This is a genomic window from Taibaiella koreensis, from assembly GCF_003545715.1.
Lineage (GTDB): Bacteria > Bacteroidota > Bacteroidia > Chitinophagales > Chitinophagaceae > Taibaiella > Taibaiella koreensis.
This window is the reverse complement of the sequence record NZ_QVNU01000003.1, coordinates 173,014-403,699: the sequence shown is the minus strand read 5'-3', so window position 1 is coordinate 403,699 and position 230,686 is coordinate 173,014. Positions and strand designations below refer to the sequence as shown.

Annotated in this window: 204 protein-coding genes, 2 tRNA genes, 1 other RNA gene and 1 riboswitch (1 of these 208 cut by a window edge); of the genes, 99 read left to right on the top strand and 108 right to left on the bottom strand. The window is 50.0% G+C overall.

Translation table 11 applies throughout. The features are described from left to right. From DZK30_RS11770 to DZK30_RS11725, 10 genes are all read left to right on the top strand, one after another. Positions 1 to 758 carry the 3' portion of a T9SS type A sorting domain-containing protein gene (locus DZK30_RS11770; protein ID WP_162903038.1) on the top strand. 316 nt of this gene lie to the left of the window's left edge, so only the last 758 of its 1,074 coding nucleotides appear in the window; its start codon lies off the left edge, out of view; it ends in the stop codon at positions 756 to 758. A 96-nt stretch (positions 759 to 854) separates the two neighbouring features. Beyond that, complete coding sequence (paaA, locus tag DZK30_RS11765; RefSeq protein ID WP_118974330.1) at positions 855 to 1,805, top strand: 1,2-phenylacetyl-CoA epoxidase subunit PaaA; 951 nt, start codon at positions 855 to 857, stop codon at positions 1,803 to 1,805. 137 nt (positions 1,806 to 1,942) lie between these two features. Then, positions 1,943 to 2,554, top strand: coding sequence for a sterol desaturase family protein (locus DZK30_RS11760; RefSeq protein ID WP_118974329.1), 612 nt, complete (start codon positions 1,943 to 1,945; stop codon positions 2,552 to 2,554). Positions 2,555 to 2,713: 159 nt separating this feature from the next. Then, the gene (locus DZK30_RS11755) at positions 2,714 to 5,335 is read left to right on the top strand and encodes an acetate and sugar kinases/Hsc70/actin family protein (RefSeq protein WP_118974328.1); all 2,622 of its coding nucleotides are present in this window, start codon (positions 2,714 to 2,716) and stop codon (positions 5,333 to 5,335) included. 14 nt (positions 5,336 to 5,349) lie between these two features. Then, entirely contained in the window at positions 5,350 to 6,150 is an 801-nt protein-coding gene (locus tag DZK30_RS11750) for a hypothetical protein (protein ID WP_118974327.1), read from the top strand. A gap of 49 nt (positions 6,151 to 6,199) precedes the next feature. Further along, positions 6,200 to 11,692 carry a hypothetical protein gene (locus tag DZK30_RS11745; protein WP_118974326.1) on the top strand — a complete coding sequence of 1,831 codons (5,493 nt, stop codon included), beginning with the start codon at positions 6,200 to 6,202 and terminating at the stop codon, positions 11,690 to 11,692. A 28-nt stretch (positions 11,693 to 11,720) separates the two neighbouring features. Then, entirely contained in the window at positions 11,721 to 12,194 is a 474-nt protein-coding gene (locus DZK30_RS11740; protein ID WP_118974325.1) for a hypothetical protein, read from the top strand. Continuing rightward, positions 12,175 to 13,374, top strand: coding sequence for a hypothetical protein (locus DZK30_RS11735; protein WP_118974324.1), 1,200 nt, complete (start codon positions 12,175 to 12,177; stop codon positions 13,372 to 13,374). Before DZK30_RS11740 ends, DZK30_RS11735 begins: the two co-directional genes overlap by 20 nt. Before the next feature lie 251 nt (positions 13,375 to 13,625). After that, positions 13,626 to 14,735 carry a trypsin-like serine protease gene (locus DZK30_RS11730; RefSeq protein WP_118974323.1) on the top strand — a complete coding sequence of 370 codons (1,110 nt, stop codon included), beginning with the start codon at positions 13,626 to 13,628 and terminating at the stop codon, positions 14,733 to 14,735. Positions 14,736 to 14,749: 14 nt separating this feature from the next. After that, positions 14,750 to 15,181 carry an META domain-containing protein gene (locus DZK30_RS11725; RefSeq protein WP_118974322.1) on the top strand — a complete coding sequence of 144 codons (432 nt, stop codon included), beginning with the start codon at positions 14,750 to 14,752 and terminating at the stop codon, positions 15,179 to 15,181. 10 nt (positions 15,182 to 15,191) lie between these two features. Here the strand turns inward: DZK30_RS11725 and DZK30_RS11720 are convergent, their stop codons facing one another. The 23 genes from DZK30_RS11720 to DZK30_RS11610 all read right to left on the bottom strand — a co-directional run bounded on the left by DZK30_RS11720 (position 15,192) and on the right by DZK30_RS11610 (position 37,353). Then, the gene (locus DZK30_RS11720) at positions 15,192 to 15,704 is read right to left on the bottom strand and encodes a gamma carbonic anhydrase family protein (RefSeq protein WP_118974321.1); all 513 of its coding nucleotides are present in this window, start codon (positions 15,702 to 15,704) and stop codon (positions 15,192 to 15,194) included. Positions 15,705 to 15,741: 37 nt separating this feature from the next. Beyond that, a complete protein-coding gene (locus tag DZK30_RS11715; protein ID WP_162903037.1) occupies positions 15,742 to 17,436 on the bottom strand; it encodes a hypothetical protein in 1,695 nt (564 codons plus the stop codon). A 180-nt stretch (positions 17,437 to 17,616) separates the two neighbouring features. Continuing rightward, a complete protein-coding gene (locus DZK30_RS11710) occupies positions 17,617 to 19,005 on the bottom strand; it encodes an NADH-quinone oxidoreductase subunit N (RefSeq protein WP_118974319.1) in 1,389 nt (462 codons plus the stop codon). An 84-nt stretch (positions 19,006 to 19,089) separates the two neighbouring features. Beyond that, entirely contained in the window at positions 19,090 to 20,511 is a 1,422-nt protein-coding gene (locus DZK30_RS11705; RefSeq protein WP_118974318.1) for a complex I subunit 4 family protein, read from the bottom strand. 47 nt (positions 20,512 to 20,558) lie between these two features. Next, positions 20,559 to 21,443 carry a TonB family protein gene (locus tag DZK30_RS11700; protein WP_118974317.1) on the bottom strand — a complete coding sequence of 295 codons (885 nt, stop codon included), beginning with the start codon at positions 21,441 to 21,443 and terminating at the stop codon, positions 20,559 to 20,561. An 11-nt stretch (positions 21,444 to 21,454) separates the two neighbouring features. Next, complete coding sequence (gene nuoL / locus DZK30_RS11695) at positions 21,455 to 23,344, bottom strand: NADH-quinone oxidoreductase subunit L (protein WP_118974316.1); 1,890 nt, start codon at positions 23,342 to 23,344, stop codon at positions 21,455 to 21,457. 62 nt (positions 23,345 to 23,406) lie between these two features. Next, positions 23,407 to 23,706 carry an NADH-quinone oxidoreductase subunit NuoK gene (gene nuoK / locus DZK30_RS11690; protein ID WP_205529423.1) on the bottom strand — a complete coding sequence of 100 codons (300 nt, stop codon included), beginning with the start codon at positions 23,704 to 23,706 and terminating at the stop codon, positions 23,407 to 23,409. 28 nt (positions 23,707 to 23,734) lie between these two features. Then, positions 23,735 to 24,256 carry an NADH-quinone oxidoreductase subunit J family protein gene (locus tag DZK30_RS11685; protein WP_118974315.1) on the bottom strand — a complete coding sequence of 174 codons (522 nt, stop codon included), beginning with the start codon at positions 24,254 to 24,256 and terminating at the stop codon, positions 23,735 to 23,737. Positions 24,257 to 24,374: 118 nt separating this feature from the next. Beyond that, on the bottom strand, positions 24,375 to 24,854 hold the full coding sequence (locus DZK30_RS11680; protein ID WP_240432907.1) for a NuoI/complex I 23 kDa subunit family protein: 480 nt from the start codon (positions 24,852 to 24,854) through the stop codon (positions 24,375 to 24,377). Positions 24,855 to 24,936: 82 nt separating this feature from the next. After that, positions 24,937 to 26,019: an NADH-quinone oxidoreductase subunit NuoH gene (gene nuoH, locus DZK30_RS11675; protein ID WP_205529422.1), complete on the bottom strand. Its 1,083-nt coding sequence runs from the start codon at positions 26,017 to 26,019 to the stop codon at positions 24,937 to 24,939. A 44-nt stretch (positions 26,020 to 26,063) separates the two neighbouring features. Beyond that, on the bottom strand, positions 26,064 to 27,167 hold the full coding sequence (locus DZK30_RS11670) for a 2Fe-2S iron-sulfur cluster-binding protein (RefSeq protein ID WP_118974313.1): 1,104 nt from the start codon (positions 27,165 to 27,167) through the stop codon (positions 26,064 to 26,066). Between the two features lie 105 nt (positions 27,168 to 27,272). Next, positions 27,273 to 27,653: a four helix bundle protein gene (locus tag DZK30_RS11665; RefSeq protein ID WP_118974312.1), complete on the bottom strand. Its 381-nt coding sequence runs from the start codon at positions 27,651 to 27,653 to the stop codon at positions 27,273 to 27,275. Between the two features lie 16 nt (positions 27,654 to 27,669). Beyond that, complete coding sequence (nuoF, locus tag DZK30_RS11660) at positions 27,670 to 29,016, bottom strand: NADH-quinone oxidoreductase subunit NuoF (protein ID WP_118974311.1); 1,347 nt, start codon at positions 29,014 to 29,016, stop codon at positions 27,670 to 27,672. Positions 29,017 to 29,060: 44 nt separating this feature from the next. Then, on the bottom strand, positions 29,061 to 29,318 hold the full coding sequence (locus tag DZK30_RS11655) for a hypothetical protein (protein ID WP_118974310.1): 258 nt from the start codon (positions 29,316 to 29,318) through the stop codon (positions 29,061 to 29,063). Positions 29,319 to 29,322: 4 nt separating this feature from the next. Further along, a complete protein-coding gene (locus tag DZK30_RS11650) occupies positions 29,323 to 30,165 on the bottom strand; it encodes a nuclear transport factor 2 family protein (RefSeq protein WP_118974309.1) in 843 nt (280 codons plus the stop codon). Next, positions 30,165 to 30,587 (bottom strand): VOC family protein, encoded by a 423-nt coding sequence (locus DZK30_RS11645; protein ID WP_118974685.1) that lies wholly within the window; start codon positions 30,585 to 30,587, stop codon positions 30,165 to 30,167. The genes DZK30_RS11650 and DZK30_RS11645 overlap by 1 nt, the downstream gene beginning before the upstream one ends. Before the next feature lie 76 nt (positions 30,588 to 30,663). Then, the gene (locus DZK30_RS11640) at positions 30,664 to 31,371 is read right to left on the bottom strand and encodes a DNA alkylation repair protein (protein WP_118974308.1); all 708 of its coding nucleotides are present in this window, start codon (positions 31,369 to 31,371) and stop codon (positions 30,664 to 30,666) included. A gap of 2 nt (positions 31,372 to 31,373) precedes the next feature. Then, on the bottom strand, positions 31,374 to 31,868 hold the full coding sequence (locus DZK30_RS11635; protein ID WP_118974307.1) for an NADH-quinone oxidoreductase subunit NuoE family protein: 495 nt from the start codon (positions 31,866 to 31,868) through the stop codon (positions 31,374 to 31,376). Positions 31,869 to 31,936: 68 nt separating this feature from the next. Continuing rightward, the gene (locus tag DZK30_RS11630; protein ID WP_118974306.1) at positions 31,937 to 33,151 is read right to left on the bottom strand and encodes an NADH-quinone oxidoreductase subunit D; all 1,215 of its coding nucleotides are present in this window, start codon (positions 33,149 to 33,151) and stop codon (positions 31,937 to 31,939) included. 371 nt (positions 33,152 to 33,522) lie between these two features. Continuing rightward, positions 33,523 to 34,044, bottom strand: a complete 522-nt coding sequence (locus tag DZK30_RS11625; RefSeq protein WP_240432906.1) for an NADH-quinone oxidoreductase subunit C — start codon at positions 34,042 to 34,044, stop codon at positions 33,523 to 33,525. Positions 34,045 to 34,052: 8 nt separating this feature from the next. After that, a complete protein-coding gene (locus tag DZK30_RS11620) occupies positions 34,053 to 34,622 on the bottom strand; it encodes an NADH-quinone oxidoreductase subunit B (RefSeq protein ID WP_118974684.1) in 570 nt (189 codons plus the stop codon). Between the two features lie 90 nt (positions 34,623 to 34,712). Continuing rightward, positions 34,713 to 35,108 (bottom strand): NADH-quinone oxidoreductase subunit A, encoded by a 396-nt coding sequence (locus DZK30_RS11615; RefSeq protein WP_118974304.1) that lies wholly within the window; start codon positions 35,106 to 35,108, stop codon positions 34,713 to 34,715. Between the two features lie 154 nt (positions 35,109 to 35,262). Further along, on the bottom strand, positions 35,263 to 37,353 hold the full coding sequence (locus DZK30_RS11610) for a dipeptidyl-peptidase 3 family protein (protein ID WP_118974303.1): 2,091 nt from the start codon (positions 37,351 to 37,353) through the stop codon (positions 35,263 to 35,265). 310 nt (positions 37,354 to 37,663) lie between these two features. Between DZK30_RS11610 and lptB the strand changes: the two genes are divergently transcribed. Beyond that, positions 37,664 to 38,473 (top strand): LPS export ABC transporter ATP-binding protein, encoded by an 810-nt coding sequence (gene lptB, locus DZK30_RS11605; RefSeq protein ID WP_205529421.1) that lies wholly within the window; start codon positions 37,664 to 37,666, stop codon positions 38,471 to 38,473. On the opposite strand, the gene DZK30_RS11600 is transcribed toward lptB, so the two are convergent. After that, positions 38,427 to 38,762 carry a DMT family transporter gene (locus tag DZK30_RS11600; RefSeq protein ID WP_118974302.1) on the bottom strand — a complete coding sequence of 112 codons (336 nt, stop codon included), beginning with the start codon at positions 38,760 to 38,762 and terminating at the stop codon, positions 38,427 to 38,429. The genes lptB and DZK30_RS11600 overlap by 47 nt on opposite strands. Positions 38,763 to 38,849: 87 nt before the next feature. Between DZK30_RS11600 and DZK30_RS11595 the strand changes: the two genes are divergently transcribed. Together DZK30_RS11595 and gldC are read left to right on the top strand one after the other, a co-directional pair. Then, positions 38,850 to 39,653 (top strand): hypothetical protein, encoded by an 804-nt coding sequence (locus tag DZK30_RS11595; protein ID WP_118974301.1) that lies wholly within the window; start codon positions 38,850 to 38,852, stop codon positions 39,651 to 39,653. A 74-nt stretch (positions 39,654 to 39,727) separates the two neighbouring features. Beyond that, positions 39,728 to 40,081, top strand: a complete 354-nt coding sequence (gene gldC / locus DZK30_RS11590; RefSeq protein ID WP_240432905.1) for a gliding motility protein GldC — start codon at positions 39,728 to 39,730, stop codon at positions 40,079 to 40,081. Positions 40,082 to 40,167: 86 nt separating this feature from the next. Here gldC and DZK30_RS11585 read toward each other — a convergent pair whose 3' ends face one another. Together DZK30_RS11585 and DZK30_RS11580 are read right to left on the bottom strand one after the other, a co-directional pair. After that, a complete protein-coding gene (locus DZK30_RS11585; protein WP_118974300.1) occupies positions 40,168 to 41,421 on the bottom strand; it encodes an aminotransferase class I/II-fold pyridoxal phosphate-dependent enzyme in 1,254 nt (417 codons plus the stop codon). Between the two features lie 127 nt (positions 41,422 to 41,548). Continuing rightward, a complete protein-coding gene (locus tag DZK30_RS11580) occupies positions 41,549 to 41,983 on the bottom strand; it encodes an acyl-CoA thioesterase (protein ID WP_118974299.1) in 435 nt (144 codons plus the stop codon). A gap of 27 nt (positions 41,984 to 42,010) precedes the next feature. On the opposite strand from DZK30_RS11580, the gene DZK30_RS11575 reads away from it, so the two are divergent. Both DZK30_RS11575 and DZK30_RS11570 read left to right on the top strand, forming a co-directional pair. Next, positions 42,011 to 42,619 (top strand): fumarylacetoacetate hydrolase family protein, encoded by a 609-nt coding sequence (locus DZK30_RS11575; RefSeq protein WP_118974298.1) that lies wholly within the window; start codon positions 42,011 to 42,013, stop codon positions 42,617 to 42,619. Positions 42,620 to 42,695: 76 nt separating this feature from the next. Then, positions 42,696 to 45,644, top strand: coding sequence for a ligand-binding sensor domain-containing protein (locus DZK30_RS11570; RefSeq protein WP_162903036.1), 2,949 nt, complete (start codon positions 42,696 to 42,698; stop codon positions 45,642 to 45,644). Positions 45,645 to 45,899: 255 nt separating this feature from the next. Here DZK30_RS11570 and DZK30_RS11565 read toward each other — a convergent pair whose 3' ends face one another. The 4 genes from DZK30_RS11565 to DZK30_RS11550 all read right to left on the bottom strand — a co-directional run bounded on the left by DZK30_RS11565 (position 45,900) and on the right by DZK30_RS11550 (position 50,930). After that, positions 45,900 to 46,817, bottom strand: coding sequence for a hypothetical protein (locus DZK30_RS11565; protein WP_118974296.1), 918 nt, complete (start codon positions 46,815 to 46,817; stop codon positions 45,900 to 45,902). A gap of 871 nt (positions 46,818 to 47,688) precedes the next feature. Continuing rightward, a complete protein-coding gene (locus tag DZK30_RS11560) occupies positions 47,689 to 49,494 on the bottom strand; it encodes a CDGSH iron-sulfur domain-containing protein (protein ID WP_205529420.1) in 1,806 nt (601 codons plus the stop codon). A gap of 216 nt (positions 49,495 to 49,710) precedes the next feature. Then, entirely contained in the window at positions 49,711 to 50,115 is a 405-nt protein-coding gene (locus DZK30_RS11555; protein WP_118974295.1) for a RidA family protein, read from the bottom strand. Between the two features lie 68 nt (positions 50,116 to 50,183). Further along, positions 50,184 to 50,930 (bottom strand): type 1 glutamine amidotransferase domain-containing protein, encoded by a 747-nt coding sequence (locus DZK30_RS11550; protein WP_118974294.1) that lies wholly within the window; start codon positions 50,928 to 50,930, stop codon positions 50,184 to 50,186. A gap of 129 nt (positions 50,931 to 51,059) precedes the next feature. Between DZK30_RS11550 and DZK30_RS11545 the strand changes: the two genes are divergently transcribed. Then, complete coding sequence (locus tag DZK30_RS11545) at positions 51,060 to 51,425, top strand: winged helix-turn-helix transcriptional regulator (protein WP_118974680.1); 366 nt, start codon at positions 51,060 to 51,062, stop codon at positions 51,423 to 51,425. Between the two features lie 127 nt (positions 51,426 to 51,552). On the opposite strand, the gene DZK30_RS11540 is transcribed toward DZK30_RS11545, so the two are convergent. Continuing rightward, entirely contained in the window at positions 51,553 to 52,626 is a 1,074-nt protein-coding gene (locus DZK30_RS11540) for a DUF2652 domain-containing protein (RefSeq protein ID WP_118974293.1), read from the bottom strand. Positions 52,627 to 52,742: 116 nt separating this feature from the next. On the opposite strand from DZK30_RS11540, the gene DZK30_RS11535 reads away from it, so the two are divergent. Beyond that, positions 52,743 to 52,946, top strand: a complete 204-nt coding sequence (locus DZK30_RS11535) for a transposase (RefSeq protein ID WP_118974292.1) — start codon at positions 52,743 to 52,745, stop codon at positions 52,944 to 52,946. Between the two features lie 142 nt (positions 52,947 to 53,088). Here DZK30_RS11535 and DZK30_RS26580 read toward each other — a convergent pair whose 3' ends face one another. Continuing rightward, positions 53,089 to 53,334, bottom strand: coding sequence for an RNA-binding protein (locus DZK30_RS26580; protein WP_118974291.1), 246 nt, complete (start codon positions 53,332 to 53,334; stop codon positions 53,089 to 53,091). A 459-nt stretch (positions 53,335 to 53,793) separates the two neighbouring features. Here DZK30_RS26580 and DZK30_RS11525 point away from each other — a divergent pair, with 459 nt between their 5' ends. Together DZK30_RS11525 and DZK30_RS11520 are read left to right on the top strand one after the other, a co-directional pair. After that, positions 53,794 to 54,072: a hypothetical protein gene (locus DZK30_RS11525; RefSeq protein WP_162903034.1), complete on the top strand. Its 279-nt coding sequence runs from the start codon at positions 53,794 to 53,796 to the stop codon at positions 54,070 to 54,072. Between the two features lie 197 nt (positions 54,073 to 54,269). Further along, positions 54,270 to 62,984 carry a GH36-type glycosyl hydrolase domain-containing protein gene (locus DZK30_RS11520; protein ID WP_118974289.1) on the top strand — a complete coding sequence of 2,905 codons (8,715 nt, stop codon included), beginning with the start codon at positions 54,270 to 54,272 and terminating at the stop codon, positions 62,982 to 62,984. A 250-nt stretch (positions 62,985 to 63,234) separates the two neighbouring features. Here the strand turns inward: DZK30_RS11520 and DZK30_RS11515 are convergent, their stop codons facing one another. The 3 genes from DZK30_RS11515 to DZK30_RS11505 are packed head-to-tail and all read right to left on the bottom strand — an operon-like array spanning position 63,235 to position 66,387. Continuing rightward, positions 63,235 to 64,365, bottom strand: a complete 1,131-nt coding sequence (locus DZK30_RS11515; RefSeq protein ID WP_205529419.1) for an FAD-dependent oxidoreductase — start codon at positions 64,363 to 64,365, stop codon at positions 63,235 to 63,237. 7 nt (positions 64,366 to 64,372) lie between these two features. After that, a complete protein-coding gene (locus DZK30_RS11510) occupies positions 64,373 to 65,602 on the bottom strand; it encodes an MFS transporter (protein WP_118974287.1) in 1,230 nt (409 codons plus the stop codon). Positions 65,603 to 65,628: 26 nt separating this feature from the next. Then, entirely contained in the window at positions 65,629 to 66,387 is a 759-nt protein-coding gene (locus DZK30_RS11505; RefSeq protein ID WP_118974286.1) for a helix-turn-helix domain-containing protein, read from the bottom strand. Here DZK30_RS11505 and DZK30_RS11500 point away from each other — a divergent pair. From DZK30_RS11500 to DZK30_RS11485, 5 genes are all read left to right on the top strand, one after another. Continuing rightward, positions 66,367 to 67,296 (top strand): helix-turn-helix domain-containing protein, encoded by a 930-nt coding sequence (locus DZK30_RS11500; RefSeq protein ID WP_162903033.1) that lies wholly within the window; start codon positions 66,367 to 66,369, stop codon positions 67,294 to 67,296. The two genes, DZK30_RS11505 and DZK30_RS11500, sit on opposite strands and share 21 nt — an antisense overlap. Continuing rightward, entirely contained in the window at positions 67,293 to 67,469 is a 177-nt protein-coding gene (locus DZK30_RS25830) for a hypothetical protein (RefSeq protein WP_162903032.1), read from the top strand. The genes DZK30_RS11500 and DZK30_RS25830 overlap by 4 nt, the downstream gene beginning before the upstream one ends. A gap of 111 nt (positions 67,470 to 67,580) precedes the next feature. Continuing rightward, positions 67,581 to 68,165 (top strand): DUF1579 family protein, encoded by a 585-nt coding sequence (locus tag DZK30_RS11495; RefSeq protein ID WP_118974284.1) that lies wholly within the window; start codon positions 67,581 to 67,583, stop codon positions 68,163 to 68,165. A 51-nt stretch (positions 68,166 to 68,216) separates the two neighbouring features. After that, positions 68,217 to 68,960 (top strand): SDR family oxidoreductase, encoded by a 744-nt coding sequence (locus tag DZK30_RS11490; protein ID WP_118974283.1) that lies wholly within the window; start codon positions 68,217 to 68,219, stop codon positions 68,958 to 68,960. A gap of 109 nt (positions 68,961 to 69,069) precedes the next feature. Then, entirely contained in the window at positions 69,070 to 69,600 is a 531-nt protein-coding gene (locus tag DZK30_RS11485) for a nuclear transport factor 2 family protein (RefSeq protein ID WP_118974282.1), read from the top strand. Positions 69,601 to 69,969: 369 nt separating this feature from the next. On the opposite strand, the gene DZK30_RS11475 is transcribed toward DZK30_RS11485, so the two are convergent. After that, positions 69,970 to 70,356 (bottom strand): winged helix-turn-helix transcriptional regulator, encoded by a 387-nt coding sequence (locus tag DZK30_RS11475; RefSeq protein WP_118974679.1) that lies wholly within the window; start codon positions 70,354 to 70,356, stop codon positions 69,970 to 69,972. Positions 70,357 to 70,483: 127 nt separating this feature from the next. Here DZK30_RS11475 and DZK30_RS11470 point away from each other — a divergent pair, with 127 nt between their 5' ends. Beyond that, positions 70,484 to 71,587: an alkene reductase gene (locus tag DZK30_RS11470; protein WP_118974280.1), complete on the top strand. Its 1,104-nt coding sequence runs from the start codon at positions 70,484 to 70,486 to the stop codon at positions 71,585 to 71,587. A gap of 555 nt (positions 71,588 to 72,142) precedes the next feature. On the opposite strand, the gene mgtA is transcribed toward DZK30_RS11470, so the two are convergent. From mgtA to DZK30_RS11440, 6 genes are all read right to left on the bottom strand, one after another. Then, positions 72,143 to 74,854: a magnesium-translocating P-type ATPase gene (gene mgtA / locus DZK30_RS11465; protein WP_118974279.1), complete on the bottom strand. Its 2,712-nt coding sequence runs from the start codon at positions 74,852 to 74,854 to the stop codon at positions 72,143 to 72,145. Positions 74,855 to 74,899: 45 nt separating this feature from the next. Beyond that, positions 74,900 to 75,607: an MgtC/SapB family protein gene (locus tag DZK30_RS11460; protein ID WP_118974278.1), complete on the bottom strand. Its 708-nt coding sequence runs from the start codon at positions 75,605 to 75,607 to the stop codon at positions 74,900 to 74,902. A 220-nt stretch (positions 75,608 to 75,827) separates the two neighbouring features. Continuing rightward, the gene (locus DZK30_RS11455) at positions 75,828 to 77,195 is read right to left on the bottom strand and encodes a HAMP domain-containing sensor histidine kinase (RefSeq protein ID WP_118974277.1); all 1,368 of its coding nucleotides are present in this window, start codon (positions 77,193 to 77,195) and stop codon (positions 75,828 to 75,830) included. A 1-nt stretch (position 77,196) separates the two neighbouring features. Further along, on the bottom strand, positions 77,197 to 77,880 hold the full coding sequence (locus DZK30_RS11450) for a response regulator transcription factor (RefSeq protein ID WP_118974276.1): 684 nt from the start codon (positions 77,878 to 77,880) through the stop codon (positions 77,197 to 77,199). Between the two features lie 152 nt (positions 77,881 to 78,032). Further along, positions 78,033 to 78,755, bottom strand: coding sequence for a LytR/AlgR family response regulator transcription factor (locus DZK30_RS11445; protein WP_118974275.1), 723 nt, complete (start codon positions 78,753 to 78,755; stop codon positions 78,033 to 78,035). Next, positions 78,752 to 79,759, bottom strand: coding sequence for a sensor histidine kinase (locus tag DZK30_RS11440; protein WP_205529418.1), 1,008 nt, complete (start codon positions 79,757 to 79,759; stop codon positions 78,752 to 78,754). Before DZK30_RS11440 ends, DZK30_RS11445 begins: the two co-directional genes overlap by 4 nt. Before the next feature lie 245 nt (positions 79,760 to 80,004). Between DZK30_RS11440 and DZK30_RS11435 the strand changes: the two genes are divergently transcribed. The 5 genes from DZK30_RS11435 (at position 80,005) to DZK30_RS26515 (ending at position 85,877) form a co-directional block, all read left to right on the top strand. Then, positions 80,005 to 82,377: a TonB-dependent receptor gene (locus DZK30_RS11435; protein WP_118974274.1), complete on the top strand. Its 2,373-nt coding sequence runs from the start codon at positions 80,005 to 80,007 to the stop codon at positions 82,375 to 82,377. Between the two features lie 17 nt (positions 82,378 to 82,394). After that, positions 82,395 to 83,216, top strand: coding sequence for a DUF4249 domain-containing protein (locus DZK30_RS11430; protein WP_118974273.1), 822 nt, complete (start codon positions 82,395 to 82,397; stop codon positions 83,214 to 83,216). Between the two features lie 468 nt (positions 83,217 to 83,684). Beyond that, positions 83,685 to 84,410, top strand: coding sequence for a hypothetical protein (locus DZK30_RS11420; protein WP_162903031.1), 726 nt, complete (start codon positions 83,685 to 83,687; stop codon positions 84,408 to 84,410). A 345-nt stretch (positions 84,411 to 84,755) separates the two neighbouring features. Then, positions 84,756 to 85,484 carry a hypothetical protein gene (locus DZK30_RS11415; RefSeq protein ID WP_118974271.1) on the top strand — a complete coding sequence of 243 codons (729 nt, stop codon included), beginning with the start codon at positions 84,756 to 84,758 and terminating at the stop codon, positions 85,482 to 85,484. 177 nt (positions 85,485 to 85,661) lie between these two features. Next, positions 85,662 to 85,877 (top strand): GDCCVxC domain-containing (seleno)protein, encoded by a 216-nt coding sequence (locus DZK30_RS26515; protein ID WP_118974270.1) that lies wholly within the window; start codon positions 85,662 to 85,664, stop codon positions 85,875 to 85,877. 90 nt (positions 85,878 to 85,967) lie between these two features. Here the strand turns inward: DZK30_RS26515 and DZK30_RS11405 are convergent, their stop codons facing one another. Beyond that, on the bottom strand, positions 85,968 to 86,483 hold the full coding sequence (locus DZK30_RS11405) for a putative immunity protein (protein WP_118974269.1): 516 nt from the start codon (positions 86,481 to 86,483) through the stop codon (positions 85,968 to 85,970). Between the two features lie 342 nt (positions 86,484 to 86,825). On the opposite strand from DZK30_RS11405, the gene DZK30_RS25825 reads away from it, so the two are divergent. Continuing rightward, positions 86,826 to 87,050 carry a DUF6965 family protein gene (locus DZK30_RS25825; protein ID WP_162903030.1) on the top strand — a complete coding sequence of 75 codons (225 nt, stop codon included), beginning with the start codon at positions 86,826 to 86,828 and terminating at the stop codon, positions 87,048 to 87,050. A gap of 80 nt (positions 87,051 to 87,130) precedes the next feature. Here the strand turns inward: DZK30_RS25825 and DZK30_RS11395 are convergent, their stop codons facing one another. Continuing rightward, positions 87,131 to 87,901 carry a methyltransferase domain-containing protein gene (locus tag DZK30_RS11395; RefSeq protein ID WP_118974267.1) on the bottom strand — a complete coding sequence of 257 codons (771 nt, stop codon included), beginning with the start codon at positions 87,899 to 87,901 and terminating at the stop codon, positions 87,131 to 87,133. Positions 87,902 to 88,353: 452 nt separating this feature from the next. On the opposite strand from DZK30_RS11395, the gene DZK30_RS11390 reads away from it, so the two are divergent. From DZK30_RS11390 to DZK30_RS25820, 3 genes are all read left to right on the top strand, one after another. Further along, positions 88,354 to 88,962, top strand: coding sequence for a Crp/Fnr family transcriptional regulator (locus DZK30_RS11390; protein ID WP_118974266.1), 609 nt, complete (start codon positions 88,354 to 88,356; stop codon positions 88,960 to 88,962). 47 nt (positions 88,963 to 89,009) lie between these two features. Beyond that, positions 89,010 to 89,705, top strand: a complete 696-nt coding sequence (locus DZK30_RS11385; protein ID WP_118974265.1) for an alpha/beta fold hydrolase — start codon at positions 89,010 to 89,012, stop codon at positions 89,703 to 89,705. 240 nt (positions 89,706 to 89,945) lie between these two features. Further along, positions 89,946 to 90,221, top strand: coding sequence for a class I lanthipeptide (locus DZK30_RS25820; RefSeq protein WP_162903029.1), 276 nt, complete (start codon positions 89,946 to 89,948; stop codon positions 90,219 to 90,221). Positions 90,222 to 90,767: 546 nt separating this feature from the next. On the opposite strand, the gene DZK30_RS11375 is transcribed toward DZK30_RS25820, so the two are convergent. Together DZK30_RS11375 and DZK30_RS11365 are read right to left on the bottom strand one after the other, a co-directional pair. After that, positions 90,768 to 91,976, bottom strand: a complete 1,209-nt coding sequence (locus DZK30_RS11375) for a retropepsin-like aspartic protease (protein WP_118974263.1) — start codon at positions 91,974 to 91,976, stop codon at positions 90,768 to 90,770. 1,309 nt (positions 91,977 to 93,285) lie between these two features. Next, positions 93,286 to 93,359: transfer RNA gene (locus DZK30_RS11365), tRNA-Ala, on the bottom strand. Positions 93,360 to 93,484: 125 nt separating this feature from the next. On the opposite strand from DZK30_RS11365, the gene DZK30_RS25815 reads away from it, so the two are divergent. Then, a complete protein-coding gene (locus DZK30_RS25815; RefSeq protein WP_162903028.1) occupies positions 93,485 to 93,643 on the top strand; it encodes a DUF6728 family protein in 159 nt (52 codons plus the stop codon). On the opposite strand, the gene holA is transcribed toward DZK30_RS25815, so the two are convergent. Beyond that, positions 93,640 to 94,638: a DNA polymerase III subunit delta gene (gene holA, locus DZK30_RS11360; RefSeq protein ID WP_118974261.1), complete on the bottom strand. Its 999-nt coding sequence runs from the start codon at positions 94,636 to 94,638 to the stop codon at positions 93,640 to 93,642. The two genes, DZK30_RS25815 and holA, sit on opposite strands and share 4 nt — an antisense overlap. Positions 94,639 to 94,650: 12 nt before the next feature. After that, positions 94,651 to 95,391 carry a 3'-5' exonuclease gene (locus tag DZK30_RS11355; protein ID WP_118974260.1) on the bottom strand — a complete coding sequence of 247 codons (741 nt, stop codon included), beginning with the start codon at positions 95,389 to 95,391 and terminating at the stop codon, positions 94,651 to 94,653. 92 nt (positions 95,392 to 95,483) lie between these two features. Here DZK30_RS11355 and DZK30_RS11350 point away from each other — a divergent pair, with 92 nt between their 5' ends. After that, the gene (locus tag DZK30_RS11350) at positions 95,484 to 96,404 is read left to right on the top strand and encodes a hypothetical protein (RefSeq protein WP_118974259.1); all 921 of its coding nucleotides are present in this window, start codon (positions 95,484 to 95,486) and stop codon (positions 96,402 to 96,404) included. Here DZK30_RS11350 and DZK30_RS11345 read toward each other — a convergent pair. After that, positions 96,397 to 97,665, bottom strand: a complete 1,269-nt coding sequence (locus DZK30_RS11345) for an O-antigen ligase family protein (RefSeq protein WP_118974258.1) — start codon at positions 97,663 to 97,665, stop codon at positions 96,397 to 96,399. The genes DZK30_RS11350 and DZK30_RS11345 overlap by 8 nt on opposite strands. Positions 97,666 to 97,669: 4 nt before the next feature. Continuing rightward, on the bottom strand, positions 97,670 to 98,941 hold the full coding sequence (locus DZK30_RS11340) for an O-antigen ligase family protein (RefSeq protein WP_118974257.1): 1,272 nt from the start codon (positions 98,939 to 98,941) through the stop codon (positions 97,670 to 97,672). Positions 98,942 to 99,157: 216 nt separating this feature from the next. Here DZK30_RS11340 and DZK30_RS11335 point away from each other — a divergent pair, with 216 nt between their 5' ends. Then, positions 99,158 to 100,633, top strand: a complete 1,476-nt coding sequence (locus tag DZK30_RS11335) for an Ig-like domain-containing protein (protein ID WP_162903027.1) — start codon at positions 99,158 to 99,160, stop codon at positions 100,631 to 100,633. Positions 100,634 to 100,654: 21 nt separating this feature from the next. Here DZK30_RS11335 and DZK30_RS11330 read toward each other — a convergent pair whose 3' ends face one another. The 8 genes from DZK30_RS11330 to DZK30_RS11295 all read right to left on the bottom strand — a co-directional run bounded on the left by DZK30_RS11330 (position 100,655) and on the right by DZK30_RS11295 (position 112,043). Continuing rightward, positions 100,655 to 102,337: an NAD+ synthase gene (locus DZK30_RS11330; RefSeq protein ID WP_118974255.1), complete on the bottom strand. Its 1,683-nt coding sequence runs from the start codon at positions 102,335 to 102,337 to the stop codon at positions 100,655 to 100,657. Between the two features lie 50 nt (positions 102,338 to 102,387). Beyond that, positions 102,388 to 103,572, bottom strand: coding sequence for a T9SS type A sorting domain-containing protein (locus tag DZK30_RS11325; RefSeq protein WP_118974254.1), 1,185 nt, complete (start codon positions 103,570 to 103,572; stop codon positions 102,388 to 102,390). 48 nt (positions 103,573 to 103,620) lie between these two features. Continuing rightward, complete coding sequence (locus tag DZK30_RS11320; RefSeq protein WP_118974253.1) at positions 103,621 to 104,181, bottom strand: anthranilate synthase component II; 561 nt, start codon at positions 104,179 to 104,181, stop codon at positions 103,621 to 103,623. Further along, the gene (locus DZK30_RS11315) at positions 104,165 to 104,716 is read right to left on the bottom strand and encodes a CvpA family protein (protein ID WP_118974252.1); all 552 of its coding nucleotides are present in this window, start codon (positions 104,714 to 104,716) and stop codon (positions 104,165 to 104,167) included. Before DZK30_RS11315 ends, DZK30_RS11320 begins: the two co-directional genes overlap by 17 nt. Positions 104,717 to 104,747: 31 nt before the next feature. After that, positions 104,748 to 105,179, bottom strand: coding sequence for a GatB/YqeY domain-containing protein (locus DZK30_RS11310; protein WP_240432904.1), 432 nt, complete (start codon positions 105,177 to 105,179; stop codon positions 104,748 to 104,750). Positions 105,180 to 105,283: 104 nt separating this feature from the next. Continuing rightward, the gene (locus tag DZK30_RS11305) at positions 105,284 to 106,828 is read right to left on the bottom strand and encodes a RagB/SusD family nutrient uptake outer membrane protein (RefSeq protein WP_118974250.1); all 1,545 of its coding nucleotides are present in this window, start codon (positions 106,826 to 106,828) and stop codon (positions 105,284 to 105,286) included. Positions 106,829 to 106,863: 35 nt separating this feature from the next. Then, positions 106,864 to 110,076 carry a SusC/RagA family TonB-linked outer membrane protein gene (locus DZK30_RS11300; RefSeq protein WP_118974249.1) on the bottom strand — a complete coding sequence of 1,071 codons (3,213 nt, stop codon included), beginning with the start codon at positions 110,074 to 110,076 and terminating at the stop codon, positions 106,864 to 106,866. 164 nt (positions 110,077 to 110,240) lie between these two features. Continuing rightward, on the bottom strand, positions 110,241 to 112,043 hold the full coding sequence (locus tag DZK30_RS11295) for a T9SS type A sorting domain-containing protein (protein ID WP_118974248.1): 1,803 nt from the start codon (positions 112,041 to 112,043) through the stop codon (positions 110,241 to 110,243). Positions 112,044 to 112,483: 440 nt separating this feature from the next. Between DZK30_RS11295 and DZK30_RS11290 the strand changes: the two genes are divergently transcribed. The 3 genes from DZK30_RS11290 (at position 112,484) to DZK30_RS11280 (ending at position 115,264) form a co-directional block, all read left to right on the top strand. Then, positions 112,484 to 112,819, top strand: a complete 336-nt coding sequence (locus tag DZK30_RS11290) for a PadR family transcriptional regulator (protein ID WP_118974247.1) — start codon at positions 112,484 to 112,486, stop codon at positions 112,817 to 112,819. A 50-nt stretch (positions 112,820 to 112,869) separates the two neighbouring features. Further along, positions 112,870 to 114,732, top strand: coding sequence for a PspC domain-containing protein (locus DZK30_RS11285; protein ID WP_118974246.1), 1,863 nt, complete (start codon positions 112,870 to 112,872; stop codon positions 114,730 to 114,732). 97 nt (positions 114,733 to 114,829) lie between these two features. After that, positions 114,830 to 115,264, top strand: a complete 435-nt coding sequence (locus DZK30_RS11280) for a YybH family protein (RefSeq protein ID WP_118974245.1) — start codon at positions 114,830 to 114,832, stop codon at positions 115,262 to 115,264. Positions 115,265 to 115,340: 76 nt separating this feature from the next. Here DZK30_RS11280 and DZK30_RS11275 read toward each other — a convergent pair whose 3' ends face one another. Continuing rightward, on the bottom strand, positions 115,341 to 116,654 hold the full coding sequence (locus DZK30_RS11275) for a dihydrolipoamide acetyltransferase family protein (protein ID WP_118974244.1): 1,314 nt from the start codon (positions 116,652 to 116,654) through the stop codon (positions 115,341 to 115,343). Positions 116,655 to 116,793: 139 nt separating this feature from the next. Between DZK30_RS11275 and DZK30_RS11270 the strand changes: the two genes are divergently transcribed. The 7 genes from DZK30_RS11270 to DZK30_RS11240 all read left to right on the top strand — a co-directional run bounded on the left by DZK30_RS11270 (position 116,794) and on the right by DZK30_RS11240 (position 123,801). Beyond that, positions 116,794 to 117,150: a BlaI/MecI/CopY family transcriptional regulator gene (locus DZK30_RS11270; RefSeq protein WP_118974243.1), complete on the top strand. Its 357-nt coding sequence runs from the start codon at positions 116,794 to 116,796 to the stop codon at positions 117,148 to 117,150. 28 nt (positions 117,151 to 117,178) lie between these two features. Continuing rightward, complete coding sequence (locus DZK30_RS11265) at positions 117,179 to 118,468, top strand: M56 family metallopeptidase (RefSeq protein ID WP_118974242.1); 1,290 nt, start codon at positions 117,179 to 117,181, stop codon at positions 118,466 to 118,468. Between the two features lie 169 nt (positions 118,469 to 118,637). Then, entirely contained in the window at positions 118,638 to 119,633 is a 996-nt protein-coding gene (locus tag DZK30_RS11260; protein ID WP_118974241.1) for a sugar phosphate nucleotidyltransferase, read from the top strand. Positions 119,634 to 119,676: 43 nt separating this feature from the next. Beyond that, on the top strand, positions 119,677 to 120,645 hold the full coding sequence (locus DZK30_RS11255; RefSeq protein ID WP_118974240.1) for an NAD(P)H-dependent flavin oxidoreductase: 969 nt from the start codon (positions 119,677 to 119,679) through the stop codon (positions 120,643 to 120,645). A 328-nt stretch (positions 120,646 to 120,973) separates the two neighbouring features. Then, positions 120,974 to 122,218 (top strand): peptidase T, encoded by a 1,245-nt coding sequence (gene pepT / locus DZK30_RS11250; protein WP_118974239.1) that lies wholly within the window; start codon positions 120,974 to 120,976, stop codon positions 122,216 to 122,218. A gap of 147 nt (positions 122,219 to 122,365) precedes the next feature. Then, entirely contained in the window at positions 122,366 to 123,160 is a 795-nt protein-coding gene (locus DZK30_RS11245; protein ID WP_118974238.1) for a DUF3050 domain-containing protein, read from the top strand. Continuing rightward, complete coding sequence (locus DZK30_RS11240) at positions 123,157 to 123,801, top strand: Crp/Fnr family transcriptional regulator (protein ID WP_118974237.1); 645 nt, start codon at positions 123,157 to 123,159, stop codon at positions 123,799 to 123,801. The genes DZK30_RS11245 and DZK30_RS11240 overlap by 4 nt, the downstream gene beginning before the upstream one ends. On the opposite strand, the gene argH is transcribed toward DZK30_RS11240, so the two are convergent. From argH to DZK30_RS11200, 8 genes are all read right to left on the bottom strand, one after another. Continuing rightward, positions 123,776 to 125,095, bottom strand: coding sequence for an argininosuccinate lyase (gene argH / locus DZK30_RS11235; protein ID WP_118974236.1), 1,320 nt, complete (start codon positions 125,093 to 125,095; stop codon positions 123,776 to 123,778). The two genes, DZK30_RS11240 and argH, sit on opposite strands and share 26 nt — an antisense overlap. Positions 125,096 to 125,347: 252 nt before the next feature. Beyond that, positions 125,348 to 126,412 (bottom strand): M20/M25/M40 family metallo-hydrolase, encoded by a 1,065-nt coding sequence (locus DZK30_RS11230; RefSeq protein ID WP_118974235.1) that lies wholly within the window; start codon positions 126,410 to 126,412, stop codon positions 125,348 to 125,350. Between the two features lie 5 nt (positions 126,413 to 126,417). Then, positions 126,418 to 127,206: an acetylglutamate kinase gene (argB, locus tag DZK30_RS11225; RefSeq protein ID WP_118974234.1), complete on the bottom strand. Its 789-nt coding sequence runs from the start codon at positions 127,204 to 127,206 to the stop codon at positions 126,418 to 126,420. 9 nt (positions 127,207 to 127,215) lie between these two features. After that, positions 127,216 to 128,166 carry a Rossmann-fold NAD(P)-binding domain-containing protein gene (locus tag DZK30_RS11220; RefSeq protein WP_118974233.1) on the bottom strand — a complete coding sequence of 317 codons (951 nt, stop codon included), beginning with the start codon at positions 128,164 to 128,166 and terminating at the stop codon, positions 127,216 to 127,218. Positions 128,167 to 128,203: 37 nt separating this feature from the next. Beyond that, a complete protein-coding gene (locus tag DZK30_RS11215) occupies positions 128,204 to 129,340 on the bottom strand; it encodes an aspartate aminotransferase family protein (RefSeq protein WP_118974232.1) in 1,137 nt (378 codons plus the stop codon). A 16-nt stretch (positions 129,341 to 129,356) separates the two neighbouring features. Continuing rightward, complete coding sequence (gene argC, locus DZK30_RS11210) at positions 129,357 to 130,325, bottom strand: N-acetyl-gamma-glutamyl-phosphate reductase (RefSeq protein ID WP_118974231.1); 969 nt, start codon at positions 130,323 to 130,325, stop codon at positions 129,357 to 129,359. Next, positions 130,318 to 131,517, bottom strand: coding sequence for an argininosuccinate synthase (locus tag DZK30_RS11205; RefSeq protein ID WP_118974230.1), 1,200 nt, complete (start codon positions 131,515 to 131,517; stop codon positions 130,318 to 130,320). Before DZK30_RS11205 ends, argC begins: the two co-directional genes overlap by 8 nt. A gap of 21 nt (positions 131,518 to 131,538) precedes the next feature. Next, complete coding sequence (locus DZK30_RS11200; RefSeq protein ID WP_240432903.1) at positions 131,539 to 132,150, bottom strand: GNAT family N-acetyltransferase; 612 nt, start codon at positions 132,148 to 132,150, stop codon at positions 131,539 to 131,541. Positions 132,151 to 132,671: 521 nt separating this feature from the next. Between DZK30_RS11200 and DZK30_RS11195 the strand changes: the two genes are divergently transcribed. Further along, entirely contained in the window at positions 132,672 to 134,336 is a 1,665-nt protein-coding gene (locus DZK30_RS11195) for a glutamine--tRNA ligase/YqeY domain fusion protein (RefSeq protein WP_118974678.1), read from the top strand. 67 nt (positions 134,337 to 134,403) lie between these two features. On the opposite strand, the gene DZK30_RS11190 is transcribed toward DZK30_RS11195, so the two are convergent. Beyond that, on the bottom strand, positions 134,404 to 135,852 hold the full coding sequence (locus DZK30_RS11190; RefSeq protein ID WP_118974229.1) for an ArnT family glycosyltransferase: 1,449 nt from the start codon (positions 135,850 to 135,852) through the stop codon (positions 134,404 to 134,406). Between the two features lie 118 nt (positions 135,853 to 135,970). Then, positions 135,971 to 137,872, bottom strand: a complete 1,902-nt coding sequence (locus DZK30_RS11185) for a T9SS type A sorting domain-containing protein (protein WP_118974228.1) — start codon at positions 137,870 to 137,872, stop codon at positions 135,971 to 135,973. 300 nt (positions 137,873 to 138,172) lie between these two features. Here DZK30_RS11185 and rny point away from each other — a divergent pair, with 300 nt between their 5' ends. The 4 genes from rny (at position 138,173) to porZ (ending at position 145,561) form a co-directional block, all read left to right on the top strand. Further along, positions 138,173 to 139,747: a ribonuclease Y gene (gene rny, locus DZK30_RS11180; protein ID WP_118974227.1), complete on the top strand. Its 1,575-nt coding sequence runs from the start codon at positions 138,173 to 138,175 to the stop codon at positions 139,745 to 139,747. Positions 139,748 to 140,104: 357 nt separating this feature from the next. Further along, positions 140,105 to 141,151, top strand: coding sequence for a 23S rRNA (adenine(2503)-C(2))-methyltransferase RlmN (gene rlmN / locus DZK30_RS11170; RefSeq protein ID WP_118974225.1), 1,047 nt, complete (start codon positions 140,105 to 140,107; stop codon positions 141,149 to 141,151). Between the two features lie 50 nt (positions 141,152 to 141,201). Then, positions 141,202 to 143,118: a pseudouridine synthase gene (locus DZK30_RS26420; RefSeq protein WP_118974224.1), complete on the top strand. Its 1,917-nt coding sequence runs from the start codon at positions 141,202 to 141,204 to the stop codon at positions 143,116 to 143,118. A 124-nt stretch (positions 143,119 to 143,242) separates the two neighbouring features. Then, on the top strand, positions 143,243 to 145,561 hold the full coding sequence (porZ, locus tag DZK30_RS11160) for a type IX secretion system anionic LPS delivery protein PorZ (RefSeq protein ID WP_118974223.1): 2,319 nt from the start codon (positions 143,243 to 143,245) through the stop codon (positions 145,559 to 145,561). A 319-nt stretch (positions 145,562 to 145,880) separates the two neighbouring features. On the opposite strand, the gene DZK30_RS11155 is transcribed toward porZ, so the two are convergent. From DZK30_RS11155 to DZK30_RS11145, 3 genes are all read right to left on the bottom strand, one after another. Then, positions 145,881 to 146,423, bottom strand: a complete 543-nt coding sequence (locus DZK30_RS11155) for a GNAT family N-acetyltransferase (protein WP_118974222.1) — start codon at positions 146,421 to 146,423, stop codon at positions 145,881 to 145,883. Positions 146,424 to 146,441: 18 nt separating this feature from the next. Next, complete coding sequence (locus DZK30_RS11150; RefSeq protein ID WP_118974221.1) at positions 146,442 to 147,914, bottom strand: DEAD/DEAH box helicase; 1,473 nt, start codon at positions 147,912 to 147,914, stop codon at positions 146,442 to 146,444. 173 nt (positions 147,915 to 148,087) lie between these two features. After that, on the bottom strand, positions 148,088 to 149,623 hold the full coding sequence (locus tag DZK30_RS11145) for a helicase HerA-like domain-containing protein (protein ID WP_118974220.1): 1,536 nt from the start codon (positions 149,621 to 149,623) through the stop codon (positions 148,088 to 148,090). Between the two features lie 276 nt (positions 149,624 to 149,899). On the opposite strand from DZK30_RS11145, the gene DZK30_RS11140 reads away from it, so the two are divergent. The 8 genes from DZK30_RS11140 to DZK30_RS11105 all read left to right on the top strand — a co-directional run bounded on the left by DZK30_RS11140 (position 149,900) and on the right by DZK30_RS11105 (position 158,731). Next, positions 149,900 to 150,646, top strand: coding sequence for an isoprenyl transferase (locus DZK30_RS11140; RefSeq protein ID WP_118974219.1), 747 nt, complete (start codon positions 149,900 to 149,902; stop codon positions 150,644 to 150,646). Between the two features lie 60 nt (positions 150,647 to 150,706). After that, positions 150,707 to 153,340, top strand: coding sequence for a BamA/OMP85 family outer membrane protein (locus DZK30_RS11135; protein WP_118974218.1), 2,634 nt, complete (start codon positions 150,707 to 150,709; stop codon positions 153,338 to 153,340). Positions 153,341 to 153,479: 139 nt separating this feature from the next. After that, entirely contained in the window at positions 153,480 to 153,995 is a 516-nt protein-coding gene (locus DZK30_RS11130) for an OmpH family outer membrane protein (protein WP_118974217.1), read from the top strand. A gap of 101 nt (positions 153,996 to 154,096) precedes the next feature. Further along, a complete protein-coding gene (locus DZK30_RS11125; protein ID WP_118974216.1) occupies positions 154,097 to 154,594 on the top strand; it encodes an OmpH family outer membrane protein in 498 nt (165 codons plus the stop codon). A 159-nt stretch (positions 154,595 to 154,753) separates the two neighbouring features. Then, a complete protein-coding gene (locus tag DZK30_RS11120) occupies positions 154,754 to 155,647 on the top strand; it encodes a heme/hemin ABC transporter substrate-binding protein (RefSeq protein WP_118974215.1) in 894 nt (297 codons plus the stop codon). Positions 155,648 to 155,683: 36 nt separating this feature from the next. Further along, entirely contained in the window at positions 155,684 to 156,721 is a 1,038-nt protein-coding gene (locus DZK30_RS11115) for a FecCD family ABC transporter permease (protein ID WP_118974214.1), read from the top strand. A gap of 6 nt (positions 156,722 to 156,727) precedes the next feature. Continuing rightward, positions 156,728 to 157,537 carry a heme ABC transporter ATP-binding protein gene (locus tag DZK30_RS11110; protein WP_118974213.1) on the top strand — a complete coding sequence of 270 codons (810 nt, stop codon included), beginning with the start codon at positions 156,728 to 156,730 and terminating at the stop codon, positions 157,535 to 157,537. A 165-nt stretch (positions 157,538 to 157,702) separates the two neighbouring features. Beyond that, positions 157,703 to 158,731 (top strand): hemin-degrading factor, encoded by a 1,029-nt coding sequence (locus DZK30_RS11105; RefSeq protein ID WP_118974212.1) that lies wholly within the window; start codon positions 157,703 to 157,705, stop codon positions 158,729 to 158,731. A gap of 257 nt (positions 158,732 to 158,988) precedes the next feature. Here the strand turns inward: DZK30_RS11105 and DZK30_RS26415 are convergent, their stop codons facing one another. After that, on the bottom strand, positions 158,989 to 159,426 hold the full coding sequence (locus DZK30_RS26415; protein ID WP_118974211.1) for a (4Fe-4S)-binding protein: 438 nt from the start codon (positions 159,424 to 159,426) through the stop codon (positions 158,989 to 158,991). A 214-nt stretch (positions 159,427 to 159,640) separates the two neighbouring features. Here DZK30_RS26415 and DZK30_RS11095 point away from each other — a divergent pair, with 214 nt between their 5' ends. Beyond that, a complete protein-coding gene (locus DZK30_RS11095) occupies positions 159,641 to 164,263 on the top strand; it encodes a T9SS type A sorting domain-containing protein (protein WP_118974210.1) in 4,623 nt (1,540 codons plus the stop codon). Positions 164,264 to 164,459: 196 nt separating this feature from the next. Then, positions 164,460 to 164,833: a transfer-messenger RNA gene (gene ssrA, locus DZK30_RS11090) on the top strand. Positions 164,834 to 164,936: 103 nt separating this feature from the next. Here ssrA and DZK30_RS11085 read toward each other — a convergent pair. Both DZK30_RS11085 and DZK30_RS11080 read right to left on the bottom strand, forming a co-directional pair. Then, positions 164,937 to 165,470 (bottom strand): DUF4760 domain-containing protein, encoded by a 534-nt coding sequence (locus DZK30_RS11085; protein WP_118974209.1) that lies wholly within the window; start codon positions 165,468 to 165,470, stop codon positions 164,937 to 164,939. A 17-nt stretch (positions 165,471 to 165,487) separates the two neighbouring features. Continuing rightward, positions 165,488 to 166,174, bottom strand: coding sequence for a hypothetical protein (locus DZK30_RS11080; RefSeq protein WP_118974208.1), 687 nt, complete (start codon positions 166,172 to 166,174; stop codon positions 165,488 to 165,490). A gap of 171 nt (positions 166,175 to 166,345) precedes the next feature. On the opposite strand from DZK30_RS11080, the gene DZK30_RS11075 reads away from it, so the two are divergent. The 3 genes from DZK30_RS11075 (at position 166,346) to DZK30_RS11065 (ending at position 168,936) form a co-directional block, all read left to right on the top strand. Further along, positions 166,346 to 167,284, top strand: a complete 939-nt coding sequence (locus DZK30_RS11075) for an AraC family transcriptional regulator (protein ID WP_118974207.1) — start codon at positions 166,346 to 166,348, stop codon at positions 167,282 to 167,284. Between the two features lie 92 nt (positions 167,285 to 167,376). Beyond that, positions 167,377 to 168,117, top strand: coding sequence for an SDR family oxidoreductase (locus DZK30_RS11070; RefSeq protein ID WP_118974206.1), 741 nt, complete (start codon positions 167,377 to 167,379; stop codon positions 168,115 to 168,117). 66 nt (positions 168,118 to 168,183) lie between these two features. Continuing rightward, positions 168,184 to 168,936 (top strand): SDR family oxidoreductase, encoded by a 753-nt coding sequence (locus tag DZK30_RS11065; RefSeq protein ID WP_118974205.1) that lies wholly within the window; start codon positions 168,184 to 168,186, stop codon positions 168,934 to 168,936. A 105-nt stretch (positions 168,937 to 169,041) separates the two neighbouring features. Here DZK30_RS11065 and DZK30_RS11060 read toward each other — a convergent pair whose 3' ends face one another. Both DZK30_RS11060 and DZK30_RS11055 read right to left on the bottom strand, forming a co-directional pair. Further along, positions 169,042 to 170,577: a hypothetical protein gene (locus tag DZK30_RS11060; RefSeq protein ID WP_162903026.1), complete on the bottom strand. Its 1,536-nt coding sequence runs from the start codon at positions 170,575 to 170,577 to the stop codon at positions 169,042 to 169,044. Further along, positions 170,511 to 171,590, bottom strand: coding sequence for a helix-turn-helix domain-containing protein (locus tag DZK30_RS11055; protein ID WP_118974203.1), 1,080 nt, complete (start codon positions 171,588 to 171,590; stop codon positions 170,511 to 170,513). The genes DZK30_RS11060 and DZK30_RS11055 overlap by 67 nt, the downstream gene beginning before the upstream one ends. A gap of 195 nt (positions 171,591 to 171,785) precedes the next feature. On the opposite strand from DZK30_RS11055, the gene DZK30_RS11050 reads away from it, so the two are divergent. Further along, entirely contained in the window at positions 171,786 to 173,771 is a 1,986-nt protein-coding gene (locus tag DZK30_RS11050; protein WP_118974202.1) for a sensor histidine kinase, read from the top strand. Between the two features lie 6 nt (positions 173,772 to 173,777). Here DZK30_RS11050 and DZK30_RS11045 read toward each other — a convergent pair whose 3' ends face one another. Beyond that, positions 173,778 to 174,350 carry a pentapeptide repeat-containing protein gene (locus tag DZK30_RS11045; protein WP_118974201.1) on the bottom strand — a complete coding sequence of 191 codons (573 nt, stop codon included), beginning with the start codon at positions 174,348 to 174,350 and terminating at the stop codon, positions 173,778 to 173,780. 147 nt (positions 174,351 to 174,497) lie between these two features. After that, positions 174,498 to 175,373: an aminoglycoside 6-adenylyltransferase gene (locus DZK30_RS11040; RefSeq protein ID WP_118974677.1), complete on the bottom strand. Its 876-nt coding sequence runs from the start codon at positions 175,371 to 175,373 to the stop codon at positions 174,498 to 174,500. 237 nt (positions 175,374 to 175,610) lie between these two features. Here DZK30_RS11040 and DZK30_RS11035 point away from each other — a divergent pair, with 237 nt between their 5' ends. Further along, complete coding sequence (locus DZK30_RS11035) at positions 175,611 to 176,204, top strand: dihydrofolate reductase family protein (protein ID WP_118974200.1); 594 nt, start codon at positions 175,611 to 175,613, stop codon at positions 176,202 to 176,204. Between the two features lie 8 nt (positions 176,205 to 176,212). Here the strand turns inward: DZK30_RS11035 and DZK30_RS11030 are convergent, their stop codons facing one another. Next, positions 176,213 to 176,803, bottom strand: coding sequence for an HD domain-containing protein (locus DZK30_RS11030; RefSeq protein ID WP_118974199.1), 591 nt, complete (start codon positions 176,801 to 176,803; stop codon positions 176,213 to 176,215). A gap of 113 nt (positions 176,804 to 176,916) precedes the next feature. On the opposite strand from DZK30_RS11030, the gene DZK30_RS11025 reads away from it, so the two are divergent. From DZK30_RS11025 to DZK30_RS11015, 3 genes are all read left to right on the top strand, one after another. Continuing rightward, entirely contained in the window at positions 176,917 to 178,038 is a 1,122-nt protein-coding gene (locus DZK30_RS11025) for a sensor histidine kinase (RefSeq protein WP_118974198.1), read from the top strand. Beyond that, positions 178,035 to 178,805 (top strand): LytR/AlgR family response regulator transcription factor, encoded by a 771-nt coding sequence (locus DZK30_RS11020; protein WP_118974197.1) that lies wholly within the window; start codon positions 178,035 to 178,037, stop codon positions 178,803 to 178,805. Before DZK30_RS11025 ends, DZK30_RS11020 begins: the two co-directional genes overlap by 4 nt. Before the next feature lie 119 nt (positions 178,806 to 178,924). Further along, the gene (locus DZK30_RS11015) at positions 178,925 to 180,358 is read left to right on the top strand and encodes a POT-type proton-dependent oligopeptide transporter (protein ID WP_118974196.1); all 1,434 of its coding nucleotides are present in this window, start codon (positions 178,925 to 178,927) and stop codon (positions 180,356 to 180,358) included. Here DZK30_RS11015 and DZK30_RS11010 read toward each other — a convergent pair. The 8 genes from DZK30_RS11010 to thiS form a co-directional block, all read right to left on the bottom strand. After that, positions 180,347 to 181,057, bottom strand: coding sequence for a HesA/MoeB/ThiF family protein (locus DZK30_RS11010; protein ID WP_118974676.1), 711 nt, complete (start codon positions 181,055 to 181,057; stop codon positions 180,347 to 180,349). The two genes, DZK30_RS11015 and DZK30_RS11010, sit on opposite strands and share 12 nt — an antisense overlap. A 14-nt stretch (positions 181,058 to 181,071) precedes the next feature. After that, on the bottom strand, positions 181,072 to 182,196 hold the full coding sequence (gene thiH / locus DZK30_RS11005; protein WP_118974195.1) for a 2-iminoacetate synthase ThiH: 1,125 nt from the start codon (positions 182,194 to 182,196) through the stop codon (positions 181,072 to 181,074). 4 nt (positions 182,197 to 182,200) lie between these two features. Beyond that, on the bottom strand, positions 182,201 to 182,980 hold the full coding sequence (locus DZK30_RS11000; RefSeq protein WP_118974675.1) for a thiazole synthase: 780 nt from the start codon (positions 182,978 to 182,980) through the stop codon (positions 182,201 to 182,203). A gap of 10 nt (positions 182,981 to 182,990) precedes the next feature. Further along, positions 182,991 to 183,593, bottom strand: coding sequence for a thiamine phosphate synthase (locus tag DZK30_RS10995; protein ID WP_118974194.1), 603 nt, complete (start codon positions 183,591 to 183,593; stop codon positions 182,991 to 182,993). After that, entirely contained in the window at positions 183,583 to 184,335 is a 753-nt protein-coding gene (locus tag DZK30_RS10990; RefSeq protein WP_118974193.1) for a hydroxymethylpyrimidine/phosphomethylpyrimidine kinase, read from the bottom strand. The genes DZK30_RS10995 and DZK30_RS10990 overlap by 11 nt, the downstream gene beginning before the upstream one ends. Then, on the bottom strand, positions 184,314 to 184,931 hold the full coding sequence (locus DZK30_RS10985; protein WP_162903025.1) for a thiamine phosphate synthase: 618 nt from the start codon (positions 184,929 to 184,931) through the stop codon (positions 184,314 to 184,316). Before DZK30_RS10985 ends, DZK30_RS10990 begins: the two co-directional genes overlap by 22 nt. Before the next feature lie 4 nt (positions 184,932 to 184,935). Then, a complete protein-coding gene (thiC, locus tag DZK30_RS10980) occupies positions 184,936 to 186,780 on the bottom strand; it encodes a phosphomethylpyrimidine synthase ThiC (RefSeq protein ID WP_317125491.1) in 1,845 nt (614 codons plus the stop codon). Positions 186,781 to 186,783: 3 nt separating this feature from the next. Next, positions 186,784 to 187,101 carry a sulfur carrier protein ThiS gene (gene thiS, locus DZK30_RS26240; RefSeq protein ID WP_205529416.1) on the bottom strand — a complete coding sequence of 106 codons (318 nt, stop codon included), beginning with the start codon at positions 187,099 to 187,101 and terminating at the stop codon, positions 186,784 to 186,786. Next, positions 187,061 to 187,150, bottom strand: a riboswitch (TPP riboswitch). Its footprint overlaps the gene before it by 41 nt. A gap of 87 nt (positions 187,151 to 187,237) precedes the next feature. Here thiS and DZK30_RS10970 point away from each other — a divergent pair. From DZK30_RS10970 to DZK30_RS10930, 9 genes are all read left to right on the top strand, one after another. Further along, positions 187,238 to 187,603: a ribosomal maturation YjgA family protein gene (locus DZK30_RS10970; protein ID WP_118974191.1), complete on the top strand. Its 366-nt coding sequence runs from the start codon at positions 187,238 to 187,240 to the stop codon at positions 187,601 to 187,603. Between the two features lie 376 nt (positions 187,604 to 187,979). Then, entirely contained in the window at positions 187,980 to 188,735 is a 756-nt protein-coding gene (locus tag DZK30_RS10965; protein ID WP_162903024.1) for a hypothetical protein, read from the top strand. Beyond that, the gene (locus DZK30_RS10960) at positions 188,719 to 190,122 is read left to right on the top strand and encodes an RtcB family protein (RefSeq protein WP_118974189.1); all 1,404 of its coding nucleotides are present in this window, start codon (positions 188,719 to 188,721) and stop codon (positions 190,120 to 190,122) included. Before DZK30_RS10965 ends, DZK30_RS10960 begins: the two co-directional genes overlap by 17 nt. Positions 190,123 to 190,146: 24 nt before the next feature. After that, complete coding sequence (gene prfH, locus DZK30_RS10955) at positions 190,147 to 190,764, top strand: peptide chain release factor H (protein ID WP_118974188.1); 618 nt, start codon at positions 190,147 to 190,149, stop codon at positions 190,762 to 190,764. Between the two features lie 41 nt (positions 190,765 to 190,805). Then, positions 190,806 to 191,513 (top strand): RNA ligase family protein, encoded by a 708-nt coding sequence (locus DZK30_RS10950; RefSeq protein WP_118974187.1) that lies wholly within the window; start codon positions 190,806 to 190,808, stop codon positions 191,511 to 191,513. Further along, positions 191,510 to 192,613: an AAA family ATPase gene (locus DZK30_RS10945; RefSeq protein WP_118974186.1), complete on the top strand. Its 1,104-nt coding sequence runs from the start codon at positions 191,510 to 191,512 to the stop codon at positions 192,611 to 192,613. The genes DZK30_RS10950 and DZK30_RS10945 overlap by 4 nt, the downstream gene beginning before the upstream one ends. Positions 192,614 to 192,766: 153 nt before the next feature. Then, on the top strand, positions 192,767 to 193,444 hold the full coding sequence (locus DZK30_RS10940) for a hypothetical protein (protein ID WP_118974185.1): 678 nt from the start codon (positions 192,767 to 192,769) through the stop codon (positions 193,442 to 193,444). Positions 193,445 to 193,493: 49 nt separating this feature from the next. Beyond that, on the top strand, positions 193,494 to 195,545 hold the full coding sequence (locus DZK30_RS10935; RefSeq protein WP_118974184.1) for a hypothetical protein: 2,052 nt from the start codon (positions 193,494 to 193,496) through the stop codon (positions 195,543 to 195,545). 3 nt (positions 195,546 to 195,548) lie between these two features. Next, positions 195,549 to 196,853 (top strand): hypothetical protein, encoded by a 1,305-nt coding sequence (locus DZK30_RS10930; protein ID WP_118974183.1) that lies wholly within the window; start codon positions 195,549 to 195,551, stop codon positions 196,851 to 196,853. Here DZK30_RS10930 and DZK30_RS10925 read toward each other — a convergent pair. Then, positions 196,836 to 197,867 carry a helix-turn-helix transcriptional regulator gene (locus DZK30_RS10925; protein WP_118974182.1) on the bottom strand — a complete coding sequence of 344 codons (1,032 nt, stop codon included), beginning with the start codon at positions 197,865 to 197,867 and terminating at the stop codon, positions 196,836 to 196,838. The two genes, DZK30_RS10930 and DZK30_RS10925, sit on opposite strands and share 18 nt — an antisense overlap. A gap of 278 nt (positions 197,868 to 198,145) precedes the next feature. Between DZK30_RS10925 and DZK30_RS25810 the strand changes: the two genes are divergently transcribed. After that, positions 198,146 to 198,260, top strand: a tRNA-OTHER gene (locus tag DZK30_RS25810). Between the two features lie 146 nt (positions 198,261 to 198,406). Continuing rightward, positions 198,407 to 200,641 carry a hypothetical protein gene (locus DZK30_RS10920; protein WP_118974181.1) on the top strand — a complete coding sequence of 745 codons (2,235 nt, stop codon included), beginning with the start codon at positions 198,407 to 198,409 and terminating at the stop codon, positions 200,639 to 200,641. A 266-nt stretch (positions 200,642 to 200,907) separates the two neighbouring features. On the opposite strand, the gene DZK30_RS26490 is transcribed toward DZK30_RS10920, so the two are convergent. Next, on the bottom strand, positions 200,908 to 201,042 hold the full coding sequence (locus DZK30_RS26490) for a hypothetical protein (protein WP_262706895.1): 135 nt from the start codon (positions 201,040 to 201,042) through the stop codon (positions 200,908 to 200,910). A gap of 448 nt (positions 201,043 to 201,490) precedes the next feature. Here DZK30_RS26490 and DZK30_RS10915 point away from each other — a divergent pair, with 448 nt between their 5' ends. From DZK30_RS10915 to DZK30_RS10850, 14 genes are all read left to right on the top strand, one after another. Continuing rightward, positions 201,491 to 202,588 (top strand): slipin family protein, encoded by a 1,098-nt coding sequence (locus DZK30_RS10915; protein ID WP_118974180.1) that lies wholly within the window; start codon positions 201,491 to 201,493, stop codon positions 202,586 to 202,588. Between the two features lie 49 nt (positions 202,589 to 202,637). Beyond that, the gene (locus DZK30_RS10910) at positions 202,638 to 202,970 is read left to right on the top strand and encodes a S24 family peptidase (RefSeq protein ID WP_118974179.1); all 333 of its coding nucleotides are present in this window, start codon (positions 202,638 to 202,640) and stop codon (positions 202,968 to 202,970) included. Continuing rightward, entirely contained in the window at positions 202,967 to 203,509 is a 543-nt protein-coding gene (locus DZK30_RS10905; protein WP_118974178.1) for a 3'-5' exonuclease, read from the top strand. The genes DZK30_RS10910 and DZK30_RS10905 overlap by 4 nt, the downstream gene beginning before the upstream one ends. Positions 203,510 to 203,512: 3 nt before the next feature. Continuing rightward, positions 203,513 to 203,848: a hypothetical protein gene (locus DZK30_RS10900; RefSeq protein WP_118974177.1), complete on the top strand. Its 336-nt coding sequence runs from the start codon at positions 203,513 to 203,515 to the stop codon at positions 203,846 to 203,848. Beyond that, positions 203,845 to 204,618 (top strand): nucleotidyltransferase domain-containing protein, encoded by a 774-nt coding sequence (locus tag DZK30_RS10895; protein WP_118974176.1) that lies wholly within the window; start codon positions 203,845 to 203,847, stop codon positions 204,616 to 204,618. Before DZK30_RS10900 ends, DZK30_RS10895 begins: the two co-directional genes overlap by 4 nt. Next, positions 204,593 to 205,645: a DNA polymerase beta superfamily protein gene (locus DZK30_RS10890; RefSeq protein WP_118974175.1), complete on the top strand. Its 1,053-nt coding sequence runs from the start codon at positions 204,593 to 204,595 to the stop codon at positions 205,643 to 205,645. The genes DZK30_RS10895 and DZK30_RS10890 overlap by 26 nt, the downstream gene beginning before the upstream one ends. 1 nt (position 205,646) lies before the next feature. Next, positions 205,647 to 206,672: a T4 RnlA family RNA ligase gene (locus DZK30_RS10885; RefSeq protein ID WP_162903023.1), complete on the top strand. Its 1,026-nt coding sequence runs from the start codon at positions 205,647 to 205,649 to the stop codon at positions 206,670 to 206,672. Between the two features lie 10 nt (positions 206,673 to 206,682). Further along, positions 206,683 to 207,345 carry a nucleotidyltransferase domain-containing protein gene (locus DZK30_RS10880; RefSeq protein ID WP_118974173.1) on the top strand — a complete coding sequence of 221 codons (663 nt, stop codon included), beginning with the start codon at positions 206,683 to 206,685 and terminating at the stop codon, positions 207,343 to 207,345. Between the two features lie 7 nt (positions 207,346 to 207,352). After that, positions 207,353 to 208,228, top strand: a complete 876-nt coding sequence (locus tag DZK30_RS10875) for a phosphatase domain-containing protein (RefSeq protein ID WP_205529415.1) — start codon at positions 207,353 to 207,355, stop codon at positions 208,226 to 208,228. A gap of 135 nt (positions 208,229 to 208,363) precedes the next feature. Next, positions 208,364 to 209,683, top strand: coding sequence for a methyltransferase domain-containing protein (locus DZK30_RS10870; protein WP_118974171.1), 1,320 nt, complete (start codon positions 208,364 to 208,366; stop codon positions 209,681 to 209,683). Continuing rightward, positions 209,680 to 210,888: a DNA ligase-like domain-containing protein gene (locus DZK30_RS10865; protein ID WP_118974170.1), complete on the top strand. Its 1,209-nt coding sequence runs from the start codon at positions 209,680 to 209,682 to the stop codon at positions 210,886 to 210,888. The genes DZK30_RS10870 and DZK30_RS10865 overlap by 4 nt, the downstream gene beginning before the upstream one ends. A 12-nt stretch (positions 210,889 to 210,900) precedes the next feature. After that, positions 210,901 to 211,815 (top strand): phosphatase domain-containing protein, encoded by a 915-nt coding sequence (locus DZK30_RS10860; RefSeq protein WP_118974169.1) that lies wholly within the window; start codon positions 210,901 to 210,903, stop codon positions 211,813 to 211,815. A 235-nt stretch (positions 211,816 to 212,050) separates the two neighbouring features. Next, positions 212,051 to 212,359, top strand: a complete 309-nt coding sequence (locus DZK30_RS10855) for a hypothetical protein (protein ID WP_162903022.1) — start codon at positions 212,051 to 212,053, stop codon at positions 212,357 to 212,359. A 43-nt stretch (positions 212,360 to 212,402) separates the two neighbouring features. Continuing rightward, positions 212,403 to 212,711 carry a hypothetical protein gene (locus DZK30_RS10850; RefSeq protein ID WP_118974167.1) on the top strand — a complete coding sequence of 103 codons (309 nt, stop codon included), beginning with the start codon at positions 212,403 to 212,405 and terminating at the stop codon, positions 212,709 to 212,711. Between the two features lie 12 nt (positions 212,712 to 212,723). Here the strand turns inward: DZK30_RS10850 and prs are convergent, their stop codons facing one another. Genes prs through DZK30_RS10780 form a run of 14 tightly spaced genes read right to left on the bottom strand, consistent with a single transcriptional unit; the run spans position 212,724 to position 223,042 of the window. After that, entirely contained in the window at positions 212,724 to 213,569 is an 846-nt protein-coding gene (gene prs, locus DZK30_RS10845; protein ID WP_118974166.1) for a ribose-phosphate diphosphokinase, read from the bottom strand. 41 nt (positions 213,570 to 213,610) lie between these two features. Then, positions 213,611 to 214,342, bottom strand: a complete 732-nt coding sequence (locus tag DZK30_RS10840; RefSeq protein ID WP_118974165.1) for a metallophosphoesterase family protein — start codon at positions 214,340 to 214,342, stop codon at positions 213,611 to 213,613. Next, entirely contained in the window at positions 214,339 to 215,310 is a 972-nt protein-coding gene (locus DZK30_RS10835; RefSeq protein ID WP_118974164.1) for an ADP-ribosylglycohydrolase family protein, read from the bottom strand. Before DZK30_RS10835 ends, DZK30_RS10840 begins: the two co-directional genes overlap by 4 nt. Continuing rightward, positions 215,303 to 215,860, bottom strand: a complete 558-nt coding sequence (locus DZK30_RS10830; protein WP_118974672.1) for a prolyl hydroxylase family protein — start codon at positions 215,858 to 215,860, stop codon at positions 215,303 to 215,305. Before DZK30_RS10830 ends, DZK30_RS10835 begins: the two co-directional genes overlap by 8 nt. A 13-nt stretch (positions 215,861 to 215,873) precedes the next feature. Next, the gene (locus tag DZK30_RS10825) at positions 215,874 to 216,416 is read right to left on the bottom strand and encodes an RNA 2'-phosphotransferase (protein WP_118974163.1); all 543 of its coding nucleotides are present in this window, start codon (positions 216,414 to 216,416) and stop codon (positions 215,874 to 215,876) included. Continuing rightward, a complete protein-coding gene (locus tag DZK30_RS10820) occupies positions 216,398 to 217,345 on the bottom strand; it encodes an ADP-ribosylglycohydrolase family protein (protein WP_162903021.1) in 948 nt (315 codons plus the stop codon). Before DZK30_RS10820 ends, DZK30_RS10825 begins: the two co-directional genes overlap by 19 nt. Further along, entirely contained in the window at positions 217,332 to 217,844 is a 513-nt protein-coding gene (locus DZK30_RS10815) for an O-acetyl-ADP-ribose deacetylase (RefSeq protein WP_118974161.1), read from the bottom strand. The genes DZK30_RS10820 and DZK30_RS10815 overlap by 14 nt, the downstream gene beginning before the upstream one ends. Before the next feature lie 10 nt (positions 217,845 to 217,854). Further along, entirely contained in the window at positions 217,855 to 218,328 is a 474-nt protein-coding gene (locus DZK30_RS10810) for a macro domain-containing protein (protein ID WP_118974160.1), read from the bottom strand. A gap of 51 nt (positions 218,329 to 218,379) precedes the next feature. Continuing rightward, positions 218,380 to 218,925 (bottom strand): NADAR family protein, encoded by a 546-nt coding sequence (locus DZK30_RS10805; protein ID WP_118974159.1) that lies wholly within the window; start codon positions 218,923 to 218,925, stop codon positions 218,380 to 218,382. Between the two features lie 2 nt (positions 218,926 to 218,927). Further along, a complete protein-coding gene (locus DZK30_RS10800) occupies positions 218,928 to 219,326 on the bottom strand; it encodes an ADP-ribosylation/crystallin J1 (RefSeq protein WP_118974158.1) in 399 nt (132 codons plus the stop codon). Beyond that, on the bottom strand, positions 219,323 to 219,922 hold the full coding sequence (locus tag DZK30_RS10795; RefSeq protein ID WP_205529414.1) for a DUF4291 domain-containing protein: 600 nt from the start codon (positions 219,920 to 219,922) through the stop codon (positions 219,323 to 219,325). The genes DZK30_RS10800 and DZK30_RS10795 overlap by 4 nt, the downstream gene beginning before the upstream one ends. Positions 219,923 to 219,969: 47 nt before the next feature. Continuing rightward, positions 219,970 to 220,830: a TIGR02452 family protein gene (locus DZK30_RS10790; protein WP_118974156.1), complete on the bottom strand. Its 861-nt coding sequence runs from the start codon at positions 220,828 to 220,830 to the stop codon at positions 219,970 to 219,972. Positions 220,831 to 220,850: 20 nt separating this feature from the next. Next, entirely contained in the window at positions 220,851 to 222,356 is a 1,506-nt protein-coding gene (locus tag DZK30_RS10785) for a nicotinate phosphoribosyltransferase (RefSeq protein ID WP_162903020.1), read from the bottom strand. Further along, complete coding sequence (locus tag DZK30_RS10780; protein WP_118974155.1) at positions 222,356 to 223,042, bottom strand: NUDIX hydrolase; 687 nt, start codon at positions 223,040 to 223,042, stop codon at positions 222,356 to 222,358. Before DZK30_RS10780 ends, DZK30_RS10785 begins: the two co-directional genes overlap by 1 nt. A 173-nt stretch (positions 223,043 to 223,215) precedes the next feature. Between DZK30_RS10780 and DZK30_RS10775 the strand changes: the two genes are divergently transcribed. Together DZK30_RS10775 and DZK30_RS10770 are read left to right on the top strand one after the other, a co-directional pair. Next, the gene (locus DZK30_RS10775; RefSeq protein ID WP_118974154.1) at positions 223,216 to 223,950 is read left to right on the top strand and encodes an outer membrane beta-barrel protein; all 735 of its coding nucleotides are present in this window, start codon (positions 223,216 to 223,218) and stop codon (positions 223,948 to 223,950) included. A 105-nt stretch (positions 223,951 to 224,055) separates the two neighbouring features. Continuing rightward, entirely contained in the window at positions 224,056 to 224,757 is a 702-nt protein-coding gene (locus DZK30_RS10770) for an autotransporter outer membrane beta-barrel domain-containing protein (protein ID WP_118974153.1), read from the top strand. A gap of 89 nt (positions 224,758 to 224,846) precedes the next feature. On the opposite strand, the gene DZK30_RS10765 is transcribed toward DZK30_RS10770, so the two are convergent. From DZK30_RS10765 to DZK30_RS10750, 4 genes are all read right to left on the bottom strand, one after another. Beyond that, positions 224,847 to 226,220: a di-heme oxidoreductase family protein gene (locus DZK30_RS10765; RefSeq protein ID WP_205529413.1), complete on the bottom strand. Its 1,374-nt coding sequence runs from the start codon at positions 226,218 to 226,220 to the stop codon at positions 224,847 to 224,849. A gap of 91 nt (positions 226,221 to 226,311) precedes the next feature. After that, positions 226,312 to 227,430, bottom strand: a complete 1,119-nt coding sequence (locus DZK30_RS10760) for an imelysin family protein (protein WP_118974152.1) — start codon at positions 227,428 to 227,430, stop codon at positions 226,312 to 226,314. A gap of 42 nt (positions 227,431 to 227,472) precedes the next feature. Then, complete coding sequence (locus DZK30_RS10755; RefSeq protein ID WP_118974669.1) at positions 227,473 to 227,907, bottom strand: QcrA and Rieske domain-containing protein; 435 nt, start codon at positions 227,905 to 227,907, stop codon at positions 227,473 to 227,475. A gap of 10 nt (positions 227,908 to 227,917) precedes the next feature. Further along, positions 227,918 to 229,210, bottom strand: coding sequence for a hypothetical protein (locus DZK30_RS10750; protein ID WP_118974151.1), 1,293 nt, complete (start codon positions 229,208 to 229,210; stop codon positions 227,918 to 227,920). 223 nt (positions 229,211 to 229,433) lie between these two features. On the opposite strand from DZK30_RS10750, the gene DZK30_RS10745 reads away from it, so the two are divergent. After that, the gene (locus tag DZK30_RS10745) at positions 229,434 to 230,096 is read left to right on the top strand and encodes a hypothetical protein (protein WP_118974150.1); all 663 of its coding nucleotides are present in this window, start codon (positions 229,434 to 229,436) and stop codon (positions 230,094 to 230,096) included. Between the two features lie 158 nt (positions 230,097 to 230,254). After that, complete coding sequence (locus DZK30_RS10740) at positions 230,255 to 230,683, top strand: GPW/gp25 family protein (RefSeq protein WP_118974149.1); 429 nt, start codon at positions 230,255 to 230,257, stop codon at positions 230,681 to 230,683. Positions 230,684 to 230,686 lie beyond the last annotated feature (3 nt).

Sequence of the window (230,686 nt, the reverse complement as noted above, 5' to 3'; positions counted from 1 at the left end):
TTAACCGCTTCACGCCCTTATTCGTATATAACGCACAGGAGGGCGATACCATTTGCCTGCCAGTTCCGCCAACTCCTGGCGGGCCCCAAAGTGCTGACCTGAGGCCCAATCCCATTTCGGGCGACACTTCCTTTTGCTTTGTGCTAGATTCCGTGCGGGTATTGCTCTATGATACGGCCCACCTGCGGACTTATTTTATCCATGCGCTGAAGGCCCCCGGTACCCCCGGTATCCCCCCCTTTAGTACTACAGCGTACCCGTCGTATAATTGGGGCATCGCTGTTGGCGGGTCGAATGATAGATTTCCAGGGAAGTATATAGAACGCATTGCCGGCGACTTTTTGCCTTCTAAGATCATCCTGAACGTGGCAGATGGTTACGGGGCCCCTTACGCACCTTATGATACCCTACGCTGCTATTCCGACAGCTTTTATTCCCTGAAGCTCGTACCGGAAGCCTGCGATACTTTGTACCCGGTACCTTTGGGTATCAAGGATCCGAAACCGGCCCGGGCAGTGCTGCAGTGTTATCCCAACCCTGCCGCGGGGCAATTATACCTGGCCTTTAAAGCACTCTTAAAGCAGGAGGCCGTTCTTTCCTTTTCCGATATCTCTGGCAGGCCCGTTTTCCGGACAACGCTACCAGCAGGCCGGCCACAAACAACCATAGACGTAGGCCGATGGTCCAATGGCCTGTACCTCCTGCGCTTACAGACGGGCGCCGAAGTTTATTATGAAAAGATAGCGGTGGGCCATTGACCCATCATCAGGTTTTAACGATATTAACTTCCTGTCATCCTGTATACGCTTAGCGACAATTGTCGTACCTTTGGTACCTGTATAAAGGATAGTTTTATGTCTGAAATTAATTTGGAACAGCAGTTCCAGGAGAAAATCGATAACGAGCTGCGTATAGAGCCCAAAGACTGGATGCCGGAGAAATACCGGCAAACCCTGATAAGGCAGATCTCGCAGCATGCGCACAGCGAGATCGTAGGCATGCTGCCTGAGGGCAACTGGATTACCCGCGCCCCTTCGCTGCGCCGCAAATCGGTGCTGCTGGCCAAGGTACAGGATGAGGCAGGCCATGGTCTCTACCTCTATAGCGCCGCCGAAACCCTGGGCATTACACGCGATAAAATGTACAGCCAGCTGCACAGCGGCGAGGCCAAGTATTCTTCCATATTCAATTATCCTACCATTACCTGGGCCGATATGGGCGCTGTAGGCTGGCTGGTGGACGGGGCTGCCATTATGAACCAGGTGCCCCTTTGTCGCGCCTCTTACGGGCCATACAGCCGCGCCATGATACGGGTATGTAAAGAGGAAAGCTTTCACCAGCGCCAGGGCTACGAGATCATGCTCAGCCTGAGCAAAGGCAGCAAAGTGCAGCAGAAGATGGCACAGGATGCGCTTAACCGCTGGTGGTGGCCCTCGATCATGATGTTTGGCCCTACGGACGACAGCAGTCCTAACTCTGTACTGAGCATGAAATGGAAGATCAAGCGGTTCAGCAACGATGAGCTGCGTCAGAAATTTGTAGACATTACCGTGGAGCAAGCCAAGATACTCGGGCTTACCATACCCGACAAAGACCTGAAATGGAACGAGGAGCGGGGACACTATGACTTCGGCACGATCAACTGGGACGAATTCTGGAACGTAGTGAAGGGCAATGGCCCCTGCAACAAGGAAAGGCTGGAGACCCGTAAAAAGGCCTGGGAAGACGGCGCCTGGGTTCGGGACGCGGCTCAGGCTTATGCAGAGAAACGAAAATCAAGACAAGCAAGCCCTAAAGCGGCATAATGAAGCCGGCGCCCGATAGGGGTGCCGGCTTTTTAAATTGTCCTAATGGCACCCCGAAAGCATAGGACATGCACAGGGACAGAGCAACAATTTTGATTGTACTTATGTTATATTCGTAAAACCAAAACAGGCATCGAATGCACATCGACAAGATCAAAAATAAGGGCCAGGGCAGGTTGTTTCAGAGCGAGTACCTGGAGATGATGACCAAAACACACCCCGTCGTTATTTATAGCCTTTACCTTCCGATTATTGCCTTCCTTCTTTACTATGGTCATGCCTACAAATACCTGAGCATTGGCCGCATGCTCCTGTTCTTTTTCCTTGGTATGCTTATCTGGAGCCTGATGGAATATGTGCTGCATCGTTTTGTATTCCATTTCGTTTCGGAGAAGCCCAGGCTGAGCAAGGTGATCTATAAGCTGCACGGTATCCATCACGAATATCCCCGCGACCGGGAACGATTGTTTATGCCACCGGTGCCCAGCATCATTGTGGCCTCAGTGTTCTTCAGCCTGCAATACCTGATCATGGACTGGAACGTGCTGGCCTTTTTCCCGGGCTTTCTCTCGGGCTACCTGATGTACGGCAGCATGCACTATGCCATACATGCCTTTACACCGCCGGCCTTTCTTAAGGCGCTGTGGCGCAACCATCACCTGCACCACTATAAGTATCCCGAAAAAGGGTTTGGGGTCAGCTCGGTGCTTTGGGACCATGTCTTTGGCACTATTCCTCCTAAAAAGTAATTCCGGCAATATTTTCCAGGCGCCCTGCTTCCTTTAAAGGACCAGGGCGCGTTTTGGCACAGGCTTCAGCTGCAGGAACAATACGCGCAGGGACAGCCGCTCTGTTCAAATTTAAACTACATTTGTTTTGATTTTTTACCAGACAAATCACTCTGTACAATGAATTTTTATTCTCTCCCCGTAATCATAAACGATCGCAGGGAAATGCTGCTTGAGCTGACCGGGCAGCATTTTCAACCAAAGAACAACAGCTATATTATAGAAGTGCCCAGCCTCACCAGCTTCAATCTTTTCAGCATTCTCAGGAGCAGCGTGATCCGCACTTTTGTGGAAGGTAGTCACGATATCCCGATGAGCCGTATCGAAGCGGAATGCACGCTCAATGACGATGTGATAACGCTGAAGCTGTTTGAACAAAAAGCGGCTCCAAAACCCGCAGCAGAGCAGGCTCCGGCCGCTAAAGAAAGACTGAGCTACGAGGATCTCGAAGATTATGTGAGCAGGGATAAAAAGCCGAAGCCGGAAGCTATACTGCCGGTACGGGAACAAGTGCAGCAACTGGGCCAGGCCAATAGTCACCTGGCGCTCAGCTTTGAATCGAAGCAGAATGTGGTGCATGTGAAAAGCCGCCAGACCAGGGAGATCGACCAGGCTTTGTTTGACCGCAATAAGTTGACGCTACGCGTGGTGCTGGAAGTGGGTGAGGAGCAATATTCCAATGCCGTGGACCTCTACCTCGCGCATCCTTCGCAGTTCCTGGGCATCGCGCTCGACTTCGGCTCCGAATCGAGCCAGATGGCGGTGAAGCGCTATACCAACGATTTTAACCTGCAGGAAAGGCGTCCTGAGATCGAGAACCTTTTCCGCAACATCGTTTCCTTTCATAAAAGCAACGGATGGGTATCGCAGAACGAGGTGGTTGACTTTTACCAGGAAGAGAAGAATACTAATTTCTACAAATCGCTCTTCTACCTGAAGGAACAGCTGACGGGCGACTATGAGGATATCGACCGGGAAGTGTTCATTAAAAACATTGCCGATAACCTGAAGATGCTGGTCAATACCAAGGACGGCTTCAATACGCTTACGGCGCAGAAGTTCCACCAGCTGCCCAATCTCAAAATAATCCACAAACATGAAGACCTGCTGAGCGGTGTGACTTTCGAGATAGAGAAGCAGGGCTACGGCATCCCGATCAAGCTAAGCGAGATCAAGCAGAAGGTATACAATACCATTCTAAAGGTAATGATCGCCTCCTTCCTCAAAAAGGAGTTCATACGCTACGATAAAGCTACCCGCTTCATTCGCCTGATGCTGCTGGTGCCCAATATTTACGATACCAACGACATCAACTATATCCAACACCAGCTGCACAATATTTTCCAGGAGCTGAGCGAGCATGAATATAAAGACCGCATCCTGGCCTGGGAAGTGTCGACAATATCGGAAAGCGACGCTTCTTTTATCGGGTACATCAACAAGAACAATATCTCGATCGAGAAAGACCGCGACTATATCATTATCGATTCGGGCAAAGGCACTACTGACTTTTCCGTTATCCGTACCGGCAAGGAAAATATTTTTGACCTGAATCCCGTGTACCGCAATGGCTTTTCCGGGGCCGGCAATATGATCACCTATGCTATTTTTGAGACGCTGCTGCACTATATCCGGCAGACGGCGCAGACCCATCAAAGCAGCATCAGGTATATCAAGGATAAGGTGATACGCATTCTGACCAGTGATGACCTGGAGCGGAAGAACAACTTTTACAACGAGCTGGAGCGTTTAAAATTCAATTACAAAAGCAGCCATATCAGCGATCAGGTGCGCGATACCTGGGACCATGCCCGGAGCGGGGATATCGGCTTCCGCGACCTTATCGAATACGGCGACGGCATCAATACGCTGATCAGCCTGCTGAGCGGGTTGGAGAATGTATCCGACTTCTACAGCTATATCAACGAGACCTGCGATTTTATTGCCGATACGGCTGTGCGGTATATACGCCTGATCAAGGATAACAAGAAAGATTTCAACTGTGCCGGCATCATTCTTACAGGCCGCAGCTTCATGTTCAAGCCGCTGGTGGATAAGATGAAGCAAAGCCTGGTGCAGCAGCTGCAGGTAAGCGAGTCGCGGATCAACCTGCTCAACAGCAATGAGCTTAAGGACATCTGTATCAAAGGCGTGTTCAACAATTCCATAAGAGTGAACGCCGAAATGACGGGCTATCCTATTCAGCTGGTGTTCGGCGACCAGGAGCCGGAGGCGCAGCAGCCCAAGAAGCCGGCAGCGCCTCGTAAATCACTGTTTGCCCGCATCTTTAACGATCTGAACAGCTTTGAGCAGGCGGAGGAAAAAGTGCTGGCGTTCGACCATAACCTTAATTTCGACAAGCTGCAGACGAGCCAGTTCCTGATCGGCTCCAAGACCTACCGTGTGAGCGGCAACGATATTTTCCAGAAGCGGCCGGGCGTCGCTTACGAGGCGGATATCGAGTTTACCCACAAGGGCTATTTCATCAGGAGAAAATACAATGGCATCGTCGATTGCATTGCGCCGATGAGGGCGATAGAAGATACCGGCAGCAGCGATATGAGCCTGATCATTCCTTCACTGTTCCCCAATTATATCGATGAAAAATACCTGAACAGCCTGGAGCGGGATGATATTGCTCCGGCCCCGGTGGTGCCGGCAACCCCGGCTCCTACCCCACCTCCGGTAAGCGACAACGATAACAATACTGAAAATCCCCCGTCGAACCCTTTATATTTCTAAACAAAACTGCTGACATGAAACGTCTTTTCTTTTTGTTTCTGCTGACCGGGCTGACAACGGGTTGGGCACAGGCCCAGACGGACACCAATCGCGCCAAGGACACGAATCGTGTTGCTGATAGTAATATTGCAACACAACAGGACACTTCGCTGGCTGAAGATGGCGAGGCCGGAGGGATAAGCGACACTGCGGACGATACCGGCAATAACGATAGCCAGCGCTTCCCCTGGCTGCCCGTAGTGCTGGGCCTTGTCGCCGGCGCCGTCATTACCGCGGTAGTAATGCGCCTGTCATCGGGAAAAGCGAAAGCAAATACCCCCCGCCCGGAAAGTCAGCCGGAAACACAACCCATCCGGGAAGAAGGCAGGCCGTCGCCACAGGAGCAAAAGCTGAAACGCCAGCTGGACAACCTCACCAAGGAAAAAGAGCAGCTGCAGCAACAGCTGGCCAGCGACAGGAATTTTGACAACGAATACTACGGCGAAGCTTTCCGCAAGCTGGTAGCGCCCATGCACGATGCGATGGAAAGAGGCGCACACAGGGAGATCGAGGAAAACCTGATGAAGATCATGAGTCACTACAGCAGCCTTACGCGCTACAAGATTGCCAAAAAGCAGCCTTACGACGAGGCCAATATCCAATACCTCATGAGCCGGAAAAGCCCGGGAGAGGGCCTGGCAACTGAGATCAACAAGGATACGCCTGTGGACAAGATACCCAAACACATCAAGCCGCTGCTGGACCTGCTAAGGGAGCAAGGCTCCGGCGGTCTGGACGAGTCGATCATCTCCGGCTACCGCATTCGTAATATCTGATGTAGTAAGCTCACCGGCAAAATATTTATCTCCCTGAAAAAAGACCCGCATGAAAATTAAGGGTATCCTATACCTGCTGTTGCCGACGCTGGCGATCATACTGCTCAACCTATTTCTGGGCAGCATCATCAGTTGGTTCCTGAGCATAGCGATCATTGCCTGCCTGCTGTATTATTTTGCACAGATCAATATCGAGCAACTTATCTACCGGAAAACGGACATGCCCGATGTTAGCGATGCCGTGAAGGCACAGGCTGCACAGGTGATCCGCAAGTATAAGGTCATTCTTTCCTTTGGCCTGATGACCGTCATTTTCATCAGCAGTATCGTATGTATCCTTCGCACGACCAATCCCGGCGGCAGTCATCCCTGGTTCCTGAACAGCGATTATCATGGTATCAGCAATACGGGCATCACCTTCCGGCAGTCGCTTTCGCTCACCCTGCCTACAGATGATACTACCGGCGATGGTGGTAGCATGACCTTCAGCAGGAAGGTTAACGACAAGGCGGAGATCAGTTTTGCCGGCTTTTATCAGCCGGTCTTTTTGCAGACCGACCAGGACGGTGTATACACTCCCATTAACGATATCTTCCCCCAGGTATTCCGTAAAACGTTTACGCTTGAGAATGGTGCTAACCGGATCGCAGTGCAGATCAACGAAGGCTCCGGCAGCTGGCTCGACTTCCTGAGACCGGGCAAGCAAAAGCGGATCGTCTATGCGATCGACATCCGCTCTAACGACCGGCAACTTGCCGAGGAGATCAATGTCCCGCTGCCCTATACCGATCATATCGAGATAGCAGAACGTGCCTTGCAGGAAGGAAAGTCGCTGTACAACCTGCTCCTGAACAGCCGCAGCTTCTCGGCAGGCCGGAACGAAAGCTATGCCGTGCTGGAATTTGTGCTGCGACAGATAGGCGAGAGCTACCTGCTTACACATAATAGTGCAGGCAATGAAGATGCCTATTCGTTGTTCCCCTCCCAGGGCCTTATCCGCAACGGCTACCGCCTTTCTGCCGACGGGCAGCAGGTAACTCCTCAATTGAATAACAAAACCGAAATCCCTTTTGGTAAGAAATTCTATATCGGTTTTCATAACATACAGGAGAAAGCCTACCTGAGTACCATCGATCCTTCGGAATACGATGCCGGGAAATCCGGAGATCAAGTAGCCTTGTTATTCGATTACCCTCCCGCCTACCTGCTATCCAGTCCGGCAGAGCGGCAGGTGGCCGGCAACAAGAACCTGCGGTTCATTGCCAATAATAATGATGAGATTCTCAGCTCGGATCTGCGCGAGGGCTTTTATTTTCATAACTACGGGCTGAATACGCCTTACCCGGTAAACGGCACTATGGACTACCTGTCGCAGCGGCCCAATGTACCCATGCGCTTCGGTATAGCCGACAACAACCGTAACGGCGCCTACCGTGCTATTGAAAACAACCGCTTCAGCCTGCAATCTTCCGAACCCGGCGTTCGCTACCTGTTCGCCGTAAGGGATTATTCTGAAAACGGCTTTAGGTATAGCAAGCTGGTCCTGTTTGCTGCCGTTATCTATATAGGCATGCTGCTTGTGCTCATCTTCTTTCCCGGCAAGAGCCTGGTACGTATAGAACCCATATTGTTTGCGGTAATCTATGCCCTGCTGATCCTTCGGTTTATCCTGTATTGGCGGCTGGCCACTTTTCCTCCCTTGGAAAACATTTCCAAGTATGAGCTGGAAAACACGATCCTCAATTTCGATTATCGCTGGGGCAGCATTCGCCTGCCCATACCGTTTACCCTGGTATGGCTTTTCCTCTTCCTGATCATGCTTAGCGGCTACCGTTACCTGGTATCCAATGGAAAGCCGGTTTTCTTTTCCCCGGCTGAAAAATGGAACCTGAAAACAGCGCCACGTATTAATAAGGCCTATGCCCTGTTCATCGGCGCTTGTACGGTATTGTTCTTCCTCAATGGCAAGCTGCTGCACATCGAGATACTGACCCGCGTCAGCTCTATTATATTGCCGGTGATCGGTTATTGCTACTTTGCAATGCTGAGCAACCGCTATTACCAATTCGACCAGGAGTGGGTGCGGCCCGGAGAGTCGATGGGCTATATCCGCCTGAAGGCCTATATACAATACCTGATCTACAACCCGGCCTTCCTGCTCACACTCATTACCATACTCTTTTTTGCGCTCACCGACCGTGGCTTTGCGATCCTGTTTACCCTATTTATCCTGCTCAAAAATATCTTCCTTAACTTCCTGAAGAAGCCATTCAACTCGCAGCATACGACAATACGCAAGATGCTGCTGAATCCGAATAACTATTGGATTTATGGTATAGCGGCGCTGGTGGTGTACCTGGTGGTGCTTTCGTTCAAATCACTGTTCTACTACCTGCTCACCTACAAGCTCATCGTCATTGGAATGTTGTTGCTGATACCCGTCGCTGTGCTATTTTTCTTTTATAAAAAGCAGAAAAAGATTACAGGCATACTGGGCGCCGTGCTGGGCTGCTACCTGTTGTTGCTGCTGATCCCTGGCAGCAGGGCTTTCCTCGAAGCCAAAGCTACCAGCGCGATCAAGCATGTGCAGTACCGCGCGTCCATTATCCATCAGCCGATAAGCGAGTTACTGGCCCAGAACCCCTACTCTTCGTTCCAGACGCAAAAGATTATCGAGACTGCCGAAAACCAATGGTTCATCAACTCTTATGTAAACAAGCCCTATCACAACGATGCGGTCATCAACCTGCGTCCCTATTCTAAGGTAGGCGTGGACTACAATACCCAGACCAGGGATGTGGTGATTGCACGCTTTGTGATCGGGGAGCTGGGCAACTTCACCATGTACCTGGTTTTGCTGCTCACGCTGTTGCCTCTCATTCTCTACCTGATCTCGTACCGGCTGACCGAGGAGCCTTATTACAGGCTCAACTTCCGCTCTTATGCCGGTGTGCTGCCGTTGTTGCTGTTTTTCACGCTCAGCCTGTTTGTATGGCTCACAGCCACCAACCGCTTTGTTTTCTTCGGACAGGACTTTCCTTTCCTGAGCCTGACGAGCAAGCTCAGCGTGGTGTTGCCCCTGGTGCTGTTTGGCATTACACTCACGCAGCAGCCGGCTTCGTACCGCTCGTACCAGCTGAACCTGCGCAGCAACCTGGCCCGTTATACCTTCTTTACCATATTGATCGCCGGCTTTGCGCTCACTACTATTAAAGGCAATGAGCTGAGCAATAATAATTTTTCGATCATTGTGGAGAAAACAAAGAACCATATCAACAAAGATCTCAATGCGGTGCTCTACGAGATACAGGATAGTCTCGCAGGAAAACGGCAACGATACAGCTACTCCGGTCTGATCAAGATACTGGGCGAAGACCGTCGCTTCAAAGACCTGCTGAACGACTCGGTAACCGACAACTATACGCGCAGCATCCTGAAACAGCTGATCAGCAAACCGGCTAATGCTTTCCGTATCGACAACCCGCTCTACATGCTCTACGACAACGACCAGTACAGCGCCCTGTACAATGAGCACTTGTACCTGGAGCTGCCGCCTGTCGAGAACCGGAAAGTATGGAACGGATCGGTAACCGAAAACCTGAGCCTGCCAACGCCTATGGTAAGCCTGAGCTATAATAACAACAATAGTACCGTAGCGCTCCCTTATTTCAAAAAAGACCCTTCGGCGCGCCTGCAGCTGGCCATAATGCCTGCCGCCTGGTTTACGGGCGCCCGACAGCCCGTAGGCATTCTTGATATCAAACAGGCTGGTCAGGAGCAAGCGGGCCTGCTGCTCTATAAAAAAAACAGCAACAACCTGGTGCAATACCAGACCAGGTTTGCCAACAGCTTCAATAACGAAGACATTGCTACGCTCAACATGCCGGCAAGCAAGCTGGTAATGGCCTATAGCAATTCGGGCAATTACTTTGCGGTCAACAAATGGATCAATGGCAGCTATAAGATCCTTTACCCCCAGAAGGAGCACAACTTCTGGATGTATCATTTTGCCAATGCCATTCGCAATGCTTATAAGGCCGATAGCGTGCTGCAGGACAATATCGCGATCAGCCTCGATTATAACCTGTACAACAGGGTGCAGGAAATGATCGACCAGGCTTATGAAGGAACGACCCGGTCCAATCGCCGGTTCCGGTTTAGCGTCGCCGCTGCCGATGCTGACGGCAACATCAGGCTGATGAATGATTTTGTGCGCAACAGGATACGACTCGACCCCAATGATGTGGTGTCTATCGCCAGGTTGCAGCAAAAACATTTCTTCTTCAGCAATATCCGCAACGAGCGTGACCAGTGGGGCAACAGCAACCTGCTGGCCATGCGGCTTGGACCAGGCTCTTCGGTAAAGCCGCTGATCGCCGCAGCGATAGCATCGCAGGCCAATGCCGGCTGGGGGCAGCTGCACCTGATGGCGCCTGCCCAGACAGAATATGTCAATTATGGCGGCTTCAAACTGCTGAAGCCCTGGGAAAACGACGATCATTACCGTGCCGAGCTGAGCCTGGATAAGTACATTGAAGTATCCAGCAACTTCTACCAATCGGCCATGATCTTCCTCGGCTCTTACCCGCGCAGCGCTTTCGTGCGCGACAATGTAATGAGCCTGAAGCATGTATTGAGCAGTACTGCCGGTCCCGATAATACGTATCCCGTATTTACCTTCAACGGCAATGTCTATTATCTTCCCAACTACAATCACAGGAAGGGCGCCTGGCCGCTTACCAATGAGCGCGAACAAAAGAAGAAAAGCTTCTTCGGCAACGAGCATTCGCTGCTGGCTGACGGGCTGGAAACGAACACGCGCCTGCGCACACAAACCTATGATGGGGATGGCAACATACCAGCTTCCTATACCCGCGTCAACATAGTAGACAGTCCGTTATATACCGCATTATCGAAGAATAAAGGCAGCTATTTCTTATGGAGCTTCCCCGAACAATCAAGCTTTCTGCAGGCGCAGCGTGCTTTTACTGAACCCTACCAGAACTTTAACCTGGGCCTGAAAACGACGACGCTGGGCGGCTACCCTTACCAGGTATCGCCACTCAAAATGCTGGAAATGTACACCGCCCTGTTTACACAGAACCGTAATCTGGAGCTGAAGGTACTACCCGGCAAACAACATGGGATGCCCTGGCAAACGGATGCCAGCTGGCGCGAAGCGGGCAGCTTCAACCAGTTCCTGTCGGCGTATATTTTCAAAGGCATGAACGACGTGATCTATGGTGGCAGCGGTACAGGACATGCGCTGGGCGGATTGCGCGGCGCACATCCCGGCTTCTATTTTTATGCCAAGACCGGTACCATCAATGAAGAAGGATCGGGCGCAGGCAATTCCCGGCGCCTGGTGGTAGCCATTACCAACCAGGACATGCAGCAGGCCGCAAGCATAGGACAAGCGGGAACGAAGGTATACACCTTGTATTTTACTGTAGACAATAACAAGGATTTTGACTGGACGCTGCTCAACAATATTATTAACGAAGTGATGGCCTCCCGTTCCTTCCAGCATTATTTCCGTTAGCAGACCAGAACAAACTTTAAAGCACGATATGCAGCACAGCATTAGTAAATGGCAGATCATTTTTACGGCGCTGGCCCTGGTTGTAGCGGCAGGCGCCGGTCTTACCACCGTTCTGCTCCGAAATACAGCAATGGAACAGCCCGTAGAGCAACCTGCAGCCTTTAGCAGCAACAGCTACAACACTATGAAAACCGATACCTTTGCGGCATTGGTCACCAGGGCTTACGGCAGCGATGCCGACATCAGGCAGGAGAATGGGGTGTTGACACTTGAGCTAAAAAACTCAGGAGAGCAGGGCCGCGATTTTTTCAATGCCAATGAAGCGTTGCTGCGGTTCAGGCTGAGCCAGCATGGATTTGAGCTGCAATATCAGCAGGGAAGCCCTTTGCTGACGGCCCGTTTCAAAATCAACGAACAAAACGGGGTGACCATACCCAATGATGTATTGATCAGACTTATGGATAAAACCACAGGAACCTATCATGTCGATAAACAAAAGTAACATAGCCGATTTCATCACTTTCCTGTACCGCAAAAGAAAAGGACAGGATCCCCCTGCCCGGCTAAAGGAAGGCTGGACAGCATTGAGCAACGAGGAGATCGCCGATCAGCTCAGCGGATTGTTCCATTCCTGGGGGCTTACCGATGAGGATAAGCGCAATGAGATCAATGCTTTTTTTAAAGAGACTTTATTCACGCCCAGGCCGCAGCCTGCGCCCAAAGTAATCCCGGTGCCGGTATCTGCACCGGCAGATGTACCGGTTACGCCCTGGCCGGCGCCGAAAAGAAGGAAGAAATGGCCCTTTATTGTACTTCCCCTGCTGTTGCTTCTTTTGGGTTACCTGGGTTACCAATACCTGGCCTACAGCAGCATGCAATACCTCTACACCATTACGGATAATGTGCTGGTAAGGGATGAGAACAAGGAAGCAGTTGCCCGCATGGACCTTTACGAAGTCAAGGGGCCCATTCCTTCGTTCCAGAAGCTGAAAGCTGTGGACAAGGAGATATACTATCGTAGTATCGACAACACCAGCAACCAGTATCCTTTCAGGAAAGTGCTGCTGAAGGATAACGGTTTTTTGAGCTACCTGTTTAAGGGAAAAAAAGATATCGGCTATGTAAACACCAATTATGTAGTTGAGAATGTGAAGGAGTTTGACCTTTACCAGACCGCTTTTAAAGAGGTAAAAAACAACCGTGCAGAGAATGCCGATCTGAAAGCGATCTACCGAAAGATCATTATCGGCAGCATGAGCCAGGACGGCGATCTTGAAAGTAAATATATCGCCCTGCACACCTCCGGCATTCCCCGCTCAGCGGCGGATGCTACCTATGCCATTATCAAGCAGCCCATCAAAGAAAATGTCCAGTATGTGATCGTCGCCGGCCTTTCCGATGGCTTTTATTACCGCTTTGCAGGCGACATTAAGAACAATGATTACACGGCGCCTGAAAAGATCATGGTCACTATGGAGGACAAAACAGAAAAGCCCCTGAACGGCGCCTACCGCTTTATGAACAGAGATGGTAAGATCATCCTGTACGACTGCGTGACCAATACCCCTACTTATTATGAAGCGAAAAAGGACGCCAACGGCAATATCAGCGCCTTCGTATACAATGCTCCTTCGCTGCTGGAACAGATATTGCCACCGGATCAGCCCGATACAGCACAGTAGTTCACAACAACGCTACAATATCGACGGGGCCGCCTTCTTAGCAAAGCGGCCCTTCTCTTTGCAACAACAAAATTGTCCATCAGCCTGATCCTATAAAATTCCTTATTGGTCCTCCTTTATAGCGTGTTGGTCGAAATCATCAGTGCAGGGAAAAAGCATTGGCTACATTTGATTATTCTTACCGGCAATCACTAAGTTGGTACCTTATTTTTCCGTCTGTGTCTATTAGCAGACCCTATAAAACAATTCATATGAAGAAACGTTTTCCCTTAAGCTTCCTGTTGCTGTGCGCAACCGTTATTAATGTTTCTGCGCAACAGTCCTGGATCGTAGGCGGCCAGTCGGTGCAGGAAGGCCAATTGCCCTGGATCGGAGACCTTCGCGACATCTCCGGCCACTTTTGCGGCTCCGCCCTTATCGATCCCAAATGGGTGGTCACTGCCGGCCACTGCACTTTCGACCCTGTTAACGGTCAGCCGATCTCCCCGGCATCTGCACGCGTCCGGTTCAATACGGTCAATACCAATGCACCGGTCAACCCCAACGGTGGTGTGGAAGTTGAATTGAAAAAGATCTTCTGCCACCAGGAGTTTAGCCTGAGCGGGGATTTCTTCAGCAATGGCAAGGATATCGCTTTGATCCAGCTAATGCTGCCGGTCACTACGATCGAGCCTATCGCTCTGCCTGCGCTTAGCGATGCTGCAGTGGTCTATGAGACGGGCGCACCGGTAAAGATCGCGGGCTGGGGGATATCGGATCCGGCAACATTCGGCAGCCCTGATACGATGAAGTTCTGCAATACAAAAGTATTCGACCATACTCTTTGCAACACACTCTACGGTGGCGTGAGCAGCCAGTCTTTCTGTGCCGGCTACAGGCTGAACGAAGCGGTTGCCGGCGCGGCGGCCGGCGATAGCGGTGGTCCGGTATGGATCGACCAGAATGGTCAGAAAAAGATCATCGGCGTAGTGAGCGGTGGCATGCTACCTTATACCTCAGCCGATACGCCGGGTGTTTATACGAAAGTTGCGGCCTTCCGGCCCTGGATCGATTCGGTGATCAATGCTAATGGCGGTTATACAGTTGGTATCGATCCCCGCGTGTGGACAGACAACGATATCCGGATCGGCATTGCGGGGCATACGCTGGGTATCTATTTCGGCAATGTGCAATCGCCTTCTATCGACTGTTTTATATTCAATGCCGAAGGCCGTAAGGTTTACCAGGCAGGCATCTCAACACCATCACTGCGTAGCTATACGATCGACATGAGCGGTCTCAGCCAGGGTTTGTACATTATCCGTTTCTATGATTCCCGCGATGGCCGGTACCTGACCAAAAAGATCTATAGAGGCGCCTGACCTGTAACAATAATATGAAAAAACTATCCGGCATTATTGCCTGCTGCATCAGTCTGAGTGCCTGTATGGCGGGCCGGCCATCCCTTGTTAAAGGGACAGCCGGCCCGCCGGCATCTGCACGATGGGTATTACAATCGCTTGAAGACACTGCTTTGCAGCGGCAATGGCGGGGTGTCGCTACGCTTGTTCTGGGACGGGACAGTGCGGCAAGCGGACATATGATCTGCAACACGTTCAATGGTCATTATACCATCGATACTGCCGAACGCAGCTTACAATTCAACCACCTGGCGGCGACCTGGAAAGCCTGCAGCGGGAGCAAAGCCGAAGCAGCCTATATGAATATGCTACGCAGCATAGATCACTATGAGCTGACCGCACAACGGCTTATTGTCTACAGTGGCGGCAAGAAGCTGGCCGTGTACGATCTTTCCAAAGGGAATTAACGGAAAAGGTTTATTGAAACCAGGAGCTGTACATGGTGTAGTTATTGGCAATCCTTTCGATCTCGCCGCTGATGAGTTCGGGGCTAATGTTCTTTACCTTTTTAGCCGGCACACCCGCATAAATGGTCCCGGGCTCGACCTTGGTACCTTCCAGCACTACCGCACCTGCGGCGATGATGCTATTGCTGCCGATCTCTGCATTGTCCATCACGATAGCACCCATACCGATCAGCACATTGTCGGCTACGGTACAGCCGTGGACAATCGCATTGTGCCCCACAGATACATTATTGCCCAGCACCACCTTTGTTTTTTGGTAGGTCGCATGGATACAAGCCCCATCCTGTATATTCACTTTGTTACCCATACGGATACTATTCACATCACCGCGGACAACCGCGTTGAACCATACGCTGCATTCCTCGCCCATAGCCACATCGCCTACAATAGTGGCATTGGGAGCGATAAAACAGGACTCGGGAATCTGGGGAGCAATACCTTTTACGGGAAGAATGACGGGCATAAGGAAAATATATTTTTAGTTTAGCAACAGTTAATGCTTAAAAGAAATCCGGCTCGCGCCGGGTAATGTTCCAGCGCAACCCACCATAGAAAGAAGTGGATGCAGGATAGTTAGTGAGGCCTCCGCCGATATTGCGATCGAGGTAGGTGGCGCCGGCCTCAAGGAAAATATTGGGCCGGATCTCATAGGCGGCATTGAAATTGAAGTAAGTACCATTCAACTTCTGATCCCCGATAAGACCATAGCCTTCATCGGCGCCACGGGTATCGTACCGGGCAAAGATATCGTTGCCGGCATTGAGCATTCCCGGTATACCGGTCCCTCGTGTGGAATAGATTCCCTTGGCAGAAAGATAAAGGTTAACAATAGGCTGGTACCGTACCGTGCCTATAATTTCGGCAAAGCCGGCGCCATAAGGATGTGCCAATGGCTGATTATAATGCGTATAGTCCGAAACACCGTCGTTGGCAGCATACATAAAGGGACGAACAATGTTCACCTCGCCTTGCAGGTCCAGGTTCCGTAAAGTAAAGGCATCGAAATACTTGGCGCCCAGCTGTACGCCAAACTGGTTGCCCCACCAGCCCTTACCCAACTTGCCAGGCTGCAGCTGATCAAAATAACCTTGTCCGTAAAACTGGAGATGCTTTAATGCAATGGCCTTAAAGCTGATACCTAGCGAAGTTTTCTGGTCGGCGCCCAATGCGCGGGCTACGCTGTTGTAGAAGATGACCGGGATCAGGTATTCTGCCCCGAAGCGTTCGGGTTTAGCGTAGATTGTGGACTCGAATAAGCCCAGGTTAAGCCATGGTGTTACGTTCATACTCACCTGGTGGACGCTGGCATACTTACGCGGCAGGCGTTGGTCGCCTGCCCTCACATAAGCCGGCGTTAGCTCCAGGAAAAGGTTTTCGTATTGAAGCCGCCATATTTTCGTCCGCAGCCGGAGAAAAGTTGCCGGTGCGCCAAAATCGGAGAGCTCCAGACTCCGTATGCCGTCGCCCGTAAACTGCTTGTCGTAGCCGAAAGTGACATTGAAATGATCGTTGAATGCACCCACATCGATATAGCCTCTTGCCAGCAAATAATCGTAAGCACCCGAACTATTGCGGGTATAATAGTCGGCGCCGGGAAAGGCCTGGTGACGCGCCTCCCATTGCTCGATATAGCTCAGCGCCTTTTCCTGGTTGTCGGCAACCATAGTATAGAAACCGATCTTATTAAAGATCCGTCCTCTTATTTCGGCGCCACGGGTATTGATGTATTTTAACCCGTCTACATTCCGCTCCTTCGTGGCCTGCAAATAGAGCACAGGGTTGACCACAAGGAAAAAATCGCCGGTATTGACATGTACCAGGTCGGGCTGCTTCTGGTAAAAGTACTTCAGTACAGGCCTTACTGAAGGTAAGGCGCCGTCGTCGCCATCGGCAGTTTCGGACCATTCACCACTGATGGAAAGCGCCCGCTGGATATTATCGTAATCAATATCGCTGAGGTCTATACCTTGTCCCCCAGGCATCGGCTTTGTTATCTCTTTGAGAAACGCGACCGCGCCTTTCCTGGGAATAGGCTTCAACGTGGAATAAAAATCGTTGGTCAGCATTCCCCCTTTTGTCTCTAACCTGTCGAGCAGGTTGTACTCCTCCGTACGTAGCGGCAGATAAGTCGTTTGACCGGTAGCGGCTAGTGATACAAATGCGCCTATTAAGGAGAACAGTAAACTTTTTTTCACGAGCATATTGAGCTTTAGGGTCAACCAGCAATCCTGTATAATGGGGTAAAGATAAAAAAGATCGTGTGAAAACGCCTTTGATAGCATTGGTAAAGAAGGGATAAAAAAAGCGATCCACAGGGGGACCGCTTTATACCGGGTTCTTTAATTGCTTATTAATTTATCTGACGATCACTTAATTTAATTCTTCAGCCAAGCCAGCAGGATATCGGGCGCTACACCGATCACGATAATAATGGCGGCTGCCAGGCCTAGAAAGAACTTATCTCCGGCGGTCACTTCCATGGCCAGCTCCGGCTCGCCCTTTTTGAAGTACATGGCCATCAGCACCTTAAAGTAGTAATATGCGCTGATAGCCGCCATGAGCAGGGCAAAGATTACCAGCCACATCATGCCCGTACCTTGCTCCAAAACCGCGGTAAGCACAAAGTATTTGGCAAAGAACCCACCAGTAAGGGGGATACCTGCCAGCGACAGCAGGAATATGGTTGCTGTGAAGGCCAGCAGGGGATGCTTTTTGCCCAGACCATTGAAGCCATCATAAGTATAATCCTTTAGCTTCATGAGCACGGCAAACATACCGATCGTAGCCACGCTGTATGCCACAGCATAGATAATAATGCCTTTGAACCCTGTGGCGTTAACGGCCAGCACCGCAAACAGCATAAAGCCCGCCTGCGCGATAGAAGAATAGGCCAGCATACGTTTGACGCTTTGCTGGAATACCGCGGTGATATTGCCGATAAACAAGGTAAGCGCTGTAATGATCGCCAGCACAAGGGTCCAGTGCTGGTTAATACCGCCGAAGGTTTCGCTGAACAAACGCAGGAAAGCCACAAACAGGGCGGCCTTAACGATAGTGGCCATAATGGCCGTGAATGGCGTGGGCGCACCATCGTAGACATCGGGTGTCCAGAAATGCATGGGCGCCGCGGACACTTTAAAGCCCAGCGCCACCATGATGAGGAGGATACCACCTAGGGACATAGCATCTACGCTATGTTCCATAAAGTTAAATTTGGCGACATCAAAAGTGCCCATCGCACCATACAGCAGCGCTATGCCCATCAGCAGGATACCGGTAGAGAAGGAACCCATGAGGAAATACTTGAGCGACGCTTCGCTGCTCTTAAGGTTGCGCTTGTCGCTGCCCGCAAGGATGTACTGCGGAATAGATATGATCTCAATCCCCAGGAACAGGATCAGCAGGTTGCTGTATCCCGAGAGCAGGTTGCCGCCACAGAGAATAAAAAAGATAAGCGCGTAGTATTCGCCCGTGTGTTGACCCACTTTCTCAATATGTTTGCCACAAAGCAATACATACAGCAGGGCGATGCCGGTCATGAGGGTATTGAACCAGATGGAGAAGGAACCATATTTCAGCATGCCATTAAACAGGGCTTCCGGTATCTCGCCGTTCATAATATGCACGAGCTCGTAGATATTGACCCCGGTGAGCACAGCCAGCAACAAGGTCGCCAGCAGTGTAAACGTTTTCTTCTCTTTTACCGACAGGGCGGCAAACATCATAATAACGCCGAATAATGCAGATGCTATAAGTGGTTTCATATTTAACCCGCTCCTGGAGGAGCTTTTGTACTATTAATTGTATTGTATATGCCTTATGCAGCTTCGCTGCAGAATTTTCGGGGATCAGCCCATAATACCGAACAGCAGCTTGGGATAAACACCCAGCAGCAGTATAATGCCAATGATCACAATAAGGCCAAAGAGCTCGTTACTGCTCACATCTTTTACCACAACCGCTGTTTTAGCTTCGCCATAAGCTACTTTCTGAACCATATTTAAGGTGTACACGGCACCAAAGATCACACCCAGTCCGGCCAGCACCATAAAGGTGATATGGTAGGGGTTCTCGCTTTGGAAAATGCCGTGGAACAGCATGAACTCACCAATAAAGCCATTGGTCAGCGGCAGGGCAATATTGGCAAAGGCGATGATCACCAACGCAATGGCCATGGTAGGCGCCGAACCAGCCATACCTCCCAGCTCACGCAGGTTGCGGGTACCGTAGCGCTGTTCGATCATCGATACGATGAGCCACATACCCGTAATGTTAATGCCGTGGTTGAACATCTGTACTACAAGGCCGTTCATAGCAATACCATTGGGATCGTTGGCAAAGATGCCCAGGCTCATGAGACCAATGTGCGCTATGGAAGAATAGGCGATCAGGCGCTTAATGTCGCTTTGCACCATAGCCAGCAGGGAAGCATAGATGATGCCGATCACGGAAAGTACCATTACGGTATTGGTCCAGTAGACGGTTCCCTCGGGGAGTATGTTGACCAGCCATTTTACAGTCGCAAACAGGCCCATCTTTACCATCAGTGCGCTCAGCACAATAGTAACCGGCGTAGACGATTGCTCGTAGGTATCGGGCTGCCAGGTGTGGAAAGGGAATACCGGCATTTTAATACCGAATGCGATAAAGAACAGGCAGAATACCGCGCCTTGCTCAAAGGCCGGCAGGGAAGCTCCGGTTTGCCTGATGGTATCCCAATCGAAAGTGCGGCCCGGTGTTTGCAGGTAGAGGTAGATGACGCCGGCCAGCATCAGTAAGCTACCCATGAAGGTATAGACAAAGAATTTAAAGGTAACAGGGATCCTTCTTTCGCCACCCCAGGTAGAACAAAGGAAATACACGGGAATGAGCGCCAGCTCCCAGAAGAAATAGAATAGCAGCAGGTCGTGCGCCAGGAATACACCCATAAGTCCTGCCTGCGACAGCAGCATTAATCCGTAGAAACGATGCGCATCCTCAACCGGCTTATTGCGCTGGGAGATAAAGATCACAGGGAAAACGATGGCGGTCAGCAAGGCCAGCACCACACTCATTCCGTTACCGAACAGCCAGAAACGGGCGCCGAGGGATGGGATCCAGGGCACATTGTACACCAGCATGGCCTGGCTATTGGCAGCGCAGGCGATGAAGGCAATGGCCAATGTCATCAGCGAAGCACCCAGGGCCCAGGTTTTCACCGAACCATGTTTCCATGTGAAGCTGATAAGACCTGTTACAAACGGAACTAAGATTAATAGTAATAGTATCATTGCTGTATTTGTACTGTGTTTATTTTCTTTTGCGCTGTCTAAATGTTTTACCTGAAACTTAGTGGCAGATTCACTTTCATTCTTTCTGGTAAGTTATGTATTTTACCTGGTATCCACACCGGGTTATGATATTCCAGCAATGTCACGATCTCTCTATCTGTTTTATATTCACCGGAAGATTTTTGCACGGATGCGTTTTCCATATGCCCTTCTGCGTCGATATACAACTCCAGCAACATCTTACCCTTTATATTCTTTTTGCCTGCCGCTTCAATGAAGGCTCTCATATTAGTAAGAGGTACTTCAGCAATTCCTGCGGGGAAAAGGAGAGAGGGCCTATCTTTATTAATCGGCTCTTTTTTTCCCTTTTCATTCCAGTGCTCCACAGAAAGCAGCTTTACTTTCCACTCCTCTTCTGAACTGATTTGACCATTGGGATAAAACCATTCAGACTTCCCATCGAATACGCCTTTTTGTTCGACGATATACATTACATCCATTATGTTGCCTCCGAAAGCTACCACTCCCTCTTTTATGAGCGTATCCACCAGACCTTCTCTTTCAACGTAGTTTTCCTTCGAGCGTAGCGTCCCATCTCTGTACCAGGTTTGCCAGGATCCCATTCTATAGTCGCTGTAGAATCGTCCCGCTTTTTCCCTGTTACCGTTCTCGTAATAGTAAACGAACATTCCCTGTTTTACTTCTTTCTCCAGCGATGTAAAGGTCCCGCTCATTCTGGGCTTCATACTTTTTGAATAGTAATCCATAACATACCACCCCTCCGAAACTGCGACAGCTTTGCGATGATAGACTGCTTTATCCATCTCCTGCTCCTGCTCCCATTTCCCATTGAAGTAAAAATGCAAGGTATCCTGCCCCACTACGGTAAAAGAGCAAACGAGAAAAGCAAAAAGGATCAATTGTACCCTCATACTATTATGGATTACCCTACGATCAACAAGCCTACAGCCAGCAGCAGCACAATACCGATCACCATGGCAAAAATATAAGTACCTACCTGCCCGTTCTGCAACAGCCGCATCCGGTTGCTGCCCCAACTTACCAGGCGACCCACTCCATTCACAACGCCGTCGATACCGCTACGCTCGGCATATTTGTCCAACACCAGGGCTATGCTCTTCAAGGGCTTCACAATTACATTATCGTAGAGCTCATCCACATACCACTTGTTCTCCAGCACCTTGGCAATACCGGTATTTTCTTTAAAGGCAGGTTTTTTGGTTCTGGCATAGGCCAGCACGATCATGACCACGATAAGGCCTACTGAAAGTCCCATCAGCATCCACTCCGTCTCGTGGCTCAGGTGATGCACATCGAAATTCTGTACCACAGGCGCCAGGTACTCATTCAGCAAATGATGCTCGCTGAATACCTCAGGCAGACCTACATAACCGCCAACTACAGCCAGCACCGCCAGCAATATCAGAGGGATAGTCATCGCCGCAGGACTTTCATGCAGGTGATGCTCCTGCTCATGTGTACCCCTGAAGCTACCGGTGAAGGTATAGAAGTACAGGCGGAACATATAGAAAGCAGTCATCAACGCTCCCAAAAGCCCCAGGTAATAATAGACCGGATTCTTTGCGTACGCTGCCGCCAGTATCTCATCTTTGGAAAAGAAGCCGGAGAAGCCGGGAATACCGGCAATAGCCAGGCAACCAAGCAGGAAGGTGATTTGCGTAATACGCATTTTTTTGCCCAGGCCACCCATGAAGCGCAGGTCCTGCTCTCCGCCCATGGCATGGATCACCGAACCGGAACCCAGGAACAGCAGGGCTTTAAAGAACGCATGCGTCATCACGTGGAACACGGCGCTGGTATAAGCGCCTACACCTAGGGCGAGGAACATATAACCCAATTGGCTCACCGTAGAGTAAGCCAGCACTTTCTTAATATCATATTGCTTTAACGCAATGCTGGCGGCAAACAATGCCGTAGCCAGACCGATCACCGCTACCAGGCTTTGTGCTACAGGAGCAAGGTTGTAGATGGCACTGCTGCGGGCGATCATATAGATACCGGCCGTTACCATGGTTGCTGCGTGGATCAGCGCCGATACCGGTGTAGGGCCGGCCATCGCATCGGGCAACCAGGTGTAAAGGGGTATCTGGGCGCTCTTACCCATGGCGCCTATAAAGAAGCAGATCGCAATGGCATTCATCGTATTGCCGGAAACGCCGTCGGGCAGGCCGGAGGTCAATTGCGGGAACAACTCGCCATAGCTGGCCGTGCCGAAATGGTACAGCGTAAGGAACATGCCTACCAGGAAGCCTAGGTCGCCGATACGGTTCATGATAAAGGCCTTCTTGGACGCATTGGTATAGTCCTTCCTTTTATACCAGAAGCCGATAAGCAGGTAAGAAGCAAGGCCCACGCCTTCCCAGCCGATGAACATGATCACATAGTTGGCGCCCAGCACCAGCAGCAGCATCGAAAAAACGAAGAAGTTGAGGTAGGCAAAATACTTGGTGAACCCGGGATCGTCGTGCATATAGGACGTGGAGTACACGTGAATCAGGAAACCGACGCCGGTAATGATCAGCAGGAATAGGGAAGACAAAGCGTCTACCTGGAAGGCAAAGGGAATATGTAAGGTACCGGAGTGAATGAAGTCGAAGAGGTGTACGACGCCTCCCGCAGCGGGATTGTTCTTCACTTCAAAGAAGATACCCAGGGATACGGCAAAAGATGCCAGCATGGCAAGGCTTGCCAGGAGCCCGGAAACTTTCTTTGGCATGGACTTCCAGAGCAAGCCATTGATGAGGAAGCCGATGAGCGGGAAAAGCGGAACTAAGTAAACTAAATCTTTCATAAACCAGTACTGGTATACTTATATTAAAAAGGGTAACAAATGTTTAAGCCGGGCCGGGACCGTCAGTGCTTCAGGCGGTTCAGGATATTGATGTCTACCGAATGCACCTTACGGTACATCATCACGATAATGGCCAATCCAACCGCCACTTCAGCTGCGGCCACTACCATAATAAAGAACACGAATATCTGTGCATCGGAGTTGCCCATCATTTTGCTGAAGGCAACCATCAGCAGGTTCACGGCATTCAACATCAGCTCGATGCACATGAATACGATAATGGCGTTGCGGCGCATCAGTACCCCCATCACACCAATGGCAAACAAGGCCAGGCTCAGGAACAAATAATATTGTATAGACACAGTATCAAATTTTATTGCGTTGAATAGATCAGGCTTCAGATTTTGCCTCTTCTTTTTTACCAATCACCATGGCGCCGATCATAGCGCTGAGGAACAGCACACTGCTCACCTCGAAAGGCAGCACGTATTCTCTAAACAGCACCTGGCCCAGGTTATGGATCAACCCTATCTCGCCGCTGCCATCGATCTTGTTGCCTTCTGTATGAATACCCGCCGTTTTAAGGGCGGCAATAATGACCAGGAAAAGGGCGCCGCCGCTCAATACGGCCGCAAACTGCACCAGACGGCTCTTTTGCGGCTCGGCATCGGCATTAAGGTTCATCAGCATGATGACAAAAAGGAAAAGTACCATGATCGCACCGGCATACACGATGATGTTGACTATAGCCAGGAACTGCGCATTCATGAGCACGTAGTGCCCCGAGATAGCAAAGAAGGTCGCGATGAGAAAGAGCACGCTCTTTACCGGATTGCGGCTGAGGATAACGCCCAAAGCACAACCGAGCGCCATCAGGGACAAAAAGTAGAATAAGATTTCGTGTAAGCTCATTTGAGAAATTAAAAAGTAAAACGTAAAAAGTAGAACAGGAGTGAAATAATGCCCAGATACTTGCTCTTACAACGATCCCATTTTTTGTTTTTTTACATTTTTTATTTTTGCATTATGGTTATCCTTTACCTGTTTCTGCTCTTTTTTTCATCTGCTCATCGGTGATCAGCATATCCTGCTTCTTGTACACAAAATAGTCGCGGGTATAATTGGAAGGCATTACGGTCTCGCTTAGGTAGATCGCATCCTTGGGGCAGGCCTCTTCGCAATAGCCGCAGAAAATGCAACGCAGCATATTGATCTCGTAACGCGCGGCATATTTTTCCTCGCGGTACAGGTGCTCTTCACCCCTCTTCCTTTCGGCGGCCTCCATGGTAATGGCCTCCGCAGGGCAAGCCAGGGCACACAAACCGCAGGCCGTACATTTTTCTCGGCCCTCCTCATCGCGGTTCAGCACATGCAGCCCACGGAAAACCGGGCTGAAGGGACGCGTTACCTCCGGGTAGCTCACTGTTGCCTTCTTCTTGAATATATGACCTACCGTGATCTTAAGACCCTTGGCAATAGCGGGTAAATAGATCTTCTCTCCGAAGGTCATCGGGCTCCTGTTTACCGCTATCGATCTTTTAGTTAACTGCATATCCACAATTCGATCCCGGGGGATCCGTTTTTTTCGGTTACTATTTATTAAAAAAGAATAAGATCACAGCGCCGGTAACCACCAGGTTGATCAGGGCCAGCGGGATCAGGCCCTTCCAGCCCAGGTTAAGTAGCTGGTCGTAGCGGAAACGTGGCAGCGTCCAGCGAATGAACATAAAGAACAGGATAAAGCCCACCACTTTGATCATCAGCACTGTAACACAGATCACAGAGAACAGTCCTCCGGGCACGGCCGCCTGCACCTGGTCCATCCAGGGGAAGTTGTAGCCGCCGAAGAATACGGTCGACAGTACTGCGGAGCTGATAAACATATTAATATATTCTGCAAAGAGATACAATCCCAGCTTCATGGAAGAATATTCCTGGTGGTAGCCCATGTTGAGTTCGCTCTCACACTCGGGCATATCGAAGGGCGCACGGTTCAGTTCGGCAAAGGAGCAAACGAGGAAGATTAGGAAGGCCAGGGGCTGCTTGAAAAAGTTCCAGGTAAAATAACCATCGCTCCAGAAGCCATGTTGCTGGCCAACGATCTCACGGAGCGACAGGGTTTGGGTCACCATCAATACGGCGATAAGGCTAAGGCCCATGGCCAGCTCGTAAGAGATCGACTGGGAGGCCGCACGGATGGCGCTCAGCAGGGAGAACTTATTGTTGGACGACCAGCCGCCCAGCATGATGCCGTATACACCAAGACTGACTACGCCAAAAACATACAGAATACCAATATTGATGTCGGCTACCTGCAGGGAAATGCTGCGCTCGGTACCGCCTATGGTCATCGAGAAATCCGGTCCCCAGGGAATCACTGCGCTGGTCATCAATGCCGTGACCATGAACAGGGCCGGTCCCATAATGAACAAGGTACGCGTAGAGCGGTCGGGCACGATCTCTTCCTTAAAGAAAAGCTTGCCGCCGTCGGCCAGGGGCTGCAGCAGGCCGAAGATACCTGCCCTTGCCGGCCCTATACGGTCCTGCATGATGGCAGCCACCTTGCGCTCGCCCCAGGTGGCATAAGCCGCTACCCCGAAGGAGGAAAGTATGATCACCAGGATAAGAACTACTTTCTCAATGATGAATATCCAGTCGATTGATAATAAGAGCATGATGGCGCAAAAGTAATAAGATTGTAAAAACCTTAGGTTGAAAACTATTTAAAATCGTCCGAATGGGCAGGTCCTTCGATCTGGTCCAGGTGGTACGACGGTTTGTTCACATCGCTTACGGTATGGATATCGAGGGTAAGCTGAGGCTGCTTGCCGATCACTTTATCGATCAGCACAGGCTGCCCTGCCGTACCTACCTTGCCGGCATAATGCCCCTGGGCGATCACGCTATGGCGGTCCACTTTTGTAGGCCCTTCGATTACCCAGTCTTTTGTTTCTTTTTTCTCGAAACGGCATTCGTTGCAGATCCAGCCGGTCTCACCATTGCTGGCATTGGCCACTTCGCCCCATTCGTCTTTGCGCGCGGTTACCCGGAACACTTCTTCACCACGCATCCACAGCCGTACCTCGCCACAGCATTTAGGGTTGCTGCAGTTGCGGTGCGCATCTACCGGCTTGGTAAACCATACGCGGTTCTTAAACCGGAAGGTCTTGTCGGTGAGCGCCCCTACCGGGCATACGTCGATCACATTACCGATAAAATCGTTGTCCAGCGCCTTGCTGATACAAGTGCTGATACGGGCATGATCGCCGCGGTCGAGAATACCGTGCTCGCGGGTATTGGTCAGCTGGTCGGCGGTAAACACACAGCGGAAGCACATAATACAGCGGTTCATATGCAGCTGGATGTGCGGACCGATATCTTCGGGTTCAAACGTACGGCGGTCGTACTCGTAGCGCGTGCCTGCATTACCATGGTCATAGCCCAGGTTCTGCAGATCGCATTCGCCTGCCTGGTCGCATACGGGGCAATCCAGCGGGTGGTTCAGCAGCAAGAACTCGGTAACCCCTTTACGCGCATCGATCACCTTGTCGGAAGTCATGCTCTTCACCTCCATACCATCCATCACACCGGTACGGCAGCTGGCCACCAGCTTGGGCATGGGCCTGGGATCCTTCTCGGAGCCCTTGCTCACCTCCACCAGGCAGGTGCGGCACTTACCACCACTGCCTTTCAGCTTGCTGTAATAGCACATCGTAGGCGGTGCAACATCGCCACCGATCTTACGCGCAGCCTCCAGGATCGTAGTTCCCATGGGCACCTCGACCGTGATATTGTCTATCGTTACTTTAATATTGTCAGCCATGATTCACAAATAATCAAAAGTCAAATTTCAAAAGTCAAAAATGCAGCATTGAAACACACCCAATCCAAACCTCAAAATTTGCTCTTCCATCTATAATAAATTAAATCACTTATTTCCTTTTATAATGATAGAAGCGATGATTCTTGACAATTCGTCTGCTTCAGCTACCATCGCATTAATTTTCTCCTTATCATACCCAAAAGCATCCCGGATCAGACAAAGCCAATACTTAGTTTCATTTGCAGACTTCAATGCAATACCCATGTACTTCAACCAATCTCTTCTACTGACACCAGCCTTCCCTTCCACAACATTGGCTCCAATCGATGTAGACGCTCTGACTAGTTGATCAAACAACGAAGAAAAAACAATCTCAAACCTGGTACTCTTTACAAATTGTATTACTTCCTTTGAAAAATAAAAACATCTATGGCCGATATCAAAAGGCTTCCCTACTTTTTCACCCTTATTTTCAGCCGCATCCATTATTATTTTTGCCTTTTTAATTTTGAATTACTTCCAGCGGATCGGCGTAATGGGCCAATCCGAAGTTCCGGTTTTGCGCCTCTTCGGGGTGCAATACATGCCACTCGAATTCGTCGCGGAAATGCCTGATGGCGGCAGCTACCGGCCAGGCGGCAGCATCGCCCAGCGGGCATATGGTATTGCCTTCAATGCGACGCTGTATGTCCCATAGCAGATCGATGTCCTCCATTCTTCCTTTTCCATACTCGAGGCTCTTCAATAGCTTGTACATCCAACCGGTTCCTTCGCGGCAAGGTGAGCACTGTCCGCAGCTTTCATGGTTGTAGAAGCGGGCGAGGCTCATGGTATGGCGCACGACGCACTGGTCTTCGTCGAGCACGATAAAGCCGCCGGAACCAAGCATGGAACCGGTAGCAAAGCCCCCTTCCGAAAGGCTTTCATAGTTCATCTGGCGGGTATTGCCTTTGGCATCTTTCAGCAGCAGGTTGGCGGGTAGTATGGGTACAGAAGAACCGCCCGGGATGCAGGCTTTCAGCCGCTTGCCGTTAGGGATGCCGCCACAATATTCGTCGCTGAAAATAAACTCTTCAACAGAAAGATCGAACGGTATTTCGTATACACCGGGCTTGTTGAGGTTACCACAGGCCGACATCAGTTTGGTCCCGGTAGAACGGCCCACGCCGAGCTTGCCATATTCTTCACCACCCATATTGATGATGGGCACCACTGCCGCCAGGGTTTCTACATTGTTTACCACAGTCGGGCGCATCCACAGGCCGGCGATAGCCGGGAAAGGCGGCTTGATACGGGGATTGCCCCGTTTGCCTTCCAGCGATTCGATCAGCGCCGTTTCTTCACCGCAGATATAAGCGCCGCCGCCGCGCTGTACGTATATTTCGCAATCGAAGCCGCTGTTCTGGATATTCTTACCCAGCCAGCCATTATTCTTTGCTTCGGCAATGGCCTGCTCCAGGATATCGGGTATCCAGGCATACTCACCACGGATATAGATATAGGTGGCATTGGAGCCCAACGCAAACGAAGAGACAATAAGCCCTTCGATCAGCAGGTGCGGCAGGAATTCCATCAGGTAACGATCCTTGAAGGTACCCGGCTCCGATTCGTCGGCATTGCACACCAGATGGCGGGGTACGCCTTCGGGCTTGGCCAGGAAGCTCCATTTCATACCGGTAGGAAAGCCGGCACCGCCACGGCCACGCAGGCCGCTCTTCTTCACTTCTTCCACAATCTCCTCCGGCGTCATCTTCAATGCCTTTTCCACACTGCGGTAACCGCCGTGCTTACGATAGGCTTCATAGTACCGGATGCCCTCTATATGTTCGTTCTCTAATAATAATTTCATAACTCAATATTTCAGGCAATCGTATTACCGATTGCGTTATGTTTTTACTGATCAGAAGCTTCCCCGGCTTCGCTCTGTTCATGTTTCTGCGCATGAAGCAGGGAATCCTGTCTTCTCTTTGCGCTCTGTAAATGGTCTTCAGGACTATCATCCCTTAAAACCCTGGCGTTGGATTCCTCCAATGTCTTGTTGATCGAATCAAATTGCCTCAGGCTTTCCTGCTGCACTTCCCTGGCATGGTCAGCCGACTCTTTACAACCTGCAACGATCAAACCAGACAACAATATATATCTCCAATGCATATGGCTATTGCTTTCTTATACTCTGCCTGCACAGTAATTGCCAGCTTCCATCTACTTCAAGCCACACTTCAAGCACCTGCAGCGTGACGTCAAATGCCGTCCCTTGCAAAGAACCCTTTACTTTTATCGCTCTTCTCACCGTAGCCACTCTGTCTACAAACTGCATTTCGGGGCTCCCGGTTGCTACAATGCTGCTGTATTTCAAATAACCGCTGCGCAAATGCTGCAGCAGTTCGGCTTTGCTTTCGACCAGGCCATTGGAATGTCCTACGCTGAGCTGTATGTGCAGCAACTGTTTCAGCGCAACCGTGTCTATGTTCAGCATCGCGTCATCCAGCTGCCGGCAAGCTTTTTCCAAAGCCGCTTTTCCTTTAGCCTCATGGGCGCCATGCGATCGCGCCGGCATATCCTTGCTGATCCGTTGCGTCAGGGCCCGGGTTTCTTCCAGCGTAAAATTGCCCGCAATTGTCAGGCGTCCGCCGGCGATCTCTTCCTGTACCACAGGTGCTGCCAGCAATTTGCCATTGCCGATAACTGCTATTTTCTTGCCAATGTTCTCCCTCGTAGCTTGCGCAAATTTCTCCTTTCCTGCCTCTGTCAACGTTATTTCCACTGCTGGTTGCTGCGCCTGATCGAGCACTGCCTTTACTTCGCTGAAGTCGGCTGCGGTACACACTGCTGCCGGATCTGCATAAAAGGTATCCAGGGAAACAGGATCGATATATTTAAAAGAACTTAAACTAATACTCCGGTACAATCCGGTAGGCAATTTTTCCTGCGCCCGGCCGGCCATACCAATCAATATACACACAAAAAGCAGTCCGATCTTTCCGATGAAGTTGCTCATTACTGCTGCTCTTTGGGACGATCGAAATTGAACATCCAATGAATATCGAATTTATCGACCAGCATCCCGAATTTCGCGCCCCAGAACGTATCCTGCAACGGCATCGTGATACGGGCGCCTTCGCTCATGGCGGCAAACACGCGATCAATATCTTCTTCATGCTTGAAGTTGAGCGATAGCTGCGTATTGCTGCCGGCCGTTACCTGTTCTTCGGGACCGGGCGTATCGCTCACCATCAGCGTCAGGCTACCGGCCTGGAAGGTGGCGTGCATGATCTTATCTTTCCAGTCGGGCGAACCTGCCATAGGGCTATCGCCATAGGGCTGCTGGAAAACGATTTCGCCATCGAAAGCTTTGGCATAAAAGGCCAGCGCCTCGGCAGCGTTGCCATTAAAATTGAGATAAGGGGTGATCGGTTCCATATGATTCATTAAAAAATCAAAAGTCAAAAATCAAAAGTCAAAAAAACCGGAGCCTATAAGCGGCGGAAATTTTTCCTTAACAAAATACTGTTTTCTTTTTCTTTCCTACCCTGCCCATTCCTTCTATCTTCTCGATATAAGCAACAGAATCAGGCACTTTACAGGCAGTACCACCCATATCCACATAAACGGTACCGATAGCCTTTCCTGTTTCCTTGGCTTTTCCCGTAAGCCGGGCCACATAGCCCCCTACAGAAATGACGAAGCCGTTCATCGTATATTTGGTTCGCTCTGTTTGCTCGTGTATCGTCTTCCTGATCCGGTCCAGCAAGGCGGTGATCTCCTTTATGTCCAGCTCTTCATCTTTTTTCAGTGCCAGCAGGCCGCTGTAGGTATTCCATCCTGCAGATCGTACCTCGTCTTCCTTAGCTTCAATCCATTCCAGCGCCAGTTCGTGCCCGTATTTGCTTTCGGCCGCAGCCCAGGGTACGGTATATTCGCTCAGCATGCCCCAGGTGGCGTTTTTGGCCCAGTCCTGCAATTGCTTCTTCGTCATTTTTTGCGGGTCGCAAATGAGGCCGGCAAAGTACATCGCATCTGAGTTACCGGTCTTATACAGCGCCAATGCCAGCTCCTGGTCGCGCTTTATTTTCTTCTGGATCGTCTTCATGTCGCCGATCTTCACACCGAAAACCGCGCCCCGGGCGCCGTGATTGCGCCAGGTTTTGCGGGTCTGCTCGGTACCCATCTGCTCCAGTTGCGACATGACTTCTTCCAGCGTCATACTTAATTTTTAGCTGCAGCTCTTAGTTCGTCCAGCAGGTTGTCTACTTTTTCGATCGTCAGGCTTTCCTTGAAATGCTTACCCAGCTGTAGCATGGGCGCATAACCGCAGGCACCCAGACACTCCGCCGGTTTTAATGTAAACAGGCCGTCGGCCGAGGTCTCTCCTTCTTTGATCGATAGCTTGTTCTTGATATGATCGATGATCTGGTCGCTGCCCCGCAGCATGCAGGGACCGGTACGGCACACTTCCAATACATACTTACCTACCGGCTTCATGTTGAACATGGTATAGAAGGTAGCAACCTCATATACCTCAATCGGCAGGATATGAAGCAGGCTGGCCACATAGTCCATTACCGGCACATCCAGCCATCCGCCGAATTCTTCCTGCGCCATATGCAGCAAAGGGATCAGTGCGCTTTTCTGCTTCCCTTCGGGATAGCGGGCCATGATCTCCTCTACCTTTTTTAATTTTTCCTGAGAAAACTGTATCATAAAACAAAAGTCCAAAGTCAAAAGTCAAAACCTGCCTAATAACTTTTTAATTTTTCATTGTCAATTAATTACGCATCCAATTCTCCCGCGATTACGTTTAGCGAACTCAAGGCTATGATCGCATCGCTCAGCAATCCGCCCGAAACCATCTCGGGAAATGCCTGGTAATAAATAAAGCAGGGACGGCGGAAATGCAGGCGGTAAGGACTGCGGCCACCATCGCTGATGAGATAATAACCCAACTCTCCGTTGGCGCCTTCTACCGAATGGTATACTTCGCCGGCCGGCAGATCAGTCTCGCCCATAATGATCTTGAAATGGTAGATCAGAGCCTCCATTTTGGTATATACGGCAGCTTTCTCCGGCAGGTAGAAATCCGGCGCGTCAGCGTGGAAAATGGTAGGATCCAGCCCCTTCAGCTTTTCCAGGGCCTGCTTCACGATGCTGAGGCTTTCCCACATCTCTTTATTACGCACCAGGTAGCGATCGTATACATCGCCCGTAGTGCCTACCGGTATATTGAATTCAAATTCTTCGTAAGAGGAGTATGGTGCATGTATCCGTACGTCGTAGTCGACGCCGGCCGCGCGCAGGTTGGGACCGGTAAAGCTATAATTGAGCGCCCGCTCTGCGCTGATGGGTCCTGCGCCAATGCAGCGGTCCATAAAGATACGGTTGCGGTCAAGCAGCGTCTCGAATTCCTTCAGCATCTTGGGGAATCCATCTACAAAGGCATCGATCTTCTGCCAGGCGACATCGGTAAAGTTACGTTCGAAGCCGCCGATACGGCCTATATTAGTGGTCAGACGCGATCCGCATATCTCTTCATAGATCTCATATATCTTTTCGCGCCACTGGAACACATAGGTAAAGGGGGTAAGCGCCCCGGTATCTACTGCTACTACAGAATTACAGACCAGGTGGTCGGCGATACGTGCCAGCTCCATGATGATCACCCTCAGGTATTGCACACGCTTGGGAATATCCATACCCACCAGCTTTTCGATGGTAAGATGCCAGCCAATATTGTTGATGGGCGCCGAGCAATAGTTCAGGCGGTCGGTAAGCGGTGTGATCTGGTAGTAAGGACGGCGTTCGGCGATCTTCTCAAATGCCCTGTGGATATACCCGATGGTAGGCACCGTGCTCAGCACGCGCTCACCATCGATCTCCATGATATTCTGAAACACGCCGTGTGTAGCCGGGTGTGTAGGCCCCACATTGATCGTGGTCGTCTGTTTCTCCAGCGAATCCTCGGCAAGCTTGATATGATGTTCCGTCATTTGTATGCTGCGGTTGACAGTTCTAATATTAATTTAATGACTATCCGGATAAAGGAATCAAAGTTTTATACGTCTATAAATACTAACTAACACACTTTGCTTTACCCGTCTTTTTATTTGATGTCAATATCTTTTTCTTTTTTGCTCCGCCAAAAAAGAACCAAAAAAGGCGGCAAAAAAACAATGCTCCGCTGTTTTTTTGTGGCCTGCGCACCCGGGCTTAAAAAAAGATATCAACTTTAATTCAGCATTGCCGGACATATGGCCATAGATCAGCGTTTTAATAATTAACCAAAGGTATCTTTTTCATTACTCCTGTTTTTTGAGCTCGTTTCCTATATGCGCATAGTCACTTTATTTTTCAAAGAGACCTAGCCTCTTCCAAACATTTCATCGTCTTTATCAATACGGGTAGGATCTTCCATCGGGTATTCCTTACGCATAGGAAAATAATCCATCTCGTCCACGTTGAGAATGCGGGTAAGATTAGGATGACCGATAAAGTTGATCCCGAAGAAGTCGTAGGTTTCCCGCTCCATCCAGTTGGCGCCCGAAAATAAGGGTGTGGCGCTATATACATCGGGAGCCGCTACAGGCACATAAACTTTTACCCGGATGCGCACATTATCCACCAGGTTGTGCAGGTGGTAAGCGACACAAAGCTCCTCACCAGCCCGGTCGGGATAATGGATCCCTGTAAGGTCGGTCAGGAACCGGAATTGCAGGGCCGGATCGTTGTACAAAAATTGCAAGAGCTCCAGGATCTTTGCCGCGGGCGTCCTGAAGGTCAGCAGGCCATAGGATTCGTCCCACTCGCTCAGTTCGGGAAATGTTGCGGAAAGCTGTTCTTTTAATTGTTCGTTGGTCATATCGAAGTATCCCCTCGGTATCAAAAAATGAATTATTGTATGCCGTATTCGCTCAACAGCCCTTTGTATTGATCGCTATGGCGACGGCGCAGGCTTTCATGCTTCACGATCTGCTGCAATTTCAGCACACCGTCCAGTATTCCTTCGGGGCGGGGCGGGCAGCCCGGTACGTATACATCTACCGGTATCACCTGATCGATACCCTGCAGCACCGGGTAAGAGTCGAAAATACCACCACTGCTGGCGCAGGCGCCGATGGCAATCACCCAGCGGGGCTCGGCCATCTGCAGGTAAACCTGGCGCAAAATAGGCGCCATTTTTTTGGCAATGGTACCGGCCACCAGCAACATATCGCATTGGCGGGGCGTAAAACCCATACGCTCCGAACCGAAGCGGGCCAGGTCGTAGTTGGCGCCCATAGTAGCCATAAATTCGATACCGCAGCAGGAGGTGGCAAAAGGTAAAGGCCAAAGCGAATTGGCCCTGGCCAGGCCGATTACCTGGTCAAACTTGGTGGCCATAAACCCCTCTCCACTATACCCTTCCGGTATATCGGCAAGGGTTACTTTACTATTCTCGTTATATTGAACCGGACGTGGCATATATTCCAATTTAAAATTCAAAACGTAAAAGTTAAAAATCAACTACACTATACTCACTCAGATTTTTCATTTTGATTTTTCACTTAATACTTAATCTTCCCATTTCAAAGCGCCTTTCTTGATAATGTAGTAGAAACCACAAAAGAAAAACGCAACGAACATAAGCACAGCATAAAATCCTTCTTTGCCCAAGGCCCTGAAATTGACGGCATAGGGATAGAAGAAGATCACTTCGACATCGAACAGTACAAACAAAATGGCTACCAGGAAGTACTTGACTGCCATAGGCTGCCGCGCATTGCCAATAGAAGGAATACCGCTTTCAAAGTTGATCAGCTTGTCGCTGGTGCGGCGTTTAGGGCCCAGAAGATGCGAGGCGATCATCATAATCGCTACAAAACCAACGGCGATCAACAATTGTACCGCTACGGGCATAAAACTGCCGGCACTTTTGGTCGCTTCGGCTGCCAGGAAAAGTATACTCATAAATGCAATCGGTTGAATTGGAATTGTACCAACATACAAAAGTAGGGCAACTTGCAGGAATTTACAAACTTATGACAATAAAATAACCCTGCCGGGAAACGAGAAACCCCGGGTAAATACCCGGGGTTTATATCACAAAAACCTTGCTATTTCTTTAGTTCTTAACCGGCAACAACGAATAGTTTTTGGCATATTCCATCATCTGCTCGTAGAAAGAGCTGGGATATTCGACTGTAACGTCGGTAATCTTGTCGCCATCCATCTTGGGTACCAGGCGGGGCTGGATAAATCCTTTATAAGGTTTCAGGTTCAGTTTATTGTAACGGTCCAGTACTTCTTTGTGCAGCTCAGGATTCACTTTTACGCCATAAGTTTCCACAAGATTCTTACCGGCATTGAAATCGCCTTCCGATTTGATACGCTGGATCTCCTTCAGCAATTCGCCAAAGAGGACGCGCAACTTTTCGTAATCGTTGATCTGCACATAAGTCTTACCATCTTTCTTAATGAATTCGACTACCTTATCTTTCTTTCCCTTTTCATATACCCAGTAAGCATTGAGCGCGCGGTTACGCATATGCGCCTCTTCGATCTTGTCGCCAAGCTTGATGCGGGTAAGCTGGGTCATGAGGCCGTTCATCATATAGTTGTCGTAGCCGGCCTTGCCTACTTCCAGGGAGGGCATCACACCGATCTCTACCAGCTTGGGGTCCATGATGTAGTACAGGCCAACCAGGTCGGCGCGGGCCTCTTCCAGGCAGGAGGCATAATTTTTCAAGGTCTTGTCGGGAGTAGCTACGCCGGGATTGATCTGTCCCGAAGCGTGACCGATACACTCGTGCATATCGGTGTGCAGGTCACTGGCCAGGTTACCGAACTCTTTCATACGCTTCAACTTGGCCGGGTCGGCAGTAAACTCGTCGAGCATACCGCTGCCGGCGCTGGACTCGTTATAGGCATGTACGATATTGCTCAGGGACACCGACTTGGAGCCATGCTCTTTTCTTAACCAGTCGGAGTTGGGCAGGTTGATGCCGATAGGCGTGCTGGGGGCCGCATCGCCCGATTCCACGATCACGGTGATCGCTTTGGCGGTAATGCCCTTCACCTGCTTCTTTTTATGCTCGGGCATCAGGGGCGAGTTGTCTTCAAACCACTGGGCTTCCTTGGCAATAGCAGCGATCTTCTTGGTGGTTTCCATATCTTTCAGGGATACCACACTTTCAAAGCTGCCTTTTTTACCAATAGGATCGTTGTATACTTCGATGAAGCCCAGGCTGGCATCGATACGGCTGGCCGTGTCGCCTACCCATGCGATGTTGTATTCATCCCATTTGTGCAAGTCGCCGGTCTTGTAATACTCGGCCAGCAGGGAAAGCGCTTTCTTCTGCTGCTCATTCTCTGCTACGCCCGCAGCCTTCTCCAGCCAGTATACTACCTTTTGCAGAGCCGCATCGTACATACCGCCTACTTTCCATACCTTTTCCACGATCTGGCCGTTCTCCTTCACCAGCTTGCTGTTCAGGCCCCATTCGGGCTCCTGGTCGCTGTGCGGAAATTTGGCGGCATCGCCATAGAAAGCTTCCACTTCTTTCTGGGTCACGCCTTCGTAGAAGTTTACGGAAGAGTTGGCAATATTGTCGATACCGGCCCTCAGGTCTACCATTTTGGGTGCAAACTTAGGATCGAAGATCACCGGCTTCATGCGGGTAAGAAAAGCATCCACCGCTTCGCCCTGGTCCAGCGGCAGCTTGCTCTGGTCGCTGTTTTTTACCAGTTCGGAAAAATATTCAAAGGAACATTCGGGAACGAACTTGTCTTTGGAATAATGGTGATGGTTGCCCGTGCTGAACCAGACACGGCCGGCATACTCCTGGAATTTTTTCCAGTCTTCGCTGTTTTTGTCGCCTTTGTAGGTACCATAGATCGCTTCTATGGTCTTGCGCAGGGTCAACCCGTATTTACCGGCCTGGTCGTAGTAGATGTCACGTCCGGCCAATGCCGCTTCGTACAGGTAGTAGGCAAGGGTCTTTTGCTGCAGGGACAGCTCGTTGAAGCCCGGCACCTGGTAGCGAAGCAATTGCAGATCAGCAAAGGATTCTGCGTTTACCTTAAAGTTGGCATCGTAGCCTGCAGCTTCCTTTTTTTGTTCGCCGCTGCCGGCCTCGCCAACCTTGTTTTCGCCACAGGCCGAAAACAGTAATGTTCCGGAAAGTAACATGATTCCTAGTTGTGTTTTTTTCATAATAGATCGTCTATTTTTTTCAAAACAGGCTTTAAAAGTAGGAAAAAGCGATAAGACAAGCAGGAGAAAATGTTTCCCCCAGGTACGAAAGAGTCATTTCCTGTCTACCTGGCGGAGGATTAAGGGCAATGCTAACGGATTAAATAAGTCGCTGTTTTTGCTTTCTGCAGGCTTCCGGCTCGATTGTAGTCAATAGGGCATCCCACCAGGAACTGTCTGTATACGGGCTCTCCGTTTACGCATTCATAATAAACAAGCCGCTGCAAACGTTAAAGGACTTATTTTTGCGCTGAACAAGGCTTCCCACATTTTGAAAGAAAGAATTCATACCGTCGACCTCATCAAACGCTACCGCGGCCGTACCGTGGTCAATAAGAGCACGATCGAAGTTTCCCAGGGGGAGATCGTCGGCTTGCTGGGGCCCAATGGCGCCGGCAAAACGACCTCCTTCTACATGGTGGTAGGCCTTGTGAAGCCGGATGAGGGCGAAGTATTCCTCAACAATGTCAATATTACCAAGCTGCCCATGTACAAACGGGCAAAAATGGGTATCGGCTACCTGCCGCAGGAAGCCTCGGTGTTTCGTAAGCTTTCGGTAGAAGATAATATTACGGCGGTACTGCAGATGACGAAGCTGACGCGCAAAGAACAGAAAGACAAGCTGGAAAGCCTCCTTGCCGAGTTCCGGCTGGGACACGTGCGCAAAAGCCCGGGTGATGTATTAAGCGGTGGCGAACGGCGTCGGACCGAAATTGCCCGCGCCCTGGCGGTAAATCCCAAATTTATCCTGCTGGACGAACCTTTTGCCGGTATCGACCCTATCGCCGTGGAGGATATCCAGGGCATTGTGGCGCGACTTAAATATAAAGACATCGGTATCCTCATCACCGACCATAACGTGACCGAGACCTTGTCGATTACCGACCGCGCCTACCTGATGTTTGAAGGTAAATTGCTGAAGGCGGGCACCGCCGAGGAACTAGCCACCGACGAGCAGGTGAAAAAGTTATACCTGGGCCGCGACTTTGTACTGAAGCGGAAAGACTGGCTGCATGAAGAGGCCCAGGGGTCAATTAATGAGACACCATCTTCAGACCTACCACCGAACCAATCAAAGTAAAAATAAAGAAGACGCGCCAGAAGGTTACCGGCTCTTTAAAGAAGAAGATGCCCATCAGCACCGTACCCACGGCGCCAATGCCGGTCCATACGGCATAGCCCGAACCCAGGGGCAGCGCTCCGGGTCCCGAGGTTGCCTTGTACAGAAGGTACATGCTCAGTGTAAGGCTCACGAAAAAACCGGCAAGCCAAAGTCCGAAAGCAGTACCGCTGCTTTGGTTAGCCTTTCCCAGGCAGGTCGTAAAGCCTACCTCAAATAATCCCGCGACAATCAGAACGATCCAGTTCATAGCTTTTCTTTTTTGAGCAGGGCGAAGATAACTTATTCGTGAGGCACCGGAGAATTTGGTATTTTTGAAATTGATAAAATTATATCTGTGCGCGCTTACCTGCAATCCCTATGCCTGCTGCTGTTCCTGTTCCCGGCGGCGGCCCCTTCCCAGGAGCTGATCCGGAGCATTCCTTCAGATCATGCCCGGCTGATCACTACCGACGAACTGGGCAATGTATACCTGGTGCGGCAGGATAACGGCCTGATCCGCTACAGCGCCGACGGCGACAGCACCGGCAATTTTCGCAGCATACAGAACGGCGAGCTGCAATGGGTCGATGCCACCAATCCGCTGAGGGTATTGCTCTATTATCCCAATTTTTCGAAACTGATCCTGCTCGACAGAATGCTTTCGGTCAAGAACGACCTGGACCTCAAAAAGCTCGGCATCTTCAACGCCCAGGCCGTAGGCATGTCGGCCGACGGGCGCATATGGGTATACGACTTTGTCAATGCCCGCCTGAAAAAGATCGACGACCAGCTGAACGTGACCAATACCAGCAACGATATGCGCCAGGAGCTGGGCGAAGTGCCCCGCCCTACTGCGCTGCTCGAACGGGACTCCAGGGTATTTCTTTGCGATTCGTCGAAAGGCATCTACACCTTCGACCGGTTTGCCAGCTATCTCAATATGCTGGAGATTAAAGGTGTGCAGCAGCTGCAGGCTTTCGGTAGCCAGCTGGTATACCGCGAAGCCGACAGCTTACGGGCTTACGACCTGCGTACCTTAAACCTCAAGACGATCCCGCTGCCGGCGCAGGCCGACTTTATCGATGCCCGTATCGAACGCAACAGGCTTTACCTGCTGTTTACCGACCGCCTTGAGCTGTACCGGCTGCCTGGCGAATAACTGATGGACCAATCGATTTTTTACTGCAGGGCTTTAAGAATAATTTTTGCAACTTTGCCGATCAATTTTTTGCAATGATGAACAAGCACGCGATCAATATCAACGTACACCTGGATGGGGAAAAGATGCCCGAACATATCGACTGGAGCGCTACAGGCAGCGACAGTGAAGATCCCCGGCCGGCAAAAGGAATATTGCTTTCTCTTTGGGATGGCCAGGAAAAGACTGCGCTCCGCATAGATCTGTGGACCAAAAAAATGATGGTGGATGAAATGAACGATTTCTTTTTTCAGACACTGATGACGATGGCCGATACCTATACCCGTGCAACGCGCAATACGGAGCTGTCGGAAGAGCTGAAAGCGTTTGCCCACGATTTCAAAATTAAAGCCGATAAAAAGCTGTTGGACGAAGAGGCCGGCCGTTAACCGGTTACGATATACAGCCATAATAAAAGAAGTCAAGTTTTGAAAACTTGACTTCTTTTATTATAAATCGGTATCCAACCGCGGCCCTAGGCCAGCGCGGCGCTTACCTGCGGGATCTCTTTGGGATACAATTGCTTTTCCAGCTTTTCCCGTACTGCCGAGAAAGCCTCCAGGGTTTCCTGTATGTCCTGGTCGGTATGCACTGCAGTAGGGATCAGGCGCAGGATGAGGTGGCCCTTGGGAATGACGGGATACATAACCATCGAGCAAAAGATATGGTAGTTCTCGCGCAGATCCACGACCAGCTGTGTAGCATCGGTCACACCGCTTTCCATATATACGGGCGTTACCGGCGTATTGGTCGTGCCGATGTTGAACCCTCGCTCCCTCAGCCCATCCTGCAGCTTGTTTACATTTTCCCACAGCTTAGCTTTCAGTTCAGGACGCGTGCGGATAAGTTCCATGCGTTTAAGGCCGCCGATCACCATAGGCATAGGCAGCGACTTGGCAAATATCTGGGAGCGCATATTGTAGCGCAGGTAATAAACGATATCTTTTTTGCCGCCGATAAAACCGCCGATGCCGGCCAGGGATTTGGCGAAGGTGGAAAAGTACAGGTCAATACCATCGGTACAGTCCTGCTCTTCGCCAATGCCCGCGCCGGTCTTACCCATAGTGCCGAAGCCGTGGGCATCGTCTACGAAAAGGCGGAACTCATATTTTTCCTTGAGCGCAACGATGTCGGCAATACGGCCCTGGTTGCCATTCATGCCAAAGACGCCTTCGGTAATGACCAGGATGCCGCCCGGGGTATCTTCTACCAGCCGTGCAGCCCTTTCCAATTGCTTGGCGCAATCGTCCACATCGTTATGGTTGAATTTAAAGCGCTTGCCCATATGCATTCTCAGACCGTCGATGATGCAGGCGTGGCTTTCGGCGTCGTATACCACCACATCGTGGCGGGACAAAAGAGAATCGATGGCCGAGGCCATACCCTGATAGCCATAATTGAGCAACATCACATCTTCTTTGCCAATGAAGGTTGCGAACTCCTGTTCCAGCTGATCGTGATACTTTGTATTGCCACTCATCATACGTGCGCCCATGGGATAAGCCATACCCCATTTTGCAGCAGCTTCTGCATCGGCTTTACGCACTTCGGGATGGTTGGCCAGTCCCAGGTAGTTATTCAGGCTCCATACGATCTTTTCCTTACCCCGGAACATCATCCGGTTGGATATTTCCCCTTCCAGCTTGGGAAAGGCAAAGTATTCGTGTGCTTGTTCCTTGTACTGGCCGATAGGGCCGCCGTCCTTCTCAAATTTGGCAAAAATGTCCATATGTAGCGATTCGCTTTTTGATATTTTAGATAAAAGAGAGCCCGGCTATAACACCGGGATCTGCGCAAAATTAATAAATTATAAACGTTCTCTTCTATTTGACTGTTTAAGACAAAGTTCGAAGCGGTTAGTTTAATCCCGCGACAAATTTTTCCGGTAACGAGCACACTTTATTCGACTGGTAATCATAGCAAACCATCCCGGTCTTCCCTTCCGCAATCAAAAGCGACTGTCCCGGAGCCCGCAAGGTGCTGAGCCGGTACAGGAAATCGAAGGAACGGGAGCCGACCTCATCGGTAAACAATTCTACAGACAGTACATCGCCATAATGGCCTTCGTTGCGGTAGGCGATCATCACATCGGCCATAATGAGCCCGCAACCGCCGATCTCCAGTTCGGTATAGCCCAGCGAGGCCAGAAATTGCATGCGCGCATCGTGCATGATGGACAGCACCACATCGTTGCCCATATGATTACCATAGTTCATATCGGTGATGCGTAAAGGAATTTGCGCGATGAAAATAGGTTTTTTGACAGGAAAATTTAATTTTACACGTGCCATAAATAGCTGAAGATAAAAACTCAGAAGATGAAGATAATATGTGTGGGGCGAAATTACGCCGAACATGCGAAAGAGCTGAACAACCCCCTGCCCACGGAACCGGTCCTGTTTATGAAGCCTAAATCGGCTTTGTCCCGCCCGGGGCTGCCGGTCCATTACCCCGAGTTTACCGACAACCTCCATTACGAATGCGAGGTAGTGCTGCGCATTTCCAAGAACGGGAAACATATCGCGCAGAAATATGCCCGCCAGTACTTTGACCACTGGTCGGTGGGCATCGATTTTACCGCCCGCGACCTGCAGAATAAACTGAAGGAGCAGGGCCTTCCCTGGGAAATGGCCAAGGCCTTCGACGATTCGGCCGTAGTGGGCCAGTTTGTCCCTATCGATCCCGATACGATGTACAGCTCTTCTTTTTCCCTTTCTCTCAACCATGAAACCGTACAAAGGGGGCATACTTCCGACCTGATCTTTTCTTTCGAAAAGCTGGTCAGCTATATCTCCCAGTATTTCACCCTGCAGATCGGCGATCTCATTTTCACCGGGACGCCCAAAGGTGTAGGTCCTGTGCTGCCTTATGATGTGCTGGAGGGTTACCTCAACCACGAAAAGATGTTTGAGATAGAAGTACGTTAGCCGGTCAATTCCCGCAAAAAGGGTGACGCTGCTATCTTATTTCTTTCAGTATTTTGTAATGCTGAAATTGCGCCGGATGAACTACAAAGACCGATACCTTACCTTTCCCGCTGCCTGCTTCTGGTCTGTTCTCCTCCTGCTGTCATGCATGGGCAGCGCCTCTGCCCAGAAATACAATTTTATCAATTTTAATGTGGAGAACGGGCTGGTACAGTCACAGGTCACCGCTTTTGCACAGGACCGGAACAACGAGCTGCTGGTGGGCACCTATGGCGGGTTCTCGATATTCGACGGTACCAATTTTGTGAACTACAACAAAAGCGCCGGTCTTTCCCAGAATCTGATCAATGCACTCGACTATGACAGCAAAGGCAGTATATGGATCGGTACCGACAATGGCGTTTCACGCTTCAATGGCCGGCAGTTCAAGACTTATTATCCTTCTGCTGCCAATTCGGAAGATAATGCTATCCTGCAGATCGAAACCGATGGCTACGGCCAGACCTGGGCCCTGACCAGGAGCCGGAAGCTGTTTTACTTTACAGGCGCCGCCTTTAGCCGGGAAACCCGGATCGGTCTCGTATCGGCCATTACCCTCGACAAGACGGGCAACCTGTGGGCGGCTTCCCAGCAGGGGATCTATATCTTCAAAGGGAAGGACTGGCATCGTGAAGTGGCTATAACACATAACAACCTTGGGGTTTTCATCAAGCGTATGAGTTTTGGCCGGTATAGTGGTACACTCTATTGCCTGAGCCTGACGGGGTTGCTTGCCGTAGAAAACGGGCAGCTGGAAACGCCTGACTGGGCCAACCAGTTTCTCAATAAAGATTTCACCAATATACTGGAAGACAGCAAAGGTAATATATGGCTGTCGCTCGATGATGGCGGCGCATGGGTCGGGCGGCAGCAAAGCTGGACCCATTATACCTATCAGAACGGCCTTACCGACGATCTCGTTTATGCCTTTTACGAAGACCGCGAGGGCAATATCTGGATAGGCACCAATGGCTCCGGTATTTACCGTTACACCGGCAGCATTTTTACCTATTACGACCGCAGCTCGGGGCTTTCCGGGCCCAGCATCATGGCCATTGCCCAGGGTAGTAAGGGCGATCTGTTCCTGGCGAGCGGCAGCTCAGGACTCTATCGCCTGCACGAGAGCCTGCCCGGCGTCGTACCCATTGACAGCTATCATACGGGGGTCAACAGCCTGCTCACCGACTCTTCCGGGCGGCTGTGGATTGGCACCGACCGGAATGGTCTCTGGTATATGGATGCAGGCGGGCGACCACATCGCTTCGGTCCTTCTCTGGGAAAGGGCATTTTCTCCGTCAATCATCTTTTCCAGTCAGGCAGCACTTTGTGGATTGCCGGCAGCGATGGCTTGTTTCACCTGGAAGGCCGGTCTCTTGTTACCGACACGATCATCAGGGGTATCGTTGCCCTGGGCGCTATCAATAACGACTCTCTGCTGGTAGGTACGTTGAAAGGCGCTTTTATTTACCTTACCGGTCCCCGCCGGCTGGTGGCGCAGCCCTTCGTTTCCGGCTCGACCACGCTTTGCTTTGCTTCCGACAGCCGCAATGTCTACATCGGCACCGATGACAAGGGCGTTCTGGTATGGGACAGGGCCACAGGTGCTTTTTCGGTCATCAATCAAAAATCGGGCCTTACCTGCGATTACGTATACAGCCTGCTGCGCGACCGCAGCGGCAACATATGGGTAGGTACGGGCTGCGGCATCGATAAGATCGCCTTTACCGATAAGGGCAGGCATATACGCAGCTTTGGCCGGTCTGATGGCCTGCTGGGTGTCGAAAACAATGCCAATGCCGCCCTGGAAGACAGGGAAGGGTTCCTGTGGTTCGGCACTACCAAGGGTGTATTCCGGTACAATCCCTATATACCCATCAGCGTCCAGCAACCACCCTGTATGGTATTACAGTCTGTGAAGCTATTCTCAAAGGACCTGCCCCCAACGGAATACAGCGATAGCCTGATCCCATTCACCAACCTGCAATGGCGCCCTGTATTTCCGCCAGGCAAAAACCATATTACTTTCAGCTTCAAAGGAATTTGCCTTTCCAATCCGGAAAAAATAAGGTACCGCTACCAGCTGGTGGGCACCGATAAGAATTTCACGGAAACTGACCAGACAACGGTGGTGTACCCCAATCTGCCGCCGGGCGAATATCTCTTTAAAGTATGGGCCTCTGATGCCGAAGGGCACTGGTATCCCAATGCGATTGCATATCCCTTTGTGATCAAGGCGCCTTATTATACCACCTGGTATTTTCGCCTGGGCCTGGGCTTCCTGCTCATTGGCTTGTTTATGGGCGGCGTTTATTACCGCAACCGGCAAAAAGAGCGGCGCCGGCTGTGGGAGGAGCGCCTGCGGGAAAAAGAGCAGGCCCTCGTGCGCCAGAAGACGGCAGAGGATTTTCATGACGAGATCGGCAACAAGCTTACCCGCATCAACCTGCTGGCCACGATTGCAGAAAATAAGCTGCTGCAGCCACCCCAGGAGATCAAAGGCATACTGGAGCAGATCAGAGAAAATGTAACTTCTTTGTACAACGGCTCAAAAGACATCATCTGGTCGTTGCAGCCGGACAGCGACTTTCTCGACGAGATCATTTTCCGTATCCGGCAAAACAGCGCCGAGCTGTTGCAGGATACCGGCATCCGCTTTGAATACGAGGAGGCCACCGGGATACCGCTGCATGTCAAAATGCCTATCGACTACAGCCGGAACCTCATCATGATCTTTAAAGAGGCTATCAACAATACCGTAAAGCATGCCCGTGCCAGCCAGATCACCCTCGCCGTTACTGAGCGTCCGGCTGCTATAGTCCTGGCATTAAAGGACAATGGCAAGGGCTTCGATACAGCGCAGACCGGCAAGGGCAACGGCCTGGGCAATATGACCAACCGCGCCAGGCGCATAGGTGTTCAGCTGGAGCTATCATCTACGCCGGGCGGCGGCACCACATTATCGCTGTCTATTCCACTTCCGGCCTGACATCAACGGCTGCTTAAATGTAATACAGGAACGGTAAACGCCATGCAAAGGCGCCAGCAAACGCAGCCTCCGGATGCCGTGCTTCAGCTATCGTTCATGCCGCTACACGCCCCTGTCGACTTCACACTGAGCGTATAAAAAACCACGGCAGATCTTCATCTGTCGTGGCTTGCAGCGTATAACGGCGCCAGACGCCGGTGCTACCCATTTAGTCCCTAAGGCGGTGAAATATTCTTTCCTTTTCCTCAAGGTTGTTTATTCTGATTGTAGCTTAAGCTCGTTCGACGCCAATACCTGGCTGGCGTTGGCGCCTGTGGTATAGGCTGCCATAATGTTAATTCTTGCATTCGAGATATCGAGACCCTGAGGTACCACAAGATTGTAATAGATATCGCTTACATAGCCGGCCGGAACGGAACAGGTCAGGCCTGCACTAAAGTTTGGGAAAGCGGTCACGGGCGTTGGTGGCAGGTAAATAGCGGGATTGGTACCCGGCGTACCCGCCGAAAAAGATACCGTGCAGCCGACCGGCACATTGGTGCAGACAATCGTGAATTGTATATCAGCAGACTCATCACCCATTTCAAAAAACATCGCTTTACCGGATATTGTCAATGTCTTCGCATTTTCAACGGTAACATCGGTCCAGGCGATGCCGCCATGCGTCGCTACGAAGGCGGGAAAATCGCTGATCTGGTTGTCCGGGATCCGGTTATCGTATCCGGGTGATGGTACAACAGCGATCAGGCAATAATGGTCATTCGAAATATTTTGCGGCGTCCAGACATAGGGCTGGTTGGTTACTCCCACTGAGCCGGGACCGGCCTTAAGCGAAAGCGCCTGGCCCGAAGGGCCGGCGATAAGCTCGGTCCAGGTCTGTGGCCACATTAGTAGCGAAGCTTTTGTCCAGAATAAGCGCGGACGCGTATCGCCCTCATCGTTGATCGGCTGGTTGGAATAATTTTTGCCACGCAGGTAAATATAATTTGCCTGTGCCGCCAACAGCGGCTTGTTGAATGCCTGGTCGTAGTGCTGGGCAAAGATGGCCGGATCTGCTACCGGCGCTATTCCTAACAAAAGAATATCCGGCGACATATTTTGTGGACCTTTTCTTGGCAGCTCGTTTCCCTGACCCAAAGCGGAGCGTAGGAAAATACCATTGTAATTTGACATAGTTTTTTGGTTTGGTTTTCAATAAATATATAAATAAAAACCGAAGCTGCAACCCATACGAAAATAACCATGCACCAGTATGTAGCGTTTGGCGGCCGGCATTGGCATGGAGTGTAATGTTATGTAAACCCTTGAAACACCAGAGCGGCGGATCGCCGCTCTGGTGTTTCAAGGAAAAGGTAGCTATACGTACCCTACTGTCTTGTTGTACCATATTGAATATTTTATGCTATTTAAGCGTGCTTATCATTACACCCCTGCTTATCGCATGACCAGGGAGAAACTTCTTTCCCTATATTATTTCAAGGGGGAGAGCGTGGGTCAGATCAGTGGGGAAACAACAAGCACTCCGGTTCAATGACGGGCAATAGTGGAAGAAGTAGTAGAGGATTGTTCTGGCGCGCTATATTGGCTTAGAAGAATGCGACCATCCCGATATAGAAACAAAACAATCTCCGGCTCTAGAGGATGTCGATAGGATAGCTATAAATGGCCCTTCTACGGGCTCAGTAGCCGTTATCAAGACGAATTTGATAATGTTTCCTGGGTCGGGATAGTCAGTTAGAAGAATACCTTACAGTGCATTGACGTAATCGTCAATACCGGGCATCCCATTGATAAGCTTGATGCCATAATCAATTTAACGATTTCCCATTTGATCGTTGCCGGCAATGGGTAGGCAATTTTGTTTTAAGATTACCTGAGAACGACAAGAAGGGGTTTCCTTAAATTATGCTGATGGGTACCGCGTCACATTGCGATGCGGCACACTCACCTTCCGTCATTACACGGGATCGGTAAGGCCATACGCAGCCTACCGCCAGTTCGCTTTCGCTGTACGCCCCGCTGATTGAACCACGGTGTAGGCCGTCTAGTCGGGCATACCAGCTTCCTGCCATCGCATAAACAGCTGCAGCTGCTCCGGTTGCCACTTGCCATCACAGGGCATCGATCCGTTTTGGAGCCGCTGCAATATTTCATTGCTGTACTTTCTTACATCTTCCGCCTTCCAGAGGTCGAAAATAAAGCTCATGGATTGCCGGTCCTTTTTACGGAATAATTGTTTGATATGCCTTTCAAAACCTACCGGCTCATCAGCCGGAGGATATACGATCTCTGCTTCCTGTTCGGGCAGCGCCAGAGCGGAGATACGCCCGCCCGGAGGGCCTGCCGAGGTATTCCAATCCCAGTGAGGCATAGGCATATTTTGTGGCGGCTTGGAATCGGTCTGCGAATTCTCTACCGCCAGCCGGGAACCCCATTCAATATAACTGCCAAACGCAGATTTAAATTCCGCATCGTTGGGCAGCATGGCTTCTGTCGCCGATTGCGATATAAGCTTTACCCACCGGGCCCTTTGTGCTTCGGTCAATTGCTTATTGATGTGCTCGGCAAGCATCCGGCTATAACCACCGTATTCCTTACTATAATCGGGCGGGCCGCAAAATACTTCCGAGAGCCATTTGGCCACACGCTCGGGATGGTCGTCGGCCATGCCGGCAAATAAGGGCGCCAGCAGCTCATCCTGCGGTACATGCTTTTCATAAAACAGCCGGGTCATTCTCAAAAACGCCGGGTAACCGCCGGCCCATTCAAAAATGGTCGACTGACTGTCTGCCTGTTCTACAGGATCATGGAAGTCGACATACCAATGCATGCCGCTGCAAAAGGGTTTATTTTGCGATTTACCACAACGGCATAATGCATAGTGCTCCAATGATGAGCCTGAGTTTCTGGCTATCGCGTCTCCATTTTCATCAACCAGCCTTATACCGCCGGTAATCCTGTAAGGCCCGTCTTTGGTAATGGCTATTTTTTGTTCCCGGATGTTGTTGTGATCTACCTGATCCCGGGCTTCTACACCATCTATGGCGTAGCTGAGTGCACCTGAAGGACAATCACGTACTGCGCGTATGATCTCATCCATACGCCCTCCGCTGGCAGCGATAAAAGGTTCCTGACCTAACCTGAATACAGTGGACACCCTATCTGTACACAAACCGGAATGCTGACAAATACCCCTGTTATCCAAAACTGTGATCTGCACACCGGTATAGGTATCTCTGTGATCTGCTACCCGGTTAGGATCTTTGGCATCGGTAAATCCGTTCGTGGCGTGTGTACCATCGCAAAAAGGTTTGATGGCCGAGCCGCCGCAACGGCAAAAGGCCATTTGCGGCAATGCTATCTGCTCTTCGCCAAGCCAGTTATAAAGATGAGGCAGATTGGTAATTACATACGGTCCGTTATGTCCGGTTTGTATGCGGGTATCCAGTTGCTTTTGAATCTGCTGTATTACAGCTAACCTGTTTTCTAAAACGGATGGCTCCTTCTGTAACAAAGTGAGGCGTTGCAGGGCAGCAACGGCTTCCAGTAATTCCGGCCGCTCAAAGTTGCTCACCATTAGCGCCGTAGCTTCCCGGGCCAATTCCCATAACCAATGATCGACCACATGGTTGATGTCGCCGTCAACATCCGGTAAGGCATGCTCCTCAACCGGTAATTGTTCACCGGTATCGGCTGGTTGCAGCAGGCTGGTCAAAGGCCGGATCACACTGTTGGTTAGGCTTTCTTTTACCGTATCCAGACTGGCCGCAGGGTGCTGCGCTATCAGGCGGATGATCTGTTGTGAAAGGTGGTAAATGCCGGATAAGGAGGCTGAATGATGATTGTCCATAGGATGATGGGATCCCTTTTTGTTTTCCCAAAGCTATCGGTTGCGTATTTCAATTTCAATAACTAACCAAAAAGTAGGGTATGTAGGAAATATGGAATCATGCTGTTTCCCTTGCGATTGCTGCACCTGTAGAAGCATCATGACACCCTTGCCCTTTCGACATGCTCGGGGACCGTGGATAGGCTATTTCTTATATTGCCACCTTCTGTTAAGATGCTAGCCGGCAAAAGCCACAGCCTCTATTTCCAGCAACCAGTCTGGATTTCCTAAGCCGGCAACCATCACTACCGTAACAACCGGCGGGTTGGTACCATCACCCATATACTTTTTAGCGGCAGCGAAGCCTAAACGGGGATCCTGGCCTTGTACGATATAGATGTTTAGTTTGACTACATCCTGGAAAGTAGCATTACAGGCCGCAAGCGCCAGTAGTATATTTTTCATCACCTGCTCTGTTTGTTGCTGCAGGTCTCCTTTCCCGATAAGGGCCCCTTGATCATCAATGGCGTTTTGGCCACCGATGTATATCGTCGTTCCATTGCCCCCGGTTGTGACTATCTGTGAAAAAGCCGGGTTCTTGCTCATTCCCGCGGGATTAATGTGTTGTATTTGCTTCTCCATGTTTTTATTAATGTTTGTTATTTCTGGCGTTGGTATACCGTTTTATCGTATTTCAAAGCAGCTTTGCCTTATTCGCCCAAAGCCTGTATTAATAATTGAGCTGCTGCCGCGCCGCTAAACTGCTGCTGGCCGGTAATGAGCCGCCCGTCCCGTATAGCGAAAGGTGTGAAGGCGCCAGCCACGATGAAGTTCGTATCAGGTAGTTGCCTTGCAGCCGATTCAATCCAAAAGGGTTGTATTTTAATGCCGGTATAATCGTCGGCAAACTTCTCTTCACTGTCGGCAAAGCCTGTCCAGGTCTTTCCGTCAACCAGAAGTTTTCCGTCTGCGGTTTTGATATGCAGCAGCACACATGTGGCATGGCAAACGATAGCGACAATTTTTTCCTGTTCATAAAATTTAAGGATAAGCTGGTGCAGCTCTGTATTGTTTACGAAGGTGTACATAGGCGATTGCCCACCCGAGAGGAATATGGCATCATAAGTTGCCGGATCAATTGCGGATATTGGCCGAGTGTTTGTCAATAAAGCGGCATGGGCAGGAGATTTTTTAAAGCCCATCGAGATCAGATCATGCGCCGAATAACCACTGGTATCTTCCGGATCGCTATAAGCATCGGCTTCCAACTGGCCACCATCGGGTGAATAGATATCGACCTGGTAACCTTTTTCGGTAAACGCCCAGTAAGGGTGCGTCAGCTCGGCCCACCAGAAACCGATGGGCCAGCCGGTTTGCTGGCTAACTGCTTTATTGGCCGCGATCAATGCGATCTTTTTGATTTTATTAGGTGATAAAGGATTAAGTTTGGCGCTCATTTCTTTCCATTTAGATAAACCAAAAGTATTTTGTGAAGGACACAAAATCAATAGCTAACTAAAAAGTAGGCCTTACAAAAAAGAATATTCCGTCTGCAAGTCATGGCAAACGGATTCCCCAATAAACTTATGATAACGTTAAACGATAAAATATACACCTGCCCTGTCGACGTTACTTTGGGACTGATCGGAGGGAAATGGAAGTTGCTTATCTTGTTCCACCTGCATTATTTTACCAGGAAGAGCTATAGTGACTTAAAAGCAAACCTGCCCCGGGTCTCCGAAAAAATGCTGTCGCAGCAGCTGAAAGAATTAGAGCGGGACAAACTCATTCTTAAAAACCAGCTTTCTGTAAAACCGTACCGAGTGGAATATTCCCTTACAGAACGAGGAAAATCGCTCGGCCCCTTGTACGAGTTTATCAGCAAATGGGGCATCGATTATCTGATGGAAAATAATATCGATTATATTAAAGATCAGCATTTGTACAAGTAAGCCGTTCCTGCAGAGCAATACGAAAGCTCATTGTCGCTGATTGTCTATGGGGTCAGGGGTAAAATACATTTATTGATACCCACTATTAGTTATAGGCGAACTGCAGATACACAACATCGCGTACCAATTAATCAAGCGGGATTTCTATTTCGTCCAATAACTGCCCCAGCCGTACCATAGAACGCTCCAGGGTCTCCTTAGTCTTCTTCTTGTGTAGTGAAAACAAGAACTGCCGTATTACACCCCTCTTGATATAAATATCAACTGTAAGCTTTACTTTCCCCGCGCCCAGGTCCTCCAGCAGGTATTCGGTAGCATTTATCCTGTCCTCATCCGTTTCACTAAATTCGATCCGATCGGGAAGAAAAATATAGCTGCTTGCGTAAATAACAGAACTTCCATTATCCATAACGCGGCGACATTTGGTACCGATCCTGGGCAGAAAGTGAGAAATCTCCTCTACACTCCGCACACCTTCTTGCCAGCGATTCCGGTATTTGAATTCTCCGGAAGCGTGAAGAAGCTTTATGATCGGTGTTTGAAAGGTTGCGGACACGGTAAGCACTTTTACCTTATTGGAAATGGCCAGGTGTAGCTGTTTAACCGGTTTCAGCGTCTCTTTCAAATGTGTCAACTGGGTATAATGAAATGCTATCTCCCGTTCTTCCATCTTCTTGCTGCTACTTTTCCACTGCATCCATTCTTCCAAACGATCCGGTTCTCTTTGCGCCAACAGGTCTTGTGTCAGCAACCAATATTCATGTTGTTCAATATCATTTTTCAAAAGCTGGTGCGCAACTATAATATCTTTTCCTATCAGTTTGCTGAAGTTTTTGACATTGTATTCTGTAAATTCTCCATAATGGGTAATCACCTTCAGGCTGAGATTAATGGCCGACAAGCAGGCTTTACACTGACAGAAGCGACGTATATCGTATCCGGCCAGGTAACGGTGAAATTCAAGGAACATATCTTCGACCTGGCTGTACAGTTCTGCCAGATCCGGCACATCACCATACCGGTAAAAGAGAATTGCGTCGCCTTCGATCTCAGATACTTCGAGACCTATGCAATTGGCATTGATCAGCAACTCCAACAGCTCCTGAATTATAATACGGCTATGGCTGATCTCTGTTTCATGAACGAAACGGGTAAAGCCACTGATATCCGGAATAAAAACAAGTCCCTTTTTCCCAACCATATGACAAAGATATTTGAATAGTTTGTTGCGTTTGCGTTATCTCTCATTAATCCAACAATAGCTTCCAAACAGATGTGTTCTTTCTTGTAGATCACCTATCAATCAATTGATTATCAATAAGTATTTGCAGCGAACTGAGCATCGCCAAGGTGACCTTTTATGCCGGGAAAAAGAAATATTCCGGGGTGGATAGCGATCAGCTCAAGAGACTCAAAGCGCTTGAAGAAGAGAACCGTAAGCTGAAGCAAATGTATGCAGATGCAGCATTGGATATCAAAATGCGCAAGGATGTACTCTCAAAAATGGGTAACGCCCTGTGATCCTGAGAATATTGTTGTTTACCTGGAGATGCCCACACGGTAAGTATTACACGGGCTTTTAAGGTGACTTGCCGATGCAAGCCGATGCATTATTACGAACCGGCAAAAGATGACGCTTGCCTTACCGGGCGCGGTTATGCTATCAAGCCAGCATGGTAGCCTGATTGACCAGAATGATTTGTTGCATGAACCTACTATGATCCAGGTTTTGTATTGCCCTTAAACCTTCTGTTTCATCAGTCATAACAACCCAACCACAAACCCGGGGTATAATTGCCCTGCCCTCCCGGATGATCATAATATGCTTGACAATACCGAATCTGGAAAACAGGTTCCTGAGCTGCGTTACTTTCGTATCTGCACACAGGTTGCTAATAAAGATGTTCATTGAGTAGAATAAAGGATGAACCGAAGAAATGGCAAAGGAGAGCGAAGTCTGAAGAGAAGGATATAATCGGATCAGGAATGAACTTTACCGCCACTGTAGCGTAGTAAAGGTAAACAATCCCTTCTACAGATAATCTTTTATTTCTCAAGGCGGGCTTTTAACTGTCTGATCAAGACCTGTAAACATCATGTTTATAACAAATGGCACAGCCACAGTACCTAATGCGGAATTTTCATTGGCATTTGTCTGGTGGCTTCCCCCATACACCATTATCCATTAAATCAACCTATCTTTACATCACTAGCAATCGTGGCTTCTGCCAGTTCTGATCCATCTTTTTCCACTTCTGCCCGGCCCGAGTATTCCCCTTTTAGCGTAAAGCAGCCGTATGTTTCGCTGCTTATAAAGATGATTTCTCATTTACCCTTTAAAGGTACCTGTATCAAAAACATAATGATTATGCCTGTAAAAATTAGCACATTAAGTCAGCTGGAAATATTACGGGAGGGCGATATATTGCGAAAGTTCCCGTCTCATGGCGCGTCCGAGCCGGACTTTGACGAAACAAGGCAAGAAGACATCGATACTTATGAAATCAATTTCTACAATCGTAAAGAACAGCTCTTCCGCCTAACCCTTAACGACAAGTCGGGCATATTTACCTGGCCGGGCGATATGGAACGTCTCAATATCAAATTGCTCGACCTCGTGATTGAAAATAAATGGTGGGTATATTGACACAGTCCACGCTTTTCCACCCGTATAGCATACCTGCATCTTACCGGCCCGGAAGCTGTAAAGAGGGGATGATCCTCGGGAACAGATCATCGCCTAAAGAATTAAGTAATAAGTGAATCCTTCTGCAAGCCGCTGTCCTGCATGGACAGCGGCTTTTTTTATGCTTTATAAAATCCGGGGCAGCCCCGGATAAGAACATGGATATAAAAACAACTACAGGTACCGTATTGGATATTTTATCCAGGTTACGAAAGCGTTTCCAGCCAACGGACAGGAAAAATAACATGGGTGCCGAAGAGCCCATCCGGGCAACCTTATACAGCAGTGGCCAGCTAAATAACCATGGGAAGACCATTGCCGCTACCCACCGGCTGCTGCGGCATAAAGTACCCGATCAGCTGCTGAAAAGGCTTGATGATAATGAACGGAAATTGCTGGAAGTAAGAAATGCCCTTGTGGAAAGTATTCGTGCCGGGAAAACAATACCGCCGGCGGCGGAATGGCTGCTCGACAACTTTTACCTTATCGAAGAACAGTTTATCCTGGCCCGGAAACATCTGCCAAAAGGCTACAGCGAAGGTCTCCCGGGCCTGGCAGATGGCCTTTCCGCTGGCATGCCACGGGTTTACGATATCGTGCTCGAAATTATTGCCCATAGCGATGGCCGGGTAGATGTGCAAAACCTGACTGGCTTTGTGGCTGCTTACCAGGGCGTCGCGCAGCTTACCCTGGGAGAATTGTGGGCGATTCCCATCATGTTGCGTCTGGCCGTTCTGGAAAATCTCCGCAGGGTATGCAGTAAAATAACATTGGATATAATTGATCATGAACTCGCCGATTATTGGGCAGAGAAAATGATGGATACGGTTAAAAATGATCCGGGCAACCTCATCCTGGTCATTGCCGATATGGTCCGGTCCAAACCGGTACTGGAAGGGCCGTTCGTATCCGGTCTGGTCCGCAGGTTGCAGGGACATGGACAGGCGCTTGCGCTGCCTTTGAGCTGGATGGAAGATCAACTGTCGGTGCTTGGTCTCAGCAGCAATGAGCTGGTAAGCCAGGAGGGACAGCGCCAGGCAGCCGACCAGGTATCTGTCCGTAACAGTATCGGAACGCTCCGCTTCCTGGGTGCAAATGACTGGACCGAGTTCGTCGAAACCTTAAGCAGCGTAGAGCAGGTGCTGCGTAAAGACGGCACAGGAACGTATCCACTGATGGACTTTGCCACCAGGGATCAATACAGGCATGTGGTGGAAAAGATAGCCAAATACAGCACCTTGTCGGAAACAGAAGTGGCGGAGAAAGTACTTGACCTGGCGGCCGCCGGGCAAAAGAAAGCACCCCTTGACCGCAAAGCCCATGTGGGTTATTACCTTTTGGACAAAGGATTGGTGCAGACGCAGCAAGTGGTGCAAATGCGGTTTACGCTCCGTGAAAGGCTTGCCCGGCTCACTGCGAAAGCGCCTGTACTCCTCTACCTGTCTGCCATATTTCTCCTTACGGCGGTCTTTGCCGGCGGCATGTTGTACTGGACATTCCGCAACGGTACCCCGGGCAAATTGCTGACGATACTGGTGCCGGCGCTCTTTATTTCGGGAGCCATGCAGCTTGCTGTAGCATTGGTTAACTGGATTGCTACCTTACTGGTAAAGCCGGGACTGCTTCCCCGTATGGATTTTTCAAAGGGTATTCCTCCCGAATGCAGGTCGCTGGTAGTAATACCCACCATAATAAGCAGCAAGGCCTATATCGAAGAGCTGACGGAAGCCCTGGAGATTCGCTTCCTGGCTAATCGTGAAGAGAACCTGCATTATGGCCTATTGACCGATTTCGCCGACTCCCTTACAGAACATGCGCCCGGAGATGAAGAATTGATAGCCCTCGCAAAGGGCAGCATTGAAGCGCTGAATGAAAAATACAGCCGGTCAAAAAAGGATATCTTCTTTCTTTTTCACAGGCCAAGGACCTGGAATGCAAAGGAACGACGATGGATGGGGTATGAACGTAAGCGCGGAAAGCTGGCAGCCTTGAATACGTTGCTCAGCGGCACTGCAGGCCCAACAGTATTTTCTGTGATCTGTGGGGAGCAATACCCGCTTTCCCAGATCAGGTACGTGATTACGCTTGATTCCGATACGCAGCTTCCGAGGGAGGCGGCATGGAAATTTATCGCGACTATGGCCCATCCGTTGAACCGCGCCGTCTACGACCAAAAGCTGCGCCGCGTTACCGAAGGCTACGGTATCCTGCAGCCGCGTATCGCTGCCGCGCTTCCTCGTAGTGCAGCATCCCTCTATCTGCGTATGCAAGGCAATGCGGCGGGTATCGATCCATATACACAGGTCTCCTCCGACGTCTACCAGGATGTCTTCGGTGAAGGCTCTTTCATTGGTAAAGGCATCTATGATATAGATGTCTTCCGGCAGGCTACGGAAGGCGTTTTCCCGGAAAACCGTATCCTCAGCCACGACTTACTGGAAGGTTGCTATGCCAGATCTGGCTTGCTGAGCGATGTACTGCTCTACGAAGACAATCCTGCGCAATATGCTGCAGATATTAAGCGCCGTCACCGGTGGATCAGGGGCGACTGGCAGATAGGTGCCTGGATGATGCCCTGGGTTACGCTGGCCAATGGCAAACTTGCGACCAATAAGCTTTCCGCTTTATCCCGCTGGAAGATCATGGACAACCTGCGCAGGAGCTTATTGCCCATATCCCTGCTGTCGCTGCTATTGCTTGGCTGGACCATATTGCCTTATGCGTGGTTCTGGACATTTATGGTTACGGTCATCATCACCCTGCCCGTACTGGCGGGGGCCGGCTGGCAGCTGGCACACAAACCCCGGGATCTTAATGCCAGGGCGCATTTATCGGAGGTGGGCCTGTCCATCAGGGATATTCTGTTGCGGTTCGTGTTTGGTGTTGCCGTGCTGCCTTATGAAGCCTGGAAAAGTATGGATGCTATTGTACGGGCCAATTGGCGCATGGTCGTTTCAAGACGCAAACTGCTCGAATGGACGCCATCGGCGGCGGTGGCCAGGAACAGCATACCCGGCGCAGGCTCAGCCTATCTTCGTATGTGGCAATCCCCCTTGTTGGCGGCTCTTTGCGGGATTGCCATGGCGATGATACACGCACAGGCTATACCCGTAGCGGCGCCTGTTCTGCTGTTATGGCTGCTGGCACCGGTTATTGCCCGCAGGATCAGCCTTCCGGAAAAGGAAGACAGCCCGGGGCTGACAGAAGCCCAATACTTATTTCTTCATAAGACAGCCCGTAAAACCTGGGCTTTCTTTGAACAATTTGTAACGGCAGAGGACCACTGGCTGCCGCCGGATAATTTCCAGGAAGAGCCTACACCGGTTATCGCGCACAGAACTTCACCGACCAATATGGGTTTGTCCCTGCTGTCGAATCTTGCCGCCTTTGATTTCGGCTATATTTCCGGCCGTTCGCTGGTACGCAGGACCAACGACACATTGCAATCCATGCGGCAACTGGAGCGGTACAAAGGGCATTTCTACAACTGGTACGACACGTTGACACTACTTCCCTTACCGCCCCGTTATGTATCTACGGTAGACAGTGGAAACCTGATCGGTCATTTGCTTACCCTAAGGCAGGGTTTGCTGCCCCTACCCGATCAGCCTGTAGTCCATCCCGATATACTTAAAGGGATAAAGGCCACACTCGATATTGTCCGTGATCATTTCAAAAAATCTCATAAGGAAGCGATCGAAAAAATAACAGCAGCTCTTTCCGATACATCGGCAACCGGCTCTTTGACGGCAATCAGGGAATGCCTTGACCTCATCTCCTGCCTCCTGGAGGCGCTGCCGGGGCAGCGCAACGGTCAAAACATGAACGGCCACATGTGGCTGACCCATTTGTTATCCCAGGTACAACAGATCAGAGAAGACTTGTTACAAACCCTACCCTGGATTGATCTGCTTCCGGTGCCTGCAATGTTCGACGACCTCAACGGATTGGATAGGGTCCCCACCCTGGCAGCCATACCGGACATGGTTACGGCGCACCTGAAGATAATTGCCGCCATGGATCAGGATCTGCTTCCGGCATCAGAAAGGCAATGGATCGCTAATATACGATCGCTGCTACCACAAGCCGCCGGACGGGCCAGGGAGCAGCAGCTGCTGCTGCGCCAGCTGGAACAGCAATGCGAGCAACTAAGCACGGTAGAATACGATTTCCTGTATGATAAAGCCACCAGTCTTTTAAGAATAGGCTATAATGTGGACGAGCAGCGAAAGGATGACAGTTATTACGACCTGCTGGCTTCAGAGGCAAGGCTGGGTATCTTCGCGGGTATTGCCCAGGGAAAGCTGCCCCAGGCCTCCTGGTTTGCGTTGGGCCGGCTGCTTACCAATACCGCCGGCGATCCTATACTTTTGTCGTGGAGCGGGTCGATGTTCGAATATTTGATGCCACAGCTGGTAATGCCTTCTTATGAAAACACCTTATTGGCGCAAACGTCGAAAGCAACGGTCAAAAGACAGATAGAATATGCTGCGCAGCAAGGCATTCCATGGGGTATCTCAGAATCGGCCTATAACGCCGTCGACGCCGGATTCAGCTATCAATACCGTGCTTTTGGCGTGCCTGGTCTCGGCCTCAAGAGAGGACTGGAAGAAGACCTGGTCATTGCCCCCTATGCTTCTATGCTGGCGCTGATGGTATTGCCGGAAAAAGCATGCGCCAACCTGCAGCTTCTGGCGGCCAAGGGCTTCGAAGGGGCCTATGGCTTTTACGAGGCCATCGACTATACGGCCAATCGTCTGCCAAGGGGAGAGCAGCATGCCATCGTACGCTCCTTCATGGTGCATCATCAGGGTATGGGATTTTTGTCGCTGGCTTATCTGCTGCTGAATAAGCCTATGCAGCGCCGGTTCAGCGCAGAGCTCCGTTTTCAGGCGACGTTATTATTGCTGCAGGAAAAGATCCCGAGGGCAACCGTTTTCTATGCCCATACTGCCGAGCTTATCCAGAAGGACGCTGCAGCCTCTGCAACGCCCGAGCGGAGGATCACTACACCCAACACACTTATTCCCGAAGTACAGCTGCTGAGCAACGGGCACTACCAGGTAATGATCACGAATTCGGGGAGCGGCTATAGCCGCTGGAAAGATATAGCACTCACACGCTGGAGGGAAGACGGTACCATGGACAACTATGGTGCTTATTGCTATATTAAGGATGTCGAGGCGGATACTTTCTGGTCCAATACGCACCAGCCGGCTCTGGTGGCTTCGGACAACTACGAAGTCCTGTTTTCGCCGGGCCATGTCGAATTCAGACGCCATGACCAAGGTATAGACACCAAAACGGAAATTGTGATCTCCCCGGAAGACGATGTCGAAATGCGGCGGATCCGGATCACGAACAGGACGCAGGTGACGAAGGTGATGGAAGTAACCAGTTATGCTGAAGTCGTGATGGCGGCACAAGCGGCCGACGAATCGCATCCCGCATTCAGCAACCTGTTTGTACAAACCGAGATACTGCCCGACCATAAAGCGATATTGTGCACACGCCGGCCGCGCTCGCAGGGCGAAACGCCACCCTGGATGTTTCACCTGATGGATGTATACGGTGTATCCATTGAGGTCATTTCATATGAAACGGACCGGATGCAGTTTATCGGCAGGGGACGGAATCTGGCTCATCCCGGTGCGATGGAGGAAGAGCAGCTTTCGGGTAGCGAAGGCGCGGTGCTCGACCCGGTATTTGCGATCCGTTACCGGTTCGTAATCAAGCCGGGACAGACGGCACTCGTGGATATGGTCTATGGCGCAGGCGAAAGCAAAGAACATTGCAGGAACCTGATGCATAAGTACAGGGACCAGCACCTGAAGAAGCGTGCTTTTGAGCTGTCCTGGACGCACAGCCAGGTATTGCTGCGGCAGATCAACGCCTCCGAAGCCGAGGCACAATTATACGATCGCCTGGCAGCCTCCATCATTTTTACAAATCCCGTGCTGCGCGCTGCTCCGGCAACGATCAACAGCAATTACCGCGGACAGTCGGCATTATGGAGTCATTCCATTTCAGGGGACCTGCCGATTGTGCTGCTGCGTATCGATGACCCGGAACAAATAGAGCTGGTCAGACAAATGATACAGGCACATGCTTACTGGCGCCTGAAAGGATTGGCAGTTGATCTCGTGATCCTTAACCAGGACCATGGCTCTTACCGGCAATTGTTGCAGGAAGAAGTACTAGGGCTCATCACCGCCGATACAGGCAATAAAGCGGACAACAGGCCCGGTAGTATTTTTGTAAGATCAGCAGACCAGCTCTCGCCCGAAGACCTTATCCTCTTCGGAAGTATAGCAAAGATCATTATCGATGGTAAAAGCAGCCTTTCGGAGCAGGCCGGCAGATTAAGCGCAGATAAGACATTACCTGCTGCCGTGGAATGGCAATCGCCGGTGGCAATGGAAAATGAAACACCCGCGATAGCCTTGTCAAACGACCTTCTGTTCTATAACGGCAGCGGAGGCTTTTCTCCCGACGGGAAAACATATGCCATCCTGACCACGAAGCAGACCCCTACACCCGCTCCCTGGGTGAATGTGATCGCTAACGCGAACTTTGGCACCGTAGTATCGGAGCGTGGATCGGCTTATTCCTGGGCAGTCAATGCCCATGAGTACCGTCTTACGCCATGGAGCAACGACCCTGTTTCAGACATTGGCGGGGAAGCCTTTTACCTCCGGGACGAAGCATCAGGTGTATTTTGGTCTCCTGCGCCCTTTCCGGTAGAGGGGGATGCGCCTTACATCAGCACACACGGCTTTGGTTACAGTACATTTGAACATACCGAAAAGGGCATTTCTTCCAAGCTCTGCGTATCCGTAGACAAGGAGTTGCCTCAGAAATTTATCGTATTGGAAGTAAAGAACGATTCCGGAACAGCACGGCAGCTGACTGCGACAGGATTTATGGAGATGATACTGGGCGATGTACGCTCCAAAACCAATATGCATATTCTTCCCGAACCCGGGGCCACAGGCAATGCGCTGTTGTTCCGTAACCGGTACAATACCGCATTCGCCAACCAGGTGAGCTTCTTTCGTGTAAGCGGCGCCAGCTATAGCTTCACAACGGATCGCACAGAATTTATAGGCCGGAACAGGAATTTGCAGAACCCACAAGCACTATCCCGCAAGAAGCTCTCCGGCAGGATCGTTGCCGGCAGGGATATTTGTGCGGCACTACAGGTGCAATTTGACTTATTACCAGGCGAAAAAAAGGAAATCATATTCCAGCTGGGCAGCGGCGATAGTGATCAGTCTGTAAAGGAGCTCTTACAGCAGCCGCTTGACCATGACACGGCCGTTGCAGCGCTCGAGGCGGTTAAAGCCTACTGGTCACATTTGCTCGGCGCGGTACAGGTTACAACGCCCGATCCGGCCCTCAACCTTCTGGCCAACGGCTGGCTGCTCTACCAAACGATATCCAGCCGGTTACTGGCCCGAAGCGGCTTTTACCAATCGGGCGGGGCCTTTGGCTTCAGGGATCAGCTACAGGATGTGCTGGCCCTATTGCATACCGCACCGTCTATGGCCAAAGACCAGCTCCTGCTCAACGCTTCCCGGCAATTTATACAAGGAGATGTGCAGCACTGGTGGCATCCGCCCGAAGGACGGGGTGTACGTACACGCTGCTCCGACGACCTGCTTTGGCTCCCCTTCGTCCTGGTACAATACGTATCCGTCACCGGAGATAAAGATATACTCAACGAACTGGTTCCTTTTCTTGAAGGCAGAGCGCTGCATGCGGGCGAAGACTCTCTTTATGATCTTCCCGGGACAAGCGATCAGGCGAGCAGCCTTTACGAACATTGTGTGCGCAGCATTAAGCTCAGCCTGCGCTTTGGTCAACATGGCCTGCCGCTTATGGGTTCCGGCGACTGGAACGACGGTATGGATCAGGTCGGGCACAACGGCCAGGGTGAAAGCGTATGGCTGGCTTTCTTCCTCTATAAAGTATTGACCGGCTTTGAGGCCGTAGCAAACGATCAGGGGGATAATGCATTTGCCCTGCTGTGTAAAGAAGCTGCCTTCGCCTTACAGCGCAATATTGAACATACGGCCTGGGATGGTGACTGGTACTTGCGGGCCTGGTTTGACGACGGCACGCCACTAGGGTCCCATAACAACGCAGAATGCCGCATTGACGCCATTGCACAAAGCTGGTCTGTTTTATCGGGTGCTGCAGACGATGTAAGAAAGAACAAAGCGATGGCGTCGCTGGATCGACACCTGGTCAAAAGAAACATGAAGCTTATCGCGCTGTTGGAATCGGCGTTTGATACCTCAGATCTCAACCCGGGCTATATCAAAGGATATGTACCGGGCGTAAGGGAAAACGGCGGGCAATATTCTCATGCGGCCATATGGGCCTTGATGGCCTTTGCAGCATCGGGAGAACGCGAAAAGGCCTATGAGCTGTTCAGCCTCATCCAGCCGATAAGCCATAGTGCCGACAGGGTTTCGAGAGACATATACAAAGTGGAACCGTATGTGATGGCTGCCGATGTATACGCCAACGAGTCTCATAAAGGCAGAGGTGGCTGGACCTGGTACACAGGCTCTGCCGGCTGGATGTACCAATTTATAGCCGGCTCGTTGCTTGGCCTGGAACGCCGGGGCGACATATTGTACATCAGACCTTGTTTTCCCATGAGCTGGCCTTCTGTAGATGTTGTTTACCACTGTGGCAGATCAGTTTACAGGATTGCTGTTTTCCAGGTTGCAACGGAGGCGCCTTCTCATTGGGAAATAGATGGCGTGAAGGGTACAGGCGATTCCATACAACTGAAAGATGATGGTCAGGTCCACGAAGTGATTATGTATTGCGCTACACGGCCGGATCTGGCAACGACATAAAACAGGAAGACTTTATTGTTAACAGGGCGAGCGCTTCTTATTGAGACGGCTTGGTTTTAAGTAGCCTCTTTCTTTTCCTGGCCGTGAAGGTCATGTAAGGATTTTTGCTCTCTGATTTTAGTTTTCTCCGTAATAGCGACGAAAAGTATTGTTTAGGGTGAATTTCAATTTTATCGGCCAGTATCTGCTATACGAGAAGACATATACGCTCAATCGACATTCTTTTGCAAAGCCAAATGGCTTGTACGATTTATCTCCTGTCTTTTATGATATCGGCTATGTCGTCGTCTGAATGTATCCCGGCCTCCGCTTCAGTTGTCTCCTGCTGCGCTTTTGAGGCATACGCAAACATATTTGTTTCATAATTCTGTATCGCGTCTTCGATATTTTCAAATTGTCCGCCTGTTAAGCATTCAGACAGATACAACGCATCCAACAGACCTATATTTACGCCTATCCCGGCAAATGGCGGCATTACATGGGCCGCATCTCCGACCAGTGTGATGTTGCCTTTTGTATTCCAGGGCATATCTAAAGGCATTTTTCGCATGGGCAATAGGGTGAATATCTCTGTTGCCTTAAAAAGTTCTTTATAGCTATCGTGCCAATTCCTTAATAAATCGTTCAGAAAGGAAACAACGGCACTTTTGTCTTTAAAATCGAAACCATTCTCTTTTAACCAATTTTCAGGCTTTTTAAACGAAACATAGTAATTCAAAGCGCCCTGGGATTTAGTTTGAGAGAACAACATTTTTTGTTCGCCCAATACCATTAGATTGCCCTCCCCGCTAATTTTCTTGAAGCTTGGGCATTCAGTATCTGGCCGAAAAACTTCACCCTGAATGATAACAGTGCCTGTATATTGGGGGGTTGCATCTGTAATATGTTGTCTTAAATTGCACATGCCACCATTTGCACCAATTACCAGATCTGCGGTTTCTACAATGTTGCCATCAAAATGCAGATCGTAGGTTTGGTTGGTTTTTTCCAAAGAAATAAATTTCCTGTTCCATACAACGGTACCCTCATTTAAATGTTCAAGCAACAGTTTTCTCAAATCATTTCGGTCAATTTCGGGTCTGTCATACAGATGTTCCTTGTCTGGAAATTCTTCCGCAACAATGCGACCATCAATGTCTGCCGCCCTTTCGCCTGTTGGCCTCGCCATTTCGTAAAAAGCATCTATTAGCCCGGCTTTCTGTAATGCTTTTTGTCCGGTGTCGTTGTGAATATCAAGCGTACCACCCATAATCCGGGCTTCTGCATTTTCATCGCGTTCGTAAACCTTTACGTTTACACCTGTTTGCTGCAAAAGTCTGGCCAGCGTTAAGCCAACCGGTCCTCCTCCGATGATGGCTACCTTTTTGTTTTTTAATAACATGATATCTTTATTTTTTCTGAATAATTAAATTGATTTTATAAACCAGATAGATAGTGATGAGCATCGTAAAAGATACGGCATATCCCAGATAATCGTAGTGTACCAAGGGTGAAAAGCTATCTTTCCGGACAATAACAAACCCTGCAAGCATAGCTGCAAAACCACCGGCAACCTGCTGCAGACAAGAATTAATACTCATAAAAGCCCCACGGTCCTGCTGTGCCGGCACTGCTGAAATAAGGGCCTGCGATGGTATCATTCGCATGGTAATGGCACCCATCATCAGCACATTTGTTGCCACAACCAACCAAAAAGGGGTAACCGTATAATGTGTATAAACGTCGGTAACTAAAATAGCAAAAATAGAGGCTCCGGCAAATAGCCTGAACTTACTTATTTTGTCTGCCAATCTACCTACCAGCGGCATTGTAACCAAACTAAAAACACCTGTAATCATAAACATGAACGGAAGCTGTCTCGCCGATATTTCCAAGTTATTGATGGCAAAAGCACTCGCAAACGGCATAAGCATAAACCCTCCTATCGATAATAATGCTGTATTTAGAAAACCCAATTGATACCTCCTTTGGGATATCGTATGCCATAGATGGCTGGATGCGGATGCCCCGGTCCGTGTCTTCAGGTGTTCGGTAATCGGCTTTAATTTAAAAACCAGCAGGACTATGATCAGGCCGGTCGCTATGGCTATCCAAAGGAATGGTATCTGCCAGCTAAACTTATTTGCAATAAACAATCCGATGGGGATGCCCAGAACCTGGCTACCCGATAAACTCATCTGTATGTACCCCATTACCTTGCCGCGTTGCTCAATACTAAACAGATCTGCTACAATCGCCATGGTTACTGAACTGATTACGCCACCAAATAAACCTGTAATTATCCTGGCCGTCACGAGCATTGGATAGGTAGGGGCTATCGCGCAAAAAAAGGTACCTGTAGCAAAACCTATATAAAAAAACAAGAGCATTTTTTTACGATCGAACCGGTCTGCGAAGCCCGCGGTCAGCAGACCTGATAAACCCGCGCTGAAGGCATAAGAGGAAACTGCCGTGCCAAATTGTGATGGGCTGATGTGTAGTGATTTCATCATAAAATCACCCAATGGCGACATTACCATAAAGTCTAACACAACGGTGAACTGTGTAATTGCCAATATGAAAATGACAAACTTTTGATAGCCAGTAAACGAAGGATTGTATCCTGGGCCCGAATTCATTACCGTATTTTATTTACGGCACAAAATTACTTTTTGCCTGTGGCCGAAACTTGAATAAATCGGTCATTTTCATTTTTATGCAGTTCCCTTGGATTTACACCCGAACGTTTCTTTACCTCCCTGCTAAAATGAGCCTGGTCTGAAAAATTGAGTTCAGGGAAGAGCGCTCCTTTTTTGATCTGCTCAAAAGAGGCCTTAAAACGCAGGATGCTACAATAGGATTTTAAGGAAAGTCCGAAGTACTGGGTGAAATAACGGTTTATCTGCCTGCTGCTCCAAAACGACTGTTCGGATAATGCTGCAATGGTCATTTCCCCGTTTGATTTATAAATCAACCCAAACAATATCTGTTTTCGGTTGTCAATATCAGCAGGGATCAACGCCTGAATTTTCCGGGACGCTTTCGCCGAAATGGCGTCAAAATCATTAAGGTCGGCTTCTTCAAATCCCCAGAAGTCATTGGCTAATGGTTGAAACCCATTTAATAGTCCTGCGATTGATTGATGGAAGAGATATTCCAAAGCCAGCAGCTTAAAACTGATAAAAAACATTTTGCTGTTCGCTTCGATTGTTCTTTTGCCGTAAAGAGTCCCTATCCCGAGTAGATATATCTGAAGAGGATCGTCGTTATCCTTTGAAATAACCAGATCAAAATTTGCGTCAGGCATAACAACGACTTCCTTTTCAATACCTGTTGCATTCTCGACCATCCAAAAGCACTCGACAAAATCTTTTATTGATTCGCCGGGTAGATTTTTCTTGTATTGAATTTCGACCGCCTGCATTTGACACTGTTAGGAATGTTTGCCCTTTGTATTTACAATATACGAAATAGTTTATTCTTGTGCGGCGTAATGCGTCGATCGCCAAGAAAATCAGTAAATTTAACGATGAGTATTCAAGGTGGGATATCAGAACTTTTTAAGATAGAGGTACAGTGCCATTGCCCTAAGCAATTGCAGCAAAATAATGTAACCAGAGATCGGCTGGTGATCAATATTGGTGAACCAAAACTTATAGAGATCAGGCGACCCGGCTTTTGGGAGCAAAGAAAATATAATACCGGGGACTTTTCCATCGTGCCTTACGGCCAGGAAAATATTGTACGCTGGTTTGAGCCTATTAAGTTCATTGTCGTTCAGATCGAGCCCGGGTTTATTCAGCGCTTCCTGCAGATGAAAGATTTCTCATTGGCCGAATACCGAGGGATCAGTGACCGGATCGTTTATGATTTTGCCATGGGGATGAAGCAGGAAATGGAACAAGGCCAGCCAGCCGCTGAAATGTACATGCAATCGCTTGCTATTTCCCTGTCTGTCCATTTAGGAACGCAATATCAAGCTTCGGGCAAACCTATATATGCGCCTAAAGGCAAGCTGTCGTCTCTTCAGCTGAAGCAGTTGCTGGAATATTGCAATGTTTTCTTGCGAGAAGATTTTGGTGTCGACGACCTGGCGGCGCTCGTGCATTTAAGCCCCTTTCATTTTACCCGCTTATTTAAGAATACGGTAGGCGTGGCCCCCCACCAGTTTATTTTGAGGATGAAGATCGAGCGGGCAAAGCAATTGATGAAAAAAGGCGAAAGCACGTTGTCGCAAGTGGCCTACGAATTAGGCTTTGCAGATCAAGCCCATTTAAGTAATGCTTTCCGGAAAATTGTGGGCATATCGCCACGGCAGTACCTGCGCTTATGATTGAGCACGATTTTACAAGTTTTGGTGAGTGGCTCCGCCTAGCTTCGCATAAAAAAATCATGCAAGCCAACAAAGAAATATCAGGTAAAGCCGCCCTTGCAACCTGGGCCGTTCCCAGCCTGATTGAAGAACAAGGCGCTCATATGCCTTTGTGTGAAAGGGGAAATCGCTAAAAAGGCAGTGCTAAAGGTCAACAATACCGGCAAAATTCCATTTCTTGAATTTTGCCCTTTTCCCTTCGCTTGGTTACCTCTTTGTCTTATTCAAACAAAATAAACGAAGCAATGAAAACAATATCCATCGGCGGACTACTAATGTTTACCACAATGTTTCCCGGCGCTGCCCAAACGCAGGCTGATAATGCTTTTTACAGCCACAAACAATCGCAGTGGCTTACAAAAAAAGCGGGGCACTGGAATGTTACGATGACATTGCAACCGGCAAAAGATGCCAAGCCCATTAGTATAAAAGGATTGGAAGCGGAACGATTAATGATCGGCGCTTTTGATCTGCATGAAACCATGCAGCCGGCAAAAGGGACGGCCATGCCTTTATTTAAACGTATAAGCGATCTGGATTACAATTTTAATAATGCCCGGTGGGATTATATGTCAATTGACACGCGCATTACCGCCGGCATTATGTTCTTTACTAATTATGCGAATGAAGGCGACAGCATCGTTTCTTACCTATTAGACTTTCCGCATCCCGGTCTGGGTCCACAGCAAACGGATAGGGGGAAAAATGTGCGCTGCAGGAATGTGATCATAACAATTGATGAAGACCATGATACCGTAAAGCAATACTGGAAGCTGACGGATGGTGAAGAATGGCTGGCGGTACAGTATGATTATACAAGGGCGAAATAGCGGGAAACGGTCTGTCCATTCTATATTCCAAATGAGTCAACATCAAATACCATGAATCTAAAAAACAAGACTGTACTTATCGTTGGCGGCAGCCAGGGAATGGGGCTTGGTGCGGCCAAACAGGCACTGCACGCCGGGGCAAAGGTCGTATTGTTAAGCAGGGATCAATTGAAGCTTGATCAGATCGTAGAAACGCTCGGCAGCAATTGCAGACGTATTGTTGGCGATATTACAGCGATAGACTCCTATAAAACCCTGCTCGAAGAAGCCGGCCCGTTTGATCATCTTTTCATTTCCGCGTCGCCTGGTGGCAGTACAACTTTCGATACAGCATATACATCAATCGGGCAAACCTATTTGTACGGCAAATTTTGGTATACTTTTTCATTCCTGCAGGCTGCCCTGCCCTTTATCAATGAAAAGGGCTCTATAACGCTGCTATCAGGCGGATTTGCGGTGAGCCCGCATCCCGAACATGTATTGGTTACCGTAGCTTTTTCCGCCATAGAAGGATTGGCCCGGGCGCTGGCGATTTCACTAGCGCCATTGAGGGTAAATGCGATAAGACCCACAGACATTGAAAAAGACACTTCCACGTTTCAGTCGGCTGCAGCAAAGGAACAGTACGAAACAGAGACTGCCTCCGCAACATTGACTGGTCGCATTGGCCGGGTCGAAGATATTGGCGAAACAGTCGTGTACCTTATGAGTAATCCTTTTATTACAGGGCAAATTATTGAACTTGACGGAGGCGCCAGTATTAGCTACTATCGCTTTAGGGGGGCAGATCGCTAGCTATGAAGCAAGTAGGGAGACCAGTGAAGACAACAGACGATCCAAATTCAGGAAACACGTTTTACAAAGCAATCTTCAATCCAATTCACTAATATTAATATCCAATAAAATGGAACAGGAAAAAATTACGCAAACAGTTAGCAACTTGTTTGACGGAACAGACAGGCACAATTGGACAATGGTTGAGAACGCAATGGCAGAAAACATTGTGCTTGACTTTTCATCAATGACAGGCGAAAGCGCATCTACTAAAACAGCCACACAGATAGTAGAAAATTGGGCCGCATTTCTTCCGGGCTTTGACAAAACACATCATCAGCTTTCAAATTTTGAAGTAAGGCAACATGGCAATATCGCAACAGCTCATTATAGCGGAAAAGCCGATCACTACATAGGACCAGATGTTTGGACGGTCGAAGGGACTTACGATACAGAACTTTCAAAAACAAATAATGATTGGCTGATTACAAAGCATACATTCAATTTCACAAGGCAAACCGGCAATATAAATCTTCCGGCAAAGGCATTAGAAATCATGAAATCCAAAGCAATTCGTAAAGTGCAATTCATTAGCGAAGGGCTTGTATTAAAAGGCAATCTTCATGTACCACCAGAATTTCCCGAAAACAAAAATGCATAATGCGATTGTGGTAACAGGAAGCTGGATGACGGTAAAAGAACAGATGCCGGATCTGTACGCAGCTAAGTTGGCGCTCTTTGCGTACAACTTAGCGCCCTCTGCGGTTAACCATTCCCCAAAACCACCTATTGTTGATCACATTACCCATTTGATAAGTAGCTTAGCCAAGCAACATTAATATTGCCTGTTGACCGGTAGCCAGAAGCATTCATGATGGGTTGAAGTGGTATGATCTCAGGCGCAATCATATATTCCGCGCTATCTCCGACAATATGACTGTCCATAACGCGCCATTCAATAAAACAGACGAGGCCCTGATTATTGATATGATACGGCATCGGTGTACTGGTATCACCGGAACTAAAATATCTAGTGGGCATGGTTACCGATCTCCACCATTAAACGGGTTTCTTCGATCACTTTCTCCAGAAACGAACGGTTCTCATTCCCCCAGTTATCCATCATATCGATAATCGGTAACAGGGATGCTCCCAATGGAGTCAATGAATATTCTACTTTGGGCGGCAATTGGGGAAATATCTCTTTGCTGATAATACCGTGCGCCTCCAGTTCTTTGAGCTGCCTGCTTAACACCCTTTTAGTCAGTGTGGGAAAAGCTTGTTCGATTCGCGCGGGACGTTTAATGCCCGCATGGATAGCATTAATAAGAGACATTTTCCATTTTCCTCCCAGTACTTCTTTAGTAAGGTGTAGGCCGCATTCGATGGGTATGGGTATTTTTCTTTCGTAACGCATAATTACAAATTTAACCATAAATCAATATTGGGATATAGGGATAAAATTGTCCCTATAGGTCAAACAAGTCCCTTATTGTTTCGGCGAGGTATGTATTTCAATTTTGTGCTATAAATTTTTTGATAAAATGAATGCACTACACGTTTTGTCCTCTTTTGAAAAAGAGAGCTTAAACTTAAAAAACCGTGTTGTTATGGCCTCTATGACACGGGGCAGAACGACCAACGAAGCATTGGTGCCTACCGATCTGCATGCTGTCTATTATGCTCAGCGAGCCGCTGCGGGGCTAGTCCTGACCGAAAGCGCATGGGTTAGTAAAGATGCGATAGGCTTTGTCAATATTCCGGGAATATACAATGAGGAGCAATTGGCCGGATGGCAGAAGGTAACCCATGACGTACATAGTAAAGGAGGCAAAATATTTTTACAGGTATCCCATGTTGGTGCGGTCTCGCATCCCGACTTTTTTGAGGGGAAATCTCCTAAGGGGCCATCGGCAATCAATCCTGAAGAAAAAACGTTTACACCACAAGGATTTAAGGATACACAGACGCCTGAGGAGCTGACCAAAACCGAAATACAAAATATCGTCACAGATTATCATAAGGCCAGTAAAAATGCCCGGCAAGCTGGTTTTGACGGCATCGAAATTCACGCGCAGCTGTTTACCTTGATTCCTCAGTTTTTGAGCCGGGCAGCCAATCAAAGAACAGATGAGTATGGCGGAAATATCGAAAACCGCTCCAGAATACTGTTTGAAATATTAGATGTTGCCATCGAAGTTTTCGGAAAAAACAGGGTTGGCATTAAGTTTACTCCGGCCTTTTTCAGTTCCGGAATTATTCGTCCCGATTCGGAAACTCTGGCAGATTACGAATATCTGTTGGCCCGGCTGAATAAATATCCATTGGCTTATTTGCACATTGTCGCTCCGGTTGTTGATTTAGCCGGCACGCCATTAGCTTCAATAAAAGAGGATTATTTTGGCTTTTTCAGAGCCCATTATCAGGGAACGCTAATGGCGAACGGTGGATTTACCTTTGCAAGCGCCAATGAAATTATTGCAAACGGCAAGGCTGACCTGGTATCGTTTGGAAATCTGTTTATTGCCAACCCTGATTTGGTAGCGCGCTTTCAAAATAATTGGCCGCTTGCTACAGCAGATGTCGAAACGTTCTATACAGGTGGTGAGCAGGGATATTCCGATTATCCAAACTACAAAACGAGTTGATCCATGCAAAAATCCCAAAAGTGGCATCGGTCGTTGGTGGAAGCTGTGGTATGTACCCGGGCTTTCGATTGGGGGGCTTGACCACTGCTGATAGCGGTAGTAAAACGCATGTACGCGAAAGCCGACGTTCCGTTAGTAGACCTGAATATCAATTATACCCAGCCGACAGCTTATCACTATGCTTTGGCAAAGAACCGGCATCATTATAAGACTTAAAGGAATATTGATCATTGGCAGCGCAAATACCGTACACCATTCAGGATTAATGGTGCCGGATGCTAACGATGCGTTTGAGTGGGCAATGAAAAATAAAACATTTGATCCTTCAGGGCGGTCATCAGGCTTTGATCAATTTTCAGAGATCAGACGGGGCCTTTGAATTAGAGGCTCCCCGAAGTATTTTATTCCACTGGGTTTACCCAGCCTGTTTACTTTTTCAATGTTTGAAAGGTAGTTTGAGCGCTATTAGTACGCCAGTGGCTTAACACCACATCGGCCATGATGACAAGGATGATGAGCACTATAAAGCAAGCAGCCATCGCTGTCTTGGTCTGCTTAGAGCCATTGGCTGAACTTTTTGATATACCATGTTTTAATCAGCTGGGTAAGCAGGCAATAGGCCGTAAGTATGGCCAGAAGCCAGGGGAAATAGCTGAGGGGCAGGGGCTGCATTTTCAATGCCGCTGCAAATGGAGAAAAAGGAATAATCATACCGGTAAGCATAATCAGTGAGGTGAGCGCCACCACAGGAGCCGACGCCCAGCTTTGGATAAATGGAATTTTACGCGTGCGGATCATGTGTACGATAAGGGTTTGCGACAACAAGCCTTCGATGAACCAGCCACTTTGAAACAGGGCCTGATGTGCAGGACTGTTGGCCTTAAAAAAGAAGAACATCAAGGCAAAAGTGGCATAGTCAAACACGGAGCTTATCGGACCGATGTACAGCATGAACCTGGCGATACCAGAGGCATCCCATTTCTTGGGCTTTTCAATAAAATCCTTGTCCATCGTATCCCAGGGAATGGATACCTGAGAGATATCATAAAGCAGGTTCTGAACCAGGATCTGTACCGGGAGCATAGGAAGAAAGGGTAGCAACGCACTTGCGCCCAGCATGCTGAACATGTTGCCAAAGTTGCTGCTGGCCGTCATTTTAATGTATTTGATGATATTGCCGAAAGTCCGGCGGCCATAGATCACTCCTTTGCGCAGCACCATCAGATCCTTTTCCAGCAGGATAATATCCGCGCTTTCCTTAGCGATGTCTACAGCCGTATCCACACTAATGCCCACGTCTGCATCCCGTAGCGCAGCAGCGTCATTAATTCCATCACCCATAAAGCCCACAGTATGGCCTTTCTCCTGCAGTAGCCTGACCACTCTCGATTTCTGGACCGGGCTTAGCTTGGCAAAAATGGATACAGCCGCTACATGGTTTTGCAGCTCATTGTCGCTCATTTTTTCAAGGTCGTTTCCCAATAATATCTTGTCGAATGGGATGCCTACATCCCTGCATATCTTCCGGGTGACGATCTCATTGTCCCCGGTCAGTACTTTAATATGCACGCCCAGCCGCTGCAGCGCTTCAATGGAAGCTTTGGCGGAAGGCTTGGCAGGATCAAGAAAACCGATAAACCCTGTCAGGACCAAATCAGCCTCATCTTCTACGGAGTAGGTCAATGCCCTATCGTCAAATACCCGGATAGCGACTAACAGAACCCGCAGCCCTTCTTCATTCAATTTCCGGGATGTTTGCAGGATTTGCCGGCGCACGTCGTCATCCATTGCGATGACCCGGTCCGTTTCTATATGCAGTTGCTTGTCTGCTCCGGGGTCAAAAGCATGGCTGCAAAGGCCGAGCATTTCCTCCACTGCTCCTTTACAGATCAACAGCTGTTTACCGTCATGCTGCTTTAGGATAACAGACATCCTGCGGCGCTGAAAATCGAATGGGATCTCATCTACCTTTATATAGCGTTCGTCCACCATAAGGTAGTCATGCAGCTCTATATGTTCCAGTACAGCTATATCCAGCAGGTTCTTTAAGCCGGTTTGATGATAACTGTTGAGGTAGGCCCACTTCAGCACCTCTTCATCATCCTCGCCAAAAATGTTGAGGTGCCGTTCCAGTACGATCTTGTCCATGGTAAGCGTACCGGTCTTATCGGTGCAGAGTATATTCATGGCGCCGATGTTCTGTATGGCATTCAGACGCTTAATGATCACCTTCCGTTTGCTCATATTTATGGCTCCTTTGGCGAGATTGGCAGTAACGATCATCGGCAACATTTCCGGCGTCAGGCCTACAGCTACGGCAATAGCAAATAAAAGCGCTTCCCACCAATTGCCTTTTACCACGCCGTTGATGAGAAAGATCAGGGGAACCATAACCAGCATAAAGCGTATGAGCAGATAGCTTACTTTATTGACTCCTTTGTCAAAGCTGGTTTCGGTAGGTTTGCCTACAATGGCCTTGCTAAGCGAACCGAAGTAGGTCTGATTCCCGGTATTGACCACAATCGCGGTAGCCGAGCCGCTAATGACATTGGTTCCCATAAAGCAAACATTATCCAGCTCAAGGGGACTTTTCGACTCCGCATCCCGTACAGGCAGGTTCCTTTTTTCAACCGGCAACGATTCGCCGGTTAACGTGGCCTGGCTGATAAATAGATCTTTGGATTGGATGATCCGGCAATCGGCGGGGATCATATCGCCAGCTGATAAAAAGATGATCTCTCCCGGTACCAGTTGTTTAATGTCTGTTTCCACCTTCCCCTGTCCCTTGCGCAAAACGGTAGCCGTAGTTTTCACCATGCTTTTAAGCTGTTGTGCCGCACGATTGCTCCTGTATTCCTGAAAGAAACGCAGCAGGGAGCTCACCATTACCATAATGCCCACCATCACTACTGTTTTGTATTCCGCTTTACCCGGTTCTGCCAGCCATATATCTGTCACAAAGGAGATGAGCGCAATCGCGATCAGGATACCGATAAAGGGATTGATAAATACCCGTATTAATTGCTTATACCAGGAAGGGGCTTTTTCATGGTGCACTTCATTGGGCCCTGTTTTTGCCAAACGGGCTTTCGCCTGGATATCCGGCAATCCCTCGACGCTACTCTCCAGCATCGTCATAAAATCGTACTGGTCAAAGCGCGACACCTGTTGTAATTGTGTCGTTGCTGCTTCTTCAATGCCATTTGGCCGCAGCTTTCGGGCATCTGAGTGTACGTATTTGTTCCGCCGTTCTTGTATTACTGCCATAACTACCTGATTCAATAATTGATAAAATGAGGACCGTCCCTTAAACTACAGGTCATTTTCATGTTCCATTTTCTTCCAGCTTACTTCATAGACCAGTTGTTCTATCGTCAGCCGTCCGGCAATTTTTTCCATTGTGCTGTCTTCATTACTGTTTGCCAGGATCTCCGCTGTGATAATGGCTGAATCCGGATTCCCATTATCTGTACTTTTTAATGACCGGAGCAATAGCCGGTCATCATGGTTGGTAAATTGAAGTAATAATACCCGCAGATGGTTCTCTACCTCCTGTTTGCACTTGATGATAATGTGATACCCTATCTGGGTAGTGATACTTTTGTCAATGGGTAAACGGCTTAGCCGGATGCCTACTGGGCGCATCAGGAGATGGGTAACAATGATGAAAGCGGAGCCAACAAGCGCTTCAGAGAGGTACCCCATACCACACAAAGCGCCGATAGCCGCCGAACACCACAGGGTAGCTGCAGTATTCAGGCCTCTTACATTGACACCGTCTTTCATAATGACTCCCGCGCCCAGGAAGCCTATCCCGCTTACCACATAAGAAGTGACCCTTCCTGCAGCGTCACCACCGACCTTTACGCCTATCGCAACGAACATACTTGCACCTATAGCCACAAGCATATTGGTGCGCAACCCGGCCATACGTTGCCGCCATTGCCGCTCCATACCGATTGCAGCGCCTAAGAGAAAGGCAACACCCAGCCTTAAAGTAAAATCAAGTGTGGTAAGCATGGTAAAGTCCCTCTTTTTTTAAGCAACAGGAATGAAAAGGAATAAGAATGGTATTCCAGCTACCCGTAGTCAATCACAACCGGTTGACGGTTATCTGTCCGCTACAGATTGTCTGGTAAAGACATTCTTTTCATGATTGCGCTGCAAAACTAAAACGGCCTCTGCAAAGAGGCCGTTAGAGGAGCTATAGAATGTTATTAGAATTTCATTAGAAAGCCGGTCAGCGGTGCGGAAGCGTAAGTGTGAAGATGGTGCCTTCCTTCTCCCTGGATGATACAGCAACAAGGCCTCCATGCAGCGCTATAATTTTCTTCGTCAGCGAAAGCCCGATGCCGTTACCTCCGGTAAAGTTTTTGTTGGCGCCCCTGTAAAACGGGGTGAAGATATGTGGCAGCTCGTCCGGACTGATGCCGATGCCACGATCAGAGAAGCGAAGCAGTATATTTTGGGGATCATATGTGATGGAAACAGTGCTTTCGTGATCTTCCGAAAATTTACAGCCATTTTCCATCAGGTTAATGAAGGCCACCTTTAGCAGGTATTCGTTGCCGCGAACAGTAATATCACTATCTTCTTCAATCTCCCGCTCAAAGGTGATCTTCACTTTATACAGGAACTGATTATGGAGTACGTCGGCCCTGGCATCCAGTAAGAGTTCGTCCAGCCGGATAGGTTTAAATGCAATCTCTGTTTGGTCATAATTGGCTTTAGCGAGGTCCAGTAAGCTATTGGAAAGGCGTATGAGTTTCTGGGTATCGGAAATGGCATGAGCAATGGCTTGCTTATATTCCTCATTGCTTCTTTCTTTCTCCGTCGTCAGTTGCAACTCTGCGAGCATGGCAGTTAACGGCGTTCTTAATTCATGAGAGATATTGGAAACAAAATCCTTTTGAGCGTCAAATGAATGTTCGAGCCGGTTCAGCATCTCATTAAACGTAATCGCAAGTGCTGCGATCTCGTCCTTTCGGTTACCCTCATCTACCCGCAGGTCGAGATTGGTTGCAGTAATCTCTTTTACGTTACTCACCAGGGAAGATACCGGTTGTAAGGTCTTTTTTGCAAGGAACCGGCCGGCAAAGAAAATGATCACGAGAGAGATGAGTAGTGCGACGACGATCGTATTGCGCAACGTAGCGAGTTTGGTGAGGCCATATTCGTCTCTTGCAGCAGCAGTAATTACATAATGTTTTCCCTGATGTTCATATAGAAACCCGACGACCTGAAGGTCGTTGATGTAAAACTGCATCTCCTTTTGAGCGATGATCTTATCTATCATTCCTCTTGTTTCTTTTACCTTATCAATTTCTACAGCGTCGTGGTAGAGCAGGTGAAACACCGTATCGTATATCGCCACTTCTTCCTGGAATAAAGCGTTCGGCGCATTTTTATAGATAAGCTGCAGTACATTGGGGTCGATTTTTGTATCGAACAGCAGGTTGGCTTTGGTCGATGCCTGCTGCTTCAGTCGCTTGAAGTATTCGTCTTCCCGAGTTTCCGAAGAGGTGAAATAGACCGTAGAAGCGAAGGCCAATAGCAATGCGGCCACAAGCAAGGTAAAGAGTAGGGTAAGCCTTGTCCTGATCTGCATATCAGCCCTGTTTAAAGATAAAACCTAAGCCCGGTTTGGTGTGAATGAGCTTCGTGTCGAAGTCACGGTCTATTTTCTTGCGCAGGTAATTGATATAGACATCGATGAAATTTGTCCCGGTGTCGAAGGTTGTTTCCCATACATTATCGGCAATCTCCGATCGGGACAGTACCCTTTCCGGATGTTGCATCATGTATTGGAGCAGCTTCAATTCCTTGGGTGTAAGCGAAAGCTCTTTCCCGCCACGGCGAACGATTTTGGTGTGGAGATTATATTCGAGGTCGGCATATTTCAACACAAAGCCCTGAGCGCCGGTGTTCCCAATATTGCGTTTGAGCAATGCCCTTATGCGTACGTGCAGCTCCCGAAACTCAAAAGGTTTTACCAGGTAATCATCGGCACCGGCATCAAAGCCCTCTACCTTGTCATCTGTAGTGCCCAAGGCAGTAAGCATGATAATAGGGACCATGGGTTTCAGGTTACGTATTTCCCTGCAAATATCGATCCCATCCAATTTGGGTAAAATAATATCGGTAATGATGAGGTCAAAATCCTGGCTTAATGCCAGCTTTTTACCGGATAGGCCATCGTAGGCTACCGAAACCTGGTAGTCATGTTCCTCTAACCCGCGCTTTACCAGGGCCGCAATGCGCTCATCGTCTTCAATAATCAGGAGATTAGGCATATCCTTGAACTTAACACGGTGTAAAGATAAACTACAGATCCAGATTTAGCCTTATTAGTGCATAACTTCCTATAATGGTATACCTAAAAAAAAGCAGGACAGGCTCAAGGACCGGCGGATGTTTTGTTTCCTATATCGACATAGTCAGCTACTTATCTGCCCACAATCTTTTTTGTTACAAATTCATTGAAAAAGTAATCCCTATAAACACTTCCGATGGGTATTTCGTTTGAACCTATGTACACCGTATTATTATCGACTGAATCGATATGCTTAACATTGATGATATAGGATTTGCTTACTCTCACGAACATGTCTTTGGGCAACTGATCGCTAATCGTTTTAATATTCATCGCCGTAATTACTTTCTGATTGTCGCTGTGCATCACGACATAGTCTTTTAAGCCCTGAATGAAAAGTATGTTATTGAAATAGATTTTAAATATTCTTCGGTCTGCCTTCACAAAGAAAAAATCGTCTGCTACCTGTTCGATATTGTTATTAAGGTAATCCGCCTTGAATAATTTGGAGTATATGCGGGCTTTTTCAACAGCTTTCTGAAAACGTTCTAATTTTACGGGCTTTATCAGGTAGTCAATAGCATCTACCTCGTAGCTGTCCGTAGCAAATTCAGAATAGGCGGTTGTAAAAATCACAAATGTTTCTTTCGGAATGGTTCGGGCAAAGTCAACTCCGTTAACTCCCGGCATTTGTATGTCCAGAAAGATCAATTCGACAGTATTGTTTTCTATAAAATGGATAACGGTCTCGGGGCTCTTGAACGAGCCGATCAAATCCAAATCATCCGTTTCATTAATCAACATCTCTATGGCCTCTCTTGCCAATGGTTCATCATCTACAATAATGCAGTTCATAATTTTATAGTTAATGTTGCGCAGTACGTTTCCGCATCATCTTCAATGCGTAAACTATGTGATGCGGGGAACAGCAGTTCAAGTCTTCGCCTGATGTTCGCCAATCCTAAGCCACCTGGATTAGCCTCCGGCTTCAGAACTGGTTTTGAATTGATACATTTAAAGAAAAGCTGGTTGTTCCGGACCTCGAAAAACAGGTTTACATACGATGCCTTTGCCGGATCGTTATTGTGCTTCACGGCATTCTCCACAAACGAGATGAATAGCAATGGAGGAATCTGCAAGCCGCTCAAATCTCCCTCTTTTGAAATCAGGAAATCAAAACTATCCCGCCTTACTTTTTCCAAATTTAAAAAATCTTCCAGGAAATGAATATCTGAAGTCAGCAACACCTTATCTCTCGCACTATCATAAAGCTGGTAGCGAAGCAAATCGCTCAATTTCACTAAAACCTGGGAAGCTTTCTCCGGATCTTTTCTCGTAAGTACGTTGGCATTGTTCAGCATATTAAACAAGAAATGCGGGTTGATCTGGTTTTTCAATTGCTCCAATTCGGTATCAGTTTTCGACTGCTTCAGCTCGTAGATCAATTGCTTGTCCATCATTCCTTTTTGAAACAGTTTTATGGAGGCAGAAGCCGCTAACAGCAGCACGGTCAGAAAGGAAAAAAGTGGGATGTTCAGTCCATGGTCTTTATTAAAAGGATTGAAAAAATAACCACAAACAGCCACCACAACAAGGATGCCAATCACCGCAAAACAGTAGGCAATATTTTTATTCCTGAACAAAAGCTTCGGCACCAGCAAGTACATATTTACGTAGAATAGCACGATAAAATACGTAAATATCACCACCGGATTTTTGATTACGGAAGCACTGTTGTACAACACAGCGCCTATAGAAACAATGAACAGCAGATGCCGGAATATCCTGCGTTCAGGTGAGATCAGGAAACGGAAAAGCACGTTTTCGCTCACGGGCTGTTGATGGGTAAATTTATTCATCTATAGAATTGTATAGAACAAACTTAACATTTAACGCTGTTCCCAGTACCTGCTTTTATACGAAAGTGCACGCTTTTTATACGAAAGCAGGAAGCATCCGTAACACTTAGATCGGAGATTTTATTTGGTAGTGTATTGACATACTTTGCTATAAAAGATACTGTGTTTGGTATAATTAAAAAAAACGATCATCACCGGGGAATAGTTTTGTGTATCCATTACAACTGTCCAATCGGATTTAAGACATGAGATACCATACCATTTGTATACTGTTGTTGACAGCCTTTTCATTTGAGGCCAATGCACAGGAGAAAATCACTTTGAGTGGAACTATTACCATAAAAACAAACACGGAAACAGTAGCCGGCGCAAGCATTTCCATTCCTGAAGCAAAGGTATCAACAATTACCAATGCGTATGGCTTTTATACCATCACCCTGCCCAAGGGCGCGTATACCATCGTTATCAGCTGTGTGGGATTTGAACCTGTTGAAGAGCATATCGCTCTTACGGAAAGCAGCAAGAGGGATTTTTCGATGCTTGAAAAAAGCAGTGCCTTAGATGAAGTAGTGATCAGGCATAATAGTTCGGCGAGCAACATTCAAAAACCGGAAATGAGTGTGCACAAGCTTTCCATATCAACCATCAAAAAAATGCCGGCAGTTATGGGCGAGGTTGATATTCTGAAAGCCATCCTGCAGCTTCCGGGAATTTCCACGGCACAGGAAGGAGCAACAGGTTTTAACGTAAGAGGCGGATCAGTTGATGGCAACTTGATATTGTTAGATGAAGCCGTTGTCTATAATACTTCGCATCTGTTCGGCTTTCTCTCCGTTTTTAATGCCGACGTGATCAAAGATCTGAAATTGTATAAAGGTGGCATACCCGCCAATTTCGGCGGGCGCACTTCCTCTGTTCTCGATATTTATCAAAAAGAGGGGAACAACAAAGAATATCACTTAACAGGTGGCATCGGGGCGGTTTCTAGCCGGTTACTGGCCGAAGGCCCCATTGTAAAAGATAAAGGTTCGTTCGTGGTTGCCGGTCGTGCTTCTTATGCTCACTTGATCCTGAAACTGGCCGATAATCCCAATTCTGTCTCCTTTTACGATCTGAATGCGAAGCTGAATTATAAGATCAACGACAATAACCGGGTTTTCCTTTCCGGATATTTCGGCAAGGACAAAATGGATTTCAACAATTTTTTCAGCAACAATTATTCAAACTCATTTTTTAATCTTCGTTGGAATCATATCTTTTCCGAGAAATTATTTTCCAACGCATCGGTCATTTACAGTAAGTACAACTACGGCCTGAACATAAGGTCTGTTGGTATCGATTGGGTATCTGACATCCGTAACTATAATCTGAAGTACAATTTTAGCCATAACCTGTCTGATAAGCTGGTTTTGAATTATGGCGTCAACGCCATCTTCTACCAATTCAATCCGGGTACAATAAGACCATTGGACGCTGCATCGCCGATCCATGCCGACCAGATCGAAAAAAAATACGCCTGGGAAAATGCCGTGTATATCAGTGCCGAGCAAAAACTAACGGATAAAATATCATTGAACTATGGACTGCGCTATAGCTATTTTCTACGGTTGGGAGAACAGAATGTCAATAATTATGCCAATGATCAGGCTGTGGTCTTCAATCCTGAGCTGCAAATCTATGAGGAAGGAACGCCTACCGGTGTAACCCATTACAACAGGAACGAAAAGATCACCGGCTTTGGAAACCTGGAGCCCCGTTTGGCCATTTCTTATACCATAAACGACGACCAATCCATTAAAGCAAGTTATAACCGGATGAGCCAGTATATCCATTTAATTTCCAATACCGCTTCCGTTTCTCCACTCGATATCTGGGCGCCAAGCGACCAATATTTGAAGCCGGAAGTTTTGGACCAGGTTGCATTGGGCTATTTCAGAAATTTCAGCAATGGAAATTATTCTTTGGAATCAGAAGTCTTTTATAAGAAGACTAAAAATAAAGCAGATTATATCGACGGCGCCGAATTGATTGCCCGCAAAGCCATCGAGCAGGTATTGCTCAACGGGGAAGCAAGGGCTTACGGACTTGAGGTAATGCTGAAGAAAAATACAGGGAAGCTGACAGGCTGGCTTTCGTATACCCTTTCTAAAGCAGAGCAGCGCACACCGGGAAGGGATGCGGCCGAGCCTGGCATCAACAACGGCGCATGGTATCGTGCCAACTACGATAAAAGACATAACCTTTCCCTTACAGTCGCTTATCAACTAACGAAAAAGTGGAGTCTGGGCGCCATTTTCACCTACCAGACAGGCAAAGCGGCAACCTATCCTATCGGCAAATACCAATACCAGGGGATTACGATCGGGAATTATGGCGCTCGGAATGCCCATTCGCTTCCGGCCTATCACCATTTGGATTTATCGGCGACATACACACCCAAACCTGACACCAAAAAAAGATGGAAAAGCGAATGGGTATTCAGTATTTACAATGTTTATAATAGAAGTAACGCCGCGTCTATAATGTTTGAGCAAAACAGGGAAACGGGGTTGAGCGAAGCAAAGCGGATCTCGATTTTCGGTATCGTGCCGGGTGTGACTTACAACTTCAAATTTTAATGCTACAAACAGCAAAAATGAAAAATACACTTAGATACCTGGTTGCTTCGTACTGTATTTTCCTGCTGTCTTGCACAAAGGTCGTGAAGGTGGATCTGGAAACAGCCGAACCGAAATTGGTAATTGATGCATCGATTGATTGGGTAAAGGGTACCACAGGCAATGAGCAGAAGATCAAGCTCTCCACCACAACGGGATATTACAGTACTACTTTTCCAACAGTTTCAGGAGCAGTTATAGAGATAACAAATTCAGTGGATACCGTTTTTGGCTTTATAGAAAATCCCGGTACGGGAGAATATACCTGCTCCAATTTCCGGCCGGCTATCGGGGAGACGTATACACTGAAAGTAGTTTTGAATGGTGAAACATACACCGCAACCGAGACATGCGTAGGTGTGCCAAAGATTGAAAATAATATTACACAGAATAATAAGAGTGGGATTGGCGGTGATGAAGTGGAGATCACCTATTACTACCAGGATAATGCCGGCGAGGAAAATCACTATCTGCAGCGTGTGGTATCGCCGGTAGCAACATTTCCCGATTATAAAGCCGAAGATGACGAGAACAGCCAGGGCAGCCTGATGCAAGGTAACTTTTCCGACAAAGACCTAAAGGCTGGCGACAGGATAAACATCAGGCTGTATGGCATTTCCAGGAGATATTATGATTATTTCAGAAAATTGTTAGCGGCATCCGGAGCTGGCGCCGGCCCATTCCAAACAACACCAGGATCGGTGCGCGGGAACATCATTAATCAAACCCATTTTACAAACTCCGCTTATGGATATTTCAGCATATCGGAAGTGGACGTGAAGGACTATATGATATGGTAAAAAAACACGATTGAAAAACATAAAAAAAACCACGATTGCTATCCTTAGTCGTGGTTGGTATTGGTGGAGGATAACGGTTCGAACCGATGACCTTCCGATGCCGTCCGGGACGCCCTTGCCAACTGAGCCAATCAGGAATTCAATATACCGGCGGCTCTTTTTCTGCTTTATCGCAAGTTCCCTTCTTACTGCTTCGGCTCGTGTAGCAAAAGTTTCGCTGTAAACTACCTGCCAGTCGGAAGCTTTTTTGTCGCTTTACTTCCAGAGTTATTGTGACGAAACAACCTGGCCTCAATATTTTCGGCAGAACCGAACACTTTCAAAAGCCGGGGCTATCTTAAATGGACGCTACATAGTTACACCGGATTCAACATAGTTATACAATATGATGCCCTCCTTTATCGGGCTTTATTTAGTCTTGCAAAACATCTTTTTATTAACCGAATTTTCACTTTAAAAATGACAACGATGAAAAAAGACTTAATTATCCTGGCACTCACCTCTTTAATTCTGAACGTTTCCTGCAAAAAGATAAATGAAACGCAGAATCCCTCTAAAACAACTCAAACAAATCGGACAATGGCTTTAGAACTTGAAGATGATGCCGCCAACCCTAACAATCCGTATGATGAAATAGGGCGAATACACAACAATGGATTGCTATATGTACAGAAGACAAACGGGATCAATAATCACAATGTAGGCGATATTTACGCGGCAGCTGTCGAATATGCAACAGCAAATGGCCTCTCAATACCTACAGAAGACGATTTTAACAAAAACGTCACCAAGATTTCAGCAGGCGTAGACCAATACATTAGCAACCTTTCAATCTCGGGTACTGCCAAAAATCATATCAGCGTCATTCTGAATACTCTTTCAGACGATGATGATTCATATGCGATCAGAAAAAGTAAAGTAACCGAAGTGGAGACAGCTGTATCAGCCTCCGCATTGACAGCAACTGAAAAAGAAATGGTTTTAAAAGTTGCTTCCACTGCTCGTTATTCTGCAGTTTATTGGATTAATATAGACACCGGATTTGATCCTGTAAATGACACGGATCCACAACCTTACCGAATTCGTCTTGCTACCGACCAGGAAGTAAGGGCAGCATGGAGGGCAATTTATGATGCTGCGGGGGCAATTTTTGGAAATGTAATTCAAAGCATTGGCCTCAGTGCATTCGCATAATTGTTCTTATAAATGAGGGCGAATAACATACCCTCATTTTGTCGTTCTATTCGCACTCCCTATGCGGTGTATTATTCCGCTATAACAAAGTTTAGAGTGAGTCTACCCAAAGAAATCAAAGCAACAACGGGAAGAAATTGAACCCGTTGTACAGGTTATCAAACCTTAAACGGTATTCATTTATCTTTTCTTTTTAAACCGCTTTATTTGGAGGTCAGGCAATATGTATGGGGCCTACCTATTGCTTGAAAAAACAAAGCCATATTTTTGAGTTATGCGATCAGTTTTTGTTCGTAAATTGGGACTAAAAGTACCGGACAAAATATTCGTCAAAGCATTATCTCTATGGTGAATAAACCTATCATAGCTGTTTACTTTGTATTACTAATATTGGGCTGCAGCAGCCCGGGGCCAAAGGTAAAAAGCCAGGCACTTAGTAAAACAAATGATGCTGCCGTCAAGCCGCGGACAAACAATTTTGAAATCATAGATGAAATTAAAACGGAAATAGGTAGCAAAGTACTACTACGTGAGTATGCCGTCTATAAGGATTCTGCTTACACGCTGGCTGCGTTAGAAAGCGTACTCCGGGAAATCTACAATCTAAACAGGGATAAGCATGCTTTTGAAAACCTTGACCTTACTACGCTGAAGAGCGTGTATGTATTCGCTTCAAAAGACGCTTATGAGCAACATAAATCAAATTGGGTAGCGATGCTGAGCAAGAATCCCAAGTTGAGGGAACCGGATATAATCATTAATGATTTTGATATCGCCGACCGATGTTATATTAGTGAGGAGATTAAAAGGAGATATAAAACGGCGTTGAAAAAATTAATGGCCCACCTGGATATGAGAGCCCTGGGCTTTTGCAGCCTTTCCAGGCTTCTGGGAAATATACAGCTTGAAAATATTTTCATGGCACGGGCCTTGTACCCCGATTATGGAAATGTGCATTTCGCTACGGTAAGGAAGTTGAATGAAAAGGCCTATCGGGGATTGAGAGAAAAATATGAGATCAGCCAGGACATGCTCGATCTGGTAACGTTTATTTCCATGTCATCTTGTGACTAGACTATTTTTAGTTCTAATTGATTACGATCGACTTTTAAATGCAAGTGTCAGAAGCCTAATGGACACTCGCTTTCAATCGGTCGGCATTGAGCAGTGGGCTAAGCCAGCCAACTTTGACAATATAAGGCAACGGTATGAGCAATAGGTTATCACCCAAACACACTAAAAATTAGACAAATGGCCGTTACAATCCTGCTTACCTCTATTATCACTTGTCCGGAATGCGGCTTTTCGAAAGAAGAAGAAATGTCCATCGACTCCTGCCGGTACTTTTACGACTGCGAATCGTGCAAGACGATCTTGAAGCCATTCACAGGGGATTGTTGTGTATTTTGTAGTTATGGTACGGTCAAATGCCCGCCCATCCAACAGGGCACCTCATGTTGCGGATAACTGCAAACACCAGAAAGCAAAACAGGATTAAGGGAAATACTAAAAAAACGTACTGGCGACTGCGATGACTCAAAACCGCCAAATAAGTCGTTAGCAATTGAACGCAAACCAGCAAATATGATTTCTTAATTTTTGATCTTCAATGACAAGTTCCCGGATACTACCCGGTAATTGATCGCGCTGCCATTGGCATTCCCTCCATCCGATATTATCTTTTTCCTTTTCACTGACAGATGCTTTGACCGCTTTTATCGCGTATGCGGCCGCTCCAAGATCGTGAGCTGCCACATGCGCTGTGACTGCCGCCTGCCCGGCAGCATAAGCTGCGTTGCGTGCGGCGCCTTTTAAATCTCTTGCTGCAGACATGGCACGCCCCCCGGCTGCGCGGCACGCCATCATTTTAATTTCACCCCGCACCCATGCGCGAGTATGTTCTATAGCCTGGCGCGGCCGATGATCCCGGGGCCGTTCTGTCTCAAAAAAATGCAAAACGTGTTCGGCGCAATTAGCAGCCCACAGTGCAAGTAAATGATGGTCTGCATCGGTCAAAGTGCCGCCCCGCCTTACCGTTATCAATCTTGGGTCTCTGTCTTTGGGTAATATCATCAAGCCGTAGCATTATCGTCGTAAGGGTCATGATATAAAAAAGCAAATTTAACGCTTCAAAAAATACATTTCCTAAATGATACATGTCTAATGGCGTATGTCGGGTTTTACAATTTACGCCATAGTCTTCACGGCGCTTTAGAAAGCGCCTTGCCTAATTTTATGCCATCATTGATTCGACATCGCTACCTTTTCCCCCTTAGGAATAGCAGTAGAAAGCCCCCGGTCGCAACCAACGACCGGGACGGGGGCTTGCAGCGGATAGCGCAGCCCGGAGAGAACGGCCAAGCCCGGATATACAGGAATGTTTTAAAGGAGGAGAACAGAATTATTAAATGTGCCGTGTCAAATAAACCGGCTAAAAGAATGGCCCGGGACCCGGCGATCCTGATCCCCGAATGGCCCGGAGGCCGCATGGTCGTCAAAAATATCCCGGAATTCATCAGGCTGGAATTGAATATACTGGCTACCTTTAACTCCTGCCATCTCTTCAATCTGCCGTTAAAACGCCTTCAACAGATCGAAAGGGCCATCCAGAACCAGGCAATTTCACTGCTAAAAAGATAAGTATTATCCAGGCTGTTTAGTCAAACATTCCATTGAATCGTGCCCCTATTTAAAACGACTAAATACGACCAGGACTAATCCTAAGCAGGCTTTTTGCCATAAAGAAGAAGGCGTTTGAAGGCATATATAGCCGGAAGCTTTGGAAAGCGTATAGCTATCCTTTCCTTAAAGGTTGCTGTGAAAAGCGGTTTATGCTCGTCTTCGAGCCGCTCCATATAAGGGACCAGGGCCGAACCCGAGATAAAATCATAAAGTGTGTCATGACTATCGGCTATAATGGGGTATACTTTCTGCATGATGTTGATATCTGTTAATCCACCGTCGAAAAAAAGCTGTGCATAAGTATCCATGTCAAGTACCGGTGATTCCCTTCTCCAGCCATTGAGCATCGACCGGAAGGGCTCTTCGCCGACCAGATCGAGCAATATCTTGTTGAGCAGGTTTTCTTGCTGCACGGGCATCTGTATCGCTAACTGTCCGCCCGGGTTCAGCATTTTAATTAGTTTAGGAAATAGCTGCCGGTGGTCATCTGACCATTGCAGGGCTGCGTTGCTGAAGATCAGGTCGTAGTTAATTCCGGAGTCTGCAACCTCTTCTGTCGTGGCTTGACTGAAATGCAGGCGGTCGGTCTCATAAGACTTGTGCTCCCGGAGCATTTCGGCCGACGAATCGATTCCAATAAAATTAGCTTCTTTAAATCGTTCTACCAGGATAGAGGTCTGCTCGCCGGTACCACACCCGATATCGATAGCGTTCATTCCAGCCGAAGGTTCTATCAGGTCAGCGAGGTCAAAGAACGGGCGATAGCGTATGCCCTTAAATTTATTGTAGGTTTCCGGATTCCATGGCATAATTTGTCCTTTTTGTTATTGTCAGACTTTTTCTTTCCCTGCAAAGTAAAACAGCCTGCTCAGCAAAGCCGATATCAAATCCGCTTTTACTTTTGCGAAAGGAATGTACGATTTTTTTTATAAAGAAGCCGTCCTGCCCCGATCCGCCTTCATGCACATGACCGCCTTCGATAAAGCCGGCTTGATGGAAAGACCGTACTTGGTTGGCCGGCCTCTTTCGCCATTTTGCATGTATATAGTAACCTAGTGGTTAATGGGAATATACCTTACCGACGAGGGGTCAATTTGCTGTGGCTTATCCAATAATTACTGCCAAATAAATGCAGTTTTGTTTTGCCAGATTTCAATAGCTCGTCTTATCTCAACGTGTCTCTTTTGATATCTTAAATACTATGGTTTATCCTTGGCGTCATGCTTTTCATTATCTTAGTCGGTTAAATAAATAAGTTCAGATGAAAGATGAATTACCGGATTGGTATGCGGGGCTGAAGAAAAAATATCCTGTGGTGACGACCAAGGAATGGGAGTTGCTTGATCAGATCGTTACCATCAAAAGAATAAAAAAGGGCGATTCGTTTTTAAGGATTGGGAGAATAGCGCGCTTTTCTGCATTCGTAATTTCCGGAATGTTCAAGTATACGATACATGACGAAGAGGGAAACGAGAAGATCATCAAGTTCGGTTTTCCGAATGACCTGCTTGCAAACTGTGAAAGCTACAATAAAAAAGCGCCGTCCGCTGTAAGTATCGTTGCGCTGGAGGATGCCGTGGTTTTCAAGTTAAGCATGAAAAGATTACAGCCCTATTATGACCGGCACCCCAATCTTTTGCAGGTAAATCTGCAGTTGTACCAGGAATTAATAGAACAACAATCGGAACATCAATATATATTGTCTTTAAAAACACCGGTAAGCCGTTATCGATATTTGCTGGAGCGTCGTCCGTTTATTATTCAAAAAATATCACTTACAAATATAGCGCGCTATTTGTATATCAGCCGCGAGGCTTTAAGCCGCGCCCGGCTAGTTCTTTTAAAACAGCCTGGCAACTTTTGTGACTGAGATCACGGCCTGCATTGCCGTGTTCGTATAGCTTTGTTTGAAAAAAAATGAAGCGAAATGTAATTTTACTCCATGGTCTTTTTGGAGGACTGAGCAATTGGAAAGATGTGGTTGTATATTTTGAAGACAAGTTTAATTTCTATATTCCAGAGCTCCCGATTTATAAAAAACATGATACAGATAGCCTGGGATATCTCCTTGATTTTTTGGAAACGACAATTGCCGACGCCGGGCTTAAAAATGTAATACTTGTCGGCAATTCTCTCGGCGGACACCTTGCCATACTTTACACCCATAAACATCCGGGGAATGTTTCCAAATTAGTATTAACCGGCAGTTCCGGGCTTTACGAAAACACACAGGTGGGGAGCTATGTGAAACGGGGAAACTATACGTATATAAAGGAAAGGGTTGCCGCGACATTTTATGATCCTGCCATAGCGACAAATGAACTTGTAGAAGAAGTGCTGCGGATAACTACCAATCCATTCAAATGTTTGTGCTCCATTAAAATTGCAAAATCTGCACAACGGGGTAATGTGCTCAGGCAGCTTCCCGGGATTTTAACCCCCGTGCTATTAATTTGGGGTGAAAATGATCAAATCACCCCTCCGGCCGTGGCGCTCGAATTCAGGGATCATTTACCCAATGCCAGGCTTGTTCTACTGCAAGAATGTGGACACGCGCCAATGATGGAACGACCTGATGATTTTAATCTTGCCTTAGCTGAATTTCTAGAATAATCTGAGTTTGGAAACCAATTGGAGGCAAAAGTAAAGAACTAAGCTTTTTAGATAATTACCGGCTCCTTAACCCGAGTGGGTTTCTGGCGTTTAACTTGTGGGTAAAATAATGTGCTGATCAACAAATGGCGATGAGCTGTCCTTGGGCATACTTGTGTTTTCTTGCCCCGTTTTTACACTGCACATTTTCTGCAGTAACGTTCCTGAACTTTAAGACTCACATTCAAAAGCAATAACAGAATGAAAAAGAAAACATTAGGCTTGAAGCTGGCATTGAAGAAACGCACCATTGTTGAATTGGGCGCCAATAATAGCGTGCAGATTTTAGGAGGAGCTACAATGGTTGCCTGCGTAAGTGTCCAGGCCGAAGAAACTTGCCTTTGCGTGCAAACAGAAACTTGTCCGCCAACAGGTTTGTTTTGCCCATCTGGACCGGTACAATGCCCCCCAACACCAACTTTGGGCTGTCCGACGGCGATGACCAACTGTTCTGTTCAACTTTGCCCAGGCGGCTAAGTCAGATGAAACAAATATTGATTTTAAGGCCATTCTACAGTGGCCTTTTATTGTGCTTTGTGTTACCAAACACCTTTTACACAAAACCCAGGATGGGGAATGAAACCAAGCTATTTAAAAATGAACCAGACTTAAAACGGCCATCATTTATTGATTTACTTAAACCGCTTAAAACTGTATTAAATTCGTTCTGGAGGTCATCGAGAGGTCATCGAAAAAAAAAGGCACTTACGGTTTTTCGTAAGTGCCTGATTATCAAGTGGAGGATAACGGTTCGAACCGATGACCTCTTACATGCTATACGCATTTTTACCAATTTCAAACAGTTTCAAATAGCATATTGCGGCACCACAAGTAGCTACAAGTTAACACCTTAATAAAATTATATTTTGATTTGATTTTGCTATCTAAAACTCATTAATACTACTTTTGGAGGGTACTGGAATAAAGCTGGGATCATCAATGCGGTAGCTACGGTCCTTTGTATAAGATCATTGCTATTTACAAATTTGAAAGTAGCGCCTTCGTAATTGAAGAAACTGTGACTTACAGTCGATTAATTTCGACCGTTTTGATCGCCCCGGTTTTTACGTCTTTTAATTCCATAGTTATCTTTTTTTCAGTAGCACCGAATTGCTTATCCTCTCCGAGCATTAAGTTACAAAAGCTCATGTTGCGATAATCATCGTCTCCAACCTTCAGCACTTCATCACCCAGGTTAATCCTGTCCGCCAATGCTTTATCCCAAATGAGGCCAACGACTAATTTCTCGTCTTTCAATATAACTTCTACGTTCCATTCCCTTTCAGAAAGCTTCGAAGTATTTATATTTTCATACGGCTCAAAATAGAAGCGCCTGTTCCGGTAGTCCAGCGTGGCTTTTCCATACTCAAGTAGCCTGGCGCCGATAAGGGATTCATCGCCACTCGTTGTCATCACGAATACATTATTAAATCTGAAATCGTTTACAACGAATTCAGGAATACTCAATGCAAACTGTTGCTGATGTTCCACGAAGCCGTATACTGACCAGTCAAAGCTTCCTTTTCCTGCTGCGATGCTATCCATTACATTTGGGCGTCCCTGAAGCCATTTGTACATTCCTTTGGACATCCGGAAAAAGCCGTCAGCACCGCAATCAAACAATACGGGCCCGCCTGCTTTTTCTTTCCCTTTCTTTAATATTACCTCAATATATGGGCTACTTTGTACCGGCGATAATTTCATGTCCTGATAAGGCGTCCTTTTCAGGCTAAGGTTCTTGGAGTTATCGGTGATAATAATCTGGCTATTCTTATCATCAAACTGTACAATAGAATTTCTGAGCATATTACTTCCTATAATTCCTGAAATACCAAAACAGTCTAACATCTTGGTAGAGGCTTCCGGTAATATCGCTCCCATAGTATTGATAAAGCCAAGGCCTCCTATTTCCAATTTGGGGATGGAGATGACGACTGCGCTATCCTCTGCCCCCGATGAGTCGTGAAACTTTCCCATACTGATAGTTTGAGGATTCAATTCTTTGTACAGCTTATTGGAAATAGAAAATGGTGCGCCCGTGTCAAAAAGGAAATGATACGTTTTTCCGTTTATGGAAATATCAACGATCAATTTCTCCTTTATCTTCCTATAAGGGATCTTCTGCAGATAGTGCTTTTGCTCGATGTCGCCCCCGTTTAGCGTAAGTTGGCTCTGTGCAAACATCGTCGCGGAAAATAGGACCAGGAAAAGAAGATAAAATAGCTTGTTCATTTGTAATGTTTTGGGATGAGGTATGGTTCCTTAATGCCTATTTACCTCAACGCAGCTGTTCCGGAAGTCGTGAAAATACAGGCCAGGTTTAGATAAGCAGGAATTATCCGGAACGGAGACGCTGTTTCATTGAGTATGGTTGGAATAAACTGAGAAAAAGTTGCTCCTTCAAGACTGTTTTGGGCAAAATCAATGAAAACCATGAGGAGCGATTCAATGATTTAGAAGAGATTACAAGTTGCTCATTTGCTTCAACATGAATACCGCCACCTCATTACGCAGCAAGACATTGTAAAAGGTGGAGACCCTCCGGAAACCTTAAGTGGGCCTTGTGCTCCGACTCGAGCTGCTTCCTGTCGCGCAACTCAGTGTCAGGTTACTCAATGCGTGCAATGTAATCTACAAACTAAAGACCCGGCAAGCCACCGATAAAAGGTGGCTTTTTTTGTGGTCCTTTGATGTCCCGCCTAGCGGCAGACTATACAATTATGACCACCGCGAGGGCAGTCGGACTTGCCGAATTACAGAGCGTGAGAGAATGGGGTAAGCAGGCAGGGTGCGGCGAAGTAAAAGGATCGACGTCCAGGCTGCTGAGCAAGTTAGATTTTTATCGTCTGTTCAACTCCATCATAAACTCTTGCTCAGAAATAGTCGCTTTACATTGACTTTTTTTTCATGAAATAGTGTTTGGGTGAACAGTAAAATTATTGCCCGATACCGCATGATTTTTGCAATACGAACACGATGCTGGTTATTGATAATGCAACCTGCAAAGTCAGTTCTTCTTTTTTTGCTCAATCCTGATACCACTTACAAACTCTTTTTCTCGCATTTGCGAACGTCCGACGTTTGTTATCTGTAAGGATAAGGAGTTGCTTTTTTATAATGGATACAAGTACCCCTTGACGGAATTATTGTCCGTCTATAATTTTCATCTTTTAGGTCAATCACCCTCTGATTTTTCGAGATTAAGACTATCGATAAAGGTCAATAAAGGCACTAAGGGTTCGATTGTAGCCCTGTTCAGCCCATAAGCTGAAACGGGGGATCAAAAGCTACTGGAAAAGAAATCCCAAAGTACGCCCCCCATATCATCAGAACCGAATTCAAACCCTAAATGTGATTATTATCCATAGCTACTCTTACTGACTGGCAGGGGCAAAAGATTCATTTATAAATTTAAAATAGTACATCGTGTAAACCTGAGTATAATCTATTTTAAACAATCTGTAGTTACTTTTGGAGGGTACTGGGAGAATATTGAAAAAAAATAGGCACTTACATTAGTCGTAAGTGCCTGATTTTCAAGTGGAGGATAACGGAGTCGAACCGATGACCTCTTGCATGCCATGCAAGCGCTCTAGCCAGCTGAGCTAATCCCCCATTATGTGTTTAAAAGAACTTCTTTCTGGCAGGCACACCTTTCAGAAAGGAGTGCAAATGTACTTGATTTTGATCTTATTTTCCAAATGTTTCGGTAATTTTATTCTACAAATTTTCCCGACCCAATGTGGAAACAGCTGCTCACTTATTTTTATCTTCGGAAGAGGGATCCTAACGATCCTGTGAACATCAATATCAAGTTCATGCATGGTATGAACCGGATCTCGATATTCCTGTTCCTTATTGCCATTATCGTCATGATCTACCGGCTTATAAGGGGTTAAGCGCCCTGGTACAGCAAGGCATTGAACTTGGCGGTCATCTCGCGCAGCAACGCGCTGTCACCGCTGCTATTGCCGATACCGACCATTTTACGGCTGAATTCTTCCAGCAAGCCTATCCCACGATGCACATGCACCAGCGAGAACCGTTGCGATGCCTTACGGTGGTGGCTCCAGATGCCCATTTTACGGTCATTTTGAAAATCTGCCTTGCCATAGTAGCACAGATATACCTTGCTCAGGTATCCGTAAAAGGTACCGATGACCAGTGCCATAGGCGCCGACTTGGGATTGGCGGTAAAATAGCTGAGCATACGGGCCAGCTTGTTGTTGTCGCCACGGAACAACACATCGGGCAGGTCAAAAACATTGTACTCGCGGCTAACGCCTACATACTTCTCTATATGTTCTGCCGTGAGCTGGTGTAGTCCTGTTTCATTAATTCTTATTTTTTCCAGCTCATTGGCAATCTTCTGCAGGTCGTTGCCCAGGTACACCGCCAGCATTTCGGCCTCCAGCGGCCCGATCCCGAGCCCCTGGCCCTGGCCAAAGTCCATCACCCAGCCCGGCACCTCTTCTTCTTTCAGCTTTTCCGAGCTGAAGTAAACGCCCTTCCGGGGTATGAGCTTTACCAGTTTGCTGCGGCCGTCCACCTTTTTAAACCGGTGTTCCAGCACCAGTATTGTCGTTGGCGAAGGATTCTCGATATAACCGGCCAGCTCGTTGATATCCCGCATCTGGGAAGCTTCTTTAAGGATCACCACCATTCTTTCGGCAAACATGGGAAAGCGTCGCGCAGCATTGACCACATCCTTCCATTCCGACTCTTTGCCGTACAAGATGATGAGGTTAAAATCCCGCTCTTCCGGCTGTAACACCTGCTCTTCAAAATGATGCAGGAGCTTGTCGATATAGTAAGGCTCTTCACCATCAAGCAGGTAAACCGGCGCATATTGTCCCTGCTGCAGCTGCTGCAGGATTTGGTTATACTCTTTCATGTTCTGTAACAATTACACATACAATGGCTCCGGCCACTCCTCCTGCCAACCCTTAAGCTTCAGGTATACCAGGCTAGCCATATACACCTGCTTCAGGCAATGATCGGCTACACCCTCGGGATCGTTCTGCTCCCAATACATGCGGGCGATGGCCGTCTTATTCATCTCGGGAGCAGCAAGAGGCACGCCCAGCAACCAAGCCATAAGGTCCAGGCCGGTATAGTGCTTGTGATCCCCGAAGCGCCATAGCTCAAGCGTATCCTGGTGCCCTACCTGCCATGGCTTCAGGCCGCCCAGGTCGAGGCATTCAGGAAGCGCGATACCATTGACCAGCATGCGGCGGCAAATGTAAGGAATATCAAACTCCTTAATGTTATGCCCGCAGAAGATGATGTCCTTATTTTGCTGATGAAAATGTTCTATGGTTTGCTTCAGCTCGAGCAATAGCGCATTTTCATCATCGTTCCGTATCGACTTCAGGCGTACTACCCTACGGTCGCTCTGCTGCATGATGTATCCCATGCCGACACAGACGATCTTCCCAAATTCGGCATAGATGCCTGCGCGGGAAGCAAAGGCGACGGCTGGATCATTTTCCTCCTCCTTTAATGACAGGAACTGCATTTTGTGACACCAATGATCCTTCAGCGTGTCGGGCACTAAATTCCAGTCATATGAAAGCGGTACTGTTTCAATATCAATAATTAATGTTTTGTGAAAATAAACTCTTTCAGCTTTCTTATGCGTGATCATAAGCCTATATTTGTTACGAATTTAAAGAGTCTGATCTATAAATTTATTAGCACGGGCAAGAAAGTGCAGAAATCATAAAACCGTTTAGCCTAATGGAAGAAGTGTCGAGTACACCCCAACCGCAGCCTTCCCGCCCAAAACGTAATAATACCTGGATATACGCAGTTATCATCGCTTTATTACTGGGCACTAATGTGTATCTTTTTCTTCAGAGAAATAAGAGCCAGCAAAAGCTGCTGGAGTCTACACAGCAACTTCAGCAGGCCGACACCTCGCTGGCAGCGCTGCAGAGTGAATACAATGCTTCCCTCTCGCGTCTTGACGACCTTACCGGCAAGAACGCCCAGCTGGATAAGCAGTTAAAGGAAAAGGATTCTGAGCTGGGGCGTACCAAAGCGCGTATCCAGGAAATTCTGTCCAAAAACAAAGCCACGCAACAGGAAGTTGCCGAAGCCCGCGCGCTTATTCACAAGCTCAACACCCGGATTGGCGACTATGAGCAACAGATTGCCAGGCTAAAGCAGGAAAATTCGACCCTTACCGTGCAGAGAGATTCGGTAGTTGTATCCAATACTGATCTGCAGCAAAAGGTTAGCCTGGCCAAAGTGCTTCATGCTTCCAATATCCGCATGACCGGGATTAAACTCACCAGGGGCGGACGCAAGGAAAAAGAAACAGAAAAAGCCAGACGCGTCGATCTGCTGCGCATTACTTTCGATATAGATGAGAACAGGATCGCCGAAAGCGGCAATAAAGAATTGAACATCTGTATTACCAATCCCAACGGTGAGCTGCTGAGCAATGCTGCGTTGGGATCAGGTAGCTTTAAAACAGCCGACGGCCAGTCCCGGTACTATTCCGTATCTAAAGCGGTAATGCTGCAAACCGAGCAGCCGGTGAAAGATATTAATGTAGATTGGCAGCAAAGCAGCGAATATGCTAAAGGCGCCTACAACGTTGAGATTTACCATCAGGGATACCTCATCGGCAAAGGATCGGTAAGCCTCAGATAGCTACCCGCCCTTTTTCTTTGTCAAAGGGCAATTCGAGCCAAAACAAGGTGAAGAATAAATAGACAAAAACGGCGTATTGCGTTTCCAGTGCCGGTTCGATCATCATGCCCAGCAGCGATACCAGGAAAGTGGATACCGTAAAAATATTCCGCCTGCGGTCAAACATAGGCGCTACCAGCATAGCAACCAGGACCAATGATAAAGGAATGCCTACCGCAAGTGCCGTACAGATAAACTGGTTGTGGGGCAGAAGCCTCGCCTCAACCGGGATACGCGGGTAATCGCGATGGTATACTTTGTCCATTTCCAGCTTTACATCGCCGGCCCCAACACCCAAAACAGGATATTGAGCGATAAGAGAAGCAGCAATTTTATACGATAGCAGGCGGGGAACAAAAGTTGAGGTAGCGCCAAACTTTGCGGCATCCTTGCTTTCCCATATCTCCTGCTCGCGCGTCACCATATCCACCTGCTTTTTTAAAGAAGGGACAACCAATACAACGGTCGCTCCTATAGCAGCGATCAGTAGCAGGCCGGCTACAGCGATCCATATCTTTTTCCCTTTAAACAGAGATAACGCAAAGACCACTAATAGCAGGTAGAAGCACAGTAGTCCCGACTTTGCTGCCTGTATGTGAATATAAGCCGTGGCCAGTAACGCCCAAAGCACCAGCAGCACCGATATAAGCCGCGATGTAGGACTTTTTTTCTTAATCAGGAAAAACCAGAACACAAACTGGATGCCGAACACCAGCGCCATGGTAAAGCGGATGTAATCGCCCTCCATAGGCGAGGGTAGGTGCAGGTTATCGTCAAGGTAGTGCGAATCGACGATCAGCGGCGCCAGGCTGTATAGCATTCCCATCAGCAATACCATAAGGATGCCTCCCGTTGTGATGCGCCGGAAACGCTCGTCGCCGAACGGCGTGTTCAGCAATGCAAACGGCAGAAAGATAAAGGGTAGCTTGATCTTGATTAGCATCGCCCAATTGACTGTATCGGCACTCCAAAGTCCGGAGACGATATAAGTAAGAAAAAACAGGATACAACAAGTAGCAAACCGGCTTTGCTTCAGCATGACCCATGTCTGCTTCAGCTTGTCGGGTTGGAAGGTGTTCAAAAAAAGGATAAACATTGAAAAAGACAACAATGCCCTTGAAAAAAGCATACCCGTGATCATAGCGATGCAGCTCACCGATAGGATCCATTCCTGCAATTGTGGTGTCCAGTAAGCAGTTATTCCTTTGGGGGAATCAGACATAACATTATCTACTTGGCGCAAACGATTTATTTTTTATTATATTGATCCATAGCAGCAGGAAGAACAGGTAGGTAAAAACACCAAACTGTACTTCCAGCATAGCCTCTACCATTATGCTCACGATAAGAATAAGGCAGGTGAGTCCAAGATACATTCTTCCATTTCCCTTGTAGCCAAAGGGCGCCAGGCTCATACCCACCAGGAAAAGGCTGAGTGGCAACCCTACACATAACGCCGTGAACATATATTGGTTTATTGGTCCATATTGCTGGTCGGGCGATACCTCCGGGTAGTACTCCCGGTACCCGTGTTTCATTTCATCCATGATATCGCCGGCGCCTACGCCCATAATCGGGTGCCTGGCAATGGCCTTTCTACCCAGCTCATAGGTGATCATGCGCCCGGCATCGCTCAGGGTATAATCGTATTTCTTTTCCTTCCGTGACTTATCAATCTCATAAAACACGTAATCAACCTTGGTTTTAAAGGTTGGTACCAGGAAATAGGCCGTCAGTGGTAAGGCCAGTATCCCCAGGATCAATAGAAAAGCCTTGATCTTACTTCTCCCGAAGACCTTAAGCAATGCATATCCCACAAAAGCCAGGTAAAGACAAATGAGCCCCGTTTTAGCCGCCAGTATATGAATATAGACGATAAAAATGGCCATTACCCCAAAAATGACAATCCGCCAGGTTTTTCCCAAGGGACGTTCGTGCTCTTTACCCATTAGCCAGGCCAGTAAGAGCAGGGAAAATACCAGGGTGAGGCTAAAACGGATATGATCATTATAGCGGGTGGTGGGTAATGGGCGGGAAAAATGGTATCCCCGGATATAATAATCGGGATCCAGAGCCAACTGTAGCAAGCTGTTGCCGACAACGGCCAGCTGCATCAGCACCAGGCCGGCAACAAGCCAACGCAGGAAACGGGGCTGCCACAGCGCCACAGAAGAAAAGGCAAAAGGGAGCAGGACAAAGGGAAGCTTATTGATTATGCTGGCCAGCCAGAAGCTGGTATCGTCGCTCCAGAGTCCGGACAGCAGGTAGGTGCCGAAAAATCCGAAACAAAGCAGTGAAAACCGGTCGCGCTTCAATGCCCGCCAGTTGTCCCGGATCACCGCGGGATGCAATGCCGAAACCCACAAGACCAGTATGGCCGACGACAGCAGGGCTCGTGAAAAAAACAGCCCTGCGATCATTGCCAGGCAACAGAACAGGGCGATCCAGTCTTGTATTTCTTTATACCTGCCTACAGACTGGTCGTAGTGATGCTTCATTCCCTTATAACGCAATAATCGGCGGCAAAGTACGTTAAAATCCGGCTGCCATACAAGGCTACGGGAACATAAACATGTACCGTTCTGCCCCGGTACAGAAATGATCTCCGGTAGCCGGCAATAATGCCGGAATAACCTTAATTTTGATGCCTAAATAAATAATCGCTGACTATCTTCTCCTCGCATCGTTGCCTGTCTGCATGCATTCTGCTGTTGTTGCTGGCGCTCCTTAACGGCTGCGCCAATATTGTGCCGCCCGAAGGAGGGAAAAAGGATGAGACGGCGCCCGTATTGCTTTCGGTGGTGCCTTCGGATTCATCGCTAAACATAAGGCCTAAAAAGATCGAGCTGTATTTCAACGAGTACATCGATATCCACGATTTGGATAAAAACCTTGCGCTATCGCCGCTGATGCAGATCACGCCTTCCGTACTTTCCTATGGGAAACGCGTCGAGATCAAAATACTGGATACCCAACTGCTTGCCAATACGACTTACCGGATCAACCTGGGCGACGCACTTACCGACAACCATGAGGCCAATCCTTACCGGGATTTTGTTTACATGTTCAGCACAGGCGCCTATTTTGATTCGCTTGAGCTGCGGGGGCAGGTGGTGGACGCAGCCACGGGTATGGCCGACTCGTCCATGTTGATCACCTTGTACAATACAACCGAAAACGACACCGCTGTAATGGCAAAAAAACCGCTTTACGCCGTACGTGCCGATGCTTCGGGAAGCTTTCTTTTTCGTTCTTTGCCCCTCAAGTCCTTCCGTATCTATGCGATCCAGGATGCCAACAACAACTATATTTATGACCCGGGGGAAGAAAAGATCGGGTTCATAGACCGTGTGGTGGTCCCCTCCCTACAAAAAGATTCTACCGTGGTATTCAATATGTTCCGGGAAAAACGCGATACGGTGAAGACTGAAACCGATACCGCCGCAACTATTGTCCCGCCCCGGCGCCCCGGCAAGGTCGCTTACCTCGTTCAGGTAGATACCAGTAATCCGGCAGAGCGCACCTTTGAGCTGGATAAGGAGCTGTCTGTAGACCTTTACCGGGAGCTGAAAAGCCTGGATTCTGCAAAGATTTACCTTAGCTATGAGAATAATGGCATAGAAGTGGAGGCCGTACAAAAACTGCGGGTAGATTCTGCCGGGATAAAGATCAGCACCCAATGGCAGCCGGACAAAAAGTACACCTTAAGATTGGTGAAGGGCTGGGCCAGGGATACTACAGGCGCGGAGCTCCCTCCCGGAAAATATTTCTTCCGTACCAAGCGGGAAGAAGATTACGGCAAGCTGAAGATCCATGTGGACGGCCGTTATTTTGGCGATAGTATCCTGCTCTATATTTTCAAAGATAACAACGATTCAATCTATCTGAAACCCGTAACTGATTCGATCATCAGCATCAGCCTGCTGCCGCCCGGCAACTACGACATGCGCCTGATCGTCGACGCCAACCGCAACGGCCACTGGGATCCCGGCAATCTTTTGCTGCGGCGGCAACCGGAAAGAGTACTGCCTTATGCTACTACCATCCGGCTTAAAGCAGGCTGGGAAAACGAGATCGACTTCATCCCCGATAGCAATGCAGGGAAAAAACGCCCTCGTGAAGCCGGCAACCGCCCTGGTGCGGCAACACCGCAAAACAGCTCGCCCGACAGATCAAAGCCAAGACAATAGCATTCCGACGGAAAGCACAGCTCAGCTCAGGTACCGGGCCACGATGGGTACTCGCCTGCCGATACCAAACGACTTGGGCGAAACACGGATAATAGGACAGAACTGGTTGCGCTTGTATTCGTTACGGTTCACCATCTGCAGCACTCGGTTTACCAACCCGGCTTCAAAGCCCATACCAATAATCTCCTGGGGTCCCTGGCGCCGTTCGATATACTGGTACAGCACAGCATCCAGCTCGGTATAGTCCGGCAGGCTATCACTATCCTTCTGCCCCGGCCTTAGCTCGGCCGAAGGCGCCTTTTCTATTATATTCAGCGGAATGATCTCTCCATTCCTGTTGATATAACGGGCCAGTGCATACACCTGCATTTTGTACAGATCGCCCAATACGGCCAATCCACCGGCCATATCACCATACAGGGTGCCATACCCGGTAGCCAGCTCGCTTTTATTGGAAGTATTGAGCAGTATATAATTGAATTTGTTGCTCAGCGCCATGGCCAGCAAGCCCCTTATCCGGGACTGGATGTTCTCCTCAGCGATATTGAACGGCAGATCACCAAAAACAGGCTTCAGACACGCCGCTACCGCATCAAAAACCGGGGCGATGGGCAAAATATCGTAACGGTTACCAAGGTTTTCAGACAATTGCCCCGCATCGCTCACCGAATGCCCGGTCGAAAATTGAGAAGGCAGCAGCAGCGCATGCACTTGTCCGGGGCCCAGGGCCTCGCAGGCCAGGGCCAGGGTTACCGCGCTGTCTATCCCCCCGGATGAAGCTACGATGGCCTGCCTGAAGCCCATTTTATCAAAATATTCCCGGATACTGGTCACCAGCGCCTGGTGCACCAGGCCTATATTCAATTCGGGCTGGTAGCGCACAGGATCGAGCACCTGGTCGGGGAGCTCTCCCGCTGCACGGCTTTGCTTCTCTTCAAAAGTACCGTCGCCGTTCCAATGCACGGCAGTCAGCTCTTCGTTGAAGAAAGCCATTTCGCGTATAAGGTTGCCGCCATCATCCATTACCAGCGAGCCGCCATCGAATACGATCTCGGTCTGTGAGCCCACCGTATTACAATAAATGAGCGGAAGCCGGTAGCGTTGCACATTCTTTTTCACCACAGCCAGCCGGTCTTCAGCATGCGTATAGTCAAAGGGCGAGGCGCTGAGGTTGATCATAATATCGGGCTCTTGCTTCATGAGCATATCCATAGGACGCACCCGGTACATGGGATTATCTGCCACATCCCAGATGTCCTCGCAAATGGTTACCGCCAGGCGTTTGCCCATAAAAGGCACTATGTTCCAATCGAAGGAAGGCTCGAAGTAGCGATATTCGTCAAAAATGTCGTAGTTGGGTAGCAGTGTTTTGTGAATGACCTGCTTGATCTCCTTTTCGTACAGGAAGTATACACTATTGAAAAGATCCTTGCCATCGGGGTGGTCGTTACGCGACGGGGCGCCTACCAGCACACCTATGGTGTCGGCCTCAGCAGCAATGCGCCTGATGGCGGCCATACCTTTTTCAATAAAATCTTCGAATTCCAGGAAATCACGGGGCGGATAACCACAAACGGCCAACTCACTGAACACAATAAGTGATCCACCCTTGCTTTTTGCTTCGCGAATGGCTGCGATGATCTTTTCGGTATTGACCTCAAAATCACCAATATGGTAATTCTGCTGGGCAAGAAATATCTTCATAAACGAAAGGCACGGCATTGGATCGCCGGCCAGGCAAAGCTAACAGGAATTTACTGTTTCACAAACTTAGCAAACCCCAGCGCTCCCTGTGCTGCTTGCAGCCTTATACAATAGATACCCGGCCTCAAACCGCTGATATCTATAGCTTTAATATCGGGCTTGGTATAAGCGGCAACGGTGCGGCCATAAAGATCGCTGATTTGTACATTGTTAAATTGCCCTGCGGCGTCGATATGTAATGTTTCCTGTGCAGGATTGGGGTAGAGGCTTACAGAGAATTGTTTGCGGAACAGGTCATCCACTCCTGTGGCTCCGCTACGGTACTGTTTGTTAAAGAATTTCCATATTTCGCTGGCATAGTCAATATCCCCATTGGTATTGGCGCTGGTATACCAGGCGTGGGTACCTTTATTCACTTTAAACAGCTCGACCCTTGATTGGCCGGCTGCGTCGGAATAGCTGTAGTGTTCGGCATACAAGGTGTCGTTATTGCTGTCGGGCCATACTTCGTGCAGGGGCGTTGTGTTGCACCCGTCGAGGGTTACCCATCGGGCAATAAGAGCGTCGACGCTAAGGCCAACGGGGAAAGCAGAGCCTCCAAAAAGCAGGTCGCCGTTCCAGCTCACCACCTCATCCCTTGTGCCATGAAAGTGTGCAATCGGTATCATTTTACCCGGATTGCAGGGCGGCAAGGCCAGTGCATAGGTTCCCATTACTGAGGCTGCTGCAGCAAAATAACCTGCCGCTTCGCAGGCGAGCCGCTGGGTCATAAAACCACCCATAGAAGCGCCGCAGACATATACCCGCGCCGGATCAATCCTGTACGATCCCTGAGTGGTATCCATCATCGCTTTAATAAATCCCACATCGTCGACAGTACCATTTACCGGTACTGCACCCAGTCCCGGAACATTGACCACGATGCCGCTGTTCCAGGCGCCGGCCACAATGCCCAGTGGGCTGTTGAAATCCAGGGCCTGGGGCGAAATCAGGATGATGTTGGCCGTATCGGCGATCTGGGTAATGCCCACATTATCGGCATCATACATAGTACCACCAAGGCCATGCAACACTACAATAAGCGAGGCGGGGCGGCCGGGATCGTAGCCGGGCGGCACATAAGTACGGTATACCCTTACCTGGCCGCCGGATGAAAGGGAATGATTGGTCCAGGCCGCCATCGCAGCACTGAAAGCGCCCAGCAGCAAAATGAGCGAACAGAGTAATTGTTTCATGGATTCTATCGGTTTATTATCGCAATTTACTCTTTTATCTGCATCTGTTTAGTGGCTGGCCCAGTTTTTCAGCAGCTGCATGCCACAAGCGGTCAGAACCGATTCGGGATGGAACTGGATACCAGTCACCGGGAAAACGGGATGATCGAAAGCCATCAGCTCCTGCTCTGTGGAGAAGGCCAGCGGCCGTATGCCTGTATCTTCCCAATCGCGCAGGATCAGGGAATGATAGCGCATAGCTTCAAATCCCACAGGAATGTCGCTAAAAATACCTTCCTGCCGGTGCAGTATCGGTGAGGTCATCCCATGTACCGGCCGTGTGGCTTTTGTAAGCGTAGCCCCCAAAAAAGCGCCTATAGCCTGATGCCCCAGGCAGATGCCCAATAGCGGGGTCTCACGGTAAAAATGCCGGACCACTTCGTTTGTTATACCCGCGTCTTTTGGCCTTCGCGGACCAGGCGAAAGAATGATCCGTTCCGGCGCCAGCCGTTGCAGCTCCGCTAAAGAGATCGCATCGTTACGATAAACCTGCACTTCCTGATGTAGCTGCAGCAAGTAGTGATGCAGGATATAGGTAAAAGAATCGTAATTATCAATGAGCACCCACATGCGCGGGAATAGTTTGGTTTAGCTTATCGAAGAAAAGCGAAAGATCATCAAAAATATGCCGGGCAAAAGGCAGAACGGCCCCGGCCACCGAGCATACAGCCGGGGCAATGGGTGCAATGAACCGATAAGTGACCGAGCCGGTCCGCACCTCATCGGATAGCACACCCATGCGATCCAGCAACCACAGCGCCGAGCTGAATACAAAGCTTACCAGAAAACCATACAAAAGGGCGCCGGTGAGCCTGTTAAGCCATCCCAGAGCTACTGCTTTGAATGATCGCTCCAGCAGCCTTGCCAGCATACGTACCAGGAATACGATCAGAACAAAGACGATCAGGTACGCCAGGAAAGGCGCCCAACGGCCGCCCTGTCCGTCTTTAAACAAATGCGCAGCCACCGTTCCCGATAGCTTCAATGCCCCCAGTGCACCGAGCAATAAGGCCAGCATGGAAAAAAGGGCTATAACAAGACCTCTGCTATAGCCTTTTATCATGAAAAAAACCATGAAGATCAGGAAAATGGCATCAATGATCATAAACCGGCACAAGTGTTTTACCGCCGTCCGTTCAGGAAGCCAATATTTTCTTTACCATTTCCGATATAGCTTTCCCATCTGCCTTTCCGGCCAATTGCTTCGAAGCCGCTCCCATTACCTTGCCCATATCGGCTGGGGAAGAGGCACCGACTGTCGTAACGATTGCTCTCACCTGAGCTTCCAGCTCAGCTTCCGAAAGCTGCTGCGGCAGGAAACGCTCGATAATTGCGATCTCCTCCTCTTCGGTTTTAGCCAGGTCTTCTCTTTGCTGGGCACGGAAGATATCCAGCGAATCTTTTCGCTGCTTTACCAGTTTCTGCAACAGTTTGAGCTCATCGGCCTCAGTCGGCTCACCTTTTGCTCCAGCCGCTGTTTTTTCCACCAATATAGCCGCCTTAATAGCCCGTAATGTACGCAGCGCTGCTTCGTTCTTGTCGCGCATGGCCTGTTTCAGTTGGTCCATGACTTGTGATTCGAGATTCACTTATAGCTCTGTTTTAAAGTTTCGGAAAAATAAAAATAGCCACCCGAAAGGAAGATCGGGTGGCTAAGGAAAACTAAGTTAAATTAAGGATTCTGATCTGCTGTACCGATATTCTTATTGGCAAGCAACTCGCTTCCCGGTATACGCCACAGGAATGATGGTGAGAACTGACCAAAGTTCATGTTGGCAGAGCCCACGATGCTTACGATATGACCTTGCGCAACAGTCCGCACGAGACCGATCTGGTTGGGAGCAAGTTTCACAGCTGCAAAGGTAGCCTGCTGACGCTTGATATCGAAATAGCGGAAACCTTCACCCCAAAGCTCGATACGACGCTGAATCCAGATCTCTTTGATCAGGGTATCGGCAGAACTGGTAGGTGCATTGTAGCTAGGCCTTCTTGATTGAACAAATTCATTGAATACGGCAGCCGCTTCAGCTATTTTGTTCTGCTGAGCCAGTGCTTCCGCTTCTGTCAGTGCCATTTCGCTGGCACGCATCAGCGGGAAATCACCTACGTAACCACCCTTGGTAACTGCTCTGAATTTACGCTGGGAATAAGGTACGTAACCAGCGGCTTCGTCTCCGGTCTTGGTCCACCATACTTTACGGGCGTCACCTGTGGTATCCAGGTACTTGTTGTATAGCTGCCTGTTGATCATTTTCTGCTGGCGTGAGCTGTGCATGCCATTATCCTGATCCATTTGTGCCAGGAAAGAATACCAGGGTGCGCTCTGCTCAGTATTCATAGCAGAACCCCATATCCATTCTGCATTACCTACAGAGTTGAAACCAGCGCCGATATCAGCAGGTGTCATGTAAGTAAAGCCGGCACGCGCTTCTTTAGCATAAGTAGCAGCCTTGTCCCAATCCTGCATTTCGAGTGCCACACGGGCATAAATACCCCTGGCTACGTTACCGTCGATTTCAGATTTGGTGCTGCGGCTCATACCGGAACCATCAAACAGGGCAATTGCTGCTGTAAGATCGTCGGTAATCTGTTTGTATACTACTTCCATCGATGCTCTGGGAGCGGGTGTTTGTGTAGGGGCAGTATACAAAGGCACCGCTGGTGCTTTGGTTACGGGGCCAGGCCATTTGGTACCAGTACCGCTAACGGTTGCCTTATAGGTATGCTGGTACAAACGGCAGAGGTTGAAGTAAGCCCAGGCACGATAAGAAAGCGCTTGCGCTTTTACCATGTCCTTTGCACCCTGATCCGCTACGATACCGTCAATATTGGCCAGAATAAAATTGGCATTATTGACAAATTTGTAGTAGAGCGGCCAGGAATATTCGCCATTCTCGATTGCAGCCCTGGCAGCCACGTAACGCACTTCCTGAACGAACCAGTTCGAACCGAAGGAATTAATTGGCATATCCTCACCCATCAGGTCATAGGTAAGACTCTGGGAAAGAAAGCTGAAATTATCCGTTACATCCCCGATCTGATAGATCAGGCGATTCATACCCTGCACAGCTGCCTGTGCACCTTCTATAGATTTGAAAACATCTTCCGTTGCAGCCTGATCAGTAGGCTTTCTCTCCAGGAAGGATTTTTTGCACGCTGTCATGCTGAGCGTAGCCAGCGAGAGCGTCAGTAAAACTATTTTTTTATGTGATTTCATTGTTTGATTTTTTTATTGTTCAGATCAAGCAAAACTTATAATCCCAGCTGCACACCCACCATATAGGTACGGTAGGGGAAATAAGTATAGCTGGACTGGCCAAAAAATGCCTGTTTTACATCGACACCTTTGCGGGCGGCAAACATATGCACGTTGTCTGCGGCAACATAAATACGGGCAGACTCAAAGTGAACGTTTTTCAGCCATTTGGTGGGGAAAGTATAACCAATATTGATATTCTTGATCGCAAGGAAAGAGTTGCTGATCAGGAAGCGGCTTGACAATGCAGCATTGTACTGACCCGCATCGCTGAAGTCGACCCTGGGAACATCGGTGTTGTCACCGGGTTCCTTCCAGGCTTTCAGGATATCGGAATGAAGCGCCTGACCACGGGAATCGATAGTCGTGCTCATCAATGCGGCATAGTTACCATCGTAGAACTTACCACCCAGGCCAAATGACACCAGGAAAGAGGCATCAAATCCCTTATAAGAGAAAGTATTGGTAATAGAACCATCCAGGTCGCGGAACGAAGAGCCAAAAACCTTACGGTTAGCAACCGCCTGTGCCGTCTGGTAATCGTTGGTAATGTTATGAACACCGTCTTGCTCCACTTTATTGCCATTGGCATCTTCAACAATATACCATTGGGGTGCGCCGGTATTGGGATCTACGCCAGCATAATCAGGCATAAACCAGGAGTTTACCGCCAGACCTTTGGTCAGGATAGTACCACCACCGATGAGCGAATCCTGTGCCTGTACTTTGGTGATCTTATTCTTCAGGTGAGTCAGGTTCAGACGAACATTCCAGGTAAAGTCATGTGTACGAACAACATCTACACCCAGAGCCAATTCAACACCAGCATTCTGCATGTTACCTACGTTGTCGTATACACCGGTAGAACCGGTAGAAGGCGCCAGCGGGCGTACATAGAGCAGCGCGTTTGAACCGCGGATGAAGTAGTCAAAAGTAGCAGTGATACGGTGATTCAGGAATTCGGCGTCGAAACCAACGTTAAAGTTGGTCTGGCCTTCCCAGCGCAGATCGTCATTGCCCCAGTTGGCAAACAGCAGACCGGGCGCAGAGGCATTGGGCAATACAGAGTAACGGGACAGAGAAGCGTAGTAGTTCGCACCACCGGCGTTAGACAGGTTCTCGTTACCGGAGATACCGTAGCTACCCCTGATCTTAGCCATATTCAGCCAGGATGTTTGTCCTTTGGCAAACTCCTCTTCAGAAATCAACCAACCAGCACCTACTGACCAGAAAGTACCCCAACGGGACTTAGGACGGAAACGGGAAGAACCATCCCTCCTCAAGCTGCCGCTTAAAAAGTAACGCTGTTTATAGTTATAGTTCAATTGTGACAGATAGCTTTCGATAGCGTGGTTATCGGCCTGTGTACCGGAGCCCACACCTACAGCAGCAGCAGCACCTTCCTGGAAGTCAGGGCTGGGGAAGCCGGAACGTTGTACCCAGCTTTGGTTAATATTGATCAGGTAGGCTTCGTGACCTACAGTCAATTCCAGGTGATGATCTTCGGCGAAGATAGAAAATGAGGGTTTCCAGGTCAACAGCTGGTTGAACGTGTAGTTCATTGTTGTGGCCTGCAAACGGCTTACAAGGCCCTGTGAGCTGGCGTAATCGCCGTACAGGGAGTTATAGTAAGAAGTCTGGTTTTCTGATTGGTAGTTCAGTACAAAATTGGCGCGGGCAGTGAAGTCCTTCAGGAACTTCGCTTCCAGGTAAGTAGAACCAAAGCCGGTCAGCGCCTTGTTGGTAGGATTGTTGTAGAACAAGCTGGCAACAGCGTTGGTCTGGCTACCAAAAGGCCTCAGCTGATCGAGACCGGAGGGATTATTCGGACCATTCTCACCAAAGTCATATTCAGGTGTTCCATCAGGCAGTGAAAGACGGTTGCCATTCCTGTCGTAACGGTATACAGGATAAATAGGGCCCATTGTCCTGGTGAAGAAGAAGGGATTAGAATAAGCGTTGGAGCTGGGATCATCGCCGGGCTGAGGCAGTCCGAGGAAGAATTTCTGGTTGTCATAAGTACCAGCCAGGCTCACACCTGCTTTCAGCCAGGATGTAATCTGGGAATTTACCGTAAGGCGGGTAGTAAAACGCTCATAAGAGGAGTTCTTTACAATACCCTGGTCATTGGTATAGCCCAGAGAGAAGTAATAGTCGCTCTTTTTATCGCCGTTCGATACGCCCAGGGAGTAGTTCTGACGGATACCGGTACGCATCAGCTCTTTCTGCCAGTCGTCGGTATAAGCGAGAGAAGCATTGGGGTTAACAGTAGCATGCTGACGATCGTCGATAACCATCAGGTCCTTGTTAGCGATCTTATAGGCATTATAATTACCCAGGAAGTCGATCAGGCCTTCAGAAGAGGGGGAGTTACCATTGGCGTTCTCCATGTTCTTGTAACCTTCCCATACAGTCTCGTAGTAATCTTTTGTACCCAGACGGCTGTATTCGGGAATATAGCGGTTGAGTATACCAACAGACGCATCCAGGGAGATACGGGGCTTTCCGTTATTAGAAGTACCTTTTTTGGTCGTGATCAGGATTACGCCGTTGGCACCACGCGCACCGTAGATGGACGTGGCCGTCGCATCTTTCAGTACCGTCATGTTCTCAACGTCGTTAGGGTTGATCGATACCAGTGATCCGCTATAAGGAGCGCCATCCAGTACGATCAATGGTGCACTACTCGCACTCAGCGATCCCTGGCCACGCACCTGGATATCAGGAGAAGAACCAGGCTGGCCACCACCGCTGGTAACCTCAACACCAGGCATAGCGCCATCAAGCGCTTTAGCGATGCTGGTTACCGGCCTTTTGGCAATTTCCGCAGCACCCATAGAGGCAACAGAACCGGTGTAGGATTTTTTGTCCACCTTGTGTCCGTAAACCTCCACTTCTCCAACATTCTGAGAAGCGTCTTCCATCTTTACAACAATGGGAGCATTTACATCTGTAATTTTATACTCCCGGTCTTCAGCACCTACAGCTTTGATGATCAAAGTATTAGATCCTTCGGGCAAATCCAGTTGGAAATTACCGTCTGCATCGGTTACCGTTCCAACCTGCGTACCTTTTACCGTAACGGTGGAGCCAGGAGAGGCGTCACCACTGTTATCCAACACTCTTCCCTTCACAGTACGACTTTGAGCCAGTGCAACTTGTACACCCAGCCCTACAAATAAGGCAAGTAATAGTAGCCTTTTTCTCATATTATTTTGTATTATTTGTTAACGAAAATATTTACAACGAAACTCATTTATAACGCGCAATGATATCAATAGCCCGCAACAAGAAGGGCTCCTGCTTATCAGACACTTGTCGGCAGCGTTTGAACTATTCGCAGCTCAACTTTTTGTTGCGGGCTTAGAATTGCTTATCGGTTCAATACGATCTTTTTAGAGATGCTGGCATCACCGGTAGCGATGTTTACCAGGTAAGTGCCGTTGGCATAACCGCTCATATCCAGTGCAAATTCGTTGGAAGCTACATTCTTGATAGCGTAGGTTCCCATTTTGGCGCCCAGGATATTGAATACAGTAATATTCAGGTCAGTCAGCTTGGCAAAGTTTGCTTTTACTTTTACAAAACCGGAAGTAGAAGGATTAGGATAAAGGCTGATGGAGCTGTTCAACAGGTTTTCCATTTCTTTGATACCTACAGGGCTAAAATCAGAGCAATCAGACTTTGTAGCATCAAGTATCATAGTGGAACCACCATTGAGCGGATCCAGCCATCCTTTCAACTGACTTTGGGGGCCGGCATAAGCAGCGAATGCTGTTTGGTCGTAGGTATTCTCCCAGGCATAAGAAATTTTGGAGTACTGAGAATTGAAGCCCAGAGGAGCACACTCGCCGGTACCTTTAGGTCCGCCGGAAAGGTCGCCGATCAGGCGGCCGTTCTTGTCGAACAATCCGCTTCCTGATGATCCCTGCTCTGTACCACCTGCACTGGCAGTAATATTCCAGTGGGTAGCGGGTACCGAAGTTTGGTTAAACTGTCCGCCGGCCAGTACGCCATCGGCAGTTACCAGCTTTTTAAAGTCGCCGGCAGGGTGGTGGAAGCCGATAAAGAAATCCATATCGGGGTCATTGGCCAGGGTGGTATTGCGGTTCCAGCCGGCAAGGTACACATCATAGCTGGCAGGAACAGACTGTGTCAGTTCGAGCAGCAAAAAGTCAGCTACCAGGGAGTTAGCGGGGATCGCAAAAGAAGGGTTGTTGGAACGAGCCCTGAAAGCAGAACCCACCAAGGTATGCTTCAGCGGATCGTTAGCTACAGTACCGTTGCAGTCTACTGACTGATCGTGCGTATCAAAACGCCACTGGGAGAAGTTGGCATCGTCCCTGTGGGTGGGGCTATCACAGTGTGTTGCAGTCAGCACCAGCGGCTTACAAGTACCGTTTTGCACATTACCGGTATTGTTCAGCATTGTTCCGGAACAAAAACCGTTACCATCCGCACCCACTATCGTGATTCTTACAGTGGCTTTATTTTGTTTCTCATAGCCATTTCCCTGGCTACAGTTAGCATTGATGTTACAGGGAGAAGAACCGGCAGTGGGGCGGGCAATAGGCGTGTTACCATCGGTTCCCCAACGGGCCAGCTCGTCAACACCACGGTAGTAAGCAGTGATCTTGTCAATGTGCAGATTAATAGCGGAAACAGGAACATTGGCATTGACATTCAGTTCCAGGTAGGCCGTGCTGCCTTGTACAGGCTCATTGGTAAAGTTGCCAAAGCTGTTATTATTACCATTGGTGTAAGCACCCAGTATCTGCCTGCGGTTCTCGTTGGTCAGGTAAAGACGTACACCTTCGGGCAGGCTGAATTTATCATAATAGAAATCCAGTGCCAGTGCGTTGTCCACATGTACTGCCGTACGCCATACTTTGCTACCATCATCCATATAGGACCAGGTACCACTGTTCAGGTCGATATTTGTATTTACCAGAGCAGAAACACGGTAGGGTTTAGCCACACCAGACAGGGCGTCTTGCTGGTCCTGCGCTTTATATTTTTCGTAATTGGGGGTAGGAAGGTTAATTTTTGCCACCTCGCTCACCATCGCTCCATTCTTGGAATTAACGCTCCACGGAATACCACCTTCACTCATCTGAGCATTTACCGCTCCTCCGATTGCACAGGCAAGAACTCCGGTTAGATAAATCTTCTTCATACTTTTTGTTTTTAAGCGTGTAAATATAGAGATTAAATGACAAAACCACCTAAGCCCTTTTAGATTTAAATTTGTATAATGTTTTTATTGTTGTTAAACATTATTTAACTAATTCAACTAGTTCCTGTACTCAAAATTAGGTATAATCCTCTAGTCATTTCTTCAAACTCTTAACCATTTGATGACCCTGAAGACACATTAAGGTCATCTGCGCCTAAAAGACACTTCCTGTTTCCAGCTATACTAATTCCCGGTTCCAACTATACTAAATTGACGATATATACGTAACCGAAACTTTTCGTTTTAGTTAAAAAAAACACAAAAATAGTACTTGGTATTGCATAATACTATCCATTGGCTATATCTTTGCATCATAAAGACGAAGCCTGAACAGATGGTTTCTGGACAAAAAGGAACGTTACACTATAATATTAACCGACATGAATACAGAGAACACGAATTCGCAAATGCGCAAAGGTGTACTGGAGTTTTGTATTCTTTCCATCATCAGAAAATCGGAAGTATATCCCTCCGATATTATCGATCGGATGAAAGCAGCAGGGCTATCTATACTCGAAGGCACGCTATACCCGCTCCTGACCCGGCTTAAGAACGCCGAGCTGCTGAGCTACCGCTGGGAAGAAAGCGCATCGGGCCCTCCCCGCAAGTATTTCAGCCTTACCGAAAAAGGGGAAGCCTTTTACCTGGAATTGCAACAAACCTGGCAACAGCTTTCCGATGCCGTTAACCAGCTCACCCGGGATACTTCATCGTAAGCCATTAATCAAATCCATTCTCTACCACTCACAGTCTTAATGCTACAACAATGAATAAGATCATCAATATAAACCTGGCGGGCAGACTCATCCCTATCGACGAATCGGCTTACGACCAGCTCCGCGACTACCTCAACCGGCTTAAAACGTTCTTCTCCCGCGAAGAAGGCGGCGATGAGATCGTAAGGGACATGGAAGACCGCATGGGCGAGCTATTCCAGGATAAGCTGAGCAAAGGCGCTCCCTGTATCATGGCCACCGACATTACCGATATGATCGCCGTAATGGGCAGCCCCGAACAGATTGAAAGCGAAGCCGGCGAGGAAGAAGCCGCAAAGAGCCACCGTAAAGAAGAGCGCCAGAATACAACAAGCCAGACACGCCCGCCCCTCACCCGCAGCCGCCGCGAAAAAATGATCGGCGGTGTATGCGGTGGTCTGGCTGCACATTTCAATATCGATTCCACTATTGTCCGTATGGCCTTCTTCCTGGTCACCCTGGCCTGGGGCGCCGGTGCCATCGTATACATCGTGTTGTGGGCGCTACTCCCGGAGGGCGACGGCAATACGGCTGTTGTGCGGCGGCGGCTGTACCGCAACCCCAAACAGAAAGTCGTAGGCGGTGTATGCTCGGGTATTGCCGCTTATGCCAACATCGACCCCATTGTACCCAGGATCATATTTGCTGCGCCCTTGCTGGGTATCATTTTCTTCAGCATACTGGGTAGCGGCTCATTCTTCCAATCCTTGTTCTCACTCATGGTTGGTGGTCTGCCCACCTTGGTTGTGCTGTATATCATTCTATGGGCCTCCCTTCCCGAGGCCAATACCGTTGCAGAAAAGCTGGAGATGCGCGGCGAAAAAGTGGATGTGCACAACCTTAGCCAGGCCATCAAGGGTGGGGAAACCGAGCGCATCGCCCCACCCCGGCGGTCCGGTCTCGGACAATTTGTTGCCGTGCTGGTAAAGATATTCGTGTTCATGATCCTGGGCACTGTGCTCATTACCCTGGCCGGTATCATCATTGCCGTCCTGGCCGCCTTGTTCGGCCTAGCCACTTCTTCCGTTTTCATTCTGCCTTTCAGCGCCCTCATCACTGAAAGTGCAACCCAGCGCTCCCTGCTATGGATCTGCGTGGCCCTTACCCTGCTCATTCCCTTTATTGCCATCATCCGTTTGCTGGTAAGAATGATCTCCGGCCGTAAAGTAGCCACCAACAAATGGCTGACTGGGACATTCACTGCCCTATTTATTGCGGGTGTGTTTGGCCTGTTCTGGATTGGCACTTCCATTGCTTCCGACTTTAAAGCGACCTATCGCAAGACCTATCCGCTCAGCCTTAACCAACCGGTCAACGATACACTTATCATTCGCCAAAGCATACAGGATGAGAACGGCGAGACCGAGCGGGACGAAGAAGACAATGATCATGAGGGTGTCCGGTTCCGCGACGACAGCACCGTTGCTATCAGCAATATCAGTCTCAGGATCATCACCAGCCCCGATAGCTTCTATCATCTTTCGGTGCAAAAAAGCGCTCGTGGCCGTAATTCACGCCGGGCGCAGGAACTGGCGCTTCCGCTTGAGTTCCACTATCGCCAGGAGGGTAACGTGCTTTATCTTCCCCAGGACTTCAGCCTTCCCAAGGGCGATCCCTTCCGTGCACAGAAGCTGAAAGTGGAGCTCCAGGTCCCTGCCGGCAAGGTATTCCGTGCAGAAGATCTTGTAAGCTCCTATTATACCGACCGGGATTTTGTCGTGCGCCCGGGCCGGTTTCGCTACCGTACAAGAGAATACCATAACTGGGATGAAGATGTTTTTTACAAAATGGGACCCGACGGCGTGATCGACAATCCTTCTGAAAAAGAGGAAGGCGCACAAAGCGCCGATGATACAGATACCAGCGACCAATAGCCGCCGGCAGCTAAAGATGTGGTAGTAGTTTTTACGAGGGGTGTATTCTTGCACCCCTTTTTATTTTCAGGTATATTTGATCCAAAATATACATACTATGATTCGCCCGCCCTTCATCTTATTATGGCTGCTTTGCTGCGCCGGCGGACCTGCCATGGCCCAAACTGCGCCGGCCGGCAAGGCGATCGGCAATGTGCTAGACAGGCAATCTGCGGCCTGGAACAGGGGTGATATTGAGGGCTATATGGAAGGTTATTGGCACAGCGATTCCCTGATGTTCATTGGTAAAAAGGGAATTACTTACGGCTGGCAACAAACGCTGGATAACTACCGGAAAAGCTACCCTGATAAAGAAGCGATGGGGAAGCTCCGGTTCGATATCCTCAGGCTGAAGCCACTTTCGGACCGCTATTGCCAGGTGGTGGGCCGTTGGCACCTGCAGCGCAGCATAGGCGACCTGGAAGGCTATTTTACTTTACTATTCGAAAAGGTAGCCGGGCAGTGGGTCATCGTAAGCGATCACAGCAGCTAAGCCGGGACAGATCATATCCAAAAAAAGCGAGCGGGACCACAAACATGGTCCCGCTCATCTATAATACAGAAAACATTTATACTTGCCTGTTGCTGTCGAAAGCTTCCAGCTCATTGGCCACAGCCGTAAGGAAGCTGGCGCCCAGCGAGCCATCCACGATACGGTGATCGTAGCTGAGCGAGAGATACATCATGTGGCGGATAGCGATCACATCGCCATCGACTGTCTCCAGTACCATAGGGCGCTTCTTAATGCTGCCTACGGCCAGGATCGCCACCTGGGGCTGGTTGATGATGGGCGTGCCCATCAGGCTACCAAAGGTACCCACGTTGGTAAGCGTAAAGGTACCGCCCTGCGTATCGTCTGCTTTGAGCTTATTGTTGCGGGCAGCATTGGCCAGACTGTTCACGTCCTTGGACAGACCCAGCAGGTTCTTCGTTTCGGCGCTTTTGATCACCGGCACGATAAGGTTACCACTGGGTAACGCCGTAGCCATACCGATATTGATATCTTTCTTGATGATGATCTTGTCGCCATCTACGCTGGCATTGATCATCGGGTATTTCTTAATGCAGTTCACCACAGCTTCGATAAAGATGGGAGTAAAGGTGATCTTCTCGCCATACTTGGTTTCGAAAGCTTTCTTATTCTTATCGCGCCATTTTACCAGGTTGGTCACATCGGCTTCGGTAAAGCTGGTGACGTGGGGCGAAGTGGCCTTGCTGCGCACCATATGATCGGCGATCAGCTTGCGCATGCGGTCCATTTCCACGATCTCCACATTGCTGCTATAGCTGGTCGCAGGTTGCGGCGTGTGCGTTACGGCAGTTGTGGTCGCTGCCGCCTGCTGAGGCGCAGGTTGTGGGGCTGCTGCCTGCGGGGTAGGAACAGCTCCGCGGGAAGCGACGTAGGTCAGGATATCTTTTTTAGTCACACGGCCTTCGTTACCGGTACCGGGAATATTTTCCAGCTCGGCCATACCGATACCTTCCTTGGCAGCGATATTGAGTACCAGCGGCGAATAGAAGCGATTGCCGCCGGAAGCGATCGTAGCGGCGGGCTGTGCAGCAGCAGACGCAGCTTGTGGCGTAGTAGCAGGCTGTGCGGCCGGTTGGGGCTGCGGCGCAGGAGCACCATTGCTTGTAGCGGCGGCCGAATCGATGCGGGCAATAACGGTACCTACGGGTACTACGTCATTTTCTTTAAACAGGATCTCGGTAATGGTGCCTGCGGCAGTAGAAGGCACCTCGCTGTCAACCTTGTCGGTAGCGATCTCCAGAATGGTCTCATCCATTTTCACCTGGTCACCGGGCTGCTTGTGCCACTTCAATACCGTGGCTTCCATTATACTTTCACCCATTTTGGGCATTACTAAATCGACGATTGCCATAAACGTATTTTTCAAAAGACGGTGCAAAAGTAATCATTTGCCGCTGTGTGTGCAAACCCAGGCGATAAACTGACAAAAGCTAAACAAAATTTGGTTTATCTACGGATATTTCGTAGAATTGCGAATTATTCGTAGAGCTATGGAAAAATTATCTCCTGCAGAAGAAGAAGTCATGCAAGCCATCTGGCATACCGGCGGCGGGTTTATCCGCGACTTTGTGAGCGCCATGAAAGCTCCGCCTGCTTACACGACTGTGGCATCGACGGTAAAAAACCTGGAGCGGAAAGGTTTTGTGAGAAGCAAGAGAATGGCCAACAGCTATTGGTACCAGCCCGCAATCAGCATTGAAGCGTATCAGCGGAATCATTTTTCCCATATCGCAAAAGACTATTTCTCCAATTCCTATAAGGAAATGGTCAGCTTTTTTGCACAGGAACAAAAGATATCGCCTGAGGAGCTGAAAGAGATCATTGCTATGATCGAGCAGAAAAAATGAATGATTGGATCACTCCTAAACTTACTTTATGTCGGTCCTTTTTGTATTGCTGAAGATCAATATAGTGCTCACTGGCGGCTACCTGCTCTATCGCTATGGCCTCCGCCGGCTCACGTTCTTCCGGCTCAACAGGATATTCCTCCTGGGTATTCTGCTCGCCGCAGCTGTAGCGCCTTTCGTTTCCTTTACATTAGTACGGCCCGTACCGGAAATGTTACAGACCATAAGCCTTTCAACTACGGCCATGCACCTTTCGCCGGCGCCCTCAGTAAGGCAAACGGGCTTTTCCTGGATCTCTGCAACCGCCTGGCTATACGCTGCCGGTTCCGGCGCGGTCGCCGCGATCTTCCTGCTGCAGGCAGTCTCACTCTTTGCCCTTTACCGCCAAAGCAATAAAATGATATACCGGTGTCACAGGATCAGGATAGTACCCGGCAACCGCCATCCGTTCTCCAGCTTTGGAAATATCTTCCTGGACCCAATGCAGCACAGCGAGACCGATCTGACCCTGATCCTGCAGCACGAGCAGGCCCATATACAGCAAGAGCATAGTATCGACATGCTCCTGGGTATGCTCTGCAGGATAGCCTGCTGGTGCAACCCGGTTTCCTGGTTGCTGGATAAAGCGATCCGGAGCAACCTCGAATTCCTGGCCGATGAGGCAGTGCTGCACTCCGGCGCAAAAAAGCAGCTGTACCAGTACAGCCTGCTGCACACGGCCGCCGGGTATACACCCGCCGGGCTGGGTCATCCTTTCAATACGACACATTTAAAATCCAGGATCCATATGATGAACAAACCAAGATCATCCGCCATTGAGTTGTCTAGGTACGGCTTGGCGCTGAGCATTTTCACTGCCCTCCTACTGGCTGTGAGCCTTTCTTTCGGACAACAAAAAAACCAAGTAAAATCAATCTTGCCACAGCAACCAAAGGTTGTAAAAAAAACAGGTCATCCGGCCAAGCCTGTCACTGCAAGTACCAAAAAGCGCCAAAACAGGAACCGCTCCGATCGGCGGAAGTATAAGCAGACGCCTGAAACACAAGCGGGAACAACTTCCTATAGCCAAGCCACCAACAATACTTTTGAGCTAAATGTTGAACTAAACCCTGGGGTCGCCTCGGTAAATCTTAAAACGCCTGCCACAAACGAAAGGCCGTTGCTGGTAGTCGATGGCAAGATCGATAATGTCACAAGTCTGCAAGCCATCCCGACGGACCGTGTTGCATCCATAACCATACTCAAAGATGAGACCGCAACGGCACAATATGGTGAAGCCGGCAGAAATGGCGTCATCCAGGTCACAATGAAACAATAGTCAACCGGCCGGCTTTGTGGCAAGAGGCTGCTCACCCGGGCAGTCTTTTTTGCATATTGCCCCGGGACCGGCGCCGGCGCCAATGGCCTGCCGCTTGTTATCCTTTAATCATCAAATCGTTGTCATTCGTTCGTCGCTGACGATAAAATTGTATTTTCACGCTCTGTTTATGAAAGCTATCATACCGGTGGCCGGAGCCGGCACCAAACTCAGACCGCATACTTATACGCAACCCAAGGCCTTGATGCCCATGGCGGGGAAAACGATCCTGAGCGTGATCGTCGATGCCCTGCTGAACAAAGGCATTGAAGAATATATTTTTATTATCGGCTACCTGGGCGACAAGATACAGGATTATGTACAGCGTACCTACCCGGGTCTCCGCTGCACTTTTGTAACCCAGAACGACCGCAGGGGCACCGGCCATGCTATATGGCTTACCCGCGATGTGGTCAAGGACGATGAGGTGCTGATCGTGTTTGGCGATACTATTTGTGACTTCGACATTGAGACCGTGCTGCAGAGCGAAAGTTCGCAGATCGGCATCCGTAGGGTCGACGATCCCCGCAGCTTTGGCGTGGCAGAAGTAGATGACAACAACCGGGTGCTGAAAGTGGTCGAGAAGCCGCTCATCCCCAAGTCCAATATGGCCATGGTGGGCGTATATAAGATCAGGGAGACCCATGCCCTGTTCAGCGCGCTGGATGCTTATCTCCACAACCGTGCCGATGCCGATGGCGAATATCATCTGACACATGCGCTGCAGCATATGATCGAGCAAGGCATCGTGTTCAAAGCATTTAAAGTCAACAATTGGTTTGACTGCGGGAAAAAAGAGACGCTGCTGGAAACCAATGCCACGCTGCTAAAGACCATGAGCGAGCAGGCAGGCTATACCGTGCCCGAATTTCCCGATACGGTGATCATTCCACCGGTCAATATCGCCAGCGGCTGCACCATAGCCCATTCTATCATCGGGCCTTCCGTATCGATAGGAGAAAATACAACCATCCGGTCCTCTATTATCCGGAACAGCATTATTGGCTCTTTCGCCGAGTTGGACGAGGTGGTGCTGAAATCCTCCATCATTGGTAGCGATGCCTATGTGCACGGCATGAGCCAAAGCCTGAACATAGGCGACAATACGGATATCGACCTGGGATAAGGTTGCCCCCGGTTTTGTTTACCGAAAACTCGTTTTAATTGCTATGACATTCCAGAACAGGATCACTACGCTTTTTAATATTCAGTACCCCATCGTGCAGGCAGGTATGATATGGGCTTCCGGCTGGCGGTTGGCCTCGGCGGTCAGCAATGCCGGCGGATTGGGCCTTATCGGCGCCGGCAGCATGTATCCCGACACATTGCTTGAACATATCCGCAAATGTAAAGCAGCCACAGACAAGCCTTTCGGCGTAAACCTGCCCCTGCTCTACCCCGATATCGACCAACACGTAAAGCACATTATTGAAGAAAAAATACCGATCGTATTTACCTCAGCCGGGAATCCCAAGACCTGGACCCAAATCCTGAAGAACGAGGGGATCACCGTGGTCCACGTAGTTTCCAGCGCCAAATTTGCGCTTAAAAGCCAGGATGCCGGTGTCGACGCTGTTGTCGCCGAAGGCTTCGAGGCCGGCGGGCATAATGGGCGGGAAGAGACCACTACGCTTTGTCTTATCCCGCAGGTACGCCAGGCTATCGATATCCCGCTGATCGCCGCCGGCGGTATTGCTACAGGAAAGGCAATGTTCGCAGTAATGGCTTTGGGCGCAGAAGGAGCGCAGGTCGGGAGCCGTTTTATTTGCAGTCCTGAAGCCTCCTCACACAGCCATTTCAAAGAGGCGATCGTGAATGCCGGCGAAGGAGACACCATGCTCTCTTTGAAGAAGCTTACCCCGGTCCGGCTCATCAAGAACCGGTTCTATCAGCAAGTGAGTGAAGCCGAAGCCCGCGGGGCCGGTAATGAAGAGCTGGTGCAGCTTTTGGGTAGGGCCCGGGCCAAGCTCGGCATGTTTGAGGGCGAGCTGGAAGAAGGTGAGCTGGAGGTCGGGCAGGTGAGCGGACAGATCAACGATATTAAACCTGCTGCCCAGATCGTTCATGACCTTTGGAATGAATTCTGCGCCACAAAAGAGCAGCCATTTTACCAGGCGGCGGCAAAGCCGGTAGCTTAGTTGCAGGTTCGTGTAAATAATATCTTTATTGCTCCCTTGATCAAAGGGAGCTTTTTTTATTGATGATATTTCCACCTTATTCGCAAGCCGAAAAATTCGGGCGTAAATATCTCATGAACATTTTAAATGACCCAAACCACCCCACCGTTCAGACCGCTACGCGTTCCGACCGGCTTGGTCTCCCCTGCCGTGTGAAGCCCCGGCATACCGTTTACCTCCTATCCTCGTGCTGATATTCCACCTGATATCCGAATACCAATCTCCCAAATCCCGCTTGATTCGTTTTAAGATCATCCCTACCTTTGTCTCCACAAAATCTTTTTCCGCAATGACCGGTTCTGATTATCAACATACGGTCGCCGAGCGCCTGATGCGCTATGTGCAGATCGACACCCAAAGTGATCCTTATTCTACAACCCAGCCCTCTACCGAAAAGCAGAAGAACCTCAGCAAGCTGCTGGTAGACGAGCTGAAGGCAATCGGTATCGCCGACGCCGAGCTGGATGAGCACGGCTATGTATATGGCACCATACCGGCTACTACTGATGCCGATGTGCCTGTGCTATGCTTCTGTGCTCACGTAGATACCTCGCCCGACAGCAGTGGCGAACACGTAAAGCCTATCCTGCACCGCAATTACGATGGCAGCGATATCGTGCTGCCTGATGATAACAATGTGGTCGTCTCGACACAAAACCACCCTTACCTGAAAGAAAGGATCGGCGACGATATCATTACGGCATCGGGCCTCACCTTGCTGGGCGCCGACGATAAGGCCGGCGTTGCCGTGATCATGGATGCCGCACAATACCTGATAGAGCACCCGGAGATAAAGCACGGCAGGATCCGTATCCTGTTCACACCGGACGAGGAGATTGGTCGTGGTGTAGATAAAGTGGATATGAAAAAACTTAATGCTGATTTTGGCTATACGCTCGATGGTGGCGAAAGAGGACACCTGGAAGGTGAGAGTTTCTCAGCCGATGGCGTCAACATTACGATACACGGCATCAGCGCACACCCTGGCTATGCCAAAGGTAAGCTGGTAAATGCAACCAAGATCGCCGGCGCATTTCTTGCGGCTTTGCCCCGTGACAGCTGGAGCCCCGAGACCACCAGCGATAAGGAAGGTTTTGTACATCCTGTACATATCGAAGGCGGCGCAGAAAAGACCCGGATCGACTTCATCATCCGCGATCATAACACGGCAAAGCTGGCCGAATATGAAAGCCGCCTGGAAGGCATTCTGAAGGAAACGGTGACCGCATATCCCGGCGCCCGCTACGAGTTTGCCGTGAAGGAGCAATATCGCAATATGCGGGAGATACTGGATCAGCATCCGAAGGTAATGGCCTATGCCGAAGAGGCCTACCGCCGCACAGGCCTTACACCCGAGCGTATCAGCATCCGGGGTGGTACCGACGGATCACGCCTGTCGTTTATGGGCTTGCCCTGCCCCAATATCTTTACCGGTGAAATGGGGATCCACTCCAAACAAGAATACGTGAGTGTTCAGGATATGGAAAAGGCGATGGAAATATGTGTCCACCTGGCACAGATCGTCATAGAATAATGAATTGAAACCTATCTCCTGCCCTCCGGATCCCGATCCGGAGGGCAGACTTCTTTAAGGGCCCTATTGTAAGTTTCTATAATAGATAAGAATCGATTACCCTACCTTTGCGGGGCTAAAAATCAGGTATTTACCTGGCAATTACCAATGGACTACATCAAACGCTTACAGCAGAAAATTGAGCCGTTACAGCAGCAGCTGATCCACCACCCTGTTTACCGGCAGATTGTTTCGCTGGAACACTTACAGCAATTCATGCAATATCATGTGTTTGCCGTATGGGATTTTATGTCGCTGCTGAAAGCCCTGCAGCGTGAGCTTACTTGCGTGGATATTCCCTGGGTGCCCCGGGGCGATGCGGAAACCCGTTACCTGATCAACGAGATCGTTACGGGAGAGGAAAGTGATGCCGATGAACAGGGGCACAGGCACAGTCATTTCGAGCTTTACCTGGAAGCCATGCATCAGGCCGGCGCCGATACCGGGGCTATCAAGGAGTTGCTTCAGCTGCTTGGCGCAGGAAAAGGATTGCAGGAAGCGCTCTCCCAGAGCAGCGCTCCCACGATGGCGGCATTGTTCGTGCAGAACACTTTTGAGACGATCGGTAGTGGAAAACCGCATGTGCAGGCAGCCGTATTTACATTTGGCCGGGAAGATCTCATTCCCCGCATGTTCCTCTCTTTCGTCAACGAGCTGCATGCACAGGCGCCGGAGAAGGTCGGGATTTTCAAATATTATTTAGAGCGCCATATTGAAGTAGATGGCGATCACCACGCGCACCTCGCCCATCGCATGACTGCATCGCTCTGTGGCGCAGACGAGACGAAGTGGGCAGAAGCTACGGCAGCCGTGATCGAAGCCCTGCAGTGCCGCATCCGGCTTTGGGATGCTATTGCAGATACTTTTGCTTCAATCAGCACAGCACAAACTATAACGGTATGATGGAGTTGTTGATCGCCGATATCAGTAAAGAGGTATTACTGAACAAGGCGGAAGAAGAAATTGTCAAGGCATCATTCATTGTAAAAAAATTGCGCAAGCGCCAATACCTGATGCAGTTTGGCGAGGTCTTCCGCCATCTTTTCTTTGTAGAGAAGGGTATGCTCCGCGCTTATCTTAAAGGAGAAAAAGACGTGGAGCATGTGATCCAGTTTGCACCCGAAGGCAGCTGGATCCCCGATAGCTTCCACCAGCTGGAAGACCTGGAAGCCTTGTACAATATCGATGCGCTGGAACACTCGGAGGTTTTGTACATCGACCGGGAGATTTATCAGAAGCTGCTGGCCCAGGTACCTAAGCTCGAAAAGTACTTCCGGGTGGCCATGCAGAAAAGGCTCTACGCGCTGCATATGCGCGTGATCAATTACCTGACCCATTTTGCAGAGGACAAATACAAGATGTTTGTCGATTTCTACCCCGAGATCGTACAGCGGGTACCGCAACACATGATTGCCTCCTATCTGGGCATTAAGCCGGAAACCCTGAGCCGGAACCGGAAAAAAATGGCTACGCGGAAAAAAGAAAAAGAGCCTGTTACCGAAAGTAAAGTCCAAAAAGCTACGCTTCCGGCAGTTCAAGACTAAACTGGCGCAGTACTTTTTCCATCGCAACCCTGATCTCCTCATTGCACAGATTGCCCATCGATCCTTCGTGCGTATGCCGCGACGGATCGAATCCCTGGTAGTCAAAATTACCCTCCTCCACGCTGGCGCCTACGGCCCGATAAGCCTCCCGGAAAGGCAGGCCCTGGTTCACCAGGTCGTTGACGGCTTCTACTGTAAATAAATATCGGTAAGCATTATCGCTCAGAATATCCTCCTTTATCTTTACCTGCGGCAGGGCGAAGCTGAGGATGCGGAAACAGTCCTTAAGCATCTCCAATGCCGGGAACAGGATCTCCTTGGTCAATTGCAGCTCCCTGTGATAGCCCGACGGCAGATTGGTGGTCAGCAATGTCAGCTCATTAGGCACTGATTGCAGCCTGTTTCCTTTTCCTCTTACCAACTCAAATATGTCGGGATTCTTTTTATGCGGCATAATGCTGCTTCCGGTGGTCAATGCTTCCGGGAAGCTGAGAAAACCAAAGTTCTGGTTCATGAATAAACAAACATCCATTGAAAGCCTTGCCAACGTTGCACCCAACGCAGCAATACCTGTAGCCACAAAGCGTTCGGTCTTTCCCCGGCTCATTTGCGCATATACCACATTATAATGCAGACCACCCATTTGCAACAGTTCCGTACTGAGACGCCTGTTAAGCGGGAAGGAAGAGCCATAGCCGGCCCCGCTGCCCAAGGGGTTCTTATCGGTCACCTTATAGGCAGCAGCAAGCAGCTCCAGATCATCTACCAGACTCTCTGCATAGGCGCCGAACCAGAGTCCGAATGAAGAAGGCATGGCTACCTGCAGATGTGTATAACCCGGCATAAGGCAATGGCGATATTGTCCGCTCAATTGTTGCAACTGGCTGAACAAAACTGAGGTCAGCTTGGCAATATCCCTGATCTCTTCTTTCAGGTATAGCTTGATGGCAACGGCCACCTGGTCGTTTCGGCTACGCCCGCTGTGTATTTTTTTCCCGGCCTCGCCGATATCCCGGGTAAGCTGCAGCTCGATCTGTGAATGTACATCTTCCACATCGTCTTCAATGCGGAATAAGCCTGCGGCGATCTGGGCGTTTATATCCTGTAATCCTTTATGGATAAGCTCCGTTTCCTCCCTGGTCAGCAGACCCACATGACAAAGCATTGCCGTATGCGCCAGCGAACCTTGTATGTCTGCAGCGGCCAGCAGCAGATCAAAATCGCGGTCTTTTCCTATGGTAAATTGCTCTACCAGCTTTGCCGTATCGGTATGGTCTTTTTGCCAGAGTTTCATATTAGATGTTAGACGTTAGATGTTAGACGTTAGACGTTAGATATTGTGGGTGGTATTAGGTATTAGGTATTAGGTATTAGGTATTAGGTATTAGGTATTAGGTATTAGGTATTAGGTATTAGGTATTAGGTATTAGGTATTAGGTATTAGGTAGGGAGTACTTGATACTTGATACTTGATACTTGATACTTGATACTTGATACTTGATACTTGATACTTGATACCTGATACCTGATACCTGATACCTGGAATTTAAACCATTGCCCCATAGCCACGGATCAAATCGACATAAGTAACAATGCCATTCCGTATTTCCTCCAGGTAAACATATTCATCTGCTGTATGGCTGCGGGCCGAATCGCCGGGTCCCAACTTCAATGCCGGAAAGGGCATTAGCGCCTTGTCGGATAATGTAGGCGAACCATAAGCCGTTAATCCCAGCTGCCGGCCGGCACAGACCAGCGGATGAGCGGCATCGATGATTGAGCTGCGCAACCGCATACTGCGCGGCAGCAATGTTGCCTGCATACCGTCCTGCAACGTTTGCAGCACTTCTTCATGCGTATACTGTTCATTAAGCCGTATATCGATCGTGAACCGACAACGATCAGGTACCATATTATGCTGTTTATTGGGTGTTTCGATCACGGTTACCTGAGCCGTAACCGGCCCCAGCCATTCCGAATCTCTTTCAAAGCGATACCCCTGTAGCCATGCGATATCCTGCAACGCCTTGTCAATCGCATTTTCACCTTCCCTTCGCGCAGCATGACCCGCAATACCACAAGCCTCAGCATCGACCACCATCAATCCCCGCTCCGCAACGGCCATTTGTAACAGGGTCGGTTCTCCTACAATGGCGCAGGCGATATCGCCCAGGAGCGGCAGTACCGATGCGATACCCCCCTTGCCCGATATCTCTTCCTCCGCTGTAGCAGCAAGGATAAGGTTGCAACCAGGCTCCGTATTGTGCAGGTAAACGAAAGCCTGCAACAAACAAACCAATGCGGCGCCGGCATCGTTGCTACCCAATCCGTACAGCCGGCCATCGGCAAGGTGAGGGTTAAAAGGATCGAAGCTATATCCGGCAGCGGGTTTCACCGTATCATGATGTGAGTTGAGCAGCAGCGTTGGCTTACAGGGATCAAAGCTTTTGCTCCGGGCGATAATATTGTTGCCGGTCCGCTCTACGGCAATGCCTTTTGTTTCCAGCCATTGTTGCAGGCACGCCGCCGTACCCTCCTCTTCCCTGCTGAAGGAAGGGATGCGGATCAGCTGTTGCAATAGCGATATTGCATTGTGAAATAGTTGCTCCATGTGTTTTAATTTCTGATCGCTGTGCCCGACGCTCCTGCCGTCATCGCAACAAGATGGCTCCAATGCCCGATCTGTACCCGGTCTACACCGCCCGATGCTGCGGTAAAAGCATTCTCCAGTTTGGGCAGCATGCCTTCATACACACACCCTTCGGCCACCAGCCGTTGCAATAATGCCTGGTCCAGGTCTTGCAGCACGCTTTGCTCGTCGGATACATCCAGTAAGACACCGTTCTTTTCAAAACAATACAGCAAGCTTACCGCATAATCTTTCTGTAAGGCCAGAGCGATCTCCCGGGCTATGGTATCGGCATTGGTGTTCAGCAATTGTCCCTTGCCATCGTGCGTCACCGGGGCGATCACGAGGCTTAGCCCCTGTTGGAGCAATTGCTCCAGCGCAATACCATTGACCCGCTCCACGTCGCCGGCAAAGCCATAGTCATGTGTCGTCACCTTTCGCTTGCTTGCTTGTAACAGGTTGGCGTCGGCGCCACAAAGACCTAATGCGGCGCAGCCCAGCGCCTGCAATCGCGCTACGATATTTTTATTGATATACCCGCCATAGACCATTGTAATGATCTTCAGGGTCTCCTCATCTGTTACCCGGCGACCGGCGATCATCTGCTGCGGAACGCCCAATCGTTCCGCCAGTTCTGTAGCCAGCTTGCCCCCGCCATGCACCAGTATCTTCGGCCCTTCAAGCTGTGCAAAGGATTGCAGAAAAAGCTGCAGATCCTGCGCTTTATCGATCACATTGCCACCGATCTTAACCACGGTTACCTTCTGTTTGCTCATATGTTGCTCTTATAATGCTTTTAAAATAGAGGCCAGCACAGCCTGGGCGCTCCATACCCGGTTGGCTGCCTGCTCCGTAACGAGGCTCCTGTTGCTATCCAGCAATGCTCCGGAAAGCTCCAGCTCTCTCCGTACAGGGAGGCAATGCATGATCTTCGCCGCCGGAGCATGCTTCAGCCTTTCTTCAGTAAGCATCCAGTCTTCCATTACAGGCAACACCTTACCATAGTCCCTGTAGCTGCTCCAGTTCTTTACATAAACAAAATCGGCATCCTGCAACGCCGCTTCCTGGTCGGTGGTAACGGTAGCGCCTGTTGTAAAAGTCTCATCCAGCTGGTAGCCTTCGGGGCAGGTCACGGTCAGCTTCACCTGGTCCCAGGCATTGGCCCATTGGGAAAAGCTGTTGGCCACACATTGCGGCGTCGCTTTGATATGCGGCGCCCAGGTCAACACCACTTTGGGCTTGCGCCCGACCATGTGCTCCCTGATCGTGATCATATCGGCCAGGGACTGCAGCGGATGCAAGGTAGCGCTCTCCAGGCTGATCACGGGTATACCGGCATAGCGGATAAACTGCTGCAGCACCTGCTCGCTGTAGTCTTTTGTCCTGTCCTGCAATGAAGGGAAAGTACGGATGCAAAGCAAATCGAAATAAGTGCCCAATACCGGCGCTGCATCTTTGACATGCTCTACTGTACTGCCGTTCATCACGGCATCATCGGCAAACTCCAGCGCCCAGCCTTCTGTACCCGCATTGAATACAACCGCTTCCATACCCAGCTGCTGTGCGGCAACCTGTGTGCTGATGCGGGTACGCAGGCTCGGATTGAAGAAAAGAAGGCCGATACGTTTGTCCTTCCCTAATGTCCTATCAGAAAAGGGATTGGCCTTGTAGGCCAAAGCCCGGTCAATCAGGGTATCAATGCCTGGGGCATCCTTTACGGAGATAAATTGCTTCACTTGTTGTTATTGGATTGATTAATGCTCTGATGAAAAGTTATGTTTCCGGCAATGCTTCCCTTAATGCTGTGAGGAACAGGCCAGCCTCTTCCTGGTTAAGGCATAAAGGTGGTAAAAGTCTTACGGCATCAGGCTTTGCCTCACCGGTAAATACCCGCTGCCGGTACAGCAGATCGTGTCGCAGCTTTGCCTGCTTGCCGGGCACATCGAAGCCGATCATCAGACCAGCGCCGCGCACCGCTTCGATGCCCGGCAGAGCAGCCAACTCCTGCATGAGATAGGTACCAGTGTCCGTTGCCCTTTGCATCAGGTTTTCCTTTTCCATTACTTCCAGCACTGCCAGCGCGGCGACGCAAGCCAGGTGATTGCCGCCGAAAGTAGTACCCAGCATACCCATCTTTGCTTTGATATGCGGTGCGATGAGGATGCCGCCTACCGGGAATCCGTTACCCATGCCTTTGGCCATGGTATAAATATCGGCGTCGATACCCGAGTGGTCGTGCGAGAAAAACCTTCCGCTGCGACCGTAGCCACACTGCACGCTGTCGGCGATCAGCAGTGCACCATGAGCATCGCAAAGCCGGCGCAGCAGCTGCAGGAAGGAGGGCTGTGCCACCCTGATGCCACCGACGCCCTGTATACCTTCGATGATAACGGAAGACAGCGTGTCCCCTTTTTCTTTAAAATAGGACTGCAGCGCTTCCTCATCATTAAAGGGTAGGAAATGTATTTTATCCGTAACGTTCACCGGCGCTACCAGTGAGGGGTTATCGGTCGCCGCTACCGCCAGGGAAGTGCGTCCATGAAACGCTTTATCAAACGCCAGGACCTTATCCCTTCCATTATGAAAAGAGGCAAGTTTCAAAGCATTCTCATTGGCTTCGGCCCCTGAGTTACACAGGAACAGACGATAATCGGGACGTCCGCTTAGTTGTCCCAGCTTTTCTGCAAGCGCCTCCTGCAAAGGCATGCGTATGGCATTGCTGTAAAAGCCTATTTGCTGCAGCTGCTCTGTAAGCCGTGACACATAATGTGGATGGGTATGACCTATCGAGACGACCGCGTGACCGCCATACATATCGAGATAGCGATTCCCCTTGTCGTCCCATACAAAAACACCCCTGGCTTTGTCAATCACCACGTCTTGCTGGGGATATACTTCAAATAGTTTCATTGCGCCTTCTTTGGTATTAAAAATAACTTGCTTTTAGCCTGAGCCCCGAATCTTCCGGCAAGCCAAACATCAGGTTCATATTCTGTACGGCCTGCCCCGATGCACCTTTCAGCAGGTTATCGATGGCCGTGTGGATCACTGTTTGCTCCTCAACCTGCTCAATATGAATAAGACATTTGTTTGTGTTGACGGCCTGTTTCATATGGATGGGCCCGCGGCTCAATACGGTGAATGGATGCGTAGCATACCATGTTTCATACAATTCATTCAGCGCATCCAGTGACAGTGTCGTTTGCAGCTGCTGCGACACAAAGATGCCACGTGCAAAGTCGCCCCGCCAGGGTACAAAGTGAATATGCGCGGCCTGGCCTGCTTCCATCTGCTGTTCGCCGATCTCTGCGAGATGCTGATGCTGCAGGCTTTTATACGCTTGTATATTGTTGCTGCGCCAGGCAAAATGGCTGCTTTCAGAGAGCTTTTGCCCCGCGCCGGTAGCGCCGGTAATACCCGTGGCATATACGTCTCCGTCGAAGCCCTGATGGATCAGTGGCAACAAACCCAGCTGTAGCGCGGTGGCAAAACACCCGGGATTGGCAATGCTGTCTGCTGCTGCGATCCGCTTCCGGTTCTGCTCGGGAAGACCATAAACAAATGTCCTGTCGCCTTGAACATTACGGGCCTTCAGCCGGAAATCCTGCGAAAGGTCGATCAGCTTTACATGCTTCGGTAAACCATATTGTTCCAGGAAGGCGACGCTCTCACCATGTCCCAGGCAGAGGAACAGCACATCGATATCAGCATCAAGTCTATCCGAAAAAGTCAACGCTGTCTCTCCCAGGAGATCGCCATGTATTTGGCTCAGCGGCTGTCCTGCCCTGCTGCGGCTATGTGCAAAGACAATATCCGCATCGGGATGCCGTAGAAGGATGCGCAGCAGCTCGCCGCCGGTATAGCCCGCCGCGCCTGCAATACCGATCTTAATCATTATGCACGGTTTGATTGACCTGGTGAAAAATAGCAACCTGGTTGCCAAATATTTTGGTGAAGCCTTTCACATCTTCGCCGCTCCAGCCATTGTTCATTTCCCCGTAACTGCCGAACCGGCTGCTCATCAGGTCATGCGGGCTATCGATACCCAGCAGCGTAAAATGCCTGGGTTCCAGCAGCACCTTCACGGTACCGCTTACCGTTTGCTGGCTGTCTTCAAGGAATTTTTCAATATGCCGCATTACGGGGTCCAGCACTTGTCCTTCGTGCAGCCAGTTGGCGTACCAGGTGCTCAGCTGGTCTTTCCAGTAGATCTGCCATTTGGTCAAGGTATGCTTTTCCAGCAGCTGGTGCGCTTTGATCAGGATCATGGGTGCGGCGGCTTCGAAACCTACCCTGCCTTTGATGCCGATGATAGTATCACCCACATGGATATCGCGACCTATGCCGTAAGGCTGTGCAATGGCCTGAAGCGCCTGGATCAGTTGTGTAGGATGCGCAAATGCAGCGCCTTCCAGCCCCACGGGCTGTCCCTTGCTGAAGGTGATGGTCAGCTCCAGCGGCTGCGATTCGGTAAGCGGCGTAGGCCAGGCTTCTTCGGGCAGGTAAGTATGCGAGGTCAGGGTCTCGGCGCCCCCTACAGAGGTACCCCATAAACCCTTGTTGATGCTGTACTTTGCTTTGGCAAAATCGATATCGATCCCTTGCTCATGCAGGAAAGCAATCTCGGCTTCCCGGCTCAGCTGCTGGTCCCTGATGGGCGTCAATATTTTTATACCGGGCGCCATAGCCTGGAATACACCGTCGAAGCGCACCTGGTCGTTGCCCGCGCCGGTGCTGCCATGTGCGATGTACGTAACGCCGGCAGCCAGGGCCTCCCGGGCAATGCTCATAGCCTGCACCAGGCGCTCGGCGCTCACACTGAGGGGGTAGGTGCCGTTCTTCAGCATATTGCCATAGATCAGGTACCGGATGCAATCGTTATAATAAGCTTCCGTTACATCGATCACCTTATGAGATGCGATGCCCAGCTGCTGTGCTTTCTGCTGCAATGCGGTAAGCTCCTCTTCCGAAAAGCCGCCGGTATTCACGGTTACGGCATGTACCTCCAGCTGCATCACCTTGCTCAGGTATAAGGCGCAATAGGTTGTATCAAGTCCGCCGCTGTATGCCAGGATTACTTTTTCCATTATCGTTGTTTGCTTATTTGTTTAAAGATTTTCTGTAGAAAGACACATAGACTCCGGGGCCTCAGCCGCTATTCCGGCCGGGCCAGCCGCAGCTACCACCGGTGGTTCAAACAGCATTGCGGTGCACAGACAGTTCTTCCGTTCCTTGGATAAAAGGATCGGGTAGTTGATACAGCTTTGACAGCCCTTCCAGAAGGCTTCGTCCTGGGTAAGTTCGGAATAGGTAACCGGCTCGTAGCCCAGGTCCGAATTGATCTTCATTACTGCGAGCCCGGTAGTGAGCCCGAAGATCTTGGCCTGCGGGAACAGTTCCCGGCTCAGTTCAAAGACCCGCTTCTTGATCAGTCGCGCGAGACCATATTTGCGGTAGGGCGGCGCAACAATGAGGCCCGAATTGGCAACGTACTGTCCATGGCTCCAGCTTTCCACATAGCAGAAGCCGGCCCAGAAACCCTGGTCGTCGAAGGCGATCACCGCCTTGCCTTCGTGCATTTTCTCCACGATATAATCGGGGCTGCGCCGGGCTATACCGGTACCGCGGGCCTGGGCCGAAGCGGCCATTTCGTCGCAAATAAGCTGCGCGAAACCATAATGCGTAGCATCAGCTACCATTATCTGAAAATGATGTTCCATTTTCAAAAAGAGATAGAAAGGCAATAGCTATGCCGTAAAGCATACCTGTTCCTGGTAGACAATAAAGTTTGAAGCGGAAAGCTGCCGGAGGATCATCTGCCTGTCGCGAGGTCAGAAGCTATCCGGTATCAACGTCGCACGATGAACGGCGTAACGGTAGGAGAAAAAACTACCCCAGAGGGAGTAGGAAAAAAAACACTATTGGCACACCACCTGGTGTTAGCTACCAATACTATGTTGCTTTTTTTTGTCATTTCAGTTAAGAATGAAATGCCGGCATTAACCGGACTTTGATAATGTTTCAGAATTGAAGATGCAATATTACGAACATATTCTGTTGCATGCCATATTAATTTTTCGATAAGCGCATTAATTAACAGTTCTGTGACCATAGCCTTCTCTGCACCATATCCCCGAAATCTTCTTTTGTATGCTTAACTTTGCAAGCCGCTACCGGGCGTTATGTAAAGAAAATAAGCCCGGTAGATCTTTATCAAAACAATTATTTTTTAAGCAAGACAATGGAAGAACGTTCCCTCAATTTTCTGGAAGAAATTATTGAAGGCCATCTGAGCGAAGGGAAATACACCAGTATTCACACCCGCTTCCCTCCGGAGCCTAACGGTTACCTGCATATCGGACACGCGGCTTCTATCTGCCTCAATTTCGGATTGGCCCTCAAGTACAAGGGCAAGTGCAACCTGCGCTTCGACGACACCAATCCCGTGACCGAGGAGACAGAATACGTGGAAAGTATTATGAACGATGTGCAATGGCTGGGCTTCCAATGGGACGAACTGCGCTATACCTCCGATTATTTTGAGCAGCTGCACGATTTTGCCGTAAAGCTGATCCATAAAGGCCTCGCTTATGTCGACGATTCCAGCTCGGAAGAGATGGCGGCATCCAAAGGCGACCTGAACCGCCCCGGTACCAACAGCCTCTATCGCGACCGAACTATGGAAGAGAACCTGCAGCTGTTCCGCGAGATGCGGGAGGGCAAATATCCTGATGGCGCCAAAGTGCTGCGGGCAAAGATCGACATGGCCCATCCTAACCTGTTGATGCGCGACCCTATTATCTACAGGATCAAGCATGCCCACCATCACCGTACGGGCAACCAGTGGTGCATCTATCCTATGTATGATTTTGCCCACGGGCAGAGCGATAGCATCGAACACATTACGCACTCGATCTGTACATTGGAGTTTATTCACCACAGGGCATTGTACGACTGGTTTATCGAGCAGCTGGAGATATTTCCTTCGCACCAGTACGAATTTGCCCGGCGCAACCTCAGCTATACGGTCATGAGCAAGCGCAAGCTGCTGCAGCTGGTCAACGAAAAACACGTTGAAGGCTGGGACGATCCCCGCATGCCTACCATCAGCGGGCTGCGTCGCAGGGGCTATACGCCTGAGAGCATCCGCAACTTTGCTGATACCATCGGGATTGCCAAAAGGGAAAATATTACGGATGTGGGCCTGTTGGAATTCTGCATCCGTGAGCACCTGAATAAAGTCGCCAACAGGGCCATGGCCGTGCTGGACCCCGTAAAGCTGGTGATCACCAATTACCCCGAAGGACAAACAGAGGAGCTGGAAGCAGAGAACAATCCGGAAGATGAAAACGCGGGCAGTCGTATCGTACCGTTTAGCCGTGAGCTGTGGATAGAGCGGGAAGATTTTATGGAAAGCCCTTCCAAGAAATTCTTCCGCCTCGGGCCCGGCCTCATGGTGCGTTTGAAATATGCTTACATCATCCGCTGCGACGACTTCAAAAAGGACGAGCAGGGCAACATTACCGAGATCCACTGCAGCTATCTGCCGGAGAGCAAAAGCGGCGCCGACAGCAGCAACCTCAAGGTAAAAGGGACCATTCACTGGTTAAGTGTACCGCATGCCCGTACAGCAGAGATAAGGCTGTACGATCGCCTGTTCCGCGTGGAGAATCCTTCTTCCGAAGAAGGCGATTTCAAGGATTATATTAATCCCGATTCGCTGCAGGTATTGCCTAACGCTTATATAGAGCCGGCCCTGGCCAATGCGCAACCCGGCGACCGCTACCAGTTCCTGCGTAAGGGTTATTTCTGCGCCGATAAGAACAGCACACCAGACCACCTGGTCTTCAACCGTACTGTAGGATTGAAAGACAGCTGGGGTAAAGAAGCGAAGAAAGAAGGTTAAAATACCGGATTAGTCTATAGCAAAAGGAACCGCCGAAGTATCGGCGGTTCCTTTTGTTTCCCTGTCATTATTGTTTTAGTTCATAAAGATCGTAGCGTTCCAGGCCCACTTCTTTCCTGGCATATGCCGACATGTCCCGGTCGGTCTGTTCCCGTTTATCAATGACCATAAAACGGGTGGCGGTCGCAGGCCGGTGCAGGCAGCTGATACCATGATAACGCATCAGGTAGCACTGCAGCTCCCAGTCGTTGCTGAAGGCATAGTCCGTAATGGTGAGCGCAGCACCCTGCGACACCAGCGGCGCCACTATTTTGATATCATGCAGAATATCGCCGTCTCTTCCCGTTTTTCCTTTCATGGCTGCTACTACCAGCACCGCCCCGCAGAACAGCGACAGGCTAATTACCCTGAATATTTTAAAACCCGGCGCTGCCGTACTTCTTGTACCCACAAAAGCCGATACATAGGGCAGTGCGATCATGGCCAGCCCTATAGCAAAATAAGGATAGCTGGGCGCTATATAAAACTGCTTCTGAACCATAGTAAGCATAAGCGGCGCGGAGCCAGCCAGACCGGTGAGCAGGAAAAACAGGATAAGCCCCCGACCGGTAGCCGGCTGGTATTTCACTTTTTTCACTCTGCCGATCAGAGCAAAAATGAGGAGGAGTCCCAACTGTGGCAACAAGTCGGAAAACAGGTCGATTAGCGATTGAAAGCGGTTGCTGGTGGTAGGCGCGCTGGCTATACGGGCAAAGGCCCTTTTGAATAAATAGGTAGATAAACTTCCCTTACTGGGCTCCACCTGGAAAAGGACCAGATAGATGAGCGCCGGGATCAGCAACAGCAGGAAAGCGTAACCAAAACCGGTCTTGAAAGAAACCTTACGTGTACACAACCAATACAGGAAGGGAACACAAAGGGGGAAAAACCCGGGGAATCCTTTGCTGAGCGTAGCCAGGAAAATGAGCAGGCCCGAAACAATGATCCACCCCCAAGAACGGCCCGGGCCATTAAGCGCTTTCCAGGAGCAGAGCACCGATGCCAGGATGAAAACGCCCATGGTATTTTCATTCACATTATTGGATGCCGTCCAAAAAACCGTAGGGATCGTGATCCAGAAAAAGACCGGCAACCAGCTATAGCCTGCAAGCGTCTTATCGTTCCGGAACACCAGCCGCCACAAGCGGTGGATAAGGAAAGCAGCAATACAGCTGGTGAAGAATACATAGAAGCGCTCCACGTACATACTGCTGCCAAACAGCCGGAAGAAAAGCGATTGAATACCGAAGGCGAGCGGCGGCTGCTCGTGAAAAGCATGGACACCGGGGAGATCCAGGTTCAGTTGGCTGAATTGCGGGTACCAGAAGCTGCCCCATCCCAACGCCTCGTTATGCGCCACACTGGTATAGAGCATCGCATCCATGAACATACCGTCCTGTATAAGGGTATAGCCTGGCAGGCCAATGAATATGGCCAGCGTAATGAGCCAGAAGGGGAGGTGCCTGGATGGTCGCATAAGTTATATAAACGATTGAATATACCTGATATGATGTAAATAAGCCTGGCACAAATATAAATAAGAAAAGCCGTCCCGGGTAATTAGGAACGGCTTTTGCAAACAGTAATGTTTTCTCTTAGTGACGCACCACAAGCTTTTGCTTCATGCTGCCTTTATCGCTGCTGATATTAAAAAGGTAAATACCGTTCGGTAGAGCAGCTGTGGATACTGTTGTAGTATTGCGGCCATTCTCCTGCTGCTGCAATACCGTGCGACCCGAAAGATCACTCACCAGTACCGACCGGAGCTTATCATTCCCGGCATTTATGGTCACGATATCCTGTGCGGGATTGGGCGACAGGCTGATCACCGGCTGCGTCATCTCGTTGATGCCCGTTGTTTTGTTTTCGACGGCTACATTATCGATATAGATGCAACCGCCCAATCCGGAAATATACCGGAATTTCACCGAAGCATCGGTACTTGTAGCATAGGGCGTGAGGTCTATACGTTCTTTGCGCCAGTCGTTGGCGCCGGGTGTAAAGAGGTAAGCCTGTATCGAAGCCGGATTGGTGATGGGCTGCGGGAAGGTAGCCAGCGCCGCTCCGGTTTTCTTATATACGCTTTGGTAGGTAGCGCCGCAATCGGTCGACACCAGCACCTCAAGGGTATCGGAAAACGAGGTATCGATGCCCAGGAAGGCAGCCGTAAAGGCGCTATAGTTGAACGATACATCAAAGGTGAGGAAGGGATCGGGCAAACTGCTGAAGTTGACCACAGGCGATATGAGCTCTTCTTTTATACCGGTATTCTCAAATACCCACAAGGTATTGAAGGTGTTCATTGCCTTTACATCGCCATCATAACCCCATTGGCTGAAATAATCCCCCGAAGCCTCGGTATACCAATCGTCACCGAAGGATTCTGTATTGAAATCCTCACGATAGGGAAGCGTTTTGGCTGTTGCCACGATACGAAAATCGGCAGAGTCTGTATTATTGGTCACAAAAGTATCGGCTACGTTGCCGTTGAGCGTATCGATCGTTACGTGCAATGTATAGTCGCCATTGGCCGGTGTAAAAGACGGGAGATCAATATCGGCATGCCCGAAAGAAGGCATAGTTCCGTTCCAGGTAAAAGACTGCACGGCTCCACCCCAATCATACTTCAGGTGAATAGCACTCAACGGCGTGTTGCCCGCGTTGTGGACCAGCAGATGCGGTGTGATGGCACCGCCGTCGCATTTCCTGAGGTCGGTAACCACATGCACCAGCTCCGCATCGGCCCCGGGCTGCGCCGGTTGGCTGAAATAGCCGAAAATATCCCCCATGAAAGAGAAGGGAGGCACCGTATGTCCGCCTGCAAAGCGCTTCATGCTTACGGCAGCATCATTACGGATCAATTGCTCATAGGTATGGTCGACGGGACCCTGGTACAAGGCATCGTCATTGCCCAGGCTAAGCAGCATGGGCGTTGCACCGGCATTGGGATAGTTATACAGCCCCGCAGCGCCCCATTGGGCATCGGCTTCTTTCACGCCCTGTACAGCAGGTGTATTGAGCAGCAATCCCAGGAATTCGCCGGGATGATTGAGGCCATAGCGCAGCGCGCTTCTACCGCCCAGGGAGAATCCCTGGAGCACGATCTTATTCGCATCAATAGCATAATGGGTTTGTGCAAACTGGATCGCTTCTTCGATAATGGCTTCATCTCCTGCAGGGGTATAAAAATCTTTGCCGGGGTCGGAACCACCGTCGGGACAAACCAGGATCGTATTGGTCACAGCTGCGGGAAAACCCAGTGGTCCAACCAGCGCATCGCGGTAGGCCGTGCTGTTATCACCTGCGCCATGCAGCCCCACGATCAGGGCACAGGGTACAGAGGGGTCGTAGCCGGGCGGCACGTAGCAGGAGAGCGTACGGCTCGCGCCCATAAAAGTGATCGTTTCATTAAAGCTGCCCGTCGTTTGTGCGGAAGTTTCGAAGGCAATAAGGCTCAGGGCGGCTAAAGCACCCAGAAATTGTTTTCTGAATAGCATGGAAAATAACTTTTATTGGTCAAAAATACTCACGGTATTTATCCTGGTTAAAGGACAGCATTAAACTAAAATGCGTTGGCACCGGAAAGGGTTGCCTGATGCAAAAAAACACCGGAATTCCGGTAGAAAAAAGTGTTGCTGAAGTATTTGTCTTCAAACAATAATCCGGCCGTTACTTCGTTGCAGGGTGGGAATTTTACAGGAATAAATGTTAACTTCGCACGTTAAACCCCGTTTCTTTTAATGACAGAGGGTTATACATTTTTATTTCTAACAAACAAAAAATGACAATACAATTATATGGATTCAGCTATGATCCCCGCGTTGGTCGCGGTCGCGGCATTGATAATAGGCATATTTCTGGGTAAACTGATTTTTGCAAAAAATACCGAACAAAAGATAAAGGAAGCAGAACAGCAGGCGCAGAAGATTGCAGAAGACGCTAAAGTGCTTGCCGAAACCCTGAAAGAGAAAAAACTGTTGGAGGCCAAGGAGAAATTTCTCCAGATGAAATCGGAAAATGAAAAGGAGATCCACCTGCGTAACCAAAAGGTAGCCGATGCAGAAAACAAATTGAGACAAAAAGAACAATCTTTAAACGATAAAAACCAAGCCCTTCAGAAACAAAGCAATGAGTATAGCCAGCTAAAGGCCAACCTGGACAAACAGCTGGAAATTGTAGGCATCAAGCGTTCCGAGCTGGAAAAGCACCAGGAAGAGCACATCAAGCGCCTTGAAAAAGTATCGAACCTGAGCGCTGAGGAAGCCAAGAACGAGCTGATCGAGGCCATGAAGGAAGAAGCACGTACCGGCGCCATGGCCCATATCCAGGAAATCGTGGAAGAGGCCAAGCTTAATGCTTCAAAAGAAGCCAAAAAGATCGTGATCCAGAGCATCCAACGTGTGGCTGCCGAGCAAACTATCGAGAACGCCATTACCGTATTCAACCTGGAAAGCGATGAGATCAAAGGGCAGATCATCGGCCGTGAGGGTCGTAATATCAGGGCCCTGGAAGCCGCCACAGGTGTGGACCTCATTATCGACGACACCCCGGAAGCGATTGTACTGAGTTGCTTCGATCCCCTGCGCCGTGAGATCGCGCGCCTGTCGCTCCAGCGCCTGGTACAGGATGGCCGTATCCACCCCGCCCGTATCGAAGAGGTGGTGGAAAAAACCAAGAAGCAGATCGAAGACCAGGTAATGGAAATAGGCGAAAGAACCATTATCGAGCTGGGCATCCATGGTCTGCATAAAGACCTGGTACGCATGGTGGGCAAAATGCGCTTCCGTTCGTCCTACGGACAGAACTTGCTGATGCACTCTAAGGAGACAGCTAATCTTTGCGGCGTCATGGCTGCCGAGCTGGGGCTGGGTCAGAAGGTGGTCAAGCTGGCCAAACGCGCCGGCCTGCTGCACGATATCGGTAAAGTGCCCGACGAAGAAACAGAATTGAGCCATGCCTTGCTGGGCGCCCGCCTGGCCGAGAAATGCGGCGAGCATCCTGCCATCGTCAACGCCATCGGCGCCCACCACGATGAAATGGAAATGACTTATATTATTTCCCCCATTATCCAGGCCTGCGACGCTATCAGCGGCGCCCGTCCCGGCGCCCGTCGCGAGATCATGCAGAGCTACCTCCAAAGGATCAAAGATCTGGAAAACCTCGCGATCGCCTACAATGGTGTGGAAAAGGCTTATGCGATACAGGCCGGCCGCGAGCTGCGTGTGATCGTGGAAGCCGATAAGGTAACCGATGCCGACAGCGATCGTCTCAGCTACGAAATTGCCGACAAGATCCAGAAAGAAATGCAATACCCGGGCCAGATCAAGGTAACCGTGATCCGCGAAAAACGTGCTGTGAACGTAGCCCGTTAATTATATTTTTTCAGCTTTACAACCACCATATCTAACGATCATGGTGGTTTTTTTTCTTTAGGTGAAGGCATGAGCGGCGCGCTGCTCATTTTATACACCACATTCACCGGCCTGGTTGCATCGGGCATCTGGAGTATCCACCTTCTCCCCGAATTGCACTATTTGCCGAAGACCGGCGCGTGGAAATACTTCTGCATCAACATGGCCATACTTCTACTACCCCATATAGTACTCCCGGCCTGTATACTTACCTGTGAGCATTGGTAAAAGAACAATACCTAAGGTGGCATAGTAATCAGTTATACACATCCGCTGATATTTTCGTATCTTTGCCGCTAATTCAAAAAAGATTCACAGATGAAAAATCTGCGACATGTGCCCCTGGCTGAGATAGAGCAGTTGATGAGCGAATGGGGAGAACCAAGATTCCGTGCTGCCCAGATCCACGACTGGATTTGGAAAAAGCACGCAGGCGCCATCGATGAGATGAGCAACCTTTCCAAAAAGCTGCGCGACAAGCTTTCCGAAACCTACCGCATTCCTAAGGTCAGCATCGACCATAGCCAATACAGCAACGACGGTACTGTAAAAAGCCGTCTGAAGCTTCACGACGACCGCTTTATCGAAGGCGTATTGATCCCCACCGACAAAAGAATGACTGCCTGTGTATCCTCGCAGGTAGGCTGCAGCCTCAGCTGTAAGTTCTGTGCCACAGGTTATCTGCCCCGTGCCCGCAACCTCGATTTTGACGAGATCGTGGATGAGGTAACACTGCTTAATGATCAGGCCGAACAACATTTCAACCGGCACCTCAGCAATATTGTGTTTATGGGTATGGGTGAACCGCTGCTCAATTACAAAAATGTAATGGGCGCTATTGAGCGGATCACTTCGCCCGAAGGCCTGGGCATGAGCCCTCGCCGCATTACCGTATCTACAGCCGGCGTAGCCAAAATGATACGCCAGTTGGGCGACGATGAGGTAAAATTCAAGCTGGCGCTATCGCTGCATGCCGCAAATGATAAGAAACGGGACGAGATCATGCCGATCAATGAAAGCAACGATCTCCAGTCGCTGATCGGGGCGCTTAACCATTTTTATCAAAAGACGGGCAATGAGATCACTTTTGAATATATCCTGTTTAAAAATTTCAACGATAGCCTCAAGGATGCCGATGAGCTGGTAAAGATCTACCGCCAGGTGCCTGCCGACCTGGTGAATATCATTGAATATAATGCTATCGACCAGGCCGACTTTGTAAAACCCGAAGAAAGTGTTACCGACCAATTTATGAATTACCTCGGTACACACCGGGTCAACGCCCGGCTGCGTCGCAGCAGGGGTAAGGATATCGATGCGGCCTGCGGACAGCTGGCCAATATTAACCGGGCGGGAACCGCCTGATCCGGCCGCAGGTTTCGTTTTATTAATTAAAAAATGTTCGTTTCTGAATAATGCATAAAAAGCCATTTCATTCCGATAGCCGTTCCGACCGTGAATCTTCCGGTTCCAAAGAAGAAAGGCCTTTCCGCAAATCTTTCGATAATAAGGAAGAGCGCCCGTTCAAAAAGACTTTCGGTGATAAGGGAGAACGCCCTTTCAAGAAGTCATTCGGCGATAAAGAAGAGCGCCCGTTTAAGAAATCTTTCGGCGATAAAGACGAACGCCCTTTCAAAAAGTCATTTGGCGATAAAGACGAACGCCCTTTCAAAAAGTCATTTGGCGATAAGGATGAGCGTCCCTTCAAGAAGTCATTCGACGACAAAGAAGAGCGTCCTTTCAAGAAGTCATTTGGCGATAAGGATGAGCGTCCCTTCAAAAAGCCATTCGGTAATAAAGAAGAACGCCCGTTCAAGAAATCATTCGGTGATAAGAATGAGCGTCCTTTCAAAAAATCTTTTGGCAATAAAGAAGAGCGCCCGTTCAAGAAAGCCTTTGGCGATAAGGAAGAGCGTCCTTTCAAAAAGTCATTCGGCAATAAAGAAGAACGTCCTTTCAAGAAATCATTCGGTGATAAGGAAGAGCGTCCTTTCAAAAAGTCATTCGGCAATAAAGAAGAACGTCCTTTCAAGAAATCATTCGGTGATAAGGAAGAGCGTCCTTTCAAGAAATCATTCGGTGATAAGGAAGAGCGTCCTTTCAAAAAGTCATTCGGTGATAAGGACGAGCGCCCGTTCAAAAAGCCTTTTAAACAGGATGGCGAGAGATCTTTTTCCAAAGGCCCTGGCAAAGAAGATCGCCCCTTCAAGAAAACGGATAGGCCAGACAAAAAACAAGCTCACAGAGACGAGGAAGAGCCCAAACGCCCCAATCGTTATGCCAATGCCTTTGGCAAACTGGACGATGAGGAGCTCGCCGCCCGACAGCACAAACAAAAGCTGCAGCGGGAACGGAAGGAACAGGAGGAAGAAGTAACCTTTTCCAAAGAGCTCGATAATAAATGGGACAATGAGCCGCAGGAGCGCAGCTTTGGTAAAAGCGACGTGAAGCCGGGCAGGAAAAAAACGGACGATGGCGAGGAGCCCCCCCGCAGGAATCGCCATGATGCCCAAAGCCGCTTCAAAAAACAGTTTGATAACGAAAATCCACACGAAAGGGCATACAACGCCCGGCCAGACAGCAGGGAAGCCGCAATAGAGCAACCTGCACAAGCCGGCGACGACCAGCCGATGCCGCTGAATAAATTCATCGCCCACTGCGATATATGCAGTCGCCGCGATGCCGTTGCGCTGATCAAGGAAGGTAAGGTGATGGTGAATGATACGCTGATCACCGAGCCGGGCTTTAAGGTAACGACTGCAGATACCGTATTGCTGAACGGCAATAAGCTCGTTATCCAGAAGAACCTGATCTATATCCTGATGAATAAGCCCAAAGGATTCATTACCACCACCGATGATCCCAAGGGGCGCCGTACTGTAATGGAAATGGTGGAAAACCTGATTGAGGAACGGGTGTTCCCCGTAGGAAGACTCGACAGGAATACCACCGGGCTCCTGCTGCTGACCAACGATGGCGAGCTGACCCAGAAGCTGGCCCATCCCAAATATGGCATCAAAAAGGTATACAAGGCTACGCTCGACAAGAACCTGACCAAGGCCGATTTCGACAAGATCAAGGAAGGCCTTATGCTGGAAGACGGCCAGGCCGAGGTCGATCAGCTGGAGTATCTCGATAGTAAGAATGAGATCGGACTCGAGATCCACAGCGGTAAGAACCGTATTGTGCGCCGCATTTTTGAGTCACTGGGCTACGAGGTAGAGAAGCTGGATCGCGTGATGTACGCGGGGCTGACCAAGAAAAATGTACTCCGTGGCAAATGGCGCTTCCTGACCAAGCAGGAAGTGATCAACCTGAAGCATCTGCATTAAATAAAATATATCAAAGCCCCGCTGCTCCCAGGCATCGGGGCTTTTTGTGCCAGGCTGCCCGTATCCCCTCTATAGCGCAATAAACTGGGTAAAACCGACGTTTTATAGTACTTTTGATGCAGGTATGAGCAAACTGAATTTTATCCCGGCTATTCTTTTTTCAGCACTCGCAGCGCTTTGCGGCGCGACGGAGGCCCACGCCCAAAAAGGTGGTCCCGGAGTGGCGCAATGGAAGTCCCTGTTGCCTTACAACCAGGTAAATGGTGTGGCGACCGACGGTACCACCTTCTTTTGTGCCACCACTTCAGGTTTTTTTACCTACAACCGGGCGGACGGCGCCCTTTCGCCTTACAGCAAGGTCAACGGGATGCACGATGTCGGGCTCAATGGTGTAGCGTACGACGCCACGACCGGCTGTGCTGTGCTGGCCTATTCCAGCAGCAATATCGATATATTCAAAGACAATACATTCAGCTTCCTTCCGGACTTCAAAAGTGCTCCGATCACCGGCGATAAGACCATTCACAGTGTCACTGCAGATAACGGCATCGCTTACCTTAGCACGGGTATAGGCCTAGTAAGGCTCAACCTCCAGAAGAAAGAGATTAAAGAGACGATCACCTTTTACGACAATTCGCTTACGGCATCTGTATACGCGACGATTACCGACAATACCTATATTTATTCGGCGACCAGCGTCGGCCTGTTCCGGATAGCCAAAAACAGTCCCTCGATACTGGACCAATCCTCTTGGAAATTGCTGGATCCCAACACAGGATTCCGCTATTTAGCTGCTTCCGAGGGCAATATTTATGCTGCCCAAAACGATAGCCTTTTCCGCATACCCGACGAGGGTACTGCGCAATTCCTGGAAAAGTTGCGGAACCCGGTATCTCACCTGGACGCAGGCCTGGGTGGCCTGTGGGTGAGCACGGCACAGGCCGACGGCGAGGGTGGCTATGCAGTATTGCGCCGGGCCGATGGTTCCCGTATAGATTCTTTTGCTACTATTATTCCCGCCCAGGTAGTGCATCTCGCCAACGGAGAGGTATGGTTTGGCGACGCCAGCGGTCATGCTTTTCCCGATAAGCACGGCCTGAGAAAGAAGATCGATGCCACACACTCCGAACCTTATTTTCCCGATGGGCCCATTGTGGCCAGCTCATTTGACGTATGGGCTTACGATGATGATGTTTGGGTCGCTCATGGCGGCAAAAGGCCCAGCTATGGGCCTACCTTAAACCGCGCTATGATGTCGGAGTACCGGGACGATAGCTGGATGAACATTTCCTGGGTGCCCGGCGGCGACTGGGTACAGGATTTCATCAGGATACTGAAAGACAGGAGCACCAATACCGTATATGCGGCTTCACTTACCGGTGGACTATATGAGCGGGATGTCAACGGCAATGCTAAAGTATACGGCGTCGGATTTCTCGACCCGGCGCCGGGCAGCACCTTGTGCTATGTTACCGGCCTGGCGCTGGATGCCGACGGCAACCTCTGGATGAACAACTTTGGATCTGCTAAAAACGAGCTGGTGGTCAAGACCAGGGACGGTCGATGGATCAATGGCAAAAGCATCAGCGAAAATACCGCGCATTCAGCTGCTGATGTGATCGTGGACCAGAATAACCTGAAGTGGTTCATTACCCTGGGAGCTGGCGCCATCGTTTATGACGACAAAGGGACGCTGGACAATACCTCTGACGATGCCTACCGTATCTTCAGGGTAGGTGAACATACCGGAAACCTCCCTGATAACAATACACTTTCCATTGCCGAAGACAAAGACGGCGCTATATGGATCGGCACTGCAAACGGGATTGCTATCGTCAACTGCGGTGCAGAAGCATTGGACCAGGTAAACTGCCAGGCCGAGCTTCGCGTGATCCAGAACGACCAATTTGCCGGCTATCTTTTCGAAGGGGAATCCGTAAGGACGATTGCCGTAGATGGGGCCAACCGTAAGTGGATCGGCACATCGAACGGCGTATGGCTGGTATCGGATGACGGTTCTAAAACCATTTACCGCTTTACCGAACAAAACAGCCCTCTTCCTGCCAATGGCATCGAACGGATCAATATTAATCCTGTGACCGGCGATGTTTTTATCTCAACGGAAAAAGGACTGGTCATATTTCGCGGTACCGCTACAGAGGGTACAGCCAAAAATGCGGACAAGCTGTATATCTATCCCAACCCGGTTCCTACAGATTATAATGGCATGGTGGCCGTACGCGGCGTAGCAGAGAATGCCGATGTGCGCTTTACCGACGTCTCGGGCCAGCTGGTATACCGTACCCGTGCGCTGGGCGGCCAGGCCGTATGGAACTGCAAGGATTATACCGGTCGTAAAGTGCAAAGCGGCGTTTACCTTGTATTTGTCGTGAATAAGGACGGTACGCAGAAAGCCACCGGCAAATTCATGATCCACCAATAATGCCTTCCCTGCGGCCCTTTCGCCGGCAGAGCTGTATATTGCCTGGCTCCCATAGCGTTCGGGTAGCCAATATCTCCAAAGCTGCGATTGCGTGTCCAGCCATGTAAGGCGGGAATGGGTTATCGACGACTGTCCAGGGTAAGTTGATAAAAGAGTGATGAGTGTATAGGCGGGAATAAAGGACGCAGTAAAAGACACGGCTAGCGATAAGTAAATGCAGCCAGCCAGCAACAGTCCTGCAGCAACAAGCAATAGATAAAACATTACTGGCGGGAAAGAGAAGAAGCCGAAGAGAATGGAGCAGCAGGCTTTCCGGCTGCTATACGCTTTTGTATTCCTTCTTCAGCAGACCGGCCACCACAAGGTCGTGCAAGGTCCCGTTCATCAGAAAACTGTCGCGCAGTATACCTTCGATCCCGAAGCCCAGGCGCTCTGCCACTGCCGCGCTCCGGGTATTGGCAGGCAGGTAGTGGAGCTCCACCTTATTTAATTCCAGCTGACCGAACAGGTAATCCAGCAATACAGCGATACAACGGGTCATGGTGCCGTTACCCACTTCGCTGGCCACCAGCCAGTAACCGATCTGAGCTTTACGGAGACGCTGGTCCCATTGATGCATACCGAGACCGCCAATGAGCCTGTCGTTACGGAAAATACCAAAAGCGATGCTTTGCTGATTGTATTGTTCCTGACGCGCATTACGGATATACTCCAGCGAATGCGCCATCTTCCGGGTACCATCCACCCATATAAGCCAGGGCCGCAGGTGGGCCCTGTTCTCCTCTACGGCTGCAAACAACTGCGCAGCATCCTCCTCCTGGTAATTCCTTAAAATAATATCGGCGTGTACGGGCAGTGTCATGATGTTGGAAAAGATAGCTTACCAGTCGAGCCAGAAATTGTCCTTTTCTTTTGAAGGCTGTTCTTTTTCCTGCGAATGACTTTGTTTTTCTTTGGGCGCCGCGTGTTTTTCCTTAGGCGCTGCGTGCTTTTCCTTGTGCATCGGCCTTTTCTCTTTCTCCTGTGCCTGTCTTTCGTTCACATCGGACTTACCGGGCGACCGGGGGTCCCTTCGTTCTTCCCTGGCCGGCGCCTTTTTCTGGTTCCGTCCCGAATGTTGCCTGGCCTGCTGTCCGGCCGCCGGCACCGAATTGGCCGGCGCCACTGTGGCCTTATTTTTAGGTGCGCGGAACTGCACCACCTCCGACTGCTCCGGCAGGAAGGGGTGGGCTTCCACCACGGGTATGGCAAATCCGATCAGCTTCTGGATCGCTTTCAGGTTATCCTTTTCCTCTTCATCGCAGAAAGCGATAGCGATACCGCTGTTACCGGCACGGCCGGTACGGCCGATCCGGTGTACATAGGTTTCGGGAACATCGCCCAGGTCGAAGTTGATAACATGCGTCAGGTCGTCGATATCGATACCGCGTGCGGCAATATCTGTCGCGATCAGCACACGGGTGTGGAACGACTTGAAATTACTGAGCGCCCGTTGCCGCGCGTTCTGTGATTTATTGCCGTGTATGGCCTCAGCGGCGATACCCGCCTTGTGCAGGTCCTTCACGAGCTTGTCGGCCCCATGCTTGGTGCGGATAAACACCAGCACCCGCTCGATAGTCTTATCCTCCAGGATATGGACCAGCAACTTCTTCTTTTCTTTCTGATCTACAAAATACAGAGACTGCCTGATGGTTTCCGCTGTCGAGGAGACCGGGGTCACCTCCACCTTTTCAGGCTTTACCAATATGGTGTTAGCCAGCTTCTGGATCTCGGGGGGCATAGTTGCTGAGAAGAAAAGGCTTTGCCTTTGTACCGGCAACCTGGCCACAACTTTTTTCACATCATGAATGAAACCCATGTCGAGCATGCGGTCCGCCTCATCCAGCACAAAGATGCTGATATCCTGAAGTGAGATAAAATTTTGTCCGATAAGGTCGAGCAGGCGGCCGGGGGTGGCTACCAGCACGTCTACACCGGCTTTCAGCGCTTTTACCTGCGGGCCCTGTGGCACGCCGCCGAAGATTACGAGGTTGCTTACCTTCAGGTGCTTGCCATAGGTCGAAAAGCTCTCACTTATTTGTATGGCCAGCTCACGCGTAGGCGTGAGCACCAGTACTTTTATTTTGGGTGTGCCTGGCTGACGGGGCTGCGCCGTTATCAGCTGCAGAATAGGGATAGCGAAAGCTGCTGTCTTGCCGGTACCGGTCTGGGCACAGCCCAGCAGATCTTTCTCGCGCAGCACAATGGGAATGGCTTGCTCCTGTATGGGGGTAGGATGGGTATAGCCTTCTTCGGATACCGCCTGCAGGATAGGGGCGATTACGCCCAATTGATCGAATGTCGTTTTGGTCATTTTGCGGGGCTTCGGAATGCTCCGGAGCCATGTTGTTATTATTTAAGAATCCGGCCTGTCTTTGCGCCGGCAGGCCGGTCGCTTCGGAACCGGCAACTGACGATTACGGCAGGCCAATAAGGTGCAAAGGTAGGCTAAATACCAGGATATCGCTTTCCGGGCCCGGAGCACCTCTATTTAAACATCTTCTGGATGACGCCAAACAGCGTGCGTACAACCGAACGTTGCACCTGCTTCCCCGCCGAACTATTGATCGCCCGCTCCAACCATGATTTCTCTTCTTTAGGAGCTGCGCCGCGCCTGGCAGTGCCGCCCGAAGGTGCTTCGGGAGCGGGAGCAGGTTGCTGCGCCGCCGCTGCATCCAGCTTCCGGTTCAGCATTTCGTACGCACTTTCCCGGTCGGTGGCTTCGTTATATTTAGCGATCAGCCGCGACGATGCCGTGAGGGTATCGATCTCTGCTGCGCTGAGGATATCCATCCTGGAGCGGGGCGAAATGAGGAAAGTATGCGCCAGCGGTGTCGGCACACCTTTTTCATTGAGTAGGGTGATGAGCGCCTCACCGATACCCAGCTGGGTAATCAGGTCTTCTGTTGTATAAAAGGTGCTTTCGGGGTAATTTTCCGCGGTTTGCTTAATGTCCTTACGATCGTTGGCCGTAAATGCTCTCAGAGCATGCTGCAGCTTGAAGCCCAGTTGGCTTAACACGGAAGCCGGTATATCCTGCGGGTTCTGGGTACAGAAGAAAACGCCTACTCCCTTGCTTCGGATCAGCTTTACTATGGTCTCGATCTGGGAGAGCAGCACTTTGGTCGCCTCTTTGAAGATCAGGTGCGCCTCGTCGATGAACAGCACCAGCTTTGGCTTATCGCTATCGCCCTCCTCGGGCAGGGTAGCATACAGCTCGGCCAGCAACTGCAGCATAAAGGTGGAGAACAGCTTGGGACGGTCCTGCATATCGGTAACCCTGAGTATGTTGACCATGCCGCGGCCATCGGGTGCAGCATGCATCAGGTCTGCCACTTCGAAAGACAGTTCTCCGAAGAACTGGTCGGCGCCTTGCTGCTGCAGTTCAATCACCTTGCGCAAGATGGTTCCCGTAGAGGTCGTTGATATTTTCCCGTAGTCCTTTTCAATATCGGCCTTGCCTTCATCGCCGGCATACTGGAGCACCCGGCTCAGGTCTTTCAGGTCGAGCAGCGGCAGGCCCTTGTCATCGCAATATTTGAAGAGCATCGACAGCAGGCCGGCCTGCGTGTCGTTAAGATCGAGCACCTTGGCCAGCAGGACGGGGCCAAATTCGGAAACGGTAGCCCTGAGCCGGGCGCCTTTTTCCTGGCTTAACGACAGCAGCTCAGCCGGGTAAGCGGCAGGCTTGTAGGTTTCCTTGAGCAGCTGGTACCGTTCTTTAATCTTATCGCTTTCGGTGCCGGCAGCTGCGATACCGCTCAGGTCGCCTTTAATGTCCATAAGCAGCACCGGTACTCCGGCGTCGCTCAGCGCCTCGGCGATTACCTGCAGGGTCTTGGTTTTTCCCGTTCCCGTGGCGCCCGCAATAAGGCCATGGCGGTTCATCATACCCAGGGGCAGGTTTACGTCGGCGCCATCTACTACAGCGCCGTCCAACATAGCCACCCCTATTTTAATGTGCGTACCTTTGAAGGTATAGCCATTTTGAATGGCGGCGAGAAAAGCTTCCTGGTCGTGCATAAATTGTGAAATGATCTGTTAACAGGGAAAGATAACCAGCCAAATTTAGAGCTTATCGCTTAAACCTGCGTTAAGTACTCGCCTCATCTTATGTCCTTTTCCTTTAAAAATTAGCAAGAATGAACAATTTTGGCGGCCATTGTTGCGTTTATCTCCATTCGTTATGCGGCCCGAGGTGGGTTAAGACGGCGTTAATCCAATTTACGTAACCTTTCGTAGCAGATCGTAATGCTATTTTTGTAACTTTGCCCACTTTTGTAATGACGAAAGCCTGAAATGGACAGCAAATCTTTAATCGACACAACATACCTGCCGCAGCACATTGCCATCATTATGGACGGCAACGGGCGCTGGGCCAAAGAGAAGGGTGAAGACCGTATCCATGGCCATCAGCAGGGAGTGATAAGCGTGCGAGAAGTAGTGGAAGGCTGCGGGGAGATCGGCATACAATACCTTACTTTATACGCTTTCTCTACCGAAAACTGGAACCGGCCCAAATACGAGGTCGACGCGCTTATGGAATTGCTGGTAAGCACGATAAGGAAGGAAGTCGACGATCTGAAGAAGAATAATGTGCGGTTGAGCGTGATCGGCGATTTTGCTTCGTTGCCCGAAATCTGCCGGCAGGAGCTGAATGAGGGTATGGACATCACTTCGGGCTGTACGGGCCTCAACCTTGTCCTGGCGCTTAGCTATAGTGCCCGCTGGGAAATCGTTAATGCGGTACAGCAGGTGGCCACTGCCGTTGCAGCAGGCAATCTTCTACCTGCTGATATTGACGCCGCTACTTTCACACAATTCCTTTGTACACACGATTACCCCGACCCGGAACTGATGATCAGAACGGGAGGCGAGCACCGCATCAGCAATTTTCTCCTATACCAGATGGCTTATACAGAATTATACTTCAGCGACGTCCACTGGCCCGATTTCCGTAAAGAACATTTGTTTGACGCCATATTGAACTATCAGCAACGGGAAAGAAGATTTGGTAAAACGAGCGAGCAGGTACGGCCTTCCTGAACCTGCCAGGACCAATCAACATATACACACACCCAACGATAAAATAGCTTAACGATCTCAATGCACATTTTAAAATTCCGCTATTTCCTCTGCGTCTTAGTCCTGCTCCAGTGTTCCGCTTCTGTAGCGATAGCGCAGATGGGAGGCGTCCGCTCTTCCCAAAACGCCGATCTTGTGATCGGGGACATCAAAGTGTCCGGCGCCAAATACATGGACGTTGAGCTGCTAAAAACTGTTTCGGGTCTTGCACCCGGCGACCGGATCAAGCTTACCGACGATCCGGCCATAGCCAAGGCTATCCGGAACCTCTGGAACCAGCAGCTGTTTTCAGATGTGTCGGTCAATATTACCAAAATAGTAGAGAACAAGGCTTCGATCGAGATCGTAGTTGCCGAACGGCCCCGCCTGAGCCGCTTTACCTTCAAAGGCATTTCCAAGTCGCAGGAATCGGAGATAAAGGAGAAGCTGAACCTGGTGCAAAACCGTATGGTAACCGAGGCGATCAAGAAGGACATCGAGGATAAAGTGAAAAAATACTATGCCGACAAGGGTTTTGTGTCGGTTACGGTGAACATCAGGGAGCAAAGGGATACCAGCGCCATCAATTCCGTTGCCCTGCTGATCGATGTCAACAAAGGTGGCAAAACACATATTAACCAGATCATGTTCACCGGCAATGAGCACCTGTCCGACACCAAGCTGAAAGGTAATATGAAAGGCACCAAGGAAATGCCCCGCATATCGCTTACCCCCGCCGATGAAAGCTCTGTGTACAATGCCGGCGACAAACGTACTTTCAAAAACTACCTGAGGAACCAGGGCTACCTGTCGCTGAGCAAAACGCTGGACGCGCTGAACCCCTACTTCCGCTGGAATATCTTCGCCGGCTCCAAGTTCAACCCGAAAAAGTACGATGAAGACAAGAACAGCATCCTGGCCTATTACAATTCCCAGGGCTACCGCGACGCGCAGATCGTTTCCGATACGACCTACAAGGCGGCCAACGGCAACCTCAACGTAGAGCTGAAGGTAAAAGAGGGACGCAAATATTATTTCGGAGACATCGCATGGCGCGGCAACACAAAATATTCCGACTCTATACTGACGGTGCTTCTGGGCATCAAAAAGGGAGATGTATTTGACCAGGAAAAGCTGGACAGCAGAATGGGCGGTATGCCCAGCATGGACGGCAGCCAGGATATCGGCAGCCTGTACATGGATGACGGCTACCTGTTCTTCAAGGTAGACCCGGTCGAGAAATCGATCGTAGGCGATACCATCAATTATGAAGTACATATCCAGGAAGGACCGCAGGCGACTATTAAGAACATCGGTATCTACGGCAACGACCGTACCAATGATCATGTGCTGCGCCGGGAGCTGTTTACGCGGCCGGGATATAAATTCTCCCGTACCGATATCATCCGTTCCATCCGCCAGATCTCCAACCTGGGCTTTATCGACCCTGAAAAAGTAAACCCGGTACCCAAGCCCAATTATGCTGACGGTACGGTGGACATCGACTACAACGTAGTGGAAAAATCCAGTGATCAGCTTGAGCTGTCAGCCGGTTTCGGCGGCGGTATCGGCTTCACGGGTACGATCGGTATCGTGTTCAACAACTTTTCGCTGCGCAATATCCTGAAATTTAAAGAGTGGGATCCACTGCCCATGGGCGATGGACAGAAGCTGTCTGTCCGTTACCAGTCCAACGGTAAGTTCTTTAACTCTGCCAACCTGTCCTTCACCGAACCCTGGCTGGGTGGCAAGAGGCCTACGGCGCTTACTGTAAGTGCTGTATACGGCCGCCAGTCTTATTCCGATGACGGCGGTTACTATACCGGCGATCCCAATGCCCACTACCTGCGCAACTTCGGTGGTGGTGTGAGCCTGAGCAAAAGGCTGAAATGGCCCGACGACAACTTCGTTTTCTCTTATGGTATCAACTATCAAAACTATTTCCTGAAGGATTACGACTACTTCGTGAGCGATTTCCGCAACGGTACGGCCAACAACCTGTTCTTCCGCCTTACCCTTGCGCGCAACTCGGTGGACCAGCCGATTTATCCCAGGAGCGGTTCCAATATCAATTTTACATTCCAGTTCACCCCGCCCTACTCGCTGTTCAGCTCGACAAACTATGCCGATGCATCGCCTTCGACCAAGTACAAATGGATCGAATACCATAAGTACCGCTTTACCGCCGAATGGTACCAGCGCATCGTGGGCGACCTGGTGTTTAAGTTTGCCGCCAAATATGGCTTCATGGGCTATTACAACAAAGACATCGGTTATTCTCCGTTTGAGCGTTTCAATGTGGGCGGCGACGGTCTCTCCGGCTTTAACTATTACGTAGGCCGCGATATCATTTCGCAGCGTGGCTATGAGGTGTACGCACAGAATGCGGTTATCTTCAATAAGTATACGGCCGAGGTACGTTATCCGTTCTCGCTCAATCCCAGCGCTACCATTTTCGGCCTGGCCTTTGTTGAGGGCGCCAACGGCTGGGACAGCTTTAAGGATTACAATCCATTTAAACTCTACCGTTCGGCCGGTTTGGGCGTAAGGGTATACCTGCCTATGTTCGGTCTGCTTGGTCTTGACTACGGTCTTGGCTTCGACCGCCTGGGTGATGGCGTCAAGTTTGGCGGCGCTACCAAGTTTACCTTTATGTTAGGTTTCGAACCGGATTAGCAGATCGGAGAGGTGTTCCGTTCCTAAAAGGGTGGCTGCCTCTTCTTAAGAAAGTACTAAGATTTTGGATGAATTGAGTGATCCATTAAACTTGATCTAACTTCGTCTATCTAACAAAAGCATTAAATTGCAAGAACCTATGAAGAAGATATTGTTGGCTATGTCGCTGGTGCTCATGACCGGCCTGGCCGCCCGGGCGCAACGTTACTGCGTGATCGATTCAAAATATATGCTGGAAAAGATCCCCGACTATAACAATGCTCAGAAGCAGCTTGATGCCGCCTCACAGGGCTGGCAAAAAGAAGTAGATGCCAAAATGCAGAACATCGATCAGATGTATAAAAGCTACCAGGCCGAACGCCCTATGCTCTCGGAAGATGCCCGCAAAAAACGGGAAGACGAAATCGTAGCTAAAGAGAAAGAGGCCAAGGACCTACAGAAGAAATATTTCGGCTATGAAGGCGAGGTATTCAAAAAGCGCCAGAGCCTGGTCAAACCGATTCAGGATAAGGTGTACAATGCCGTACAGCAATATGCGCAGTCACGTAGCTTTGACATGGTGTATGATAAGGCCGGCGGTATTACTATCTTTTACGCCGATCCCAAGCTCGATAAAAGCGATGAGATTCTGAAATTGATTCCGGGTGTAAAATAATTTCCCTTACCTTCGCTGCAATTTTTAAATTTTCAATATAACAAAATCAGGTTCCTCCCCCACGGAAAAGGAACAGTACCACAAAAACAAGAGGTTATAAGATGAAGAAAATCCTTTTTTTGCTTGCTCTCGGAATGACTATTGGTTTTGGAGCCAGTGCACAGAAAAAAACAGGCTATATCAATTCCCGCGAACTGCTGGAAACCATGCCTGAAGCCCGTAAAGCAGACTCAGTTCTGACCAAATACGGTAAAGAGCTGGAAACTACAATGAAATCAATGGCGGCAGATGCGCAAACCAAGTTCAAGGCCTACCAGGACGGCGCAAGCACCATGTCTGACGCGGTGAAAGAAGTGAAAGAAAAAGAACTGAACGACCTGCAGAACCGTATCGAAGAGTTCAGGCAGGGCGCTGACGATAAGATGTCCAAGAAAAGAGAAGAGCTGTTCAAACCCATCCTGGATAAAGCCCAAAAGGCAATTAAGGATGTAGGCACAGAAGGCGGCTTCGATTATATCTTCGATGGTACACAGTTGCTGTATGCCAAAGAAACCGAAAACATTATGCCCCAGGTGAAAGCCAAGCTGGGTATCAAGTAATCTCTTAGCAGTCACTATTCCCAGTGAAAAAGAGTCAACTTTTTTAAAGTTGACTCTTTTTTATTTTCCCGATTGTGAAACATCTTTTCCTGATTTTGATATTCTTTACAATTTCGTGACATTACTTTTGCGGCAATAGTTTAAATCGAAATTATTGCCATGCTTCGCAAGCTCCTTTCTCTCAGTTTACTCTCTGTTACCTTATATTCCTGCGGCTCTGCTACCGGCGATCAGGCCGGAAAACCGGAAGCCACCAACAAACCCGTACGTATCGTTTCCCTGAGTGGTGCGCTATCCGAAACACTGGTAGCGCTGGGCATGGAAGATAACCTTGCCGGCATCGATGTCACCAGCACCTATCCCGCCTCCCTCCAGTCCAAACCCAAGGTTGGTCATACGCATAACCTTAATGTGGAATCCATACTGGCGCTCAAGCCCGACTATGTGATCAGCATGAAGGAAAGGGGGATCAAACCCGAACAAGCCACCCAGCTGCAACAGGCGGGCATTAAGGTATGGGTGATCGAGCAGGACTACTCCGTGGCCGGAACCAAAAAATTCATTACCCAGCTGGCCGATTCCTTCCATCGCGAAGAAGCTGGCAAAAAGCTGGTAGCCGGTATCGATTCGGCATATGCCCTGCTACCCACCTATACTTCCAAACCATCAGTATTGTTCATCTATGCCCGTGGCGCAGGCGCCTTGTCTGTATGCGGTAAGCATATGCCCATGGCTACTATGATTGAGCTGGCAGGCGGCACCAATGCTGCCGGCGATATAGAAGGATTCAAGCCGCTTACCGCCGAGTCTGTAGTAAAAGCCGATCCGGAAGCGATCCTGCTGTTCAGCTCCGGCCTGCAAAGTGTAGATGGTCCCGAAGGCATGCTGAAAGTGCCGGGTATTGCGCAAACGAAAGCAGGAAAGAATAAGCATTTTATCGTAATGGATGGCGAGCTGCTTGCCGGCTTTGGCCCCAGAGTGGTAGCTGCCATAAAAGAACTGGGCGAAAAGATACATGCCGGTGAGACGGCGCCTAAAGTTGCTTCAAAATAGATTACGCATAACATTGGCTGATTAAGATTTTGTTTTTTGAAAGGGTTCTTTGTTTTATTGACCGTTTTACTGATCGCAGCGCTGGTTTGGTCTACCGGCGCAGGGGCCTTGAGCATTAGCCCGGCCCAGATTTTCAGCATCCTCTGTCATAAGGCGGGCTGGCATACCGGCATCCCCTTTACGGAGCAGCAGGAGAATGTGCTATGGATCATCAGGCTGCCCAGGGTATTGATGTCGCTCCTCATCGGGAGCACCTTATCTATCTGCGGCGGCGCGATGCAGGGCTTGTACCGCAATCCCATGGCCGATCCCAGCCTGATCGGTATCAGCAGCAGCGGCGCTACGGCTGCGGTGATCATGATCGTGCTGGGTAGCAAGCTCTTTGCGGGCTTTCAGTCTATGCTGGGACAGTATAGCCTCAATCTGGCCACTTTTGCTGGTGCATTGCTGGCTTCGGTGCTGGTCTATCGCCTGTCGCGGCAGCAGGGTAAAACCAATGTCGGCATCATGTTGCTGGCAGGCGTCGCGCTCAATGCGATCGCAGGTGCGATTACGGGCTTCGTTACCTTCCTGGCCAACGACCAGCAGCTGCGCAGCGTCACCTTTTGGATGATGGGCAGTCTTGGCGGGGCCACATGGGTCAATGTAGCGGGTATACTGCCTTTTTGCGCGGCCAGCATCATCGGTTTGCCGCTAATGGCAAAAGCCCTGAATGCGTTCAGCCTGGGCGAAAGTGATGCCGCCTACCTGGGTATTCGCACCGAGCGCATGAAGACTATAGTAATGCTGCTGTGCGCTATGGGTGTAGGGGCATCGGTAGCAGTGGCCGGTATCATCGGTTTCGTAGGCCTGGTAGTACCTCATATTGTACGAATGGCTGTAGGTCCCGAACACCGCAGATTGCTGATCGCTGCCGCATTATGTGGCGGTATGCTGCTGGTACTGGCCGACCTGATGAGCCGTACTATAGCGCCCCCCGTAGAGATACCCATCGGGATCATCAGTGCCCTGGGTGGAGGACCATTTTTCCTCTACCTGCTGTTAAAGGAAAAGAAAAGAAACGCCTTGTTATAGAAAAAGATGCTGCAGGTAAACGACATATCGTACGAGGTTCAGGGCAAAGCCCTGCTGACGGAGGTTACTGCCGCCATCAGGCCCGGCGCGCTTACGGCGCTCATGGGGAGCAACGGCGCGGGTAAGTCTACATTGCTGAAACTGATCAGCGGTACGCTGCAGCCTTCTGCCGGCCGTATTACATGGCAGGGTAAAGCGATGAGGGACTGGGATCAGCGTGAACTAGCCAGGACACGATCAGTGCTGCGGCAGCAATACAGTGTACAGCTTCCCTTCACCGCGTTTGACATCATTGCTATGGGCCGTTACCCGCATTTTCGGAGCAAGCTGACGGAGCAATGCCATAATGTGATCGCCAAGGTGGCTGCCTATGCCGGTGTCGAGCATTTTCTTAACCGCAATTACCTGACGCTTTCGGGCGGCGAGCAACAGCGGGTACAACTGGCGAGGGTACTGGCCCAGGTTTGGGACACACCTTCGGACCAGAAGTTGGTATTGCTGGACGAGCCGGTAAGCGCGCTCGATATCCAGTACCAGCACCAGCTGCTATCCCTGGTAAAAGGGTTGACACAGGCACATTTTACCGTGATTGCGGTATTGCACGATCTTAACCTCGCTATGCAATACGCCGACGATGTATTGCTGTTGAAACAGGGTCGCACCGTATGTTTTGCGCCAAAGGAAGAAGCACTGGACACCAAGCATATTTATGAAACCTTTGGTGTAAAAGCGGCACTGCACCAGGCTGAAGATTATCCGCATTCATTTATAACGGTATGTCCCGTACATCAGCAATACCAGCAGCTGCAATGGTAGGGATCAAGTATCAAGTATCAAGTATCAAGTATTAAGAGTCAAGTATCAAGAACCAAGTATCAAGTATTAAGAGCCAAGAACCAGGAACCAGATATCAAATATGCACATTCAATACGTAATACCTAATACATAATACCTAATACACAACATCTAATATTCTGAATAATGAGTACAGCAACAATTTCTCTGAAAGAACAATGGGAACAGCTTAAGACCGAAAATCCCAAACTGCGGATACGCGATGCGGCAAAGCAGCTGGGTGCAAGCGAAGCGGAACTGCTGGCTACCGGTATCGGGAGCTCCGTAACGCGACTGGAAGGCGACTGGAAGGCATTCCTGGTGGAAGTGGCTGCCCTGGGCAAAGTGATGGCGCTTACCCGTAACGACGATGCCGTACACGAGCGCAAGGGTGTGTACAACAATATTACTTTCCAGGGTCCCGTAGGTACGGCCCTTAACGAAGATATCGATCTGCGTCTTTTTATGATGCATTGGGCCAGCGGTTTTGCCGTTGCGGAAAATGACCGCTTCAGCTTCCAGTTCTTCGATAAGAGCGGCGAGGCCATTCATAAGATCTATTGTACCGCCGATACCGATATGGACGCGTACCATGCACTGGCGGCTAAATACAAAGCGGCTGACCAGGATGTGGTGCTTGACCTGGTTCCCTACCCTGCTTCCGCCCCCGAAAAGGCCGATAGTGAGATTGACGTACCGGCCTTCCAGGAAGCCTGGAAAGGCATTAAAGACACGCATGAATTCTTTGGCCTGCTGGGCAAGCACGGTGTAAGCCGCCTGCAAGCTATGCGCCTGGCCCCCGAAGAATACGTAAAGGCTGTGGACAATGATACGGCACGTAAAATGCTGACCGCGGCATCGGAAAGGAATGTACCCATCATGGTATTCGTAGGCAACCGCGGCTGTATCCAAATCCATACCGGTGAAGTAAAGAAAGTGATGGAAGCCGGTCCCTGGTACAACGTTATGGATCCCGACTTTAACCTGCACCTGCGCGAAACGGCCATAGCACACATTTACGCGGTAAGAAAACCCTCTGTTGACGGTATGATCACTTCGATTGAAGTATATGATCAGCGCGGCGAAATGATCGTTCAGTTCTTTGGCAAGCGTAAGCCGGGTATTCCCGAGCTGACCGAATGGCGCCAGCTGGTACAAGACCTTACTCAATTCTAAAAAATAAGCAAGATGATTGTTATGACGATATTAAGCGCCGCCACGCTGCTGGTTTTTGTAGGCGCGGGTGTAATGGGCGATAAGCTGCTTCGCTTCAGGAGCCGGGATTAATTCCGTTTGGCATTAAGGGGCTGCCTATTGGCTGCTCTTCCTGCAAAAAAAATCAGGCAATGGACACCGCCAGATAAACAGCTTATGTGTTTGAAAAAAAGGCCCGCAAACGGATTTGCGGGCCTTTGCTATTTATAGCGAAGAATTTAACCTTCAAAACCCGAGGGGATATGACTACCGTCGCAATAAGGCTTGTTTTGTGATTGTCCGCAACGACAGAACGCTGTAACCTTGGTCCGGCGCGATTCGTTGCCCTCCTTATCTTTCACCGTAATGTTGCCATAAACCAGCAAAGGACCGTTGGGTGAGACCTCTATTTTTGTTTCCTGTGATACCGTTACCGCCCCAGGTCCTTCTTCATTATAAAAGGAACTCAGCGCGCCGCTTGGGCATTTAGCCACCTGGGCTGCTATACGGTCAGAATCTGCCCCTTCTATTTTAATCCATGGCTTTTCCTTGGGGTTGAAGACCTCGGGCAAGCCCGTTGCCTGCTTCCAGCACACCGTAGAGTGGACGCAGCGCCCTGGTTGCCATACCACAGTAAGCGTTCCATTGGAATAGTGCTTGACAATTTCCTTATCCATTAGCTTTAGCTTAGAAATATCTGCTTAAAGTTAAGTATTATTTTGTTAAACCTATTTATACGTATTTCTACCCGTTTTCGGCAGGAAATAACCTGAATATGTATATATTTTTAAAAATTAAGAATATCTTTAACAGGAAATGTTAAAGCATTTTCAATAAAAACCAAATATATGGGTTCCCAACCCACCTTAACCGAAAATAAAACCATTGCTTATGCAGCATCTGTACTTCAGGCTCCTCCTCGTCTTATCGGGGCTGTTCCTTATCATCCACACCACGCAGGCCCAGGTTAGCGTAACGGCAACCGCCGGTACTATGGGTCCAACCAGCTACACTACTTTAAAAAGTGCTTTTGATGCAGTCAATGCCGGTACGCATCGCGGCGCGGTGACCATCCTGATCACCGGCAACACCACCGAAACCGCAATGGCAAGCCTCAATGCCAGCGGCAGCGGCAGCGCCAACTATGCCTCGGTAACCGTGAAGCCCGGAACCGGCGCATCGCCTACTGTGAGCGGGAACATCGGTTCCGGCCCCGTGGTAAGATGCAACGGGTCCAGCAACCTTACCATCGACGGTTCCAACAATGGCAGCACCTCCCGCAATCTTACCATCACCAATACCAACGGCACAGCGAGCAATGTTATGCTGGTGGGCTCGGTGGGTATCACACCCATATCCAATGTAACGGTAAAGAACACTATACTGATCAATGGTACGAATAGCAGCACTGCTGTATTGGTCGGCGATGCCGGCACAGTAGGCGTTCCGGGCTACTTCAACAATATTACGTTCCGCAACAATGATATCCGGAAGGCCTATATCGGCCTCTACCTTTATGCTGTGGTGGCTACGGGCAATGGTAATAATACGCTGGTTACCGAAAATAGCCTGGATGCCACGGGCACCGATGCCATACGGCTTGTGGGTATTTACGGCCAAGGGCTCACCGGCCTCACTATCAGCAATAATTCGGTAGGAAATTTCGAAACCGCCAGTCCGGAGTTCGACCGTGCCATCTGGATAGCCACAGCAACCACCAATACGACGATATCGGGCAATACCGTCTCCGGACTGCGCTATTCGGGCACCAGCACCTTTGCTCCGATCGGCATCAATGTATCGACCGGGATAACCAGCTCCAATATTACCGTAAACGACAATATCGTCAGCAATCTGAGCTCATCGGGTAGCGGCACCACAATGGGCATGTTCCTTTACAGCGCCATGTCGGGTGTGGTTGTGAAAGCCAATAAGGTGAGCAACATCAAAAACACCAACACTGCAGGCTACGGCGCTGCCGGCATGTTGATGGCGACTACCATCAATTCGTCTGATATGAAGATAAACAACAACTTCGTATGGGATGTAGCCGGTTATGGTTACACCGATTATACGTCGGCCGATAATGGTAATGGCATCGTTGTCGATGGCGGCGGTGGTATCGATATCGATTTCAATACTGTGGTACTGAATACGGACCAGACGTCCACGGGCGGCCACCGGGCTTCCTGCCTGCTGATCACGGCCAATGTGAACTCATCGGGCACCATCAATCTGCGGAACAACATTCTCACCAACCTGCAGACCGTGGGTAATGCCAACAGCCGTCTGGCACTGTCCAATCTTGCTACTACGGGCTCCGGCGTATTTGGTGCCATCAATTATAACAACTACTACAGCACCAGCACCAATCTCAGCAGCACAGGCACCAATGCATCGATTACCAATACGCTGGCACAGTTGCAGACCAGCCTGGGCGGCAATGCCAGCTCGACCGTGGTGCAGCCGGTATTCCTGGGGCCCAACGACCTGCATCTGAGCCCGGCCAACCCGGGCATTAGCAACAATGGCAGCCCGGTAAGCGGTATCACAACCGATATCGACGGCCAGAGCCGCAGTGTAACCACACCCGATAAAGGCGCCGACGAGTTTACGCCTTGTCAGACCGTAACCTTTTCCACCCAACCTGTCAATGCAGCGATCTGCCCGGGTAGCGATACCAGCTTCCGCGTTGTTTCGGGCAATGGCACCCTGTACCAATGGCAGGTCAATACCGGATCGGGTTATACCAATATCACCAACAACACGATCTATGGCGGTGCAACAACTGCAACACTAACACTCACCGCTGCACCCTCAAGCTATGACGGTTATAGTTACCGTTGTGTAGTGAATTATTTCACGGGCTGTACCGCCAGCAATTCCAACCCGGCTACGCTCACCATTATTCCACCGCCTGTAGCAACGATCTCCTCTGGCCCTACCGCCTTCTGCCCCGGAGGAACGGTAACGCTAAATGCCAACAGCGGTGCGTTCACTTATCAATGGCAGCGGAACGGCGCCAACATCGTGCCCCCGGCCACCGCCGCGTCTTATAATGCAGGTGCTATAGGTAATTATACCGTTGTGCTACGCAGCAACAGCACCGGCTGTCGCGACACTTCCGACCCGGTGACGGTGACGGCCAATCCGCTCATTAACGCAACGCAGGATTTGACCATATGTGCCAATCAATTGCCTTATACCTGGAACAGCCAAAGCATTGCGGCAGGCGGTACAGCTGTGGCCACCTATACAAGACCTTCGCTGGTAACCGGCTGCGACAGCACCACTACCCTGAACCTGAGCATCAATGCCGTGGTAACCGCGACCCAGAACATAACCATCTGCGCCAACCTGCTGCCTTATACCTGGAATGGCAAAACACTTACAGCAGGCGGTACTGCCGTGGCCAAGGATACCAGCCTTAATGTAGCCGGTTGCGACAGCATCACCACCTTGAACCTTACCGTTAACCCCTTGCTGACCGCCACACAGAACCTGACTATTTGCCAAAGTCAGCTGCCTTATACCTGGAACGGGTTGCCGGTAGCGGCCGGCGGCACCGCCGTGGCCACTTATACCAGGGCTTCGCTGGTGACCGGCTGCGATAGCACCACCACGCTGAACCTTACCGTAACCCCAAATCCCAATGTAAGCGCAAGCCCCATGCCGCAGTCGATCTGCAGCGGCAGCGGTACTGCCATTACAGCGTCGTCTACTACCACCGGCGCCAGCCTTGCCTGGACCGTAACCCAGACCGGCGTGAGCGGTGCGAGTGCCGGCAGCGGCGGCACCATTGCCCAAACGTTGACCACTACCGGAGCGGCTATAGGCCAGGCTATTTATGCCATCACAGCTACTGCCAGCGGCTGCGGCACTACTATAAGGGATACCGTGACCGTAAGGCCTTTGCCGGCAACAACAGTTACGCCAGCATCACAGAGCTTGTGCAGCGGGGCCGCAACCAGCCTGGCGCTCAGCTCGCCGGTGAGCGGCGCCACCTTTAGCTGGACGATAAGCCAGACCAATGTAACCGGGGCGACGGCAGGCAGCGGCGCTACTATTGCTCAGAACCTTACTGCCACCACCAATGCCAACGGTACTGCGACCTATACTATAAAGGCCAGCGCCAATGGCTGCACCGGCAGCAATACCACCGCTACCGTAACCGTAACACCAGTGCCGGCCAATCCCGGCGCTATTACCGGGCCCGATGCTCCCTGCGCCGGCAGCACACAGACTTATTCCATACCGACGGCAACAGGCGCCACCAGCTATTCCTGGACCCTTCCGGCCGGCTGGACCGGAACATCGACCACTAATTCCATAACAGTAACGGTGGGCAGCAGCAATGGCGGCATCACAGTATCACCCGCAAATACCTGCGGTTCGTCGGTTACACCAGCTACTAAAGCGGTGACTTCCACACCCGTGCTTACACCCACGATCAATATCAGCAGCAACGCCCCGGCGCTGCTCTGCTCGGGCACTACGGTAACCTATACCGCTACCACCACAAACGGAGGGACCTTGCCCGCTTACGGGTGGCAGGTAAATGGCAATCCGACAACCGGCACCGGCAATACCTTTACCTATGTGCCTGCCGCCGCCGATACGGTGCGGTGCGTGCTGACCAGCAATTATCCCTGCGTATCGGCCAATGGCATCGTCAGCAACATGCTTATCATGCAGGTAACGCCTTCGGTAACGGCAACGCTGAATATCTATGTGCCGGAAAACAATGTGTGCTCCGACATACCAGTGCACTTTCTGGCAACGCCCGGCGGCGGCGGTACGGCGCCCTTTTATCAATGGAAGGTGAACAATGTGATCAATGGCAGCAATAGCACCAGCTTTACTTATACACCTGCCGATAATGATGTTGTAACCTGCGAGATGACCAGCAGCGCGCTTTGTGTAACGCCGGCCAAAGTGATCAGCAATATGGTACCCATGTCGGTAACTACCGTTACCCATCCGGCGATCAGCATTTCGAGCTCGCCTGCCAGCGCTGTAAACGGCCAGCCGGTGACCTTTAATGCCTCTGTAACCGAGGGCAGTCCCGGCGCACAGGTAACCTGGTATAAGAACGGCGTCTACGTCGCTACAGCCGCAGGCCCTTCCTGGACTGCCGTTGCCGGCACCGACTTCAACAGCGCCAGTCGTATACAGGCATTGCTGCGAAGCTTCTCACCCTGCGCCGATCCGGATACGGTATGGAGCAATACCATTAAAGTGAGCGTGGGCACCAGCGGTATCGGCAATCCCGGTATTCCTGATAACTTCAAGCTCTATCCCAATCCGGCCAATAGAACGGTGAACATTGAAGGCCTGGCAGCCGGTGATGCGCTAAGCATATACGATGCGCTGGGACACCGGGTACGGCGCGAGGAAGTAGCGCGCAACGGCGTGTACCAGGTGGACCTGTCCCCGCTGGCCCAGGGCATGTACTGGTTCCGTTTTGAGAACAGGAAAGGGCAGCAATGGCAGATTAAGGTAACCAAACAGTAAAAGGAGAATGTAACAGGTGGGTCACCTGCACTAAAAAGGTATATTTCTTCCCGGGATCATCCGCAATGAATACTGCGGATGATCTTTTTATAAACAGGCAATATCACGGAATCCTGTACGCTTCCGTTTTGATCCGTCTTTTTCGTATCTTTGCAGACGGTTCTTTGAAAACCTTATACGTTTCTCAATCCCAGACGGGGCCGCCCGGTTTTGACAGCACCATGGCGGGGAGGGTGTAAGCATGCAGCGCGTTGTGTAATTAGCGCTTTAATCTGAATACTCAAACTTCAAATGGCAATACTCAGTATGCCATGGCTGCCTAATTAGTAATTAGATAGTCATTAGGGCCGCCCGGGCAGGTTTGTCTGCTACCTAGCCCCGCCGCCGACTCAAAAAGAAAGCAGATTGCTGTTGCAGAAGGCTGTGCCTGCAACTTAAGACCATCCAGCTAAGTAATGATTTGGTTTGTCCGCTTCCTGATCATCGCCGACAAATAATAACGGAATAAGCATGTAGAAGACTTTTTCAACCGGTGTTTGGACGCGGGTTCGATTCCCGCCGGCTCCACAAACGAATAAAACCTGCTCTCGGAGCAGGTTTTATTCGTTTAATGAAAATCGGCAATAATTCGAATAGAGCATAACAGGTCACCATACCTTATCAAAAGAACAGGTCATTCTTCTGATGGATCAGTATGTATTTTATATTCATTATTCAATTCCTTGGCAAGCGATTCAAAATGCTTCCAGGAGTTCTTATTTGCTATAGTTCTTCTATACTCGATGTAATCCTCATAATTAAAATATACCTTTACAATTACGTATTTCATTGCGCTAATAATCATTGCTCTATCATAAAGTCCGTTTTTAATGCCTCTGGAGATTCTTTCATATCTATTTAAGTATGAATGGATTTGCAACTGAATGTCTATCTCATCCCTAATGGCATCCTGAATTTTGACGAGGGGGATTTTGCAAATTCCCTTTTCGACATAAGCTTGAAATTTCTTTGTCAAAAAAGATCTTATTTCTTTATCATGCCTGTTGTTCAACTCATTTTCGGTTACCGTTTTTCTATTCCACTCCAGTGTCTCCTTATGAATATTTTTATTGATCCTTATTTGCTTACTCGCATATAGAATTGTGACCACAACGGCCAAAATTCCGACGATTTGAATTGCAAGAGACCATATTTCAAATGTTTTCATATATTTTATATTATGATTCAAAATACCGAGCCAGGGTTTGCAAGTTGAATGGTGCGATATAACTTTAATATTTCAGTCTCTTGGGGCTTGCCGCTTCCATTCATGGGCAAAATTTTATAGAGCCTGATGCCTTGCTCTTTTTGCCGTTCTCTTTTCTCCTTTGCTTCATAGGGGTCAACCAGTATAAATGGCTCTTCAAGCACGGTCCATTGTCGCAGATTATCCAAAGAGCCAATCTGATCGCCTTTTTTAAGAAAACCATTGTCCATTCGTAAAAAAGCCATCATGCCGATATTGGTCAGCTTATAAACAGCAAGCACCTCTATATCGTTACCAATCACTCCAGGCATCACTTCCGAAACACCATTCTCTATCGTTCTCGCGATGAATGCGCCACCAAACCGGACCAGGATATCATAAGGAGAAAGCTGCTCAAATGGCTGATCTGTATCCAACTTATTTTTTGACAGCCGATGAGGCTCTTCTCTATAATAGAGAAAAAATGTCAACTCGCTCAACTCACAAACTTCTTTTGCCAATTGGAACGGGATATCTTCGTCCAAAATCCTTTTATCCTGCATGGCTTGTATCGCTTCCAGGTTACAATAACAGATCTGGTATTTTCGCCAACGCTGTTGTTGTAATACAGATTTCAAATTGTCCGTTTCATTTCTGAATGCAGCTATCAGCTCCCAAAACTTCATAGTGATCGATGTTCTCTCAGGCTATCGCCAATGCTTAAATATACACAACATATCTAATACTGAAATAAACTGCAGCGCAAAGCTTCAGAACCAGATAGAGCCGCATACCGTCCGATAATTTATCCAACCCAAGCCGTACATTTACAGGCGACATCAGCTATTCTTTCTTTTATGAAAGCAGAAAAGGCCCCCGTATTCAATACCCTTTATGAGCAATATCGCTACCTGGGGCTACCCACCGACCAGATCGATAAGCATACCGATTTTACGATCTTCAACCTGAGGGATGCCTTTGAAGGAGTATTGCCTTTCACCTGCCCCACCCACCGGCTGAATTTTTTTGTATTCAACTTCGTCAAGCAGGGACAGGGACAATACACGATAGACGACCAGACTTTCGACCTGGAACAGGGCATGGCTTATTTTACCAATCCCGGCCATTACCGCTCCTACGAATGGCAGCGCACCGAAGAGGTGTACCTGATCACCCTCAGCGAAGCTTTTCTTAAGGAGAATGTGCATGCAGGCATTTTCGAAGAATTCCCTTTTTTGCTAGCGGAGACCTTTCCCGGCCGGCGTCTCACCCCCGATGTGTTTGCGGAATTTGAACGGATCTATCTGCAGATCCATCATGAATATAACAACCGTTCACCCTACCGCAGGCGCATTATCGGTAACTTGTTCGTAGTCCTGCTGCTGAAAATAAAAGAATATTTCTGGCCCGATTATGATCCTATCTATGAAGGCAATCGCAGCTCCGTTATTGTCAAAAACTTCAAACGCCTGTTGGAACAGCATTATCGCACGCTACGTGCAGGTAAGGCGGAGCAGGTGTTCCGTGTGCAGGAATATGCCGATGCGCAAAACCTGCATCCCAATTACCTGAACAATGTGATCAAAACCAAAACGGGAAAATCGATCGGGACATGGATTGCTGAAAAAACAATTGCAGAGGCGAAATCGCTATTACAAAATCCCGGCCTGTCTGTTAAAGAGATCACCTATACCCTGGGCTTTGCTGAGACCGCCCACTTCAGCAATTATTTCAAAAAGCATACGAACATGTCGCCCGCTGCGTACCGGAAAGCGTATCATCTCTCCTCATCTTAGAAATTTGCAACAGCTCCTGTAAGCTGCGCAACATTAGCCCTCGTTCCTGTACCACCTTTGTATTGTCAATAACGGCAATCAAAACAAAGGTTATGAAAACACTGAACGAAAAAGTAATCCTGGTGACCGGCGCTTCAAGAGGTATCGGCGCCGCTATAGCACAACAGCTGGCCGGAGCCGGCGCGAAAGTGATCGTAAACTACGCCGGCAACGCTGCAAGCGCCGAACAGACAGTACTAAGTATTAAAGCGGCCGGCGGCGAAGCCATTGCCCTGCAGGCCGATGTGAGCCAGTCTGCAGAAGTGGCCGCATTGTTCGACGCAGCTATCAAGCATTACAGCAGAATCGATGGCCTGGTCAACAATGCCGGCATCATGATCACCAAACTGCTTAAAGATACCACGGACGAAGACTTTATCCGCCAGTTTGAGGTCAATGTAAAGGGCACCTTCAACACTTTGCGCGAAGCGGCTACAAAGCTTGCTGATGGCGGTAGCATTGTCAATTTCTCTTCCACCACTACCCGCGCCATGATGCCTACCTATAGCAGCTATGTAGCGACCAAGGGTGCGGTGGAACAGCTTACCCGTGTATTTGCCAAAGAGATTGGTTCCCGTGGCATTAATGTAAATGCTGTGCTGCCCGGCCCTACCAATACCGAGCTGTTTACCAACGGCAAGCCGCAAGAACTGATCGATCGCCTGGCCTCGCTCAACGCCTTTAACCGCATAGGCGAACCGGAAGACATTGCTCCAGTGGTCGCCTTTCTCCTGAGCGACGATGCCAAATGGATCAGCGGACAAACAATAGGCGTGAACGGCGCTATGGCATAACGCTGCCTTCGTCATCCTTCATCTACAAAATAGTATTCTCTTTTTCAATCCATAAAAGCAACAATCATGAACACGTTAAAGAATAAAGTAGCCCTGATCACCGGATCGGCCCGCGGGCTGGGAAAAGCCATCGCTGAACGCTATGCTGCCATGGGCGCCGATATCGTTATTAATTACTCCCGCGACAAGGCTTCCGCCGATGAAGTGGAAAGCAATATCAAAGCAATGGGGGTCCGTGTACTTTCCGTGCAGGCCGATGTGAGCAAGGTAAGCGAGATCGAAAGGTTGTTTGCTGCCGCCAAAGAAGCTTTCGGTAAGATCGACATCGTGGTAGCCAATGCCGGCATCGAAATGGTGGAAACGCCGGTAGTCGATTTTACCGAAGAGCAGTTTGACCGCGTCTTCTCCATCAATACAAAGGGTTCTTATTTCACTATGCAGCAGGCCGCCAAGCATGTCGAAGACAATGGCCGCATCATTTACATCGCATCGTCCACTACCTCTTTCCCTGTGCCTGGTATGGCGGTATATGGCGGCAGCAAGACCACGCCACGGTATATGGTCGATATCTTGGCTAAGGAGATCGGTCATCGTGGTGTAACCGTCAATTCCATTATTCCTTTCGCCGTGGATCATTCCGGCATATTCGCCGAGCCGGGATCTTATCCGCGCCTGAGGCAACAATTGCTCGACAGCTCCCCGATGGGCCGCCTGGCCGAAGTAGAGGATGTGGCCAACGTAGCGGAATTCTTTGCCAGCGACCTTTCTTCTTTCGTCAACGGGCAACATCTGCTGGTCAATGGCGGCGCGACCAACTAATCCCGGAGTGGTCGCCGCATCTTCAACGGGTATGAAGATGCGGCGGCTTTTTTCTTCTGGCCGAATGACATAGGTAGCCTTTCTTTACATTAACCAGGCTATCGTCTACCACACATAAAGTATAGAATAAATATCCGGCCCGAAGCCGGTGCGCAGCAGGTTGACCTGATCGGCCAGGTAAATACCATTCACAATGAACTTATACCGGTAGGTCCCGGGAGGCAGCTGCAAGGTACAGGTCCAGGCGCCGGCGGCATCTTTCTTCATGGGCGCAGGCGGCCAGCGGGCGCTGTCGCTCACCAGGTTTACCAACTGGGCGTAACCAAAATCGTTCATGCGGAAGGTGACCGTTCCCCCGGCCTGTTTTCCAAACAAAGTAGCCACATAATTATCCGGATCCGCAGCCAACGCTGACGCAAAGCAACGGTCGCTTTCAGCTGCTTTTCCAAGCTTCCTGCTAGCAACGCCACACCAGGCGTTCAGCGTTTGTTTGCCCGGATCGAAATGCCTGATGCTTTCCAGCAGCCGCAGCGCTTCGGCCGGCTTTTCCTTCGCAAGCAGTTGCAGGGCGACATCCAGGGCCTCGTCGCTGCCGAAATTATATCGTGTGGGGGAATGCCCCCGAAGCGAGTCATAAACCTTCACTGTCCTATCAATGCCACCCGCAGTGTAGGCAGTACGGAGTACGGGGCCGATCGCTTGAGGGAAATAGCCATCCATGTCCCGGTAATGTGCTCCTTTTTTTAGCTCAGCGCCCAGCGAGAGCACAAGGGGTGTTGAAAAGTCATTCTTATAGTAAAGATTGATCCTGCGGTCTTTCAAAGCGATAGCCATAGAATAGTTGGATACCAGGTTGCCCGGCTTCTTCTGGGTTGTTTGCTGCAGAAGGTCTACTATATTTTTAAGGGAACGGGATTGGCCGCTATTCAGTCCTGCCAGGGCGGCGTCCCTGCGCCAGCAGGCCTCATAATGACCGTCGTTAACCCTGTAATTGGTCAACGCGAAGTCGGGGGTGCTACGCCGCATCACATAGCTGCCATGTACGGTAGCATAGTCGCCGTTCTCATCTGCAATAAACAGCTGCGCGCCGGTGAGGCGTACGAGGTTGAAACGTTCGATAAATTGCAGCGCTTCCGCTACGGTGCCACATTGCTGCAGCAGGTCAGTCACGATCTCGGTCTCCCGGTCCTGCCGGGAGGGATCCCGCAATACCGGTAACTCGTCGATAGCGGTATAGTCCATGAAGAGCCCTTTGTCGTTCATCCCACCCTGGGGAATATGGTACATAAGGCTGTCCATCTTGCCGTCGGGCGACAGCTCGGTCCAGATCATATAACCGTTGTGCTTATTGATTGCGGGGTAATACCAAAGCCGGTACCGGAGGGCAGGGTCTTCATCTTCATTGTTACCGACCCAGACCTGCCGGCCATCATTGGCAATAAAGATGGTACAAGCCCGGGAGGGAGCGAAAACAAGCATATAAGCCAACAGGAGGTAACAAAAACGGCTAAGCAGCATAAACACAGGATTTTTCCGGCGAAAGTAGCTGCTACCGGCTTTAATCCTGTTCCGGGTTATCCATCCGAACACTTTTCCCGGTCCATTTCCTGCCGGAAAGCCGTTGGCGACAGTCCGGTCCATTTTTTAAATGCAGTATTGAACGCCGTCTTCGAATTGAAGCCTGCGGCAAAGGCGATGCCCACCATATTCAACCGGCCGGCCTCCCCGGAGGATAGCAGCCGTTTGGCCTCTTCTACCCTCCGGCTGTTAACCAGGTGGTGGTAGCTGTTGCCCGTTGCCTCATTGATCAGGTAAGAAGTATCATGAACGCTGATCCCGAGCCGCTCCGCCAGCTGGGGGAGGCTAAGCTCATTATCCAGGAAAATCTTTTCACCTGTCATCAGGATTTCCAGCCGGCCCGACAGCAGGCTGAGCTGCTGCCTGTCCAACCGGGATGCGCGGGGAGTATTCGCTTCCGGTTCTTCTTTCCCGGCAGATAACGAAGGCGTAGGAGATTCCGTAGTAGGTATTACATCGCTGCGTCCCTTTAATACGAAGTAGGCGAGCAAAAAAACAGACCCGGTATAGGCCAGCGGCATTACTTTCATCAAAAAGCCGATCCCGAATAGAGCATCATTTATCCAGAACAGGGTAATCAGGAGCAAGGTCAGCAACAGATAACGCATGCGGCCCTTCCCCTGCCCTTTCCCCCGGAGCATCCTATAAGCACAAGCAATATAGATCAGCAACTGTACAGGCAAGATATCCCTGAGCAATAGGTCTGCCGATCCGATGGAAAACAGTTTCAGGGATAACAGGGTTCCCTTTGCCGCTATGGACAGATCAGCGACCCAATACAGTACAAAGGGCAGAAAATGCAGGATATCCTTTTTCCTGAAAAGACGATCCTTATCGGCAAAATGCGATACGCCTAGCAGCAGACAGGGCGCCAGCAGGAATTGCAGCGAATTCAGCGATGCGACCCAGCCGTACTGTGCTCCGGTCCAGTAAATACCCAGGAAAGCGATGCCCATGATGAGTATAAAGAATGCGAGCCAGCGAAAGGCGGGTCGTCGTTCTTCCTGTTGCAGCAGTAGCAGGAAGCCTAAAAGAAAGCAGGCCCCGGAGGCAAGGGACATCAGGAATATGTTCATAGGCAATCGGTTAAATAAAACGCATCAAAACGTTGTAGCCATTTCGTTCTCAAATGTACACCATACGGCACATTTGCTGCCGCACCTGCTCTCCGCAACCAGCTGAAAACATTCATTTTTTGCCATTTTATTCATTTTTTGCCATTTTATTCATTTTTAATTTTTTTAAATATAGAAAATGGCGATTTTGCGCTTATGAGAGAAGCTTTATTCATATTACTCATCCTTTGCTTCTCTATACCGGGAGCAAAAGCACAGTTGAAACCCCTGGACCAGACCCGCTATATAGACAGTCTTTCGCGGCGGCTGGGCGAAACGGGCCCCGACAGCGCGAAAGCGAGGATCAACTTCCTGCTTTCCGAAATCTATGCCGGTGCAGATACAGCAAAGAATGGCGCCTATCTCAGGGAGGGGCTGCGACGGGCAGGTAAGAGCGCCTATCTGCAGACCGCAGGCCAATATTACGAAGGTATCGCCCGGATGATGACCGGCAGGCTGGATGATGCGGAAGCCTCTTTCCAGCAGGTAGCCCGGAGCATGCGATCGTTCGGGAGCAAGGAAGCCATTTTATTCAGGGGCCGGGCACTGTATAGTTTCGGCGTGGTACAACAGATCAAGGACAACCAAAAGGTATTTGCCGAGCTCCTTACCGATCAGGTCATCCCGCTGGCAAAGCAATCGGGAGATAGTGTATTTCTGGGTAAATGCTATCTTGCTATGGGTATGATTTTTAAAAATACCCAGCAGAATCTCCAATCTGAGCAGTATTGCCGGCAAGCCGTAGGTCTCTTCCTCAGGTATAATGCCCCACCTGAGCAGCTGCTGTTCGGCTACCATACGCTGGCCGAAGCTTATTTACTCCAGCAAAAGAACAGCGAAGCCAGGGGCGTGCTTGATAGCGCCTACCAGGTACTGTTGCCCCATCCGCACTCGGAATACTTCCTGGATTACTACGCCGCCGATGCCATGTACTACACCAACCTGGGCCAGTTTGCACAGTCATTAAAAAGTATAGACAAAGGCATTGTGCTGGCACAGCAAGTACATGATGCAAGAAAGGAGATGCGGCTGCAGGGACAAAAGCTGGTCGCCTATTTCAACCAAAAGGATTTTCCCAGGGCGCGGGAAGTAATGGACTATATGCTGGGCCAGCCAGCCTGGGCCTCATACGCGACCAACCGGATGTATACCTATCTGATGATGGCTGAAGCCTACGCCGGCGAAGGGAATATGAAATCGGCTTTCGACTGGCAAAAACGCTATAGCAGTACCAGCGACAGCTTCTATCAAAGCCGTCTGCAGAACGACATTGCCGCCATAGAAGTCAAATACCAAAGCAGGGAAAAACAGCAGAAGATCATGGTGCTTGAATCGGAAAAGCAGCAAAGTGCTTTGAAGGCGAGGAGCCAGCGCCTGCTTAACGGACTACTTGGGGCCGGTACCATTTTCCTCCTGATCACCACTTTGCTCCTGGTCATTTATTACCGGAACAAGCGAAAGCTCGCCCTCCAGAAAGAGATCAATTATCAGCAGCAGCTTAAAGAGCTGGAGCAACAGCAGCAATTGCGATTTACGCAGGCGATGCTGCAAGGAGAAGAAAGAGAACGGCAACGGGTGGCGCGCGATCTGCATGATGGCCTGGGCGGCATGCTGGCGGGGATCAAGATCAATCTCGCCCAGCAAGGCCCGTCCAACAAGGACGGTCAGCTTGATGGCGTGATCCAGCGACTGGACCAATCCTTATCGGAACTGCGCCGCATTGCACGCAACATGATGCCGGAAAGCCTGCTGAAGCTGGGTCTGTCTATGGCGCTCAAGGATCTTTGCGAATCGCTGATCGGCCCCCAAACCGCGATCAGCTTCCAGGCTTACGGCATCGATCCCGGCATGGAACCAACCATACAGGCCAATATCTACCGTATTGTCCAGGAGACACTGTCCAACGCGGTACGACACGCAGTGGCCACTAAGATTATGGTCCAGTGCAGCCAGGATGATCACATTTTTCTCATTACAGTAGAGGACAACGGAAAAGGCTTTGAGCCGATAAGGGGGAGCGAGGCTACCGGCATCGGCCTGACCAATATCCGCAATCGTGTCGATTATCTGAACGGCAAACTGGACATACGCTCCACCCCCGGCCAGGGAACTGCGGTCAATATAGAGCTGCATCTACCCTGATCCGGGCTAATAGTCGATGTCAATGCCGAGCGGGGCCAACAAGGCCAATACGCCGGGTACAGATAAGCGGGCCTTCTTCAGCCGATTGATCGAGGGATCGATCGTATAGTGGAAGGCGCTGCGCAGGTCGGCCTTTTCCAGGATCGTTTGGTCGAAGCGGGCACCGGCCAGATCGCATTGCGCGAACACAGCCTGGCTTAGATCGGCTTCCGTAAAGTCGGCCTCGCGCAGCTGGCAACCGTCAAAGATTGTATCCTTCATTTTTACCTGGAAAAATGAGCTATGATCGAGGATACTACGCTCAAAGCGAAAGGCGAGGTTGAAAGGGTTGCAGGCTTCGAAATGTAGCCCCATCAACTTACAATCTCTGAAAACGACATTGCGGAAAGCCGCTTTCTGAACACTGGCCAGGCTCAGATCGCAACGCTCAAAGATACAGTCGTTGAATTCGTTATCAGAAAGGTCGGCCTTATTGAAGTTGCAATTAAGAAAGCTGCAGTTTTCGTACTCTCCCTTGCTGTCTGTAAAAAGGTCAGTTTCTTTATCGAATATCTTATCCTTTATCCATTCTTTGTCCATAATATTTTATTTAGTGACCATCCTGATATAGGAAATACGATACAATTTGCTTCTACATCACGGTTGCTGAGCTTGCCGAAGCACCATCTTTGTCCTTTCGACAAGCTCAAGGACCGGCTTTGTTTCCTATATCCGGATACTCAGATTTTATTTTTTAGGAGGCATTTGCTTTACCGTAGCGATGTACTTTGTGATCTGTTCATCCAGCTTCGAGGGGTAACGATAACCAAGACGGCCGGCAATAGCCATGCCCAGCTCCCGGCCCAGGCTGACATAAGCCTCCAGCGCCCGCCAATTGTCCTGCATATCGGCGCCGGCAAAGGTCTGTTCCACCTTTTGCCATAGCTCCGGGCTCAGGTACTGTTTAAACAGGCGGCCATATTTATTGGTCGTCACCTTCCAGTCGTGCTGCATCCCTATATACCATTCAATAATGTGCTGCAGGTGCTCAAAGCGCATGACCTGCTCCGACATGAACCGGGCATAGAACAACTCTTCGCGCCACAGGCATTTGACCACATAGGTAAGGTCCCACCAATAGTTATTCAATACCCATTGAAAATGTTCTTGCGAAGGTTTTTTAATCAGCACCGATTCATAGGTAGGCGGCTTTAATGACCGGGTAATCCCATCTTTATCCAGCAGCACCTTGTAGCCTACATCCCAATCCTCTGGCAGGGTTTCGGCCAGGGTATCCTCGACAAATTTATCGACGGCATACAGCTTGAAATCGATCTTGGAATAATCGGCATAGAAGACCATACGCATGGCATGCCGGCCACCAAAAGCGTCCTCATTCTCCACAATATAGCTCACCACTTCGCCAAAGTGGCTCAGCCAGCTGTCATCGGCCAGGAAAGCCGGCAAATCCCGGATCACCCATTCTATGTCCAGGTCGCTGAAATCGTCTACAGGAGCATCGGGATTTACCATCGAGCTGGTAAGCAGCATCGCCCTGATCTGATCGTTATCCCTGGCCCATTGCAGCGCCTTTTCGAGCTGCGCGGCCCGCGCAGCATTCATCTTGTTTGTCATGTCCGGGTTATTGGCAGATAAAGATAGGGAGAATACCCTATGCGCCATTTCACAAGGCATACAAATGTCAGGCGATTCCCCATCAGCCCCTTTTCGTCGTAAAGCGACTGTTTTCTGTCGGAACTACCCCCTGCCCCAGGCGATCGCCAGTAGTAATTTTGTATTACCAAAAAGCAGGCCGGGAAAGGGCCCTGGTCCTGCCTCCAAGGGCATTCTATTGTACAGATGAGAAAGGTTATTGTATCGATGAATATCAGCCTTGATGGCTACTATTCCGGGCCCAACTGCGAGCTCGACTGGCACTTCGAGCGCTGGAACCGGGTCATGGGCGCCCGTTTGCTACAGGAGCTGATGCGCCACGACAGTGTATTGCTGGGCCGGAAGACCTACCAGGCTATGGCCCGCTACTGGACCGCCAAACAGTCTGATCCTTTTTGCTCCCGTGAAGATTTTGCCTTTGCCGCCATGCTCAATGGTTTTCCCAAAGTGGTCTTTTCCAATACCCTTGCCGAGCCGGAATGGCGCAATTCCACGATAGTTTCCGGTAAGCTGAGGGTGGTGATGAACCGGCTGAGAAAACCGGTATCGGGGCTGCACAAAGCGATCTTCATCCTTGGCAGCGGTCAGCTGACAACAGAATTGATCCGCCTGGGGCTTGTAGACGAATACCAGCTGTGGGTACATCCCGTATTGCTCGGCAAGGGTAAGCCTTTATTTGCTTCATCGCCGGGTGGGTATTCCCTTGAGCTCTTGCAAAGCGAAATGTTCAGTTCGGGTGTTGTACTGCTACACTATAAGGTGCTGCGACCGGCGCAATAGCCGTTTGCTTAGTCTTCTTTCTTCAGAATACCCCGCGCTACGCTATCCTCTATCAGGCCATGAGCATAGTTCCATAGCACGGCAGAGCCATTACGGATCTTTTCCTTCTTCTCATAGACCTTCCGGTAGTCGACGTCAAACTCCTTCCAGGTACCCCCATCGTTAGAGACATTCTGCAGCAGCGGCTCCAGGCGATCCATCGACCGGGCAAAGCGGGCTTCGGCGGTTTCTCCCGCTTCGAATTCTTCCCAGATGGCAATCAGCTCCTGGGCCTGGTCGTCAGGCAGTATGCCGAAGATACGGGTAGCCGCGAGGCGCTCTTCATCGGTGTTTTCATGCGCCTTCTGGGTATCGTAAATAAAGGTATCGCCGGCATCGATTTCTACAATATCATGGATCAGCACCATTTTGAGTACTTTCAGCACGTCGACGGGCTCATTGGCATGGGGCGCCAGCACCAGGGTCATCATCGCCAGGTGCCAGCTGTGCTCGGCATCGTTCTCGTGGCGGTCGCTTTGGAACAGGCGCGTACGGCGCTGTATGTATTTCACTTTGTCGATCTCTTTGATAAAGGCGATCTGGCGTTCCAGGTCCTGCATAGCTATGGTTATTGGGTAGGAAAATAAACCAGGTGCAAAGTTAATCCGGACCAGGCGTATTCAAAGAAAGGGAGCGGGCAGAATATTGTTAATTTCGTACCTTCCTTTGTATCATGCCCACGATCCCTTATATCGCGCTTTTTCGCAGGCACAGCAGCCGCATCCTGCTGGCAGCGCTGCTGTTCTGGCTGCTGCTCGGATTTTTTGTATATGGCGCCGAGCTGATCGCCAACCGTTATTTCGGCATGAAGGCGCTGGACCTTATCGAGCAGCGGCAATACCTGCTACGCTGGTTGCTATGGCTCCTGCTCACACCAGCGATCGTACTGCTGGCGCTCAAGATTAATATCGGCAATTGCCGTCTGTTTTGGTTCATACTGCTGCATATCTTTTTCGGAACGGCCATCCTGGCGCTGGAATTCATGGTGGAGCTGGCTATTATCAAACCAATGGCAGAGGCCTTTTACCATAGAAAAGTCGTACTTGGAGAGCTGATGATCCCTTTCCTCCAGAAATATTTTGCCTATATCATTAATTACTTTCTCATCGTGGGCATGGTGAATATGTACATTTACCTGCATTCCCTGCAAACGACGCAAAAGGAATTGTTGCAAACGGAGCTGCAGAATAAAGAGCTGAAATACAGGCTCACGCTGGCTCAGCTGCAAACGCTCAAGATGCAGATACAACCCCATTTCCTGTTCAATGCTCACCAATCGATTACGGGACTTATTCTCAGCAAAGAGAATGATAAAGCGGTACGCATGCTCTCCGCTCTCAGCGATCTGCTGCGGCTGTCGTTGGAACAACAGGAACGGGAGCTGGTGCCCCTGGAAGAAGAATTACGGATCGCAGACCTTTACCTCTCTTTACAGCAGACTCGCTTCGGCGAACGCCTGATCTATTCCAAACAGATTGCTCCTGATGCGGCTGCCATATCGGTTCCTTATTTTATCTTGCAGCCGGTGGTGGAAAATGCCGTGATCCACGGCGTAGAACAAACCGACGAACCGGCGGAGATCCGGATCAGTGCGACCTTAGCAGAAAGCCGGCTAAGGCTTGCGGTAAGCAATACCGGCGAGCTGGATCCCGGCCGGCCCGCAAAGGGGCACGGCATCGGTCAAAGCAACGTAAGCGAACGCCTGAAACAGTACTTCGGTGAGCAAGCTACCTACCGGCTGTACAACGAAGGGAATGGAACCACGATAGCTGAATTGATGATACCACTTGTATGACAGCCAGAATCACCGCCATTATCGTAGACGATGAGCCTTTAGCCGCCAACGTGATCGAGGAATACCTGAAAGAGTTCCCTGAGATTGCCTTGACCAGCCGCTTTACCAAGAGCCGACAAGCTGCGGAAAAAATACCCGTTCTGCGACCCGACCTGGTCTTTCTTGATATACAGATGCCGGTAATGAACGGCTTCGAGCTGCTGGATGCCATTACAGGCAAGCATGACCCGTATATCATTTTCACAACGGCCTATGACCAATATGCCCTCCGCGCTTTTGAAGCCAATGCCGTGGGCTATCTGCTAAAGCCCTTTGACCGGGACAAATTCGGCTTAGCCATACGCCGTTTTCTGGACCGCCATACCGGCGGCAGGGAACAGCATCTTTACGATGGCCTGCTGCGTATGCTCCGGGAACAGCAGGCGCCACCGGCCTACCTGGAGCGCATAGCGATCAAAGAAGCGCAACGGATCTTCTATTTGGCCGTATCCGATATTGTTTATTTTGAAGCAGCCGGCGATTATGTAAAGGTATTTACAGAACACGGTTATCACCTCATCAACGACAGCCTCGGCGCCCTGGAGCAGAAGCTTGCCCCGCAGCAGTTCGTACGTATCCATCGCTCGCATATCATTAACGCGGCCTTCGTGCAGGAATTTATTCCTTATTTCAACGGCGAGTATAAGATCGTGATGCGAAACCAAGAGACCCTCAAGATGAGCCGCAATTATAAGCAACAACTCAGCCGTGTATTCCGCGATCTGTAGCAAAACGTCCCGGCGATGGAACAGCTCCGCTTAATCCCTGTTTTCTGCAGCTTACAGAATTAGCGCAACGCGCTCATTTGTTTTTTCCCATTTTTAAGGGAACAAAAGCAACCGCGATCATGGCTAAAGGCAGCATTCCAGCAGGGATCAAATACATTATCGGCAACGAAGCGGCCGAACGTTTCAGCTATTATGGTCTCAGGGCGATCCTTACGGTATACCTGGCCACGCACTTTTTCAACCCCGGCGGCGATCCGGCGCTACAGGTGGCTGCTGAGGCCAGAGCCAATGAAGCAACCCACTTCTTTATCACGCTCAATTACCTGATGCCCATCGCGGGCGCCCTGCTGGCAGACTGGTTCCTGGGTAAATACACCATTATCCTATGGCTATCACTGGTATACTGCTTGGGCAACTTTCTCATGGCCGGCTTCACCGATCACTACCCGATGTTCATGTCGGGCCTGGTATTGATCGCGGTCGGCTCGGGTGGTATCAAGCCTTGCGTATCGGCCAATGTCGGTGATCAGTTCGACGACAGCAACCGGCATTTGCTGGGGAAAGCGTTCAGCTGGTTTTACCTCAGCATCAATTTCGGTTCCTTCTTTTCCACGCTCTTTATTCCTTACCTGCTACAGCACTTCGGCGCCAGGGTGGCCTTTGGTGTACCGGGTCTGCTGATGCTATTGGCCACGCTGGTCTTTTTCATGGGCAGGAAAAAATATGTGCGGGTAAAACCCGCGGGCTTTCCTAAGGATCACTTCCTGGGCGTAAATTTTTATGTATTGAAAAATATAAGGCAGCTCTTCGGTGGGCAAAGCCCCCGGAAGATCGCGGCACAACGCTACGGGCCGGATACCGTAGCCGCTGTTCAATCCGTATGGAAAGTGATTGCCTTATTTGCTTTTGTCCCGGCCTATTGGATGCTGAGCGATCAAAGCACCTCGGAATGGGTGATCCAGGCGACCAAGCTCGATCTCAACGTTGCGGGTATCACTTTGCTGCCCCAGCAGGTGCAAGCGGCCAACCCTGTGTTTATACTGGTGCTCACTCCTTTATTTACCAGCGCGGTATATCCCTTTCTGCAACGCAAAGGCATCAACTTTAACGAGCATCGCAAAATACTTGCCGGCTTTGTGCTGCTGATCCTGTCTTTCGTAGTCATCTTTATGCTGCAGCAACTGATAGACCGGGGGCAGCATCCCTCCGCAGCATGGCAGATACTCGCTTATTTTCTACAGACGACGGCTGAGATCCTCGTCTATCTTACCGGGCTGGAATATGCTTACGCGCAGGCGCCGGCTTCCATGAAAAGCACAATTATGTCTTTCTGGCTGCTGACGATCTCGCTGGGAAATTACCTGGTGTCCCTCATCAACAACAATATCGGTCACAAGGGTATTTTAAGTCGCTTATCGGGCGCCAGTTATTATGGCTTTTTCATCATCTTGATGAGCATCGTAGCCGTACTGTATAGCCTTGCTTATGCCCGCACTTTGTTTAGCCCCCGGATCTCCGGTACAGATGGACCAACCGGCCCATCAGAAGGATAATACTTTACGTTCCATGCTGCGGGTATCCAGCAACAGGAAGCGGCCTTCGAAGGAGGGCTGGCCGAGGAGGATATGGATCGCTGCCTGCGCCATAATGGTACCGATGATACCCGGCACTGTTCCCAGCACGCCATTTTCCGAGCAGGAAGGCACTTCGTCTGCATCGGGTGGTTCGGGGAACAGATCACGTAGTTGTCCGCTGCCGTCACGGTTAAACACCGTCACCTGCCCTTCGAAGCCCAGGATGCTACCATAGACCAAAGGCTTTCCCTGCTGTACGCAGGCATCGTTCACGGCGTAACGTGTATTGAAGTTATCGCAGCCATCCACCACGAGGTCGTAGTCCGCTACCAATGCAGCAGCATTGGTTTCATCGACCTTTATATCATGATGTACCAGCTGTGTATAAGGATTGTGGGCATGCAGCACTTCGATAGCAGCTGTCGCCTTTTTACGGCCGATGTCTGAGGGCCGGTAGAGTATTTGCCGGTGAAGATTTGTCGCTTCCACGACGTCGAATTCGGCAATGCCCAGAGTACCTATGCCAACGGCATTCAGGTATTGGAGCACGGGGCAACCGAGGCCGCCGGCGCCGATCACCAGTACCCTGCCTTGCTTGATCTGTCGCTGCCCTTCAGGACCAATATCTTCGAGAATGATCTGCCGGCTGTAGCGCACGACTTCCTCTGTAGTGAACATATATCCCCGCTTTATTATTGCATCCATACCGGGTGCCAATCTTTCCATATGGGCTCATAGCCTTTGGCCCTTATTACAGCAGCCATTTCTTCAGGGCTCCGTTCATCGGAGATCTCAAATTGCTCCAGTGACTGGGGTGATACGGCATAGCCGCCCGGATTGGTTTTGGATCCGGCGCTCATGCTGGTAATACCCAGCGGAATAATATGATCCCGGAAGCGTTCTTCTTCCCGCGTAGATAAAGAAAGTTCCAGCTCCTCGTCCAGTAAGCGGTAGGCACAAATCAGCTGTACCAGTTCCTTATCGCTCATATAGCGTTCAAAGACCTTGGGATCGTTTTGACCCGCCTGCTCGATCGGGCGCAGGCGAGGGAAAGAAACAGAGTACTTCGTTCGCCAATAGGTTCTTTCCAGGTATTGCAGGTGCAATGCCGTAAAGAAGGCTTCGGCCCGCCAGTCTTCCAGCCCGATCAGTGTACCCAACCCGATCTTATGGATACCTGCTTTCCCAAGCCGGTCAGGCGTCTCGAGACGGTATTGAAAATTCGACTTTTTCCCTTTGGGATGATATTGCTTGTAGTGGTCCCTGTGGTACGTTTCCTGGTACACCAGCACGCTATGCAGACCTTCCCCACGCAGCAAAGCGTAGTCGGCCTCATCTAAGGGTTGTACTTCCATGGAAATATTGGAAAAATGCGGCCGGATCAGCCGGATCGTCTCCTTTAGGTAGGCTACGCCTACTGTTTTATTGGCTTCCCCGGTTACCAGCAATACATGATCGTAGCCCATTTGCTTCAGTACGGCAATCTCCTGCAGTATCTCCGCTCCGCTCAATGTTCTGCGTGGTATGTTGTTGTCGAGGCTAAAGGCGCAATACGTGCAGATGTTCTGACACTCATTGCTCAGGTACAGCGGCGCATACATTTGTATGGTTTTACCAAAACGCTTTTGCGTCAGCCCATGGCTGAGCCGGGCCATCTGCTCCAGGAAAGGCAGCGCTGCCGGAGATATCAGCGCTTTGAAGTCTTCCAGGTTGCGTTTGCTTTTCTGAAGGGCCGCCTGCACATCCGCTTCCGTTTTGCCGGCAATTTCCCCGGCAATCGTATCCCAATCGTAGCACTCAAAAATTTCAGAGAACATAAGTCTATGCGTTCAGGTCATCAAGAAAAGCGGTTAAAGGACTGCTGGCACCGGCATGGCGGCGCATACCGCCCAGGCCGGCTACATAAGCAGCCCGGCCCGCAGCTACAGCCCATTTAAAAGCCTCTGCCATACGCACCGGATCACTGCTTACGGCAACAGCTGTATTGACCAATACGGCATCGGCGCCCAGCTCCATGGCCTGTGCGGCATGCGAGGGCGCACCGATACCGGCATCAACGATCACGGGTACCCTGCTCTGCTCGATGATGATCTCCAGGAAGTCGAGGGTCCGCAAACCTTTATTGGTCCCTATGGGCGCGCCCAAGGGCATTACCGCCGCAGTACCGGCTTCTTCCAGCTGCTTGCACAGCACAGGATCGGCATGGATATAAGGCAGCACCACAAAACCCAGCCGGGCCAGCTCCTCCGTGGCCTTCAACGTTTCCAGCGCATCCGGCATCAGGTATTTCGGATCGGGATGGATCTCCAGCTTGAGCCAGTTCGTTTCCAGCGCCTCACGGGCAAGCTGCGCCGCAAATACAGCTTCTCTGGCATTGCGCGCACCGGAAGTATTGGGCAATACCTGCACACCCGGTAGCTGCAATTGTTCTAGTAGCGTATCTGTTTCCGTTTCGGCGTCGATGCGCTTCAACGACACAGTCACCAGTTCGGAACCGGAGGCGCTGACAGCCTCACCCATCAGCTGCGGCGAGCCGAATTTACCCGTGCCCAGGAATAAGCGGGAGCTAAAAACCCTGTCGGCGATCTTTAAATGATCCATAGTATCCGTTTTAAATAATACAATCAATAGGTTCCACAGTATGCGTCAGCAAACCGGAAACGGCAATACCATATAATCCTGCGTCCAAAAGCGCTGGAATATCTTCTTTAAGAATACCGCCAATAGCGTAGATAGGGACAGTGCGCTCCGTCGCGGAGAGACTGGCGAAGAGCTGACGGTAACCTTCCAGGCCGAGCACGGGACTCAGCTTTTCCTTCGTGGCAGTGAAGCGGTAAGGACCTAGGCCGATATAATCACAGCCTTCCCTTATGCGCTGTCTTACATCATCCAGGGTATTGGCCGTACCGCCTATGATCTTTCCTGCTTCCAGTGTCTGACGGGCGACGGCAACCGGTGTATCCGATAAACCCAGATGTACCCCGTCTGCGGCCACTTCTTTTGCAATGTTTACATGATCATTAATGATCAGCATCGCATCGTAAGCGGCGCACAATTGCTTTACGGTTTCCGCAAGCGACACCAGAACGATTTGTTCCTGCTGCTTGAAGCGTAGTTGTATCCATTTACATCCCAGGTCAAGCACTTTCCTGATGTGTTCCAGCTGCTGTGGGGCCGTCGCTCCCTGCGATATGTATTGTAGTTTAGGCAACATGATAAGCGAGTAATTGTGTGTTGCTGCGTAACACTTGTTCTACATATTTTTTCCCTTCACGACAGGCATGCTCCAAAGTCAGTCCATGGGCCAGGTTAGCCGTAATGGCGGCCGATAAAATGCAGCCTGAACCGTGCTTGTTGTAGACGATACGGGTACCCGGCGGCAGGGCGACCTGCCGGCCTTCGGTCCATAAGCGATCGGTCCCGCGAACACTCTCCGAATGCCCACCTTTCAGCAGCACATTCGTATAGCGGGCCAGGCCTTCCCCGGCCTTCATTTCATCTGCCGCGCCGCTGAGCAACATGGCTTCGGGTACATTGGGTGTAACCAGGTATATATGCGCCGCAATCGTCGCCAGCAAAGATTCCTGTATGGCCGTCACAAAAGAGAAACCCGCAGATGCCGATAACACGGGGTCCCAGATTATCCTCAGTTGCGGGAACCGTTCCTTCAGCCGGCGCAGCAAAGTCAGCAACAGTTCCGGCCCTGGACACAATCCTATCTTGACCCATTGTATCGCATACTGCTCCAGCAGCGGTTCCACCTGGGACAGGATCTGCTCTGCTGTCATGGGTGTCCACTGAAAAAACTTGTCTTCCGTCTGTACTGTCCAGGCGGTTACGGCTGCCATACCCAGGCAGCGATGCTGTTCAAAAGCCTTGATGTCGGCCAGCACACCGGCGCCACCACTGGGATCGTAACCCGCTATGCTAAGCACTACCGGTCTTTCATAAGGCATGCCTGTATCTTTTTAAATTGTCCCAGAGGATCTTCGCTGTGCCAAACAGCGCCCAGCACCGCAACACCGTCGAAGCCGTAGTCCAGGGCCGTCCTGCAATTCTCTTCATTGATCCCTCCGAGGGCGATGACCTTGGTACGACGTGCCTCCGGCAGTTGCATCAAGACCTCGCGATCCATGGCCGCATAGCCCGGTTTGGATATGCTATCGAAAACAGGGCCCAGGAAGGTATAAGCAAAAGCCGGCGGTAAAGCATCCAGTGAAGCCATTTCATGGATCGAGGTAGACAACAGATAGCCTTTATCCCGTAATGCGCTGAAGTACTCCGGCTTCGTACGCTGACGCAACTGCCCGGGAAAATGGATCCTCCTGTATTCCGGAAACGGAGAGCGATTGCGCTGCGTCAACGAAAACGGGAGCACGATCCGTTCCCGGTAGGCCGGGTCAATCGCCGTCAGCAGACTGAAGACTTCACCCATCGCTTGCTCCGGCTTACGAAGGTGCAGCAGGGAAAGTCCGGCAGCAAACATGCCATTGAGCAATTGCGCCTCGTTCTCCCTGTGGCCGGGCTCGGAGATCAGGATCAATCCGGGCATGGTATCAGGAATAGAGTTCATTACCATTCAGCCGGAACTCCTCTGCCTTCTCAAACATACCGCTGGCAGCTGATTCCCGTATTTCCTGTGTGATCTTCATCGAGCAGAACTTGGGCCCGCACATCGAGCAGAAATGCGCGATCTTAGCACCATCGGCCGGCAAGGTTTCATCATGATATTCCCGCGCCGTATCGGGGTCCAGCGACAGGTTGAACTGGTCCTCCCAGCGAAATTCGAAACGCGCTTTGCTTAATGCATTATCCCTGTATTGCGCGCCCGGGTGGCCTTTGGCCAGGTCTGCCGCATGTGCGGCCAGCTTATAAGTGATCACGCCATCCTTTACATCTTTCCTATTAGGCAGACCTAAATGCTCCTTGGGTGTAACATAGCAAAGCATAGCTGTACCATACCAGCCGATCATGGCCGCGCCTATGGCAGAGGTAATATGATCGTAGCCGGGTGCAATGTCGGTAGTCAATGGGCCCAATGTATAGAAGGGTGCTTCGCCGCAGGTTTTCAATTGCTTCTCCATATTCTCCCTGATGAGATGCATGGGTACATGCCCCGGACCTTCGATCATCGTTTGTATATCATGCTTCCAGGCGATCTTCGTCAGTTCACCCAGCGTTTCCAGCTCTGCAAACTGCGCGGCATCGTTGGCATCGGCAATAGCGCCCGGACGCAATCCATCGCCCAATGAAAAAGCCACATCATAAGCCTTCATGATTTCGCAGATCTCCTCGAAATGCGTGTACAGGAAATTCTCCTTATGATGGGCCAGGCACCATTTGGCCATAATGCTTCCCCCGCGGGACACGATCCCGGTCATCCTTTTAGCTGTAAGTGGTATATAACGCAGCAATACGCCGGCATGTATCGTGAAATAAGAGACGCCTTGCTCTGCCTGCTCAATCAGGGTATCCCTGAACAGCTCCCATGTAAGGTCTTCTGCTTTCCCGTTCACCTTTTCCAAAGCCTGGTAAATAGGTACCGTACCGATGGGCACCGGTGAATTACGGATGATCCACTCACGGGTCTCATGTATGTTCTTACCGGTGGACAGGTCCATAATGGTATCGGCGCCCCAGCGACAGGCCCACACGGCCTTTTCCACTTCTTCTTCTATACTGGAAGTCACGGCGCTGTTACCGATATTGGCATTGATCTTTACCAGGAAATTACGTCCGATGATCATCGGCTCCGCCTCGGGATGATTGATGTTGCTGGGTATGATCGCCCTTCCGGCCGCGATCTCAGCACGTACAAATTCCGGCGTAATGTGGCCCTGTGGTGTGTTGGCTCCGAAGCTGTTGCCGGCATGCTGCGCTGCAAGGCTATCATAGCTGCCGTTCAATTGCTGCTGCAACATTTCGTAACGCTGGTTCTCCCTGATGGCAACATATTCCATTTCCGGTGTTACAATCCCCTTCCTGGCATAGTGCAACTGGCTTACGTTCTGTCCCGGTTTTGCTTTCAGCGGCTTTTGTATGAGCTGGAAACGCAAAGCATCCAGCCGCGGATCGGCATGCCGCTCCCTGCCGTAGGCCGAGCTAATCTCGTCCAATACCGTTACATCGCCACGTTGCAGTATCCAGCGCTCCCGCAGGCGGGGCAAGCCACTACGGATATCGATCACAGCACTATCGTCGGTATAGGGGCCGCCCGTATCGTAGACCGTTACCGGCATATTCGTTTCCGTACCGCCACCAGCGAGCTTTGTAGGCGATAAGACAATCTCCCGCATGGCTACCTGAATATCGTATCGTGTACCCGGTACATAAACCTTCCGGGAACCGGTAATGGCCCCGGTCGTAATGGCATGGCTATGAGCCATAGTTTCCTTTTGCATAGGCTATCCTCCTTGTGTTGCTTTAATGATCAGGACATGATCGCCTGTCTGCAGCACATAGCTTTCCCGTTCCTGCCGGGCGATCACGTTGTTGTTTACGGCCACGGCAATGCCTTTTTGCTTTTCACCCAACCGGCCAAAAACAATATGTGCCAGGGTTGCTGCTTCAGCAACATCATGCGGCTCGTCGTTGATAAATATTTTCATTCCCAAACAGATTGGCTCCAGGAACGACAGTAGCGGTGCGTAGATCGCTATACCATACAGGTATACCGGCACACGGAATAGTCTTACTTTTCCCTTCGGCAGTACTAACTGCATCAGGTTCGTAGGGTATTATCTCAGCACTAAGGCACCCCTAAAGCGGAACGAAGGTAAATATTAAATCGGAACGGCAAAGCCGGTGACGCCGGTTTAACAAAGTTTATCCATACTTTGTCTGCTTATCCGCCTACCGATGAAAAACCGTATTGCCTGCCTGGGCATTATTGCAGCAACAATCGTTCTTGGCCTGCTATCCAGACGCCTGTCGTTTGTTCCGGCTGCGACGGGCGATGCGCTATATGCCCTGATGATGTACTTTATCATGCGCCTTATTTTCCTGCATAAACGCAGCATTGCAATAGCAGCCATAAGCCTGTCGATATGCTTTGCCATCGAATTCAGCCAATGCTACAGGGCGCCATGGATCAACGCCTTGCGTTCTACCCTGCCCGGTCGTCTTGTGCTGGGCCAAGGCTTTCTATGGTCGGATCTGCTGGCTTATTGTGCCGGCGTGCTGGCGGGCGTGGCAATAGAAAAACTTTTGCACAAGAAAGATTAAATCTATAGCTTAAAAATTTGTGGTTTGTGTTTTTGCTTTATTTTTGCCGGCGATATTGAGTGTGTTGACCCTCTAATGCACAATAGCCAATGACTTACTGTCTCTACATACCATCCCTTATCATTGCTGCCTGACCCGGGCGGGAATAGCTTTTTCTTTTTGTGAAAAGAAGAAATTGCGCTGCGTAAAGCAGCGGTGAAGCTATGCCTGCCCCTGAGCCAACGGTCATTTCCTGTTGTGCCCCTACGATCATGCTCCTTTGCTGATCTTTCCGTATGCCTGGCATACCGCAGCCTTGATGTCTCAGGGGATATATCCTTTGCGCAAGGACGAACGGATATCCACCCATTTTGATAAACGGATCAAACCCCCTGTTATGGACCATCATGACAGCTCGTTTGAACCAGGTTGCTATAGGCTACGCACCGCAAGGCAAAGAAAGCGATCACTGAAAGAAGATCGCGACAAACAGCTGATACGGCTGCAAAATCGCCAGGAAGAACTCCTGATGGCACGGCGACGCCTGCCGCTAACACCTTTGGAAGAGCCCTACCAGCGCGGCTGGAAAAGGACTTTCATCCTCAGGGAAGATGTAGCCCGGAGCGCTGCCGCAGCTTTTTACAGCAACCTGCTGAGCAAGATCAATACTATAGATTACGCCGTCAACCGGTCTTTTAAAAGAAGGGTTAAACGGAAAAGGAACAGGAAAAAACTTTACGAAGTGAAGCCTCAGCATCTGCGCGCCTTCTACAGCTACGAATGGAGCCGTGCTCAGCTGAGCCCCGAAGAAAAAGTTCTTTTCTATCCCAAAGAGTACGTGGATAAGGGCGGCAAGCCTTATATCCAATATGTGTTTGCAGAGCCATGGCGTTTCGTGCTCCAGGTAAGACCCAACATGATCACTCATGTAAAGACCGTGGATGAGGTGCTGGAACAGGAACTGGAGCAGATCGACAACCACATTACCCAACACCATCTCGGCCCCCGCCTGAACAGAATAGTATGGGGCTGTGGCTGGCGCAGCAGGTGGGATAGAAGGACCGACCGGGAAAAGAATCCTTTACACAACAAGCCGCTGTACCGCATTACAGCAGAAGCGGCAAACGATGAAGAACATGAGCCATTTTCTTAAAACAAAAGAACTGAGCCGGCTGGGCTATACCAACGACATTGCCCGCAGCCTGGCTACAAATATCATACCCAGGCATTTCAGACATGAGAGCAAAGCCGCCTGGATCACATTATTAACGAACATTAAAAATCAACCAGAGACCTATGTAAACGACGAAGTACTCGGGAAACTCGCGGCTACCTTCATTACAGAAGAGCAGCCCTGTAACTACCAGACATTTTCCTTGCTCGAACAAACCGGGCGGCTGAAAGTATATGGCGGCAAAGAAGTGGAGCATAGCGCCAAAAAGCAGATGGAGCTGGCCATGTCGTTGCCGGTAACCGTACAGGGCGCGCTGATGCCCGATGCCCATACCGGCTACGGCCTGCCTATCGGCGGCGTGCTGGCCACCCGCAGGGCAGTGATCCCTTATGCTGTAGGCGTCGATATCGGCTGCCGCATGTCGCTGTCCATCCTGGATGAAGGCCCGGCCTTTCTCAAGAGCCATGCCTACCAGATGAAGTGCGCGCTCAAAGAGCATACCCATTTTGGCATCGAGGGTGGCCTCGAACGGGCGCAGGACCACGAGGTGTTGGATCACGAGGCCTTTGACGCCACCACATTGCTGAAGCGGTTGCAGATGAAAGCTGCCCGGCAGCTGGGCAGCTCGGGCAGTGGCAATCATTTTGTTGAGTTCGGGCTCATTGAGCTGCATGAGGACAACGGCCTGGGATTACCGGCAAAGACCTATATGGCCTTGCTGTCGCATTCGGGTAGCCGCGGTCTGGGCGCCAATATTGCCCAACACTACACCCGTATCGCCATGGACACCTGTAAGCTGCCCCGGGAGGCGCAATCATTAGCCTGGCTCGATATGGATAGCGAAGCAGGACAGGAATACTGGCTCAGCATGAATCTGGCCGGCGATTATGCCAAAGCCTGTCACGACCGCATCCATGCCAATGTGCTCAAGGCTGTCGGACTGCAGGTGCTGGTAAGGGTGGAGAACCACCACAACTTCGCCTGGAAGGATACGCTGGCTGACGGTAGCGAGGTCATCCTGCACCGTAAAGGCGCTACGCCGGCGCATGAGGGCGAGCTGGGCATTATTCCCGGCAGCATGACGACGGCCGCCTACCTGGTAGCCGGCAAAGGACAAGGCGATGCATTGTATTCCGCTTCACATGGCGCTGGGAGGGCCATGAGCCGCAAACGTGCCCGGGAAAACATGACCGCCTCGGCGCTCAAAAAGATGCTTGCCGAAGCCGGTGTTACGCTCATTGGCGGTAGTGTGGAAGAGAACCCTACGGCCTACAAGGACATCGAACGCGTAATGACAGCGCAGCAGGAACTGGTCAGCATCCAGGGAAAATTCATGCCCCGCATTGTAAGAATGAACAAAGAATAATAGAACCGCTAAAAAACAACACTTATGGAAAAGATCATTATACAAATCAGCTCTGGACGTGGTCCCGCAGAATGTTGCCGGGTCGTTGCCAGAGTGCAAGAGCTCATGCTGCAGCATGCCAGGACAACCGGCATCCGCATCGAGGTGCTCGACAATAAAAAAGCAGGACTCAGGGGCACATTGCTTTCCGCAACGCTGATGGCCGAAGGGCCTTCGCTCCGGGATTTTGTAGCAGAGTGGGAAGGTACTTTACAATGGATCGCACAAAGTCCTTACCGTAAAATGTACAAGCGGCGCAACTGGTTCGTCGGTATCGCCATTTTCCCCATCCAAACGCCGCAAACCTGGCAGGACAAGGACGTTTACTTTGAAACGATGAGGGCTTCGGGTCCAGGCGGACAGCATGTAAACAAGGTGGAAACTGCCGTCCGCGGCGTACACAAACCCTCGGGCCTGCAGGCAACCGCCAGCGATCACCGCTCTCAGCTTCAGAACCGGAAACTATGCCAGGAAAGGCTCAAACAAAAAGTGATTGCCTGGCAGACGGAGCAGCTGATGAAGCAACAGACCGAGCAATGGCAGGAACACAACCAGCTGGAACGGGGGAATGCAACCAGGACGATAGTGGCATCCCTCAATTGATCACGCGCCCGTCCTATGACCGGTGCATAAAAACGATTCATATGGATGCAAGAAAATATGGCCGCACGGGGCATTTTCCATTTTCTCCGGGCACCACAAGCGACGACCGGATACAATATCAGTACTGGTCACACATACAAAAAATGGAAGCGCTGATCCATACGGAAAAGCTGGATGGCGAAAACAATTGCCTGAACCGTTACGGCGTCTTTGCCCGCTCACATGCGGCGCCCACTACATCGCCCTGGACCAGCAGGCTCCGGCAGCAATGGGCCTTGATGAAGAACGACCTGGGCGACCTGGAGCTGTTCGGAGAAAACCTGTATGCGATCCACTCGATCGCGTACAGGAAGCTGGAGCAGTATTATTATGTATTCGCGGTGCGCAGCCTGGACCGCTGGCTCTCCTGGGAGGAGGTTGTCTTCTATGCTGGTGCATTTGACCTCCCTGTCGTACCGGTGCTGGATATCATCGGTGCACCAGGGAAACAGCACGAGGCTGATTTTAGCGAAACCGTCCTTCGGCTGAGCCAGGAAAACAGTGTATTCGATGCCGTAGATCCGGCTACGGGGAAATCCTGCACCCGCGAAGGGATCGTTACCCGTAACACAGCAGGCTTCGATGTGAACGCCCTGGGCGAAAACGTATTCAAATACGTACGCAAGGGGCATGTACAAACCGATGTGCACTGGACCCGCAACTGGCGAAGGGCTCCGCTGCATTATGAATATAAAAAGGAGACACTATGAAAACATTATTATACCAGGATTGGGATACGCTCTCGCGGCAGTACGACTGGGTCGCCGATATGGCCGATACACCACAGGACCCGCGTCATCATGCCGAAGGCAATGTCGCTGTCCACACGCAAATGGTATTGCAGGCGCTCGTGGCGCTCCCCGGGTATAAGGCCCTGCCGCAGACCGAAAGGGACATCCTGTGGACAGCTGCGCTACTTCATGATGTGGAAAAGCGCAGCACCACATTTACCGAGGCCGACGGCAGCATTGTCTCTCCCGGGCATGCCAAAAAGGGATCGAGGACGGCACGGCAACTACTGTATACCGGCTTCGGAACGCCTTTTGCCGTAAGAGAGCAGATCGCCGGCCTGGTGCGTTACCATGGCCTGCCGCTCTGGCTCATGCACAAGCCTGATCCGCAGAAATACCTGCTGGAAGCTTCTTTTGGCGTGAATACCGAATGGCTGGCCTTACTGGCAAGAGCTGATGTACTGGGCCGTATCTGCGCCGACAAGGAAGAACTCCTCGAACGGATCGATTTCTTTGAAGCCTATTGCAGGGAGCAGGAATGTTGGGGCGAACCGCGGGTATTTGCCAATGAACGCGCCCGTTTTCATTATTTCCGTACAGAGCATGCCAGCCCTGTTTATGTGCCTTTCGACGACAGTACCTGCGAAGTGGTGTTGCTATCGGGCCTGCCCGGAATGGGCAAAGATCACTATATCCGGGCACACCACCCGCAGTTGCCGGTGATCAGCCTGGATGCGATAAGACAAAAGCATAAGCTGGATCCGAAAGATCGCTGGGCCAACGGCTTTGTTGCGCAGGAAGCCAAAGAGCAGGCTCGTGTCTGCCTGCGGGCAGGGCAGGGCTTCCTGTGGAACGCTACGAACATCACAAAGCAAATGCGTAGCCAGCTCGTCGACCTGTTCGCAACATACAAGGCCCGGGTAACGATAGTGTACATAGAAAGGCCCTATCCTGTCTGGCTAAAGCAGAATGCCGCAAGAGAAGAGGCGCTGCCCCGAGCCGCCTTATTTAAAATGTTGCAGAAGCTGGAGGTTCCGGCGCCTACCGAAGCAACATCCGTGATCTATCAATCCGACTAAGCTTGCATGAAACCCACGCCTCATCTGGTGTGGGTTTTTTTAACATTTTATAGTAGCCTCCCGGGAGAAGGGGAAAGCCTTACCTTGTTTATCTTCGCGGCAGATTTTCAATAGCGCACGACGTTACCCTGCGTCCGGCTTAGTCCCTATCCCATGTTAAAACGATATAAGCTCCTGTTATTACTCCTTTGCCTGCCCGTTCTTTTCTCTTCCTGTTTTGAGATCATCGAGGAGATCAGTATGAATGCCGATGGCAGTGGCGCCATGACCATCACACTTAACCTTAGCCAGAGCAGGAATAAAGTGTCCTCGGTCCTGATGATGGACAGTATCAACGGCTACAAAGTGCCTAGCCGCGCCAAAATAAAGCAGGAAATGGACGAAGCAGTAGCCCGGCTAAAAAAAATGCCCGGCATCAGCAACGTCAGCAGTAAGACGGATTTCAACAACTATATAGCCAGCATCAGCTTTTCTTTCCGTGAGGCCGGCAACATCAATAACATCAGCAGGGAAATACTGGAAGCGCAAAAGATCAAAACAAGCACCATATCGACCTATAGCTACAATAAGGCTACGGCTACATTCAGCCGGGATTACAAATACTATACCGCGGCAAAGACCGAGTTTAATAAGCTGAAGAAAGAAGATAAGGATGTTTTTAAGACAGCCACCTATACGGGTATCTACCGGTTTTCCAATACCGTGATGCGGCAAACGAATCCAAAAGCACGTATCTCTAAAAACGGCAAGGCTGTGATGCAGCAGTGCAGCGTCATGGACCTCATCAACGGCAATGCCAGCGTAGCCACGCAAATACAATTGGCCAAATAATAGAAACCCACCGGACAGGCGTCTGCCCGGTATCCAAATAAACCCCGACATGAAAAGAATACTGCTGGCCGCGCTGCTTTGCTCCGGCCTCATCGCAAAAGGCCAGGACCTGGCATACAAGATTCCCAAAGAAGCCATGGCTGTAGCTGCCATTAAAGGCGACAAATTCATGGAGCTGGCTACCATAGCAGATTTCAACAGCTCGATATTGGGTAAGAAGTTGCTCGGTGAATTGGCGAAAAAGCGCCAGGATGGGCACTACAACAGCGTAGAAGACATCGGGCTACAGCTCAATGGCACTGCATATTATTACAACCTGCAAACGGACAGCATCAGCTATAACTGTCTCCTGTTCTCCCTGGCCGATGTCGCCCGTTTTGAACAGCTACTGAGTGGCAGGGCCAAAAAGATCGAACGAAAAGGGGCGACACGGTCCCTGTATAGTGCAGGCGACAAAACACTCCTGCTGTGGGACGACAAGACCGCGCTTATAGCCATAGGCTCGCTCAAGGTTGCTTATTTCGAAGCCGATTCCCTGCGTGGCGCACGTTATGGCATCAAGCGTGTAAACTACGGCGATTATTATCGCGACAACTATGATGCGCCGGCAGTTGTCGACTATGCTGCCGCAGATACACCCGTTACCATAGCAGATACCGCCACCTGGGCCGAGGCTGCCAATGCCGCTGAAGCTGCTGCTAATGTAGCAGTCGCCGCCGAAGAAGAAACCAGGGATACGGAAAGGAATCCCGAACCCGTAATCGATACAGCTGTGTCGATCATGATTGCTCCGCCTGAGCCCGTCCCGGATGTAACAATCATTGAAGCCCCTCCTGTAGTTGCGGAAGTTGCCGACCCCAGCAGCTATTATGACCAGACCACTTATAACCAAGACTACGAAGCACAAAAAAAAATACAGGACGGGCTTACAAAGGAATGGCTGACCCGGTATGCCGCCAACGCTTTTGAAAAAACAACCGGCCCTTCGATCCTGGACAATCCCGATTTCCTGCGCAGCCAGGACAAGAATGCCGCAGCTTCCTTTTACCTCGCCGGCATGGAACACCTGTATAGCAGCTTCATGACGCCGTTCTACCCAGGATACCGTTACAGCGGCCTGGGTAACCTGATGCGCGGCTATGAAAGTATTAATGCCCGCTTGTATCTCGAAAAAGAAAAAGCATTTATTAATACTGAAATGCAGCTAGACGACCAGAAGGCTGCCAGCTATAAGAAGATCTATGGCCACAAGCCCAATAAACAATTTGCCCGCTATATCAATAGCGATAAGCTGGTCGGTTTTATAAGCTACTCCTTCGATACGGAACATTACCTGAAAGAATTGCCGGAGATGATGAAACCTGTTTTTTCACAGTACTTCGGGGTTAAATATGGCGAGGAAACAAGCATCGGTGCAGACCTCCTGTCCCTGCTGCTCGACGAGAAAGCGATAAGCAAAGTGGTCAAAGGCGATGCCGTATTGCTCTTTACCGATATCGGCCCGAAAGAATATACCTATACTACATACGAGTACAACGACGACTATGAACGAAAAGAGGTGACCAAGACCAAAACGGAGACTGTTCCCGATTTTCTCTTTATGATGTCTTCAGATGATCCGCACATCTTCCAGCGCCTGCTCGATTATGGGGTCCATAAAGAAAAGATCGTATTGAAAAACGGCATTTACAGCCTGGACAGCAAGCTCACCGGCAACGCACCTTTCAGGCTGCATGTGCTCATTAAAGACGGCATCGTGTTCTGCGGCACTGCTTACCGGGACATCCAGCAGATCGCTGCCGGAACATACCAGGGCAATATGGCGAAGGATCAGAAGGACCTGCTGCTGAAGAACAACATGGCGCTTTACTTCAATCCCAAAAATGTGATCGGCAAGCTGCCACGTGATGAATTCGGCAGCTACCGCAACCTGGAAGCGCTTAATACCCTGCTGGGCAATACCGGGCCAATGTATGCCCGCACCACCGGCATCAAAGGCAACCGCATCTCGGGTGAGCTGGTAGCCCAGGTACCCGGCAACAAGAACAATGCGCTGCAATATTTCCTCTCTCTTATTGAGTATGCAGCCAAACTGGATTAAGCGATGAAACGGTTTCTCACGATCACAGCAGCAGTGCTGCTATTGGCGGCTATATCTTTCTGGGGCTATATCCGTTACCGGCAGCATGCTTCTTACAGCACCCTGATCCCGGCTAACGCCGGGGTACTGATCCGGGTCGACGTATACCGTTTGTACCAAAGTCTTTCCGGATCGCTCTTTAAACGCCGGCGCTCCGAACGCCGTTTCTTCAAAGGTCTTTCCATACCGGCCAATATCTTTTGCTATACCCTGAAGGGGTTGCAAGGCAATACCTTATTTGCTACGTTACCGGTCGACGATACCGGAGCGCTCGCCCGGTCTTTGCCCGGCATGGGCTTTAGCAGAGACCCGGCTGCGCCAGGAGGTATTACATTCGCCCGTAACGGCAACCAAACTTGCATTCTGGCTTACAATGGGGACAGGATTGCTTTCGCTTTTCCCCCTGGGAAAGAAAACGTAACGGAAACGCTGGGCCGGCTGCTGAGACAGGAAGATATGATACCTGTAGCCGAAAGTGCTTTCAGCAAGATCAAAGAACAGGAAGGGCATATTACCTTATTGTCGGAAAAGGGCAAGGGCAGGCTTGACTTTCAGCAGGGCGCTATTGTTGCTGCCTTACAATGGAAGGCAGAAAGTTTGCAGACCCAGGAAATACCACAGCCCGAAGCCAACAACGGAAATGCCTTGACCCTTTACTGGCTGGGCCTCGCACCAGACTGGCTGGAAGGAAAACAGTTCAGGATAAAAGACATCAGCATCAGCGGAGACAGCTTGCTCGCGGCTCATCCTCACGGTTTCATCTTTGAAGTAGGTAAGACGACTGTACAAAAAGATTCTGTGATCAGCTATGACTATAATGACGACTTTGAAAAAGTTGCTACCGTATCGGTAAAAGAGAGCCGTGTTCCCGGCCTCCGGTTACAGCTACTAGCCGATGCCCCTCTATACACCTACCTGCAAAGAATAGGCATCCTGTCCCGGGATAGCAATACCGTACGACATAAGCTCTTCCCCTTATACAAAGTGCATACAGGTACGGCGCCGGGAACCCTGTGGGCAAGCACTGCGACAGAAGCGCCACTGCCGCTTTCCCTGGCAAAAGGGCCATTCGTTTTCCTCATCCGGGCCGACTTCGACCAGCTAAAGCAAGTGCCCGACCTGGCTTGGCTCAACCGCTATACCGCTCCTTTTACTTCCCTCTCCGGCGTAGGCCGCCAGCTACGGGACAAAACGATAGATGTGAGCATGAAGCTCAACTGCCGTAAGAAAGATGAGTCTTCGCTGCTACAGCTACCCTTCCTCTTTTGAGTCGGGTTGGTAACGCCCCGCCGCCTTGGCCAGACGCTTCCGTATACGGGACGCCAGGAAACGCGGGCCCAGCACCTTCATGCATTCGCCGAAACCTAGTATCTCCCGCTCCAGCTCGAAATTGGGCACCACGTCAATGCGGATAATAATACTGTCTTCCTGCTCGGCCAGCACCTTTTGTGATGCATGAAGGGGCTTGGTCAGCACATAAGGTGCATTGTAGCGGTCCACTTCCAGGATCACTTTGTGCGCACGGTCTCTTTCGCTTTTGGTAACACCCAGCAAGTCGCTATAGTAGACATCAAAGTCTATTCCCTTATAATCGACGAAAGGCTCGTGTGGCAGCTCCTGGAATTCGATGATACGGTCAAGCGCCAGGGTCGCCAGGGTCGCGCCCTTTTTCGGCTTGCAGATCACAAACCAACGGTTGCGGTATTCCTTGAGCAAATAGGGATAGTAAATGCTTTGCTGCGATTGCAGCGCCTTGAACGATTTATACTCGATCAGCAGCGAGCGGCTGTTCAATATAGCCTGGTACAAAGGGTTGATATGCTCCAGACCCTTCAGTTGCTGATTGCCCTCGAACTGGATGTGGTTACGGCTGGTATTGGTGGATTTGTACAAATTGTTTTCGAGCTTCGCGATCATCTCGCTCATCTCATCGAAATAATTGAAGCCGTTGAATTGCTTCAGCACACCAACGATCTCTTTCATCTTATCCACGTCCGCATTATTGATCGGCGCCTTGGTAATGCTGAAATCACGATCCTCGTAACTATAGTACTTCCGGTCGGTAACAATGATGGGTGCATTATAGCCCAGCTTGTCGCTACGCATGATCTGAATATCGCCTTGTATAGTACGGCGGCTCACACCGGTCACGATCCCTTCGCGTTCATAGAGCACCTCTGCTACCTTTTCAATAAGGTCTTCAAGCGTCCACTTACGGAAACGGTTGCGCAGGCAGTCGTCGATGGTTTTGTAACGGATCAGCGCCAGTTTATTGATCGCCATGATAAAGATTTTGGAGGATGAAGCTACAAAAAGATACCTGTAATACGCAATAGAGCTGCGCAATTGTTTTCCGATCAGTCCTTTTGATAATTATTTTCTCACCTAAATAAATCATTATCAAATACTTTAAAAAATAGTTAGCCATTTTCTAAACACAACGCAGGTATATTGCGCAATACCAGGTGCATCTTTGCTTTATCCATGAAGGTCAAAACGGCGTTACTTCCAACACATCACTGTTAATGATCCCACGCCGGTAATTATCTTTATGGAGCAAGGAGACGGTAGCTCAGCGGTAGAGCAGGTAGCTTTAACATTACCCCATGGGTCAACTAAGGCTTACTTCTTACGCACAGGACGTCCAGGTCGCCGGTTCGACTCCGGCCCGTTTCCCGGAAATGGTCAAGAAAGGCTTACTACAAAGACTCCAAACCGAGCTTTTCTATTATCATCACCGGTCAGGTCAAGATTTCCTTACTTCCAACTTCAAAGGGTGAAACCAGGAAACCGATTATCTGATCTTTTAAAAACAATGTACTATGAAAACGAATTTACATCAGGTTGCTTTAAGGCAAAACGCCATTTGGATCCCATCGACGTTGCCTGCGGCACCTCAAAAAGAGATCACGCCCACAACCTCCACTCTGGCTGCCAATGCCGCCAGGCTGGGCTTTACCTTCTCCGAGTCTTTGCTGCATGCGCTCAATGAAATGACGCCGGCCTTTAAGCTGGAGTTGCTGGAAGCGCTTAAAACAGTAACAGGTATATACAAAAGCTGGACGCCGCTGGTCAAAGGCTGGGATACGCCTACAGGCGAAACCCGCGCCGATCACCTGGTCACTTATTTTGCCAATATGTTCAAGGCAAAGGGAACGGCAATGCCCTGCGGTCACGTAATTCCATCCAATACCTTTCCGCTGGAGCGCTATAATGGGTGCCCCTTCTGCGGCACACCCTTTATATTTGGCGAGATAGAAGACTATGGACAAGGTAGCAAACTGAAGGTGCTGGAGTTGTGGCAGGATAAGGAGCTGCAGGATTTCTATAAGGACCTGCTGACCTCTAAAACACCACTGGACGCTACCCAGGCCGATAGTCTGAAGCTCCTGCTCCAGGCGCTTCCCGCTCCTGAAGTCGCGATCGGCATGAAGGAGACCCTGATGCTGGTGATCGATACACTCAAAACAAAAGGCGCAGTCGATGAAGCGGGCCGGTACTTTACCAGTCCTACGGATATTCTTCGTTACCTCTGGTACCAAAAGACAGGATTCCTGCAGCTGGTCGAGCCCGGGACGCTGATTAAACGGAACAGCCGTAACCATGCGCACATACATCCATCGCTGAACCGGAGCGGTGTGGGTGCAGCGCAGCAGCGCCACGACCTGCGGCTTAAGTACAGCAGAAAGGACTGCCAGATCGTAGCGAAATGGCTAAATGACCTCGCTATACCCGCCGAAAAAGCCTGTGAGCTCATGCACCCGAAAAGAGGTATGTGGGTACGGTTTATCAGGGCCCTGAGGTTACCGGAGTATGCCCGGAAGGTTGGCTTCGAACGACTGAGAACCTTGCTGGACGTATTTTACAACCAGACCTATGAGGTATGGCAGGGCCGGGTGGAGCAGGTACGGATTAAATATGATGCTGCTACCGCTTTTGCTTTGTTGCAGCAACGTCCTGGATTGTTTGCGCGTTCCTTGTTTGCCAATATGCTGTGGTTTGGCGCCGAAGACACCCTGAATGCCTTCAGGCAGGTGATCGACCAGGTGCCTGCACGGCTTGTATTCACGTTGAATATGTATGCCGGCAACTATTTCAATCCTGGTATCGCCCGGAGCGTAAAGCCGCTGGGTGGAACCCATAAAACAGTTCCGGCCAACCAGCTGCTGAAGCTATACGAGCCGGAAGAGCTGAGCGCCATGCAAGCCAGTATTGAAGATCTGTGCCTCGATGCGATGAAAGCGCGCTTCGCAAAAATGAGCCCGGCGGGTAAGACGATGTTTATCGATCCCCTGCTGTATCACATGCCGGTAGCGATCGGCGATCGTAGCGATACGGTGCAGGATCTGCCGGCAGCGCTGATGGGGACCCGGTTCCCGCTGGAAGGCGATACCGTAAGGTTATTCATGCAGTGGGGGCAGGGCTTGCCAGCCCAGCACCTGGACATGGACCTGAGCTGCCACATTGCCTATGCTACAGGAAGCGACATCTGCTCCTACAGCAGGTTGGTTACTACCGGCTGCAAACACAGCGGCGATATCCGGAGCATTCCCAATAAGATCGGGACGGCCGAGTATATCGATATCGATGTGCGGGAGTTGGCAGCAGCGGGTGCGCAGTATGTCACCTTCACCTGTAATGCTTACAGCAACGGTAGCATCAGCCCCAATCTGGTAGTAGGCTGGATGGATAGCAAGCATCCGATGAAGATCTCGGAGCGTAGCGGTGTAGCGTACGACCCCTCTTGCGTGCAGCACCAGGTGCGCGTGACGCAAAGCGTGGCCAAGGGTCTGGTGTTTGGCGTGCTTGACGTGACCGCACGTGAAATTATATGGCTGGAGATGACCTTCTCAGGCCAGATGGTCCAAAACCTGGATCGCAAGGGTGTTACCGCTTTGCTGGCTAAGCTCAACAACAAGCTGAGTGTAGGCGCATTGCTGCAACTGAAAGCCGGAGCCCAGGGTATGACCCTGGTTGAGCACCTTCCCGCCGATGAGGTATATGATCAGCAGTGGGCCAGGAACACAGCAGCAGTAACCCAGCTCCTGATCGACTAGAAATTAAGCCTCCTTGCCAGGGGCCGCCTCTTATGAGAACGGCCCCTTTTTATGTCATTAGCTGTCCATAACCAAAATAACTACGCAATACACATGCGCATACGTTTTAGTTATACACCGACAAGAAGCATGTTTGTGCCTATTAATGCTATTTATCAATAGATTAATCAAGATCAAAAAAATATTTTCCATCGCGTAGATACACTGCGCAGTACTAAGGCCATCTTTGCATTAACAAAACAAACAGTAGTTCTTTAAAAGATTGATCAGGCATAAGCCTTCACGATATTCCCCGTCACAGGGGAATGGCAATCCCGCATGAACAGCGTACCGGTTGCCTGTTTCCGTACAGCAGGCAAAGTAGAATGGGCACTGTCCGTTTCTATGCTGACGCAACGCATGCCGATTGTTTTCTAATGCCGGGGTCGCGGGTTCGAGTCCCGCTCTCTTGACAGAGATAGCTCAGATGGTCAGAGCACGGCCTTTGTGTACACGGGTTCGACTCCCGTTTCCTATTCGCAGGAATGCTAGCGGTTTAGCAACAACCATCAGAAAAAGAAGGGTAACTTTTCAAACACCCGCCTGATAGTGTGTTCTGTGTTCCGGCTTCCGGGAACATCTTTTCCGGAAGCAATTTGTCTGAAGCTTTGTAAAGGCCTGACATCAATGGCGTCGCCGGGAGCCTCCGCCCTATGCTCACAGCTATGCTCTGGCAACAGGAATGGTTGCAGATAACAGGAAGATCGCTCCGGGAACAACCAGGCACGTATGCCTTTCCGCTATGGGGAAATGGAATACAGCGACACACTATTTATTGTAAAAAAAGTAGAAGCATAAAAACGAAAGACGATGAAAAAGATCAGGATCAATGCCAACCATGTTGGCCTCGTATTCCGGAAAGGATCATTCCAGCGCGTAGTAACCGAAGGGGATTACTGGCTGGGCTTTGGCGAAAAGGTTGAAGTATACGACTGCAGCAGACCACTTCAGCTGAACCATGATATGGATGTATTGCTGCAGCACCCCGGCTTTGCCGAGGCGATCACGATAAACGAGGTCGGGGATAACGAGCTGGCCCTGTTCTACCTGAATGGGAACTTTAGATCCGTGCTGGGACCGGGAAGGCATTTCTACTGGAACAGCCTGAGCAACTATACCTTTTTGAAAGCGGATACAAGCGCCTTGGATATCCCGGTGACGATCGACCGTAACCTCCTGGACAAGGCGCCGCTAAACGCCCATGTGCGTGCCTATAAGGTAGAAGCCTACGAACAGGCATTGCTATTCATCGACGGTAAATACAGCAAACTGCTGGAAGCTGGTCAATATTACTGGTGGAAGAACAGCACCACGGTTCATATTGCCAAGGCAGATATGCGGCAGCAGGCTATGGACATCAACGGACAGGAGATCCTGACCCGGGATAAAGCCCAGCTGCGGATCAACTTCACCATTCAGTACAAAGTAGTGGATATTGTGAAGGCCCTGGCCGACAACCGTGAATACGACAAGCAGCTTTATACCCTGATGCAGCTGGCGCTTCGCGAATTCATCGGTGGCCTGAACTTGGACGAGCTGATGGATAGCAAGGAGCGTATAGCAGAAGCGGTGCGGCTGCAATCGATGGAAAGAGTAGCCGGGCTGGGTATCGCATTGCACTACTGCGGGGTGAAAGACATCATTCTTCCGGGCGATGTTAAAGATATCCTGAACCAGGTATTGATCGCTGAAAAGAAAGCCCAGGCCAATATCATCACCAGGAGAGAAGAAACAGCATCCACCAGGAGCTTGCTGAATACCGCGAAGCTAATGGAAGACAATCAGATGCTGTATAAGCTAAAGGAAATGGAGTATGTAGAAAAGATCGCGGAGAAGATCCATACAATCAGCCTCTCCGGGGGCGGACAGATCGTGGATCAGTTGAAGCAGATCTTCATTAAACAATAAGACAAAGGCCCGGGCACAAATATTCCGGGCCTTTATAAAAAATAATCACATGAATAAATGTGAAAGACTAAAACAAGACCTTGACACTAAAGGCAGCGGCAGCATGAAGGCCTATGGCCATTCGATGCTGCCTATACTGAAAAGCGGGAGCGTGCTCACGTTTGAAAAAACGGATACTTACGAGATCGGCGATATCGTATTTTGTAAAGTGAAGGGTCGCTATATTGATGCCCATAAGATCATCAAAAAAGATGCGAACAAAGGTTTCCTCATCGCCAACAATCACGGTTATGAGAACGGCTGGACAAAGATCATTTACGGCCGGGTGATCACCGGGGAATACCAGAATAAGGTTATATTTGAAAGAGGAGGCAAACGATGACACTCACGGATAAAATACTCGTCATAGACCTTGAAGCTACTTGCTGGGAAGGCGAAGCACCCCGTGGACAGATCAGCGAGGTGATCGAGATCGGTACCTGCCTGCTCGACACCCGAACCGGCGACATCAGTGATAATGAAGCCCTGTTGATAAAGCCCGGGCGATCGACTGTAAGTCAGTTCTGCACCCAGCTGACAACCATTACCGGGGAGTTGCTAGAACAGGAGGGCATCTCTTTCCTTGCCGCCTGCAAGCGGCTGCAGCACCTGCAACAGTATACCTGGGCCAGCTACGGGGCTTATGACCTGCGTATGATGCGCGACCAATGTGCCCGCATGCAATGCCCCTATCCCCTGTCGGCGCAGCATATCAATGTGAAGGAGTGGTTTAGCCTGCAGAAGGGTCTTAAGAAAAAACCGGGGATGAAAGGCGCGCTTGACCTGCTGGGATTACCATTGATGGGAACGCATCACAGAGGCGTTGACGATGCCCGCAACATCGCTTCGATACTATACTGGTGCCTGCAACAAAAGCAATAAGACATGGAACATATCTATCACAAAGGAAAATATAAAGGTGAGCGATGGAAGCATTTACGTCCTTACCTGAAACGTGTAGGGAACAAGGCCTGGCGCAGGGACGCAGTATTGCAGATCGCAGAGGAGCTGGATTGGGACAAGCTTGCCGTTGCGCCGAAACGTAAAAGAAAGAGAAAGCCCAAGATCCGGCTCAAGATCACTATGTGCAGCGCCCGTGGATTCAGGCACAGCTATTACAGGAGCTATTCTTCTGAAAAAGCAGCAGAGGACGCCATGCGGCGTAATACCGTGGAGCGGGTCTTCATTTTTGAAAGAAATATTTTAATAGAGAAAAAATGAGAACAAGAATATTGGATCAACTGAAAACTATAGAACAGGAAAAAGGAATACAGATACTATTCGCCTGCGAATCGGGGAGCCGTGGCTGGGAATTTCCTTCGCCCGACAGCGATTATGATGTACGGTTTATCTACCGCAGGCCTTATACGCAATACTTGTCCATAAGCGTCTACGAAGAGCAGCTAAGCTTTCCTATCGATAGCGAGCTGGACCTGAGCGGATGGGATTTGCGGAAGACCTTGCAGCTGATACAGAAGTCCAATACCACACCCTTCGAATGGCTGCAGTCGCCTATCGTGTACCGTGAGACGCCGGGGTTCCGCGACGAGTTATGGTTGCTATGCCAGCATTACTTCAGCAGGAGAAGCAATGTCCATCACTACCTGGGCATCGCAAAGGGTGCACTGGATACAATGGAGAACGGAATGATAAAGATAAAAAAGCTATTCTATGTATTGCGGCCTTTGCTTGCCGCGCTTTGGAATGTGGAGCAGAACGGCATTGCGCCTATGAGCATACAACCACTGATGAACCTGATGCCCGATGCCTTACAGCAGAAGGTAACCGCATTGATCGCGTTGAAATCGGGCACAGCCGAAGGCTATACCATAGCACCGGATGAAAGCATGATGGAATGGATAGGGCAAACGTTCGAACAGTGTACCCGTTACGCTGGCACCTTACCCAGGGATCATTTCGATGCCGGGCGCTTAGATGATTTCTTCAGACAAAACCTGACCGAAAATGACAATAGCCGAAATAAAAGATAAAGGCCTGCTGCTGCTGGAATGCATCAGCGGCAGCAGGGCTTATGGCCTGGACACGCCCTCTTCCGATACCGATATAAAGGGTGTGTTTTACCTGCCGAGGGATCAGTTCTACGGTTTGCATTATGTAGCACAGGTAAGCAATGAGACCAACGACGAAGTATATTACGAGCTGGGCCGTTTCGTTGAGCTCTTGCTGCGCAATAATCCCAACATGCTGGAGCTGCTGGCCACACCAGACGACCTGGTGCTTTACCGGCACCCGCTAATGGCCGCTTTCACACAGGAACTATTCCTGTCACGGTTGTGCCGCGACACCTTTGCGGGCTACGCCTATACGCAAATAAAAAAGGCTCGCGGCTACAATAAGAAAGCCAGTAACCCGGTAGCGCCGGAACGAAAGCATGTTATCGATTGCTGCTTCGTTACTGAAGGGCATCAATCCTTTCCTCTTGAAGCCTGGCTACAGGCGAGAGGCTACAGGCAAGAGGATTGCGGCCTTGTGGCGATGCCGCATACCAAAGGTCTTTATGCTTTGTATCATAGTCCAGGTGCAGGATACAGAGGTATCGTCAGTGCTGCGGACGCCAACGAAGTATGCCTATCCTCCATACCAAAAGGAGAAGAGCCGGAAAGCTATCTCTATTTTAACCAGGAAAGCTATTCGGCGCATTGCCGGGAGTACCGGGAATACTGGGGATGGGTAGCCTTGCGGAATGAAGAGCGCTACCTGGGCAACAAGGCGCATGGGAAAGATTATGATGCCAAAAACATGATGCATACGATACGACTGCTGCAGGTGGCCGAAGAACTGCTGCGCAGCGGAACCCTGCAGGTGCGGCGGCACAACAGGGAAGATCTGCTAGCCATTAAAAATGGTGAATATGACTACGAAGCGTTGCTGGATAAAGCAGAAGCACTCATGAAAACCATAGCGGCAGCTGCAAAGGACAGTCCTTTACCAGCGGAGCCGGATGAAAAAAAAGCAGTGGCCCTGTTGGTGTCGCTGCGGCAACAATTGTATACCTGACATGGCAACGATAAATAACGGCCTGTTACAACAGGCGATGGAAAAGGGCTGGATCGTTTCCCGTAAACATCCGCAGGACGATCTGTATATCTATAACTATACCGCACAGGTACAGTATGAAAGGGCATGGAATGAGATCACACTCGCCTGCCGGGGACTGATATTGGATGCGGCGGGCAATGTTGTCGCCCGTCCTTTCCCTAAATTCTTTAACCTTGGCGAACAGTCAGATGCTGTGCTACCAGCAGGTGGTTTCGAAGTCTTTGAAAAGATGGATGGCTCGCTCGGTATTCTGTATTGGAGCAAGGGAGAACCCTATATTGCCACGCGCGGCTCCTTTACCAGCGACCAGGCACAAAAGGCAAATGCTCTGTTGTACGACCGGTACCGGGAAGCCATTCCTCTGCTAAATCCGGAAAGGACCTACCTGTTCGAGATCATCTATCCAGCAAACAGGATCGTGGTGGATTATGGCGACCAGGAAGCGCTGGTGCTCCTGGCCGTGATCGACACGGAGAGCGGAGCAGAATTTCCGCCGGAAGAGATAGGCTTCCCCGTAGTCAAACGTTACAACGGGGTCAAAGACCTGTCGTTGCTGAAGCAGCTGGAAGACCCTGGGAAAGAGGGTTTCGTTATTCGTTTCGACAACAATTACCGGCTCAAGGTAAAGTTTGCCGAGTATCAGCGCTTGCACTGGATCATTACCCAGATATCTTCCATTGATATATGGGAGTACCTGCGCGACAACCGTTCTTTTGATGAGCTATTGGAGAAAGTCCCCGATGAGTTTTACCAATGGGTAAAACAGACACGGGAACGGCTGCTGCTGCAGTATGCCGGAATAGAGCAGCAGTGTAGAGCCGAGTTCAAGGTGCTGGATACCCGCAAGGAGACGGCGCTTTACTTTAATACCTGCTCTTACCCCGGGCTGCTGTTCTCTATGCTTAACGGACAGGATTACGCCGGTAAGATCTGGCGGATGCTACGGCCGGCATTTGAAAAACCCTTCGCTATCGCAGAAGAATAAGCTTTATGCCATGAACATCATAATCAATCAAACAGAACATGAATGGCTCCAAGCCCGGCTGCTGCAGCAATACCTGATCGGCAGCCGGCTTTACGGTACAGCACGTGAAGACTCGGACCAGGATTACCTCTGCATTTATGAAAGCGATGCGATCGAGCTTTATTCCGGCTTGCCTAATGCGCACCAGTTCCTGTACAAAGAAGAAGCCACCAATACTGACTGGAATTATTGCTCCCAACTGCAGTTCTACAAGAACCTGCACAGTGGTGAGACGACCATTCATGCCGACATCATTTTATTTACGGGCATGGTCTCCAATCCAATGGAGCAATGCCGGACTTATAAGATCATCAAGGCTTACCTCGGCTTTGCCCGGCGCGACCTGAAACAATGCAGCAAAGAGCGGCCTGAAAAACTGTTCCATGCTGCCAGGAGCTTATATTGTGCCGGCGCGTTATTGGGCAATACCTTACCTACGGTAGCCGGCATCCAGACCTTGTTTCGCCAACGGCACGATGCATCTGCCCTGGACGCAACCGAGCAACAATACCGGGCCAGGGCCAACGAGCTCTATGAAAAGGGCCAGCTGGAACAATATTATATTGAAAGCGCCGGTAACCCTCTATGGCAAAAGCTGCTGGACAGCAATAACCAAAGGGAATTCCGGTATTAAAACCAAAATGATGAAGAAAGTGATCATTATGCGCGGATTGCCGGGCAGCGGAAAATCAACCTGGGCCCGGCAAATGGTGAAAGACCATCCCAATAGCTATAAACGGATCAACCGGGATGAGCTGCGGCTGATGCTGGATGACGGCTATATGAGCGATGGTAACGAAAAATTTGTACGCCAGGTACGGGATATGCTGATTGTAAAGGCCCTGTCCGACGGCAAGCATGTGATCGTAGACGATACCAATCTCTCGGAAAGGAGCCTGACGCGTATCCACCAGCTGGTACAGGAATTCAACAAGGCGCACAACGACGAGGTGACCGTAGAGATCAAAGAAATGGCGACATCCATACAAGAGTGCATTGCCCGGGATGCAGAACGGGAGCGGAAAGTAGGCGAGCAGGTGATCCGCAGGATGCACCGCCAGCATATCGAAGCCCAAGGTTTCTATTGTGAGCAAGACAGGTCGCTGCCTCCTGCTATCCTGTGCGACCTGGACGGTACGTTGGCACTGCTCAACGGCCGCAACCCCTTCGACGCCTCGGGCTGCGACAAAGACGTGCTCAACGAGCCGGTCGCCCATGTGCTGGCTACTTACAAGAAAGCCGGGTACGCCATTCTCTTGTTATCCGGCCGGGAGGACAAGCATAAGGAGCCGACCTTACGCTTCCTTGAGGCACATGGCATTGCCTATGATATGCTGCTGATGCGGGTCACAGGGGACGGGCGCAAAGATGCGATTGTCAAGAAACAGCTCTTTGATGAAGCGATCCGGGATAAATATTATATCGGGTTTGTACTTGACGATCGCAACCAGGTAGTGGATATGTGGCGCGACGAGCTCAAGCTGCCCTGCTTCCAGGTATACTATGGCGACTTCTAAGTACTCTTTTCTCTGGAAAAAGAACAGCCAGCCGGGAACACGACAATGTGTTTCCGGCTTTTTTTAAAAAAAAATCTCACTGCGCAGGTGTGCTGCGCAGTACCTGGAATATCTTTGTCCTGTAATAAAAACGCCATGATAATACAGATCAAAAGCCGGAACGAACATTTGCTGGATCTGCTGTTCAAGAATCCTGATACGGACTTCGGTCTGTACTTTAAACCCTTGAAAGACGGGATTATTGCAGGCAATGTCGTGTCGCCTCATGAGTATGAAATCGTTTTCCAGGACACGCAGTTCAGCTATATGCCCGAGGATGGCGACCAGCTTGATTTTCAAAGCTATAGCAGTCCTCTGGCCTTACTTCATATCTGCACCGAGCTGTTTTCCCATATCCTGAAGGATAAGGAGACTTTCCTCCGGCAGGAACTGAAATGGCTGGGGGTCACACAGGGCTCTCTGGATAAGCATGCCTGTCACATTACCGTACCCACGCTGTACATTCACTCGGGCTGGTACCGTGACGGCCAGCATTTGTTGTCCCGCTATTTTCCAGGCCTGAAATTCACGCAACGGCAGGGACGGAACTTTTGCCTGGAAATAGAAGGAGCCAGTGTATTCGAGGCCTTTAATCTGCTGAGCCTGGTAGCCCTGCTCAGCCATGTCACCAATGAGTACGGGCTCTTCAAATATATCGACGATAGCTTTGCTTATAAGTACGTGCGCGTGCTGACCAATATTGAACAGGTTCCTTACTTCATTTTTTACCTGTACGCTAAAAGAGCCGTTAAATCGGTAAAGCAGTTCCAGCTGGTAAAGCCGGTCATGGAACAGTACCTTTTACGCAATGGGATCGAGGCCGAACTGACCTGGTATGGCACGCAGCAGGACCGGCAGCTATTCATCACTGGCTTGCTGGACACCGGAACGGCGATCCTGGATATCGGCTGCGGAGAGCTGAGCTATTACAAGCGGATGATGAACAAGGGCCTTAAAGCAACTTATTACGCTGTGGATGAGGAAGAGCGTTTTGCCCAGCTGGGCGCTGCTATTGCACGGCGGCTGGAAGCAACCAACCTTGAATTTTATACGCGACTGGAAGATTGTGGAACGAAAGAGGAGGTGAATATTATTATGAGCGAGGTGATCGAGCACAATACGCTTGAAGCGGCCGGCGATCTTATTAAAAAGGCGATGACCTACAATTTCAGGCAGATCACTATCACAACACCCAACGCCGATTTCAATATCTTCTACGGGGATGATGATCGTTTCCGGCACGAAGACCATCACTTCGAACTGAGCCGGGAGGCCTTCCGGCAATTGATCGATAGCTGCCTCGATGGCAGGGAGGATGCCCGGATCACCTTTGACCAGATAGGGGATAAGCTTAATGGCTTGCAACCGACGCAAGCCTGCATTATCAGCAGGATTCCAAAAAATGATCAACAATGACGACAAAAGATATCACACAAACGGAAGAACTGAAAAGGCTACGGTCACGGATCGACTGGTTCTGCGACAATAAAGTGAATGCGTTTTCGCCAACCATTTCCCCCGCTCCGAAATCCGTAAAACGGAACGAGATCGAGAGCCTCGAAGAAGGGATACGTTATTTCTTCGATCGCGGCGTAAGAGAACTGCTCGTACAAAAGAAGTATATGGGCTCCTATTGCGATATTTATCTGCATAAGGCCCTTGAAGATACCTATTTCGTAAGCCGTAACGGGCACAGGATAACGCATATCGACCTGGAGGCTGCCGGGGAAGCCTGCAAAGCCTTGCATCAACGGTTTGACTGGGGCGGGCTGCGTCTGGTCATCATACAATCTGAGCTGATGCCCTGGAGTGTGTTGGGTCGTGGTCTCATCGATAACGAGTTTGAAGGATACCTCGATGCGCACCGGCAGCATGCCCGCTTCCTGGGTCAATCAGGATTGTACGGCAAGATCGGTCAGGTAAAAGCAAGCGAGTCTTACCTCGCTTTCGTCCGGGATAAAGCAAGCCTACCTGACAAGCAATTCAAAGAAAAGTACCCGGCACATATCCAACGGCAATATAACGCCCTGGAACAGTTCCTGGTACTTGACCTCGAGCAATACAACCAGGGCATTGCTGTATATGATGAGCAGATCACGCATTTTGGCCAGGAAGAAGCCATACACTTTAAACCGTTCAATATACTGAAGAAGGTGTATGATGATGGCCGGGAAGATATCCCGGATGACAACCGGAGCTATAGTATGGTCAACGACGATGAAATGCTTACGCTTCGGCTGGACGATGAGGAAATGATGCATAGGGAAACAGAACGGGCCTACCAATGGTTTGCTACGCTTACTGCGGGGAAAGAAGAAGGCGTGGTGATCAAGCCGGCAAAGGCTTTCATTAAAGGATTACCACCTGCCTTCAAGGTCCGGAACAACCATTATCTCACCATGATCTACGGCGTTCATTTCCTAAAAGACCTGGAACAAAACATAAAGAAGCGGTCCATTGGCCGGAAGCTGGATTGCTCCGTCAATGACTGGATGATCAACCGGGAATTGCTGGCGGTGCCCTACAACGAAATCGACAAAGACAACTATCATTTGAAAAACCTTGTCCTTGACCGTATCCTGGGTGAGCAGACCGAGGGCATGCTGGACAAGCGGCTATAAACAACGATAATCATGAGCAAAACGCCTCAACTGCTGATATTGATCGGCGCACCGGGATCGGGTAAATCGACGTTTGCCCGTTATCATTTAAGGACTCAGCCCAACTGGATGCGGCTGAGCCGGGACGACTTCCGGCAGATGCATTTTACCTATGCCTTTATGGAAGACCAGGAGGAACGCAAGATCACCCGTATGATCGATGCGGCCATTACCTCATTATTGGCGGAGCGGACCAATGTCATTTTGGACGCCACCCATACGAAAAAGAAATACCTGGACGAGTATATCGATAAATTCAACACCCTTGCCGACATCCATTTCAAGGTCTTCGAAGCCCCCGAAGAGGTGCTGTACCATCGTTGCGAGGCCAGGTACGCTGAGACCGGGAAACAGATTCCCCGGCATGCCATACAGAAGCACGTAGCGAATCTTCAGCAACTGAAAAAAGAGTTCGACTTCGAACCAGTGCTCAAAAAGAAAAAGGTAAACCAATACAGGGAACAGGACCCGGACTTGCCCAGAGCCCTGATCTGCGACCTGGATGGCACGCTGGCGCTGCTCAACGGAAGAGACCCCTATAACGCAGCCTCCTGCGAAGAAGACCAGCTGAACCAACCCGTTGCTAACCTGCTGGTGCAGTACCGGCAACTGGGTTATCGTATCCTGCTGGTATCGGGCAGGGAGGACATTTATAAAGCCCAGACCCTACGGTTCCTGGAACGGCACGGCATCCTTTTCGATGAGTTGCTGATGCGAAAGGAGAAAGACAGCCGGAAGGATGCCTTTATCAAGAAAGAGCTGTTTAAGGCTTACATCGAAGGTAAATATTTTGTAGAGTTTGTATTGGACGACCGAAACCAGGTAGTGGATATGTGGCGGGAAGAGCTTATGCTGCCTTGCTTCCAGGTATTCTATGGTGATTTTTAAGCCGTTTCCTTTTATAGCTAAGCGGAGCAGCCTTTCGGCTGCTCCGCTTTTCATTTTGCCTTGCCGAAGACGACCTGCTTCGACCAAAACCGCATTTTCGCCGACGAACGGCTTTTCGTCGAAAGTCGAATAGTTTAGCCCATAGGTCTAATAGTGAAAAAGACCGCTCCGAAGCCGCAGTATGTTTGCATTAGAAATCGAAACAAACAACACAAACCTTCAAAAAACAATTCTTATGAAAACGCTTCTCCGCAAATCCCTGATCGCCGCCTCCTTTGTAATGACCCTCGCCGCTTCTGCTTTCCCGGCCATGGCACAAGATAATATTCCGGTTTATCTGAAGGCAGCTAATCCTTCTATCGGCATTGCTGTAGCCAACGCTACCGGCGCCAGCTTCGCAATCAAAGATCAAAAGGGTAATACCGTAATGCAGGGTACTGTGAAAAACGATAAAACTTTCTTCATACCCACAAGCAAGCTCGGCAAAGGCACTTACCGCTTTGTTATGGGCAGCCTGGTCCTGCAAGAGTTCATCATTAAATAATCTTTACCTCATTTCTTTTTACCACCAATAAAAACCACCTCTTATGAAAACGCTTCTCCGTAAAACCGCTATTGTTACCGCGCTCATTTGCGCCACAGCACTTTCCGCTTTCCGCGCCACAGCACAGGACGAAAGGCTTATTTACAGCAAAGGCCGCCACACTGCTATTGGCATTACGGTCGACAATGCTACTGGCGCAGAATATACGATCAGAGATAAAAATGGTAACGTAGTGCTCCAGGGCAGGATAAAAAGCAACAAAACCTTCTTTATACCGACAACAAAACTAGGTAAAGGCAGCTACCGCTTCGTGATCGGCAGCCTGGTATTGCAGGAATTCGAGATCAGATAATCCTCCCGGGCTTTACACAAGCAGGTAAGGCGCCACCGGCAGGCAATGCACACCTTCTACCCTACGATACGAATCGGTTGTGTAAATGGTATCGACACCGGCGATTGCAGTGCCTTTGCTAAAGATGCCATGGCTTACGATCAGCACAACCTTACCCGCGCCCTTCTCTTTAAGCAATGCCGCCGTACCCGCAAAGGTTCCGCCGCCGTCGCAGATATCGTCTATAATAAAACAAGTATTGCCATCAAGGTTATCCATAGTTGTTTTAAAGCTTGTCAACGCACCGGTTTTCAGATCCCGTTCTTTCATACACTCTACTACTCTTTCGGTACCCAGGTATTGCGCCAGCTTATGAATCTTCTTCAGGGCCCCGGCATCGGGCGACACCAGGTAGTAAGCCGTGTTGGCATTGGCCGTAAAATAATGCTGCAGGGCGTCCTGTACATACTTATGGTTGGTCACGGCATAAGACCTGTCGATCAGCGCGGTTGACACCTCTGAGTGCGGATCGAAGATCCTGATCTTGCGGAAGCCCGCCTGGTTCAGCATCGCTGCTACTACTTTCAGGGAGAAAGGCTCACCTTCCAGCATCACTCGGTCCATTCGCGCAGCCATCAGGTAAGTGATCGCCACTTCCACATGTCTGAATTCAAAATAGTCGAGCGTATTTTTGACCAATAACAACAGCAGCAGGTCTACCGGGTTATTGATCCGGCAGAGGATGCGGAGCGGCTCCTCCAGGTCCAATGCCATACAGCTGTCCCTATCCAGCTTGATATGCGGTTGCCCGTCGGGAAAGATCATGGTCTTGTAGCCAATATCCGACTGTTGCGGATCGATAAGGTTGAGTATATTCATGATACCGGAAATGATTGTGCGCAAAAATACGCCGGGTCTTTCTATTTATTCCTTCCTTTCTCCTGCGGATACAGCTGCTGCACTACGTCGCTCTGCCACACGGCATAGCCATCGATAGCCATCGCCGATATTCTTCCGGTAAACGCGGCCCCCGTATCGAGGTTCCACACATTACATGCCTGCATGGGCATGGTCATGCCATAACGCAACGTTGGCGTATGACCGATATAGATCTCCCGGTACAGCAAGAGCCGCCTGGGATAAAGCCAGCTATCCTTTTCGATTCGCCGGTCCATAGCCAGTGCCATTTCCCAAAGCGTGCGATCCCAGGAATAATTGCTTTTATAGTGCTCATGATCGGGCCCGTGCATAGAGGAAAAGCCGGCGTGGATAAACAAGCGGTTCTCTTCATCTACATAATAATTATGCATGCGATTGAAAAAGGCAAGGTGCTCCTGCCTTTGCTCATCCGTAAGCCGGAGATAGCTCTTAACCGTAGATTGCCCGCCATTGAACAACCATATGTCGCTGCCCGGTTGTCCGCTGAGCCAATCTTCGCACCAGGCGTCATGGTTGCCCCTGATAAAAATACAGCAGTACTCTCTGTCCAGCGCCATAAGGTAATCGATCACCCCGGCCGACTGTGACCAGCCATCGACATAATCGCCCAGAAAGATCAGGTGATCTTCCGGCTGTAAGTCTATTCTTTCCAGCAACTGCTCCAGCGCCTTTAAAGCGCCATGGATATCGCCGATAACAAGGGTACGTTTCATGAATACATTTTGTGGTATAGCCGGTCGGCCAGCTGTTCAATATCCGTTCTCCGCGCCAGAACCTGCAGCCAGGCTTCCGGGATCGATTCCCTGCCGTATAGGATACCGGCCAGTCCGCCTGTAACGGCCCCGGTGGTATCGGTATCGTGCCCCAGGTTTACGGCTTTCAATACGGCATCGGCGTAATTATCCGTATGCAGCAGGCACCATAGCGATGCTTCCAGTGTGTGCAGCACATAGCCGGTCGAATACATCTCTTCCTCTTCAAAATCATAAAGCGGCCTGATCACATAGTCCCCGATAGGATTTTCCAATATACGGTGAAAAATATCGATCTCTCTTTGTGAACGGACAGGGTGAGCATGTAAAAACGTGTTGACATCACGCGCCATATTGCGGTAAGCCTCCCATTTATCCTTTCCCAGAAGCAATTGCCGCGCCATTTCCAGGTAAATAAAGCACGCATTAACGGAGCGTACATGGCGATGCGTCAGCGAAGATACCTCGCCGATGATACGATAACGCTCCTCAACTGGCCTGTCTTTAATATAAAATAATAACGGCAGTATGCGCATTAAAGAGCCATTCCCGTTACTGTGTTCGTCATCTCCACCTGCCTGCAAGGGTGGCACCCCCTTCTGTAAAGAGTAGATTGCAGCGGAAGTGGCGATGCCGATATCAAATACTTCACCATGAGCCGTCCAGTAAGCAGCTTCCTTCCAGTCTACAAACCGTTCGGCCAGCGCCTGCAGATCATAGCCGTTGCAGAGCATCTCTGCCAGGCAAAAAGTAAGCGAGCTATCATCGGACCAGGTGCCCGCCGGCTGCCGGTGCGTTCCGTAGGCGCGCATACCGGTCACCGGTTCGTTCTGCAAGCCTTTTCTGGGAATAAACTCCACCGGCACGCCTAAAGCATCTCCTACAACCACCCCAAGCAATACATCTTTTACCTTATTTTCATCAGCCATTGTTTCTCAATTTATACATGATATCAGATCGCAGTACATACTTGTTGCCAGCCTCCAGGCGGGCGCCCTCGTGCCTGAGACTATGCTCAAAGATCAATGCCGTGCCTTTCCTTGGCGCCACATACTCGCCCGATTCAAACCGGGTCTGGCCACCCTCATAATCGTCGTTCAGGTATACCATAAAGGTATAGTAGCTGCATTCCGTTTCGTTACGCTGGTAACGGCCATCGCGATGCATCTTGAATCGCTGGCCGGGACTGTATTTATAGAAGCGGAACATTTCGTTCAGTCCTATTGCATAGGTATTACCGATTGTAGGCCTGATGTAGGGTCGCAGCTTCTTCCACAGCTTGAATGCCATCAGCTGGTCGGTATAGAGGATACGCTCGTTGTCGCGGATCATCTTCATCATCTTCTGGCCGCCGTCGATATTGACCTTCGCTTCCTGGAAACCGGTCGTCTCCGCCTGCGCGATCAGCTGATCGCATTCCGCCTCGCTGAGGAACTGATCTATGGTATAGATCTCGGATGTTTCTTTGATATAGCTCATCTTCATTTCTCTTTTAAAATTCTATGTATTGGACCGGCACATGATCGGTCAACCATACGCCATTGTCTGATAAATAAAAGGAGATGCCGTCCTGGTCCATGAGGCCGGCCCTTATCCTCAGTACCACCGGCTTGCCGCGCCTGCCGCCTACTTGCTGTGCCAGTTCTCTGTCCCTGCTCAAGTGTACATGCCGGCGACTCATCTTATTCAATCCACCGGCCCTGATCGCTTCAAGGTTTTGCCCGACCGTACCGTGATACAGATACTCTGGCGGCGGCTGTGGATCGAGCTTCAGATCTATCATTACCGAATGACCCTGGCTCGCCCTTATCAGCTGCCGGTCGTCGCTGAAAGCAAAGCGCTGCTTATCATTATCGGCAACGATCTGCTCCAGCAGCGACAGCGTAAGCGGATGGTGCCCACGGGCTGTTTTCCCGATCAGCTCCTGCACATTTGCCCATCCTTCTGCATCCAGCTGCAGGCCTATGGTTTCGGGGCTATGCCTGAGCACCAGGCTCAGGAACTTGCTTATTGTTTTTAGTTGTTTTGTTTCCATGATCTTAAGGGTTGTTTATAAAAATCGCTTTCCTTCCAGGATTCCACCTGGTGCTGCCAGGATAGGGGTATGGTTGTTTCGGGCGCCGACAAGGCGACGATGCCGCCGGCAATAGCACATAAAGTGTCCCTGTCACCCAGGGCCGATACCAATTCCCAAAGACAGGCTTCAAAATCATTCAAATGTTTGGCAGCACACCATAGCGCCAGGGGCACCGTATCCTGGGCTAGCATCCGTGTTCCGTTGCCCAGAGCAGCGACAAGGGTCGGTATGCTGTAGCTGCCTTCCATAGCGCGGGCCTTGCCGATCTGTGACCGTGTGTCTGATTGCGGAAGCGCTTCGATGATCTCATTCAGAAAGGTATTCCGGCTGTATCGTTCGCCCATTTCCTGTTGCCGGGTCGCCAGGGCAGCCGCTGTAGCCACGGCAATGGCCCCGGCCACCGCTTCTATGTTCGTATGGGTGATGATGGAAGAAGCAGCTGTCTGCAGCTTCACCAACGCCAGGTTATCATAAAAATAAGCACCGATAAGCGCCGCCCTCATGGCGCTTCCGTTGCCCATCGAGCCCATACCTTCAAACTTCTCAGCTGCAACTTTCTTCCCATCAGCACCTGCCGCCACTTCGCGAAAGAAATGATGCATGGACGGCCCATAGCCTCTATGGGTATCTATTTGATAGTTTTGCAGAAAACAGCCCAGAACATAGTCTTTATCGATGGTTCCGAAAGCCTCCAGCGAACGGAACAAAGCGATCGCCATAATGGTATCGTCTGTAAACATCAGCCTCTCCAGGGGTAAGTGCTTGTTCTGTATGTGATCAAGCATCTGTTCCTGCGCACCAAAGAAACACTCTCCGAAGGCATCGCCGATAGCGGTGCCGGAAAGCGAACGTGCCGCTAATTTCAATCGATCATCAGAAGTTGCCATGTTGCCGGTATAAAACATAATTCTCTTCATCAAAGCACACGAAGATCACTTTATCCAATTTTTCCCTCTCTTCAAATCCCAGCACAGCCTCGATGGCTATCGTGGCGGCACGATTCTTTGGAAAATGGTAGATGCCCGTGCTGATATTGGGAAACGCTACTGTCCGTAAACCATTGTCCACGGCCAGCTTCAGGCTATTGCTATAACAATCGCGCAGCAGCGCTTCCTCCCGTTTGTTCCCACCATTCCAAACCGGCCCTACCGTATGGATCACATATTGTGCAGGCAAATTGCCGGCTGTGGTGATCACCGCCTGGCCGGTATCGCAGCCGCCTTGCCGGGCACGGATAGCCATACAGGCCTCCAGGATCGCCTTACCACCTTTCCTGTGGATGGCGCCATCTACGCCGCCACCGCCCAAAAGCGAGCTATTGGCTGCATTCACAATGGCGTCAACTGCAAGTGTGGTAATGTCTCCTTTGATCAGTTCCAGCTTCATTTTTGTGTCTTTAAAAATCGTATACAAAAACAGGTATGTCTTTTTCAATTAACGCAGCGGCTATAAGCGGCTCTATCCGGTCCCAGGACCCGCCCGCAAGGCCGCAGCCGATCCTCGGCATATGAACGCTGGCGTTTAAACGGGAAGCATGCTTCGCTACGGCATGTAAACATGCTGCCACAGCATCATAACATATGGGTACGCCTTTACTTCCTGTCTTCGTTCCCCGTTGACCAATCATGTTTGCGATGTGGATGTACGGACCTACCTGCACCAGCTGAATGCAGCCGAGACTAAAATCATTTGTATTCCTTTCTCTATGCCATTTCCGGTAGGCAGCCTCTGGTTCCTGCCATCGCTTCGAAATAGCCAGTACAAACCCTTTCCCCCAGCCGCCGATATCATTGCATATATGGGCAATGATCTTTGTACCGCTGGCCTGGGGAACCGTAGCATCTCCTTTTAAATATTGAATCGTACTCATTTGCTTTTCTCTTTTACCCGGCGACGAAGAATCACTTCCCGCTTGGTGTTCCTAAATTTGGTCCCTCACCGCCATCAACGCAAACCCAAGCAGGTTCATGCCTTTCCACTGCAAAGGATTTCCGGCACGCGGATCATCCGCTGCCATACCGATACCCCATACCGGGTCTACCGGGCTGGCCTCTACCAGCACGCGTGCACCCGTATCCTGGAGAAATTGCCCCAGTTCCGGGTGCTGTGTGAATTTGTACACGTTGCCCTGCCTGACGATCTCAAACTTGTGATCATCCCATATGGCTGTATTGAAGCTTTGCACCTGCCGGCCCAGCTTTTTTGCCGCCGCAGGAGAAGCGGACTTCCTTATTTGTTCTGCCATCGGCGCATCGTTGAACAGCAGGGCCTTTTGAGCCATCATCCAATGCTCTGCACTGGGATAGCGATGGCCTTCCGCTTCAAAAGGAGCGATCCACCATTGGCTGAAGCAGCTCGCTGTAACGCTTCCGTCTTTTGATGGCCGGTGTCCCCAGAAGAACAGGAACTTCAGTCTTTCCTGCTTCCGGTACTGCTCTACAAGCCATGCTTTATTGTATTGTTCCATGATTAAAAATATTGCTTCAACGCCTGATCTTCAGGCAACACAAATTGAGATCCTGTAAATACCTTCACCACTTCTATTCTGCCGGTGATATGCCTGTTGAATGTCTCCAGCTCTTCTGCCGGGATCCACAACTCATCATGTCCGTCACCGCCAACATGATGCACGGCATATTGCTCCAGGTAAAGCGCGTCTACATCAAAGCGCGTAACGACGCCGCAGTAGCCGGAAAAGCTATCTTCTGTATTCCAGTCTTCAGCGATCTGCTCGGCGTATGCCTGGTTCAGCACAGGGTAGAAGATCGGCTGCCACGACAGCCGTGGTGGAAAGCCTCGCCAGTCGAGGGCGGCGATACGCTCGAGCTCTTTCATGCCTACCGGCCGGTATAAAGTTCTTGTCTTCATGCTTCCTGCTTTTGCATACCTAAGCGAAACTTCAGCTGCGCATCCTCAAGCATCCATACCGTTTCTACCGGTATCTGCAACGCCTCCGCACCTTTTTGCTTCAATAAGGCTCTTTGTTCGTGAACGAAAGTGGTAATATCTTCTATCTTTTCAATATAGTTCTTTCCAAAAGCAGCCAGGGCATTACCGCTCAGACCCAGCTGTATGGTGCGCCGCTCCAGCTTATGGCCTGATGGGTCATGATCGGGATCCCATTGCACCCTCACCTTCCTGGTCCTCATGTCCTGCTGCCAGGCCTCATGGCTATCGTATTGCCAGGGCCTGAAAGTAGTGGGAACCGCCTCTGCCAGCAGGGTCAGAAAATGATCCTTGCGTATCCATAGGGCCAGAATGCGCTCCTGGTGCTCCTTCGCGGCCCAGCCACTCCGGTACATCATCCACAGAAAGCCTGGCTTGATCCAGGACATACGGTCATAGCTGAAAGCATCACCGCCCAGGAACTGGTTACGCACTGCAAAATCGGCAATGGCAGGCTTATAGGCCTGGTATACGACAAGCTGGTCCGATTGCTGGTGGGCGATCAAATGTTTGCCCACAGGCGGAAGTTTATCATATACACTGCTGTACGAATCTGTATGTATCGTCATGACACCTGCACCTCCTCTTTCCGGAATACCTTATGAAAGGCGGCAATATTAGCGCCGTCCTTGCTACGGTCGTAGATGGCGAAGACCACCGAATGAAAGCAACGGCTATACTTTCCATTCTGCAGCAAGTAGCGGCCGAAGTACGCCGCGATATTGCCGGGATCGTTCTGAAAGACGCCGCAGCCCCAGGCTCCAAGCAATAAGTGCGTGATTCCATGCTGAACAAAAAGCCCAAGCACTTTATCCATCCGTGACAACATCACGGCTTCCGCCTGCCCCAGCTCTTCCGGCCGGTTACTCTTCATCGCGCCGATATTAACGGCCGGGCTAGTGATGAAGTCCAATGTATAGGACTCCGGAAGCAAGGCGCCCTCGTCGTTACGGAATACCGGGACTGCAGGACTATAGATCATATGATCGGAATAGAGATATGTGCTACGGCTCCTGTTGTATTCGTGCATATCGAAGTGCTGCATCAGGGTCGGGTACAGGGCCGAAGACAGGGCCAGGCTTTCTTCCTGCGCCTGGGCGCCACCCAGGAAGCCGCCTCCGGGATTTTTGGCCGAGGCAAAGTTGAGGCAACCCACCCGGTCGCCGGTAGCAGTCATGGCCGCGGCCGCTTCCAGCACGGTGCCTTGCACCACTTTTATTTCTGTCCGATGATCCAGGTTTTTACATTTCACTTCTACCGCTTTCTGCAAGGCTTCAAAATCATCCGGCCGGTATAAACGGCTCCCCTGCAACGATGACCGGATGGCTTCATCCAGCAGCATCCGCCGGCCATCGGTTTCGTAGTAGCCTTGTTCTATTATTTTCAATGTTTCCTGAGCTTTTTCTGCTCTTGTACCTCTTTTCATGGTGATCTGTTTATCCGACGCTATAGCACAGGTACTATCGCCGGTTGTTGTAATTGTTGCTTTATTCTTTCCCTGATACCGGCCAGGGTTTCTTCTGTCAAGAGCTTACCATCCCGGAACACGGTTTTCAGTTCGCCCTGTTGCTCTTCCTCCCAGCTGCACTGGTCTTTGAGCTCCAGGCGGCCCGTCGCTTCGCTGCGATAGACCTGCATCAACCCTTTGGCAGACTTTTTCGTTCCGTCGTCTGTTTTGGGGTCTTTAAAAATAGCTCTCCCTTCACCGTTCACTTCGCCGTAAGTGGCTTTCATCGCGAAACCGAAAGTGTCTCTCGTCACGTATTCGTAAGTGTAGGAGCCGATACCAAGGACCACATTATAGCTGGCAAAGCCTTTACGCTTCAGCCCTTCCAATATGGCTTCCTGCCGTTCTGTAGTGATGCTGTCGCCGTAGATAAGACCTATATGCGAGTCCAGCAGCTTGTACCCTTTTTCCGTAAAGTTCCCGCCGAAAGTCTCCCAAAGACATACGATGGCACCTTTGTATTCCGGGCTGCCTGGTATAGCGTCTTCATCGCCAACAATGATCTTCACCGGGTCGCCGCTATCGGGGCGGATCACCACTTTACCATCGCGTGCCAGTATCTTATCTTTCAGTGCGGGCAGGAAATCGGTGATCACCTGCCAGAAATCCCAGGTATCGCTTACGATCGAGACCACACCGGCCGGATATACTTTTGTGATCAGTCGCTCGAAAGTTTCGATCTCGCCATCCTGGCTGCCCATACACATCACGCTATGCTCGGTAGCCGGTACGGAACCACCGATCAGCTCTGCTTCACAATCTGCACCATAATACGTCTCCAGGAAATCGATCGCGGGTATGGTATCGGTGCCGGCAAAGGAAAGCAGGTGACCAGCGCCGCTCATCAGCGCATCTTCCACACCGCTCATGCCCCGGAAAGAAAAGTCGTGCCCTTGCCAGGGAATGAAGCTGCGGTCGGCGCCCACTGTTTCTGCCGCATAACGCGTAAAGGTTTTCAGGTACCGGAAGGCTGTGGTAGCAGAGGTACAGGGTTTCCATATGATCGCGCTCATGAGGGTCTCCAGCATATTGGTGAGCCAAAAGAACTCCGGCAGGGTGTTTCTTATGGTCAACACCGGCACGCGCATAGGTACCTGGCTACCCTCCGGAAGCGCTTTTATCTCCAGAGGCAGGTAACCGAGATCGTGTAGGGCCGCGATATGTTCATAGCCCACAGCATCTTTGCCCAGGTAATGATCCATACGGCGGGCATAAGCTTTCAATACGGCCTCTTTTGGCTGTCCGAAAAAGGCCTCGTTAAACTGGCGCACAAGATATTCCCTGATAAAATATTGCAGACCGAAGAAAACGATCTCCGGTATCTCCGGGTTACGGGAATGGCGCGGTGTCATATTGGAATACACAAGGGTAGTGCCTTCGGGGTACTGGAACTTGTGACCTACTTTATAGCCGTCTTTCAGCAGTATGGGAAGTATCGTTTTCATCAGGATGGAATATTAAGTTGAAAATTATTTTGTTTCAGATGTTTATTGAAGCGGTACAGATCGGGATGTCGGTTCTTCAGCCCCTCTCTTTTGGCGCCTGTAGCGATAATGTATTCCGAGTCGAGTATCTTCCGTCTGAAGTTCCGCCTGTCGATCTCAATACCTAATATCGTTTCATACAGATCGTGCAGCTCTGTTATGGTAAAGGTATCATTCAGCAGCTCGAAGCCTACAGGATGGTACAGTATCTTAGACTTCAACCGTTGTAATGACTGTCCGAAAATGCGCTTATGATCGAAGCCCAGCCGGGGTAGCGCGTTTACCGGGAACCATTGCACATCGTTGGCCATGCTGCCGGCTACAACGGCCAGCTGCCTCGGGTTAATGAGCGCATAGTGGGCCACAGAGATCACCCTGCCCCTCGGATCTCGGTCCGGCTCATCAAAGGTATAGAGCTGCTCGAGGTAAAGCTTATCGATGCCCAGCTTAGTCTTCAGGATACGGGAGCACACTTCAAGCAAAGACTCTTCCATTTGTAAAAAGCCACCGGGCAAGGTCCATCCGTTTTTAAAGGGTTCGTCCTTACGGTTAAGCAGCAATACCGATAGTTCCCGCTGGTGATAACCGAAGACCACCAGGTCCACGGCAAGCGAAGGATTTTTATAGCTGCTGAACTGTTTTGTCATGTTTAGTTTGCGTTATTATGACGCAAAGTAAAAACAAAAGTGGCATTGCAACCAAATTTATTTGATGTTTTAACAAATTGATCCCGGAGGTTGGAGCTTAAAGTACCGCCGTACAGGATACTAAGAAGAGCGTGACTGCGTTATTACGATGTGCTATCATCAATACAAACACCATGAAAACAGCGTGCTATCTGTTATTCGCATTATTAATCTCTACCACGGTTTTCGCGCGGGAAGATATTTATGTATCCTTATCGGGTGGCCTGGGCAGGGCCAATGCCGACAGCCGGTATTTTGGTCCGGCTAACGAAGACAAAGACCAGTCAACCATAGCGCATCGCAATCTTAAGGTGGTAGCCGGCTACCAGACGGGACACTGGCGGTTCCAGATGGGTGTTCAATCCTTCAACAGCGGGTATCAATTGAAAGCACTCGTGACAGCCGGGGACATTGAACCGGATAAGCCTGCTGCGGCCGAGCCGGCCCAATACCGGCTTAGCTACAGGCATGTGGCGCTGCCCCTGGAAGTCGCTTATGAAATACCGCTTGGCCACCGGCTCAGGCTTGCTCCTGCTGCCGGCTTGCTGACCACTTATAATACAGAGGCCAGTGTCAGACTAACGAAAGAGAACGGAACAGATTTATTCCATGAAACCCTGTCCGGTCCCGATTTTGATAAGCAGTACAACCGCATTTCGTTGTGGGGTACCGCTGCGTTCTATATAGAATACAGGTTGAATGACAAGTTTAGCTTTTTCGGTGGCCCTTCGGCCCGTTACATGATCAGCAACCTGGAAAAACGCAGCGATAATACCATCAGCTTTACAGGAGCGCAAAGGAGCTATTGCGCCAGCTTTGATATCGGCGCCAGCCTTAGCCTATGGTGGCTGACTTCTAAAAAGAGCTAAAGGCAGGAACCCTATCTTACCCGCTTGAATGCCGGCTTTGCTCTAAAAAAAGCAGCGCATAATATAAAAACGCTTTGTCCGTTTTGTCTTATAAATCACGATACCATGAATAAGCTTATTTATCTACTGGCTGCAATATCTCTGCCAGCCGCAACCTACGCCCAGAATGGCTTTTACCTCTCCGCTTCCGGTGGCGCCGGTATCTCGAACGCTACCCGGTCTGAAATTCCAGGGCCCACGCTGGGGGACAAGCATGCTGTGTTCCAGTATGGCGCCAGGATAACGGTAGGCTATCAAATGAAGCGCTGGCGCTTGCAGACTGGAGTACAATACCTTACCAGTGGCTTTAAGAGGGACCTTATATTCGGCAACGATTTCAACCCGGCTAATCTTCCCGGTGTCGTCAACCCATCAGGTGATCAAAGCGTGACTTTCCATCATATAGGAATCCCGGTACAGGTAGCCTATACCTTGCCTCTGGGCAATAAGTTAAGCCTGGTACCCACGCTTGGTGTGCTGGCGACTTATAATACCGGCGCGACGGTACAAACGTGGGAAGGCAATAACAAAAGCACTTACAACCTGACCGGAGATGCATTCGGTACGCAATATAACCGGATCTCGGTTTGGGGTACGGCGGCACTTCATCTCGAATATAAGCTGAGCGACAAAGTAAGCCTCTTCGGCGGCCCATCGGCTAGCTACATGTTCGGTAACATGGTGAAACAAGGAAGCATTCCTTATGCCAGCGTCACCCAAAGAAATTACAATATCGGATTCGAGTTGGGTATTAAGATCGCGCTTTAACCTGCCTGGTATCATCAAGATAAAAAGAATCCCGCCCTGCCGCTGATCTTATTAAAGACCGGCAGCAGGGCGGGATTATTATATAAGTGCTATAAGGATTGGAGAAATTTCAGCACGGCATCGCGATCCGCCTTGGAAAGCTTAACGAAGGCTTCTTTCGAACGCTGCGCCTCACCACCATGCCACAGGATCGCTTCGATAAGCGTGCGGGCCCGGCCGTCGTGGAGGTAAAAAGGCGTACCGTTTGTTTTGGTAAAAAGGCCGATACCCCACAGCGGCGGCGTACGCCATTCGTTGCCGTCGGCGAGATAGTCCGGCCGTCCGTCGGCGAGATCGGCGCCAAGATCGTGCAGTAGCAAGTCGGTATAAGGATGAATGCGCTGGTTACTGAGCACGGGTTGACGTACATCGATGCCGGTATATACTGTGGGAATATGGCAACCGGAACAATTCAGCTGTGTGAAAAGCTTTTCGCCTCTAAGCGCGTCAGCATCGGTCACATTGCGCCGCGCCGGTACACCCAGGGTTTGCACATAGAAAGTTGTGGCCTGCAGCATGCTGTCGGCCAGCTCGGGGTCGTCGGCCAGATCATCGTTCTGCTCTTGTCCATACGACGATTCCCGGGGAAAGATCGTACTGGTGATGCCGATATCCTGCTGGAAAGCCGATGCTACCTGTACCATCAGGTTGGGGTTGTTGGCTTTCAGCCCGAAACGGCCCAGCACCCGCTTGCCGCTCAGGGGATCGTGCACATAATTGGGGCGTCCGCTGATGCCGTCGCCATTGGCATCGCTCTCGTCGGCAAAGGAAAGAAGGGTTTCATCGGGTATCAGCTCCAGCAACCCCAGGCCAAATACCGGCGGCGCAAGACGTACTGAGAACATACAACCGGCCGGCAAAGCCTTGTAGGGATTGTTCACAGTGTATACCGGCTTGCGCAGCGAGACACTTTCACCGTCGGCAAAGGTGAAGGGTACCTCCGTGTAGTCGATCTTCATTTTTGCTTCCGCCACTTTTCCGCTCACGGCTTTATCCTGCAATTGTCCGCCAAAACCGGCTACCGCCAGCGGCCCGCCGAATGCGTCGGCTCCCGGTACGCTAAGCCGCGTCAGTAACGAAGAAGTGATGAGGCCCATGGTAGGCGTTCCCTTTCCATCGTTATGGTGACAGCTCACACAGGATACATTGTTGTATACCGGCCCCAGACCCGAGAATATAGGCGCCGGCGCGGAAACAAATGTTTGGCTGAACAAGGCATCGCCAAGCTCATGCATGAACGCGTCGCGACCACTAAGCCCGGGGATGGCCGAACCGAAGGCCTGGGAATTGGACAGGAATATAGTGGCTGCACCACCGGACAGGCGGGGATCGTACTGCTCTTCGGGGAACTCCTCTGCCTTACGGCATAAGGTACCCGTAATTACCATCAGCACAAGGATACCCACTACACTTAGCTTCTTCATTTCTGAGCTAAAAATCCCGGCAGCACAGGAAGCGTGCCGCCAGGATGATTATAAAAAACAACAACTATATGGTCTGTTGAACACGCAAGCACTAATCGGTTACATACTGCGTAATATAAGGCACCAGCTCTCCTTCCAGTGTTTCTTTCAACGACTGCAGGGCTGTGAGTGTATTTTGCACCTGGTTGCGCTGTGTATAGATCGCCTGCTCAAAGGTGGTGGTAATGCCGTCGAAAGAGTTGATGGCCACTTCGAACTTCTGCCTGATCGTTTGATCCAACGCGGCCTTATTGGCTTTCACCAGGTCGCTGAGGCTCTTGCCGCCATTGGCGCCATAAGTACAAAGGTATACATTGCGTGCGCCGATAATATTGTTGCGGAAGTCGGTGATCGAGTTGTGCGAATAAGGTGACTCGGATATGGTGCTATCGGCCTGTGCAGGGTTATTGGGCTGGAAAGGCTCTACCATTTTGCTCTCACCTACTTCGCTGCAAATATCGATAAGGGCATTGGCCAGGGCTTCCAGGGCATCCCGCTTGTTCTCGTAGCGGCTGCCTGCGCCAGGGGTCATCAACTCTTTTCCGAAATAGGTAGCACCCGGCAACCAGCTTGCCTGAAGCTTGTTCACGTTATTAAGCACATCGGCCGACAGGGCAGTCATATATTCTTTTTCCCTGGCAGTAAGCGCAGCGGCCTGCTTGTTGCCGTCGGCTCCCCACAGCATATATTCCAGGGGGTGGAAGCCTCTCAGGGTCAGCTCGGCTTCTTCATCGGGATTATCGAGACCGGCAAGGTATTCCACGGTAAGCGCCTGGGTACCGGCCAGCAGATCGTTCATGCGGGTCTTATCGGTAGGCCAGGTATCCATGTACGGATCGTAATTATCGTCTTCTACAGGTCCTATCAGGAAACCTTCGCTTTGTTCCCATATCACGCGGACAGCTTTCCAGGCGGTACGCGCCGCTTCCAGGTTGGCCGGTGTAGGATTGGCAGCCAGCGCCTTCACCGCGTTGTCAAGCTCCGTCGCTTTGGCCTTAAAATCGGCGTACAGCGGATTGCCAACTACATTGACAAAGTCGGAGAGCACCAGGCTCTTCAGCTGGTTAAAATCTTCAGCGGGCTGGGGATCGGAATCCGATTTACAACCCGTCATGGTTGCCGTCAGCAGCGCAGCGCCGGCAAAGCCGAGCAGGACATATTTTTTCATCATCTGGAATGTGTATGGGTGTTTCAAAAAAATACTTTGTTATTCTTATAAAGTCACTACCAGCTGATCGCCCGCTACTATTGCCGGCAGGTGTACCATAGGCTTCGAAGCCGGCCCTTTCTCCACTTTACCATCGGCGGCGAATTTGCTGCCATGCAGGGTGCAATAGTAGCCGCTGCCGGCTTTGGTGAGCGGGTGCCTGGCATGCGTACACATAAGCAGCATAGCTGAATAGGTACCATCATCCTTCTTCTGTACGGCGATATCGTAATTATAGTTACTGACCCGCAGCAGCTGGAAGCTGTGCCCCCCATCGAACTGGGTCAGCGGTATGCTCACTTTGCCATCGGTCTGCGAAGCCTTCAGCACACCCAAACCGGTGCTTCCGCATGATTCCAGCAGGGAAGAGCCCAGCAGGGCGCCCAGGCTCATCGCTGCACAGGCGCCGCAAGATTGTTTCAGAAAGCTTCTCCGGTTCATAGCTACTTCGTTAAAAAGAATAACCGATACCGATATTCAGGAAAGTATTGTTCTCTGCATAAGGCCTGATGACCGGCGGCGGATTGATCAATAAGGCCTTATTGAAGGGACCGGTATTGGTCAGCCTTACATCGGCCTTAACCGTTATATTAGGAATGGGCATGAAGTTGAGCCCCGCGATCAGGTGCGACTGCTTCAGGGTGCCGTCGTAAATTCCATTGGTCGGGATTGAGGCATTGAGATCCAGCTTCTCGTAGCGGGCAAAAGCGATCAATTGCTTGTTTTCGAACTTTTCGCTTTTGATCGTTTCAAAAAGATTATAGCCCAGCTCGGCATAGACGCCGTACATCGCCGATGGCGTATTGTTGGCATAGCTGCGGTTGATATCGCCTGCTTTAGGATAAGAAATATAGCTGCCGAGTATTTTGGCGCTGAAGCCATGGGCCGAATACTGTACGTCGGCTTCACCCAGGTATATGGGTGCGGCCAGCATACCCGAGGTCATGTGCAGGCTGTCGGCCGTATAGCTGCTGATACCTATGGTACCGCCTGCATAGCCAGCCACCTGTACCTGGAAGTCACCTACAAATGCTTTTATCGAAGCTGTTGCCGCCAGGTTGTTGCCGCTGGAGCGCTGCCCGCCACCTTCACCATCGGCGATCCCGGTGCCGTGGGTAAAAGAGGAGGCATCGAGGCCATTCACAACGGCAATGCTGTAAGCAATGGGTAAGGTGCTCATTTGTCCGTAAAAACCCACGCCCAGCTCCCGCCAGGTGGAAGGGATCACCAGCTGTTCCACCAGCGGACGCTCCACCCCATTGAAGTTGGTGGGCAGGTGATTCTCGTTGAGGATACCGAGTCGCGGCAGAAAAAGGCCTGCTACGATATATTGCCGGGGGTTGAGGCTGAACTTAAGATACGCCTGTTCCATCCCGATCTCGCCTTTGGGCTTCCCGCCCTCTACGCGGGCATCGGCGATCTCCAGCTCGGAAAAGAAAGCGATGCGGTTGTTGAATTGATGGCCTACGAACAGGACAACCCTGTCGAGGTTTACCGTAGATGTTTTATATTGGAAATTGCGCTGGTAAGAAGCCTGGCCGTAGCCTGAGATCACGGTCTGGGCATGATCGGCGTTACCGCCGGTGAGCAGGTCTTCTCCCGTATTGGCGATCAGCTGCTGGGCCGGGGTCATGCCGCTCCTGATCTTCTCTTTCTGCTCTGTATCTTGTTGTGCAGTAGCGGCAAAACTGAGCTGCAGGAGACTTATTCCCAGCAGCGCTTTTTTTAAGGTAGACCTCGGCATTTTAGAAAATTTCGGCCGCAAAGGAAACAAAGTTTCACCAGAAAACGGCCGGTATTGACAGAAATGACAATACTATTACAAAATCGGAAGCAGAAAACGGCCGGCACCCCGCCTGAGCACATAACCGTTTCGCCGAAGTTTCCCCCGTATTTACCGAAACATTATATCTAAGTGAACCCGGCTTCATTTAGTTTTGCCTTATCATTTCAAAAACAACAAAACAATGACAAAACGTTTCTTACTTTCTCTTGCACTGGTAATGGGGTTTGCGGGCGCAGCGACGGCCCAGGAATTCAAACAAACGCTGGGTACTTCCGTTAAAGCTTTCTTCGATGGCAAGGACCAGACCGAAAAGATAGGCCAGAGTAACCGCCTGGGCCTGATTGCCAAAAAGTTCAATACCGAATGGTCTGCCGCTTACTATGCTGCATTGTCCAAGATCATGCTCAACTATGATGAAAAGGACGAGGCCAAAAAGGACGCCTACCTGGATGAAGCCGAAGACTTTCTGGCTACGGCTACCACCCTGGCCGACAAGAATGATAAAGGCCAGCAATCGGAGTTGTATGCACTGAATGCTATGCTGGCCAACGCCCGCCTGGGTGTGGACCCCAAAAAGCGCTGGCAGAAATACGGCAAGATATTTGAAAGCAACCTGGAAAAGGCCAAGGAATACAATGCGGAAAACCCCCGTATCTATTTCCTGAAAGCCACCAGCGTATTCTTCACGCCCAAGATGTTTGGCGGCGGTAAAAAGAAATCGCTTGAATATTTTGAGAAAGCAGAAGGGCTTTTTGCAAAGGAATCACACGACGATATCACAAAGCCCTTCTGGGGCAAGGAAGCCAATGACGAGTTTATGAAGCAAGCCAAAACAGACGATTAATAACCTCTTGATTACAAAACAAAAAGCCGCCGGAAGACGTTTCCAGGCGGCTTTTTGTTGCTCGAGCCCGCCATGCGCCTGCCTACACAGAATACGTATTTTTACCGATACCGCCGGCCGGGCTTTCTGCTATCTTTGTAGTATCGAAAGCCCCTCCCATGCCCGAATACCTGAAGCTTCCCCTGAAATTCGAACCCTTTTTCGAAAAGCGGAAACTGGATACCTGCACCCCGCAGCAGTCTATCGCCCGTAACCTGCACCTGCTGATCACGACCACAACAGGAGAACATAAGCAGGACGCGGCTTACGGCGCCGGATTCTGGGATCACGATTACGACATTCATTTGTCTAACGACGCCCGGAGAGAAATGGTGATCGATTCGCTGCAACGGCAGATTGCAGCTTATGAAAAAAGACTGGTGGCTGTGGTGGTTGAGGTTAATGTAAAGCAGGTCCCCGTGAACGAATCGGTGGGTACACGGCTCCGTCGGCGTATCGAGATCATTGTCCAGGGCAACCTGGCCCGTAGCAATGAGCCCTTCCGTTTTGCCACCGGCTTCTTTATAGGGCCTATGGCATTTGATTAATGC

Bases quoted from the DNA above. Each gene is read 5' to 3' on its own strand.
- paaA (WP_118974330.1), top strand. From the start codon at position 855: ATGTCTGAAATTAATTTGGAACAGCAGTTCCAGGAGAAAATCGATAAC.
- DZK30_RS11760 (WP_118974329.1), top strand. From the start codon at position 1,943: ATGCACATCGACAAGATCAAAAATAAGGGCCAGGGCAGGTTGTTTCAG.
- DZK30_RS11755 (WP_118974328.1), top strand. From the start codon at position 2,714: ATGAATTTTTATTCTCTCCCCGTAATCATAAACGATCGCAGGGAAATG.
- DZK30_RS11750 (WP_118974327.1), top strand. From the start codon at position 5,350: ATGAAACGTCTTTTCTTTTTGTTTCTGCTGACCGGGCTGACAACGGGT.
- DZK30_RS11745 (WP_118974326.1), top strand. From the start codon at position 6,200: ATGAAAATTAAGGGTATCCTATACCTGCTGTTGCCGACGCTGGCGATC.
- DZK30_RS11740 (WP_118974325.1), top strand. From the start codon at position 11,721: ATGCAGCACAGCATTAGTAAATGGCAGATCATTTTTACGGCGCTGGCC.
- DZK30_RS11735 (WP_118974324.1), top strand. From the start codon at position 12,175: ATGTCGATAAACAAAAGTAACATAGCCGATTTCATCACTTTCCTGTAC.
- DZK30_RS11730 (WP_118974323.1), top strand. From the start codon at position 13,626: ATGAAGAAACGTTTTCCCTTAAGCTTCCTGTTGCTGTGCGCAACCGTT.
- DZK30_RS11725 (WP_118974322.1), top strand. From the start codon at position 14,750: ATGAAAAAACTATCCGGCATTATTGCCTGCTGCATCAGTCTGAGTGCC.
- DZK30_RS11720 (WP_118974321.1), bottom strand. From the start codon at position 15,704: ATGCCCGTCATTCTTCCCGTAAAAGGTATTGCTCCCCAGATTCCCGAG.
- DZK30_RS11710 (WP_118974319.1), bottom strand. From the start codon at position 19,005: ATGAAACCACTTATAGCATCTGCATTATTCGGCGTTATTATGATGTTT.
- DZK30_RS11705 (WP_118974318.1), bottom strand. From the start codon at position 20,511: ATGATACTATTACTATTAATCTTAGTTCCGTTTGTAACAGGTCTTATC.
- DZK30_RS11700 (WP_118974317.1), bottom strand. From the start codon at position 21,443: ATGAGGGTACAATTGATCCTTTTTGCTTTTCTCGTTTGCTCTTTTACC.
- nuoL (WP_118974316.1), bottom strand. From the start codon at position 23,344: ATGAAAGATTTAGTTTACTTAGTTCCGCTTTTCCCGCTCATCGGCTTC.
- DZK30_RS11685 (WP_118974315.1), bottom strand. From the start codon at position 24,256: ATGAGCTTACACGAAATCTTATTCTACTTTTTGTCCCTGATGGCGCTC.
- DZK30_RS11680 (WP_240432907.1), bottom strand. From the start codon at position 24,854: ATGACCTTCGGAGAGAAGATCTATTTACCCGCTATTGCCAAGGGTCTT.
- nuoH (WP_205529422.1), bottom strand. From the start codon at position 26,019: ATGCTCTTATTATCAATCGACTGGATATTCATCATTGAGAAAGTAGTT.
- DZK30_RS11670 (WP_118974313.1), bottom strand. From the start codon at position 27,167: ATGGCTGACAATATTAAAGTAACGATAGACAATATCACGGTCGAGGTG.
- DZK30_RS11665 (WP_118974312.1), bottom strand. From the start codon at position 27,653: ATGGATGCGGCTGAAAATAAGGGTGAAAAAGTAGGGAAGCCTTTTGAT.
- nuoF (WP_118974311.1), bottom strand. From the start codon at position 29,016: ATGAAATTATTATTAGAGAACGAACATATAGAGGGCATCCGGTACTAT.
- DZK30_RS11655 (WP_118974310.1), bottom strand. From the start codon at position 29,318: ATGCATTGGAGATATATATTGTTGTCTGGTTTGATCGTTGCAGGTTGT.
- DZK30_RS11650 (WP_118974309.1), bottom strand. From the start codon at position 30,165: ATGAGCAACTTCATCGGAAAGATCGGACTGCTTTTTGTGTGTATATTG.
- DZK30_RS11645 (WP_118974685.1), bottom strand. From the start codon at position 30,587: ATGGAACCGATCACCCCTTATCTCAATTTTAATGGCAACGCTGCCGAG.
- DZK30_RS11640 (WP_118974308.1), bottom strand. From the start codon at position 31,371: ATGACGCTGGAAGAAGTCATGTCGCAACTGGAGCAGATGGGTACCGAG.
- DZK30_RS11635 (WP_118974307.1), bottom strand. From the start codon at position 31,868: ATGATACAGTTTTCTCAGGAAAAATTAAAAAAGGTAGAGGAGATCATG.
- DZK30_RS11630 (WP_118974306.1), bottom strand. From the start codon at position 33,151: ATGACGGAACATCATATCAAGCTTGCCGAGGATTCGCTGGAGAAACAG.
- DZK30_RS11620 (WP_118974684.1), bottom strand. From the start codon at position 34,622: ATGCCACGTCCGGTTCAATATAACGAGAATAGTAAAGTAACCCTTGCC.
- DZK30_RS11615 (WP_118974304.1), bottom strand. From the start codon at position 35,108: ATGAGTATACTTTTCCTGGCAGCCGAAGCGACCAAAAGTGCCGGCAGT.
- DZK30_RS11610 (WP_118974303.1), bottom strand. From the start codon at position 37,353: ATGAAAAAAACACAACTAGGAATCATGTTACTTTCCGGAACATTACTG.
- DZK30_RS11600 (WP_118974302.1), bottom strand. From the start codon at position 38,762: ATGAACTGGATCGTTCTGATTGTCGCGGGATTATTTGAGGTAGGCTTT.
- gldC (WP_240432905.1), top strand. From the start codon at position 39,728: ATGATGAACAAGCACGCGATCAATATCAACGTACACCTGGATGGGGAA.
- DZK30_RS11585 (WP_118974300.1), bottom strand. From the start codon at position 41,421: ATGGACATTTTTGCCAAATTTGAGAAGGACGGCGGCCCTATCGGCCAG.
- DZK30_RS11580 (WP_118974299.1), bottom strand. From the start codon at position 41,983: ATGGCACGTGTAAAATTAAATTTTCCTGTCAAAAAACCTATTTTCATC.
- DZK30_RS11575 (WP_118974298.1), top strand. From the start codon at position 42,011: ATGAAGATAATATGTGTGGGGCGAAATTACGCCGAACATGCGAAAGAG.
- DZK30_RS11570 (WP_162903036.1), top strand. From the start codon at position 42,696: ATGAACTACAAAGACCGATACCTTACCTTTCCCGCTGCCTGCTTCTGG.
- DZK30_RS11565 (WP_118974296.1), bottom strand. From the start codon at position 46,817: ATGTCAAATTACAATGGTATTTTCCTACGCTCCGCTTTGGGTCAGGGA.
- DZK30_RS11560 (WP_205529420.1), bottom strand. From the start codon at position 49,494: ATGGACAATCATCATTCAGCCTCCTTATCCGGCATTTACCACCTTTCA.
- DZK30_RS11555 (WP_118974295.1), bottom strand. From the start codon at position 50,115: ATGGAGAAGCAAATACAACACATTAATCCCGCGGGAATGAGCAAGAAC.
- DZK30_RS11550 (WP_118974294.1), bottom strand. From the start codon at position 50,930: ATGAGCGCCAAACTTAATCCTTTATCACCTAATAAAATCAAAAAGATC.
- DZK30_RS11545 (WP_118974680.1), top strand. From the start codon at position 51,060: ATGATAACGTTAAACGATAAAATATACACCTGCCCTGTCGACGTTACT.
- DZK30_RS11540 (WP_118974293.1), bottom strand. From the start codon at position 52,626: ATGGTTGGGAAAAAGGGACTTGTTTTTATTCCGGATATCAGTGGCTTT.
- DZK30_RS26580 (WP_118974291.1), bottom strand. From the start codon at position 53,334: ATGAACATCTTTATTAGCAACCTGTGTGCAGATACGAAAGTAACGCAG.
- DZK30_RS11525 (WP_162903034.1), top strand. From the start codon at position 53,794: ATGCCTGTAAAAATTAGCACATTAAGTCAGCTGGAAATATTACGGGAG.
- DZK30_RS11520 (WP_118974289.1), top strand. From the start codon at position 54,270: ATGGATATAAAAACAACTACAGGTACCGTATTGGATATTTTATCCAGG.
- DZK30_RS11515 (WP_205529419.1), bottom strand. From the start codon at position 64,365: ATGTTATTAAAAAACAAAAAGGTAGCCATCATCGGAGGAGGACCGGTT.
- DZK30_RS11510 (WP_118974287.1), bottom strand. From the start codon at position 65,602: ATGAATTCGGGCCCAGGATACAATCCTTCGTTTACTGGCTATCAAAAG.
- DZK30_RS11505 (WP_118974286.1), bottom strand. From the start codon at position 66,387: ATGCAGGCGGTCGAAATTCAATACAAGAAAAATCTACCCGGCGAATCA.
- DZK30_RS25830 (WP_162903032.1), top strand. From the start codon at position 67,293: ATGATTGAGCACGATTTTACAAGTTTTGGTGAGTGGCTCCGCCTAGCT.
- DZK30_RS11495 (WP_118974284.1), top strand. From the start codon at position 67,581: ATGAAAACAATATCCATCGGCGGACTACTAATGTTTACCACAATGTTT.
- DZK30_RS11490 (WP_118974283.1), top strand. From the start codon at position 68,217: ATGAATCTAAAAAACAAGACTGTACTTATCGTTGGCGGCAGCCAGGGA.
- DZK30_RS11485 (WP_118974282.1), top strand. From the start codon at position 69,070: ATGGAACAGGAAAAAATTACGCAAACAGTTAGCAACTTGTTTGACGGA.
- DZK30_RS11475 (WP_118974679.1), bottom strand. From the start codon at position 70,356: ATGCGTTACGAAAGAAAAATACCCATACCCATCGAATGCGGCCTACAC.
- DZK30_RS11470 (WP_118974280.1), top strand. From the start codon at position 70,484: ATGAATGCACTACACGTTTTGTCCTCTTTTGAAAAAGAGAGCTTAAAC.
- mgtA (WP_118974279.1), bottom strand. From the start codon at position 74,854: ATGGCAGTAATACAAGAACGGCGGAACAAATACGTACACTCAGATGCC.
- DZK30_RS11460 (WP_118974278.1), bottom strand. From the start codon at position 75,607: ATGCTTACCACACTTGATTTTACTTTAAGGCTGGGTGTTGCCTTTCTC.
- DZK30_RS11455 (WP_118974277.1), bottom strand. From the start codon at position 77,195: ATGCAGATCAGGACAAGGCTTACCCTACTCTTTACCTTGCTTGTGGCC.
- DZK30_RS11450 (WP_118974276.1), bottom strand. From the start codon at position 77,880: ATGCCTAATCTCCTGATTATTGAAGACGATGAGCGCATTGCGGCCCTG.
- DZK30_RS11445 (WP_118974275.1), bottom strand. From the start codon at position 78,755: ATGAACTGCATTATTGTAGATGATGAACCATTGGCAAGAGAGGCCATA.
- DZK30_RS11440 (WP_205529418.1), bottom strand. From the start codon at position 79,759: ATGAATAAATTTACCCATCAACAGCCCGTGAGCGAAAACGTGCTTTTC.
- DZK30_RS11435 (WP_118974274.1), top strand. From the start codon at position 80,005: ATGAGATACCATACCATTTGTATACTGTTGTTGACAGCCTTTTCATTT.
- DZK30_RS11430 (WP_118974273.1), top strand. From the start codon at position 82,395: ATGAAAAATACACTTAGATACCTGGTTGCTTCGTACTGTATTTTCCTG.
- DZK30_RS11420 (WP_162903031.1), top strand. From the start codon at position 83,685: ATGAAAAAAGACTTAATTATCCTGGCACTCACCTCTTTAATTCTGAAC.
- DZK30_RS11415 (WP_118974271.1), top strand. From the start codon at position 84,756: ATGGTGAATAAACCTATCATAGCTGTTTACTTTGTATTACTAATATTG.
- DZK30_RS26515 (WP_118974270.1), top strand. From the start codon at position 85,662: ATGGCCGTTACAATCCTGCTTACCTCTATTATCACTTGTCCGGAATGC.
- DZK30_RS11405 (WP_118974269.1), bottom strand. From the start codon at position 86,483: ATGATATTACCCAAAGACAGAGACCCAAGATTGATAACGGTAAGGCGG.
- DZK30_RS11395 (WP_118974267.1), bottom strand. From the start codon at position 87,901: ATGCCATGGAATCCGGAAACCTACAATAAATTTAAGGGCATACGCTAT.
- DZK30_RS11390 (WP_118974266.1), top strand. From the start codon at position 88,354: ATGAAAGATGAATTACCGGATTGGTATGCGGGGCTGAAGAAAAAATAT.
- DZK30_RS11385 (WP_118974265.1), top strand. From the start codon at position 89,010: ATGAAGCGAAATGTAATTTTACTCCATGGTCTTTTTGGAGGACTGAGC.
- DZK30_RS25820 (WP_162903029.1), top strand. From the start codon at position 89,946: ATGAAAAAGAAAACATTAGGCTTGAAGCTGGCATTGAAGAAACGCACC.
- DZK30_RS11375 (WP_118974263.1), bottom strand. From the start codon at position 91,976: ATGAACAAGCTATTTTATCTTCTTTTCCTGGTCCTATTTTCCGCGACG.
- DZK30_RS25815 (WP_162903028.1), top strand. From the start codon at position 93,485: ATGTGGAAACAGCTGCTCACTTATTTTTATCTTCGGAAGAGGGATCCT.
- holA (WP_118974261.1), bottom strand. From the start codon at position 94,638: ATGAAAGAGTATAACCAAATCCTGCAGCAGCTGCAGCAGGGACAATAT.
- DZK30_RS11355 (WP_118974260.1), bottom strand. From the start codon at position 95,391: ATGATCACGCATAAGAAAGCTGAAAGAGTTTATTTTCACAAAACATTA.
- DZK30_RS11350 (WP_118974259.1), top strand. From the start codon at position 95,484: ATGGAAGAAGTGTCGAGTACACCCCAACCGCAGCCTTCCCGCCCAAAA.
- DZK30_RS11345 (WP_118974258.1), bottom strand. From the start codon at position 97,665: ATGTCTGATTCCCCCAAAGGAATAACTGCTTACTGGACACCACAATTG.
- DZK30_RS11340 (WP_118974257.1), bottom strand. From the start codon at position 98,941: ATGAAGCATCACTACGACCAGTCTGTAGGCAGGTATAAAGAAATACAA.
- DZK30_RS11330 (WP_118974255.1), bottom strand. From the start codon at position 102,337: ATGAAGATATTTCTTGCCCAGCAGAATTACCATATTGGTGATTTTGAG.
- DZK30_RS11325 (WP_118974254.1), bottom strand. From the start codon at position 103,572: ATGAAACAATTACTCTGTTCGCTCATTTTGCTGCTGGGCGCTTTCAGT.
- DZK30_RS11320 (WP_118974253.1), bottom strand. From the start codon at position 104,181: ATGTGGGTGCTCATTGATAATTACGATTCTTTTACCTATATCCTGCAT.
- DZK30_RS11315 (WP_118974252.1), bottom strand. From the start codon at position 104,716: ATGATCATTGATGCCATTTTCCTGATCTTCATGGTTTTTTTCATGATA.
- DZK30_RS11310 (WP_240432904.1), bottom strand. From the start codon at position 105,179: ATGGACCAACTGAAACAGGCCATGCGCGACAAGAACGAAGCAGCGCTG.
- DZK30_RS11305 (WP_118974250.1), bottom strand. From the start codon at position 106,828: ATGAAATCACATAAAAAAATAGTTTTACTGACGCTCTCGCTGGCTACG.
- DZK30_RS11300 (WP_118974249.1), bottom strand. From the start codon at position 110,076: ATGAGAAAAAGGCTACTATTACTTGCCTTATTTGTAGGGCTGGGTGTA.
- DZK30_RS11295 (WP_118974248.1), bottom strand. From the start codon at position 112,043: ATGAAGAAGATTTATCTAACCGGAGTTCTTGCCTGTGCAATCGGAGGA.
- DZK30_RS11290 (WP_118974247.1), top strand. From the start codon at position 112,484: ATGAATACAGAGAACACGAATTCGCAAATGCGCAAAGGTGTACTGGAG.
- DZK30_RS11285 (WP_118974246.1), top strand. From the start codon at position 112,870: ATGAATAAGATCATCAATATAAACCTGGCGGGCAGACTCATCCCTATC.
- DZK30_RS11280 (WP_118974245.1), top strand. From the start codon at position 114,830: ATGATTCGCCCGCCCTTCATCTTATTATGGCTGCTTTGCTGCGCCGGC.
- DZK30_RS11275 (WP_118974244.1), bottom strand. From the start codon at position 116,654: ATGGCAATCGTCGATTTAGTAATGCCCAAAATGGGTGAAAGTATAATG.
- DZK30_RS11270 (WP_118974243.1), top strand. From the start codon at position 116,794: ATGGAAAAATTATCTCCTGCAGAAGAAGAAGTCATGCAAGCCATCTGG.
- DZK30_RS11265 (WP_118974242.1), top strand. From the start codon at position 117,179: ATGTCGGTCCTTTTTGTATTGCTGAAGATCAATATAGTGCTCACTGGC.
- DZK30_RS11260 (WP_118974241.1), top strand. From the start codon at position 118,638: ATGAAAGCTATCATACCGGTGGCCGGAGCCGGCACCAAACTCAGACCG.
- DZK30_RS11255 (WP_118974240.1), top strand. From the start codon at position 119,677: ATGACATTCCAGAACAGGATCACTACGCTTTTTAATATTCAGTACCCC.
- pepT (WP_118974239.1), top strand. From the start codon at position 120,974: ATGACCGGTTCTGATTATCAACATACGGTCGCCGAGCGCCTGATGCGC.
- DZK30_RS11245 (WP_118974238.1), top strand. From the start codon at position 122,366: ATGGACTACATCAAACGCTTACAGCAGAAAATTGAGCCGTTACAGCAG.
- DZK30_RS11240 (WP_118974237.1), top strand. From the start codon at position 123,157: ATGATGGAGTTGTTGATCGCCGATATCAGTAAAGAGGTATTACTGAAC.
- argH (WP_118974236.1), bottom strand. From the start codon at position 125,095: ATGAAACTCTGGCAAAAAGACCATACCGATACGGCAAAGCTGGTAGAG.
- DZK30_RS11230 (WP_118974235.1), bottom strand. From the start codon at position 126,412: ATGGAGCAACTATTTCACAATGCAATATCGCTATTGCAACAGCTGATC.
- argB (WP_118974234.1), bottom strand. From the start codon at position 127,206: ATGAGCAAACAGAAGGTAACCGTGGTTAAGATCGGTGGCAATGTGATC.
- DZK30_RS11215 (WP_118974232.1), bottom strand. From the start codon at position 129,340: ATGAAACTATTTGAAGTATATCCCCAGCAAGACGTGGTGATTGACAAA.
- argC (WP_118974231.1), bottom strand. From the start codon at position 130,325: ATGATTAAGATCGGTATTGCAGGCGCGGCGGGCTATACCGGCGGCGAG.
- DZK30_RS11205 (WP_118974230.1), bottom strand. From the start codon at position 131,517: ATGGAAAAAGTAATCCTGGCATACAGCGGCGGACTTGATACAACCTAT.
- DZK30_RS11200 (WP_240432903.1), bottom strand. From the start codon at position 132,150: ATGGAACATCATTTTCAGATAATGGTAGCTGATGCTACGCATTATGGT.
- DZK30_RS11195 (WP_118974678.1), top strand. From the start codon at position 132,672: ATGGAAGAACGTTCCCTCAATTTTCTGGAAGAAATTATTGAAGGCCAT.
- DZK30_RS11190 (WP_118974229.1), bottom strand. From the start codon at position 135,852: ATGCGACCATCCAGGCACCTCCCCTTCTGGCTCATTACGCTGGCCATA.
- DZK30_RS11185 (WP_118974228.1), bottom strand. From the start codon at position 137,872: ATGCTATTCAGAAAACAATTTCTGGGTGCTTTAGCCGCCCTGAGCCTT.
- rny (WP_118974227.1), top strand. From the start codon at position 138,173: ATGGATTCAGCTATGATCCCCGCGTTGGTCGCGGTCGCGGCATTGATA.
- rlmN (WP_118974225.1), top strand. From the start codon at position 140,105: ATGAAAAATCTGCGACATGTGCCCCTGGCTGAGATAGAGCAGTTGATG.
- DZK30_RS26420 (WP_118974224.1), top strand. From the start codon at position 141,202: ATGCATAAAAAGCCATTTCATTCCGATAGCCGTTCCGACCGTGAATCT.
- porZ (WP_118974223.1), top strand. From the start codon at position 143,243: ATGAGCAAACTGAATTTTATCCCGGCTATTCTTTTTTCAGCACTCGCA.
- DZK30_RS11155 (WP_118974222.1), bottom strand. From the start codon at position 146,423: ATGACACTGCCCGTACACGCCGATATTATTTTAAGGAATTACCAGGAG.
- DZK30_RS11150 (WP_118974221.1), bottom strand. From the start codon at position 147,914: ATGACCAAAACGACATTCGATCAATTGGGCGTAATCGCCCCTATCCTG.
- DZK30_RS11145 (WP_118974220.1), bottom strand. From the start codon at position 149,623: ATGCACGACCAGGAAGCTTTTCTCGCCGCCATTCAAAATGGCTATACC.
- DZK30_RS11140 (WP_118974219.1), top strand. From the start codon at position 149,900: ATGGACAGCAAATCTTTAATCGACACAACATACCTGCCGCAGCACATT.
- DZK30_RS11135 (WP_118974218.1), top strand. From the start codon at position 150,707: ATGCACATTTTAAAATTCCGCTATTTCCTCTGCGTCTTAGTCCTGCTC.
- DZK30_RS11130 (WP_118974217.1), top strand. From the start codon at position 153,480: ATGAAGAAGATATTGTTGGCTATGTCGCTGGTGCTCATGACCGGCCTG.
- DZK30_RS11125 (WP_118974216.1), top strand. From the start codon at position 154,097: ATGAAGAAAATCCTTTTTTTGCTTGCTCTCGGAATGACTATTGGTTTT.
- DZK30_RS11120 (WP_118974215.1), top strand. From the start codon at position 154,754: ATGCTTCGCAAGCTCCTTTCTCTCAGTTTACTCTCTGTTACCTTATAT.
- DZK30_RS11110 (WP_118974213.1), top strand. From the start codon at position 156,728: ATGCTGCAGGTAAACGACATATCGTACGAGGTTCAGGGCAAAGCCCTG.
- DZK30_RS11105 (WP_118974212.1), top strand. From the start codon at position 157,703: ATGAGTACAGCAACAATTTCTCTGAAAGAACAATGGGAACAGCTTAAG.
- DZK30_RS26415 (WP_118974211.1), bottom strand. From the start codon at position 159,426: ATGGATAAGGAAATTGTCAAGCACTATTCCAATGGAACGCTTACTGTG.
- DZK30_RS11095 (WP_118974210.1), top strand. From the start codon at position 159,641: ATGCAGCATCTGTACTTCAGGCTCCTCCTCGTCTTATCGGGGCTGTTC.
- DZK30_RS11085 (WP_118974209.1), bottom strand. From the start codon at position 165,470: ATGAAAACATTTGAAATATGGTCTCTTGCAATTCAAATCGTCGGAATT.
- DZK30_RS11080 (WP_118974208.1), bottom strand. From the start codon at position 166,174: ATGAAGTTTTGGGAGCTGATAGCTGCATTCAGAAATGAAACGGACAAT.
- DZK30_RS11075 (WP_118974207.1), top strand. From the start codon at position 166,346: ATGAAAGCAGAAAAGGCCCCCGTATTCAATACCCTTTATGAGCAATAT.
- DZK30_RS11070 (WP_118974206.1), top strand. From the start codon at position 167,377: ATGAAAACACTGAACGAAAAAGTAATCCTGGTGACCGGCGCTTCAAGA.
- DZK30_RS11065 (WP_118974205.1), top strand. From the start codon at position 168,184: ATGAACACGTTAAAGAATAAAGTAGCCCTGATCACCGGATCGGCCCGC.
- DZK30_RS11060 (WP_162903026.1), bottom strand. From the start codon at position 170,577: ATGGACCGGACTGTCGCCAACGGCTTTCCGGCAGGAAATGGACCGGGA.
- DZK30_RS11055 (WP_118974203.1), bottom strand. From the start codon at position 171,590: ATGAACATATTCCTGATGTCCCTTGCCTCCGGGGCCTGCTTTCTTTTA.
- DZK30_RS11050 (WP_118974202.1), top strand. From the start codon at position 171,786: ATGAGAGAAGCTTTATTCATATTACTCATCCTTTGCTTCTCTATACCG.
- DZK30_RS11045 (WP_118974201.1), bottom strand. From the start codon at position 174,350: ATGGACAAAGAATGGATAAAGGATAAGATATTCGATAAAGAAACTGAC.
- DZK30_RS11040 (WP_118974677.1), bottom strand. From the start codon at position 175,373: ATGAATGCTGCGCGGGCCGCGCAGCTCGAAAAGGCGCTGCAATGGGCC.
- DZK30_RS11035 (WP_118974200.1), top strand. From the start codon at position 175,611: ATGAGAAAGGTTATTGTATCGATGAATATCAGCCTTGATGGCTACTAT.
- DZK30_RS11030 (WP_118974199.1), bottom strand. From the start codon at position 176,803: ATGCAGGACCTGGAACGCCAGATCGCCTTTATCAAAGAGATCGACAAA.
- DZK30_RS11025 (WP_118974198.1), top strand. From the start codon at position 176,917: ATGCCCACGATCCCTTATATCGCGCTTTTTCGCAGGCACAGCAGCCGC.
- DZK30_RS11020 (WP_118974197.1), top strand. From the start codon at position 178,035: ATGACAGCCAGAATCACCGCCATTATCGTAGACGATGAGCCTTTAGCC.
- DZK30_RS11015 (WP_118974196.1), top strand. From the start codon at position 178,925: ATGGCTAAAGGCAGCATTCCAGCAGGGATCAAATACATTATCGGCAAC.
- DZK30_RS11010 (WP_118974676.1), bottom strand. From the start codon at position 181,057: ATGTTCACTACAGAGGAAGTCGTGCGCTACAGCCGGCAGATCATTCTC.
- thiH (WP_118974195.1), bottom strand. From the start codon at position 182,196: ATGTTCTCTGAAATTTTTGAGTGCTACGATTGGGATACGATTGCCGGG.
- DZK30_RS11000 (WP_118974675.1), bottom strand. From the start codon at position 182,980: ATGGATCATTTAAAGATCGCCGACAGGGTTTTTAGCTCCCGCTTATTC.
- DZK30_RS10995 (WP_118974194.1), bottom strand. From the start codon at position 183,593: ATGTTGCCTAAACTACAATACATATCGCAGGGAGCGACGGCCCCACAG.
- DZK30_RS10990 (WP_118974193.1), bottom strand. From the start codon at position 184,335: ATGCCTTATGAAAGACCGGTAGTGCTTAGCATAGCGGGTTACGATCCC.
- DZK30_RS10985 (WP_162903025.1), bottom strand. From the start codon at position 184,931: ATGCCCGGATTGATCCTGATCTCCGAGCCCGGCCACAGGGAGAACGAG.
- thiC (WP_317125491.1), bottom strand. From the start codon at position 186,780: ATGCAAAAGGAAACTATGGCTCATAGCCATGCCATTACGACCGGGGCC.
- thiS (WP_205529416.1), bottom strand. From the start codon at position 187,101: ATGCAGTTAGTACTGCCGAAGGGAAAAGTAAGACTATTCCGTGTGCCG.
- DZK30_RS10970 (WP_118974191.1), top strand. From the start codon at position 187,238: ATGAAAAACCGTATTGCCTGCCTGGGCATTATTGCAGCAACAATCGTT.
- DZK30_RS10965 (WP_162903024.1), top strand. From the start codon at position 187,980: ATGGACCATCATGACAGCTCGTTTGAACCAGGTTGCTATAGGCTACGC.
- DZK30_RS10960 (WP_118974189.1), top strand. From the start codon at position 188,719: ATGAGCCATTTTCTTAAAACAAAAGAACTGAGCCGGCTGGGCTATACC.
- prfH (WP_118974188.1), top strand. From the start codon at position 190,147: ATGGAAAAGATCATTATACAAATCAGCTCTGGACGTGGTCCCGCAGAA.
- DZK30_RS10950 (WP_118974187.1), top strand. From the start codon at position 190,806: ATGGATGCAAGAAAATATGGCCGCACGGGGCATTTTCCATTTTCTCCG.
- DZK30_RS10945 (WP_118974186.1), top strand. From the start codon at position 191,510: ATGAAAACATTATTATACCAGGATTGGGATACGCTCTCGCGGCAGTAC.
- DZK30_RS10940 (WP_118974185.1), top strand. From the start codon at position 192,767: ATGTTAAAACGATATAAGCTCCTGTTATTACTCCTTTGCCTGCCCGTT.
- DZK30_RS10935 (WP_118974184.1), top strand. From the start codon at position 193,494: ATGAAAAGAATACTGCTGGCCGCGCTGCTTTGCTCCGGCCTCATCGCA.
- DZK30_RS10930 (WP_118974183.1), top strand. From the start codon at position 195,549: ATGAAACGGTTTCTCACGATCACAGCAGCAGTGCTGCTATTGGCGGCT.
- DZK30_RS10925 (WP_118974182.1), bottom strand. From the start codon at position 197,867: ATGGCGATCAATAAACTGGCGCTGATCCGTTACAAAACCATCGACGAC.
- DZK30_RS10920 (WP_118974181.1), top strand. From the start codon at position 198,407: ATGAAAACGAATTTACATCAGGTTGCTTTAAGGCAAAACGCCATTTGG.
- DZK30_RS26490 (WP_262706895.1), bottom strand. From the start codon at position 201,042: ATGCGTTGCGTCAGCATAGAAACGGACAGTGCCCATTCTACTTTGCCT.
- DZK30_RS10915 (WP_118974180.1), top strand. From the start codon at position 201,491: ATGAAAAAGATCAGGATCAATGCCAACCATGTTGGCCTCGTATTCCGG.
- DZK30_RS10910 (WP_118974179.1), top strand. From the start codon at position 202,638: ATGAATAAATGTGAAAGACTAAAACAAGACCTTGACACTAAAGGCAGC.
- DZK30_RS10905 (WP_118974178.1), top strand. From the start codon at position 202,967: ATGACACTCACGGATAAAATACTCGTCATAGACCTTGAAGCTACTTGC.
- DZK30_RS10900 (WP_118974177.1), top strand. From the start codon at position 203,513: ATGGAACATATCTATCACAAAGGAAAATATAAAGGTGAGCGATGGAAG.
- DZK30_RS10895 (WP_118974176.1), top strand. From the start codon at position 203,845: ATGAGAACAAGAATATTGGATCAACTGAAAACTATAGAACAGGAAAAA.
- DZK30_RS10890 (WP_118974175.1), top strand. From the start codon at position 204,593: ATGACAATAGCCGAAATAAAAGATAAAGGCCTGCTGCTGCTGGAATGC.
- DZK30_RS10885 (WP_162903023.1), top strand. From the start codon at position 205,647: ATGGCAACGATAAATAACGGCCTGTTACAACAGGCGATGGAAAAGGGC.
- DZK30_RS10880 (WP_118974173.1), top strand. From the start codon at position 206,683: ATGAACATCATAATCAATCAAACAGAACATGAATGGCTCCAAGCCCGG.
- DZK30_RS10875 (WP_205529415.1), top strand. From the start codon at position 207,353: ATGATGAAGAAAGTGATCATTATGCGCGGATTGCCGGGCAGCGGAAAA.
- DZK30_RS10870 (WP_118974171.1), top strand. From the start codon at position 208,364: ATGATAATACAGATCAAAAGCCGGAACGAACATTTGCTGGATCTGCTG.
- DZK30_RS10865 (WP_118974170.1), top strand. From the start codon at position 209,680: ATGACGACAAAAGATATCACACAAACGGAAGAACTGAAAAGGCTACGG.
- DZK30_RS10860 (WP_118974169.1), top strand. From the start codon at position 210,901: ATGAGCAAAACGCCTCAACTGCTGATATTGATCGGCGCACCGGGATCG.
- DZK30_RS10855 (WP_162903022.1), top strand. From the start codon at position 212,051: ATGAAAACGCTTCTCCGCAAATCCCTGATCGCCGCCTCCTTTGTAATG.
- DZK30_RS10850 (WP_118974167.1), top strand. From the start codon at position 212,403: ATGAAAACGCTTCTCCGTAAAACCGCTATTGTTACCGCGCTCATTTGC.
- prs (WP_118974166.1), bottom strand. From the start codon at position 213,569: ATGAATATACTCAACCTTATCGATCCGCAACAGTCGGATATTGGCTAC.
- DZK30_RS10840 (WP_118974165.1), bottom strand. From the start codon at position 214,342: ATGAAACGTACCCTTGTTATCGGCGATATCCATGGCGCTTTAAAGGCG.
- DZK30_RS10835 (WP_118974164.1), bottom strand. From the start codon at position 215,310: ATGGCTGATGAAAATAAGGTAAAAGATGTATTGCTTGGGGTGGTTGTA.
- DZK30_RS10830 (WP_118974672.1), bottom strand. From the start codon at position 215,860: ATGAGCTATATCAAAGAAACATCCGAGATCTATACCATAGATCAGTTC.
- DZK30_RS10825 (WP_118974163.1), bottom strand. From the start codon at position 216,416: ATGGAAACAAAACAACTAAAAACAATAAGCAAGTTCCTGAGCCTGGTG.
- DZK30_RS10820 (WP_162903021.1), bottom strand. From the start codon at position 217,345: ATGGCAACTTCTGATGATCGATTGAAATTAGCGGCACGTTCGCTTTCC.
- DZK30_RS10815 (WP_118974161.1), bottom strand. From the start codon at position 217,844: ATGAAGCTGGAACTGATCAAAGGAGACATTACCACACTTGCAGTTGAC.
- DZK30_RS10810 (WP_118974160.1), bottom strand. From the start codon at position 218,328: ATGAGTACGATTCAATATTTAAAAGGAGATGCTACGGTTCCCCAGGCC.
- DZK30_RS10805 (WP_118974159.1), bottom strand. From the start codon at position 218,925: ATGGAACAATACAATAAAGCATGGCTTGTAGAGCAGTACCGGAAGCAG.
- DZK30_RS10800 (WP_118974158.1), bottom strand. From the start codon at position 219,326: ATGAAGACAAGAACTTTATACCGGCCGGTAGGCATGAAAGAGCTCGAG.
- DZK30_RS10790 (WP_118974156.1), bottom strand. From the start codon at position 220,830: ATGAAAAGAGGTACAAGAGCAGAAAAAGCTCAGGAAACATTGAAAATA.
- DZK30_RS10785 (WP_162903020.1), bottom strand. From the start codon at position 222,356: ATGAAAACGATACTTCCCATACTGCTGAAAGACGGCTATAAAGTAGGT.
- DZK30_RS10780 (WP_118974155.1), bottom strand. From the start codon at position 223,042: ATGACAAAACAGTTCAGCAGCTATAAAAATCCTTCGCTTGCCGTGGAC.
- DZK30_RS10775 (WP_118974154.1), top strand. From the start codon at position 223,216: ATGAAAACAGCGTGCTATCTGTTATTCGCATTATTAATCTCTACCACG.
- DZK30_RS10770 (WP_118974153.1), top strand. From the start codon at position 224,056: ATGAATAAGCTTATTTATCTACTGGCTGCAATATCTCTGCCAGCCGCA.
- DZK30_RS10765 (WP_205529413.1), bottom strand. From the start codon at position 226,220: ATGAAGAAGCTAAGTGTAGTGGGTATCCTTGTGCTGATGGTAATTACG.
- DZK30_RS10760 (WP_118974152.1), bottom strand. From the start codon at position 227,430: ATGATGAAAAAATATGTCCTGCTCGGCTTTGCCGGCGCTGCGCTGCTG.
- DZK30_RS10755 (WP_118974669.1), bottom strand. From the start codon at position 227,907: ATGAACCGGAGAAGCTTTCTGAAACAATCTTGCGGCGCCTGTGCAGCG.
- DZK30_RS10750 (WP_118974151.1), bottom strand. From the start codon at position 229,210: ATGCCGAGGTCTACCTTAAAAAAAGCGCTGCTGGGAATAAGTCTCCTG.
- DZK30_RS10745 (WP_118974150.1), top strand. From the start codon at position 229,434: ATGACAAAACGTTTCTTACTTTCTCTTGCACTGGTAATGGGGTTTGCG.
- DZK30_RS10740 (WP_118974149.1), top strand. From the start codon at position 230,255: ATGCCCGAATACCTGAAGCTTCCCCTGAAATTCGAACCCTTTTTCGAA.